The following is a 225776-nucleotide window of genomic DNA, read 5'->3' on the forward strand; positions in this document are numbered from 1 at the left end:
GACCCAGGGCAGGATGCCGGCTTCAGCCAGGCGGAAGCGCTGCATGACCAGGGCCAGCGCGAGGCCGACTGTCACGCCGACCAGCCAGCCGACCGCCGCGATGCCGAGCGTGAACAGGCAGGCCTGCAGCACGGCCAGCCACATCGGCAGGGCGGTGGATGCCCCGGTGACCGGTTCGAATATGCGGGTGAACATCGTCCAGAGGTGGGGCATGGCCAGGTCGCTGGTGCGCGGCAGAATCGTGATTCCGCCGACGACCACGCCGTTGGCCGGGCCGGCGAACTTGTAGAGCTCCCAGAGCGCGGCGAGCGCGAGAATCCCCAGGGCGCCAAGCGCGAACCGTTGTCCCGTCTTGGACCCGTGCGGGGACTCCCTGCCGCTTCGGCTCATGCCTTCGCCACGATGTGTTCGGCGAGCGCCGGGCCGAGAAGGTGGCCCTGCGTCGAACCGTCCCGGTAGTTCATATTCATGCCTTCGCCACGATGTGTTCGGCGAGCGCCGGGATGACTGTCTCCCCGTAGACGCGGAGGGTCTCCTCTTTGTTGTCGTGTTGCAGGTACCCGGCGAACTGGTCGACGCCCATTTCTTTCAGCGCTTTGAGCTTGTCGATGTGCTGATCGGCCGTGCCCAGCAGGCAGAACCGGTCGACGATCTCATCGGGCACGAAGTCGGCGTGCGTGTTGCCGGCGCGGCCATGCTCGTTGTAGTCGTAGCCTTCGCGGCCCTTGATGTAGTCGGTCAGCGCCTTCGGCACGGGCGCATCGGCTCCGTACTTGGCGACAATGTCGGCCACGTGGTTGCCGACCATTCCGCCGAACCAACGGCACTGGTCGCGCATGTGCTCCCAGTCGTCGCCGATGTACATGGGGGCGGCGACGCAGAACTTGACCGACTCCGGATCCCGCCCGACGTTCGCCGCGGCGGTGCGAACAGTTTTGATCATCCACTCGGCCACGTCGAGGTCGGCCATCTGCAGGATGAAGCCGTCACCGACCTCACCGGCGAGCTTGAGCGCGAGTGGGCCGTAGGCGGCCACCCAGATGTCGAGGTGCGAGCCGGTGCTCCACGGAAACTGCAGCGTTGCCCCGTTGTATTCGACCGAGCGCGAGTTGGCGAGTTCCCGGATGACGTGAATCGACTCGCGCAGGGTCTTGAGGGTGGTCGGCGCCCCGTTGGTGACGCGCACCGCCGAGTCGCCGCGACCGATCCCGCAGATCGTGCGGTTGCCGTACATCTCGTTGAGCGTCGCGTAGGTCGAGGCGGTGACGGTCCAGTCCCGGGTGGCCGGATTCGTCACCATCGGGCCGACGATGATTTTGCGCGTCTCGGCGAGGATCTTGCTGTAGATCACATAGGGCTCCTGCCAGAGCAGGTGGGAGTCGAACGTCCAGACGTGGCTGAACCCGTGATCCTCGGCCAGCTTGGCCAGTTGCACGGTGCGCGCCGACGGCGGGTTGGTCTGAAGTACTGCTCCGAAGTCCATCTGTTGTCTCTTCCTCTTACGGCGTCAAAATCTCGGTCGGGCGGGTGAGCTGGCGAGTCTTCCTCGTGGCCGGCCAGGCCAAGCGGATGTCTAGATCAGGTACTGGCTGAGGCCCCGCTTCACGTACTGTCCGTCACCCTTTGTGCCCAGGTACTGGTTGTCGTCGACGATGACCTTGCCGCGGGAGAGCACGGTGTCGACGTGTCCGTCGATTTCGTAGCCTTCCCAGGCGGAGTAGTCCATGTTCATGTGGTGGGTGCGCCCGGTCGGCTTGCCCTCGGCATCCGTTGGCAGACCGATCGAGGTGTGACCGTTCGGGTCATAGATGACGATGTCGCCGTCGGCACCCGGCTGGATGACGCCCTTCTTGCCGTACATGCCGAACATGCGGGCCGGGGTGGTCGAGGTGACCTCGACCCAGCGCTCGAGGGAGATCTTCTTGTCGACGACGCCCTGGTAGAGCAGGTCCATGCGGTGTTCGACCGAGCCGATGCCGTTGGGGATCTTCGAGAAGTCGGTCAGCCCCATGTCTTTCTGCCCCTTCATGCAGAACGGGCAGTGGTCGGTGGAGACCATCTGAATGTCGTTGGTGCGCAGGCTCTGCCACATGTGGTGCTGGTGGCCTTCCTCTTTGGACCGCAGCGGCGTGGAACAGACCCACTTGGCGCCTTCGAAGCTGCCCCACTCGTCGCTCTCGGCACCCAGGTTGTCTTCGAGGGAGAGGTAGAGATACTGCGGGCAGGTCTCGCCGAACACGTTCTGGCCGCGGTCGCGGGCGATGGCGATCTGTTCGACAGCCTGCTTGGCCGACACGTGCACCACGTAGAGCGGGGCCCCGGTGAGGTTGGCGAGCATGATCGCGCGGTGGGTGGCTTCCTCTTCGGCCTGCCAGGGCCGGGTGACCCCGTGGTAGTAGGGAGTGGTGTTGCCGGCGGCCAGCGACTGCTGCACGAGCAGGTCGATGACGCTCCCGTTCTCAGCGTGCATCATGATCATGCTGCCGTTGGTGGCCGCCCGCTGCATGGCCTTGACGATCTGGCCGTCGTCGGAGAGGAAGACGCCCTTGTAGGCCATGAACAGCTTGAAGCTGGAGACGCCCTCCTTCACCAGCTCGTCCATCGCGGTCAGGCTCGAGTCCTGCACGTCGGAGAGGATCTGGTGGAAGCCGTAGTCGATGGCGCAGTTGCCGCCGGCCTTCTCGTGCCAGAGCGCGTACTGGTCGAGCACGTTTTCTCCGGCGTACTGCACGATGAAGTCGACGATGCTTGTGGTGCCGCCGTGCGCGGCCGCCCGGGTGCCCGTCTCGAAGGTGTCGGAGGCCTCAGTGCCGCCGAAGGGCATCTGCATATGGGTGTGCGCGTCGATGCCGCCGGGGATCACATATTTGCCGCCCGCGTCGATGACCCGGTCGACGTTCCGTTCCACGTCGAAGCCGAGCAGCGTCGAACCCGGTGCGAGCACCGCGGCAATGGTCTCACCATCGATCAGCACATCGGCACGTGCGGTGCCGGTGGAGTTGACGACTGTTCCGTTTTTGATGAGCGTCTTCATGAGGTCTCCTGGGGGTAATCCATTGATCGTGTCTCGACAAGCTCGACAACCGGGTCAAGATCCGGTGACCGGCAATTCGGTGATCGAGCCTGTCGAGATCTCGGAAATTGGTCTCGACACGCTCGACCACCGACTATTCGGGTGCGCCGATCGAGCATGCCGAGACTGCAGTCTTGGCATGCTCGATGGCGATCATGTCGTTACGGAGCGACGATCGGGTCGTACGAGTCGGGCCGACGGTCACGGTAGAACTGCCAGGAGTTGCGCACCTCACGGATGAGGCCCATGTCGAGGTCGCGCACCACCATCTCTTCGGTGTCGGTCGAGGCGACGTCGCCGACATAGTTGCCGCGCGGGTCAGCGAAGTAGGAGCTGCCATAGAACGTCACGGCGTCTTCGCCGAACTCGGCTTCTTCGTTGCCGATGCGGTTGTTTGCCCCGACGTAGTACTGGTTGGCGGCGGCCGCGGCGGGCTGCTCGAGCTCCCAGAGACGGTTGGAGAGGCCGGGCTTGGTGGCCGAGGGGTTGAAAACGATCTCGGCTCCGTTCAGACCGAGCACGCGCCATCCTTCGGGGAAGTGACGGTCGTAGCAGATGTAGACGCCGACCTTGCCGACAGCGGTGTCGAAGACGGGGTACTCGGCGTTGCCGGGGCGGAAGTAGAACTTCTCCCAGAACTGCGGCAGGTGCGGGATGTGGTGCTTACGGTACTTCCCGAGGTAGGTGCCGTCGGCGTCGATCACCGCGGCGGTGTTGTAGAGCACACCCGGCTGATCTTCTTCATAGATCGGCAGAACGATGACCATTTTGTATTGGGCCGCGAGCTTCTGAAAACGCTCGGTCAGGGGGCCGGGAATCTTGTGGGCGTACTCGTAGTACTTCGAGTCCTGAACGATGCCGAAGTAGGGGCCGTGGAACAGCTCTTGGAAGCAGATGATCTGCACACCCTGTTCGGCCGCCTTCCGCACGAAGTCTTCGTGTTTGGCGATCATCGACTCTTCGTCGCCGGTCCAGGTGGCTTGGGTGATTGCTGCACGAACTGTTCTTGAACTCTCAACGGTCATACTTCTGTCTCCTCAATCTCCGTTGATCGAGCTCGTCAGCCTTGCGGCCCTCGACGATTGTCGAGTTTTTCGAGACACGATCACCGAACGGAACCGAACCGAACTTCTTTGCTCGGTTTTGTTATTATTCGACGTAAACATTTCTGTTGTGTTTCTGAGTGTGACGCACGCGTTAATCATCCTGTCGTCCAAACCAGTCGGGGGCAAGAGCTCATGCAAATCTTTCTTGACGAAATTGAGAGCCGCACACCTGCTGGAATCGCGGCCGCGATCGGCCGTTTGATCGCTTCGGGAGCACTGGCCCCTGGCGACCGTTTGCCGACCGTGCGCGAGTTCGCCGCCCTGCTCGGAGTGAGCCCCGCGACCATCAGTCACGCCTGGCAGGCGCTCGGCTCGGTCGGGCTGATCGTCTCGCGCGGACGCAGCGGAACCTTCGTGCTCGACACGGCCCCCAAGTGGCTGCCGGCGCGCAGCCAGTCGATGGTCGGCCGGCACCAGAGCGCCCGGATCGACCTCTCCCGGGGCACGCCGGACCCGCAGCTGCTTCCCGCCCTCGGCCCCGCGCTCTCGCGGGTGTCTCAGCGTGCCGTCACCCCGATCTATCAGGATCTGCCGGTGATTCCGGAACTGCTCACGGTGCTCAGCGAGTCGTGGCCGTACCCGGTGGAGTCGGTCACCGTCGTCGACGGCGCGCTCGACGCGATCTCGCGCAGCCTCGATGCGGTCACCCGGTTCGGCGATCGGGTCATCGTGGAGAGCCCCGGTTTTCCGCCGTTCTTCGACCTGCTCGACCAGTTGGGCCTCGAGCGGGTGCCGGTGGATGTCGACCGGCACGGAATCGTTCCCGCTTCGTTTCGGGCTGCGCTCACACTCGGCCCGACCGCTGTGATCTTGCAGCCGCGTGCGCAGAATCCGACCGGCGCCTCGATGACCGCGTTGCGGGCCGAAGTGCTGGCCGGGCTGCTGGCGGAACACCGACTCAACGCCGACACCGTCGTGATCGAAGACGATCACTCGGGCGAGATCAGCATCAGCCCGGATGTGAGTCTCGGCCGCTGGCTGCCCAATCGGGTGCTTCACGTGCGGAGCTTCTCGAAGTCGCACGGCCCCGATCTGCGCATCGCGGCGCTCGGCGGCCCGGCCAGCCTGGTCGATCCGATCGTCGCCCGACGGATGCTCGGCCCGGGTTGGACCAGCCGGATGCTGCAGACAATCCTCTACGACCTGCTCACGTCGCGCGAAAGTGTCGATGAGATCAGCGAGGCGCGACGTATCTACTTTGCTCGGCAGAAGGCACTGACCGACGCGTTGCGGGAGCACGGTCTCGACCTGGCCCAGGCAGACGGGATCAACGCCTGGCTGGCGGTGAACGACGAGCGGGATGCGATTGTGCAGCTGGCCGCATCCGGAATTCGCGTGGCCGGCGGCTCACCGTTCTTCGCGACCGAACCAGCCCCCGCATTCATCCGCGTGACGGCCGGAGCGCTGCCCGACGACATCGAGCCGATCGCCGCGGCGCTGGCCGCGACCGCTCGGGGTGCGAACGACGGCGGGAACGGGGTCGAGGCCGGTTCGGGGCGGGTACCCGGGGTGCATTCGTTGGAGGCGCGCTGGGCGTAGGCCGCGTGTCTACTCGCCGACGCCACTCGTCGCGCGGGCGCGCATCCCTCTCGCGTGCGTGCGCTCAAATCGTCGCGCGGGCGGGTTTCGAGGCGACAATTTGAGCGCACGCGTGGCTCGGCAGCCTGCCCAAGATGCGAGAGCATTGCACCAAGGCAACGAGGAGAGTTATGACGAAGATCACTGTGCTGGCCGGCGGCGTGGGCGGGGCGCGGTTCACGCGCGGGCTGCTGCAGGAACTCGCGGACCTCGATGCGGCCAGGGGGACGGATGCCGGCACTGCGGACACCTCAGTCACCAGCTCAGTGACCGTGATCGTCAACACGGGCGACGACATGTGGCTCGACGGGCTGCGCATCTGCCCCGACCTCGACACCGTCATGTACACGCTCGGCGGTGGGATCAATGAGGAGCAGGGCTGGGGGCGTCCGGACGAGTCGCGGCGCACCTCGGCAGAGATCGCCGCGTACGGGCGCGGCTGGTCGTGGTTCACGCTCGGCGATCTCGACCTGGCCACGCACATTGTGCGCACCGATTTGATGCGGAATGGCAGGACGCTGAGTGAGGCGACCGAGTTCCTCTGCCGCCGCTGGCAACCCGGCGCGACGCTGCTGCCGATGAGCGACCAACCGGTCGAGACACATGTGCGCCTTGCCGCCGCGGTCGACGAGCACGCGGCCGGCGACCTGATCCACTTCGAGGAGTGGTGGGTGCGCTACCGGGCCCACGTCGAGGTGACCGAGTTCGTGCAGATCGGACTCGAGAACGCGACGCCAGCGCCCGGCGTGCTGGAGGCCATCCGTGACGCCGATCTGGTGGTTCTGCCGCCGTCGAACCCGGTCGTCTCCGTGGGAACGATTCTGGCTGTGCCGGGCATCCGTGAGGCGCTGCGCACGACGACGGCTCGCGTTGTCGGCGTCTCGCCGATCATCGGGGGCAGTGCCGTGCGCGGGATGGCCGACCACTGCCTGCGCGTGATCGGCGTCGAGACGTCAGCGGCCGCGGTGGGGCTGCACTATGGGGCGCGCGGGTCGGGCGGCGTGCTCGATGCCTGGCTCGTCGACGAGACGGATGCCGCGGGGGTCGCCGAGCTGGAGGCCGCGGGCATCCGTTCGGCGGCGGTTCCACTCTGGATGCGCGACGTCTCCTCGACGGCCGCCATCGCCCGTGACGTGCTCGCGATCAGCGCGCTCGTATAGGGCCCGACGCCGAGGTGCAGTGCCTCGGCGAGGTTGGCGACGGTGTCGACGTCCCGGCGGATCGAGGCGGTCGGCGGGATCGCGAGCGGGATGTGCCCGGCAGCCTCGTGGGCGGCACGGGAGCCGGCTCCGAACCGGGGGGTGAGGGCGGCCGCGGCGCTGGCGAGCGTGAGGAGGGCGGTGGTTCCGGTGCCTTCCTCGTCGGGGATCATCGAGCGCTCATGAGCGGCGGCGAGCGCGAGGGCGTTCTCGACGTCGGCGACGGTGAGGGCGGGCAGATCGCCGGTCACGATCGCGATGTTGCTCGCGGGGGCGGCGGCGCGCGCGGCGGTGATCCCTTGCCGGATCGCCGCGTTGAGGGGGTCGACGTGCTGCTTGGATGGCCGGGGTTGCGGCGACTCGAGCTCCGACGACGACTCGGGCTCCGAGGATTCGGGCGACGACGACTCACGGATGATGTGGGCGCCGAGGGCCGACATCCGTTCGGCGATCTCGTCATCGGCCGTCACCACGAACACCCGGTCGACGGCCGGAGCGGCCAGGAGCGCGGTCACGGTGTCGAGCGCGAATGCCTCGGCGAGCTGCACACGTTCGGGATGAGTGCCGAATCGGGATTTGGCCCGTGCGGTTCCCTTGACCGGAACGACGACTACCCAGCTCATGAGGATCTCCCGTCAGCTCTCAGTCGGAGCGGGTGCAGGAGGCAAGGTGGTTGGCGTGGATTCCGCACGGAACTCGGCGAGCGCCGCCGCCCGTCCGGCGGCAAATCCCTCGGAGTATCCCTCGGCGTGCGCCTCGGCCGTGCCCAACCTGAACATGTCGAACTCGCTCGGGCGCTGCAGGAGACGAGCGCCTCGGGCCGGCAGCGCCTCAAGCTCCCCCACCAGGCGGCCGACACCGCGCACGACGGCCACCGGATTACCGCTCGTTTTGCCCTTGATCAGGTCGGCGGCCGCGGCGATCTCATCGGCGACCGCGGCGACCGTGACGTCGAGGCGGCGGCCACCGGCATCCGTCGTGCCGCGCAGGTCATCGAGCACGGCGACTCCGGCGGCGCCGATCGCGATATCGGTCTGCCCTTCGCGCCAGGGCCGACCGGCAGTGTCGGTGATGAGAACGCCGAGTCGCAACCCGGTGCGCTCCCGCAGGGCGGTGCAGAGGGCGTGCGCCGAGGCATCCGGGTCGATCGGCAGCAGCAGAACGATTCCGTCTGGGGTGTTGCTGGCGTCGACGCCGGCCGCGGCGAGCACAAGGCCCTGCCGGTTTTCGACGATGCGGGTCACGCCACCCGGATGCGCGCGGGTCGCGACAACCCGCACGGTCTCCTCGGTGATCGCTTGCTCACGATCGTCGGCGGCGCGTTGGCGGCCCTCGGCTTTCGAGACGATCTTGCTCGTGACGGCGAGAATGTCGCCGTCGGTCAGTTGCGAACCGGCCGCCGCAAGGATCGCCTCGGCCAGGTCGTCGCCCGCGGTGATCTCGCCGATCCCGTCGAGCACGAAGATGCGAATCTCGGCCTCGCCGGCCGCCGCCGGCGCGGAGATATCGCGCGTCACATCCGTCATCGTCATCGCCCCAGTTTCGGCAGCACGTCGCGCCCGAAGACGTCAATCCACTCGCGTTGATTGCGGCCGACGTTGTGCAGGTAGATCTTGTCGAAGCCGAGGTCGACGAACTGCTGGATGTGCGCGCGGTGCACGTCGGGATCGGAGGAGATGACCATCCGTCCGTCGAAGTCCTCCGGGCGCAGGTGCTTGGCGATCTGCTCGAACTCAAACGGCGATCGGATGTCGCTCTTCGGAAATCGCATGGCACCGTTCGGCCACTCGCGCAGTGCGTTGGCCATCGCGAGCTCGTCGGTCTCGGCCCAGCTCAGGTGAAGCCGCAGAACCTTGGGCATGCTCGACGGGTCTTTGCCGACCTCCCGCGCGCCCGCCTCGAACCGGTTGAACAGCATCGCGACCTTGTCGATCGGCGCCCCGACGGTGATCAGCCCGTCGGCCTGCCGACCGGCGCGCTTGGCGGTGATCGGACCGGCCGTGGCGATCAGAATCTCGGGCGCCACGGCGGGCATCGTCCAGAGGCGGGTCGACTCGAGCTTGTAATACTGCCCGGAATGCTTCACATCACGCCCGGCGATCGATGCGCTGAACAGTTTGGAGATGATCTCGACGGCCTCGAACATCCGGTTGAGCCGCTCGGCAGCCTCGGGCCAATAGACGCCGACGATGTGCTCGTTCAGCGCCTCACCGGCGCCGAGGCCGAGCCAGTGCCGGCCCGGATACATCGAGGCGAGCGTGGCGGATGCCTGCGCCACCATCGCCGGATGCCAGCGGAACGTCGGGGTCGTCACGCCGGGCCCGAAGTCGCCGACGGTGCGTTCGCCGACCGCGGCCAGCACGCTCCAGACGAAGGAGGACTCGCCCTGCGCCGGAACCCATGGCTGAAAATGGTCGGCCGCCATCACGCCGCTGAAGCCGTGCTGTTCGGCGTAGGCCGCAAGCGCGACGGCCTCGGCGGGCGCGAATTGTTCGAGCATCGCCGCATAACCGATCTGCACGTTGACCATTGCTCCATTCTGCCGGGTCGGGCCGGGGCTATGGGCAAGCAGCACCCGTTGAGATCTTCCGCTCGCGCACCAAATAGGCTTGAGGGCATGCGCATCGCCACCTGGAACGTCAACTCCATCCGTGCCCGCGTCGACCGCACGGTCGACTGGATGGTGCGGGAGGACATCGACGTGCTCGCTATGCAGGAAATCAAGTGCAAGCCGGAGCAGTTTCCGAGGGAACCGTTCGAGGCGGCCGGCTACGACCTTGAAGTACACGGCCTCAACCAGTGGAACGGCGTTGCTTTCGCCAGTCGCCTGGAGATGACGGATGTTGTCACCAGCTTTCCGGGGATGCCCGGCTTTCTGAAGGGCCAGGAAGGCCCCGACCAACCGCTCGAAGCCCGCGCGCTCGGCGTCACGGTCAACGACATGCGCCTGTGGAGCCTCTACGTGCCGAACGGCCGTGCCCTCGACGACCCCCACTTCATCTACAAGCTCGACTGGCTGGCCACGCTGGAGAAGCACGCCCGCGAGGAGCTCGCCCGCAACCCGCACCTCGCGCTCGCGCTGATGGGCGACTTCAATGTGGCGCCGACCGACGCCGACATGGGCGACCCGAGCTTCGTGCCCGGCCTCTCCACCCATATCTCCCCCGCCGAACGCGCGGCATTCGCGGCCTTCGAGGCGGCCGGCCTGACCGACGTCGTGCGCCCCCTCGTTCCCGGGGGCTACACCTTCTGGGACTACAAGGCGCTGCGCTTCCCGCGCAACGAAGGCATGCGCATCGACTTCATTCTCGGCTCGCCGGCGTTCGCCGACCTCGTCACCGAGGCAAGCATCCACCGCGACGAGCGCAAGGGTGACGCCCCGAGCGACCACGTTCCCGTGGTGGTGGATATCGAGATCGAGGGCGAAGACGACGATCGGCCGATGATCTTCTAGCGTTTCACGCCCGAAAAAACAGGGTGCCCGGCCTACGCTGAATCCATGCCTCACCTCGACGTGCCCGGTGCCTCGCTCTATTACGAGACCGACGGGCACATCTCGTCGCCGGCGCTGCTTCTCATCCATGCCGGGGTGGCGAACCTGCGCATGTGGGATCCGCAGATCGAGGCTCTGGCCGCCGACCATTTCGTCATCCGCTTCGACACTCGCGGGTACGGGCAGACGCAGAGCCAGGATGTCGCGTCCTCTGACCGCCCGTTTTCGGACCGAGCCGACGCGATCGCCGTTCTCGATCACCTCGGCGTCGCCCGCGCGACGCTGATCGGGGCGTCTCGCGGCGGTGCGATCTCCCTCGATCTCGCGCTAGAGCATCCGGATGGGGTCGCGGGGCTCGTCACGGTCGGATCCGGGCCGAGCGGATTCCCCCCGACTCCGCTCACTGAGCGGGAGGGCGAGCTTTTCGCCGCAATCAACGCTGCGGAAGCCGATGACGACTGGCACACGGCGGCTCGGCTCGAGGTCACCCTCTGGGACGTCGGCCCGCTTCGCGCCGAGCGCGATCTCGATCCCGAGTTCGTCAGTCTCGCGGCCGCGCTCAACCGCGTCAACGCCGCGCATGCGCATGAGAAGCTGAGCCGGATTCCGCTCGATCCGCCGGCGTACTCGCGGATTGGCGACATCTCGGTTCCGACCCTGGTGACCGTCGGCGAGTTCGATCTCAGTTCAGAGCTTGCGCACTACGAGTACCTCACGGCGACGATGCCTGAAGCGAGCGGGTACGTGTTCGGCGACTCCGCCCACCTGCCGAGCGTCGAGCATCCGGCTGAGTTCCAACGGTTGCTCGTCGATTGGCTGGCCGAGAACGGTTTGTAGGCGCGCAGCGTTCGCGTGTGCACTCCCGGTGGTCGAGCTAGTCGAGACCCGGTGAGACGTCGTTCGAACGCGGCCATCCCGGTGGTCGAGCTTGTCGAGACCCGGTGAGACGATCCTTGAACGCGGCCATCCCGGTGGTCGAGCTTGTCGAGACCCGGTGAGACGATCCGTGAACGTGAGTTGCGTCTGAAGGTCGGCTCACGAGATTTCGAGACGCGTGCTCGCAGGCTCGCGCGCTCCTCAATCAACGAGCGAGCCGCGTGCTCGCAGGCTCGCGCGCTCCTCAATCAACGAGGTGGCGAAACGACTAGCCGCCGAGGCGCTCGTCGAGCTCGCGGATGACATCCCACGCGCCCTCTTCTGAGTTGCTCAACACCACGACATCCAGACCCTGCTCGTAGTAGTGACGCAGGATTCCGCCGGCGCCCGCATTCACGCCGTCCTTGTAATAGGAGCGCACCGAACCGTCTTCGTCGAGGTCGAACTCGAGGCCGAAGCCGTAGGACGTGGCCTCGTCGTGCTCGACCTGGGGGCTGAAGAACTCCTCGGTCATCTCGGCGTTCAGCAGGATTCCGTTGCGGAGGGCGTCGAGGAACTTCACCAGATCAGCTGCCGTCGCCTGCGCGCCGCCGTCGGGCGAACCGATCGGCGGGGTCGCGAAGACGCTCGCGCCCCAGGTGCCGTTCTCGGCCTGGTCCCAGCCCTCGGCCAGGCGCGGAGTGGCTTCGCGGCGGTCGAAGAAGCCGGAATCGCTCATCCCGGCCGGAGCGAAAATCTCATTGATGACGTACTGGCGAAAGCTCAGGCCGGTCACCTTTTCGACGGCGAGGCCGGCGAGGATGTAGCCGGCATCGCTGTATTCGCTGTCGAGACCGGGTGCGGCGACCGGCTCCTTGTGAGCGAAGAGCGGCAGGTAGTCCGCAGTTTCGGTCAGCGTGTAGGTCGGAACCCGGGCCCACAGCGCTTCGTACTCTTCGCCGGCTTCCTCGTCAACAATGTCGGCGATGCCGCTCGTGTGGGTCAGCAGGTGAAGCAGGGTGACGCCGATGCCGATCGTAGTGTCGGCGAGGTCAACGTAATGGTGAATCGATGTCTCGAGATCGAGCGTGCCGCGCTCAACCTGCTGCAGCACGGCCACGGCTGTGAAGAGCTTGGTGATCGACGCGGTGTCGAAGCGGGTGTCCATCGTGTTCGGGATGCCCCAGCGCTGGGTGGCGAGGCCGGTGGCCGACTCGAAGACGGTCGCGTCGCCCTCTCGCACGAGCACAACGCCCGCGAACTCGTTGTCGGCCAGAAACTCATTCAATCCAGTGGTATCCACCTACCAAGTGTAGGCACCCGGCGGGTGCCTACCGCGCCGGATGGTTGGCTCGCAAGGTCTCGACAGGCTCGACCACCGGGGCGCCATCACCGAGTGGCGTGCCGGTCGTGTTGGTAACTCCGGTCATCCCGGAAGCGACGCCGCGGCATCCGCAAAAACACGCGGCGGAATTCGACGCCGCTCCGGAATCCCCGGAGTTACCAACCGACAGCATCCGATGCAGCGAAAGACGTCTGACGCGACGGGCGGCGCGACAATTCAGTTGCGCCCGGTGAACTTGTCCATTGAGCGGTAGACGCCAAAGAGTCCGCCGGCGACGGCGTCCCAGGCGGGTTGCGGCAGCACACCGCGGAGTGCCCGGGCCAGGCCGACGGTCCACGGCATCATCAGCTGCGGCTTGCCGGCGAGCATCGCCGCCCAGACGCGGTCGACCACGTATTCGGGAGTCATCACCGGCGTGAGCAGCGGGCCGCGCGCGCCCGCGAACATCCCGGTCGAGATGTAGCTCGGGCTGACCGTGGTGACCTTGACGTTGCGGTGGTCCTGCTGCTCGAGTTCGAGGCGCAGGCTGTCGCTCCAGCCGATGAGCGCGGCTTTCGAGGCGGCGTAGACGCTCATCCGCGGGTTCGAGAGAGTGCCGGCCGCCGACGCGATGTTCACGATGCGGGCCGCGCGGTAGAAGCTGTCCATCATGCCCGGCAGAAACTCGCGGGTGATGTACATCGGCGCCAGCGCGTTGATCTGCATGGTCGGCCGGGTGTCATCGCCGTTGTCGTGCTCCCAGAAATACTTGCCGCGGATGATGCCGGCGTTGTTGATCAGGATGTCCGGGTTGCCAACCTCGGTGCGCACCCGCTGGGCGGTCTGGGCGATCGCGCCGAGGTCAGAGATGTCGATGACGTACGAGACGACGCGCGTGCCTTCGCCGGCCAGAGCGCTCAGCTCGGCGGCGGTGGACGTGACGCCCGCCGCATCCCGGTCCCAGAGCACCACGGCCGCGGCGCCCTCGGCGACGGCCCGTTCGGCATACAACCGGCCCATGCCGCTGGCCGCCCCGGTGATTAGCACGCGGGCTCCGGCAACGGTTCGAGTCATGTCTCAATCATCGCAAGTTTTTCACCGAGGCCACGCCGCGCCTGAAAGTAATTTGCAGCTTTGATGAATCCGTTGAATACTTCTTTCATAACCATATTGCTGGGCCACAAGCCCGTTTCTACGTTTCAACGAGGAGACTTCGTATGAAGAAGCGCTATCTCTCTATTGCCATGTTCGCCGTGGCATCACTCGGTCTTGCCGCGTGTTCCAGCGGCGCAACCGGCAGCGGAGACACCGTCGACGGCAAGGGACAGACCCTCTCGGTCTGGATCATGCAGGGAACGAACCCGAACTCCGAGGAGTTCTTTGACAAGGTCGGCACCGCCTTCACCGAGGAGACCGGCGCCAAGCTGAAGGTTGACTTCGTGCAGTGGGCTGACGCTCACGACCGCTTCGTCACCTCGATCGCCGGCGGAACGACACCGGATGTCGCCGAAACCGGTACCACCTGGACCGCAGAGTTCGCCGACGCCGGCGCCCTGCTGCCCATCACGAAGCAGGTCACCGACGCGGGCCTCGACGGCAAGCTCGTCTCCGGCCTCGTCGAATCGGGCACCTACGACGGCGAGCTGTACGGCATGCCGTGGTACGCCGGCGTTCGTTCGCTCGTCTACCGCTCGGACACCTTCACCGAGTTGGGTCTCTCCGCACCGACAACCTGGCAGGAACTCGTCGATGCCGGCAATGCGATCAAGGCGGCTCACCCCGACATGATTCCGTTCGCCGTTCCCGGCAACGCCGAACAGGGCGTTTACCCGTGGGTCTGGGGCGCCGGTGGAGAGGTTTCCACCAAGAAGGGTGACACCTGGACGTCGGGCCTCGACAGTGCGAAGTCGCGGGAGGGCATCCAGTTCTACACCGATCTGGCCACCAAGCACGGCTTCTCCACCCCGGGTGCCACCACCTGGAAAGAGAGCGACGTTCTCGACAACTTCGTGCAGGGCAAGGTTGCGATGGCGTTGACCGGCTCGTGGACGCCGGCCACCATCATTCAGAAGGCACCGGAGCTCGAGGGCAAGTTCGCTGCCACTCCGATCCCCGGAAAAGACGGCGGCATCAGCCCGTCGATGCTCGGCGGCTCGCACCTCTCCACCTTCAGCACGACGAAGAACGAGGCACTCTCGTTCGAGTTCGTGAAGATGATGACCACCGGCGAATTCGCCGAGGAATGGGCAGCGCAGACCGGCTACTTCCCGGGCGAATCCACGCTGCTGGCCAAGACCATGAAGTCTGACAACCCCCTCGTGACCCCGTTCGCGAAGCAGATGGTTGACGGCGGCGCCTCGCTGCCCGTCACCCCGAAGTTCGGTGCGGTGCAGGCCAAGCAGACCACCAACACGATGATGCAGTCCATCCTCTCCGGTCAGAAGTCCGTCGAGCAGGCAACGGCTGATGCCGCTGCTGAGATGGACTCGATTATGAACGGCAAGTAGTGACAACCACGCTCAACCGCCCGTCGTCGACCGTGAGCGAAACGCTCACGGTCGGCGCCCGGCCCCGCCGCCGGTTCACCTGGGCGACATCCCGCCCGTGGATTCTGCTGACGCCGGCCCTCATCATCCTCGGGGTGCTGCTGCTCTGGCCTCTCGTTCGCGTCTTTCTCTTCTCGCTGCAGGACTACGGTCTGCGTGAGATCGTCAGCGGCAAAACAAACTTCATCGGCCTCGACAACTACGTCGAGATCTTCACGAACCCCACCCTGTGGACCGTGGTGCTTCCGAACACCGTCGGTTTCGCCGTGCTCTCGGTCATCGGCACCGTCGGCCTCGGCACCGGCGTGGCCCTGTTGATGGCCTCGCTCGGTAATTTCTGGCGCACCGTCGTTGGCAGCTCGATCATGATCGCCTGGGCCATGCCCGCCGTGACCGGCACCTACGTCTGGACCTGGATCTTCGACGCCGACAACGGAATCGTCAACCAGACCCTGATGGGCCTCGGCCTGATGGACGAGCCGTTCAACTGGTTCACCAACCAGTGGACCTTCTACGGCATCGTGCTGATCAACATCATCCACCACGGTTTCCCGTTCGTCGCCATCACCGTGCTGGCCGGTCTGCTCGGAGTCTCGAAGGAGATGCTCGAAGCGGCACAGATGGATGGCGCCGGCGCAATTCGCCGTTTCTTCCAGATCATCGTGCCAACCCTGAAATCGGTCTTCGCGGTCGTGATCATCCTCTCCACGATCTGGGACTTCAAGGTGTTCGCGCAGGTCTATCTGATGCCGGGCGGCGCCGGCACCAACCGGTCGGTTCTGAACCTGGGCGTCTGGTCCTACGTTGAATCGTTCGGCCAGAACCGCTACGGCTTCGGCTCAGCCCTGGCCGTGCTACTGACACTGGCCCTGCTCGCCATCACGATTGTCTACGTTCGCACCATGCTCAAGGAGGACAAGCTGTGAGAAAGAGCTGGCGAACCAATCTCGGCAAGGCAGTACTCGTCACGCTGCTGCTTCTGTTCACACTGTTCCCGGTCTACTGGATGCTCTCCAGCGCGTTCGACGCGAAGGCCTCCAGCGGCGGCCAGTCACTCGTGCCCGCCGAGTTCACGCTCGACAACTTCAAATATGTGCTGACGGAGGGCGGATTCGACGTGTTCCTCCGCAACTCAGCCATCGTCGCCGTCGTGACGGTTCTCGTCTCAGCGCTCGTCGCCGTGCTGGCCTCCGTGGCCGTTGCCCGGTTCAAGTTCAAGTTTCGCACCGCGATTCTGTTCATGATCCTGGCCGTGCAGATGGTGCCGCTGGAAGCCCTGGTCATTCCCCTGTTCGTGCAGGTGCGCGACCTGCACATGCTCAACACCTTGCTCGGCCTCGTCGTGGTCTACGTGGCGCTCTCGTTGCCGTTCGGCATCTGGATGCTGCGTGGCTTCGTCGCCGCGGTTCCGGTTGAGCTCGAAGAGGCGGCCTATATCGACGGCGCCAGCTGGTGGCGGATGTTCCGCTCGGTCTTGCTTCCCCTCATCATGCCCGGCCTCGTCGCAACGAGCATTTTCTCGTTCATCACCGCCTGGAACGAGTTCATCTTCGCGATGACACTGCTCGGCGGCGCGTCTGACCAGTACACCGTTGCGATCGGCCTCAAGCAGTTCTTCGGCGAGCACTCCAACGAGTGGGGCTATGTGATGGCCGCCTCGACGCTGATCACGATTCCGGTGATGATCTTCTTCGTGCTCGTTCAGCGCAAGCTCTCGAGCGGTCTTGTGGCAGGAGCGGTCAAGGGATGACCAGCAGAAACGATCCCGCTCTCCGCGCCCTCGTCGGGAGTGTGCTCTGGCCGGGATTCAACGGCTATGTTGCGCCCGATTGGCTGAAGTCGGCATTGGACGAAGGTCTCGCCGGCGTCGTCTACTTCGGTCAGAACATCGACGCCGACGACGCCGAACAGCCGGCCCGGCTCTCCAGCGAACTCCGCAGCATCCGTCCCGGTGTGCTGATCGGCGTCGACGAAGAGGGCGGGAACGTTTCACGGCTCGAGGCCGCACGCGGCTCAACCCTGCCGGGGCACGCGCAACTCGGCCGCCGGGGCGACGTGGCACTGACCAGGGAGGTGGGCGCCGAACTCGGCCGCCGCCTTGCCGCGGCCGGAGCCAACGTGGCCCTCGCACCCGTTGCCGACGTCAACACGAACGCGCAGAACCCGGTCATCGGCGTGCGCGCCTTCGGCGACTCGGCCGACCTCGTCTCCCCCCATGTCGCGGCGATGGTCGCCGGGCTGCAGTCGAACGGTGTCGCGGCCTGCGTCAAACATTTTCCCGGACACGGCGACACCCACACCGACTCGCACCACAGCCTGCCTCGGCTCGACCTGACCTGGCAGCAGATCGAACGCGATCACCTGCCCCCGTTCCACGCGGCAATCGCGGCCGGCGTTCTGGCCGTGATGACCGCCCACATCGTGGTGCCCGAGTTCGGTGAGCTGCCGGCAACCCTGAACCCGGCACTGCTCGCCCGCCTGCGTTCCGCCGGTTTCACCGGCACCATCGTGACCGATGCCCTCGACATGGCCGCCATCCGTTCCACGGTCGGCGCGGGTCCGGGCGCGGTGCAGGCGATTCTGGCCGGAGCCGACCTGCTCTGCATCGGCAACCCCGCAAACCTCGGCCCGAAGGCCGGCGCGACCAGCGACCTCGACGACTTTCTCGAGGTGCAGAACGCACTCTTCGATGCCCTCGACGACGGCTCGTTGCCGGTGGCGGCGCTCGAGCGGGCATCCGTTTCGGTGGCCACCCTGCTGCCCGCGCTCACCGTGGGCCCGGTCGACGCGGCCTCCACGGCTGTTGCTGTTGCTGTCGCGAGCGTTGCCGGCGTTGGATCCCGCGCCCCGCGCGAGTTCACCGCGCTGTCACGCGAACTCTGCGCGGTGACCGGGCCGCTTCCCGTCATCGGCGAGACGCTGACGGTGCTTGACCTGCGCAATCGCGCCACGATCGCCGTCGCCTCGACCGTGGATGTCTTCAGCACCGCACTGCGTGAGCGCTTCGACGTCACCCGGATCAGCCACGGTGGGCTGGCCGCGCGCATCGCAGACGATGCGGCTCCTCTTGCTGCACAACTCTCCGCCCTGCTCGAGCGCGTGCCGGGCACATCCGGCCTGATCGTGCTCGTCGACGCCATCGCCAGTGCGGGGCTGCAACGCGACGCCCTCGCGGTTGTCGCAGCCAGCCGTCCCGACGCACTCGTCGTGAACGCCGGGCTGGCGGCGACCGAACCACTGCCGCTGACCGCGATCGAGTGCCTGAGCGCGAGTCGTCTCTCGGCCGAGACGGTGCGCGAGCTCGTGCTGCAGGCCAGCGAACGCTGCACTCGCACCACTGCTGAAGAAGAAGCACCGCTGGCCCTGGCCGACGATCGGAGCGGCGCGTGACGCTCGCCTCGGTTCCGGTGATTCTCGCGGTCGACCTGGGCAAGACATCCTGTCGGGTGCGCGTCACCCGTGCCGGTCAGGTTCTTGCTGAAGCCGCCGGCGCCGGCGCCCCCGGCCTGGCCGACCATGACGGTGCCGCCGTGTCGGCCCGCACCATTGCCGCGACGCTCACCACTCTGCGCGCCACCGCCGACGGCGCGAATGCGCTTCAGCAGGTCACCCATCTCGGGGTGGGCGCTGCGGGCGCCGCCGCCGCACCGGCCGCAGCCGCCGCCCTCGCCGTGCTGCTGCGCGCCGAGCTCGATGCGCCGGTTGCCGTGCTCACCGACGCCCTGGCCGCTCACGCCGGAGCCTTCGGCGGCAGCGCAGGAACTGTACTGATCACCGGGACCGGGGCCGTTGTGTTCTCGGTGCAGGCTTCGGGACTGGTTCTGCAGGTCGACGGTTGGGGCCCGTGGCTCGGCGACGACGGCAGCGGCCGGTGGATCGGTCAGCGCGGTCTGCACGCCGCTCTCAGCGCCCACGACGGTCGCGGACCGCATACCGCTCTGCTGGCCGACGCCCAGGCGTTGACCGGCGATCTGGCGACCCTGCCGATCTGGGTCGCCGAAACCGACGCACCGGCACGGCGCCTCGGCTCGTTCGCCCCGACCGTGCTGCACCGCGCCGCCGAGGGTGACGCCGTCGCCGTCGGCATCGTCGATGAGGCCAGCCGGCTGCTCGCCGCCAGTTGCGCGGCGGCCGGTCAGCCCGAAGTCAGCTTCGCCGGAGGCCTGGGCTCAAACGACTACTTCGCGCGTTGTCTCACTGACGCGCTGGCGGCATCCGGTCTGCACCGCGTCACACCGCGCGGAGACCCGCTCTCTGGCGCAGCCCTTGTGGCCACAACTCTTGCTCTCCCCTACGAAAGATGGATTACCCGTGGCTGAGTCACTCACCCGGCGCCGTGAAATGCGCGACATGCTCTCAACCCTCTCGACCGAACAGGTGAGCGAAACCTGGCCAGACCTCGACCTTCTCGGCGTCGACGAACTCGTCACGGCGATGAACACCGACAGTGCGACGGTCGCCGCAGCCATCGAGGCCTGCACGCCGGCCATCACACAGGCCATCGAGGGTGTTGTCGAGCGGATGCGACGGGGCGGACGCCTGCTCTATGTGGGCGCCGGCACCGCCGGACGCATGGGCATCCTTGATGCCAGTGAGATCCCGCCGACGTTTGGCACCGCGCCGAGCCTCGTCGTCGGAATCATCGCCGGAGGGCCTCGTGCAATTCAGGCGGCGCTCGAGAACGCCGAAGACGACGCCTTCGCCGGGGCGGCCAGCCTCGCAGAGCTCGGCATCACGCGCGACGACGCGGTTGTCGGGATCTCCGCATCCGGTCGCACCCCGTTCGTATTGGGCGCGCTCGACGCGGCAAATCATGCCGGGGCGTTCACCATCGGTTTCGCCTGCAACGCACACTCGGCGATCGGCCAGGTCGCCGACGTCGCCATCGAAACAGTGGTCGGCCCCGAAATCGTGACCGGCTCAACCCGGCTGAAGGCCGGCACCGCCCAGAAGCTCGTGCTCAACATGATCAGCACCATTGCCATGGTCAAACTGGGCAAGGTGCACGGCAACCTGATGGTCGACATGAAGGCCACCAACGAAAAGCTCCGTGCCCGGTCCGAGCGCACCGTTATGCTTGCGACGGGCGCTGACGCTGAAACCGCTGCACGTGCGCTCGCAGAAGCTGGCGGTTGGGTGAAAGCGGCAATCTTGATGGTTCTGACCGAGCTGGATGCGCCCGGCGCGCGCGACGCTCTCGACCGCCACGACGGGGTCTTGCGCGACACGCTGCGCGACGTGCTGGCAGGCGTTCACGATCATGCACGGGACTAATGTTCTGCTCGCGCTGCGCCAGGCTTTGCCCGGACTCAGCGCGGCAGAGGCGAAAGTCGCCAACGCGATCATCGACAACCCCTCCCTCGTCGTCGACCTGACCATCACCGACCTGGCCCACGCCTGTTCGACATCGCAGGCCACGGTAGCCCGGTTCTGCCAGAGCCTCGGTTATTCGGGCTACCGGGAGTTTCGGCTGGAAGTCGCGAGCGCCACAAGCCGGGAGCAGGCGACGCGGGAACGCTTCGACCTGGCTGACAGCGAGATCGACCCGACCGACAGCGCTCAGGAGGTCGTCGCGAAGATCGCCTACCAGGAGACGTTGGCCATCGAACAGACCGCCAAGGGCCTCGACTTCGAGACGCTCGACCAGATCGTGGCGGCGCTTGTCACTGCCCCGCACATCGACATTTATGGCTTCGGCTCCAGCGGACTCACCGCGCAAGACCTGCAACAGAAGCTGTACCGCATCGGCTTGCCGGCCCATTGCACGGTCGACACGCACCTGGCGCTGGCGTCCGCAGCGTTGCAGCGGCCCGGCAATGTGGCGATCGGGTTCTCCCACTCCGGGTTGACCAGCGACACCATTCAGGCCCTTGAAACTGCGGGAAGCAAGGGCGCGACGACCGTCGGAATCACGAACTTTCCGGAATCGCGCTTGGCCGACAAATGCGACTTCGTGCTCACAACGCAGGCCAGGGAGAACCGGTACCGCTCCGGTGCGATGTCGAGCCGGATTGCGCAGCTCGCCCTCATCGACTTTCTCTTCGTGCGGGTCACCCAGAGCATCTACGACCAGGCGACCGAGTCGCTGCGTCTGACCTACGAGGCGGTGCAGAGCCACCGGCTGCCGCCCGAGCGGCATCGGCTGGCCTCCGAGCGTCCGCCCGAATAGTCCGCCCGAACAGCTCGCTGGCGAGTGCACGTGGTCGAGTCAGTACGGAAATAGCGGCTCTCCCTCCATTCGACGGAGATTTTCACCGTTTTGACCAATTCCAGGCAGGTTCGGCCGATTTTGCGATCAATCTCCGTCGAACGGGTGCGGCTGCGCACCACCGCTGCACGCACCGCACACGACTCCGGCCCGAAACCCTAGGCTGGGCGCATGAGATTCGGACTTTTTGTTCCCCAAGGCTGGCGACACGACCTCGTCGGCATCGATCCGGCCGAGCAGTGGGCGGCGATGAGCGGCCTGGCCGCCCACGCGGACGCCGGCGCCTGGGAGTCGATCTGGGTCTACGACCACTTCCACACCATTCCGGTGGCGACTGATGAAGCGACTCACGAAGCCTGGACATTGATGGCCGCCTTCGCCGCGACCACCGCGCGCGTGCGCCTGGGCCAGATGTGCACCTGCATGAGCTACCGCAACCCGGCCTACCTGGCGAAGGTCGCCGCGACGGCCGACCTCATCTCCGGCGGCCGCGTCGAGATGGGCATCGGCGCCGGCTGGTACGAGCAGGAGTGGAAGGCCTACGGCTACGGGTTCCCCCGCGCCGGCGAACGCCTGGCCCGCCTCGAGGAAGGCGTGCAGATCATGAAGCAGGCCTGGACGACCGGCCGCGCCACCCTGCACGGCGAGCACTTTCAGGTCGAGGATGCGATCGTGCGGCCGCTTCCGTTGCAGGAGGGCGGCATCCCGCTGTGGATCGCCGGCGGCGGCGAAAAGGTGACGCTGCGGATCGCCGCGCAGTACGCGCAATACACGAACTTCGACGGGTCACCGGCCGGATTCGCGCACAAGAGCGAGCTGCTGCGCGGGCACTGCGAGGCGCTCGGCACCGACTTCGACGCGATCACCCGGTCGTCGAACTACAACACCATCGTCGCCGCGACCGAGGCCGAAGTAGCCTCGCGCATCGACGCGATCGAGGCGCGGGTCACCCCCTACCTCGGTGAGGCAAAGGCGGCGGAGTTCGTTTCGGAGTACCGCAGCGGCGACGCGCTCGGCGTCGGAACGCCGGAGCAGATCGTCGAGCGCCTGACCGGGATGCAGGAGTTGGGGCTCGGCTATTCGATCCATTACTTCCCCGAGGCGGCCTATGACCGGTCGGGAATCGAGCTCTTCGAACGCGCGGTCATGCCGGCGCTGCTCGGCGCGCGTCAGGCAGTGTCTGAGCTGGCGTAACCCGCTCGCGCGCTGAACCTGAACCGCCGAGAGTCGCCGTTCGCACCGAGCGTCGCCGCTACAACGGCGATTCTCGGCAGCAGTGGCAACGCTCGGCGCGGCGGACGCGGGGCGTCGTGCATCCGCTCTCAACGGATGCGCGCACGTCACGTCGCCTCGCCACCTCACATCACGCGAAGCCACGTCACGTCACGCCACCTCGCCGAGCTTGAGCGTTGCGGTCGAGTTGCCCTGTTCTGCCGGGCAAAGTCGACCGGAAGTGTCAATCTCGGCGGGACGGCTGCTGCGGAACGGTGAACGCGGGAACCCCCGCGAGGCGCCCGCCGTCGACGGCGAGCACGGTGCCGGTGACGAACGACGAGGCGTCGGAACAGAGCCAGACCGCCGCCGCTGCAACCTCATCGGATCGACCGACCCGGCCGAGCGGCACCGCTCGGGCCGCTCCCGCCTGAGCGGCGGGGCCCGCCGCGGCGAGATGGTCGGTGAGAATGGGGCCGGGCGCGATCGCGTTCACCCGGATTCCGGACGCCGCATAGTCGAGTGCCGCCACGCGCGTGAGCCCGCCGACGCCGAATTTGCTCGCCACATAGCCGGTGAGGCCGGCGACGCCCTGCTCCCCGGCGGTCGAGGAAAGGTTCACGATCGCGCCGCCTCCGTTCTCGAGCATCAACTCGACCTCATATTTCAAGCACAAGAAGGTGCCGCGCAGATTCACCGCGATCGCCGAGTCGAAACTCTCGACCGGCCAGTCGGCGAGTGGCGTCGGCGGGAGTCCGCCGCCGGCCGCGTTGTTCACGGCGGCATCGAGGCGTCCGAAGCGCGCGGTGATGGCTTCGAAGAGGCTGCGCACCGAATCTTCGCTCGTCACGTCGACGGGGATCGCCACCGCGCTGCCTCCGGCGGCTTCGATCGATTCCACCTGGCGGGCGAGGGCTTCCTCACTCCGGGCGGCGAGAATGACCCGGGCACCGGCTTCCGCGAGCGCCTGCGCGATTGCGGCACCGATCCCCTGACTTGCACCGGTGACCAAAGCGACCTTGCCGGCGAGCGGGCCGGCGACATCCGTTCGTGCGTCGCCCGGCCGGGCCTCGGCGCTCATCGTTCTCCCCGATTCGCCGCAGCCCGGTTCTGAGGAAGCAGGAAGCCGACGGCAACGAGCCAGATCAGCCCACCGAATCGGGCGATCGGAAGCAGAAACTGCAGCGGCTCGATCGCCATCGACAGAAAACTGAGCTCGGCGAGCGCGGCAATCACCAGGCCGATCCAGGCGAGCCAGCGCGGAACGAACCGAAGAATCAGCGCGGGAACCGCGATCCCGGCGATGAGAAGTCCGAGCCCGACGACGAATCCGACGCCGCCCGTGATGAACGCGAAGAACGCGAGCGCGTGCGTGAGCGTGACGTCGGTCGTGATTTCGGGCCGGCTCAGCAGCCAGATCACGCAGCCGGAGAGCATCAAGAAGACGGATGCCGCCATTCCGCCGAAGAAGCCGATGCCGGGACCCGGCACCCGCACGCCCAAGCGCAGTTGGCGCGCGTACACCGTGGCGGCGAAGATGCCGAGCGGCACGGCGGATCCGAAGATGAACAGGCTCGAGATGCGCGTGGCCTCGGGGTTGGCCTGGAAATATGCGGCGACCTGGCTCGCCGGTTCAAACGGCGAGACGAAAAATTGGCCGCCGGTCATCACCGCGCCGACGATCAGTCCGGCGAGGGTGAGCGCCAGGCTCACCACGGCCAGGATGCCCGGGTTGGGGCCACCAGATCGCGCCGGCCGGTCGACGCGCTGCAGAGTGGCGTCAGTCATGTCATTCCTCCTCACAATTGAGTCATACCAAGAATGATTCACCTCTTGAACTATTCTGTCAAGGAGGTAATCTGGAGCCATGGATTCCCCCACGCCCCGGCCGCGGCGCACCGCCTTTCTGCTCTCGCAGCTGGGCGCGCTGGCCTCCGCGCGCTTCGCCGAGCGCACGCGGGAGATCGGGCTCACGCCGAGCGACGCCGGGGTGCTCCGCCTGCTCGGCCGCACCCCCGGCCTGAGCCAGCGCGAACTCGCCGATCGCCTCGGGGCCGTGCCGAGCCGGATCGTTCCGCTCATCGACTCCCTCGAAAGCCGGGGTCTCGTCGGTCGCGAACGCAGCAGCACCGATCGGCGCAACTACGAGCTCACGCTGACGGATGCGGGCCGCGCGATCCTCACGCGACTCCGGTCAATTGCGGAGCAGCACGAGGCCGAGTTGCTCGCCCCACTCTCTCCCGAACAGTCGGAGCAACTCGAGTCGCTCCTGGCACAGCTTGCCGGAGGCGCCGCACTCGACGCGGATCTGCACCGGGATCTCGGCCGCTAGGCCAGCCGCTCGACCAGTCGCATCCACCCTGTTCCTCGGATCCAACCCGCTCCTCGCATCCGTATAACTCCTCGATTCCGCAGTCCCGCCGACGGGCAGGCATGCCGGCGGATGCTGACGCCGCCGGCCCGGGACTTGCCTACGAAACCTCTCCGGGCGCGGAGCCGATCTCCTCGAATTCCATGCGGCATCCATTTCTCCGCCGTGTCGGAGATACACTAGCCTTCACACGCATGTGAAGGTAGTGAGCGCAGGCACTGCGCGAGTGTCGGCACGAAGGAGCACAGGATGAAGATCGGCGAGCTGTCCAAACGCACCGAGGTGTCAACGCGGCTTCTGCGCTACTACGAGGAGCAGAACCTGCTCACCGCCGACCGCGAAAGCAATGGTTACCGCGACTACCCGGAGTCGGCCGTCGACCGGGTCACCCAGATCCGCGGGCTGATCGACGCGGGCATCCCGACCGCGTTGATCAAAGACATGATCCCCTGTTTGAAAGGCCTCCCGTCGGTGCAGGTCGAGAAGATCACGCCCGAAATGATTGAGACTCTCGGCCAGCGCCGCGAACAACTCGCCAAACGCATCGAGTGCCTCACCCGCAACCTCGACGCCGTCAGCGCCTACCTGACCGAGGCGACCCGAACGGATGCCGCGGGCCAGCCGGCACGCTGACCCGCGCTTTCGACGCTGCCGGTGTACGCGGCCCCGCCCAGCACGCGAGCCACGCGAGGCCCGCGAGGCCCGCAAGCCACGCGAGCCACGGAGTCCAGCTCCGCTCCGCACTCAGTTCAGCCGCGCCCGCGCCGCAAACCCGGTGCGCGCCGCGAACGCGAGCCCCAAACTGACCAGCGCGATCACGCCGGCCACCACCGGAAGTCCGCCGACCCCGCCGAAATCGAGCACGACCCCGCCGAGGAATGCCCCGCCGGCAATCGCCCCATTCCAGACGGTCACGATCATCGACTGCGCAACGTCGGCTGCGGGACCCGCGACGCGGGCCGGAGCGTTTTGCAACAAAGCCGGAGCCCCGCCGTACGCCATCCCCCAGAGCGCGACCGCGACGATCGTGACGACGGGATTCGACCCGGCCACGCCGATTACCAGCGTCGCGACCGCGAGCACCGCCGTCGCCAGCAGCACGAGCGGGCGCAGGTGCCGGTCGATCAGCACGCCGACCAGCCCGAGCCCGGCGATGGCACTCGCGCCGAAAACAAGCAGCACGACGTCGAGGCGCTCATCCCATCCCGACGCCCGCATCAGCGGAGCGATGTAGGTGTAGGTCACGTTGTGGGCGAGCACGAAGGTGAGCGTGACGGCCAGGATGGCGGCGAGCCCGGGAGTGCGGAACACCTGCCAGAGGGTCGCGCGACCGGCCGCACTCTCGCCCGGGAACCGCGGCACCGCCAGCAACACCCAGACCACGAGCAGCGCTGTCGCGACGGCGATCAGGCCGAAGATCATCCGCCAGCCGAGCAGCGAGCCGAGCAGGGTGCCGAGCGGGAGGCCCAGGGCGAACGCGAGTGGCGTGCCGGCCATCGCGACGGCCAGCGCCCGCCCCGCTTGCGCGGGCGGAACCATCCGCATGGCGTAGCCGGCCATCATCGCCCAGAGCAGTCCGGCGAGCACCCCGCCGCCCACCCGGGCGATGAGGATCACGGCGTAGCTCGACGACACCGCGGTGACCACGTTGACGAGGGCGAAGCCGACCACGAGCGTCAGCAGCAGCGTGCGGCGCGGGATGCCGCGGGTCAGCGCGATCAGCGGAATCGCTGTCAGCGCCGTGGCCAAGGCATAGACGGTGACGAGCTGACCGATCTGCGACTCGGACACGCGCAGTGCAGAACTCATCTGCGGCAGCAGCCCGGCCGGCAGGGTTTCGGTGAGCACGGCGAGAAAGACGACGGCGGCGAGCGCGAGGAGTCCGCCGACGGGAAGGCGGGGCTCGGCGACGGATGCGGCCGACGAGACGTCGGAAGCACGATGGGGCCCGGTGTCGAACGAAGCAGGCTCACGGAATGGGGCCGCGGGAACAGGTGCGGTAAGGGGTGATGAGGACATAACGCAAGTGTCCAACCTTGACACTAATGTCAAGGTCAAGACGACTCGCTGACCCGCGAAACTGCAGTTGTCGGAGCCTCACGCGGTGGGAGGCTCCGACAATTGCAGTTTCGCGGTGGACACAGCACGCACAGGGTGGGCTGCGATACTCGAAAGCAGACCGCGGAGCCCGATCTGGCCGCACCCGCCCCCGTGCACGAACGAGGGCGGTGTTGCCTCAGCCGTGTCGTGTCACAGGAGTTGACGCATGTCGAGCACGCCCCCGAATTCAGCCGCCGCCGATGCAGCGACCCCGGTTTCCGCGGCTCCGGCTGCCGATGCCCCGGTTTCGGCGACCCCGGTTGTCGAAGCGCCGGGATCCGAAGCGCCGGGATCCGACGCTCAGATCGGCTGGCTCGAGAACGGGCAGCAGCGTTCGGCGGCCTGGCGCTCGGATGGCGGCTGGCCCGCCCCGGCGACGGTCGTCATCGGTGACGACGAAATGACCGCGGATGCCGCCTACCGGCTGGTGTCCGCCGGCACCGGCGTGCTCTGGCGCGGCGATTTCAACAACGCCCGCCAGCTGCTCAGCGCACTGGCTCGCCGCGTCGACAAGCGTTCACGTTCGCCGCGCAGCGATCTGACGACGGCTTTTCATACTTTTCGAGCGGATGCCGCGAAGCGCGCCCGCCGTCTCGGACTGATCTTGGTGGAGCTCGACTCCACCCTCGCGGTGCCGCTCCGCCGGGCGCCCGAGGTGCGCGACGCGTGCCTCGAAGCGTTTGGCCCGGGCCTCCGCCGGGCTCCCGGCACCTCGTCGGTTCTCGCGCTGCGCGAGCTGCTCGGCGTGATCGGCGCCCACGAATGGCGTCGCGAAGGTGTGCCCGTCGCAGCACTTGGCGCGCGCATCCACCCGCACTACGGCGTCTTCTCACCGGTGCGCGGGGAGTACCTCGACCTCGTCTCCAATGCGCCGCTCCCCGCCGCCGCGACTCGGCCGGGCGGCGTCGCGTTCGACATCGGCGCCGGAACCGGCGTGCTGTCGGCGATCCTCGCGAAGCGCAGCGTGACCCGAGTGATCGGCACCGACCTCGACCCGCGCGCCCTCGCCTGCGCGGCCGATAACATCACGCGCCTCGGGCTCAGCTCACAGGTTGAAGTGGTGCAGGCCGACCTGTTCCCGAAGGGCCGCGCTGACCTCATCGTTTGCAACCCGCCGTGGATCCCGGCGTCGGCCACGACGTCCACCGATCACGCCGTGTACGACCCGGACAGCCGCATGCTGCGCGGCTTTCTGGTCGGCCTGAACGAGCACCTGGCTCCCGGCGGCGAAGGCTGGCTGATCATCTCCGACATCGCCGAGCGGCTCGGGCTGCGCTCCCGCGCCGACCTCCTGGACCTCATCGAAGACGCCGGACTCATGATCGTGTCGCGCCTCGACATCCGCCCGAGGCATCCGAAGGCCGTCGACGCCAGCGACCCGCTGCATGCCGCGCGCGCGGCCGAGATCACGTCGCTCTGGCGACTCGCTGCGGCGTAGGGGTCGCGGTCGGGCCGACTAGTCGGCGACCCGGCGGGCGCGTTCGCAACTGCGGAGAATTTTGAGAATCCGGGGATTCTCGGGCTCGAAAAGCCGGAATTCCTCAGAATCTCCGACGTTAGAGACACGGCCTGGGTTGACGGATCGGCTGGCAGAGGTCTCGACAAGCTCGACCACCGGCCCAGATCAGCGTCACTTCTGCGCGCGATACTCCGCGCGCAGCTCCGGCGCGAGATGCTCGGTCGCATAGCTGAGCGCCGTGCGCCCCATCTCGGCCGCATGCGCATCGAGAAACTGCAGCAGCAGCGCCCGGTCAACCCGTTTGCCCACCTCGCGCAGCATCCAGCCGACCGCCTTCTGCATCAGGTCGGCGCGATCGGGGAGGAGAACGGATGCAAGCTCGAGCGTCGTCGACGCATCGCCCCGCCCGATGAGGCCCTGCGTCGCAATCATCCCCGCGCGCCGTTCCCAGAGGATGTCGCTGGCCGCGAGCTCGAAGAGCACTCCGCGGTCTCGGTCAAAGAGAAAGTCGCCGAGCAAAGTGGGAGCTGACGAGTCGACGAGATCCCAATTGTTGACCCGTCCCTGGCGAACTGCGGCCAGGTAGAAGTCGGATAGCCGCGTGCGCTCGACATCATCGAACGTTCGCGGCTTGCTCGCCCGCTGGAACTGGCCGGCCAGAATCAGGACGGCCGCCAGACGGTGCTCGTGCACCGCGCTGTCGAGAAGCAGTTGCACCTCGCCAGGCGGCAGCTGGGCGAACGGTTTGATTGCCTGGCGCAGGGCCGGCACGCGCACCCCGATGAAGACGTCGCCTTCGCCGTATTCGCCGGGCCCGGTCTTGAAGTACCGGGCGGCGCCGCGGGCGTCGTCGGGGTTCGCAACCGCGGCGAGCACCGACTGCACCGCGATCGCCGTCAGCGCCGACGCATCCGTTTCGGTAGCCATATCGACACACTATCCAGCCGCAGCCGTTGCAGCATGCGCCGCGAGGGGACGTGCGCCACCCGCTGCGCGCGTGCCGACACCCGCTCGCGCCGACGAGAAGACGCGTCCACGCGCGGCTGACGCAGCTTTCCTGCAGACGCCTGCAAGAAAACGCTGGACATCCCTCGCTAGCCTGAAGAGTGGTGCAGTTTCTGCGCCACTCTTTGCTGCAACTGCGGCCAATCAACGAGGACGGGAGGTTCCCATGTCGAATTACATTGCATCTGCACTGGTCGGTGAGCCCGAGGTTGTCGAAGACGCCCGCACCATCGACCTGGCCGCCGACGTCGAAACTCATCCCGCCTGGCTCCGCCTGAAGAACGCCGCAACGGCCCTGCAGGCCATTCAAACCCAGGATGGCTCGATCCCCGACCCGGCAGACCACACGGATGCCGCGGCCCAGGTCACCACGCTGACCCAGGCCATCGAGGAACTCGCCCCGCTGTTCCCCCACGATGCCGGCTACCTCAGCGCGCTCGTCACGGACTTCACCCGCTGGGCCACCGGATCAGAAGAGTCTCCGCGCTTCGGCATGCCCGACTTCTTCGACTCGCTGATGGCCTTCCAGCCGCAGCAACACCGTGCCGACGGCATCCGTCACCTCGTCGTGTTTCCGATGTACACCCAGAACGGCAGCACGAACCGTTTCGTCGAGGCCGTGCTGATCGAGGTAATCTGGCCCGAATTCATCGCCGAACTCGAAGAGGAGTACACGAACAAGCTGTTCGTGCCGATTCGTTTTCTCGACTTCACGGCCGGCTACGACACGAACTCGGCCGTGCTCTTTCCCGAGACCGTGGCGATGCGGGAGATTCCGACGTTCACGTGGGGCGCGATCTTCGCCGACCGTGAGGCGGCCCGGTACCGCCGGGTCGTGCGCGCGGCAGCCGAGATCACCCGTCTCGAACTGCCGGAAGACGCGGCGGCACTGCTCGATGACCAGCACCTGACCGAAGAAATGTTCGTCATGTGGGATCTCATCCACGACCGCACGCACATGCGCGGCGACCTGCCGTTCGACCCGTTCATGATCAAGCAGCGGATGCCGTTCTTCCTCTACTCGCTCGAAGAACTGCGCTGCGACCTCACCGCATTCCGCGAATCGGTGAAGATCGAGCGCGACGAGAACGCGAGCCCCGAGGCGCGCAAGCACGCCAAGCTCGTGCAGTACGGCGTGATCTTCGACCGGATCTTCCGGTTCTCGATCACCGGCAGCCGGGTGCGCAACTACGACGGCCTCGGCGGGCAGCTGCTGTTCGCGTGGATGCACCAGCACCACGTGTTGCACTGGACCGACACCAAGCTCGACTTCGACTGGGACGCCGTTCCGGATGTCGTCATCGCGCTCGGCGCCCAGATCGACGAGCTGTACTGGAAGTCGATTGACCGCCCGAAGAAGGCGCACTGGTTGGCCGCCTACGACATGATCGCCGAGAGGCTCACGCCGAACCCGGCCTCGGTCTGGGCGCGCGGGCTCCCGATTGAGGTGCTTGCCGGTCCGCCGAAGGGCTACACCGACCTGGTGATGGACGACGAGTTCCCGCTGTCGATGTTCTTCGAGGCGCTCGACAAGAAGATGAAGACGGTCATCGAGTCGACCCAGGGCATCACCGCTCGTGACTAACAACGCCGAGGGGAAAGCTGGCGGGTCGCCTGACTCGACGGCTGCAGCCTCGACCGCTGCCTCGACCGTCGCTGGTCGCACCGTGCTCATTGCAGGTGCGACCAGCGCGGCCGGGGTCGCGGTGGCGACCGCGCTTCGGGCTTCCGGAGCCAGGGTGATCGCCGTCGGCTCGAACGCCGAACGTTTGGCCACCTTCGCGGCCGAAGTTCCGGGCTCCATCACGCGCGTCTGCGACCTGTCCGACTTCGCGGCCGTCACGGCTCTGGCGTCGGAGATTCGAGACCGGGCAGCCGAGCACGGGCATGGCGGCGTCGACGGATTGATTCACCTGGTGGGCGGATGGCGCGGTGGCGGTGGTCTCGCCGGCCAGAGCGACGACGACTGGGATTTCTTGCACCGCAACGTCATCACGACGCTCCGCAACACGACGCGGGCGTTCAACGCCGACCTGCTGGCCTCGCCGGCCGGCCGGCTCGCGATCGTGTCGAGCACCTCGGTCGACAAGCCAGCTCCCGGCGGAGCGAACTACGCCGCGGCGAAAGCGGCAGCCGAAACGTGGACCCGCGCGGTCGGGCAGGGGTTCGCGAAGACCGCCCCCAATGCGGCCGCGGTCATCTTTGTGGTGCGCGGGCTCGAGGGCCTGGAGGCCGAACTCGCGACCAACGTGGTCGGCCTCTGGAACACGGATGCGGCATCCGTCAACAACACGCGGGTGCGGCTCCGCGAATAGCGCCCTCGCTGGTCGAGCCGGTCGGGTTTCGGCGGCTCGCTTGTTACTGCTGCGGCCACCGCACGTCGCGGTACTGCGCCACCTGCCGCGCGGGCTCGCCGGCATAGCCGGCCGATGCCTGGCAGAAGAAAACGATGAGAACGATGCCTCCTAAGGGGACGAAGCCCCACAACAAATAGAGCCACGAGCGACCGGTATCGCGAAGACGGCGCACGGTGACGGCGAAACGCGGCAGGAATGTGCCCAGCGCCCAGACGAGTATGACGAGTGACGCCGGGAGCATGATCGCTGGATCGGTGGAGTACATCGGCACGGAGAGAAGCATCGTCACCACAGTCGAGAACAGGTACCACCACCAGTACTCTGACCGGCTGGCGACCCCTGTGAAGTCGGCGTACTTGCGAAAAACCGTGACAATCGATTCACCGAAAGTCAGCGGCGGTGCAGCGGTGATGGGTCGCTGCGCGTACCCAGAGCGCGATTGGCTATACGTGCCCTGGCCAGGCGCACCCTGGCCGAACGAGGATTGGCCGAACGAAGACTGACCGAATGAAGTCTGGCCGAAGGTCGACTGGCCGTACGCCGACTGGCCGTACGCCGACTGGCCGTACGCCGACTGGCCGTACTCCGACTGGCCGTTCGCAGGTTGCACTTGTTCAACCGGACGTTCGACCGCAGGAACTGTTGCCTCCCGCTGCGCCGGGGCATCCACCACGACGTTCGGCGTGACGTGGTGCGTCCAGGACGAACCGTCCCACCAGCGCAGCTGATTGCGGGCTTGGGGATCCACGAACCAGCCGGCGGGAACGGTGGGCGTGCCCTCGGTCATCGTGCGCCTCTCCACCCGAAGCCCGCGTCTGCTCGCCGGCGCCATCATCGACGGATGCGGGCCCCCAAACTCTAGCGACGGCGAGTTGCCCTCCGCTGTCGCCACCCCGTTTCGTCGGGCAGCGAATTCGGATGCAGCCGAAATCTCGCGACTGTGGTGTTGTACCATAGTCTACAAAGGTTGCCTTCTTGGCAACCTTTGTTCGGCGCCCGCCCGCATCCGTCGGGCGGCACCGAGAGAGAATGCCAACCCGATCGGAGAAGTCACTCATGTCCACACCCATCGCTCGCCTCGGCAAGGGGTTCAACACCCGTGTGGTTCCGGTCCCCAGCGACTACGACACACTCTCTGCCGCATGGTCAGAAGAAGAGCACCGTGTCGACCTCGGCGATTCCGGCAGCATCGCCGGTTATTGGGAAGGTCAGCCGGGCTGGGTCAGCTTCGACTCGTGGCCCTACACAGAAATCTGCGTCATCATCGAGGGGCGCGTCGCAGTCGAACACTCAGACGGAACGCGCGATGAGTTCGCCGCCGGCGATGCGTTCGTGATCCCTGCAGGACACACGGGCATCTGGCACACGCTCGAACCGACGCGCAAGTACTTCGTCGGAGTCGTCTAGACCCACAACCACAGAGCCTCCGGACCCGTTCGGAATGACAAAGTCATCGGCCGGGCCCGGAGGCACTCGCGTTCGATCAGATCGACGTGCGCGGAGCCATCGCCGAAATCAGCTCATACACGACGTGGGATGCTGCAATAGCGGTGATCTGGGCGTGATCGTATGCCGGCGCGACCTCGACGACGTCGGCACCGACGATGTTGAGCGAGGCCAGGCTTCGAATCACGGCCAGCAGCTCGCGGCTGGTCAAGCCTCCCGCTTCGGGAGTGCCGGTTCCCGGGGCGTGCGCCGGATCGAGAACGTCGATGTCGATGCTCACGTAGAGCGGGCGGTCGCCGACACGCTTCCGCACGCGCTCGATGATCGCCGTGACCCCGTCAGTTTCGAATTCGTGGGCGCCGATCACGGCAAATCCCAGACGCTCATCATCGCGGAGATCCTCGCGCCCATACAGCGGCCCACGCGTTCCCACATGGATGCTCGCGGTCTGGTCGATCAGGCCCTCTTCCGATGCGCGTCGGAATGGAGTGCCATGAGTCACCGGCGCACCGAAGTAGGTGTCCCAGGTATCGAGGTGCGCATCGAAATGGATGACCGCGACCGGCCCGTGCTCGGCGACGACGTTGCGCAGCAGCGGCAAGGCGATCGTGTGGTCGCCGCCAATGACGACCAACCGCATCCCTTGCTCGGTGAGGGCGTGCGCGCCCGCTTCGATCTCGGCGACGGCGGCCTCGAGATTGAACGGATTGGCCGCGATGTCGCCGGCATCAACCACCTGCTGCGTCGCGTACGGCTCAATGTCTTGCACCGGATTGTAAGGACGCAGCAACCGCGAGGCCTCGCGCACGTGCGACGGGCCGAAACGAGCACCCGGGCGGTAACTCACGCCGCCATCGAAGGGGATGCCGACGACAGCGATGTCGGCCCGGTCCACATCTTCGAGGCGCGGCAGGAGCGAGAAAGTCGCGATACCGGCATAGCGCGGAGTCTTGCTTGAATCGGTGGGACCAACAAACGATGAAGAGGACATTTCACTACTCTCGACCCAGACAGATAGACAAAGGTTTCTTACAGACAACAAAGTAAGCATAACAAGCAACTCTCGGGGTGAAGATACTCTTGTTGAGATGTCTGCTCGCCCGTGAACTGACAGCCACCGACCCGCTGGGGGAACTTGTGCGACCACTGCGTCCGGCACCATCGAGCGAGCCGCTCGCCATCGGCGCGAAACTGCGCGCGACTCGATTGGCGCAAGGCCTCACGATCGCGCAGGTCGCTGAAGCCACCGACCTCACGAAAGGCTTCATCAGCCGAATCGAGCGTGACGAAACGTCTCCGAGCGTCAGCACCCTCGTGACGCTCTGCCAGGTGCTGTCGCTGCCGGTCGGCTCGCTCTTTGAGCCGCCGACGAACGAGGTCATCGCACTCGCCGATGCCCCACTGATCAACATGGGCGGGAACGGCGCGATCGAGCGCCTGCTCACTCCCCGCACCGAGGCCGGGGTGCAGGTGTTGCGTTCAACCCTGCACCCGAACTCATCGGGCGGAACCGAGCTCTATACAATCAACTGCGATATCGAGGTCGTGCACGTGCTCACCGGCGAACTTCAGCTGAGGTTCGCCCACCAGACGCTCGTGCTTCGCGAAGGCGACACCACGACGATCGCCGGGCGCGAGCCTCACTCGTGGACGAATGAGTCAGACTCGATCGCCGAAGTCATCTGGACGATTGTGCCGGCGGCCTGGAGCGGCTCGAGCTAGCTCGCCGCTGCCGGGCTCTCGCTGGAGGCCGTGACCAGAGTGCCCACGATTCCCTGACGCTTCAGCCACGCACTGCGGGCATAGCCGACGATGAAGGCCACGATGAGCGGGATGCAGATGATGAAGTTGCCCACACTGTCGAGGCCGGTCAGCAGCGTGAGCTGTGAACAGATCAAGACGAGGACGCCCGTCAAGAGAATCGCCGCCGCAATCGGGGCGATCATCCGGCTCCAGAGGCTTTCGCCCTGTGGCGCCCGCCAGAAGTAGAAGACCACCGCAATCGACGTCGCGATCTGCAAGGCGAGCACGGCAATCAGTGTGGGCGTGTTCGTCCAGATGATCACCTGCAAGTAGGGGTCGAACTGCAGGATGGCGAAAATCGCGATGGCCACCACGACGAGAATCATCTGGGTGAGAGCGGCAACCGTCGGGCTTCCGGTCTTCGGGTTCGTGTGAAAGAGCCGCGCCGGCAGGAGCTTTGCTCGGGACATCGAGAAAAGGTATCGGGAGCCGGCGTTCTGCAGGGCGAGCACTCCGGCGAAGAAGCTGGTCACGACCAGTATCTCCATCACGCCGGTCATCAGTGAGCCGAGATACTGATTGCTCACGTCGAAGACAAGATTGGTCAGGTCTCCCTGGAGAACGCTGCCCAGCTTGTTCGGGCCGATTGCCATCAAGATGATCCACGCCATGAATGTGTAGACCACCGTCAACGCAATGACGGCAATGTACGTGGCCCGAGGAATTGTCTTCTTGGGGTCTTTGGCTTCCTCGCTGTAGATCGCGGTCTGCTCGAAGCCGATGTACACGATGAAGGTCAGAACGAGGAGCGGGCCGAGCGCGGAGAGCGTCCAGTTCGCGGGGTTGAATGACTCCAGGTCGTACCCTTCCGGGGTTCCCTGGATCAGAATTGCCACCGCGAGGGCGAAGAGGATTCCCACCTCGACCAGAAGGAGGGTGGTCAGCACGCGTGCGCCGATGTTGACCTGGGCATAGGAGAGGAAGCCGACCGCGATGCCGATCACGACCGCTGATACTCCCCACGGAACGTCGAGTCCGAGAAAGCGGCTCAGAGCGTTGGAGGCGAAGAGTCCGGCGGCCGCGCAGAATCCAATCTGTCCCATGGTGTATCCGACATAGGCGACGAGCGCCGAACCCGAGCCGATCTTGTCGCCGAGCCCTGCCTTGATGTAGGCGTAGAACGCCCCAGCATCCGTCACGCGCCTCGACATGGCAACGAATCCCACCGAGAAGAGCAGATAGACCAAGCCACCCACCAGGTACCCGACCGGAGAGATCGTGCCGCCCATGACGAACACCATGGGAAGAAACCCTGCGAGCACGGTCAGAGGCGCGGCTGCGGCAACAACAAAAAAGACCAGGTGGGGAGTGGTAATGCTGTTCTTGCGCAGACTCGTCGAAGGGGATTGCTTGGATTGACTCATCATTGTCTCGCTCCAATACTGTCGGTGTGGTGGGGTTTTGGGGCGCTCAGCGTGCGTTCTCAGAAAGGCGCGCTGTGAGGGCCCTGATCTCGGTCTCAAACTCAGCCTTGACGGCGCGACGTTCCGAGTCGTCGAGCCAGATGTGATCGAGGACGTCGAGTGCGATGTGCTCGATGTCACTCTCGGTGGCACCCACGGCTTTCGCGTACAACGCGTACTCATTGCCGAGCCGGGTCTGGTCGAGGGCCGGGTCATCCGTGTTCAACGACACGCTGATTCCGGCGGCCTTCATGCGAGCGATCGGGTTTGAGGCGTCGTTCTCATAGCCGTGGTAAAGGCTGGTCGACCAGCAGGCCGCGACATGCATCCCCGACGCGGCGACGCGCTCCATGAGCTCGTCATCGGTCACCAAGAGGTAGGAGTGATCGAGGCGGTCAACACTCAGAAGCTCCAAGGTCGTGCGCACATTGCGCGGCAGCGCCCATTCGCCCGCGTGTGCCGTTCGGCGAATGCCGTGTTTGCCGGCGAGCTGAAATGCCTCGACGAATGACTCGGGCGGACCAGTCATTTCATTCGCATCCATGCCGATTCCGACGACTTCATCCCGCGGATTGTCGATCACGTCGTGCACGAGTTGGGTCGCCACAGCCGGCGCCTGTTCCCGATTGATCGAGGGAATGATGCGCCCTCGGATACCAACCTCCTTCTCCGCCTGGCGCATGCCGTCAATCAGGCCGTCAACCATCGATGCGTAGGAAACTGCCCAGAACGTGCCGTGTTGGGTGGGGTTGAAGAACATCTCGCGGTAGCGAATGTTCGAGTTGGTGAAGGCATCGATCTGCGCCTCGTAGGCGACGCGAGCGAAGTCGTCCCGGCTCCGAACGGCCGAAGTGACGGTATCAAGAAGTTCCAGTGACGCTACCGCGTGCGGCTGGTACTGGGGGTCATAGGGATCGTCGGGATGCGGGAGCGTGATCCCGTTCTGCGTCGCGAGTTCACGCAGTGTCTGCGGACGAACGACTCCGGCGAAGTGGCAGTGAATTTCTGCCTTGGGCAGCCCTTCGATGAACTCTGATCGCGGTGAGTGTGCAAGGGGGGTCGACTCGGGCATCGCTGTCCATTCTTTTTATTTCATTTGAATGAACTAAATAATGAGGCAGGCGGCGCGCCTTGTCAATGGTCACCAGCATTTAGCTTTAGGTTCGAGGTGAGAAGCGTGTTGTCGGCGCGGCGAAACCGTTCAGCCTTCCGACGATTGACCGCCCCAGAAACCGAGGTGCACATGCCAAAGATCGTTGATCATGAAGAGCGGCGTGCCCGGATCGCCGAAGTCGTGTGGAAGATTGTGGGCGAACGCGGCCTCGACGCCGTGACGATGTTGAGCGTCGCCGAAGCAGCGGGGATCTCCGCGGGAGCAGTTCAGCATTACTTCGCCGACAAGACTGAAATCATTCGACTCGCGATGTCCCAGACTTTTGAGCACACCGACACACGGCTCGAGGGGATTGCGGCGATCAGTCCCGCAATCGACGCGCTCCGCGAGATGGCCTACGCCATCCTGCCGATGGACGAAGTCCGCCGCAATGACGTGAGCGCCTGGCTCGGATTCGTCGGACGGCTCGGCACCGACACGGTTCTTCTCGAGATGTACCGGGAGTATTACGCCCGGGCTCGCGACCGGTGGGCCGACGTGCTCAAGCAGGGCGTCCTGGACGGCAGCCTCCGCCCTGGCCTCGCGATCGCCGCCGAGGCGGACATCCTGGTCGCGGTCACTGACGGCCTGGCGATGCAAGCGGTCATGGAGGATCTACCCACGTCACGCATTGCGGTCGCATTTGAAGCCCATCTGACCACGATCCAGCGTTAGGCCGGCTCGTGGAACGCGGATGCGCGTTGCGCGCAGGCTAGCCCACCGCTACCTTTCCGGGCCGGGCTAGTGCGTGTTGCCGAACTGCTGCACGGTGATTCCCCAGCAGCCGGCTTCTTCCCAGTGATAGTCGGCACCGCCACCCGTGTTGCCGTTGAGCGTCAGCTCCCAGCTCGCTTTCTCGTCTGTCGACAGGCCAGGGGGCATCGCCGGGTTCACGCCGATCTCCTGTTGGTAGGCCGGGTTCCACCACTCGAAGTAGAGGTATTCCTGACCTTCGCCGGCCATGCACTGGCGCACCGCATCCTGGAAGACGAGCCATTGCTGGCGCTCGGTCAGCACGACAGGCCCCGCACCTGCTCGGTCCGCGGGTGCTGCGCTCGAATCGGTCGAGGGCGCTGCGGGTGGCGTTGAGAGCGGATCGCCCGGTCCGGCAGCGACTGTCGGCGACGGGGTCGCCGCTGCCGACGGAGCCGCCTCCGCTGACGCATCCGTCTGATTCTCGACCGTCGCGCTCGCTGCGTGCGTCGCCACGGCATCCAGGCCCGGCCCAGACTCTGTCGCAAAGGCGCCAATTCCCAGCGAGACGCTGGCCGCAACGGCAATGCCGATTCCCCCGAACGCGAGGATGCCCGTCAGTCTTCTTCTCATTCTCTTCATTCCTTGTCGGTCGTGCTGCGACGAAGTCGGGTGCGCATTCGGCGGCCTATAACGGCGTGGGTTAGTGAGTGGTGTCGCCGGTGATGTGCAGCGCGTAGCCGGAGCAACCGCTTTCTTCCCAGTTGCCCGTCGGATTCATGTACGCGTCGCCGTACATCCCGACGATCCACGCGATGCCAGCGTCATAGCTGAGGTTCTTCGGCTGCGGGTCGCCGCCCATCCACCACTCCCAGTTCAGGTACTCGAAGCCTTTGTCAGCCATGCACTGTCGAATGACCTGTTGCAACGCCAGCCAGGTCTTCTTGTCAGACTCCGAGACGAAATCGGGTCTATTGGGGTCGGTGTACGAGTTGTACGCCGCCGACATCGGGTCGATGACCGGCGGCGCCGGCAGGGGCACCGGTATCGCAGGTGCTCCTGGAATCGCAGGTACCGCCTCCGCCCCCGGCGTCGCGGTCGGTGCGGGGGTCACCGGAGCCAGGGGCTCCGTGATCACGAGGGTCGCGGACGGGGACGGAGTCGGTGACGACGTCGACGACAACACGTCGGATGCCGCGTCACTGTTTCCGGAAGCGGCGCCCAGCCCCAGGGCTACCGCGGCCAGCACAACGGAGCCCAGGGTGAGCCCGGTCGTGAACGCTGCTCTCTTGTATCCCATGATTTCGTGTTCCCTTCAGAATCTGACGCGAGTCGTCGACGACTGCCCGGTTGGTGCCTAGTGGTTGCCGTCATTGCCTGTCATATGCACGGCATAGCCGTGGCAGCCCGCTTCTTCCCAGCGGTAGGTGTCTCCCTGGCCGGTCGAACCGAAGAGAGCGTCGTTCACTGCCGCGAGTTCGGCGGGTTCCTGCCCTGCGGTCCAGCTGACGCTGCCGGGCGGAGCCTCGCTGGAGAGCAACGGGTCGACCGCCGCATCCCTCCAGTCGAAGCCCTTGCTTCGCATGCACTCCTTTTCGAAGCCAGAGAACCTGATCCGTTCGGCGTCTGTGTCGACGACCGCCTTCGGATCTGTCACCAGCGGGGTCGACGGTTGGTTCAGCGCCTCCTCCATGGTGTCTGGCCCGCTCGGTGCGGCGGATGCGGTGTCGGGCGACGCCGGCCCCGCACTCGCGTTCCGCGAACTTTCGAGCTCGGCGCTGCCCGAGGTGAGAAGCGCTCCCGCCCCGAGCATGGCCACCGAAAATCCGGCAATCGTCATCCCCACGATTGCCACGACCGCGCTGAACCTCGGCCGGCCTGCTCCCCCCAGTACTTTCATGCGGCCTGTTCCCCATTCGCCGGTGCTGAAAGTGTCATTGGCAGTGCCGACGTTGTCGGCGGCCGCACGGACGTGCTCGGCCACCACCAGATCGCCATCGCCAGAAAGAAGATCATCAGCCCGGCGATCACACCCAGGTTCAAGGTGTTCCAGCCCGGCACGGTAAAGACGAGGTGAGAATAGGTGGCACTGGCATAGACGAGTGCCTTCCCGCCGTATCGAACCAAGCCATAGACGGCGAACATCAACCAGAGCGCGCCGATCGACCGCGTGCGCGCGCGCCGCAGGAGCAGCAGCCCGCATCCGCAGGCCACGCTCGACAGCACCACGGATGCCGCCAGATCGCTCTGCGGCCACCACTCACCCCGCATCATCGAGACTGCAACGCGGGTGACGACGAAGCCGCCCCAGACGAACAGCACGGCCGAGATGAGGTAGGCGAACACCGGCAGTTTGCCTCGGGCGAGCGCCTGAGCCAGCGCTCCGTCGGCGGTGGTGGCAGCGCGCGTCTGGTTTCGGCGCCAAGACAGGTCGGCGGGCGCACCGAACGCGGCGCGGAGCAGGATCGCTCGCGCGAGTCGGCGCGGTGGGAGGTCGATTTCGTCGGCAAAAGCGCCGTGCTCATAGAGATCGGATGCGATCTCTTCGCGACGGGCCTCGGCCACCGTCGGGGAGAGTCCCCGCGTGTACCACGCGCACCACTTCGCCACCCGGCTCACCGAGCGGTGGTACTCGAGCGTGCGTGAGGCGCTCACGCGAAGGCCGTTCGCCCCAGCATCACTGCCGCGGGGGCATCCGCACTCGCCCGGCGGAATGCGATCTCGCCCTCACCGGTGACCCGATAGAGGCGTCGGCGCGGCCGGCCGTCGGCCTCGGCAATGGCCGCATCCTCCCACTCGGTCTGCAACAGGCCAGCCTCGGTCATACGGGCGAGTGCCTTGTAGAGGGTGCCGTGGGAGGTCAGCCCGGATCCGTCAGCACGCCCGGAGAGCTGGCGGGCCAGTGCGAATCCGTAGAAGTCGCCCTCTGCGGCATGCAAAGCCAGCCCGGCCTCCAAGATGTTGAGTTCGAGGGGGAGCAGTGTTCCAGGACGTCGTCGAGCCATGAGAAAACTATAGGAAGATAGGTTCCTTTAAACAAGAGGCAGTTTCTCAACCAGGCAATTCCGCCTTTCGCAGCGTCGCTGCGGTTCAGCCGTGGGCACCCGCGTCGCCCCCGGAGAGGCGGATGCCACTACAGCTGAACCTGAGCGCGCGTGCGTCGCTGAGCGTGCCTGCGCTACTCGGCGTGCGTGCGCTCCTCAGCATCCGTGACGACCTCGTAGACGTCGATCACGATGTCGCCACCGAGTTCGCGGGCGTTGCCGACGAACGCCGACCGGGTCAGCCACTGCAGCATCGGCTCCGTGGTGCGGAATACAGGCGCGGTGACGAAGTAGTCGATGACCGCGGCGTCCGGGTCGCAGTGCCGCAGCACTCCCACGTTGAAGACATCGACGATTGCGCCCGATTCCGTGGCGAACTGATAGCGCGCCTCCACGTTCATGGTCTGGTCCGAGCGCGCGGTCGCCCAGTCCCCGCCGCCCGGAAGCACCGTTCCGACGACGTCGCCGCTGACCCTGCCGCCGGTGATCGGATAGAAGATCGTCGACTCGCGGTCGCGCTTCTGGAGCAGAATCTCCGGCGCGATCTCGGCGACGATCGTCAGGGCGAATCGCAGCGACACCGAGTCGCCGGTTGCACCGAGCACGGCCTTCTCCTGGGCTGCATGGTCAATTGCATTCATCGCTGAGCTTCCTTTCGAGCGTTTGAGTGAACCGGTGATTGAGTGAGCCGGTGAATGAGCGACTGGGTGAGCACTTATGCGTAGAAGCGGTACAGCCCGTGCGCGACGACGGCCGGCTTCGTGCCGCCCTCGATCTCGATCGCCTGGTCGACGCCGATCTGCACGCCGCCGGGAATCTCGGTCACCGTCGCGATGGTGGCGCTCATCCGGATGCGCGAGCCCACCTTCACCGGCGCCGGAAAGCGCACCTTGTCGAGGCCGTAGTTGACCTTGGTGGCCACACCGGTCACGTCGAGCAGCTCGGTCCAGAACGGGATGGCCAGCGACAGGGTCAGAAAGCCGTGGGCGATCGGCGCACCGAACGGGCCCTCAGCAGCGCGCACGGGGTCGGTGTGAATCCACTGGTGGTCATCCGTCGCATCCGCGAAGGTGTTGATCTGCTGCTGGGTGACCTCGCGGTAGTCGGTGTAGCCGAGTTCGCGGCCTTCGAGAGCGGTCAGTTCGTCGAAGCTGATGGTGGTGGTGGCCATGGTGTTCCTTTGCTGTGAGTGAGGGTGATGCGGACGTAGAACGAATGTTGAGAGTTGCGTGAGGTGGCGGATGCGCCTGGCCCGGCCGGTCAAGCCGCCAGCCGGTCGAGGCGGCACGCTCTAGCGAAACGCGCCGATTCCGGTGATGGCCCGGCCGAGAACGAGCGCGTTGATCTCGTGCGTGCCCTCATAGGTGTAGATCGCCTCGGCATCGGCGTGAAACCGGGCGACATCGGTGTCGAGGGTGATGCCATTGCCGCCGACGACCTCGCGGGCCAGGGCCACCGTCTCGCGCAGCCGCAGGCCGGTGAACATCTTGGCCAACGCCGAGTCCTCGTCCCGGAACTCGCCGGCGTCTTGCCGCTCGGTGAGGCGCACGACGAGCGCGAGGCACGCAGTGACGTTGGCCAGCATGACGGCCAATTTCTCCTGAATGAGCTGAAAGCTGGCGAGTGGCCGGCCGAATTGCTCGCGTCTGACCACATAGTTCACCGCGGCTTCGTAGGCTCCGGCCTGCACGCCGGTTGCGATCCAGGCGACGTCGGAGCGCATCCGGCCGAGCATCGCCGACACGTCGGCGAAGGAGTTCACGTTCTGCAGGCGAAACTCGTCGGCGACCTGCACCTCGTCCAGAGTGATGTCAAAGTTCTGCATAATTCGCAGCGCGGTCTTGCGTTCGATCTTCGTCAACGTGACGCCGGGGGCATCCCGCCGCACGAGAAATGCCTTGACCTTGCGGTCAGCCTCATCGCGCGCGAAGACGGCGAGATACTCGGCGGTGTCGGCGCCGCCGATCCACCGCTTCCGGCCGCTCAGCACCCAGCCGTCGCCGACCCGGCGGGCGCTGGTTTCCAGGCCGCCGGCGATATCGGAACCGTGATCGGGCTCGGTCAGTGCGAAGACACCGGTGAGCTCGAAAGAGCGCACGAGTGGGTCCCAGCGCGCTGCTTGTTCGGCGCTCCCGCCCCGGTTGATCGCCGTGCGGAACAGCCCGGACTGCGCGTTGTAAAAGGTCGCGATCGAGGCATCCGTCTTGGCCAGTTCGAAATTGCGAAATCCCGAATAGAGGCCGCGAGGCGTCGCCCCATTGAATTCGGGCGGCGCCATCAAGTTGAGCTCAACCAGCGGGGCGATGACCTGGTGCGGAAACTCGCCGCGCTCCCAGTGGTCGGCCAGCACCGGCCGCACCTGCGAGTCGAGCACGCCGCGCAGCCGGGCCAGCACGGCGCGCTCGGCGTCGGTGAGCAGGTCGGCAAACCCATACGGGTCGGCGTCCGGTCGGCGAAGGGCCGACACCGGATCCGGGGAAGCGTGCGGGGACATCAACCGGCCTGCAAACCCAACAGGCGCACCGCGTTCTCCTTCAGGATCTTCGGGCGCACCGCGTCTTTGATGCTCAGCGCGGCGAAGTCGGCCAGCCAGCGGTCGGGGGTGATCAACGGAAAGTCAGAGCCAAAGAGCACCTTGTCCTGCAGTAGCGAGTTCGCGTGCCGCACGAGGTTTTCGGGAAAGTACTTGGGCGACCAGCCCGACAGGTCGATCCAGACGTTGGCCTTGTGGGTGGCCACGGCGAGCGCCTCGTCCTGCCACGGAACCGACGGATGCGCCATCACGATCTGCAACTGGGGAAAATCGGCGGCCACGTCGTCGAGCAGCATCGGGTTCGACAAGCGCAGCTTGAGGCCGAATCCGCCGGGCAGTCCCGAGCCGATCCCGGTCTGGCCGGTGTGGAAGATCACCGGCAGGCCGAGCGTCTGCAGCGTCTCGTAGAGCGGGTAGAACTCCGGAGAGCTGGGGTCGAAGTTCTGCACCGTCGGGTGGAATTTGAACCCGCGCACGCCGAAGTCGTCGACCAGGCGGCGCACGCGATCCGCGGCATCCGCCCGGTTCGGATCAACCGAACCGAACGGAATCAGCGCATCGTTGTTGCGTGCCGCCCCGCGCGCGATCTCTTCGCTGCTGTTCGGCGCGTGTCCGAGTGCAATCTCGGCGTCGACCGTGAAGACCACTGCGGCCATCTGGCGTTCGCGGTAGATCTCGGCGATCTCGTCGAGGCCGGGCCGTTTCGTATCGGCCTTGAAGTATTTGCTCGCAGCGTCGACCAGCGTGGGCGGCAGGGCGTTGTGCCCGTGATCGTCGATCTCAATGTGAACGTGAGTGTCGATCGCGACCACGTTCGGCAGATCGAGACCCAGCTGGTAGACCATGGCTAGCGCGCTCCGGCAGCCGGCGCCGCGGGCTGCAGTTCAGCGGGCAGCGGCGGAAAGTTCTCGCCGACGGTCTGCAGTTTCTCGCCGAACTGGTCGAAGAAGGTTGCGGCCAGATCTTCTGCCGTCCAGCCGCCCGTCTTGTATTCGGTGACGACGGGTTCGGGGTGCGACCACAGCTGCACGCGGTCGCCGCCGATGCCGATGGCCTGGCCGGAGATCAGCGATGCGGCGTCGGAGGCGAGGAAGGAAACCAGTCCGGCGACGTCGTCTGAGGTGCCGAAGCCGAGGTCGTGACGGAAGAATGCGGGCATCGGCTCGCCGTTCTTGTCGGCTTCGACGGCCTTCTGAAAGAAGGGAACCGTCTCGGTCATCGCGGTGGCGGCCACCGGGATCACGGCGTTGACGGTGACGTTGGCGCGGGCCAGCTCGAGCGCCCAGGTGCGCACCATGCCCACGATGCCGGCCTTGGCCGCCGCGTAGTTGGTCTGGCCGAAGTTGCCGCGCTGCCCGGTCGGCGAGCCGATGCAAATGATGCGGCCGCCTTCGCCCTGCTCGCGAAAACGGATGGCTGCGGCGCGTACGCAGGTGAACGTGCCGCGCAGGTGCACGTTGATGACGGTGTCGAAGTCGTCGTCGCTCATCTTCCAGAGCACGGTGTCGCGCAGCACGCCCGCGTTGGTCACCAGGATGTCGAGGCGACCGAAGTTGGACACCGCCGCGTCAACGAGCTGCTGGGCGGTGTCGGAGCTGCCGACCGGAGCCACCACGGCGATGGCGCGGCCGCCGTTCGCCTCAATGCTCGCAACGGCCCGCTCGGCCACCGTGGCGTCGACGTCATTCACGACGACGGACGCGCCCTGACGGGCAAGCTCCTGGGCGTAGGCGAGGCCGAGGCCCCGACCGCTTCCGGTGACGATTGCGACTTTTTCTGCCAACAGCATGGCCAGACTCCTCGGGGTGACGGTGCACGGCGCCCCGACGTGTGCGGGTTGCTCTGCGGTGATTCGTAGTGAACACTTGATTTAGATCAATGACAACGTAAATACTTGAAATTGTCAATGATTAATAAACCCATTCATATTGTGAGGTCACGTGCACGCGCAACCCATCCCGCCGGCCCCGGCCGTGCGCTCCGGCTCGGCGCCCGTCATGCCGTCACGGCTGCTCGCCTCCGACCTCACCGATGAGATCGAATTCCTCACCGCACGCGCGCGGTCGGTGGGCACAAGTCGAGCGAATGCCCTGCTCGCCCCGCTCGAGCTGAAGGTGCGCTCCTATTCGGTGCTCGCTCTCGCCTGCAGCGGCCTGGCGCCGTCGCAACGGGAGATGGCCGAGTTTCTCAGCCTCGACCCCAGCCAGATCGTGGCACTGGTCGATCAGCTCGAGCAGCGCGATCTCGTCGCGCGAGTGGCCGACCCCCGCGATCGCCGGTCGAAGGGAATCAGCGCCACACCGGCCGGCGAGGCGCTGTATGACGAAGCCAGGCGAGCCGTGCGCACGGCAGAGGAACAATCACTTGCCGCGCTCAGCACGGCAGAGCGCGAACAGCTGCGCGACCTACTGACACGCGTCGCCTTCGAGTAGACGCGCCACATGGCGCGGCACCCCGACAGCACCCCTCCGGCCGCGGTCAGCCACTCGCGTAGCGCGCGCGTAGGTCCGCCTTTCGAACCTTGCCGCTCGCGGTGCGCGGCAGCTCCTCGATGACGACCAGGCGCTTCGGAATCTTGTAACGCGCGAGGCGGCCCTCGAGCAGCGAACGGATGTCGGCCAGCTCGAGTTGCGCCCCCGGCCGCAGCGTCACGACGGCGCAGGGCACTTCGCCCCAGGTCTCATCGGGCAGACCGATCACGGCAACGGCGCTGACGGCATCCAGGGTGCCAATCAACTGTTCGATCTCGGCCGGGTAGATGTTCTCGCCGCCGGAAATAATCATGTCCTTGAGCCGATCGGCAATAAACAGGTAGCCGTCGGCGTCAAGATAGCCGAGATCGCCCGAGCGAAACCACTCCCCGTCGGCGTGCGCGTCCTGACTCGCCTCCGGCCGGTGCCAGTACTCGGCGATGACGTTGGGGCCGCGCAGCTGGATCTCGCCGACGGTGCCCACATCGACGAGCGAGCCGTCGTCGCCGACGATCCGCAGTTCGGTGAAGAAGTGCGGCAACCCGGCCGATCCGGCCTTGTCGCGGCTCCGGGCCGGCGCGAGGCTCGTGGCGCCCGGCGAGGTCTCGGTCATTCCGTATCCGCCCGAGAAGGCCAGACCGCGTTCCTCATAGGACTCGAGCACGCGCAGCGGAACTGGGGAGCCCCCGCAGGTGAGCTTGTGCAGCGACGAGATGTCGGTCGTCTCCCAGTCGGGGTGCTCGCAGAGCATCTGAAAGGTCGTCGGCACCCCGCTGATCATCGTGGCGCGGTGCTGGGCGATCAAAGCCAGGGTGCGCGCCGGGTCGAACCGAGGCTCGAGCACAACCGTTCCGCCCTTGAGCAGCGTCGGCAGTACCCCCATGCCGAGTGACGCGACATGGAACATGGGCGAAATCATGATCGAGACATCCGTGCTGACGATGTCGTAATCGACGATCACGTTGAAGCAGTTCCAGGTGAGGTTGCCGTGCGTGAGCAGGGCTCCCTTCGGCCGGCCGGTGGTGCCGGAGGTGTAGAGAATCATCGCCGGATCGTCGAGCGAGACCTCGGCGGCTTGCCGTTCTGCGGATGCCTCCGCCACGATGTCGTCGAACGTCTCCGGCCACACGTCGTGGGTGTCGGGAACAACCTGCAGCGGCTCCTCGCCCTTTTCACCGATGACGATGCGATGGTCGACGGCGGAATCTGCCGCGCCACCGACGGCGAGCACGGAGAGGGCCTGCGCGTGGATCAACACACGCGCGCCGGAATCGGCCAGTGCGAAGTTGATCTCAGGAGCGGCAAGGCGCGAATTGAGCGGTACGAAAATGGCGCCGAGGTTCGCGACCGCGAAGAGTGTTTCGAGAAACGCAGGGTGGTTCTCGCCGAGGTAGGCCACCCGGGAACCTGCGGCTACTCCGCGCTCGGCCAGCGCATTGGCCAGACGGTCGATCCGTTCGGCGAGATCCGCATAGGTGAGTATGTTTTCACCGAAGACGAGTGCGGTCGCCTCCGCCGACTTGATGCGGCGGCGATCGATCCATGACCCCAGTCCTTGGTTCGACATCCGAAACCCTTCACGCTTGTGGCCTCATTGGCACCATCAGACAACGCCGCGTGCACGACGGCGCACAGTGGAATCTACAACGTAAAGTTAATAATTGAAAAAGTCAATGATCTAAGCAAAATCGCACATTGCCTACCCCCACTACGGGGCGCCGCGGCGCGTCGCGACCGGCCGACCGCTAGCCTTCGGCTGGAGATATCTTCGTTCACCAACCCACCGGCTCGCGGGGGCGCCCTGGCCGTGTGCGACTCGGTCCTCCACATCCTGAATTTCACCGCCAACCATAAGTACGGGGTACTCGAAAACGTGAAGAACATCAAACAGAATGCGCTGGGACGGGCCGTGGCTGCAGGCCTCGGACTCCTCCTGGTCGCCGGGGCGTCCCTGGTCGCCGTTGCACCGGCGCAGGCCGTGACCGTCACCCACACCGTGACCGGAACAGTCTCCGGCATGACCGAGACTGGTAGCGCGCCCCTGGCCGGGGCTGAGCTCGTAGTCAAGGACGGCCCGTCCGCCATCGCTGATGACACCGGCGCCTTCTCGGTGTCAGTAGTGGACGGCAACTACACCTTTACGATTTCCGCGGTTGGCTACCTCCCCTACAGCGGCGGCTTTGACGTCGATGGCGGAGACGCAGACTTCGGCCCGATCAATCTCGAGCAGGACCTGCCCGAAGCACCCGCGACGTACTCGATCAGCGGCGTGGTCACGGCCAAGGACGCCAACCCGGCCTTCGCCCCCACCGTCGTGCTCTCCGGTATTGCGGGATCATCCCCGTGGCAGACCGAGCCTGACGCAGAAGGAAACTTCACGTTTGAGCGCCTCGACCCGAGCGCCGACCTTTCGCTGACCGTTTCAGCAGAGGGCTACGGAACAAAGGTCATTGCTGCCCCGATCACTGACGCAGATGTCACCGTGTCGGTCGAGCTCCTGGCCAACCTGACCGCCGGCACCGTCACGATCACCGGCACCCACGCCGTGGGCAGCACGCTCACCGCTGTGACGGCCGGCTGGCCTGCAGGCACCACGTTCAGCTACGCGTGGGGCGCCGTCGGACCCTACGCTCAGAACTCGGGCGACATCGAGGGTGCCAACGCATCGACTCTGCCGGTGACCGCCGACATCGTGAACAAGCGAATCTGGGTGCAGGCCATCGGCCACCTCGACGGCTTCGCTGACGGATACTCCGAGCCCGCCTTCACCGACGCCCCGCAGCTGCCGATCGCAGCCCCGCCGGTCGCCAACTCCTCTGAGCTGGCCGCGTTCCTTGAGGCCAACGGCTCCACGCCGGCGTCCCAGACCTCGGTCGGCCTGCCGGCTGGCGCCCTGGACCCGACCAAGAGCTACACCGCCAAGGTGCCGTTCGCCGGAAGCGACGACTTCGTTGACGTCTTCCTGTACTCGTCGCCGATCAGTGTCGGTACCTTCCCGGTCGTGAACGGCGTCGCACAGGTCACCCTGAGCGCCAAGGTGCTCGGTCAGCTCGCTGCTGGTTCGCACACGCTCGTCGTCGTCGGGCAGTTCACCGGCACCGTGTCGAGCGTTGCGATCAGTGTCTCTGCGGTGCTCGCCGAGACCGGCTCGAACGCTGTTGCACCGATCACCGCTTCCGCGCTGCTTCTGCTGCTCGGTGGCGCGCTGGTTGCCGTGCGTCGCCGTCGCGCGCACGTCTAACCACTCGTAGTACGAAAGGGGCCCGGCCATTTGGCCGGGCCCCCTTTTTGCGTGCCGGGGTGCGTGAATTTCCCACGCGTGCGCTCGAATCCTCGGCCACCGGCATCCGGAGCGACGTTCTGAGCGCACGCGCGAGCCGCAAGCGCGCGAGCCGCAACGTGCGACGGCGGCTAGAACCGACGCGCGAACGGCAGCGGTTTGCGCATCCGCACGAGCAACAGGATCGGCACCAGCACGTAGGGCAGGTTGAATGCCAGAAACTTGACCGGGTTGGGTGTGCGCCATTGCGCCTCGCCGAAGAACTCGACACCGAACACGATGATCCCCGTGATTGAGGCGATCATCGTCGCGTAGATCACGCTGGGCAGCTGAATCCAGTTCCAGCCGCGGACGAGCGAGACGACGAGCACGATGTAGAACGGCATATAGAGGAACGCCGACAAACCGGTGACGATGCGCATCCAGACCGGCGGATGCGCGAACAGTGGGTCGGTGTCGTGGGCGTACCACCAGTTCGAGTTCACGAAGAAGTTGCTCGACGGAGCTGAGATGTCGACGCCGAGCGTGGGCAGCAGATCGCTGATCAACGAGGTGACCGTGAAGGCCGAGAAGAGCGCGATGAGAAGGATGTCGACGGGGCGATCGCGTAGCCGCAGGGACGGCGCGAAGGTCGTCGGCTGAACGGGATTCGGCGCAGGGGGCTGCATGCCAGATCACATTAGTCCGGTTCGCCACGCCGCAACCCGCCGGGGCCGCCTCACTCATGTCGGGCATCCGCCCCGCGCTGCCGCCGACTCGGCGTGCAGATGCGTCACCGGCCTGCCGAATCACCGGCAGAATTGACAGATGACGATTCCGCTTTCCGGCACCCAGTTCGAGCTCTCCTTCGGTGACTACACCGCCACCGTCGCAAGTGTCGGCGCGACCCTGCGCACACTAACGCACGCCGGGCGCGACCTCATCGTGCCGTTCGACGCCAACGAGGTGCGCCCCGGGTTTCGCGGCGCCATCCTCGCCCCCTGGCCGAACCGGATCGTCGACGGACGCTACACGCAGGACGGCGTCACCCACCAGCTGAGCCTCACCGAGCCGGATCGCGGGCATGCCCTGCACGGACTCGCCGGCTGGCTCGACTTCATCGCGCTCGAGGAGCCGTCGGCGGATTCGCCGTCGCGCGTCGTGCTCGCCTCGACTATTGAGCCTCAGGCCGGCTACCCCTACCGCCTGCAGCTGCGGGTCGAATACACGCTCGATGCCGACGGACTCCGCACCACGATGATGGCCCGCAATGTCGGCGCGGATTCCGCGCCCTACGGCACCGGCCCGCACCCGTACCTGATCGCGGGCGAGGGCACCGTCGACGACTGGACGCTCACCCTGCCCGCCGAGCGCGTGCTCACCGTCACCGACGAGCGGCTGATTCCGATCGGTCTGGCGGATGTCGCCACCGAGGGAGACGGTGCGCTCGACTTCCGCACACCCCGCGTCGTCGGCGGCACCATGATCGACCACGCCTTCACCGGTCTGAGCCGCGACGAGGACGGCATCGCCGAGGTACGGCTGACGGCGCCATCCGGTACCGGTGTCGCGATGCGCTGGAGCACCGGCTGCCGCTGGGTACAGCTGTACACGGCTGACCAGCCCGACCCCGCCTTCAACCGCGGGAGCCTCGCCGTCGAGCCGATGACCTGCCCGCCCGACGCGTTCAATTCGGCAACCGACCTGATCATGCTGAAGCCGGGTCAGCTCGCCTCGGTCGGCTGGACGATCGCCGCGATCTAGGCTTTTCGCCGGTTTGCCGGTTTGCCGGTTTGCCGGTTTGCCGGTTTGCCGGTCTGCCGGTCTGCCGGTCTGCCGGTCTGCCGGTCTGCCGGTCTGCCGGTCTGCCGGTCTGCACCGAGTTTGCGCGTTCCGGTCGAGTTGCCCTGTTCTACCTGGGCAACTCGACCGCAAGCCTCAATCTCGGCGAGGGTTGCCGGTCCGGTGCCCGTCCGGGGGATAACTCCTGCAATCCCGGATGCGGCGCGACGGAACCCTCGGAATCAAGCGGCCCAGATCTGCCTGCCGACAGAGTTGCCGGAGTTAGCCACACCTTCCGAGCCCCAACACCCTCCCAGCCGTCTGCTAGCCTCCCCGACCACCCGCATCCGCCCGGAGCTGCCGAACCGTTCGGGGGTTAACTCAGGCAATCCCGGATGCCGCGCCATAGAACCCCCGGAATCACGCGGCCCTAATCTGCTGGCCGGCAGGATTTCCTGAATTAGCCACGCGCGGGGGCAGAAGGGGCCGCAGGCGCTACTTCTCGGGCTGCGCAGGCGCTCCTGCCTGCGCTGCGGCGGGAACGACTGAGAGGTCGAGGTGCCAGCGCATCGGCGCTGCGGCCGAGACAGACATGACCCGACCGGATGCGACTGCCTGTGAGAGCGAGTCGCCCCAGCCCGTCGCGGGCTCAATCGCCAGCACCGGATCGGCGGCGAACTCGCCGTTGTCCCAGAACAGGCCGAGATACGGAAGTGCGGTCGGATCCCAGCTCAGCCGCAACGACTGCTCTCTGCCGAGATTCAGGGTGGCGGAATCCGCCGTGACGCCGGGCGGCAGGAATGCCTTGACCGAGGTTTCCGGGGAGAGCATGCCGTGCGGCGGCTGCACCGGGAACTGCAGCCGAGCCCCGCGGTTCGGATACTCCTCGACCAGCTCCGGCCTGATCTCGCGCCCGGCGAGACCCAGCGTCAGCGTCGCGTGCGGACCGGCGCTGAACTGCGGATGCGCACACCACAACAGCGGGTACTCCCCCATCGCGTCGGTTGTCGCGGTGTATTCGAACCGCAGCCCGGCATCCGTCGCCCCGATCGTGCGCCGCACCGTGACCGGCAGGCTGGTGAGTTCGACGGCCATGACGAGCGCGTCGGCCGACGCCGACTCGACGGCCCAGGGCACATTCCACAGATCGCCATGGTCGGGAACGGACGTTCCGTCGGGCAGAGCATCGGCTTGCACTGACGGAGCAACCTCGTCCCAGCCGCCCATTCCCGCGTGGACGAACGGCGCGCCGAGGCCTGGCCGGTCGCTCGGATAGCTGGGCGCAAGCCACTCTGCTCCGTCCGATCGAAGGCTGACGATGCGCCCGCCGCGGTCTGCGTCAACAGCGCAACGCAGTCCCCGACCAGTCACCTCCCAGCTCATGCCGTGACTCGCACAGCCACAGACCCGATCACGCCGGAAGCCCGATCCGACGATCGCCCGAGCGCATCTGCCGGATGACGATGGCCGTCACGGTCAGACCGGGCATCGCCGCGTTCTGCCGGAACGCGTTCCCGTCGAGCAACCGTCACAGGGCGACCGTCTTGGGCAGCAAGCTGCCGAGTTTATGAAGCTGCTCACGCAGCAGTGCAATATCGGCTTCCCGGGCGGCCTGGAGGTCGTCGGTGAAGAGCAGCATCGTGGGCAGGGAGGTGGCGAAGTAGTCGATCGTGGCCCGGGTCGTCGACAACTCGTCGACATACTCGGAGAGCCCCGCGCTGAGCGCCTCGACCTCGTCGTGCCGGCCGAGTCGCGCCAAGGCGAGCACCGAGTAGAAGCTCTGCGTGCTGAACGGTTGCACGTTCATCTGCACGAAGTCGCCGCGGAATGAGGCCGAACGAGCCCAGGCGGCGTCGGCGCCTGCTGCGTCACCGGCCGCGGCCAGCGCATCCCCGAGCTGCAGGTGCAATCGCGCTGAATTCGCGAGCGGATGCCGCGCCTCACCGAGCGAGGCCGGGCTCAGCAGGGCGACTTCGATCAGTCGCACCGCCTGCGGGGCGTCGCCGTCGGCCACTGCCGTCTCGGCCAGGGCGAGATGCGCGGTATCCCAGGCGGCAAGAGCCTGCCCTTCGCCACCTTCCCATGGCTGGAACGCGCGCGCGGCGAGCAGATCGCGCGCCGCAGCCGGGTCGCCCGTCGCGGTGAGCAGGTTGGCGTAGACAACCGTGAGGTCGTCGCGGGAGGAGACCAGGTCGATCTGCCCGGCCAGGAGCCGCAGCCGTTCGGCGGCTGAATCGCCGAGTCGAGCGGCCAGCTGGTCGGCTTCGTAGAGCAGCTTGGCGTCGGTGGGAGCCAGACTTCGAGCGGCCCGATAGTGAGCGCGGGCGGCCGGGCCGTCACCCCGCACGTTGTAGGCGGCGATGCCGAGGTTGCGCTGAGCCATCACCTGGATGCGGCTCGACGACGAGCCGGAGTTCGGCAGAGCGGTATCGGGCCGAGCGGTGTCGGGCCGTGCGGTGTCGGGCCGTGCGGTGTCGGGCCGTGCGGTATCGGGCTGTGCGGCATCCGTTGCCCCCTCGGCCTGAACGGCCTGCTCCCAATATGCGATCGCGGTCGCGTAGTTGCGCTTGTCGTAGTGCCAGTTGCCGAGCAGGGTGGCGGCGAGGGCGTCGGCCGGGTCGGCGGCGAGGGCCGCGGTCAGCACCCGGATGTCGTCGGCGCGCGACGCCTGGCAGAACTCGGCGTTGACACTCTGGGCCGACGCACGCGCGGCGGCAGCCAGCTCGGTCAGCCCCTGGGCGGAGAGCAGAGCGGCGCGGTGGTACTGAACCAGCGGACCAACCTGCACCTGGCCGAGAGCCGTGGAGACGGATGCGGCGGCTGCGGCGTCCAGCACCCGCAGCGCGTCGTCGATCAGTCCCGACCGGGCGTAGTCGAGGGCGACGTCGAGCAGGGTGGGGGCGTCGGCGCTGACCGGCAGGCCGGCCAGGTCGCGCGCCCACTGGTCGAGCGGATCGGTGGCCAGGGTCACCGCCACACGCGCGGTCGCCTCGGTCTCGCGGCCCAACCGGCGAAGCACCGCGGCGAGAAGATCGGCGGCCTGCAGGTGCGAACCGTCGAGCCGCAAGACCTCGCGCAGATCGGATTCGGCAGCGCTGAAGTTTCCGGCCCGGGTCTTGACGCGGGCGAGGGCGTAGTGGGCGGGCACCCGCCAGGCCGAGTTCCAGGTCGCCTTGGCCAAGTACTCCTCGGCTTCCGCGTCACGGCCTTGTCGCTCGAGCAGAACGCCGAGGCGGTAGTGCGCTTCGCCGTCGGCGGGGTTGGAGACCCGGGACACCAGTCGATCGATGGCCGTGCGCAGCAGCTGCTCGGCTTCGGCCTCGGCACCGGCCCAGAGCAGACGCTCGGCGAGGGCGATGTTCGAGCGCACGTCATGCGGGTCGCGGCGCAGCGCCTCGCGCCAGTACGGTTCCGGGAACCGGTTGGCGTGACGATACTGGTGCAGGTACTGCCCGGTGAAGAAGAGCTCGTCGATCGATTCGATGTCGGCGGGCAGCGGCGGCTCGGTGGCGGCGCCGGCGATTTCTACGTCGTTGGCCGCATCCGCGCGGGGACGCCAGCTGATCAGTTCGGTTCCCGAGTGGCTCACGGTGAGGGTCAGCGCCGTCGCCTCGTGGCTGCCGGCTACGGTCAGGGTCTGCAGCAGTGGCAGGCCGGGGGCGAGGTCATGCGTCGTGCTGCTCAGGATGCCGTCGGCGTCGCTGCGGAGTTCGACGACGCATCCGGCCAGGTCTTCGGCGACGGCGACGCCGATCGCAATGACGGTCGTCGCGGAGGCTGCGGACGCTGCGGATGCCGCGGCCGGCGTCACCTCGAGGCTGACCGCGACCCGGTTGGTGGCCTGGTGAGCCGGACCGATCCCGTGAATCGGGTACCAGTACTGACTGAAGGTTTTGGTCTCCCCGGGGGCGAGGTAGGAGAAGTCGGGCTGGTTGTCGGTGAACGCCCCGGCCATCAGCTCGATGTAGGGACCGTCGGTGTCGGTGAGGCTGGCATCCCAGGCGTGGCCGAAGGGGGCGTCGCCCCAGGTCCACATCTTCTTGCCCGGCGCAATGTGCCGGTCGGCCCAATAGACGAACCCGGCGCCGCGGCGGTGGTCGTAGCCGCCGAAGAAGTCGTCTTGCGTGTCGGTCACCATGTACGACGTGGGCACGGGGATGTTGCGGTACCAGTCGAGCCGGTCGCCGTCTGGCGTCGCCGCGGTCTTCTGGGCCGGGTAGTCGACGCCGTAGTAGCGGCCCTCGACCGCCGGATAGCTGGCCGTTGCCCGCTTGGCGTGATCGGCGACCTGGCGCACATCCGTGGGAAAGAACGCCTGGTAGTCGTCGTCGACGGCCGCAGCCACGTTGGCCCACCAGAGGAAGGTCTGGGTTTCGTCGGTGCGGTTGTAGAGGCGCACGCGGGCCTCGATCGCCGCACTGGTGGGCCGCAGCCGGATGCCGTGCATGCCCTTCATCCGGGTGAAGGGGTCGTGGTCGGAGCACCAGACCGTGACGGCGCCGTCGGCTTCGTGCTCGATTTCGAAATCGGTCGGCAGGAAGGTGGCCGGGCGGTGATGTTGCGGCCAGTTGAACTCGATACCGCCGGAGATCCACGGGCCGGCCAGCCCGACGAGGGCCGGCTTGATGACGTTGTTGCGATAGAAGAAGTCGTAGTCGGCGACCTTGTCGTAACCGATGTGGATGCGGCCGCCGAGCTCGGGCAGGATCACCAGGCGCACCCACTGGTTCTCCAGGTGCACGGCCTGCCAGGCGTGCGGAGTCTTGGTCTGGCTGATGCGCTCGTGGAACGGGAGCGGATAGACCCGTCCGCTGGAGCCCTGGTACACGCGCTGCTCAAGAAAGGCGGGAAGGGCGTCCGGGGCGAGTGGCAGGTAGGTGTCGATCACCAGCGGTTCGCTCCAGCAGGCGACGCCGGCATCCTGCAGCTCGGTCGGCACGGCGGGGAGCTGGATGGTGGAGATCGCTTCAGCGAGCGCAGCGTCGAGTGCGGCGTCACAGGCGGCGTCACAGGCGGCGTCAGGCGTGGCGCTGTCGCGCGCTGCCTCGTGAAGTTCATTCTGCATATCGAAACCCTAAAAGCCGGTTCGGGGCCGGGGAATGGTCGATCTGTCGGAAGAAATGGACAAAACGCTGATTTCTGGAATGCTAGGCGGATGGTCATCGCCGACGGTTTCCCCGGACAACGCTTGTTTGTGCTGCCCCGACCTCGTGTCAGGGAGGCGCTGCAGCAGCCGGGCACCCGTCATCTGCTGGTCACGGACTGCGGCTACTTTCCCGAGGCTCGTTCCCATGGATTGCAGCGTATTGAGCCCATCGACCAGGCGGTGATCATCGTCTGCACCTCGGGCACGGGCTGGTGCACGCTCGACGGCGTCACCCACGCGATCGAGAAGGGTCAGGTACTCGTGCTGCCGCCGCAGGTGCCCCACGCCTACGGGAGCGAACAGGACGATCCGTGGACGGTGTGGTGGTTACACCTGAATGGCAGTGACGTGTCGGAGTTCCTGGCCGCCTCGGAATTCACCGTCGCGTCACCAGCGCGCACGGTCAGCGACGTCTACCGCCTGGTCACGCTGGTCGAAGACGTCGTGCAGCAGATGGAACGTGACCTCGGCTCCGCGAACCTGCTCGCGGCATCCGGTGCCGCCTGGCATCTGCTGGCACTGCTCACCTCGGGAGCCGGCGCCCCGACCGCACAGACCACGGTCATCGACCGCGCCAAGAGCTACCTGCGCAGCAACCTGTCCGACCGGGTCAGCGTGACCGAGCTCGCGGGAATGGCCCGGCTCAGCCCGTCACATTTCGCGACGCTGTTTCGCACGCAGGTCGGCCTGCCGGTTCTGCAGTACCAAACCCAGTTACGGATGGCGCGGGCACGCGAGCTTCTCGACACCACAGACCTGCCCGTCGCTCGCATTGCCGAGGGCATCGGTTACGCCGACCCGTTCTATTTTTCGCGTCAGTTTCGTGCGGTGCACGGCACGACGGCCCAGCAGTACCGGGCGCAGCGCAAGGGGTGACTTGCTTCGCTCTCCTGTGGCGGCGGCGCCGCTGTCTGCTGCTGCGGCGGCGGCGGCGGCGGCTGCGGCTCGTCGCGGTGGGGCGGCGTCTGCGGCTCCGGCATCTGCGGCTGCCCGTCGGGCCGGTGGCTAACTCCTGCAATTCCGGATGTCAGGCGCAAGCACCCGCAGAATCACGCGGCACTTTTCCGCCGCTCAGCAGGATTTCCTGAGTTAGCCACACAAACGCGCCGAGCGGATGGCGGTTGGTCACCCCACCGGGAGGCACTGGCCGACCCGCACGAGCGTGACCAGGCCGAACGTGTAGCGCACGTGGAGGCTCGTGGCCGGGAGATCCACTCCCCCGGCGAGGTCGATGTTGCCGCCGAGTCCGCTGTCTTCGTTGTACCCGAGCGCCTCCCACGCCGCAACGATCCGCTCCGCCGCCGCGACGTTTCCGTCGGTGATCTCACGGTCATGCTCGTCGCTTGACGTGTCGGTGATCACCCCGGTGGTGAAACTCACGTCGGGATAGATGTACGACATCCCTGCGTTGTTGGCGCAGGTCTCGACGGTCACGATGGCCGGCGCATCCGCGGGCGTCTCGCTGAGTGCACCGCTCGTGCCGTCACCGTTCGAAATCGTCCAGACCGCTGACGGGCCGGCGGCAGCCACGGCGACATCGAGCAGTGTCTGCATGCCCGCCTCGACCTCGATGACGCTCAATTGCGTGGCCGACTCGTCGGGGACAACCTCGGCGGGTTGGGGAAGTGACTGCTGCTCCTCCTGGTACTCGACAGGATTCCCACCCCCCGGCTGCGATTGCTGGTCGGCGGCAGTAACCCGCCCAAGCAGAATCCACAGCACCACAATCAGACCAATGATGCTGAGAACCACGGCCACGCTGCGAAACTGGCGCGCTCGGTCGAGGTCTTGAGCGTGAGCGTGCTCCCCGGCTGCGGCGTCGGATGCCACTGGAACGGGATCTCGCGTTTCCAACTCCAGGGCCGCCCCCGATTCCGGCCCCGGGTCGATGGCGCGGTCGGGCCTCCGGGGAATCGGAGGCGGTCCTCGACGCACGGTCGATCCAGGGCTTCCCCCGCCGGCAGTGGATGGCGCCGACGTGTGCGCCGCCAGTCCCACCGCACGCGCCTGACGCTCAGCATCCGCCGCTGCCGCCGCCGCCGCTCGCCGCGGTTTCGAATCAAGAATGGAGATGCTGAGTGCGGCCGCGCTGGCCGCCACGAGCATGAGCAATGCCCCCGTCGGCCCGGACGCCAGTTGATTTCTCGCGGCAATGGCGAGAACGCCGAACATGCCCAGGGCGGCGCCCCCGGCGCCGACCAGACTCTTGGCCCAGCGTTCGGTCGCCCCGAGCCAGACCGCGGCAAGCACGGCGAATGCCGCGCCACACGCGCAGATCAGGCCGAGGACTGCTCCGATCACCGCACCGGCCACCAAACCGATGAGCAGGAATGCGCCGCCACCACTGCCCGACTGCACCGCGCCGATCAGCAGACCGCCGACCAGCCCGGTCCCGCCGCCGAGCAGCGCTCCGACGGCGAACAATTTGGTGAACGACTGACTGACGGCTCGTCCGGGCAGGATGGCACCGGGGCGGCTGAGCCGATCGGAGGCCAACGCGCGCGGTGTCCTCACGTCGCCGTCGGCATCCGTCGCGTCGTCGGCGCTCAGCTGCGGGCGGTCGCCGCTTGGACTGCCGTCGTGCGCACTGCCGTCGTGCCGCTCGCCGTCGCTTGAATTGCCGTCGCTCCCCATGCGTTTCCCCCCCGGTTCCGCTCCAACCTACCGGCCCTCTTCCCAGCGCCACGGTGGCTAACTCCTGCAATCCCGGATGTCGAGCGTCACCACCCCCGGAATCACGCGGCACTTTTCTGCCGCCCGGCAGGATTGCAGGAGTTAGCCACTCCGCCCGCGCAGGGTTCAGCCCCGCGACGGATGCCAGACCCCCGACCCACTCGCTAGCCTGAGGTCATCGGCAGATGAAGGGGAACTCATGCTGGAGATCAGAAACATCAACAAGCACTATGGCAATCGCCACGTGCTGCGCGACGTGAGCTTTACCGTCGGCAACGGGCGCATGACCGGATTCGTTGGGGGAAACGGGGCGGGCAAGACCACCACGATGCGTATCATTCTCGGTGTGCTGGAGACCGATGCCGGCCCGGACGCTGGCTCTGTGCTGCTCGACGGCGTTCCGCTCACCGCCGGCGACCGCCGCCGATTCGGCTACATGCCCGAGGAGCGTGGCCTCTACCCCAAGATGAAAGTCGCCGAGCAGCTCGTCTACTTGGCCCGCCTGCACGGCCTCAGCCCTGCCGAAGCCCGCAGCAACACGGCCGAACTTCTCGAACGTCTCGGCCTCGGCGAGCGCGCCGGCGACGCGGTCGAAGCGCTTTCACTCGGCAACCAGCAGCGTGCCCAGATCGCCGCGGCGCTCGTGCACGACCCCGAGTTTCTCGTGCTCGACGAACCGTTTTCCGGCCTCGACCCGATGGCCGTCGAAGCCGTGCAGGGTGTGCTCAAGGACTACGCGGCCAGCGGCGTTCCCGTGCTCTTCTCCTCACACCAGCTCGATATCGTCGAACGGCTCTGCGACGATCTGGTCATCATCGCCGACGGTCAGATCCGCGCCGCCGGCCACAGCGAAGCGCTCCGCGAGCAGTTCAGCACCCCGCTCTTCGAGATTCAGGTTGCCGACGACGCCGACTGGATCCACCACGTGTCCGGCATCGAGGTCGTTCACGTCATCGGCGGCTTCGCCGTCTTCCACGCCGAGACGGATGCCGCGAGCCAGTCGGTTCTCTCTCTGGCCCTCGGCCGGGGAGGCGTGACCTCGTTCGGCCCCCAACGCCCGTCGCTCGCCACCATTTTCAAGGAGGTCGTTCGATGAACGCCACGCCGACCACCACGACCGACAACGGCAGCGGCAGCGGCAGCGGCAATGCCAACCCCAATGGCACCAACGGCAGCCGCAACAGCAGCGCCGCCAGCACCGGCATCCGCCCCCGCACCACACGCCCCGCCCCGAGCCTCGTTCAGAGCATTTGGCTTGTCTCGACCCGCGAGATCATGGCACGCATCCGCAGCAAGGCGTTTCTGATCTCCACCGGAATCCTGCTGCTGCTCGCCGTCGGCTCCGTCGTCGCCGGCGGAATCGCCAGCGCCAACCCCACGCTGCCGAAGGTGGCCGTCGTCGGTTCGGCCGCCGACGTGATCGCGACGAACCCCGCCCTCGAAACGGTGGCGGCCGACAGCGTCGCCGATGCCGAAGCGCTGGTGCGCGACGGTTCGGTGGACGCGGCGATCGTGCCGGCCACAGACGCGGGCTCCCCGCTCGACATCGCAGTGATCGCCCTTGACTCGGTGCCGAGCGGAGTGATGGGTGCGCTCACCGTCAGCCCCGGCATCGAACTGCTCGAGCCGCCCAGCCAGAACGGCTTCATGAGCTATCTCGTCGCCATCGGCTTCGGGCTGGTGTTCTTCGTCTCCGCGATGACCTTCGGAACCACCATCGCGCAGAGCGTGGTCGAAGAAAAACAGACCCGTGTCGTCGAGATTCTGATGTCGGCCATCCCGGTGCGCGCGCTTCTGGCGGGCAAGATCGTGGGCAACAGCATCATGGCGTTCGCCCAGATCGCCCTGATCGGAATACTGATCTCCAGTGCCATGGCCTTCACCGGCCAACGTGTGCTGCTGGCCGACCTCGGCCCGTCGGTCGTCTGGTTCGCCGTGTTCTTCGCATTCGGTTTCGTGCTGCTCGCCGCCCTTTACGCCGCGACCGCCTCGATGGTGTCGAGGCAAGAGGATGTCGGCTCGGTCACCTCCCCCGTGATGATGCTCGTGATGCTGCCCTATTTTCTGGTCATCTTCTTCAACGACAATCCGACAGTGATGACGATCATGTCCTATGTTCCGTTCAGCGCCCCGGTCGGAATGCCGATGCGCATCTTCCTCGGCGCGGCCGAATGGTGGGAGCCGTTGCTCTCCCTTCTCATCCTCATTGCGACGACTCTCGTCGTGATCGTGCTCGGTTCCCGCATCTACTCGAACTCGCTGCTGCGCATGGGCGGCCGGGTCACCCTCAAGGAGGCGTTGCGCGGTTAACCCGACCCGCAGCATCCGCGCACACTGACAAGCGGATGCTGCGTCGCGGGTCGGTTCCCCGCAGATTTCATGCAACCCACGCATAGAATCGCCGTGCCGATGTGCGGGAGGATAGAGGAGTGACCCAACTCCATGACCTGACGTCCCGCGGCTTCGCATCCGACAACTACTCGGGCATCCACCCGCAGATTCTTGAGGCCATCGCCACCGCGAACGGCGCACATCAGATCGCTTATGGCGACGATGTCTACACGGCCCGGCTCAACGAGGTCTTCGTCAGCCACTTCGGTGAGGGCGTCGAAGCTTTCCCGGTGTTCAACGGAACCGGCGCCAACGTCACCGGCCTGCAGTCGATGGTTCCGCGCTGGGGTGCGGTCATCTGCGCGACGACCGCGCACATCAACTCCGATGAGGGCGGCGCCCCGGAGCGCGTCGGCGGCCTCAAACTGCTTGCCGTCGCGACGCCCGACGGCAAGCTCACTCCCGAACTCATCGCCCAGGAAGCCTGGGGCTGGGGCGACGAACACCGCGCACAGCCGCTCGTCGTGTCGATCACGCAGACCACCGAGCTCGGCACCGCCTACACACCCGACGAAGTGCGGGCAATCGCCGATTACGCTCACGCGCACGGCATGAGCCTGCACATGGATGGTGCGCGCATCTCGAACGCGGCGGCCAGCCTCGGCGTGCCGTTCCGCGCCTTCACGCGCGACGCCGGCGTCGACGTGCTGAGCTTCGGCGGCACCAAGAACGGCATGATGCTCGGCGAGTGCATCGTGGTGCTGAACCCCGCCGCATCCACCGGCCTGAAGTACCTGCGCAAGCTCAATATGCAGCTCTCCTCGAAGATGCGCTTCGTCTCGGCCCAGTTCATCGCGCTGCTTGAGGGCGACCTCTATCTGAAGAACGCCGGCCACGCCAACGAGATGGCGCAGCGCCTGCGCAGCGCTCTCGAAGCCGGCCTCGCTGACGGTTCACTGCACGGCCTCTCGTTCACGCAGGCCACCCAGTCCAACGCGGTCTTCGCCATCCTGCCCGCCGGGGTCGCCGATCGCCTGCGCGAGTCGTTCCGGTTCTACGACTGGAACCCGGCCACCCGCGAAGTGCGTTGGATGTGCGGCTTCGACACCAGCGAAGACGATATCGATGCCTTCATCGCTGCCTTGCGCCGGGAGCTCTCGGCCCCATGATCGTCGTTCTCCCCGCGCGCGCGCGCCCACATCGTCGCGTCACCATTGGTCGAAGCGACACTGTGGGCGCACCGGCGAGTGCGGGAGACCCGAGCGCAGACATCCGTCGCACAACCTGCAGCACCTGATCGAGGAGTACCGACGATGAACGTCTTCGCAAGCAAACCGTGGCTGGCGTCCTATGCGACGGGAGTTCCGGCGACGATCGACATGCCAACCGGCTCCCTCATCGACATAATGGATGCCGCGGTGAAGACCTACAAGTCGGCCATCGCCCTCGATTTCTTCGGCGCGACCACCAGCTATAGCCTGCTCGGCGAGCAGATCTCCCGGGTCGCGAACGGCCTCGCGAAACTCGGCGTGAAAGCCGGTGACCGGGTGGCCATCGTGTTGCCGAACAGCCCGCAGCACATCGTCGCGTTCTATGCGGTGCTGCGCCTCGGTGCCATCGTCGTCGAGCACAACCCGCTCTACACGCCGCGCGAGCTGCGGCACCAGTTCGAGGATCACGGCGCCCGCGTCGCCATCGTCTGGGACAAGGTCGTCGACACCGTGCTGGCGTTTCCGAGCGACGTTGCCGTGCGCGCCACGATCTCGGTCGACGTCACCCGGGCCATGCCGTTCGGCAAACGTCTCGCGCTGCGCCTGCCCATCAAGAAGGCACGCACCGCCCGCACCGCGCTCACCTCCTCCAAACTGAGCAAGGGTGCGATCAGCTGGGACACCCTCGTCACCTCCCGGCCGCTGCGCCGCTCCCACCCGCGCCCGGCGGTCACCGACATCGCGGTGCTTCAGTACACGAGCGGCACCACCGGATCGCCGAAGGGCGCCATCCTCACCCACTTCAATCTGCACGCGAACGCCTTGCAGGGCGCGGCGTGGGTGCCCGGCCTCCAGCACGGCAAAGAGGTTTTCTACGCTGTTCTGCCCATGTTCCACGCCTACGGCCTCACCCTCTGCCTCACCTTCGCGATGAGCATGGGCGCCCGGCTGGTGCTCTTTCCCAAGTTCGACCCCGGTTTGGTGCTGGATGCCGCGCGCACCACCCCGCCGACGTTCCTGCCCGCGGTTCCGCCGATCTACGACCGCCTCGTGCGGGCTGCGGCCGAGCGCAAAATCAGCCTGGACAGCATCCGCTTCGCCATCTCCGGCGCCATGAATCTGCCCGTCGCGACGGTGGACCGCTGGGAGGCCGCCACTGGTGGCCTGCTCGTCGAGGGCTACGGCATGACCGAGACGTCACCGGTTGCCGCCGGAAACCCGATCGGGCCGAGCCGACGCCCCGGCACCGTCGGGGTGCCGTTCCCGAGCACTGAGATTCGGGTCGCCGACCCCGACGATTCAAGCGTCGACCGCGGGTTCGACGAAGAGGGCGAACTGCTCATTCGCGGACCGCAGGTGTTCTCGGGCTATTGGAACCGCCAAGACGAGACGGCATCCGTACTTCTCGCCGACGGCTGGTTGCGCACCGGCGACATCGTGCGCGTCTCCGCCGACGGCTTCATCACCATCGTCGACCGGATGAAGGAACTCATCATCACCGGCGGCTTCAACGTGGCGCCGTCCGAGGTCGAGGAAGCCCTGTCGACGCATCCGTCGATCGCGGACTCCGCGGTGGTGGGCCTCCCGAGTGCGGCAGGCGGCGAGGATGTCACGGCGGCCGTCGTGCTCGTGCCGGGTGCCGTGCTCGACGTCGAGGCGTTGCGCCTGCACTGCCGCGGCCTGCTCTCGGCCTACAAGGTGCCGCGCAAGATCGTGCAGCTCGACGAATTGCCGCATTCGCTGATCGGCAAGGTGTTGCGCCGAAAGGTGCGGGAGCAGCTGACGCGTACGTCGGACTAGCCACACCGTTGGTCGAGCCTGTCGAGACCACGCGAGCCAATCTCCGAGGCCGGGTCGCGTCTGAAGGTCGACTCACCGGATCTCGACAAGCTCGATCACCGGGAGGCTCGATCACCGGGAGGCTCGATCACCGGGAGCATCGAAATCGCGCTCAGTGCACGAGAGTGCTCAACCAGATCACAGCCAGCCCGAGCGCCGACGTCACTGCCGCACTCAGCAGGCGCAGGCCCCAGCCCTGCCCGCGCCGAGTGGAGTTCACGTAGCCGAGAACCGCGAGAATCGCCACGCCCACCCAGAGCGCGATGTAATAGGCCACGTACTCATCGAGCCAGCCGATCACGGCAAGCAGCAGAAAGAACGCCGGCAGCAGCATCGCAACAACCATGCCCACCGAATGCTGAGCCGACCGGTACGCGGCGACGCTGATCGCCTTCCAGCGGGGGCCGCTCGTCTCCTCGCGCGCGACGACGCCCGAGTAGATATGGGACAGCCAGAACACCCCGATCGTGCCCACTGTGAAGACCAGCACCTCCCAGTCGGTGTTGAACTTCCAGCCCACCGCGATCAGCGCGCTGACGAGCACGGTCCCATAGATCGCATACTCGGTGCGATACACCCGTGCTACAACGGCGACGGGTTTCGCGGCGTTCGCTGCGACCGGCCCCGTCCATCGATGGCCCGGTGGCAGGGAACGCGACTCGTCGGCGCCGGCGTCATTCATCGCTGGCTTCTTCATCGGCGATTGCTTCATCGCCGGTTACGCGAGGTGAAGTCCCCGCAATGGCTCGCATGCCGTACACGGTACTTCGCTCTGCACCTGCGGTCCACGGCTGAGGCCTCGCTTCCGGGCGAATTCTTGAAGAATGTATAGCTTCGGAATATTTATCCCTCGAACAGGTTGTATCCCGTGGGTCAGAGTCGCCCCGCACCATCAGTCCACGCGAGGAAAGAACCACACCCATGACACTCATCACTGACACCGTCAACCGTTTCGCCGACACCGACGCGCCACTGCTGACCACGCTGGCCGAGCGTTGGAGCCCGCGCGGCTACGACGCCACCGCCGTCATCGACGAGGCCACACTGACCACCGTGCTCGAGGCCGCCCGCTGGGCTCCCTCCGCCGCGAACATGCAGCCGGCCCGCTTCATCGTCACCCGCCGCGGAACCGACAGCTTCGCAAAGATTCACGACCTGCTGACCGGCTTCAACAAGAGCTGGGCCGACAGCGCATCCGTGCTGATCGCCAACGTGGCCGACGCCACGATGAAGCCGGAGCAGGACAACCCCTGGGCCTCCTACGACCTCGGCCAGGCCGTCGCCCACCTCTCGGTGCAGGCGCAGCACGAGGGTGTGCACACCCACCAGATGGGCGGCTTCGACGCCGCGGCCATCGCCGAAGCCTTCGGTTTGAGCGAGAAGCAGACCGTCGTCTCGGTCATCGCGCTCGGCAAGCTGGCGGATGTCGCCACGATGTCCCCCGAGATTCTCGAGCGTGAGTCGACGCCGCGCGTCCGCAAGCCGCTCGCCGAGCTGCTGCTCGCGAACGACTAGGTCACTCCGACCCACGTCGGCTACCCCCATCTCGTTGGTCGAGGAGCGCGCGAGCCTGCGAGCACGCGTCTCAAGACCTCGCGAGCCGGCCTCGGGACGCAACCACGTTCAGAGTTCGGCTCGCCGGGTCTCGAGACGCGGCCTCCTCCGTCGGCTGCTCCTCGACCAACGAAAATTGTCACGGTCGGGCCCCGAGAGCCGTGGCCGCCGAGACGACTACGGGCGCAACAACACCTTGATCGCCCGACGCTCGTCCATCGCCGCGTACGCCTCGGCGACATCCGCCAGCGGCAGCTGCAGGTCAAAGACGCGCCCCGGCTGAATCTCCCCCGACAATACGTCGGGCAGAAGCTCCTCGATGTAACCGCGCACGGGTGCGACGCCGCCGTTCACGCCCACGTTGCGGTTGAACAGCGGGCGCACCGGCAGCTCTGGACCGCCGTTCGGCGCTCCCACATAGCCGACCATCCCACCCGGACGGGCCGAACGGATCGCCTGATCCATCGACTCCTTCGTTCCGACACATTCGAGCACGCAGTCCGCGCCGATGCCGTCGAAAATCTCGCGGATGCGATCGACCCCGGCGTCGCCGCGCTCCTCCACGATGTCGGTGGCGCCGAACTCGCGCGCGAGCGCCTGCCGGTCGGCATGCCGCGACATTGCAACGATGCGGGAGGCGCCCAGCCGCTTGGCCGCGATAATCGCGCAGAGCCCGACCGCGCCGTCACCGACGACGACGACGGAGCTTCCGAGGGTGACCCCGGCCGAGACGGCGGCATGGTGGCCGGTTCCCATCACGTCGGCCAGCGTCAGCAGACCGGGAACCTGCTCGGCATCCGGCATCTGCGAGGTGGCGACCAGCGTTCCATCGGCAAACGGTACGCGCACGAGCTCGCCCTGGGCGCCATCCGCAAAGCCGCCGAGCTTGTCGTCTGAGCCCCACCAGCCGCCGTTCAGGCAGGAGGTGCTGACGCCGTTTCGGCAGTTGATGCAGGTGTTGTCGCAGGAGTAAAAGGGTGCGATCACGAAGTCGCCGACGGCGACAGTCTGCACATCGGGTCCGATCTCCTGCACGATTCCGACGAACTCGTGGCCGATGCGGTGCGGCTCGGTCGTCGGCGTCACGCCCCGGTAAGGCCAGAGGTCGGAACCGCACACGCACGCGGCAACGACGCGCACGATGGCGTCACCGCCGGTCGAAAGTTTCGGTTCTGCTACCTCGTCGAGGCGGATGTCTCGTTCACCGTAAATCACTGTTGCACGCATGTTCCGAGCCTAACCCGCGCGCCCGAGCGGGCGCGAGGCGCTGGGCCGACGCGCCCTACATTTCGTCGGGGATCTCCTCGGACTCATCCGCCGGCCGACCGGCGGATGCCACGGTGAGCGAATCCCCGTCAGGCGCCAGATCCACCCGCACCACGTCACCGTCGTGCACGGCTCCGGAGAGAAGGGCCCGCGCCAGGTGATCGTCGATCTCCTGCTGCATCAGGCGGCGAAGCGGACGCGCCCCATAGATCGGGTCGTAGCCGCGCTCGGCCAGCCACGCGCGCGCATCCGGCGTGACGGCCAGTTCGAGCCGGCGGTCGCTGAGCCGGGTCTGCAGCCGGTCGATGTAGAGCTCGACGATCTGGCCGAGGTCGTCTTTCGACAGGGCGGAGAAGACGACGATGTCGTCGAGCCGGTTCACGAACTCCGGCTTGAAGGACTGCCGCACGAGTGCGCGCACGGCCTCCTCTTTCTCCTCGGGAGTCAAGGTTGTGTCGACCAGGTACTGCGAGCCGAGGTTCGAGGTGAGCACCAGAATCGTGTTGCGGAAGTCGACGGTGCGACCCTGGCCATCCGTCAGCCGGCCGTCGTCAAGCACCTGCAACAGCACATCGAACACCTCGGGGTGCGCCTTCTCGACCTCGTCGAACAGGATCACCGAGTAGGGGCGCCGGCGTACGGCCTCGGTCAGCTGGCCGCCCTGCTCGTAGCCGATGTAGCCGGGAGGGGCGCCGACCAGGCGCGAGACGGAGAACTTCTCGCCGTACTCGCTCATGTCGATGCGCACCATGGCTTTTTCGTCGTCGAACAAGAACTCGGCGAGCGCCTTGGCCAGCTCGGTCTTGCCGACGCCGGTCGGGCCAAGAAAGAGGAATGATCCGGTCGGCCGGTCGGGGTCCGAGATGCCGGCCCGGCTGCGGCGCACCGCGTCGGCGACCGCGCGCACGGCCCGCTTCTGCCCGATCAGCCGGTGGCCGAGCTCCCCCTCGAGGTTGAGCAGCTTCTCGGTCTCGCCCTGCAGCAGGCGTCCCACCGGGATGCCGGTCCACATGGCCACAACGGCGGCGATGTCTTCGGAGGTGACCTGTTCGTTCACCATGCGTGGCCCGGTCGACTCAGCCATCTCTGCCTCGGTCAACTCACGTTCGATTACCGGGATGTCGCCGTAGAGCAGACGGGACGCCTTCTCCAAGTTGCCCTCCCGCTGGGCACGGTCGGCCTCGCCGCGTGCGGCGTCGAGCTTCTCCCTCAGCTCACCGACCCGGTTCAGCAAGGACCGCTCTTTGTCCCAGCGCGTCTGCAGCTCCAAGAGGTTTCTCTCTCGCTCGACGAGGTCTTCGCGCAGCTTGGCCAGGCGGGCCTTCGAGGCGTCGTCCTTCTCCTTCTTCAGCGCGAGCTCTTCGAGCTTCAGCCGGTCGACGCTGCGGCGCAGTTCATCAATCTCAACCGGGGCGGAATCGATCTCCATGCGCAGCCGGCTGGCCGCCTCGTCGATCAGGTCGATGGCTTTGTCGGGCAGTTGCCGGGCGGTGATGTACCGGTTCGAGAGGGATGCTGCGGCCACGAGCGCCGCGTCGGCGATCGTCACTTTGTGGTGCGCTTCGTAGCGCTCCTTGAGTCCCCGCAGAATGGCGACCGTGTCTTCGACCGACGGCTCCCCCACGAACACCGGCTGGAAGCGGCGCTCGAGCGCGGCATCCTTCTCAATGAATTCGCGGTACTCGTTGAGCGTCGTGGCGCCGATGAGGCGCAGTTCGCCGCGGGCGAGCATGGGCTTGAGCATGTTCGCGGCAGCGACCGAGCCCTCGCCGCCACCGGCGCCCATCAGGGTGTGCAGTTCATCGACGAAGGTGATGATCTGGCCGTCGGCCTCGTCGATCTCCTTGAGCACGGCCTTCAGGCGTTCTTCGAACTCGCCGCGGTACTTCGCACCAGCCACAAGCGCGGCCAGGTCGAGGGCGACCAGTTGCTTGCCTTTGAGCGACTCGGCCACGTCGCCGGCGACGATGCGCTGGGCCAGCCCCTCGACGACGGCGGTCTTGCCGACACCAGGTTCGCCGATCAGCACCGGGTTGTTCTTGGTGCGGCGGGTCAGCACCTGGCTGACGCGGCGAATCTCGGCGTCACGACCGATCACCGGGTCGAGCTTTCCGCTGCGCGCGATCTCAGTGAGGTTCACACCGTATTGCTCGAGGGCGGTTTTCGCGTCTTCCTGGGGCGGTTGTTGTCCAGCTTGCATGTCAAGTCCTCCAAGGTCGAGCACAGCCCGTGCGGCTTCCTCCAAGCTATCGAGCGGGCCCGCGACGCGCCACCTTTCTGCAGGCGCGGCCGGCCCGGTATCGCCCGGCGTCCCCCGGCCTGACTCAGTCGCGCCCCTGCCACGTCGCGATGTCGACGACGTTGCCTTCCGGGTCGATGAGAGAGGTGAAGGCCGGCGCGTTCCGATCGCCGAGGAGGCGCCCGCCGGCGGCGAGCACGGCCTCGATGCGTGCCTGAGCCTGGTCATGCGGCAGCGAGACATCCAGATGGATGCGATTGCGTGGCGGCACGTGTCGCTTCTCCTGAAACCACAGAGTCGGGCCGATCAGGTTGGGTTCCAGAAGATTTCCGCCACCGACAGGAACGTAGCCAAGCGCCGCGCTCCAGAAATCCATCACTGGCTCCGGATCCGCCGCGTCAAAAGCGATTTGCACGTGTTGTACGGCTGACGGGTCAGAGCGCAATCCCAGCTCCGCGGCGGCCTCAGAGATTCGACGTGCGAGATCGATGTCCAGATCGCTCAGGCCAACCCCGACGGTGATCACCTGAACGGTGACCGTATCCGGCCGAAGATCGATGAGCGGATCGTGACCTATCTCGGCCGCGAGCTCGGCAATTGCCGTGACGAAGCGAGCACCGGTGGCGAAGTCGCCGGTTTCGAAGAGCGCTTTTGCTCCCCAGTAAAGAACGCGCCAATCAGTGACGCCCGCGGCAGAGGAGAACTCGGAATCGGAAATCGGCTGAACCATGCACGGACCCTAACAGGAGGCATTGAGCCGCGGAAGGGTGCCGAACTAGGCTCGCATCGACGACGCAGGTGATCACAGTGGGCTCAAGTAGGAAGAACCGAACGTGACAGGGTACGGCGCGCGTTCCGGAGCGATCGACGCCGTGCGCGTGATCGGTGTGGCCGCCGTCGTCGCCGGCCATTCCTTGGCCATTCCCGCGGTGCGCCCGCTCGTCTACAGCTGGCACGTTCCGCTGTTCTTCTTTCTCGCCGGCTACTTCTGGTCGGCGGATCGGCCGGTCGTGGTCGAACTCCGCGCCAGAACACGCACCCTCGCTCGGCCATACGCAGCGTGGTGGATTCTCATCGCCCTCGTCTTTGTGCCGCTGGATGCCACGCGCGAGTCGACGACAGCCATCCGTCTGCTCGGTCCATTCGTCAACGGTGAGCTGTCGGCGATGCCATACACAACTTTCTGGTTCGTGTCGGCGCTGTTCGCCACGGTCATGTTGCTGCGCATACTCTGGATGCTGCCCCGAGCGATCGTCTGGGCCGTCGCGATCGCCGGCTCGATCTGCGGCACTCTATTCGGGGATGTGCTGGCCCAAACGCCGCTCGCAATCGGCAGCGCTCTCCCCTGTCTCATTTTTCTGATGCTCGGCACTCTGGCTCGCCCGCTGCGCGCGCGCATTACGAGGCCCGGTGTGGTCGGTGTTGTGCTCCTCATCATCAGCACCGTTCTCGTGGCGAGCAAAATTTCCGCCCCGCTGGACATCAAGCAAGGCAACTACGGCACCCCGGTCGTGAGTGTGCTCACCGCTGTCGCGATCTCGTTCGGCCTGGTCCTGGTGGCCGAGAGTCTCTTCGCGCGGGTGGCGGCCTCGCGCCACTCCGTTCTCGACTGGTGGCTCAACGCGGGGGCGACCCGGCTGGCCTACGCCGGGCTGGCCGTCGTGCTGATGCATCCCCTCGTGCTCTGGCTGATGCTGCGGTTCGCGCCGCCGGTTCCGAACTGGCTCGTCTTCGTTGTGACGCTCATCGTTCCGTGGGTGATCGGGGTTGCGGTGCTGCGCACATCCGCCTCCCCCTGGCTAACCGGGGTGGAACGCGTCGGCCGGCTCTCGCGCCTCTCTCGCCTCGACTGACGACCCCACCAGCCCATGCGTGCGTCTGAATCGTCGCGTCGGCGACGGCGCACGCGACGATATAGGCGCACGCGCGGCCAGTGGCGCGCACCCCACCCACTGCCAGCTTCACGACGGATGCCGCGTGCGAGAATGAAAGACCGTCACGTTTGGAATCTGCGCACTCTATGACCCCACTTCTCAGCACTCACGAGATCGCCCGCCTCGTCGGCAGTCAGGTTTTCTCACGCGGTGAGCGTTACGCGCGCAACGGAAACGTGGTCGAGATGGTGTGGCCGGAATCGGGCACGCGACTGCTCGGTCGTGTGGCCGGCTCGACCGACACTCCCTATTCGGTGACCGTGTCTTTCGCGGTGAGCATGTCAGGCGCCGTGATGAATGTCTCGGCGGTCTGCAGCTGCCCGGTCGGGCGAAACTGCAAGCATGTGGCGGCGGTGCTGATAGTGGCGCGCCGCCCGGACGTCGCTGACCTCGCCGACGGCGACGGCTCGGCCGGCGGTTCCCCCGCTCGCCGAGGCGTCTCGTTCCCCGCCCTGGTGCCCGATTTCGAGGGCGGCGGCGACCCCGAGACCGGCGCGAGGGCATCCGGCTCCTCCTCGCCGACCAACGCCAAAGTCGGCGCGGCCTCGCGCGGTGCCGCCGCAGCGAGCACCCCCGCCATTCCGGCCTGGCAGCGCCAGCTCGCCCCGCTGGCCCAGCCGACCCGTAGTCCGGCCGCGACAACGAGCACCCCGCTCGCACTGCAGTTCGAGGTGCTTGAGGCGACGCGTTCGAGCCGGATGACGCCCGGTCCGTCGACCTACCGGCTCGGCATCCGCCCGATGGTGATGGGAAAGAAGGGCGCCTGGATTCGCGGAAACCTGAACTGGACCAACCTCAGCTACGCCCGCGGCACCTATAACCCCGAGCACCAGAAGATTCTCGGCGCGCTCTACGCGCTCTACTCGGCCGGGCAAAGTTACTTCGTGCACATCGACCAGTGGATGCACCTCGACGGGTTTGGCAGCCGCGCCCTCTGGGAGTTGCTCGGCGACGCCCACCGCAGTGGCCTTCCGCTGATTTCGACGACGCCCGGCCAGGATCCGATCACGCTTCTGACCGAACCGGCGACCGTCGCCCTCGATCTGACTCGTCGGGCTACCGGACTCGAACTTGCACCGGCACTGCGATTGACCGGGGCCGACAACGCTGACGCCGCGGATGCCGCGGACGCCAATTCCGGTGCCGACTCGACCTCGACCGATCCCGACCGCGAACCACTCAGTTTCGGTTTCATCGGCGAACCGGCGCACGGTGTTTTCGCCTGGCAGCTGCCGGATACCGGTCGCCCGCCGCGCGCTTCGACCCGGTCGACTCGTGGCGGGGCACGACGCTCCGGCACTCCGTCGACCGGCCCTGCGACCGGTGCCCGGATCACCCTTGCCCCGCTGGCCACACAGCTCGACACTCCCCTGCGCCGGCTTCTCTCCGCCCCCGAGAACATCGTGGTTCCAGGCGAGGACGAGGCGGCATTCTTGGCCGACTACTACCCGTTTCTGCGCCGTCAGCTCGAGTTGACCAGCAGCGACGGCTCGTTCGAGTTGCCCGCAACGGCTCGCCCGTTTCTCTCGCTCGACCTCGAGCACACGAAGGATGCCGGCATCGCGCTCAGCTGGAGCTGGCAGTACGCCACGCCCCAGGCCGAGGCCGCCGCAGAGCCGTCCGCCGACGCCGACGCGTTGTCTGCACCCGCGCTCCAAGCCGCTCCGGCCAATCCCGGCCCACGCCTCCGCCTCCGCGCCCCGGAATCCGACGCCAACTACCGCGACCCGGCGCACGAGGCTGAGATCCTGCGCGAACTCGCCACGGTGCTCGCCCCGTTCGACTCGCTCTTCGAACAGAGCGGCGGCCGGCCCCGGCTCGCCGAGCGCAGCACCCTGACCGGCGCGCGGATGATCGAGTTCTTGGCCGGAACGGCGGCCGAACTGAGCGCATCCGGACAGGTTCTCGTGCAGCTTCCGGGCGACGGCCCCCAATACCGGGAGGCCGACGAAGCCCCGGTGATCAGCCTGGCCACCACCGAACGCCCCGACGACCGCGACTGGTTCGACCTCGCGGTGACGGTGTCGATCGAGGGCGAAGAGATTCCGTTCGATGACCTGTTCCGGGCGCTGGCGACCGAGCAGGAACTGCTCATTCTCGGCAGCGGCACCTGGTTCAGCCTCGACCGTCCGGAGTTCGCGCAGCTGCGCCGGCTGATCGAAGAGGCGCGCGGCCTGCAGGACTCGCACTCCAGCTCGCTCGGAATCAGCCGGTTCCAGACCGACCTCTGGGTTGAACTGCAAGAACTCGGTCTCGTCGCCGCGCAGGCCTCGGCCTGGCGGCAGGCCGTCGAAGGGCTGACGGATGCGACCCAAGTCGCCGCCCAAAAACTGCCGGAGTCCGTGAACGCGACCCTGCGCGAATACCAGCAGAGCGGATTCGACTGGCTCAGCTTTCTCTACGACAACCAACTCGGCGGCATCCTCGCCGACGATATGGGGCTCGGCAAGACCCTGCAGGCGATCGCTCTGATCGCACACGCCCGCGACCGGCAGCGGGAGCAGAAAACCGCCCCTGCCCCGTTCCTCGTCGTCGCGCCGACCAGTGTCGTGTCGAACTGGGCGGCCGAATGCGCGAAGTTCGCGCCGGATCTGCGCGTCGTGGCCATCACCGAAACGTCGGCCAAGCGCTCGGCAGATCTCGCCGCATCCGCCGCCAGCGCAGATGTCGTGATCACCTCCTACACGCTGTTCCGCCTCGATTTCGAGGAGTACAACGCCATCGACTGGGCCGGGCTGCTGCTCGACGAAGCCCAGTTCGTGAAGAACCACCAGTCGCGCGCGCACCTCTGTGCCCGGCGGCTCAAGGCCCCCTTCAAACTGGCGATCACCGGCACCCCGCTCGAAAACAACCTGATGGAGTTCTGGTCGCTCACCTCGATCACCGCTCCTGGCCTGTTCCCGAGCCCGTCGCGCTTCGCCGAGTACTACCAAAAACCGATCGAGAGAGACGCCGACTCCGAGCGTCTCGCGCAGCTGCGCCGCCGCATCCGCCCGTTCATGCTGCGTCGCACCAAAGACCAGGTCGCCAAGGATCTGCCCGCGAAGCAGGAGCAGGTGCTCGAGCTTGAGCTGCACCCGAAGCACCGCAAGGTGTACCAGATGCACCTGCAGCGCGAACGGCAGAAGGTGCTCGGCCTGATCGAGGACATGAACGCCAACCGGTTCGAGATCTTTCGGTCACTGACCATGCTGCGTCAGCTCAGCCTCGACGCGAGCCTGTACGACGAGAAGTACTCCGATGTGCCGTCGACCAAGCTCGACGCACTGATGGAGTTGCTTGAGGATGTCGTGGCCGAGGGGCACCGCACCCTCATTTTCAGCCAGTTCACGCAGTATCTCGGCAAGGCGCGTGACCGTCTCGACGCGGCGGGAATCTCCTACTCCTACCTCGACGGAAAGACCCGCAACCGGGCGAAGACCATCGCCGACTTCAAGAATGGCGACACCTCGGTCTTCTTGATCAGTTTGAAGGCCGGCGGTTTCGGGCTCAACCTCACCGAGGCCGATTACTGCATCCTGCTCGACCCGTGGTGGAACCCGGCGACCGAAGCGCAGGCCGTCGACCGCGCGCACCGCATCGGCCAGACCAAGAACGTGATGGTCTACCGGATGGTCTCGAAGGACACCATCGAAGAAAAGGTGATGGCACTCAAGGCGACGAAAGCGCAGCTGTTCGAGAGCGTGATGACGGATGGCGCGGTGAGCGGAACCGGCCTCAGCGCAGCGGACATCCGGGAGCTGTTGGCCTGACTCTTCGGCCCCGCGCGGTCACCGAGTTTGAGCGTTCCGGTCGAGTTTGCCCAGCAGAACAGGGTAACTCGACCGCACGTGTCAAGCTCGGCGCCGAAGATGCGCGCCCGTTGACGGAATCCCCAACTGAGAGCACTCTCAGTTTTGAGACCTGAAATGTCGGTTGCGAATCGTGTTCCTCCCAACGTTGTTTTCTAGGCTTCCGAGGGACGCCGACCTCAATTGCGGGGGTCGATGGCGAGTTGTGACCAGCTGCAGAGGGCGTGGGTGTTGTCAGCTTTTCTCGAGGATGTCGATCGGCGCGTTGCGTCAACGCTCACGTCACAACGCCGGGCGTGGCTGACCCGGCCGCGCACCCTCCTCGTCGGGTTTCTGCTGCTGCACCTGATCTTTCTGCTCGCGCTGCTTCCGACCATTCTCATCGGCGGTGCGCTGGGCGACCTTCCGCTCTATCGCACCTGGGCCGAGGAAGGCCTGACCAGCCAGCTCTGGCCCGGCCTTGATCTCGCCTGGGTCTATCCGATCGGTGCCCTCGCGCCCATCACTCTCGCCGCGCTCGGTGGCCCCGGTCTGTACCTGCTGTTCTGGTTTGTGATGACCACGGTGTTGAACGCCGGTGCGATCGCCGCCCTCACCGACTTCGGCCGACGCACCAGCGGTTACGCGGCAGCCTGGTGGTGGATGCTGCTCTGTTTCGTGCTCAGCCCGGTCGCCTTGCTGCGCCTCGAAGGCATCACCGCCCCACTGGTGATCATCGCGCTGGTACTCCTGGCCCGTCAACCGGTCATCGCCGCAGCTCTGCTCACCGTCGCTACCTGGATCAAAGTCTGGCCGGTCGCCGTTCTCCTCTCGATCGTCGCCGTTTCCCGGCAACGGATGCTCGTCATTGCGACCGCCGCCGTCGTCTCGGCCGGCGTCGTGGCCGGCGTCTGGGCGCTGGGCGGCCTGGCCTACCTCACCGGATTCATCACGATGCAATCCGACCGGGCATTGCAGCTGGAGGCCCCGGTCTCCACACCCTGGGTCTGGCTGGCCGCACTCGGGTCGCGGGGAAGCTACATCTACCAGAACTTCGCAATCGCAACCCGCGAAGTCGCCGGTCCGGGCGCCGCCGCTGCCGCATCCGCGATGACCCCGGTCATGATTCTGGCGATCGGCGGGGTGCTGGCTCTCATCGTCGTCGCGAAACGACGCCGAACCGACAGCGCGCACCTGATTCTGCTCGGCGCGCTCGCCCTGTCATCGGCACTCGTGGTCTTCAACAAGGTCGGTTCACCGCAGTACATGCTCTGGATCGCACCGATCGTGGCCGTCGGCGTCGCCTCCGACTGGAACCGGTGGCGCGTCCCGGCCTACCTGATGCTCGTGATCGGCGTGCTGACCACACTGATCTTCCCGGTGTTCTACCTGCCGCTCATCGACGGTGACCCGGCGGTCCTGATCCTGCTCACTGCGCGCAACGCCTTGCTGATCGTGATGCTCGGCTGGTCGGTGCTCCGGCTTTGGATGCTGGCCCGCGCGGGCGAAACGGAGCCGGCCCTCGCCTCCTCCCGCGTCGCGCCGACCGCGGCGCGCTAGTTCTCGTCGCGAATCATGCGGCGACAATCGCGCGGATGCACGACATCGGCTATGCAGCGAGCAGAGCCGCTCGACTCTCGACGAACGCACGCACGCACTGCTCAATCTGTTCCGGTGTGTGAGCCGCGGAAAGCTGCACTCTGATCCTCGAGCGGCCGATCGGTACAACGGGATACGCGAATGCCGTCACGAAGACGTTGCGTTTTTGCATTTCCCGCCCCATGGCCAGTGCCATCTGCTCGTCACCAAACATGACCGGAACGATTGGATGGCTTCCCGGCAGCAGATCAAAGCCTTCCGCCGCCATCTGCGCCCTGAATTGCGCGGCGTTCGCCTGCAGCTGGCCGCGAAGCTGACTGCTCTCGGCGACAATCTCCAACGCTTTGATTGTCGCGGCGACGATCGAAGGTGCCAGGGAGTTCGAGAACAAGTACGGTCTGGCCTTCTGCCTGAGCATCTGCACGATCTCGGCACGGCCGCTGACATAGCCACCCGATGCTCCACCGAGCGCCTTGCCGAAGGTTCCTGTGTAGATGTCGACGCGATCCCCAACCCCGGCGAGTTCGGGAGTGCCGGCACCCGTCTCTCCCATGAATCCGACGGCGTGGGAGTCGTCAACCATGACCAACGCATCGAATTCTTCAGCGAGATCGCAGATCTCCCGCAGCGGGGCAAGGTAGCCGTCCATGCTGAACACGCCGTCAGTGACGATGACAATTCGGCGTGCACCGATCTCTCCATCCGAACGCTTCATGGCGCGTGCCTCGCGCAGCCGTTCTGCCAGCTGCCCCATGTTCGAGTTGGCGTACCGAAACCGCGCTGCTTTCGAGAGGCGGATGCCATCGATGATTGACGCGTGGTTCAGCTCGTCCGAAATGATCGCATCATCGGGGCCGAAGAGTGATTCGAAAACACCGCCGTTCGCGTCAAAGCAGGAGGAGAAGAGAATTGTCTCTTCTGTCCCCAGAAAGTGCGAGACTTTTGCCTCAAGTTCGAGATGCAGATCTTGAGTCCCACAGATGAATCTCACGCTCGCCATTCCGAAGCCGCGCTCGTCGAGCGCTTCCCGGGCCGCGGCGATGATCGCTGGATGATTGGCCAATCCCAGGTAGTTATTTGCGCAGAAGTTCAGAACCTGAGCGGCGGGCTCGTCGCCGATCGCCGCCGAGATCGTTGCTGACTGAGCTGATGAAATGGCCCGCTCAACTTTGTAGAAGCCCGCGTCTTTAATTGCATCGAGTTCCTGGACCAGCTGCTCTTTCATACGAAAAACCATGTTCGTGACGCCTCTTTCTACAGTTCAGTCCAGTCAAGCACGACCTTGCCGGTCGAACTCGACCGGGCGATTTCAAAACCGTCGCGCCATCGGTGCGCAGGGAGTACATCGGTTATCACACTGGAAATAGCGGTGCGGAGCCACTCGCTAGTCTGCAGCATGGCGCTCATGGCGTACCACGTCTCATACATCTGGCGGCCGTAGACACCCTGCAGGGTAAGCATGCGGGTGACGACGCTCGCCCAATCGATTTCAAATGCCTCGGTCGGAAGCCCCAGGAGGGCGATCCTTCCGCCATGGTTCATGTTCAGGATCATCTGTTGCATCGCGGCCGCGTTGCCCGACATTTCAAGGCCAATGTCGAAGCCTTCCTTCATTCCCAGAGTCTTCTGCGCATCCTTGATGGTTGAGGTCGTCACATTGACGGCGATGTCGGCCCTGACGCCCATCGCGAGTTTCAGACGCGATTCGCTCACATCAGTGATCGCCACGAGGCGGGCACCAGCATGGCGTGCGACGGCCGCAGCCATGATGCCGATCGGCCCAGCGCCAGTGATCAACACGTCCTCGCCAAGGATAGGAAATTGGAGTGCGGTATGCACAGCATTGCCGAGCGGGTCGAAAACAGCACCGAGCACCGGGTCGATGCCGTTGTGATGCACCCAGACATTGCTTTCCGGAATCACCACGTATTCGGCGAAGGCACCATCCCGTTGAACCCCGACGCTCTGGGTGCGAATGCACATGTGCCGGCGTCCGGCCCGACAGTTTCTGCAGGTTCCGCAGACCACATGTCCTTCACCCGAGACTCTGTCACCGACGCGCACGTCTCGTACGTCGGGGCCGACTTCGACGACCTCACCGAAGAATTCGTGGCCCGGGATGAGTGGAGCCGCAACGGCGGACTGGGCCCAGGCATCCCAGGCAGCAATGTGCAGGTCGGTGCCGCAGATTCCGGTGGTCAGAACCCGAATCTTAACCTCGCCTGTGTGCACGGCAGGTTCGGGAACCTCAACAAGTTCAAGTCCGGATTGGTTGCCGGAGACAAAGAGCGCTTTCACAAAAGTCCTTAGGTTGCGCCGCGCCGGCCCCGTCGGATCGGCTCGGAAGAGTTGGTGTTCTAGATCGAATTTCGAGACTGAAGGCGATACTGCGCCGAGGAGAACAGATCCATGGCCGATTCGCCAATCACCCCACGGAGCAGTTCTTCACGGGACTGACGGATGCTCTCGTCGGTGATTCGACGCGCTTCTTCGCCATCACCGTTGGCGATCGCAGCAACGAGCTCGCGATGGTGATGGCGCGGTGGCATGGCGCCTCCCTCGGCGGCCCGAACGACCATGAACCATTGCATCTGCTCTTGAAGCTCGCTGATGATTCGAGTCAGCCGCGGCACCCCGGCGGCGGTGGCAACGGCCACGTGAAACTCGGTGTGCTTGTTGAGGTCGGGGAACAGCTCGTCGCCGGACTCAAACTCCTCGTCGAGTCGCCGCAGCCCCTCCACCTGTGCCGGAGTCGCCCGCATCGCGGCCATCTCACTGGCCTCCGGCTCCACCAGCTGACGAATCAGGTAAACCTGCTGAAGATCTGCAATCGAAATTCTCCGCACCAGTGTTCCCCGCTGGGGCAGAATCCGGATGAATCCTTCGGTGGCCAACCGGTTGAGTGCCTGACGCACCGGAGTCTTACTGGTGCCCAATTCCTGCGCGACGACTGACTCATCGATGACAGCGTCAGGAAACAACTGGCCCGACAAGATCTGATTCTTGATCTCTCGATATGCCGCATCTGCTAGTGACATGTTGCCCCTCTCATGCTCGAATCGTACCGAACGAGTGACTGAAATTCCACTCTTATTTTTTTGAAATTTCCTATTGACTTCATTGAAGTTTTCCCGGGACACTGAGCTGACGCTGCCGAGCTGAACCTCCGGCACTCGCACAAAGGAACGAAGGAGTTACCTTGAAGCTTTCAGTAGTGGGTGAGCCGCAGGCCCACGCCGCCGCCGCGTTCGCATCGTTCAATTCTGGGCAAAACGTTGGATTGTATGCAGCGACGCCCGACGATCTTCTCTTCGACGAGGCCAGCCACCGTGATCGCACGGCACCGATTAGGGTAACCGGCTCGCTCCTTCGGGACAGCGACCTCTTCGTTGTGGTTTCCCAAAGCAGAACCCTCAAACGCGTGCTCGGCGAGGTGCGCCACGAGATCGCCGGCAAGAGCGTTCTCCTTGCGCCCGGTGGGTTCGCCGGCGCCCTCCGGGTCGCTGAGTGGTTCACCGAATGGAACCTTCCCGCACCCCGTGTCGCCGAGGTCACCGGGTTCCTCGTAGCCGCGCAGGCGAAACACAGCACATACACTTTTGCCGCGGTCAAACGCAACCTGCCATTCGCAGCAGCAAACGCCGAACAGACCCATGAGATGCTGGCCGACTACCTGCCGTACTTTCCGGACCTCGTGCCGAGCGATCTCATCACGACATCACTGTCCAACACGAACCATATGATTCACCCCTGCGTCGTGCTCTTGAACGCGGCGCGAATCGAAAACGGGCTGCCTTTTCGTTTCTACCGGGAGGGCTTATCCCCGTCGACCGCTGACTTTCTAGACGCCGTCGACAGTGAACGGATGGAACTTGTCTCAGCGCTTGGCGCAGAACCGCTGAATCTCCGGGATTGGATGCTGCGCTTTTACGCCGACCAGGGCATGCAGGGCACTGACATTGTCGAATGCCTCCAGACGTTTCCCGCATTCGCTGACACTCCGTCTCCTCCCTCGCTCGACTACCGATACCTCGCTGACGATGTCGCTTTCGGAATCGCCCAGTATCTCCTGCTCGCCCAGCGTTTGGGCACGGCATCGGAGAATCTTCAGTCCCTCGTCTCCGCAACGACGTTGTTGCGAGGCACCCCCCGTACCGCCGACGAAGAGTCCGCCCGACTCTTTCAAGGCTTCTTGCTAAATCGAACAGGAGTTTTGTCATGAATGCACAGACCCGCCTCGAAGTTGAACAGATTTCGTCACTGAAAACGCGCCTGCTCGGTGGTGAACTCAACCGCCGTGGATTCTTGACGGCGGCGATGGGGTTCTCCTCAATAGCCCTACTTACCGCCTGTTCTGGAGGTCTCACGAATCGCGGCGGTGGCGGCTCGTCGCAAGTTATCCCGTTGTACACAACGGAGAATGATCCGGCGACGCTCGCCTTCTACAACCTGGTGATCGCAAACTTCACGAAGGACCACCCCGGCGTTGACGTCAAGGTCACTGTCTATGCAGACGCCAATCAGCTGCAATACCTCACCACCGCCTTTCAGAACAAGGTCGATGTGGGGATCTTCTCCCCCGCCGTGAGCTCGTTCGCTGACTTCGCTCGAGCCGGCAACCTCGCGAATCTCGATGACGTTGTCGCCGACATTGGGGCCGACGATTTTCTGCCGGGTACGCGCATCATGATTGGTGGCCACGACGTGGCGATGCCTTGCCAGTCAAATTCCTCGCTCGTCTACTACCGCAAGGACCTTCTCGAGGATGCGGGGCTCAGCGTTCCCCAGACTTTCGACGAGTACCTCGGTGCAATTCAGTCCCTGCATGGCAAAGACGGAATCTCCGGTATCGCCATGGGCGTCGGTCCAACCCCTCAGATGCCGCTCCAGTTCTTCGCCCCGTACATCTACCAATCCGGTCACGACTACTTTGACCGCGAGGGAAATGTGACGTTCGGTCATCCTGAAGTTCTCGGCGCCGTGGAGAAGTTCGTCTCGGTAATGCAGAACGCGCCCCAGTCAATGTACAACGGAGCTTTCGGCGACATTGTCTCGGCATACTCTGCCGGGCGCGCAGCGTTCGCAACCTTCCCCGGACGCCTCGGCGCCACCCTCGCTGATCGCGACCCCGATCTGGCAGCCCGCACGGGTGTCATGCCGATCCCAGCCGGCGATTTCATGACCGGCAAGCTTCACTTCGGCTCCGGCCAGCAGTACGGCCTCTACGCCAAAACGGCAAACATGGAAATGGCCAAGGAATTTCTTAAGCGGTTGACCACCGGCGACGACGCCGTCGCATTCGCGAAGACTGTTCCCGGGCATCTGCTTCCCCCGTTGAAGAGTGTGCAGGAGAAATTCCTGGCCGAGATCGACTCCGCGACCGATGGCTACCTGAAGGATCAGAAACGCTCCCTGCAGACCTTTATCGAAGCTGTTCCCGGGGCGATGACCGCTTCGGCCAGCATGGGAGCCGTCGTCGACCACAGTTTTGAGAGAAAGATCACGAACCTGTGCCCGTTCGGGGCAGAGATTTGGCCATCTCCGGCTTTCGATGGGGTGATGTTCCAGGAGATTCTCCTGTCGAATCGCAACCCGGAGGAAGCGTGGAAAGACTGCACCAGCAAGATGAAAAAGGTTTCGGATACCTATAAGTCCGCCAACCCGGGCTGGGCCCCCGAAGTCATCTAAGGCAGAGTGATGACACTCCTTGCCTCGGCTCCGCCGGAAAACGAGCATGCCACGACAGGCACGACGCCTGTCGATCATCGGGCGCGCGAAAGAAATGCCCCAGAACGGCGACGCCGACTGTCGATCGGGCGAATGATCCAGTACATCCTCCTGGGAATCGTGCTGTCCGTCAGCGTGCTCCCGCTTCTCTGGATCGTGCTGAACGCGATTCGTCCCGACTCCGAGATCTCGGCGTACCCGCCGACCTTCATTCCTCAGGAGGTCACACTCACGCATTTCTTTGACCTTTTCGAGATTTACCAGTTTCACGTCTACTTGATGAATAGCTTCCTGGTCTCCATCTCTGCCACCGTGGTCGCCCTTGTTTTCGGCACGATGGCCGCTTACGCAATGAGTCGATTCCGGTTCAAAGCACTCCGTGCCGTCGGCCAGCTGTCATTACTTGCCTATCTCTTGCCGCCGATTCTGGTGCTCGTTCCGGTCACCCAGATTCTGTTCGGCAGCGGCCTGGGAGACAACCGCCTCGCCCTGGCCGTGCTGTATGTGGCGACTCTTCTTCCCTTCGCGTTGTGGATTCTGCGCTCGTATTTCTCCGGAGTTGCGGTCGACGTCGAAGAGGCGGCAATGATTGACGGTTGCACGCGGTTCGGAGCCTTTCTCCGGGTCGTTTTGCCACAAGCGACGCCGGGAATCATTTCAACCGCCATCTTCACCTTCAACGCAGCGTGGAGTGAGTATCTCTTCGCCTCCACTCTGATGACCTCGACAGAGAAGCTTCCCGCCAATCCCGCGGTCTTTCTCCTGATGGGACATATGGGGACTGAATCGTGGGGATTGCTCATGGCTGCAGCTGTGACGATCGTGCTACCCGTCATGCTGCTGTTTCTTGTCGCACAACGCTGGCTTGTTGCCGGTCTGACTGAAGGAGCGTTGAAGGGATGACATCCGTCACACAAACCATGTCCAACAGCCGTGACACGGCCTGGTCTGAAGGATTCAGCCGAGAACCGAAACGCAAGCGGTACCTCACCGACAAGGCTCTCGCTCACCTCTTGGTGCTGCCGGCCTTCGTCCTCATCGCAATCTTTGCGGTCTACCCCTTCCTCATCGCGGTCTGGAACAGCTTCAACTTTGTTGACGTCACGACCGGGGCCTCCACGCCGGTCGGCCTTGAGAACTATGTCGCGATTTTCTCGGACTCCGCCGTGCGAGATGCGTTCTTGCGCACCGTGTCCTGGACGGTCTCGAACATGGTGTTGCAGGTCGTGGCCGGAATCAGCGTTGCGCTGCTTCTCAATGTCGGCCTCCGTGGCCAGCGCGCCGCGCGGGTGCTTGTTCTGGTCCCGTACATGGTGCCGGCAATCGTTGCGGCATTGATCTTCCGCTTTATGTTCAACGACGTGACGGGGGTCATGAACTATCTCCTACAGGCAGGCGGGCTCATCACCCAGCCTCTGAACTGGCTGTCGGACCCGGCAATGATGATGCCCACCTTGGTTCTCGTCAATGTCTGGAAGTATGCGCCGTTCTTCATCATCATCGTCCTGGCCCGATTGCAATCTGTGCCAAGCGAACTTTATGAGGCAGTGAGCATCGATGGAGGCGGGTGGCGGCACCGTTTGACGGCTGTGACAATCCCTTCCATCGTTCCGATCGTGCTGGCCGGAATGTTGCTTCGCACGATCTGGACTGCGTACGACTTCGATATCCCATTCCTGCTCTCAAACGGGGGCGGGCCGTCGAGCTCCGCGGTCACGGTTCCACTTGCGATTCGATCGATTGCCTTTGAATCGCAGCAGCTGGGCCAAGCATCGGCCCTGGCCGTCTGCACCGCCATTCTGTTGAGCGGGGCCGCGTACTTCTATCTGCGCGGCTACAACAAGAGCGAGCGGTCAACCGACTGAAATGACCAGTTCAGACCACGGGACCATCTCAATCTGCATCGTCGGGGCCGGCCCCCGCGGAATCTCGATCGTTGAGCGCATTGCCGCCAATACCTCGCTGTCGGCCGGTCGGACCGTGCACATCTTTCTCTACGATGAGTTCGAGCCAGGTGGCGGGCGGATCTGGTCGGGGAGCCAGCCGCCCTATTTGCTGATGAATACGCTGTGCGCCGATGCGACACATTTCACCGACGAGTCAGTCAACTGCGAGGGACCGATCGCGCCGGGACCAAACCTCTACGAGTGGTGTCATCTCGTCTGCTCCGGCGACGTGAGCGGAGTCGACGACAGCGTCATCGCTGAGGCTAGCCGGATGGAGCCGTGGTCTCATCCGTCGCGAAGACTGCTCGGGCGTTACCTCGAGTGGTGCCACAGAATGGACCTGACGCGATTGCCTCCCGCCGTGCGGGTCGAATTCCGCCGGAGTCAAGTCGTCGATGTGGAATCGCACGGGGGCGGCTACCTCGTGCACACCGCGGACGGCATCGATCCACTTGTCTGCGACAGCGTTATTCTGGCGACGGGTCACAGCGGGTTGATATCCAGCGCGACAGAAGCCGCGAACGGCTCATTTGCGTCGGCGAACAGTCTGTTCTACGGGCAGCCTGCCAACCCTCTCGATACAGATCTCACGAAGGTGCCGGCCCGACAGAAGCTGATTATGCGCGGGCTTGGTATGAATTTTTTCGACTACGTCGCGATGCTTACAGTCGGTCGAGGAGGTCGCTTTCACACCGGGGCCAACGGTTTCGAGTATCTCCCTTCCGGCCACGAACCTCTCATGGTTGTCGGCTCGCGCCGAGGAGTTCCGTACCGCGCCAAAGGGATATTCGGCAGCATGACGCCGACATTTTCTGCCCGGTATCTGACTGACCGTTACCTGCTGCACCTCGAAGAACGTGAGGAACAAGTCGACTTCAAGCGCGATGTGTGGCCGCGCGTCGTCAAAGATGCGGCGCTCACCTACTATTCAGTGCTGGCCGACGTTGAACCCGAGGAGTTCTCCGGCAGCATTCTGCAGGTACGCGACGGACTCGACAACCATGAGTGGGGTGATCCGACACTCGAGCAAATTCTCGCCGAGGCCGTTCCTCGGCCCGCGAAACGGATCGACTTCGAACAGCTTGACCGCCCCCTGCTGGCACAGGAATTCGACTCGTACGACAGCCTTCTCGATTGGTGGCGAAACGACCTTGTCGCGGACTATTCCGAGGCGGAGCGAGGGGGCGACAGTGCTCTGAAATGCGCTTCTCTCGTGATCGGATCCGGTCGGGCGGCCGTGCGCAGGCTTGCGCGCTACGGCGGGATCGCCGGCCGATCCTACGCGCGCGACGTCGAGTCCTGGTATCGGGGCTACGCGGGAGCGTTGGCCAGCGGACCGCCGGCAGAACGGATCAGGGAACTCATCGCGCTCGTTGATGCCGGTTTGATCATTCCTCTCGGGCCGGAGATGCTGGTCGAGCGTTCGGCGCACCATTTCGTCGCGTCGTCGCCGGCGCTCCCGGGCATGAAACACCTCTGCGAGGGACTTCTTGAAGCCCACTTGCCAGCAGTCAACCTTGCTCGAACGGCAAACCCGGTGCTCACCGCGCTTCACCGCCGCGGAATGGCACGATCGTTCGTCATTGCTGATGCTCGGCACGGTGACTTCGTTTCCGGCGCACTGGAAGTGGGCCGGCTTCCCTATGAGGTCGTGAATTCCGCTGGTCAGCCGCAACGCGGGCTGTTCGCCACCGGGGTTCCGCTTGAGTCGATTCATTGGGGAACTCAGCTCGGTCCTCTTGCCAAAACCAACTCACAATTCCTTCGAGATAGTGACGCCCTCGCTCGGGCCGCAGTAGTACATGGATTGGAAAATAGTGAACAACGCACTCGAATTGGCTCCGCTTCGCCCCTCGGTATCGCTGCTGACGGAACAGCTGCGCCAACTCGTTCTTACTCCTGACCGGGATACGTTCCTCAGCCGTATCACCAGGCTCCAGATCGCGCTGTGTGCTGCCGAGCGAACCCAGAGCCGAGAACTGGCCAGAGAACTTGGCGCGCAGCTCGAGGCGATCGCCGGGGAGGGTAGCGCAGACATCATCAGTGACGAAGCAACCTGGGCTCTCTCACTGCCCCCGGTGACAGTTGCGCTGCTGCGGCACGCAACGACAATGACGACGCAGCCGACCGCGCACGCTGAGGCAGACATCCGCCGTTTGCAACAGGCAGGAGCATCGGCAGGACAGATCGTTGCGGCAAGCCAGGTCATTGCATTTGTCAGTTACGTGGCCAGGCTCGGCTTCGCGATCGACACAATTGTGTGCTCCGGTGACAGCACGGCAGCAGCGACGCCCTCGTGCGGCGCAACCGCTGAAATCGTGGAGCATCCGCGCTCAGCGTTTCCGATCATGGAGTGGGCGGGCTGGCTGGACGGGGTTCCGGCAGATTCCTCTGCGGCCGTCGCCGGCAAAACTGCTCAGGGAGAGTCGGACTACTACAGAGTGCTTCGCAATGACCCGCAGGTTCTTGAGCTACGCACCCTTCTCTATGACGACATCATGACCGGCGAAGCGGCGCTCAGCCGAGCCGAGCGGGAGTTCGTGGCTCTGGCGACGTCGCTCGCGACGGGGTGTGAGTTTTGTGCGTCAGTTCATGGGCGGCGGCATTTCTTTCTCTCCCGCGACACAACGTCGTCGACCCTCCTGAAAAGTGAAGGCTACGACGTCTTGCCGAACGAGCGCGATCGAGCGCTGGCCGGTTTTGCAGCGGCTTTGGCCGCGACGCCTCCAGCGCTCACGACGACCCATGTCGGTCGACTACGCACGGCCGGGTTCACCCAGGAGGAGATTTTTGATGCGGCGAGCGTCTCGTCGATGTTCAGCTGGGCGAACCGGTTGATGCTCACTCTCGGCCAGGGCCGGCTGCCGGCCCGACGAGCTGAGCTGCTGCCGAGCTGATAAGTTCCTTGACGGCTCGATCAGCCGGTCGAATCCCGCTCGCCGAAGCCTAGGCGCGCTCGCGCTCCAGCTCGGCGGCGTGCAGCGACTCCTGGCCGACCGCGTGCGGGTGAGCGAACTGCTCGGGCTGGACGACCGGCGCGTGAGCCTGCTGGGCGGCGACCGCGGGCATCCCATGGTCGGCGCCGCGGGAGATCTTGTCGATCCAGGCGAGGGCGACGGCCGAGATAATGAAGACCATGTGGATGATGACCTGCCACATCACGCCATCCCAGGTGTACCGCTCACCCGTGATCGACTCGCCGGTGTCGACCTGACCACGGGCGGCCATGTCGCCGACCTCGATGAAGGTCTTGAGCAGGTGGATCGACGAGATGCCGATGATGGCCATGGCCAGCTTGACCTTGAGCACGTTCGCGTTGACGTGCGAGAGCCACTCGGGCTGGTCGGGGTGGCCGTCGATCTTGATCTTCGAGACGAACGTCTCGTAGCCGCCGATGATGACCATGATCAGCAGGTTGGCGATCATGACAACGTCGATGAGGCCGAGCACGCTGAGCATGATCATCGCTTCGTCGATGTGACGCAGGTCGCTGAAGACCTCGCCAGCGAGGTGCACGAGCTCGGTGATGAAGACGACGACGTAGACGACCTGGGCCACGATCAGTCCGAGGTAGAGCGGAGCCTGCAGCCAGCGGCTGAGGAAGATGAGGTATCCGATGCTTTGCAGCCCGCGATTCTGCGGCGGATAGTGACGGGTGGTCGGCAATGATGTCGGCGCTTTTGTCATTTGTGAATTTTATCGCACGCTTGCTGAACGTTTGTGCTGCACTAGGGCACGACGCCTGAGAGTCAGCTGGAAAGACGGCCGGCGCCACCCCTGATCGGGGTGACGCCGGCCGTGTGCAGGGTTCGGGTTACGACCCCGCCCGCTGCAGCGAGACGATCCCGGCCGGAAGCCGGTCTCTGGCCGAGACATAGACCGTGCCATGAAGCGAGTCGACCGAGATTCCGTAGACCTTGTTGCCGTAGGCGGTGCCCGGGTAGTCCTGGATCGTGGTCAGATCGGTGGCCGAGAGGATCAGCACGCCGCTGGCCTCGAAGGCGTCGCTCTGGTGGCCGAGGTACAGACGCTGGCTGACCGGGTCGACCGCGACTGAACGCAGGTCAGGAGCCGTGACCGTGGCCACCTCGTCGATGACCGCGAGGCTGATTCCGTCGTAGACCCGCACCGCTGCCGTTGCATCGGTGACATCGGAGTTACTCAGGTACACGCGATTCGTGGTCGGGTCGAAGGCGATGCCGTGCGAGCGCCAGTTGGCGCCCACGGTGGTGACGGTGGTCGTCAGAGCCCCCGTCGTCGCATCCGCCACATCGAAGCCGGTGCCGCGGGTGGTGCCGAACACCCGCCCGCCGACCAGGTCGACGTCGATGCCCCGCACGTTGCCGGAGAACGGGAACGGCCCGCGCAGCAGCGTGTCATCGGCGAGGTTCAGCACGGCCCACGATGCCCCGTAGGCCACGTAGAGCTCGTTCTTCGCCGTGTCGATGGCCACGTCGCGCACACCTTCGGCCGCGCCACCCGGAATGAGGTGGGTTGCCACGACGGTGTCAGTCTTCGGGTCGATTTCGACGACGCGGGCCGGGCGCTGTTCGTTTCCGACGAAGACATGACCGGTGCGGGAGTCGACGACCGAGCCGACCGGCTTGGTGTCGAGGTCGGGATTCGCCTGGGCCGACGGGATCGCCGCGAGTGCGGTCGGCGTGTAGCTGGTGCCCGTCGGAACAGCAGGCGGATCCGTCGGCGGCGTGGTCGGCGGCGTCGTGGGCGGCGTGGTGGGTGGGGTTGTCGGCGGAGTCGTGGGCGGCGTGACCGGTCCACCCGACTTCGCGCGCTGGCTGACCGTCACCGCGGCAGAGGCCATCTCTGACCCTGGCGGGTTCAGGCGGAAGTCCCGGTTCGAGACGAACACGCGTTGGTGCTCCTCGTCGACCGATATGCCGTAGCCGTCTTTGCCGTACTTCGGGTCGGCCAGGTCAGCCAGACGGGCTCCGGTGCGCAGGTCGTGCACCGAGAATCCGCCGGAACCGACCGCGGTGCCGGTGTAGCCCACATAGACCAGACCATGGGTCGAGTCCACGTCGAGCTGACGCGGGTTGGCCCGGGTCGCCTGCTGCCAGAGCATCGCGAAGTCGTTGTTCGCGTCGAAGGCCGCGACGTTGATTGCATCGGGCACGTCGCTGAAGAACGAGGTGGTGACGATCCCCTTGGCCGGGTCGGCTGCCACGTAGTAGGCATCCGCTGTTCCGTTGACGACACCGAGCGAGGCGCCGGTGACCGCGTTGAGCACCTCAATGCCGCGCGACGGCACCGCTCCATAGACATAGCCCTTGACCGGGTCGACGTCGATCGAACGGTTCGATTCGATGAACGGGAACGGACCGCGCACGACCGTGCCGAAGTTGTCGTCGGCAATGGAGACGACCACCCAGTTGCGGTTCTGCTGCCCGACGTAGAGCAGCTTGTTCGCGTCGTCGATGCCGAGGTCGCGGATATTCTCCGGCAGGGTCATCTGGCGTACGACCTTGTCGGTATCGGGATCGACCTCGAAGATGGTGCGCGAGTTCTGGTCACCGAGGTAGAGCAGGTCGCGGCTCTCCGAATAGGCGGAGCCGGCCGGCAACTGCGCGTTCGGCTTGCTGACGGATGCGAGGTTGCGGATCGGCGCGTAGTCGTACGCCGCGTCGAGAACACGTGTGCTGATTGTGACGGCCACCGGGGCCATCTCAGACCCGGGCGGGTTCAGCCGGAAGTCCCGGTTCGAGACGAAGACCCGCTGGTGCGCTTCGTCGACCGAGATGCCGTAGCCGTCTTTGCCGTACTTCGGGTCGGCGAAGTCACCGCGCACCGCGCCCGTCGCCGGGTCGTGCACCGAGAATCCACCGCTTCCGACAGTTGTGCCGGTGTAACCGACATAGAGCAGTCCGTTCGTCGAGTCGAAGTCGAGCTGACGCGGGTTGGCGCGACTGGTCTTCTCCCAGAGCGAGGCGAAGTCGTTCTCGACATCGAACGCCTCGATGTTGACGGCGTCGGTGACATCGCTGAAATACGCGGCTGCGACTCGGCCATTCTCCGGGTCGGCTGCGACGTAATAGGCATCGGCGGTTCCGTTGACGACACCGATCGATGCACCGGTCTCGGCATTCAGAACCTCGATGCCCCGCGACGGAACTGCGCCGTAGACGTAGCCCTTGATCGGGTCGACGTCGATCGAGCGGTTCGATTCGATGAAGGGGAACGGGCCGCGCACAACCTGGCCGAATGTGGCATCGGCGATCGAGACGACCACCCAGTTGCGGTTCTGCTGCCCGACGTAGAGCAACTCTTTGGCATCGTCGATTCCGATGTCACGGATGTTCTCCGGCAGGGTCATCTGACGGGTGACCTCGTCGGTGTCGGGATTGACCTCGAAGATCTCGCGTGAGTTCTGGTCGCCGAGGTAGAGGCGGTCCTTGCCCTCTGAGAAAGCCGATCCGGCGGGCAGCTTGGCGTTCGTCTTGTTGACCGAGGCGACGGCGCCGGTGACCGTGTAGTCGACGGCTTCGCCGGGCTCACCCGTTCCCGGGTTGGGATCGGGGTTCGGGTTGCAGCCCAGGCACGGGTTCGGGGTTCCCGGGTCGATCACCTGCGGTTCGGTGTCGTCGGTCACGGCCTTGCCGGCGTCGTTCTTGACGATCGTGAGACCGTCGTAGTACTCGCCGTCGGCGGTGCGTGACTCGTAGCGAAGCTCATCGCCAGAGACATCGATGAGCTGGTAGAGCTCGATGCCGCCGCCGAGCTTGCGCAGGTGGGCGTCGTTCTCGGTCCAGAGGCGAGGTCCGGCGCCGTCATACATTTTGGAACCGACGACCGAGACTGCGTAGACGGGGCCGTCGTAGTTGCGGGTCGCATTCCAGTCGGCCGGGTTGCCCTTTTCGGCGTCGTTCGAGTTGCCGCGACCGTAGTTGTGGTCGTGTCCCTGCAGAACGAGGTCGACATTGTTCGCTTCGAAGAGCGGCAGCCAGGCCTCACGGATCGCCCGGTTGTTGCGGCCCTCGTCGAGGGAGAACACCGGGTGGTGGAAGAACACCACGGTCCACTTGTTCGGGTTGGTCTCCAGCGTCGTCTTCAGCCACGCGGTCTGCACGGCGAGCGCCGCGGCATCCGTGATGTTGCTGTTCAACGAGATGAACCGCACGCCCTGGTAGTCGGTCGAGTAGACCGTGCCATCCAGCAGCGCGTTGATTGCGGCTGATCCCTGCGGACCGTTGGCGGGGTATTCGAACTGGGCCTGCCACTGCTTCGAGAGCTCGGCGCCCTCGTATTCGTGGTTGCCCGCAGCGGCCAAGAAGTTCTGCGTGCCGAAGTTGTAGCCGGCGGCGTCGAAGACCTCGCCCCACTGCGCGTCGTCGTTGGCGTCGTCGATCAGGTCGCCGGCCTGAAGCACCAGACTGGCATCGGGACGGTCACGGAACGCGTTGCGGATGACGCGGGAGGCGTCGGACTTGATGCCGTTCTGCACATCGCCGAGGTAGATGAACGAGAAGTCCTCTGCCGTGGCCGCAGCGGTGGTGAAGTGCTGCCACTCGCTGAAGTTCGTGCCGTCGCCGACCCGGTACATGTACTGCGTTGCCGGGGCGAGGCCGGTGAACTTCACGCTGTGGAAGAGCTCGGTGTAGCCGAGGCTCGTCGCGACCGGCTCACTGTCAGATGCCGTGACCGTCTTGTAGTCCGTGCGATACGGCTCGGCGGTGGCCACCCGAATCTGGGCTTGAGCCGTGGTGACACCGGTCGAGGTGCGCCAGGTGACGGCCTGCGACGTGGCCAGGTCGCCCGACGGCGTGAGCACGATGCGGTCGGGGATGCGGGACGGCCCGTGCTGCACGGCCGGGGTCACCGTTGCCGCCGAGGCGGGGGCGGCAAACCCGACGATCGGGGTGAGCAGCGCCGCGGCCAGGGCGGCCACGATGAGCGTGGCCGCTGCCCGCTTGGTGGTGCGCGTGCCGCTGGGTGAGTCGCTGAGTCTGCCACTGCGGAACCATGATGACGAACTCGTCATGGGCTGTCGGCCTTTCCGGACGTTGTGTTTCGACGGATGTTGCGAAGGCGTTGGATTGCCGCCTGAAGCCGTGCGGTTCATGCGTTGTCTCCGCGAGCGGTGCGGCGGCGACGGGCGAGAATCAGCAAGGTCAGGCCGGCCAGCATCGTGATTCCGACGAGGGCCATGATCGTGCCCAGCTGGGCCACGCCGGTGCTGGCGAGGTCACGCACTCCGGTGCTCGCCGAGCCAACCGGGAGAACGGTGACGGACGCCGATGCGGTCACGCCTGATTCCAGGCCGCGGGCGATCACGGTGTGCGTGCCGGCCGGGATACCGGCCGGAATGCGGCCGGTGAAGGTGAAGTTTCCTGACGCGTCAGCGGTCGGGTACCCGAGGATGACCGGGTCGGAGTGCAGCGAGACCTCCATGTCTTCGTTCGGGGTGAACCCCGAACCCTTCATGGAGAAGGTTCCTCCGGCTGCGACGCCTGTCACCGAAAGCTCAAGCGCGCCGGGCCGGGGAGTCGGGGATGCGGTCGGTTCCGTGGTCGGCTTGGTCGTCGGCGTCGTGGTCGGTACTGACGTGGGCTCGCTCGTCGGAACTGTCGTCGGCACGGTCGTCGGCACGGCGGTGGGCTCCGTCGTCGGGGTCGGCGTCGGGGTCGGAGTCGGAGTCGGGGTCGGGGTCGGGGTCGGCGTCGGGGTCGGAGTCGGGGTCGGGGTTCCACCCGGCACCGTGACCGGCGGGCGCTCCGGCGCGTTGATCGTCGATCGGACGGAACCCGGGCCGCTGGCGCGTCCGACCGTCTCGTCGGTCACCAGCTTGGCGCCGGCATCCGTCTTGGCGATCGTGAACGCGTCGAACAGGTCGCCGGTGACCGTGCGGCTCTCGACGTGGATTTCGTCGTTCGTCACATCGACCGTCTGGTACATCTGCGTGTCGCGGTTCATGCTGCGCAGGTGGGCGCCGTTCGTGACCCAGTTGTTGGTGGCCGGGTCGTCGGGCACGTACATCTTGGGGCCGGCGACGGTGACCATGTAGACCGGTCCGGTCTGGCTGGTGGCCGGGTTCGCACCGGCCGGAAGGTTCTGCTCGTTGGCGAAGAGGTTGCCACGCCCGTAGGCGTGGTCGTGACCCTGCAGCACGAGGTCGACGTTGTGGCGCTCGAAGATCGGCAGCCAGGCGTCGCGGATGACCTTGTTGTCGCGACCGCTTGTCACCGAGAAGACCGGCTGGTGGAACGACACGACTGACCACTTGTTCGGGTTCTCGGTGAGCACGGCGTCGAGCCAGTTGGTCTGGGCCGTCATGTCGGCTCCGTTGATCTGCGAGGCGTTGAGCGAGATGAACCGAACGCCCTGGTAGTCGACGAAATAGGTGTTTTCGCTGAACTGCGCCTTGATCTCCGGGGTGTCGGCGGGGCCGTTCTCCGGAAACTCGAACTGGGCCTTCCAGTACTTGGTCAGCTGCGGTCCCGGGTAGTACTCGTGGTTTCCGGGGGTGGCCATCACGTTGAGGTAGGAGTTCTGGAAGCCGGCTGCGGCGAACCATTCACCCCATTCGGCGTCGGCGATGTCGGTGTCGATGAGATCGCCGAGGTGCACGACGGCCTTCGCGTAGGGGCGCGCCTCGAAGGCGGCACGGAACGAGCGGGAGGCGTAGGACTTGACGTCGTTCTGCGCGTCGCCCTGCACCAAGAAGCTGAAGGGAGAGGCACTGGCGGATGCCGTGGCGAACTCGAACCATTCGCTCCAGGTCTCGCCGTCGCCGACACGGTAGACGTAGGTGGTCGATTCGGCCAGCCCGGTCAGGGTCGCAGTGTGGTATTTGATCGGGTAGCCGAGGTCGGTCGCGATCTGGGTCGTGCTCACCGCTGCGACGGTGCTCGACGGGGTGATCGGCCCATCGGTCATGGCGGCCAGCTGAACCTGCGGGCTCGTCACGTCGGTGGAGGTGCGCCAGGAGACGTTCTGGCTGCTCGCCGGCGTCGCACTCGGGGTGAGAATCACCCGGTCGGGCACGGCGGAGGCCAGGTGGATGCTCGCCGGCGGAACCGGGGGCGGAGCGAGTCCTCCGGCGGCGAAGGCGATCCCTCCGCCCGCGGCGGTCAAAGCCAGCGCGGCGATGACGCCGCCGGCCACTACGGTATTGCGCTTCTTCGGCGAAGTTGCCCAGCGCGTCATCAGATTGCCGATCATCCCGGTGGATGCCCCCTTGGGTGGTGGACGCGGTCGCGTCATGAAGTGTCAGTGGAGCAGCGGGCACAGCAAAATGACCGCCAGCGCTGTCAACGTATCGGGCGATATCGGCGCAACTCAGGGGGTTCTCAAACGCTTCAGAGGATGTTCAACTCCGGCTCAACTCCGGCACTCCTCGTTTGCCGACTGGGTCGCCGAACGCACCCTAAAGGGGGTCGCGATCATTGGCCGTGAGGTGCCAACTTTGCGAGTGAACGAGCACGTCAACCGGGTGCTCCTTCGCCACGGCTGAGTCGGGAACGCCTCACCGCGCCCCCTCGAATCGGATCGGGGAGGCGCGGTAACGTCCGTGCGCTGCCTACTGCCGCGAGCCGATCTCCTCGATCGGCCTGGTCCGCAAGGCGGAGCGCGTCGACACCGCCTGGGCGGCCAGTGCGAGAGCGCACATCGAACCGATCACGAGGAGGCACGACAGCAGGGGGAAGTGCGGGATCGGCTGCCCGGTGATCCCGACGCTCATCCCCACGAGCGGCGGTATAGCGATCGCAACGCCGAACACGGCGGCGATGAGCGCGAGCATCGCGGACTCCGTCCGCATCATGCCGCGCACTTGACGTCGCGTCGCGCCGATGAGCTGCATCAAGGCGAACTCGCGGGAGCGCTCCCCGGTGGCCATCATCAGGGTGTTCACCACAGCAATCGCGATGTAGCCGAGGATCACGATCAGGGCGACCATGTTCACCCAGCCCTGCTGCGACCGCCCGTCGGCGCCGGCGGACGCCAGCCCGCTGCCGCCGCTCACGGCGAACCCTGCATCCGCGAGCGCCGCCCGTGTCGCGTCGACGTCGTCGCCCGCATCCACGAGGGCAAACCCGTTCAGGGCGGTGGTCGTGTGCGATCGCACCACGTCGCCGGACATCGTGACGGCGCCGAATCCCAGCCCGCGCTCGTAGATCGCGACGACCTCCGCCTTGAGCGGCGCACCGTCGCCGAACCGGCCGACGAGGGTCTCCCCGATGTCCAGACCGAGCGTCTGCCGCGCGTCACTGCTCAGTGCGACCTGGTGTTCGCCGGCGAGAGCGTCCAACGACCCCTCCCGCACCTTGAGGTCGATCGTTCCCGGGGCCGCCTGTGGGTCGATACCCTGCAGGACGAACTCGGAACTGCTGATCTCCTGCTCGCCGAACCCGATGTAGTCGAGCACCGTCTGGCTCACGGTCACCGGGTTCACTCCAGCGACACCGGGCAGCGCCCTGATCATTTCGACGCCCTCATCGGAGATTCCGCCCGGCACGCTCACCCGCAGTTCTGCGATGACGCCGGCCTGGGCCTGCGCACTCGCCTCGCTGGCCACGATCGCCGGAGCGCCGAGCTGCACGAGTCCGAGCGAGATTCCCAGGGCAATCGGCGTGATCGCTGAGGCCAGCCGTTGCGCATTGGCGGTGCCGTTCGCCGATGCGAGGAAAGCCGCAGCCGACCCGCGCCGGCGCACCGCGCCGATGCCGCGGATGGCGTGGCCGACGAGCGCGGGACCGAGCAGTGCGAGCGCGATGATCAGGACGATCGACGCCCCGGCGGCCGCACCGGCGGCGCCCGGACCGCGAACAGCCAACGGGAGCATCGAGAGTGCCAGGCCGGCCGCCCCGAAGGCGAGGCCCGTGATCTTCCGGCCACGGCCGATCATTGCCGGACCGGTCGCGGCCTCTCGCAGCGCCTCGATCGGGTCGATCCGCGCCGGGCGGCTCGCGGCGATCCTGGCGGCGCTCCACCCCGCGAGGAGCACGAGGATGATCGCACCGACAGCGGGAATCGGACTCAGGGCAAGGGCGAAGCCGTCCGGGATCACTCCGGCCCGCACGAAGGCGCTTTGCAGCGTGGTCGCGAACAAATAGCCGGGAATGATGCCGAGGAGCGCCGCGAGCGAGGCGACAGCGAGCACCTCCCGCGCGACCAATCGGTGCACCTGAGCGGAGCTCGCCCCGACAGCGCGGAGCAGCGCGAAGTCCCGTCGACGGGACTGAACCGAGAGCGACAGAGTGCCAGAGACGATGAACATCGCGACGAGGAGGCACGTGCCTGCGAAGGCCGAGCCGATGGCCACCAGCGAGGTACGAGCGGCGCCGGAGTCGAGGAACTCTACATCGCCTCTGGCCTCATCCGTCTGCGCGGTGAGATCGGGAAACCTCTCGGTGATATCCGCCGCCAGCGCTGTGACCGAGGTTCCCTCGGCCGCGAAGACGCCGAGCACGGGAGCCGCGCCACCCCGCGGGTCGAGCTGCTCGATCCGCTGCTCACTGAGGAACACGTGGTCGGAGCGCTCAGGTTTCACCGGAGCCTCCGCGATGCCTACGACCCGATACTCAGCGAGGTCGCCGCCGTGCCTGAGGCTGAGGGTGTCGCCGATCGCGGCGGCCCCGGAAGTCGTTACCACGACCTCATCGAGGGCCGACGGAGCAACCCCCTCACGGATCTCGAACCCGCTCAGGGCCGAGGCCGACCACGGATGCGCTTCGACCGGCCCGTCCTCGGCGACGAGTGGCACTGTGACGTCTCCGACCACGGAGGCGACCCCGGGGAGAGCGACGATCTCGTCTGCCACGCCGGCCGGAAGTGGCACTCGTTCGACCAGGGGCACGGGGATGTCCCCGTAGGCGGAGACGGACTGGCTGCCGCCGACGATCACATCGGCGGTCGTGTAGCGTTCCGGCGCGAGACCGCCGCGGATGCCGGATTCGACGAGCACGCCGAGACCCGTGATGAGCGCCGTCGCGACGAAGACCGATACCGCGACCCCCGTGAAGCTGCCACGGTTATGGCGCAGATCGGCGCGGACCAACCTGCCAAAGCCGAGGCGTCGGGTGGCCATCACCACTCCCCGAGGGAGCTCATGCGGTCGGTGATCTGCGCGGGAGTCGCACCGTCGAGGTGGCCCGCGAAGGCACCGTCGGCGAGGAAGATCACCCGGTCGGCGTGCGCGGCGACGACCGGATCGTGCGTGACGACGACGACGGTCTGGTCTAGTTCCCGTGCGGTGTGCGCGAGGAGATCAAGCACCTGCTTGCCGGAGCGGGAGTCGAGGGCACCGGTGGGTTCATCGCCGAAGACGACGTACGGGCGGGTGATCAGCGCCCTGGCGATCGCAACCCGCTGCTGCTGCCCGCCGGACAGCTCGGCTGGACGCCGACGTCGACGGTCGGCGAGACCGACTGAATCGAGGAGGAAGTCCAGCCATCTCCGCTCGACCGGGCGCCCGGCGAGCAGGAGAGGCAGGCTGATGTTCTCCTCCACCGAGAGGGCCGGGAGCAGGTTGTACGCCTGGAACACGAAGCCCACATGGTCGCGACGGAACTCGGTGAGTGCCTTCTTGCGCAACCCGGAGACCTCCGTGCCGCCGAGGCGGACCGACCCGCTCGTGGGGGTGTCGAGGCCCGCCGCGCAGTGCAGCAGCGTGCTCTTGCCCGAGCCGGACGGCCCCATGATCGCGGTGAAGGTTCCGCGCCCGAGGGAGAGGCTCACGCCGCGCAGTGCGGTCACCGCGGTGGCGCCGGAGCCGTATTGCTTGACGACGGAGTCGAGGCGTAGCGCCTCAGTGGAGAGCGGCGTCGCGGGGGCGGCGCCAGGAAGGAGAGAAGTCATGCTTCAACGCTAGGAAGGATGCGTGCGCTGCCCCATCCGGCCAGGTACCGGATCGATGGTGGTGCTGGCTATACCGTGCGGGGTCGGGCGTTACGGCAGACTGGAAGGATGAGAGGAGGACGGATACGGCGTTGGCTGCGCGATTGGAAGTTCGTGGCTGTCGAGGCCACGGCATCCGTCGTTTCCGTCGTCCTGTTCTGCCTCGGCCTCACGCTCCTGCCGCTCATGATCATCACGGGCGGGGTGCTGCTGCTGCCCGAGGCCGTGAAGGCGCTGCACTGGTGGAGCAACATCGCCCGTCGACGCATCGGCCTCCGCCAGGGCGAGCAGATCCTCGTTTCCTCCGCCGCGCTCCCGCCGGGGTCCACGATCGACGAGCGCCTGCGCTTCGCCTGCTCCCGCGCCGCGGGCCGAGACGCCGTCTGGCTCACGGTGCACGCCCTGCCCGTGTTGTTCGTTTCCCTGACCACCCTGCTGCTCCCGCTCGGGGTCGTCAACTCGCTCGCCGTCCCGTTCTACTGGCAGCTCGCCCCGGCCGACGATCCCATCACATCCCCGTACCCAGTGACGTCGTGGGAGATAGCGGCCACGGTGCCACTCGTCGCCGTCGTCTACGCGCTCATCTGCTGGGCACTGATCCCCGCGGTTGCACGGCTGCTGACGCGGGTCTCGGCACGGTTGCTCTCAGCGCCGCCGAAGACGCTCCTCGCGGGGCGGGTGGATGCCCTGACGTTGAGTCGCGCCGCAGCCCTCGACGCGCACGCCGCCGAGCTGCGTCGCATCGAACGCGATCTCCACGACGGCGCGCAGAATCGTCTGGTCAGCGTCGTGATGATGCTCGGCATCGCCGAACGGGCGATGGAGACCGGGACGACCGATGCCCTCCCGCATCTGCGGCGTGCCCAGGATGCGGCGACGGATGCCCTCGCCGGCCTCCGCAGGACCGTGCACGACATCTACCCGCCGATCCTCGACGAACTGGGGCTGGACGGCGCGCTTGCCTCCCTCGCCGGGCGGAGTGTCGTCCCGTGCACCCTCGAGATCGACGACGTGCGCCGGGTTCCGGCGGCGGTCGAGTCGGCGAGCTACTTCGTGGTGGCGGAGGCGCTGACGAACGTCAACAAGTACAGCCGGGCATCGCATGTCACGGTGCGGGTCTCGCGTGATGGTGAGCGGCTGGTGATCGACGTCGAGGACGACGGGGTCGGCGGCGCACGCGAGCGGCCGGGCGGCGGTCTGGCCGGCATCCGTCGCCGCGTCGAGGCATTCGAGGGAAACCTGTCGGTGACCAGCCCAGTCCACGGGCCGACTCGACTGAGGACGGAGCTACTGTGCGGATCGTGATCGCCGAGGACGACACCCTGCTGCGGGAAGGGCTCGCCCTCCTGTTGCGCAGCGAGGGCTTCGACGTCGTCGCGGCGGTCGACAACGGTGATGCGTTCCTCGCGCATCTGGATGAGGCGGATGTGGCGGTGCTCGACGTCCGGATGCCGCCGACGTTCACCAACGAAGGCTTGAAAGCGGCTGTCGAGGCTCGGACCCGTCGCCCCGGATTCCCCGTGCTGGTGCTCTCGGCGTACGTCGAGGACCGTTACGCCGGCGAGCTGATCGCCGGGGGCGCGAACGGTCTCGGCTACCTGCTCAAGGAGAGGGTCGGCAAGGTGGCCGCATTCATCGACACCTTGCACCGGGTTGCAGCGGGCGGCACCGTGATGGACCCCGAGGTCATCTCTCAGCTGATGAGCCGGCGCCGCGCCGACGACCCCGTGCAGACGCTCACTCCGCGTGAGCGCGAGGTGCTGGGTCTGATGGCGGAGGGGCTCGACAACGCCTCCATCGCTGGGCGCCTGTTCGTCACCGAGACGGCAGTGAGCAAGCACATCGGGAACATCTTCGCGAAGCTCGGCTTGGCCTCCAGCGACAGCGGCCACCGTCGCGTCCTTGCCGTCCTCGCGTACCTGCGAAGCTGATCCACGCGCGTCTTGGCACCTCACGGAGGCGCGGCACTGGTCGGCGCGCGCGAAAGGCGCCTCCCCCGACATCCGGGGGGAGGATGTCGAAGGAGGCGCCGCTTAGGGATCGCCTGGCGGCGATGCGAGGTGGTGGGTCTAACCCATTCCCTCCAGCTGGTCGGTTTCAGTGTTGCCGATGTTCAGGATCACCTCTGGGCGATTCTTCGCCAGGTAGACGTACCAGCCGATGGCCGCGAGCATCACCACGAGGAAGATGTACGGGATGACGTTCAGCGGGTAGGCGGGAACCGGGTAGACGTTCGCAATGAACACGTAGATCATGCTGAGCGTGGCGATCGTGGCCGAGATCCAGACGAGCACGTTCGGGATCTTCTCCCGCTTTGTGTAGATCACACAGGCGATCGCCACCAGCGAGTAGGCGACCATGTAACCGTAGGTGCCGAAGGTGTCGACGTACACGGTGATGTCCATGGGGTGCACGTTGGAGACGAGCAGGATGATGTCTAGCACGATCGCGGCGGGGCCGGCGACGAGCAGCACCCGGTGCGGGGTGAGGTGGCTCTCGTGGGTGCGGCCGAAGCGCTCGGGCACGACGCCTTCCTTTCCCATCACGTAGATGATGCGGCCGACGACATTGAGCGGTGCGACGACGACGGCGAAGAACGAGGCGCCGACGCCGAAGGTGATCAGGAAGGCGAACCAGCTCGGCAGGCCGATCTGCGTGGCGATGTCTTCAAGCGGGCTGGCACTGGTGGCCAGGGCGTCGCCGAGCACGACGAGCTGCGTGTACGCGGCAAAGACATAGAGGATGCCGACTGTGACGGCACTCCACATGATGGCGCGGGGAATCGCAGTGTACGGGTTCCGGGCTTCGCGACCCAGGGCATCCGCCGAGGAGAACCCGACGAAGCCGAGAATACCGAGCACCATGCCGGTGGCAACGCCAGACAGCGGCACGCCGGTCAGGTCGAACAGCGACGGGTCCCATGCCTTCGGGCCGGCCCAGACCAGTGCCAGCACGAGCAGCAACAGCACGATGCTCACCGAGACCAGCTCGAGCACCAGCGAGACGCGGGCCGAGATGCGGATGCCGCGGATCGTGAACAGGGTGGCCAGCCCACCGAGCACGATGGCGAGCACCACCTGGGCGCCGACCCCACCGGCGGGAATGCCGAGAAGGATCAGGAACTGGCTCATGTATGCGATCGAGCCGCCGAGCGACCCGGCGGCGATGCCCCAGCAGCCGATGATCAGCGCGACGCCGGCCAGGTAGGCGCCGAACGGGCCGAGGCCCTTCGACACGTAGGTGTAGAGCGAGCCGGCCGACGCGTGACGCTTGGCGAAGGTGGCGACGCAGTAACCGACACAGAGGATGACGATGGTCGCCAGGATGAACGAGAGCAGGGTGCCGTTGCCGGCGCCGATGAAGATCGCGGCGGCGGTGAACGCGATGACCGCGGTCGGCGCGATGTTGGCGATGGCCTGAGCGGCAAGCTCAGGCCCGCTCATCACGCCGCGACGGAGACCGGCGTCGACGGGGGGCGACTCAGCCTTTCGCGAACTGCGGGTGGTTGTAGACATGAACGAACTCTCCTATGAGTCGGGGGAACGGGAGGGGTGGTTCTGACGCGGGGGAACGTCAGGGGATGAGCAGGGTGCGCAGTGCGCCCCCGAACTCGAGGTCTTCGAATGCCTGGGCCGCCTCGGCCAGCGGACGACGCCCCGACACCAGCGGGTCCAGCTTGAGCTGGCCATCCATGTAGCGGTCGACCAGGGCGGGGATGTCGATCGAGGGGCGCACGCTGCCGTAGTTGGAGCCCAGGATGCGCTGGTCGGCTTCGGCGAGCACGAGCGGCTCGAACGAGGCCTTTGCGCCGGTCGGCGGGAGGCCGACGATGACGGCGGCGCCGCCGAGGCCGAGCATCTGAATGGCCTGCTCGGTGGTGGAGGTGCGCCCGATGGCGTCGAACGCGTAGTCGACGCCGTCGGGGATGAGCTCGTAGAGGGCGGCGACGGCATCCGTCTGTGACGCGTCGATGCTGTCGGTCGCCCCGAACTGTGCGGCCAGGGCGGTCTTGTCGGCGTTCACGTCGATGGCGACAATGCGCTCGGCACCGGCTAGTTTGGCGCCCTGAACGACGTTGAGACCGACGCCGCCGCAGCCGATCACGACGACCGTGGAGCCGGGTTCGACGGCGGCAGTGTTGAGCACCGCGCCGACGCCGGTCGCGACGGCGCAGCCGACGAGGGCGACCACGTCGAGCGGCGCATCATCGCGCACCTTCACGGCGCCGGAGGCCGGGACGACGACCTCTTCGGCGAACGAGGAGACTCCGAGGTAGTGGTGGATGGGTTCGCCGTCGATCGAGAGGCGGGAGGTCCCGTCGAAGAGCACGCCGTGCGGGGCGACGACGGTTACAACCTTCTGGCAGCGGGCTTCATGGCCGGAACGGCAGTAGCGGCATTCGCCGCACGGCGGAACCCAGGAGAGAACGACGTGGTCGCCGACCGACAGAGACGTCACGCCTTCGCCGAGTTCGACGACGACGCCGGAGCCTTCGTGACCCATCACCAGGGGAGCCGGGGCGTCCCATTCGCCGCGCTTGACGTGCAGGTCGGAGTGGCAGACGCCGGCGGCGGCGATCTTGACGCGCACTTCCCCGGCCTTGGGGGCGGCGAGTTCGACGTCGATGTATTCGAGGGGCGCACCGGGCGAGCGGAAGACAACGGCCTTCATGAAATCCTCCTGGGATTGAATATCGGGATACGCCGATGTTAGGAGCGAATCTCGACGCATTCATTGCGAAAAAGTGTGAGCAATTTCTGCTTCTTCAACATTTCGTACAATTGCTTGCATGGCTCGAGACGTTTCTTCAGTTGCCCGGGTGCTCGCCGGAACGCTTGTCGGCAGCTCGGTCAGCGGCGGCGCGCCCGTTGACTCGGCGGTGCCGGCTGCGGATTTCACCGTGCACGCGCATCCGAATTTCGCGAGCCTCGTCGTCGCGACTCCGGCCGAGCTTCGCGCGCTCCTCGACCCGGCCGACCCGCGCCGCGATGCGGTGCGCCAGGCGGTTCTGGTGACCACCGAGGATTCCCGGGAACTCCGCGAGCTGATCGAAGCGTCGCGGGCGACGGCGATTCTCTGCCCCGGAGCCGACGCTCTCGTATTGCAGCCGACCCTCGTCGCGCTCCTGGCCACCGACCAAGCGGCAGAAGACCGCCTCGTGACGAGTGGAACGAAGGTGCTCACCCAGGTTGCCCGTCGCGGCGGGGTGAGCGCGGTGATCGCAGAACTCGCCTCGCGCATCGATGGCTGGGCAGTGCTGCTCGACGGCCAGGGGCATCCGATCGCCAGCGCCGGAGCCGGAGCCCTGCATGTGCAGGATGCGACGGCCGTGGCCTTCCGCCGGCCGGTGCGTGTACGCCACCCGGGTCTGCAGGTGCACCCGGTGGGCCCGAATGAAGACCTGACGGCCTATCTGGTGATCGCTTCCCACGAGAGGTCGATGAGCCGCAACCGCGACTTGGCCTCGCAGGCGGCGGCGCTGCTCGACCTCATTCTGCGCACCCACGACCACACTATGACCGAGCAACTCGGCCGCGAGGTCATGATCTCAACCCTGGTGTCCGGCACGCCCGCCGCCGCGGAATCCCTGCTGCAGCGGTGGGGCGTTCACGAGACATCGTTGACCGCTTTCGTGCTGAGCTCGCGGTCGAAGGCCGTCGACCTGGAACGCCTCGTCACGCGCTGGTTCGACGAGTTGGGCTGGGTGCATGTGATGACGACGGTGAACGGTCGGGTGCTCGGTTTTGTGCGTGACGACCACGTCGCCCAGATCACGGACCGGGTCGAGCGCTATGCCAGCGAGGTGCAGGTTCCGCTCCGGTGTGGCATCGGTTCGAGCGCCGGCATCGATGCCCTCGGTCGGAGCGCCTCTGAGGCACGCCAAGCGCACGACGTGGCCGTCACGGACGGCCGGCCGCTCGCCCGCTATCGCGCGCTCCCGACGGTGAAATATGTGCTCGACCGCCTCGACGACGACGGGGCGGCGCAGATTGCCAACGCCCTCGACGGGCTGCGTGGGGCGAACGGTCAGCACGGTGAGCTCACCAGTACGCTGCGGGTCTATCTGGCCGAGCACGGCTCCTGGGGCGTCACCGCGAGGCAGCTCGGCATCCATCGTCAGACGTTGACGAGTCGCATCCAGCGCATCGAGGAGCTCACCGGCTTGTCGATGTCAGACCCCGACGATCGCACGGCGGCGTGGCTGGCGATTCGGGCGATGGAGCGCTGAGCCTGCTCCTTCCAGCCCGTGTGTATCGTTGGCGCTGAGTGCATCCCAAGGCGTTCGAATGCACCGCGCGAAATGGCCCAGATAGGATGGCGTCGAAGAGCGCAGCTATCAACCTCTGGGGGCAGATGATGGGCAAGAAGAACGAGCTTTCCGACTATCTCGAGACACTTTCACCGGCCCGTCTGACACTTTTCGCGCATCTCGCCGCAACGGTCTCCGCGGTGGGGGTACCTACTTCGATCAACTCATTCGTCTTTCTTCCCAACCAGATCGGGCATCCGGAATTCGCCGATGCCGACGTCGTGTTCTGGAAGGCTGTGGAACAGCTCTATCTGCCGCACGCCGCCTCCGACGGTGAATTGCCAGTGCTCTACTGGGGATTCCATTCCTACGATCTCCTGGCCAGACGGTCGTCAAACGGAATCCTCATCACCGATCGCACGCTCTATCTGATGGATGTCGGCAACAGCTCAGCCCAACTTGCGCTCAGCACTTTCGACGTCTCCTCTATTCAGGCCGACGCACACGCACTTGCGATCGGCAGCTCCCGCATCGGACTCGACCAGATTGCACGGTTGCTCATGCCGTCAAGCCCGGCAGATTCCGCTGCCTACCTGCGCGACGTGATCGGCACGCTCCAGAGAGAACTGGGCGCATCCTCTAGCGGTGTGGCTGACACGGCGGCCGAAGCCGGCGACACCGGTCACACCGACAAGGACGTCGATCAGCTTGTGAGGGCGAGCCGCCTCGGCGAGGATTTCCTGCTTCCCAGTCGCCCGAAAGACGCGAAGAAACTCGCCAAGCTGAGCGCAAAATGGCAGCTCCCTGCCGACGAGTCGGTGCGTACATCGCTGTCGAGCGCAACTTTGGCCGGCATCTACGGACTCGCGATCACCGATCGCGCCCTCTACTCCCGGGACCTCATGGAGCCGCTCGACCGAACTGCGCTCTCCGACATCGATGGCATCGAATGGGTCGCTGACAAGAAGGCGTTTCGAATCGCCGAGGGGCACTTCGTCCCCACCCTGCCCTCAATCACCGACGACAACCGCGATTACTTCATCGCCTTGCTCGGCCACCTCGTCGCTGCAGCCAGCTAGGCAGTTTGGCTGGCTAGCTAGCTGGCTAGCCACAGCTCGTGGGGAAGGGGTGGGGCTAACTCCTGCAATCCCGGCCAAAATCACCTCGGGAGGGCACTTTTCAGCGTGATTCCGAAGGATTGCCGGAGTTAGCCACTCGTGGAGACGGTGACCGTGAACTTGGTGTTGCGGCCGACCTGGTGGGTCGGGCCGACCATGCGGTTCAGGGCGGGACGGTAGCCGAGGTGCGTGTTCCAGACGGTCCAGAGTTCGCCGCCGGGCTTCAGCACACGGGCCGCGTCCTCGAACAGTTTGAGGGCGATTCCAGCGTGCACCGAGTTGCCGATGTGAAACGGGGGGTTCAACACGATCAGCTCGGCCGAGGCTTCCGGCTGGTTCTGCAGCGCGTCGTCCCGCACGACGGTGATCCGGTCGGCCACGCCGTTCGCCTCGGCGGTGGCGCGGGCGGATGCGACGGCAGCGGCCGACTGGTCGCTGGCGGTCACGTGAAGGGTCGGGCGGGCGAGGGCGAGCGAGGTGGCCAACACGCCGGTGCCGCAGCCGAGATCGATCGCCGTCTGGGCATCGGGCTTCATACGATCGATGAACTCGAGCAGGAAGCGAGTGCCGATGTCGATGGTGGTTCCGGCGAACGCGGCCCCGTGGGCACAGACGGTCAGCCCGAGGTCGGCGTGCACGGCGCGGGCCGGCCATTCCGAGTCGGCTGCTTCGGCTTCGGCGCCGGCCAGCGGCTTCGACGCGGTGAGCACCCGCGACTTCTGGGCCGCCAGCGAGGCGGTGACCTCACCGAAGTGACGGCGCAGCACCTCGTTCATCGCCGGGGTCATGTGCTTGATCCGGCCGCCTGCGTAGACGCGCACCGACGGGTCGGCGTAGCGAGCGATGTCGGCGGCAATCTCGTCGAGCGCCGAAAGGCTGCGCGGAAGCTGCATCAGCACGACGCGCGCGCCCTGCACGAGCTCTGCGCCGAGGTCGAGCGAACGATAGGCGCCGGAGAGTCCGGCTTCGGCGGCGTTTGCGGCGAGAGCAAGCTCGCCGGAGAGGGCGTCCTGATGCACCCGGATGTCGACCAGCCCGGCCTGCGCCGCGGCCCCCAGAGTCAGTGCGCCGTAGTGGTCTTCGATCACGACGACGGCGCCCGGCAGCTCGCCACCTGATGTGGCGGCGGCCACGAGGTCGTCGGCCGCCTCCGCAAGGATCAGCCGGTCGCTCGCGTCGACGGCGAACAGGTTCGTCGCCTCAACGTCGGGCCAGCGGCGCAGAAGGTCGAACGAGAATTCAGAAGTCACTTCGTCAACGCTACCTCGCGCATCCGTTCGCCAGCGCCGAGGCCGCGGAGCAGCGGGCCGACCGACCGATCTCGAACTCAGACTCACGCGCGCGCCCACATCGTCGGCCGACCGAAGTCGAGGCGACAATTTGCGCGCACGCGCGAGAAAGACGTGGGCGACACGCGTACCCGTTGCGCGTGTCGCGGCACGCAACGAAGAAGCCGGCACGCGATAGAACGCGTGCCGGCTTCGTAAACATGTGCCGCGAGGCTGAGTCAGAGAATCGCGCTAGCCGCGATCGAGCGGCCGCCAGACAACGATCTGATTTGAGCGGCGCATCCGTGTGCCGGCCTTCATCGAGATGACGTCACCCGCGGAGCCCGCCGCGAACACGCGACGCCCCGGACGGCTGAGCAACTCATCGGCCAGAGCCGATTCCAGCTCGCGCAGGCGGGATTCGAGCCCACGCACGCGATCTTCGAGTTCGAGAATGCGACGGATGCCTTCCAGGCTCACGCCTTCGGCACCGAGTTCCGCGATCTCCCGCAGCTTGGCCACGTCGCGCATCGAATAGCGGCGCGACTTGCCCGGGGTGCGCCCGGGGCTGACCAAACCCAAGCGGTCGTACTGCCGCAGAGTCTGCGGGTGCATACCCGCCAACTCTGCGGCCGTGGAGATCACGAAAACTCGGCTGAACTCATCCATTTCGATTCCTGTTATCCCCGCGCTTTGGCGAGAAGCTCTTCACGGGGATTCTCTTCGGGCAGCGCTGCGGCGAGCGCTTCGAGGGCCGCTTCCGCCTCCTTCGAGAGGTGTGACGGCACGGCAACCTGCACTTCGGCGAGAAGATCGCCGGTGCCCTTCGCCGTTTCGACACCGCGACCCTTGACGCGCAGGATGCGGCCGCTCGGGGTTCCCGGTGCCACTCGCAGCTTGACCGGCGGCCCACCGAGGGTGGGCACTTCGATCGTCGCTCCGAGCGTGGCTTCAATGAAGGTGATCGGAACAGTGACGCGCAGGTTCAGGCCATCGCGCTCGAAGACGGGGTGCTTGCGCACCGACACCGTGAGCACAATGTCGCCGGCTTCACCGCCATCCAAACTCGGCTGGCCCTTGCCGCGCAACTTGATCTTCTGACCATCGGCAACGCCGGCCGGGATCTTGACCTTGAGCTCGCGCCCGTCCTGTGTCTGCAGGGTGATCTGATCGCCGTGGGTTGCGGTGACGAAGTCGATGGTCGTCGATGCGACAACGTCGCGCCCCCGAGTCGGTCCGCCGGCACCGCGGTAGCCGCCGGATGCGGTGCCAAACCGGCCACCGCGCCCGCCGAACAGCCCGCCGAGAATGTCGTCGTAGTCGCCGCCCTGCTGGAAGGTGTAGTTCTGCTGCCCGCCGCCGCCGAACATGCCGCCGAACGAGTCGTCGAAGCCGCCCTGCTGGCCGCCACCCGTGCCGGGGGCGGTGAAGCGAGCTCCACCACCCATGGCACGGATTGCGTCGTATTCCTTGCGCTGTTCGGGGTCAGAGAGCACCGAGTTGGCCTCGCTGATCTCCTTGAACTTTGCTTCGGATGCCGGATCACCCTGGTTGGAATCGGGGTGATACTTGCGGGCCAGTTTGCGATAGGCCTTCTTCAGCTCGGCCGGCGTGACATTTTTCGAAACGCCGAGGATCTTGTAGAAGTCCTTGTCGAACCAGTCCTGGCTAGCCATCGCTCGGTACCTGAACCACAACCTTGGCCGCGCGCAGAAGCGTGGAGCCTAGGGTGTAGCCGGTCTCGACCACGTCGGCGACCGTCTCGACCGTGACATCGGCGCTCGGCTGCTGAAAAACAGCCTCGTGCACGGTGGGGTCGAACGGTTCACCGACGGTGCCGAACGGCGTCAGGCCGAGCTTCTCGACGGATGCGCGCAGCTTGGCCGCGATCGTCGCGAACGGCGTCTCGGCAACCAGGTCGCCGTGCTTCTCAGCACGGTCGAGATCGTCGAGCACCGGCAGCAGAACGGCGACAACGCCACCGGTGAGGCGCTCGCGCTCCACCTCGCGGTTCGATTCGGTGCGCCTGCGGTAGTTGGCGTATTCGGCCGTGACGCGCTTGAGATCGGCGAGGTGCTCGGCCGACGGGTCGTTGGCCTCGAGATCTGCGGCATCCAGGATGTCCTGAACCGTCAGCTCGTCTTCCTCAATTCCCTCGGCGTCGGCCGCAGCCGAGGCGGCGCCGGTGGGCGCCCCCTCAGTTGCGTCGAACGGCTCGTCCGCCGGGTTGCCCCCTGCATTCGTGTCGTTTGCCATGGTTACTTCTTCTCTTCTTCGTCTTCGACAACCTCAGCGTCGACAACGTCTTCGTCAGAAGACGAGTCGGCCGGCTGCTCTGCGGATGCGGATGCGGATGCTGCTGCCTCGTCGGCCTGGCTGGAGGCGTAGATGGCCTCGCCGAGCTTGCCCTGGCTGGCGTTCAGCTTGTCGAACGCGGTCTTCACTGCGTCGTCGTCGTCGCCGACGAGCGCGGACTTCAGAGCGTCAACGTCGCCCTGCACCTCGCTCTTGACGTCTTCGGGCAGCTTGTCCTCGTTCTCCTTGATCAGCTTGTCGATCGAGTAGGCGAGCTGCTCGGCGCCGTTGCGAACCTCAGCGGCCTCGCGGCGCTTCTTGTCCTCGGCGGCGTGCTCTTCGCCCTCGCGCACCATCCGCTCAATGTCTTCCTTGCTCAGCGAGGAGCCGCCGGTGATCTTCATCGACTGCTCCTTGCCGGTGCCCTTGTCCTTGGCGGACACGTGCACGATGCCGTTGGCGTCGATGTCGAAGGTGACCTCGACCTGCGGGATGCCGCGCGGAGCCGGTGCGATACCGGTCAGCTCGAACGTTCCGAGGTTCTTGTTGTCGCGGGTGAACTCGCGCTCGCCCTGGAAGACCTGGATCGCAACTGACGACTGGTTGTCGTCGGCCGTGGTGAAGGTTTCACTGCGCTTGGTCGGGATGGCCGTATTGCGCTCGATGAGCTTGGTCATGATGCCGCCCTTGGTCTCGATGCCGAGGCTCAAGGGGGTGACGTCGATGAGCAGAACGTCCTTGCGCTCGCCCTTCAGCACGCCGGCCTGCAGGGCGGCGCCGACAGCAACGACCTCGTCAGGGTTGACGCCCTTGTTGGGCTCCTGGCCGCCGGTCTCCTGCTTGACGAGCTCGGAGACAGCGGGCATGCGGGTCGATCCACCGACGAGAACGACGTGGTCGATGTCGCTCACCTTGACGCCGGCCTCACGGATGACGTCCTGGAACGGCTTCTTCGTGCGGTCGAGCAGGTCGCTTGTCATCTGCTCGAACTGAGCGCGGGTCAGCGTCTCGTCGAGGTTGGCCGGTCCGTTCTCGGTCAGCGAGAGGTAGGGCAGCTGGATGCTCGTCGACATGCTGCTCGAGAGCTCTTTCTTGGCCTGCTCAGCGGCTTCCTTCAGACGCTGCTTCGCGATCTTGTCGTTCGAGACGTCAACACCGGTGGTCTCCTTGAATTTCTTGATCAGGTGCTCAACGATGCGCTGGTCCCAGTCGTCGCCGCCGAGGCGGTTGTCACCGGCAGTGGCACGAACCTGGATGGTCGAGAAGTCGTCATCCTTGCCCACCTCAAGGAGGGAAACGTCGAACGTTCCGCCACCGAGGTCGAAGACCAGGATGAGCTCGTCTTCTTTACCCTTGTCCAGGCCGTATGCCAGTGCGGCTGCGGTCGGCTCGTTGATGATGCGCAGCACGTTGAGGCCGGCGATCTCACCGGCTTCCTTCGTTGCCTGACGCTCGGCGTCGTTGAAGTATGCGGGAACCGTGATGACGGCATCCGTGACAGTGTCACCCAGGTACTGCTCGGCGTCCCTCTTCAGTTTGGCGAGGATGCGGGCCGAGATCTCCTGCGGGGTGTACTTCTTGCCGTCGATGTCGACGTTCCAGTTGGTGCCCATGTGGCGCTTCACGCTGGAGATGGTGCGGTCAACGTTGGTGACGTTCTGACGCTTGGCGGTTTCACCGACGAGCACCTCGCCATCCTTGGTGAATGCAACCACCGAGGGGGTGGTGCGGAGGCCTTCGGCGTTTGCGATGACGGTGGGTTCTCCACCTTCGAGGACTGAGACGACCGAGTTCGTGGTTCCGAGGTCAATTCCAACTGCACGTGCCATGCGATTCTCCTTCAGTGTGTTTCGGTGATTCAAAATTGAGGGCCGAGAGTTGAGTCCCGGTGGCTCAAGTATGCCAGAGCGGGAAAATCGTGTCAAACCGAAACCGACAAAGTTGAGTCACCATGACTCAACTCTCAGGTTCGGGCAAATGCCCTACCCGCGTAGGCCTCCTGAGGCAAGGCCCGAATTGCACGAATAATCCACTTTTGACACAAATTTCTAACGAAAGCGCAACAATTTCTACGCATCTCTGTGGCAACAGCAATCTCCCGACCCATAATCAGGCAATCCCGTCTCCTATTCGGGATTGGAGCGCGCACAGTGGCGCGCAGCGCTCAGTATTTCCCCGCCGCGCCCCAACGATGGAGGACGAGTCATGACCGATTCCGAATTGAATCCTGCGATGGAATCCCAACCCGGGCAGAAGGGCCTCGGCGACCTGACACGCCGGTCGGTGGTCGGTTTCGCGGCTGCCGCAACGGCTGGGGCGCTGCTCACTGCGGGCGCCCGCACCTCGCCCGGAGTGCAGGGGTCGCTGAATCGCATGTGGGACACGATTGTGATCGGCGCCGGCGCATCCGGCCTCGGGGCAGCGCGCGTGATCGCCGACGCCGGCAAGAAGGTGCTCGTGCTGGAGGCGCGCGGCCGCACGGGCGGCCGCCTCTGGACCGACAGCACGTCGATGACCATCCCGTTCGAGCGGGGCGCCGAGCTTGTGCACGGCAACACCGTGTCGACCTGGGACCTCATCAATCAGCAGGGACTCCAGACCCACCGGTTCGAGAAGACCTTCGGGAAGTACAACGCTAGCGACGCGGCCTGGGTCGACGCCAGCACTTTCGAGACCTTCCATTTCCCCGAGGGCGCCCCGTCCTTCCCCGGTGGTCTCCCGGAGCCCCTCGATGGCGAGACAGCTCTCGATTGGCTGAACCGGATCGGCATTCCGCGATCTAACTACCCGATCTCGGTACTCGCTATCGAGGTCGATACCGAACAGTTCGACGTGCTGCCCGCCGAATTCATCTTCGGCGATGTCGAGTTCGCCCTCACGCTGCAGGGCGAGTCGGGCCCGATGCCTCCTGAGGCGTACGGGGACTACCGCGTCATCGGCGGCTACAAGCAGGTGCTGCAGCCGCTCGCGGCGGGCATCCCCATTGTTTTGAACAGCCCGGTCACGAGCATCGACTACCGCAACAAGAACCGCGTGGAGGTGCACGTCGGCAGCGACACATACAAGGCGCGCACGATCGTCCTCGCCGTGCCCGGCGGCGTGCTGAAGAACGGCGACATCACCTTCAACCCGCCGCTGCCGGCGGCGCGCAGCGCGGCGATCCAGGAGATCAGCTACCTGTCGGTGTTCAAGGCAATTCTTGAGTTCGCGGAACCCGTGCTCCCCGTGGGGATGCCCAGCACGCCGGACTGGGACATCCTGACCCCCTTCGACATGAACCCGCCGTCGACCTGGAACGCGTCTGAGGGAACCCCCGGCTACACCGGGCAACTCGTCGTAACCTGGATGACCGGCGGGAAAGCGCAAGCGTTGCTCGACCTGCCCGAGCAGGATCGCCTCGCCGCCGCGCTGGAGACTGTGCGCGCCACGAGCGGCAAGCCGGATCTTGAGTACGTGAACGCCTCCACCTACGACTGGTCGAAAGACCAGTACGCCCGCGGCGCCTACCCCGGACCCTTCTCGCGTCGCTCCGGCCTGAACACACCGATCAACAACACGCTGTTCTGGGCGGGCATGACCACCAGCACGGTGCATTCCTCGCGCAACTCCGGCATCGTCGCGGCGAACCAGGCGCTGGCCGCGCTGGCGTAGCCGGCCGACAGCCAGTCCGGGCGGGAACGACCTGCCCGCCCGGACCGGTGAGGGTGCGGCACCCGGAGCGTGAACAGCACGGCGAGAACGCGCCGAACGAGCGCACCTGCCGGGTTTCTGCACCCGCTACCCTGAGGCCATGACCGACAACTCGACGCCGGACCCCTCCGATGCGCCCCGCAACTTTCCGCCGGCCCACCTGACCCCGGCCGACGGGGCGGCGGCGACGATCGGAATTTCGACCGAGCAGATCGAAGCGGTCTCGGCGCAGGGCGCCCGCAAGGGTCGCATCTTCGCCTGGAGCCTCTGGGATTGGGGCGGATCGGCGTTCAACGCCGTCGTCACCACCTTCGTTTTCACCGTCTACCTCACGAGTGAATCCTTCGGCGGCGAAGCTTTCGTCTCGGCACAACTCGGCTGGACGCTCGCCATCGGCGGCCTTCTCGTCGCCGCACTCGCGCCGATCACCGGGCAACGTTCGGATGTCTCGGGTCGCCGCAAGTTCTGGCTCGCGGTCAACACGTACATCGTTGTCGCGGTCACGGCACTGATGTTCTTCGTCAAACCCGAGCCCGGCTACCTCTGGCTCGGCCTGTTGTTGCTGGTCGTCGGAACCGTGTTCTTCGAATTCGCGTCGGTCAACTACAACGCGATGCTCGCCTACGTCTCCACACCGCGCTCGATCGGCAAGGTCAGCGGATTCGGCTGGTCGATGGGCTACTTCGGTGGCATCGTGCTGCTGCTGATCGTGTACTTCGGCTTCATCAATCCCGAGGTCGGCCTGTTCGGCGTGACCGGCGACGAGGGCCTGTCGGTGCGCGTGGCGATGCTCATCTCTGCCGCATGGTTCGGCCTGTTCGCACTGCCCGTTCTGCTCGCCGTGCCGGAGTACCATGCGCCGGCGAAGGTGGCGCGAGAGAAGGTCGGGTTCTTCGCCTCGTACACCCGCCTCGGCCGCGACATCGCCGCGCTGTGGAAGAACAGCCGGCAGACCGTCTACTTCCTGATCGCCAGCGCGGTCTTCCGAGACGGGCTCACCGGCGTCTTCGCGTTTGGTGGCATCCTGGCCGCCGGGACCTTCGGATTCTCGGCCGGCGAGGTCATTATCTTCGCGATCGCCGCAAACGTGGTCGCCGGGGTCGCCACGATCACGATCGGCCTCCTCGACGACAAGGTCGGCCCCAAGCCGGTCATCGTCGCGTCACTCGTCGGCCTGATCGTCTGCGGCCTGGCCGTATTCATTTTTCACGACGGCGGCCAGATCGTGTTCTGGACCTTCGGCCTCGCACTCTGCCTCTTCGTCGGACCGGCGCAGTCGGCGAGCCGTTCGTTCCTCGCCCGCGTCATTCCGGCCGGGCGCGAGGGCGAGGTCTTCGGCCTCTACGCGACGACCGGCAAGGCTGCCACGTTCCTGGCGCCCACCGCTTTCGCTCTCTTCGTGACCCTGGGCGGCGCACAATACTGGGGCATCCTCGGCATCGTGCTGATCATCGCGATCGGTCTCGCCCTGCTGATTCCGGTGCACGCGAAGCAGAAGCAGCTCAGCTAGCCGGGGGTCGAGCCTGTCGAGACCAGGTCACCGGATCTCGACAGGCTCGATCAACGAAGTGGTCAGTCTCCGGCCACCAAGCGCAGAGGCACGCCATTCAGTGCATCGATGGGCGTGCCGGCGACGACGGTCATGGCCCGCGCCGCAGAATCCAGGGTGACCGTGGCCAGGGTCGCCCACCGATCGCCGAAGACCGCGCCGGGCGCGGGAACACAGCAGAGTTGAGCCTCATCACCGGGCTGCGACACCAGGTACGGGATGAGTTCGGCCGCGCTCGTCGGCAGCGGCGCTTCGGCAACCCGCTCAAGCAGGACCGCGTAGCGCAGCTGGGAATCCGGGTCGTACAGTCCGGGCTTCTCGCCCTGACCGAGTCGTTCGGTGAGGAAGTGATTGGTGTGCAGGAGCACACCATCGTGTGGCTCCAACACTGCGGCGCCCTCGGGGCTCAGCTCGACGATCACAGCGCCATCAGGGCTCACGACGGTGATGGCACTGGAGGTGCTCACCGGGGCGGTCTGCAAGATCGTCACAGCGTCGGCGAGGGTGGCCGCCTCGGCCAACACCCGGGCGGCGACGAGGTGAACGGGGACGCCGAATGCGCGGTCCTGCTGGTGCCCGAGAATGTTGAACATGATCCCGACGCCGGCGTCATTCATGCCGATCTTTCCGAGGATGCCGTGCTCGGTCAGGCCGACGAAGCTGCGCGGGGTGCCGCTCACCTGCTGCAGATGCCAGCAGTGCGAAAGCTCTTCGTGCCAGTCCCAGGTCTGCGCGCCGATCGCGCCGGCACGAGTGTTCACGATCGTCGAGCATTCGCCGGGCTTCGCCCCGGTCGCTGCAGCCAAGATCTCGGTGCGCGCGTTGAGCGCGCCGATCTGCCACAGTTCGAGGCCAGCGCCGACGGCCGTGCCCCGCATCTCCGCGGCCAGCGCCGGGCTCCACCGCTCGGTCGCCGCAATCGAGGTGAGCGCATCCGCCTTCACCGCCGCCCGCGAAATGCCGACGACGTCGAAGAGCTCACAATAGATCCTCAGCCCATCGGCGAGGGTCTCGCGAATCGCACGCCCACGCTCTATTCCGCGCTCGTAGGCATCCGCCGACTCGATGTGAACAACAGTGGGAACAGCACTCGTCATGAGGCGATCTCCTCTCGCAGCGCGCGAATCACGCCGCGTTGGGGCTTCCAGCCGGGTTTCGGTGCACACTCCAGCAGGAGCTGCGTGTAGGGATGTTGTGGGTTCTGCAACACGGATGCCGTGTCGCCCCGCTCCACGATGGCCCCGCGACGCATGACGACGACCGAATCGGCGATCATCTGAACCACCGAGAGGTCATGGGTGATGAAGAGGTAGGTCAGGCCCTTCGAGGTGCGCAGATCGGCCAGGAGCTCCAGGATCTGTGCCTGCACGGTGACATCGAGAGCCGCCACCGATTCGTCGAGCACGATGATCGACGGCTCGGCTGCGAGCGCTCGGGCGATGGCCACCCGTTGCCGCTGCCCTCCGGAGAGCTCCTCGGGGAGAGCGTCGAGGTGACGCGGCTCGAGGCCGACCAGGGCGAAGAGTTCTGCGCAGCGTGTGCGCCGGGCCGCGAGTCCAAGCGGGGTGTGCGCCTGCAACACCTCATCAACCGCACTTCGAACCCGCAGCCGCCGGTTCAGGGAGCTCTGCGGGTCTTGGAACACCATCTGGATAACTCGCGCCCGTCGGCCCAGCTCGTGCCGATTGGCTCGGATGGCGACCGGCTCACCGTTCAGCAGCACGGTGCCGGAATCCGCGGTCTCGAGTCCGACGATGATGCGGGCCAGGGTCGTTTTTCCTGATCCTGATTCGCCGACGACGGCCAGGCAGGTTCCGGGTTCGACGGTCAGCGACACGGCGTCGAGCGCCGTCACCGTCTGCTTGGGTCGCCCGGTCGTGAACGTCTTGCTCAGGCCTGTGACGGCGATTGCCGGGGCGGTCATGCGGCGCCTCCAATCGTGCCGGTCCAGTTGATGCCCTGCGGGCGCGAATCCATCAGAATGCGGGTGTACGGATGCTGCGGGTTGTCCCGAAGCTGATCGGGGACGCCGGTCTCGACGATCTCGCCGCTCTTCATTACGTTGATCCGGTCGCAGACCGCCGCGGCCAGGTCGAGGTCATGGGTCACGAAAAGCATGGCCATTCCGAGGTTTCGGCGGCACTCGTCGAGAATGGCCATGACTTCGGCCTGCGTCGTGACGTCGAGTGCCGTCGTCGGCTCGTCGGCGAGCATCAGTTTCGGCTTTCCGGCGATCGCCCCGGCGATCACGACTCGTTGCAGCATCCCGCCGGAGAGTTGGTGCGGGTAGGCGCTGAGCACTCGGTCGACGGCGTCGATGCCGACCTGTTCGAGCAGTTCGCCGGCACGTAGCCGGGCGACGCTGGCCGGGAGCCCTTGCGCGTCGTGCATCCCTTCGACGAGGTAACGCACAACGGGCAGAACCGGGTTCAACACGGCGTGCGGGTTCTGGGCGATCATCGACACGTCGTTCGCGCGCATCCGTCGCAGTGCCTCGCCGCGGAGGCCCAAAACATCGACGCCGTCGAGGGTGATTCTTCCCGTGAGTTCGGACCGGGCGGGCAAGGTGCGCAGAATCGAGCGCAGTGTCATCGACTTGCCGCTGCCGGATTCGCCGACCAGGCCGACCGCCTCTCCGGCGGCAACACTGATCGAGACATCCTTCAGAATTTCGATGGAACTCCGATCGGCCGCCAGGGCGAGCGACAGGTGAGTGATCTCAAGCATCAGGCCTTCCTTCCGGCCGCAGCGCGGCCACCCAAACGTTCGCCGATGTAGCCGAGGCTCGCCACCGTGAGCACAATGCAGAGGCCGGCCAGCATGCTCTCGGCCGGGTACCCCTTGAGCAGGGATTGCTGACCGTTCGAGACCATCAGACCCCAGTCGGCGGCCGGCGGTTGCACACCCAGGCCGAGGAACGAGAGCGCAGCGAGTTCGATCATTGCGAATCCAAAGTTGATCGTTGCACCGGTCACGATCAGGGGCGCGACGTTGGGCAGCAGGTGCCGGGCAGTGATCGTGACTCCAGAGATTCCCTGGAGTTGAGGAGAACGGATGTACGGCAGGTTGCGTTCCCTGAGCGCCGTGCTCCGAATGACCCGGGCCGTGTACGGAATGTACGCCACGGAGAGCGCCAGGGCCGCGGTAGTCAGGCTCGGACCGAAGACGGCGATGGCGAGCATCGCCAGGAGCAGGTTGGGGAATGCGAACAGCAGGTCGAGAACCCGGCTGAGGAAGGAGTCGACTGCTCCTCCCCACCACACGCTGATCAGCGCGATCGCGGTGCCGAAGACTGCCGTCATGGTGACGACGATCAGTGGGCCGATCAGGCTCGACCGGGCTCCCCAGAGCAGGCGGGAGAAGATGTCACGGCCGGCCTGGTCGGTGCCGAGCAGGTGCGCGGGGCTGGGGCCCTGGTACCGCTGGGTGACCGACCCGACGGTCGGGTCGTAGGGGGCGATGATCGGGGCGAGCAGAGCGCCCAGCACGACGACGAGCACAAGCACGGCGGCGGTGGTGCCGATGGGGCCCATCCGTTCAACAAAGCGTCTCATCGGGTACGCACCTCCCTCACTCGTGGGTCGATCGAGGCGTAGAGCAGGTCCACCAGCAGATTGATGATCCCGAACGCCGCGACCAGGATGATGGCGATCGCCTGAACGACCGCGAAGTCTTTCTTTTGCACCGCGTTCACCAGCAGCGTGCCGATGCCATCGAGGGTGAACGCGTACTCCACCACGAACGACCCGGCGATCAGGCCGGCGATGTGCACGCCGACGACCGTGCTGACCGGCAGCATGGAATTGCGCACCACGTGTCGTCGCAACACCAGGCCGCGGGGCACGCCTCTGGCCCTGGCCATCACCGCATGCTCGGAATCGCGTTCTTCCCGGATGGCGGTGCGGGTGATGCGTGCGACGACGGCCGTTGAGGGCAGTGCCAAGGCGATGGCGGGAAGCGTGAGGTGCCAGATCCGGTCGAAGAATCCGGTTCCCGAGCCGAAGACCGGAAACCAGCCAAGCCCGACGCTGAAGATGCTCATCAGGATGAGCGCGGCGAAGAAGGTCGGGATCGCGAAGCCGAGGTTCGAGCCGAGGATGACCAGCTTGTCGACGAACCCGTCTCTGGTTCCGGCAATCACGCCGAGACCGATCCCGAAGATGACGATGATCAGGGCGGCCATCAGCACCAGGGTCAGCGTTGTCGGGAGCCGCTCGGAAAGCAGGCTCCCGACATCCTGACGGTTGGCCAGCGACTGCCCGAAGTTTCCCTGGAGCACCTGGGTGAGCCAGTTCCAGAACCTCACGAAGAAGGGGTCATCCAATGAGTACTGTTCACGGATCGCGGCGAGCACCTCGGGCGAAACCGTGCGGCCCTGCACCAGAAAGTTCTCTGGGCTTCCCGGCGCAGCGTACATCGCGGCGAAGACGAGAAAACTCGACACCACCAGCACACCAGCGAGGGCAAGTAGCCGTCGGAGGACAAACATCATTGAGAAAACCCCTTCTTCACAGCGGTGTGAACGACTACTTAGTTGCCTGAAGCCCCGAGATCGGCGGCCCACGGGTAGTAGAGGTAGACGAACGAGGCCGGCACTCCCGTGACCCGCTTGTTCAGGAACAGTCGAACCGACGGGTCGACGATCGGAATCCAGGGCAGGTCTGCCATGGCGATTTCCTGGATCTGGTTGGTCAGTGCGGCTCGCTCGTTCTCGTCGTTCGCCGCAGCAGCCTCGGCGAGCAGACTGTCGACCTCAGGGTTGCTGTAGTCGTTGTAGTTCTGCGAGCCGCCGGTGCCGACGATCGTGCGCAGGAAGGCGAGCGGGTCGGGGACATCCATGTAGTTGTTGGTCACGAACGCATCGTGACCTTCACGGGCCTTGGGGTCGGAGAAGAAGGCACCGAACTGGGCGCTCGGGATGCCCTCCGGCTCGACCTTCAGCCCGATCGCCGTCGCCCCGTTTGAAATCTCGGAGATGATGTCGGCGTAGTAGCTGCGCTCTGACGGGTAGACGATCTTGATGGTCTGAGTCAGGTCGACGGTGGCCTTCTTCAGGGCTTCCTTCGCCCCGGCGATGTCAACGGTGCTGGGAGCGAGTTTCTCGCGAGCGCTGGCGAACTCGCTGTCGCCGTAGGCCCAGCCGTTGTTCGGGATCAGCGAGCGGGAGGCCTGCGCGGTACCTTCGAAGACCGTGTCGGCGATGGCTTCCCGGTCGGTCGCCATCATCAGAGCCTGCCGCACGGCGGGGTCGGCGAATGCGCCGTGTCCGGTGCCGATGATCGCGACGAGCTGCACAGAGCGGCCGAGGAACAGGTCACCGTCGGTGGCCTTCTCCAGGGAGCTCAACGCACCGAGCGGCACGTCGTAGGAACCGTCGATGGCGCCGGTGCTCAGCGCGTTGGAGATCGCCGCGGCATCCACGATGAAGTTGATGTCGACCTGCTTGGTCTTCGCCTTCTTCTCGGTGTTCCAGTAGTTGTCATTGCGCAGCAGCGAGATGCTCTGGCCCTGGTTCCAGGCGCCGACCGAGTACGGCCCGGTGCACATGACCTTGCCGGTGGGGTTGCCGTAGTCTTCGCCGGCGGCGACGCGGTGCGCCTTCTCAACGATGTTTCCGATGGGCGTCACCATGTAGGAGTTGAAGGTGGAGTCGGGCGCTTTGAGCTTGACGGTGACTTCCCAATCGCCGGTCTTCTCGATCGAGTCGATGTTCTCGACGATGCCGCCGGCCCAGTAGCTTCCCTCGTTGGGGTCGAGCTGGCGGCTGAGGCTGTACTGCACGTCATCGGCGGTCATCGGCTGGCCGTCCCAGAACGTCACTCCCTCGCGAATCGTGTAGACGTAGGTGGAGGCGTCGGGGCTGTCGACCTTCTCGGCGAGTCCCGGCTTGATCGAGTAGTCGGGCTGCAGCTGCATGAGGCCCTCACACAGGTTCGCCACGACGGTGTTCTCGGGGTAGTTGAACGCCTTGATCGGGTCGAGTGAGGCCGGCTCGCCGAATGGAAGGTTCCACGTTGCGAGATCGAGTTCGCCCGTGGCGGCGGGCGTCGTGACCAGAAGGTCGGTCAGGTCCGGTGCGGCGTTGGAGGTGGTGGGCCCACTCGCGCAACCGGTCAGGGCGAGTGACATCACTCCGAGGACGGCGAATGCTCTGGTTCTTTTCTTCATTGAACTTCTCCCATAGTCATGACGCGAGGCGGGTCGCGTGAGCGTTTGATTTGTGACGATAGCCGACCAAAACGTTTTGTGCGAGTTATTAGCAAAACGTTTTGTTAACTGTTTGTTTCCGATAGTGTGCAGGGGTGAACAGCGGACAGGGGCGACGCCGTGTGACGATCCACGATGTCGCGAAGCAAGCGGGGGTGTCGATCACGACCGTGTCCCATTCGCTGAATGGCAAGGGAGTCGTCGCAGCGGCGACCCGGCAACATGTCGTCGACGTCGCCGCGAGCATGGGCTACAGCGCCGACGCCATCGCCCGGGGGCTGCGCAGCAGCCGACTCGGGGTACTCGGCCTGGTCATCCGCCCGCTCGACTCGCTCGACTCCTATCAGCCGGTCGGCGTCGACTACTTCATGCGTTTCGCGGGTGCGGCGGCAGTCGAGGCTCTCGACCGAGGCTTCGGCCTGATGCTGGTTCGCGATCCCACCACGTCCAAGGTGCCCGACATCGCCCTCGCCGTCGACGGGTTCGTGATCTCCGACCCGATCGGGAACGATCCCGTGATCGCGCTGCTCAACCGCAACGACATCCCGTTGGTGACGGTCGGCCGGGATGTCGAACGACCGGATTTTCGGGATTGGGTCGGAACCGGCGCGAATGCAGACTGCGCTGCGATCATTGCCCACCTGCGCGAACGAGGCGCGAAGCGCATCGCCATCGTCACGGGAACCGACGTCAACTCCTGGAACATCGACAGCGAAACCACCTACCTGGCCTGGGCGGCCGAGCAGGGCCAGCCGGCCATTCTCTACCGCCAGGATGAGACATCCGGCGAAGCAGGCGGGCGCGCGGTCGCCGAACAGCTGTTGGCCGGTGAGACTCCCGTCCCGGACGCCGTCTACTGCTTGACCGGGCGCCATGCGGCCGGTCTGCAGACGCGCTTGCAGGAGGCCGGTTACTCGATCCCGGCTGACGTGCTGATCGTGGCCGGCTCCGACTCCGAGCAGACCAGAAACAGTTCGCCGCCCATCACCTCGGTCGATCTGATGCCGGAGCGAACGGCACGGGAGGCCGTCGCCCTGCTCGTGCGACGGCTCGAGGGCGACACCGATCTGGTGCCACCCCTGATCGAGAATGAGTTGCGGATTCGGGAGTCGACGAACCGCCGCCCGGCCTGAGCGCCGGCCTCCTCTCGGCGCTGCCGGCGGCGACCGTCGTCTGCATCGTGTACGCAAAGGAGGAGATTCGGCGAATCGCCGTGATTTCCCGCCGGTTTGAGACGGCGTGTTGCAGAATCTCCTCCTTTGCGCAGCGGAGCGATCGCCCGACCGACCGATGCGGCGGTGACGCGCCGACGCGGTGTCTGAGTGGGATCCAGAAGTCGGTAGAGTAACCGCAGACCCCCGAATCACTCTTTGATCCGGTGAGCAGGTCCCGGTCTGGGGCGGCAGGTCATCGCGACATCTTCGTTGCGCATCCCTGTGCCGTTCTGCCGATGGAGATCTCCATGACCCGCTCCCCCCTGTCTGTTCTCAGTTTCGCCCTCGCCGGCACCGCTCTTGTCGTGTTGAGCGGATGCGCCGCCACCGGCACGTCCGCCGGGACCACCCCGCATCCGTCGGAGTCCTCGGCGGCGTCAGCCACCGTCACCGTCGACAACTGCGGCACCCCGGTCAGCTTCGAGGCCGCACCCAAACGGGTGGTGACGATCAAGTCCACCTCGACCGAGATGCTGCTGGCACTCGGGCTCGGCGACCGGATCGTCGGCTCCGCGTTCCAGGACGGACCGGTTCCCGCCTCGCTCGCCGACGCGGCATCCGGTCTCACGATCCTCTCCGACCAGCTCCCCTCGCAGGAAGTCGTGCTCGAGCAGGAGCCCGACCTCGTCTACGGCGGTTGGGAATCGAACTTCTCCGCCGAGGGCGCCGGCGAGCGCGCCTCCCTCGAAGCGCTCGGCGTGCACACCTACGTCTCGCCCGCCGCCTGCAAAGAAGCGGGCTACAAGCCGACACGTCTCGACTTCGATCAGATTTTCGGCGAGATCACCGAAGTCGCGTCGATCTTCCGCACGGATGCGACGCCCCTGCTCGCCGCGCAGCAGAAGACCCTCGACGGAATCGAGAAATCCACCGCCGGCCTGACCGCGCTCTGGTACTCGTCGGGTGACGACACCCCGTACGTCGGTGCGGGAAGCGGTGCGCCTCAGCTGCTGCTCGACACCGTCGGCCTGACGAACATCGCCGCCGACGTGAAGGACACCTGGGCGTCCTACAGCTGGGAGGCGATCGTCGAGGCGAACCCCGACGTGATCGTGCTCGTCGACGCCGCCTGGAACACCGCAGACCAGAAGAAGGAGATGCTCGCCGCCAACCCGGCGACCGCGCGTCTCGACGCCGTGATCAACCAGCGCTACCTGACCATTCCGTTCGCGGCCAGCGAGGCCGGAGTGCGGAGCGCCGATGCCGCGGCTGACCTGGCCGCCCAGCTGGCCGCGCTCAAACTGGGCGACTAGTGGCGACGATGTCGGCCCCGGCGGCCGAGTCACGACCGGCCTCGACCAGCCCTCGGGCGCCGGTCGGCCGGCCGGTCCGCGGCACGCTGAACCGGGTCGCGATCGTCGCCCCGGTACTCGCGCTCGCGCTGCTCCTGTCAATCATCGTGGCCGTCACCGTCGGTCCCGCCGATATCGGCGTCGGCGAGGTCTGGGCCACCGTCGCGCACCACCTCGGCGTCGGTGAGGGCACCCCCTCTGCACTCCGCGACGGAATCATCTGGCAGCTGCGGATGCCCCGGGTCCTGACCGCGGCGCTGGTCGGCGGCGGCCTCGCCGTGAGCGGCGCCGTGATGCAGGGCCTCACCCGCAATCCGCTCGCCGACCCCTATCTGCTCGGGCTCTCCTCCGGCGCGTCGCTCGGCGCGGTCGCCGTGCTGCTGCTCGGGGTCAGCCTGCTCCTTCCGTTCGCCGCCTTCGTCGGGGCACTGCTCGCCCTGATGCTGACCGTTCTGCTGGCCGGCGCCGGCGGCCGGTTGACCCCCACCCGGATGGTGCTCGCGGGCCTCGCGGTGTCGTCACTGGCGGCATCCGTCACCAGCTTTGTCATCTTCTGGACGGCGACCGGCGACAGCTACCGCGAGATTCTGAGTTGGCTGATGGGCTCGCTGTCGGGAGCCGGCTGGTCGTCGGCCGTCATCGCGGCGGTCGGTTTCGCGGTGGCCGGGCTGCCGCTGTTGTTCACCGGGCGCCTGCTCGACACGTTCGCGTTCGGCGACACCGCCGCTGCCTCACTCGGCGTCAATGTGCAGGCCGCCCGGCTCGGATTGCTGGCCGGCACCGCGCTGCTCACCGGCGCGATGGTGTCGGTCAGTGGGGCGATCGGATTCGTCGGGCTGATCCTGCCGCACGCGGTGCGGCTGCTCGTCGGCCCCGGCTACCGCGCCCTGCTGCCGCTCGTCGCCCTCGTCGGCGCGATCTTCCTGATCTGGGCCGACACCCTCGCCCGCACCCTGCTCGATCCTCGAGAGATCCCCGTCGGCATCGTCACCGCGCTGATCGGCGCACCGGTTTTCGCGCTGCTGCTCGTGCGCAATCGGAGGATCTCATGACCGCGCCGGACCACCTCGACGCACACGACCTCACCCGCACTGTCGACGGCCGCACCCTGATCGACGGTGTCGACTGCACCGCCCCGGCCGGCGCCCTCACCGCGCTCGTCGGCCCGAACGGCGCCGGCAAGTCGACCCTGCTCCGCATCCTGGCCGGCATCGATCGCCCGCATCTCGGCAATGTTTCGGTCACCGGCTCCGACCTGTTTCGGATGCCGCGGCGCGAGCGCGCCCGCCGCATTGCGCTGGTCGAACAGGATGCCGCCACAGACCTCGCCCTGTCTGTCGCGGCGGTCGTCGCGCTCGGTCGCGCCCCGCATCATTCGCTCTGGTCGCAGAACTCCGCCCTCGACGCGGAGATCGTGGGCACCGCGCTCGCACGCGTGGGAATGACCGAGTATGCCGGGCGGGAGATCACCAGTCTCTCGGGCGGCGAGCGCCAGCGGGTGCAGCTCGCCCGGGCACTGGCCCAGGAGCCGGAACTGCTGATCCTTGACGAGCCGACCAACCACCTCGACATTCACGCGCAACTGGCCACGCTCGAACTGCTCGGCGATCTGGCGGCTCAGGGCATGGCCGTGTTGGCCGCTCTGCACGACCTCGGGCTTGCCGCTGCCGCGAGCGATCACGTGATCGTCTTGTCGGCCGGCCGGGTCGTCGCTGCCGGCGAGACCCGCGCGGTGCTCACCGCCGAACTGATCCGGGAGGTGTTCGCCGTCGACGCGTTGCTTGTCGAGAACCCGCTCACCGGGCGGCCGATGCTGGCGAGTGCGTCGCTCGGCGCGCGTCCTGGGAGCGCGGGCAGCGCGCGTCCGGTCGCCGCGGCATCCGTCTCGGTCTAGCGCGCTCTGTGCACCAGTCCTGACGCAAAGCCGTGGAGCGACTCGGTTCCGGCGCGGTTTATCCCCGCCGGCGCGCGCTCTACCCCGCGCCCACCGGGATACACCGCGCCGGACTGTCATCGATGCCCTCCTTCATCACGCGCACGCAACGTGGTCTTGTGACACGGCGCGGCGCCAGAAGGATGCGACGAGCGCCTCAACCAGCGGCGCAAAGGTAGGATCATTGCATGGCGGTCACCGACGAAGCGATTCTCAAGATCAAAGAGATGATCATCTCCGGCGCGCTCGGTCCAGGTGACCGACTTCCGCCCGAAAAAGAGTTGAGCGAACGGCTCGGGTTATCCCGAAGCTCGATGCGCGAGGCCGTGAAGGCGCTTGAGGTCATCCGGGTGCTCGACGTGCGCCGCGGTGACGGCACGTATGTCACGAGCCTCGAACCACGCCTGTTGCTTGAGGCGATGTCCTTCGTCGTCGACCTGCACGACGACTCGTCGATCCTCGAACTCTTCGCGGTGCGACGCATCCTCGAACCGGCCGCCGCCGCTCTCGCCGCGGCCCACGTCACACCCGCCATCATCGACGACCTTCGCGCACAGATCGGATCTGTCGACGACTTCACCAGTGTCGAAGGCCTCGTCGCGCACGACATCGAGTTCCACGGCGCCATCGCCTCGGCGGCGGGCAACAGCTACCTGGCGAGCCTGATCGAATCGCTGTCCAGTCACACCGTGCGGGCCCGCATTTGGCGCGGCCTTACCCAGGAGAACTCGGTGCACCGCACCCTGACCGAGCACCGCATGATCGTGGATGCGCTCGAGCGCGGCGACGCGGAACTCGCCCAGGCACTCACCGTCGTGCACATTTCGGGTGTCGAGCAGTGGCTGCGCGACGCGGCCACCTCCGACTAAGACCGGTCCGCCGCGATCGTCGCGAGGCTTCCTTCGCCGAGCTTGACCCTTCCGGTCGAGTTTGACCGGTAGACCAGGCAAGCTCGACCGGAAGTGTCAAAGTCGGCGGGATCGGCTCACCCGGTCTCGACAGGCTCGACCAGCGGTGGCGGGCAGACCCTAGTTCGGCGGGATCGGCCCACCCGGTCTCGACAAGCTCGACCAACGGTGCGGGCGGATCCTAGTTCGGCGGACCCGCCTCCCCGCGGTCCGGCAGCTCTACGACATCCGACCCCGACCGCGGGTCGTGCTCGACGATCTCCTCGACGTCGTCGGTCGACACCCCGTCAGGCTCGGCGTTCTCCGTCATGAGTGCGCGCTCCGACGCATGCCGCGGATTCTCGGCCGCGATCAGGATGTCGATGGCCGCGGTCGACGGTTCGGGACTCGGCGTCAAGCCGGTCACCTGTGCACCCGGCGGCACGCCCGCCTGCACGCCGGACGGCACACCGGGCTGCCCGCTCGATGTCTCCGCCGGACGTGCTCCCCTTCGTCGGAACCGGCGGATCCAGCCCGGAGTCGCCACCATGATTCCCCGCTCCAATGATTCCTCGACCTCCAGGCCGTAGTAGTCGCCGATGTGATCGATGAGTTGGGCGCGTCTCGCGCGTTCATAGGCGCGGCGCTCTCGACTGAAGGCGATGACCGTCGACCAACAGATCAACAACATGATCACGCTGAACGGCAGAGCGATGATGATCGCCGCGGTTTGCAGAGCGAGCAAGCCACCGGAGAGCAGCAGCGAAATGGCGAGCAGCGCGGTGATCGCGGTGAAGAATGCGCGCACCGGCTTGCTGGGGTTCAGTTGCCCGCCAGTCGCGATCATGCCCATCACCAGTGCCCCGGAATCGGCCGAGGTGATGAAGAAGACGGTGATCAGCACGATCACGCCGATTGTGAGCGCCGACGACCCGGGAATATGCGCGAGCATTTCGAACAGCGCGCCCTCGACATCCACCGCGCCGTTTTCCCCGACCAGTGTTCCGGGGTTGGTCAGCTCGAGGTAGAGGGCGGTCCCGCCGAGCACGCTGAACCAGAGGATGCCGATGAGCGTCGGCACGATGATGACGCCGGTCACGAACTCCCGCACGCTGCGCCCCTTGGAGATGCGGGCGATGAAGATGCCGACGAAGGGGGCCCAGGAGATCCACCAGCCCCAATAGAACGAGGTCCACGAGGCCTGCCAGGCTTCACCGGCACTGCCGGTGAAGGCGTTCACGTTGAAGGCGAGGCTGACGAAGTTTTGAATGTAGGCGCCGATCGACTGCACGAACTCCCGCAGCAGAAATGTCGTCGGCCCGAACGCGAGCAGGTAGAGCACGAGGGCGCCGGCCAGGATCAGGTTGATGCTGGAGAGCCACTTCATACCCTTGGTGACACCGGAGAGCACCGACAGCAGCACGAAGAACGAGATCAGGATGATGATCACGACCTGCGAGGTCTGGCTCGGCGTCACCAGGCCGGCGGCATCCAGGCCCGCACTGATCTGCAGCACGCCGAGGCCGAGCGACGTCGCCACTCCGAACAGGGTTCCGACGAGGGCGATCACGTCGATGGCATTGCCCCAGCCGCCCTGCACGCGCTTGCCGAGCAGCGGCTCCAGGGCCCAGCGGATGGAGATCGGCCGTTTGCGCCGGTGAATCGCGTAGGCGAGCGCGAGCCCGACGATCACATAGATCGACCAGGCGTGGATGCCCCAGTGCAGGTAGGTCTGGGTCAGCGCCTGCTGTGCGAGTTGCGGCGGAGTCCCGGTCACTCCCGGCCGCGGGTTCGCGAAGTGGCTGAGCGGCTCGCTCACCCCGTAGAAGACCAGACCGATGCCCATTCCTGCCGCGAAGAGCAGCGAGAACCAGGCCATCAGCGAGAATTCGGGTTTGTCGTCATCGCGGCCCAGCTTGATGTCACCGAACCGGCTGAACCCGAGAAAGAGGCAGAACACGACGAAGAACGCCGTGATCAGCACGTAATACCAGTTGAAGGTGTTGACGATGCCGCTTTGAATCCCCTTGAAGAGGCTCTCCGCCGCGCCCGGCGCCACGAGGGCAAACGTCACGAATACGATCACGACCGCGGCGGCCGGCCAGAAGACCCAGCGTTTGAGTGTCGACGGCTTCGTTGTCTCGGCCATGATTTCAGGGTACGCAGTGTGCGTGCGTCACGACAGGGCCGTCAACGAGAAAGTGCCGGGGCGGATGTCCGCCCCGGCACTCATTCACACAGATCTACTCGTAGAGAACAGCGGCGATCTTCTCGTCGTTGATGTTGGTCTTGTCGTACCAGAAGAAGCCGGTGTCGATGGTCTTCGGGAGCTTCGTGCCCTTGATCGCCTCAACGGCGGCCTTGACGGTCTCGTAGCCGATGCCAACCGGGTTCTGCGTGATCGCGCCGGCCATCAGGCCGTCGTTGATCGCGTCGATCTGAGCCTTGCCAGAGTCGAATCCGACGATGGTGAGTTTGCCGGCCATGTCGAGTTCCTTGACAGCCTGCACAACACCGATGGCCGAGCCTTCGTTGCTGCCGTAGATGCCCTTGAGGTCCGGGTTGGCGGCGATGATCGCCTTGGCGAGGTCAGCCGACTTGGCCTGGTCTCCTCCGCCGTACTGGGTGTCGACGACGGTGATCTTGGGCTCGTTCTTCTCCATGTATTCGATGAAGCCGTCGCGACGGTCGACGCCGGTGACCGACGTCTGGTCGTGCACAACCAGGGCTACCTTGCCCTCGTGCCCGATCAGCTCGGCCATGTGCTTGGCGGCCTCGGCCGCGGCAGCCTTGTTGTCGGTCGACGCGGTGGTGACCGGGATGTCGCTGTCCACGCCGGAGTCAAAGGCGACGACCGGGATGTTCGCGTCCTTGGCCTGCTGCAGCAGCGGGCCCGCGGCCTGGCTGTCGAGGGCGGCGAAACCGATGGCGGCCGGGCCCTTGTCGAGAGCCGTCTGCAGCATCTGGATCTGCTGGTCGACATCCGCCTCGGTGTCGGGGCCTTCGAAGGTGATCTTCACGTCGAATTCGTCGGCAGCCTGTTCGGCGCCGGCCTTGACGGCCTGCCAGAACTGGTGCTGGAAGCCCTTCGAGACGATCGCGATGTATGGCTTGTCGCCGGATGCGTCGCCGCCGGTCGCGCTGGTGTCAGCCGAGCAGCCGGTCAGTGCGGCAGCGAGGGCGGTGATGCCCACCATTGCCGTGATGAGTTTTTTGTTCTTCATGTCTGCAAACTCCCTTGTTCGTAATGCTGGTCGATGATGCCGAGTGGTGCGTTGGGTACAGATGGTGTGCGGATAAGTCGGTGCGAGAGACAGCGGGAACCTCACGTTCGGGCCCGAACGCGGGAGTCTCGAGGGGTGAGGCCGGCCGGGCTAGTTGCCCTTGCGGCGCAGCATGTCGAGGTAGACGGCGATCAGGATGACGCACCCGACGGCGACCGACTGCCATTCCTGCGGAATCGACATGATCCGCAGCCCATTGGTGAGCACGGCCATGATCAGCGCTCCGATCACGGTGCCGACGATCGAGCCCTTGCCGCCGGCCAGCGAAGTTCCGCCGATCACCACAGCGGCGATAGCTTCAAGTTCGAGTCCCATGCCCCCGGTCGGCTGTGCGGAGCTGAGGCGCGAGGCGGCGAGCACGCCGGCCACGCCGACGAAGAGGCCGGACACCGTGTAGATGAGAATCTTCCACTTGGTCACGTTGACACCCGAGAGTGCCGTCGCCGACTCGTTGCTGCCGATCGAGTAGGTGTACCGCCCGAAGATCGTGCGGGAGAGCAGCACCGCTGCGATGACGATCATCAGCATGAAGATGGCCACACCGAGCGGGAATCGCATGCCCGGAATGATCGACAGGTTCATGATCGACTGAAAGTCGGGGTGCTCCTTGAAGTAGATCGGCTTGGTTCCGCTGATCACGAGGGCGAGGCCGGAAGCGACGAGCATCATCGCCAGGGTGGCGATGAAGGGCGGAATCTTCAACACGGCCACGTTGATGCCGTTGACGAAACCGATCAACGCGCCGAACAGGATGGCGCCGAGCACACCGGCCCAGATCGGCCAGCCCCAATAAGTCAAGAACACCCCGGCCATCACGCCGCAGAGGATCATTCCAGTGCCGATCGACAGGTCGATGCCGCCGGTGATGATGACGAAGGTGGTGCCGAGCGCCAGAATGCCGGTCACGGTCGCGGCGACCAGGATGCTGGTGATGTTCGAGCTGGTGAAGAAGTGCGGGCTCGCGAACGCGAAGAAGGCGACAATCAGGATAAGGCTGGCGAAGGCGAGCAGCTGCTGCACCTGACCGCGCAGTTTGTCGACGATGCCGGGCGACGCAACCTTCGGTGAGTCAACTCGCGGAGATTCGATGGTTGTCATGCCGTTACCAATCCTTCGGTCCGCGCACGGGTCGCGTAATCCATGATGTTTTCTTGAGTCGCGTCTGCGTTGTCAAGAATTGTGTTGAGTCGGCCTTCGCACATCACCGCGATGCGGTGGGACATGCGCAGAACCTCGGGCAGTTCGGAGGAGATCATGATGATGGCCTTGCCTTCAGCGGCCAGAGCGTTGAGCAGGGCATAGATCTCGTCTTTCGCCCCCACATCGATGCCACGGGTCGGCTCGTCGAAGATCAGGATGTCGCAGTCTTTGACCAGCCACTTGGCGATGACGACCTTCTGCTGGTTTCCGCCCGAGAGGTTCTTCACCAGCTGGTCGATCGACGGCGTCTTGATCGACAGCGCCGAAACCTGCTTCTTGGCCGTCGTCTGAATCGCGTCGGTCTTCATGAAGCCAAGCGCCGACGCGAACGCCGGCAGCGATCCGAGCGCGATGTTCTCTTTCACATCGCGTTCGAGCAGCACGCCGAGTGCCTTGCGGTCTTCGGAGAGATAGCCGATCCCGAGTCCGGCGGCGATCGCCGGGCTGCCGATCTGCACCGGCGTTCCGTTCAGTTCAATGCGTCCGGCCGTTTTCGGATCGGCTCCGACGATGGCCCTGGCCACCTCGGTGCGTCCGGCACCCATCAGGCCGGCGAAGCCGAGAATTTCGCCGCGGCGCAGCTCGAAGCTCACGTCGTTCAGCAGGTGCTTGGTCGACAGGCCGTTGACGCTGAGCACGACCTCGCCGCGCACATCCGCGCCCTGGGGCCGTGCCTCGCCGGTGATCTCGCGGCCCACCATGAGCGAGATGACCTCGGTCATGTCGGTGGCCTGGGTGTCAACCGTGGCGATGTACTGGCCGTCGCGCAGCACGCTGATGCGGTCGGAGATGACCTTCAGCTCGTCCATCCGGTGGGAGATGTAAATGACGCCGGTCTCCGGGGTCGTGAACCGTTCAATCAGCTCGAACAGGGTGGCCACTTCGGTGTCGTTGAGGGCGGCGGTCGGCTCGTCCATGATCAGCACCTTGGCGTTGAAGGAGAGCGCCTTGGCGATCTCCACCATCTGCTGGCGGGCCACGGTGAGCTCGCCCACTCGCTGGCGGGGGTTGAGCGCCAGGCCGAGGCGGTCGAACAGGTCTTGCGCCTTCTGGTTCAGCTCACGCTCGCTGAGGAAAATGCCGGCGCGACGCGGCTCCCGGCCGATGAAGATGTTCTGCGCGACGGTGAGGTCATTGGCCAGGTTGAATTCCTGGTGGATGATGCTGATGCCCAGTTCTTGAGCGTGGCGGGGGTTGTTGATCTGCAGCTTCTCGCCGTTCAGAAAGAACTCGCCCTCATCCGGGGTATAGATGCCGGAGAGCAGCTTCATCAAGGTCGACTTGCCGGCGCCATTCTCGCCGACCAGGGCGAGCACCTCGTTGTGACGTACGTCCAGGCGCACGTTCTGCAGCGCCTTGACGCCGGGAAAGCTTTTGCTGGCGCCGACGACTTGCAGCAGAGGGGGACGTTCACCCAGCTCATCCGTTAAGATCGGATGTATCACTGCGGTCACGATGACCCTCTTCCTTGAGATGTAGTTCGTTGGCAATACTAAGTATGGGCTGTCGGGGTGTCAATGCAGACATCGGATGCTTTGGTAACGGTTAGACATCAGATCTTTGACCTTCGAGTGCGGGGTCGCTGTTGTCCGTGTGAAAGACCTCTGGCAGTTGCTTCCACCAGTCTCCGGGCGCGCGATCCGCCACGGGACGCTGCAACGGTTCGCAGATCGCCCACCAGCGCTGGGTCGCCGGGTCGGCCGCCATCGCCGCCATGTCGCCTTCGTAGTCGTCGCCGACGTACTCCAGGTAGGAGAACAGCAGGTCGCCGTGACGGAAGATCGAATAGTTCGTCACGTTGCTGGCACTGAGGCGCGCGAGCACCTCTGGCCAGACTTCGGCGTGGAGTCGCTCGTACTCCGCAACGTTTTCGACCGGCAGGCCGATCACCGAGGCGATGCGTCGAATGGTCATACGGTGCCCCCTCGTGTGCCGGATGCGACGTCGAGTCGGTAGACCTCGGTCGCAGTGCCCGACAGTATGCTCGCCTGCTCGTCACGCGAGAGCTCACTGATCAGCGCGCTCTGCACGGCCCAGGTCGCCTGGTAGTCGCCGGAGAGTACGGTCATCGGCCAGTCGCCGCCGTACATCAGACGGGAGGGCCCGAATGCGTCGAGCGCGACATCACATACTCCGCGCAGCGCGTCGGGGGTGAACGGCTGGCCGTCTGCTCCGAGGCCGGAGAACTTGGCGACCGCGTTCGGCAGCGCGCTGGCGGCGCGCAGCTGGCGCTCCCACTCGGGGTAGGCATCCGTGCCGCGCGGCGGCTTGCCCAGGTGGTCGATGACCACCGTGAGCCCCGGGATGTCCCGTGCCACGTCGGTCAGGGCGCCCAGGTGCCGCGGCCACGCATTCGGAACGTCGAAGGCGAGCCCGCGGGCGGCGAGCAGGCGCAGTGAGTCGCGCACGCCAGGGAAGCTCAGAAAGTCGTCGCGCGGGTCGTCGTGAACGAGGTGGCGGATTCCGACGAACGCCGGATGCTGCTGCCAGAGATCGAGCGACGCCTCCGCCTCGGCGGGGTTCACGAGGTTCACCCAGCCGACGACGCCCCAGACCCAGGGGTTCGCAGTCGCGACGTCGAGCATGAACTGTGTGTCGACGAGGGAATCCTCGGCCTGCACCAGCACGGCACCCGCCATCCCCGCTGCATCCAGCTCCGCTTTCGCCTGCGCGGGCGTGAAATCGGCGTAGAGCGCACCGAACTCCGGCACGAGCCAGGCGTACTCGCCGACACTGCGGTCCCAGAGGTGGAGGTGCGCGTCGATGCGCGGAACGGGGGAACTCATGCCGGGATGAGCCCTTTCTCGGTGAGGCGATCCCAGAGTGCTTCGGGGATGTCCACGTTGATACGTTCGACGTTCTGACCGATCTGCTCTGCACGGCTGCCGCCGACCACGACGGTGCGCACGCTCTTCTCGCGCAGCGTGTACTGCAGCGCGGCGGCGGGCAGGCTGACGCCGAACTCGTGGCAGATCGCGGCGATCTGTTGCACGCGGGTGAGCAGTTCGGAGGGCACCTGACCGTATTCGTAGCGGTCGGTGGCTCCCGGGTTGTCGGTGGCGAGCAGCCCCGAATTGAACACCGAGGCGTTGACGATGCCGACGCCGTGCTCGCGGCAGGCGGGAATCACCTCGGCCAGCGCCGGCTGCTCGGCCAGCGTGAAACGTCCGGCGATCATGAGTAGGTTGATCAGGCCGGTGTTCACGCTCGCGAGCAGTGCCTCGGTCGTCATCGAACCGACGCCGATCGCGTCGACGATTCCTTCGTCGCGCAGAGCGGCCAGTGCCGGGATGCCCTCATCGATCCCCTGCGCCAAGTCGTAGCGCTCCGGGTCGTGCAAAAACAACACGTCGAACCGGTCGAGGCCCATGCGCTCGAGCGACTCGTCGACACTGCGACGGATGCCGTCGGCCGAGGCATCCCAGACGCGCTTCTGGTCGGCGGGCACCATGAAGCTGTTCTCGAGGTCGAGGGTTCCGATGCCGTCCGGGTTGGGTCGCAGCAGCCGGCCCACCTTGGTCGAAACGAGATATTCGCCGCGCGGCTTGGTCGCCAGGAACGCCCCGAGCCGGCGCTCGGAGAGTCCCAGGCCGTAGTGCGGCGCGGTGTCGAAGTAGCGCACCCCGGCATCCCAGGCGGCCTGCAGGATCTCGTGCGCCGCTTCATCCGTCATTTCGGCGTACATATTGCCCAGGTTGGCGGCACCGAACCCGAGGCGGCCGAAGGTCAGGTTAGACATGGGCAGCAGAAATGGAGGCAGAAGCATTTGACCCAAAAGCGTACTGGGCGCGGCTGGCGGCGAGCATCTCGGTGCCGGCGCCCGGCGCGATCGGGGCTTGGTAGGCGCCGTGTCGCATCGAGACGGGGGTGACGAAATGCTCGTGCAGGTGATCGACGAACTCGATCACGCGGCCCTCCGTCGTGGCCGAGACGGCGACGAAGTCGAACATTGAGAGGTGCTGCACCGCTTCGCAGAGGCCCACGCCGCCGGCGTGCGGGCAGACCGGCACGCCGAACTTGGCCGCGAGCAGCAGGATGGCGATGTTCTCGTTGACGCCGCCGACGCGGGTGGCGTCGATCTGCAGGATCTGCAGGGCATCGGCCTGCAAGAACTGCTTGAACATGACGCGGTTCGCCATGTGTTCTCCGGTCGCAACGGGGATCGGCGCGACGCCGCGGGCGATGGCGGCGTGGGCGAGCACGTCGTCGGGGCTGGTGGGTTCTTCGATCCAGGCCACGTCGAACTCCGCAAGGTGCGACATCCACTCGATGGCCTCATCGACGCCCCAGCGCTGGTTGGCGTCGGTGCCGATGCGAATGTCGGGACCGACGGCCTCCCGAGCCAGGCGCAGTCGACGGATGTCATCCTGCAGGTTGCCGCCCACCTTGAGCTTGATCATTCCGAAACCGTCGGCGACGGCCTCCTTGGCCAGGCGCACGAGCTTCTCGTCGCTGTAGCCCAGCCACCCGGGCGTGGTCGTGTAGCCGGGGTAGCCCTGCTCAAGCAGGATCGCTTCGCGCTCTGCACGGCCGGGGACGGCCGCCCGCAGGATCGCCAGGGCGTCGTCGGGGGTGAGCGCGTCGGTGAGGTAGCGGAAGTCGATCAATTCGACGATTTGCTCGGGGGTCATCCGGCTGAGCAGCTGCCAGAGCGGCAAGCCGGCGCGCTTGGCCTTGAGGTCCCACAGCGCGTTGACGACGGCGCCGATGGCCATGTGCATGACGCCCTTCTCCGGGCCGAGCCAGCGCAGCTGGGAATCCCAGACGAATTCGCGCCAGGTGGCGCCCATGTCAGCGAGCAACTCTTCGACGTTGCGGCCCACGAGGTGGGCTGAAAGTGCCTGGATGGCGGCGACCTGCACGTCGTTGCCGCGGCCGATGGTGAAGACGAATCCGTGACCCTCGAGACCGTCGTCGGCATCGGTGACAATGCGCACGTAGGCGGCCGAGTAGTCGGGGTCGAGGTTCATCGCGTCCGAGCCGTCAAGCGAGGTCGACGTCGGAAAGCGGATGTCGCTGGTCTGCAGCGCGAGAACGGTAGTCACAGAAGAATCTCCTTGATTGGGCACCTTGAGCCTAAACATCCGATGTATAGAATGTCAATCGTGCCCTCAGACACGATTTCCTAGGAATCGACGGCGGGAAGCGTCATTATTGTTCTGACGTTCCGGGCGTTCCGAGCGCTGCTATGTGATCCAGAGAAGAGAGTTGACGCATGAAGTTTGCCCGCCTCGGCCCGATTGGCCAGGAGACCCCGACCGTGTTTCACGAGGGGCGTCACTACGATCTCTTGACGCTCACCGCTGACATCGATGGCGACTTCCTCGCCTCAGACGGGGTCGAGCGCGCACGCGTCGCACTGGAGGCCGGCTGGCTGCCCGAGATCCCAAACGCCGACGCCCTCCGGGTCGGAGCACCGATTTCTCGCCCGAGCGCTGTCATCTGCATCGGCATGAACTACGCGGCGCACGCCGCCGAATCCGGTTCGCTGCCGCCTGAGATTCCGATCATTTTCTTGAAGACGCCGAACACCGTCGTCGGCCCCAACGACTCGGTCGAGATTCCGCCGGGCAGCACCAAGACGGACTGGGAGGTCGAGCTCGGCATCGTGATCGGTAAACGTGCCTCCTACCTCGATTCGCCCGAGGACGCCCTCGAGCATGTGGCCGGCTTCGTCACCGCCAACGACGTCTCGGAGCGCGACTTTCAGATGACGGTCTCCGGCGGCCAGTGGTCGAAGGGCAAATGCGCCCCCGGCTTCAACCCGACCGGCCCGTGGCTCGTGACGCCCGACGAGGTCGACTTTCAGAACCTCTCGCTGAAGAGCTGGGTCAACGGCGAGATCCGTCAGGACTCCACCACCGCCGACCAGATCTTCGACGTGAAATTCATCATCTGGCACCTCAGCCAGTACCTCGCCCTGGAGCCCGGCGACCTGGTGCTCACCGGCACGCCAGAGGGCGTCGCCCTCTCCGGCCGTTTCCCCTACCTCGCAGCCGGAGATGTCTGCGAGATCGAAATCGAAGGTCTCGGCCGTCAGCGCCAGGAATTCGTCGCACACGAGAAGGCAGCACAATGAGCGAGCAGTTGGGTCAGCAGGGTCAGTCGGGTCAGTCGGGTCAGTCGGGTCAGTCGGGTCAGTCGAGTCAGTCGAGTCAGTCGGGCCGGGAGTTCGACGGTCTCGTCGCCGTTGTCACGGGTGGCGCATCGGGAATCGGAGCGGCGATCGCCACCCGGCTGGCCGACGCCGGCGCATCCGTCGCCGTGCTCGACCTGCAGCCTGAGGCCGCGGATGCGGCGCACTTCGCCGTGCAGGCCAACGTCGCCGACGACGCCTCCGTGCGCGCGGCCATCGCGGCGGTTGGCGAGAAGTTCGGCCGGATCGACGTCGTGATCAACAACGCCGGCATCGGCGCCATCGGCACGATCGCCGACAACGACGACGACGAGTGGGCCCGCGTGTTCAGCATCAACGTCACGGGCATCGCCCGGGTGACGCGTGCCGCGCTGCCCTGGTTGCTCGCGTCACCCGCCGCATCCGTCGTCAACACCTCGTCGATCGCTGCGACCGCCGGGCTGCCCGCGCGGGCGCTGTACACCGCGTCGAAGGGCGCCGTCTTGTCGCTCACCCGCGCGATGGCCGCCGATCACCTGCGTGAAGGCATCCGGGTCAACTGCGTGAACCCCGGCACCGCCGACACCCCGTGGATTGGCCGGCTTCTCTCGCAGGCTCCCGACCCCGAGGCCGAGCGGGCGGCGCTGAACGCGCGTCAGCCGCACGGCCGCCTGGTCGAGGCCGCCGAGGTGGCGGATGCCGTGGCCTACCTGGCGAGCCCGCGTTCGGGTTCGACGACGGGGGCGTCGATCGCGATCGACGGAGGAATGCAGAACCTGCGGTTGCGTCCGGAGTAGCTCGAATGGGGGTCTCGGCCGAGTCGGTGGTCGAGCTTGTCGAGACCCCGCACGCCAATCCTCAGACGCAAGCCCGCGTTCTGAGAACGGCTCACCAGGTCTCGACAAGCTCGACCAACGGTGACTAGTGAATCCGGGTGCCCTCGTTGCGCTCGATCAGGTGCCAGGTCACACCTTCGTCGTCAGACAGCCAGCCCTCCCAGGTGTAGCTGTCCTCGGTGATGTTGGTGAAGTTCCAGCGGATGGAGCGACCGTCGGTGCGCATGCCGTCCTGGCGGATTCCGTGGCGCCAGGCGGTGGCGATCAGGTTGCAGTACTCCCCCATCGTCGGCGCGAAATAGCTCACTCGCCAGACGCCGGCGTGCGGGTCGTAGACGCGCACGGCGGTGGCCACGGTTTCAAAGCCCGACGGATGCGTGTCGCTCGGCACGACCTCGACATCCTGCACCGCACGGCCGTCGAGGATGAACTCGGCGATCCAGGTGAAGTCGCGCTCGTGCCACTCACCCGTTGCTTCGTCGAGCCGTGAGCCCTTCGCCGACCAGGAGCCGACCAGCTGGCCGAACCTGCTCATCCGACCCGGGTAGTCCGGGGTCGGGCCGCTGGCGGTGAGCGCCTCGGCGAAACGGGGATCGGTTGCGGAGGTCATGACCCAATTTTACCCAGGGGATGTTGCATCCGTATTTCGTGATTTCCTCCTGTGACAGCCCCAGGTGCGCACGAAAACATCACAAATCGGCTCCGGCAACGCAAAAACACCACCGATCGGCAGAATCTGCACGATCGGTGATGTTTTCGAGCGGCGGCGCCGACGGTGAACTGGACGCTGGCCACGAGCGAGCAGGCCTAGTCTGCGTCTGGCCGTATCCAGCCATTTTGTTGCTCGAGCGCAACGTAAAGGAGGAGATTCTGCGACATTCCGAGCGAACCTGGCTGGTTGCGGCGGCGAGTCGCAGAAGCTCCTCCTTTGCAGAATCTCCTCCTTTAAGTGCGGGCGACCGCTACTCGCCGCTCGGCTCCAGCGCGAGACCGCGGTCGTCCGAGACATCCGTGCGGTGGAAGTTGAGGAATGAGCGCGACGCGGTCGGTCCGCGCTGGCCCTGGTAACGGGAGCTGTATTCCTGCGAGCCGTAGGGCTTCTCGGCCGGCGACGACAGACGGAAGAAGCACATCTGGCCGATCTTCATGCCGGGCCAGAGCTTGATCGGCAGCGTCGCGACGTTGCTGAGCTCGAGGGTGACGTGACCCGAGAAGCCGGGGTCGATGAAGCCGGCGGTCGAGTGGGTGAGCAGGCCGAGACGACCGAGCGAGCTCTTGCCCTCGAGGCGGGCCGCGATGTCGTCGGGCAGGGTGACCTGCTCGTAGGTCGAACCGAGCACGAACTCACCGGGGTGCAGGATGAAGGGTTCGTTCGGCTCCGCCTCGATCAGACGGGTGAGGTCAGGCTGGTCGGCGGCCGGATCGATGAACGGGTACTTGTGGTTGTCGAACAGCCGGAAGAAGCGATCCAGGCGCACGTCAATGCTGGATGGCTGGATCATCTCCGGCTGGTATGGCGCGAGGCCAATTCGTTCTGCCTGAAGTTCTGCCTTGATGTCACGGTCGGAGAGAAGCACGTTGCCAGCCTATCGGCGTGAGGTTGCTAAGCTGGCACCGTTCCGGTGTCTGTTCGTCAGAAGCCGGTCGCGCGGATGTAGTTCAATGGTAGAACTTCAGCTTCCCAAGCTGATAGCGCGGGTTCGATTCCCGTCATCCGCTCACTTTCGTTTCCCTCACTGTCTGTGAGTTCTCAGCCACGTTGAGCAGAGGCAGTCACGATGCAGCTCCGACCATCGCGGATGAACGTGTCGGCGTGACTCCCGTGGGCCAGAAGCGGCGAGCCGCGAACGCGCTGGCAAACGCAATGACAAAGAGAAGAACTGCGGCGGCCGTCAGGCTCACGGAACCGACCCAGCCGGCAAGCGGGTAGGTGACGAGGAAACAGGCGTGCGAGAGCGAAAACTGCGCTGTGTAGATCGAGCCGCGCGTGTCATCGGTGGAGGCGCGCAGGAGAAGGCGTGACGACGGTGTGCTGATGAGGGAGTTTCCGGCGCCGATAATGAACCACGCGGCCAGGAGCATCCACCAGGCTCCGTCCCACTCTTTCGCTGCAATGGTCATCGGAATCGAGAGGAGCAACCCACTCGCGGAAACCATTCCTCCGGAGAACATGACGGTGCGGTCACCGAACCGGCTGAGTAGTCGAGGCACGTTGAGCGCCACAAGCAGCGATCCGGCTCCGTAGCACGCGAGTGCCATCGCCAGGCTCGAGCTGGACAGGCCGAACACGTCACGGGAGTAGACGACGCTGTTGACGAGTACCAGCGCGGTCGCGGCGCCGACCGTGAGATTCATCAGCATCAAAAAGCGCAGGCTGGGAGTGCGCGCGAAAATTCGAACGCCGAGTGTCGTGCGCTGCCAGAGGTTGCCCGGCTGGGCGACGAGCATCTGCCTCGGCAGGGTCGTTGCGAGGACCAGGGTCGCCGAGGCGAGAAAGCCAATCATGGTGCCGAGGAAGAGGTTGTTGTAGCTGATCACGGTCAACAGAATCGCGGCAAGGATGGGGCTAACGAGTGCCTCGAGGTCATAGGCGAGACGGGAGAGTGAGAGCGCTTTCGTGTAGTCCCTTTCTTCGGGAAGAACCGTTGGAATGAGCGACTGGAACGCCGGGGTGAACGTGGCAGATGCCGCCTGCAATACGAAGACCAGAACATAGATCTGCCAGATTTCGCCGAGAAATGGCAGCGACAGGGCCACGAGCGCACGGATGACGTCGGCCGAGACGAGTACGACCTTCTTCGGAAGCCGCACGACGAGCGCCGCGATGACGGGGGCGACTCCCACGAACGCGACCATCTTGATGGTCAACGCCGTTCCCAGCACCGCGCCGGCGTTCGAGCCGGCAAGGTCATACGCCAGCAAGCCCAGCGCGACGGTCAGCAGCCCGGTGCCCAGAAGCGCGACAACCTGCGCGGCAAACAGATTTCGGTAGACGGGGCTTCGCAGAACGGACAGCACGCGTGACTCCAAACGATTGATGATTCAGTAATCATATATCTGCGCAACCATGCAGATATGCATGTACGCGGATTCGGCCAGCGGAGTGGCAATGCGCAATGCTGCGGGCTTCAGCCGCCCCTGCCTGCTTCCGTGAAAGGATCGGCATATGGATGCAGACAAGCCCGTGTGCGGCCGTGAGCCCGATAGCCAATACGTCGAACTCGCCGTCGAGGTTTTCGCCATGCTTGCCGATGCAACGCGTGTGCGGATTGTGCTCGCACTGCGCGACGGTGAGATGTCGGTGAATCGCCTGGCCGACATCGTGGACAAGTCACCGGCAGCGGTCTCGCAGCATCTCGCCAAGCTTCGGCTCGGTCGTTTCGTCACTACTCGGCAGGAGGGYACGCGGGTGTACTACCGACTTGAAAACGACCACGTCTCCAAGCTGGTGACCGACGCCATCTTCCAGGCTGAGCACTCGCTCGGCGGCACACCTCGGCACCACGCCGCGGCCGATCACTCGAACTAGACGGGCAGGCAAGCCCCGGGACGATCTCTTGGCGCTTGGCAGCCTGTGGTCGAAGGGATTAGCGACACAAACTAGCTCCTTGTCGGCAGCGCATGGAGATCCAGAACGGCAGTGGCGACCGCATGCGGTGCATTATGTGGCACTGCGCGGTGAGTTCGCCGCGGCCAGCATCCCTGGGGGACGCATCCGTAGATCTATCTCCGCGGGCCTTCCGGCGGCGGTTGGTTCCGATGCGACAGCTGGAACACCCCCAGAACAGCGAGAGCTCCCGCAATAACGAAGACGACGCCGGCCCACCAGGGAGCGGCGGCGGCTTCGCCGAGAACGATGATCCCGATGGTTACTCCGACCATCGGATCGATCACCGTCAAACCCGCGACGACGAGGTGCGGCGGTCCGCTCGAGTACGCGGTCTGTACGAGGTAGGAGCCGGCGAGCGCCGTGACGATGATCGCGACGAGTGCCACGATCGTGAGGCCGTCCCCCGGCACGAGCGTGAAGCCGTGCAAGACAATGGTGTGCACGCGGTCGATGACAACCTTCGCGAGGGATGCGACGAATCCGAAGAGAATTCCGCCGGCAATGATGTAGAAGACCGCTGGCGATCGCTTGCGAAAGAGCACAAAGGCCACGGTCAGAAGCGTGAGCACGCACGCCAGGATGATCAGCACGATGACCAACTGCTGAGTCTCGATGGGCACGGACGTTGTGGTGACGGCGGCCACCCCGACGAACACCCCGATCCCGCCAACACACAAGAGAATCGCGCGGATCGCAGGCCTACCGAGCCGGATGCCGGTCGACCGGGCGTTGAGCAGGGCGGTGATGACCAGGGCCAGCGCGCCCAGCGGCTGCACGACAGTCAACGGCGCAAGGAACAAACTGATGAGCTGCAGAACAACTGCAACCCCCAGCATCAGTGTGCCGACCAACCACGCTGGGCGGCGGACCAGGGCAAACAAATGCCCGATACCGAGCCCGGCCTTCGCGCTGTCGCTGCTGGCAGCGTCGACGTTGGTCACCCCGCGATGCTGGAATTGTGCACCGAACGCCAAGAATACAGAGCCAATAAGCGCGACTGGAATGCCGAGCGCCTGAAGCGGCGTCAACGTGACGAACTCGCCCATCTCACCAACGTACTCGCCAGGACCACCCTCGTTAGATCCGGCCGAGGCGCGTACCGTGGAAGCAGCGCACAGCGCAGTGTCGACGGCAACCGAGTCTTGGCTCCATCCTTCGTTCTTCTGGCCCGGCCTGGCCTGGCCGGGAGGTCGTTCTGCACTCGAAGCAACAGCCGCGCAGCGACTCCGTTCGCTCGCCAGTCCACGTAAAAGGAGGCATCATGAGCTCACCCGGGGACAGCCCTCTCCAGTCGGCCGCAGGCGCGGCCGCTGACATCGCCCACGACACAACGGAGAAGCTGAAAGGAGCGGCTGGCGACGTCGCTGCGACCGTGGTGGATGTCGCCTCCCACGTCGCGCAATCGGCTCCCGAGATCGGGTCGCATGTTCAGGATTCTGTCGACGAATCGGTGGGATTCCTACGCCGCCAGTTGCGCGAACTCCCGGTCGTCGTGCTGGCCACTGCGGCGCTGATCGCTCTGTTGTTCGGCTTCACCATGGGCCGCAAGTCGATGCTCTGACCGGACGCTGTTCGGCTGACGCCATGTCTACGCTCATCATTTTTAGCTTCACTGACCAGGACCAGGCTCAGGGAGCGTACGAACGTATCCAAGAACTGAACGACGCCGCAGTGCTCACCCTCGTCGGCGCGGCGATGATTTCCGTGGATGGCGCGGGTGAAGTGGTGATGACGAAGGCTTCCTTTGGCAAGGCGGACCGGGCACGAGTTGTGCAGAGTGCGGCATTTGGACTCATCCTCGGGTCGCTCGCACTTGCGCCGGTATTGGGGTTTGCTGCCGGCGGAGTCATCGGTGACGTCTTCGAGGCGCGGGAGAAACACGACGACCAGGTGGACTCGAAATTCCGCCGCCGGGTCACCGAATCGATGAAGCTCCGGCACTGGGCGTTGGCGCTCTACGCGGTCGAGGTCGCGGAGGGCGAACTCGGCCGCCAGCTTCAGCCATTCGGTGGGACCATGCTGGTCTCCCGTCTCAGCGCGGAGGATGATCTTGCTCTTGCCCAGGTGCTGGGTGCCGGCGAATAGACCATCACTTCTACGCCCGGAGATCCAGCACCGCGGAAGCGACAGCATGCGGCGCATCGTGAGGCATGTCGTGTCCGCTTGAGACGAGACGGTGATCAACGAGTCGCGTGAACCGCTCGGCGTGGGCTTCCCTGCTCTGCGGCTCCACCATGGGGTCTTCGGTCGGATCGAGCACAATGGTCGGCACGGTGATCTGCGGTTGGCCGGCAAGCGCGAGCTCAAGCTCGGCATACAGTTCGGCCCCGGCAACAAGGCCGAAGCGGTGACGGTACGAGTGGATGACGACGTCGACGAAGTCGGGGTTTTCGAATGCGACCGCGGCGCGTGCAAACTCAGTCGGCGAGAACGCGCGACCCGGCGCCCACTCCTGCCACAACTGCGCGGTGAGTTCGCCGCGGTACTTTTCGAGGCCCGCACGGCCTCGCTCACCATGGAAATAGAACTGGTACCAGCCGCGGCTCTCCTCCAGCGGCGGTTCAGGCTCATTGAATCGCGCGATGTCCTGAATCTCGTAACCACCGACCGCGACGAGTCCCCCGATGAGCTCTGGGCGGATCGCGGCCGCGATGCAGGCCGCACGGCCACCCCAGTCGAAGCCCACGACGATGGGGTTGTCCAGGGAGAGGGTCTCGATCAAGTCGATGGCATCGGTGCCAATCGCTGCTTGCTGGCCCGATCGAAGCGTCGACTCCGAAATGAACCGCGTCGGGCCGTACCCCCTCAGATACGGGGCAACGACCCGTGCTCCCGCGCCAACCAATTCGTCGGCGACCGCTTCGTACGAGTGCGGATCGAACGGGAATCCGTGCAGGAGCAGCACCGGCCAGCCGTCTTCGGGCCCGGCCGTCTCGATCGCCACGTCGAGCTGTCCGCTCCGAATGATCCTGCGCGTGAAGTCCATGGGGGCAACGCTAGCTTCATTTCGGTGCGTGCCCGGCAACGCAGAGGTCCCTTACGGAGCGAAACTCAGCAGCACGAACATCCCGAACAGCACCAGATGCGCGGCACCGTGCAGGCTGGTTGTGCGGCGCGCAGTGAAGGTGACGATCGTCAGCACGAGCGTCGTGACGATGAGCAGCATGTTCGCGGGCGACTCACCGAGCACAACCGCCTTGCCCGTCAGGAGACCGATGATGAGCACGGCCGGGATCGTGAGCCCGACCGTCGACACGAAGGCTCCGAGCCCGAGGTTGATCGTGCGCTGCGTCTCATTGCCGAGCGACGCACGGATGGCGGTCGCGGCCTCCGGGGTGAAGACGATCGCTGCGATGAGCACGCCGCTCAGCACGGCCGGGGCATCCAGCAGCTCGATGCCGACATCAAGCAAGATCGCGAGGTCGTGCGAAAGCAACACGATGGGCAGCACGAAGATCACCAGCAGCACGGAATGCGTGAAGAGGGTCGCGCGTCGGATCCGCGAGGCTGCGGTCGACGGAGCGGAAGGAGCGTTCGCCGACTGCTGCGCCGGAGAACCTTTTTGTGGTGTGCCCAGCCCCGGCTGCACAAACAGGTCTCGGTGTGTCGTCATCTGCAAAATGAGGAAGAACGCGTAGAGGGCGGCGGCCAGCACCGAGAGCACGATCGCCTGCAGAGGAACCAGCGAGCCGTCAGCAGTCGACGAGGTGAAGTTCGGAAGCACGAGTGAGAGCAGCGAGAGCACGACGATCATCGCCAGATACGAGGATGTGCCCTGCCGGTTGTACGCCTGCTGGCCATACTTCAGCCCGCCGGCCACGAGCGCGACACCCATGACGCCATTCAAGATGATCATCATCACGGCGAACAAGGAATCGCGGCCGATCGTCGGGGATGCAGCGGGGCCGAGCATCACCGACGAAATCAGGATCACCTCGATGAGAACGATCGACAGCGTGAGAACAAGGGTGCCGAAAGGCTCGCCGAGCGCCTGAGCGAGATGCTCGGCCTCGCGAACCACACCAAACGACGCGACGACGATGGCCGCCAAGATCACGACGAAAGATCCGCCGGCGACGGTCGGAGCGATCGGTGCGGCAAACAGATACGGACCGAGGGCGACGGATGCGGCGACAACGGCCCATACGAGCACGAGCGGCACGAAAACCGATGGGGAACGGAGCACCGCGAACACCGCAGCGCCGGGCGAGGCCGGAGTGGGCTCATCGGTCGACGGGGAGCGGGGAGGAGTAGTCATGTCATTGCCCGGGTTCCCGCCCCAATCTAGGGGGCCTAGCGTGGCAGCGTCAACGGCGGATGCCACCTTCTGCGATGGCTTCTTCGTCTAAACGCGTACCCCTGACGTTTACTTCCTGCTGCTACGCTCACCCGCGATAGCGCCTAGGGTTCCGGGACGATACACCGTCTGTCTGGTTCGAGCGGCGCCACGGCCGACCGCGATCGATCTGCCGTCATCTCAAGGGATAGAAGCCTGGAGGACCCCTGTATCGCGCCTCCGCGCGGCAGGAAAGGTCCTCTGTGTCAGCGTTCGTTCTCTTTCTTGTCCTGTCCGCCGCGGTCTGCCATGCGGCCTGGAATGTGCTTGCTCACGGCGTGAGCCGAATCGGGATTCCGTTTCTCTGGTGGGGCGCGCTGGCGAGCACAATGATCTGGGCTCCACTCATTCCACTGACCGGCGGTCTCGGAGACGGCGGTCCCGAGATCGTCGAGGGGTTCGCTCTGGGCGTCGGCGTCTCCGGAGTTCTGCACGTCGCCTACATGCTGGTGCTGCAGCAGGGCTACGCGCGCGGTCAGTTGTCGACGGTCTATGCGACCGCACGGGGAACGGGACCCGCGTTGAGCTCATTCCTCGCCGTGGTGCTGCTCGGAGAGCACATCAGCCTGGTTGCCGGTATCGGCATCGCCGTCGTCGTCTTCGGGGTGGTCATCACCGGCCTGATCGGTCGAACGAAACCGATGCCGGGTGTGCGGCGGGGGCTAGATCTCAGCATCGTCTTCGGGGTGCTGACGGGCGTCGCCATTGCCACCTACACAATTTGGGATACGCATGCACTGCGTACCTGGGGCTTGTCGCCGGTGGCGTTTATGGTCGGCTGTACGCTGGTCGAACTCGTGCTCTACGCCCCGTGGATGCTTCGTCGCCGGCACGAGATGCTCGCCGCCTGCCGCGCCCACTGGCCGCGCATCCTGGCCTTCGGGGTGCTTTCCCCGCTGTCGTACCTACTCATCCTGACGGCCGTGACGCTGGCGCCGGTGGCACTGGTCGCTCCGATTCGGGAGGTCAGTGTGGTGTTGGTGTCGCTCTTCGGGGTACTGGTGCTGCGCGAGGATTCGGCGGTCCGTCGCATCGGGGCGTCGGTCCTGGTCGTCGGCGGCGTGCTGATGCTGGCGTTCTAGGCGTCCGCTTCCACCGGATACAGCTCCACGCCGTGGGTGAGTTGGCGCAGTGCGCGGATGGCGAGCAAGGCCGGCATCCCGGGATCTGACATCGGGTCTTCGGCCGCAGCGCAGGCCTCGAGGGCGACACGCAGCGCATCCGTGGCCGCCGACGCGATGAGACGCACGGCAAAGGGATCGGCAGCGGGGCCGGCCAGGGTCGCGACCACCTCGCGCAGTTGCACCTCCGATTCGCCGTTCACGCGGTACCAGACGAACTGCAGGTCAGGGTCTTCGTCGGCGGCGCGCACCAGGCCGAGCGTCCAACGCAGTCCTTCGAGGTCGGCGTCGCTTCGCGGGGTGAGTACCTCCACGATGGTGCGTTCGAGGGCCTCGAGCGGCTCCTCCTGCGGAGCCGAGGCGGCCAGGAGCGCCCGCCAGTGGCCCGCGCCTACCGTGAGCAGCGGCGCCACGGCGTCTTCCTTGGTGCGGAAGTATCGGTAGAAGGTGCGCACGGCAACCCCCGCTTGCTGGGCGATTTCCTCGGCCGTGACCGCGGCGGCACCCCGATCCGCGAACAGTCGCGCGGCGGCACGTGCAATCTCGAGCTGGGTCGTCGCCTTGCGGCGCTCGGTGAGGCTCGGGGGTGTGGAGTCCATGTCAGGAGCGTACGCTGCTCGCGCCACCTGTGCATACCCTGCATAGGTGGCACATCGTGCCACATCGGCGTAACGTGTAGCGCAACTCCTTCCCGAATGAAAGGTCACACGACATGAACCGTTACACCGGACGCCGCGCCATCGTCACCGGCGGAGGCTCTGGCATCGGCCAGGCCACCGTGCTCCGCATGCTTTCCGAGGGCGGCAACGTCGTCGCGGCCGACGTCAGCGAGGCGGGTCTCGCCGACACCGTCGCCAAGGCCGGCGACGCTGCCGACCGCCTCACGACCGTGGTCGTGAACATTGCTGACGAGGCATCCGTGGCCGCCGCCGTTGCGACCGCCGTCGAGGCGCTCGGCGGACTCGACGTGCTCGTGAATGCCGCTGGCATCCTGCGCTCGTCGCACACGCACTCGACGACGCTCGAGGCGTTCCAGCAGGTCATCAACGTGAACCTCGTCGGCACCTTCCTCATGATCCGTGAGGCAATCCCGGCACTGCTCGAGGGCAACGGCTCGGCCGTCGTCAACTTCAGCTCCACCTCGGCCGCATTCGCGCACCCCTACATGGCGGCCTATGCAGCCAGCAAGGGCGGCGTGCAGTCGATGACGCACGCCCTCGCCGCCGAATACGCCAAGCAGGGCATCCGGTTCAACTCCGTGCAACCCGGCTCGATCTCGTCTGGCATGACCGACGGCAGCGGCGAGAGCAAGCAGAGCCAGGGCCCCGGCCTGCCCGAAGATGCTGACTTCAGCCTGTTCATGAAGCTCGCCCCGGCCATCAAGCAGGGCTTCGCCGGCCCCGAGGCCGTCGCCGGCGTCGTAGCGATGCTCGCGAGCGACGACGGCGCGTTCGTCACCGGCACCGAGGTGCGCATCGACGGCGGTACGCACTTCTAGTTCGGCGAGCGCCCGCCACTCTGGCCCGGCGCGGTTTATCCCGGTGGGCGCGCGCTCTACCCCGCGCCCACCGGAATACACCGCGCCGGGACTACTCACAATGCCCCGAGGTGGCGCGATCCGGTCGTCTGCGAGAGCGGCTGCCTCGGGTCGCGCGACCTCGTTCGCGCTCGGTCGGGCTATGGCGCGTCGGCGAACCGGCGCCCCGCCTCCAGGATGAGCTGCGTCATTCGCTGGCTGCCCTGGTGGCCCGATTCGGCAATGACGTGCAATTCGGCGTCGGGCCAGGCCTGGGCGAGAGCCCAGGGAACGTCAACCGGGCTCCCAATGTCGAGCTGCCCATGCAGCATGACGCCGGGGATTCCGGCGAGCCGGGAGGCATCGCGCAGAATTTGCCCCTCCTCCAACCAGGCCCCATGGTGAAAGTAGTGAGCGACGATCCTCGCGAACTGCAGGCGGAAGTCGGCATCCGCGTACCGAGTGCTCGGCACCCATCCGGGCTCCAGCGAGACCGCGGCGTCCTCCCAATCGCACCACTGCTGTGCCGCATCGCGCTGGGCATCATCGTCGTCGGATTCGTTGAGCAGCCGGTTGTAGGCCGCGACGAGATCGCCATTCTGTTCGACTAGGGGGACGCCGGCTCGAAAGCGGGCCCACTGCTCGGGAAGATAGCGCCCGGTCTCGTGATACAGCCAGTGCACGTCGCTTCGGCGGGTCATCGTCACGGCGACCAGCACGAGAGCGCGCACGCGCTCGGGAAAAGTTTCGGCGTAGGCGAGCGCCAACGTGCACCCCCACGAGCCGCCCCAGACGACCCACCGATCAACGCAGAGCTGTTCGCGCAACTGCTCGATGTCCGCAATCAGGTGATGCGTGGTGTTGGTGTCGAGACTGACTCGTGGGTCACTCGCCAGCGGCGTGCTTTGGCCGCAGTTGCGCTGATCCATCTGCACGATCAGGTATTGCTCCGGGTCCCAGTTGCGCCGACCTCCGGGCGTCGTGCCCGAGCCCGGCCCACCATGGAGCATCAGCACCGGGGTGCCCTCAGGATTTCCGCTCGTCTCCCAATAGATCTGGTGACTGTCGCCGACGTCCATCATTCCCGTCGCATACGGTTCGATCGGCGGATGCTTCTCCACAACACTCCTCAGATTCGCAACGGCGCCGTTGCTTTGACGATCGGGGGCCCGCTGACCTTATCCGCATTCACCGGAGGCAGCCCTGATGCGCTCGAAGCGGGTGGGGTCGAGGCAATCGCGCAGGAACCGCACGGCGGCTACGACTTGATACCCTACTCAAGCTTTCGCCGGAGGCTGCTCCGCAGCTCTCGCGCCCAGAGCTTGATCACGGCTTGGTCGGAATACTGGCGGGCGGTGCGCTGCGCATTCCGTCGCATTCGGGCAATCCCGGCCGGGCGCATCCGTTGCAGCGACAGTATCGCTTCGGTCAGGGCCGCTTCGTCGCCCGCGGGCACCAGCAGCCCGTTGCGTCCGTGGGTGATGATGTCTGCCGGCCCGTAGGGGATGTCGTAGGCAATGGGGATGCACCCTGCCGCCATGCTCTCGAGAAGCACAAGCGCGAACGCCTCGGATCGGGAGGTCAGCAGAAGGAACGACGCCGAAGCGAGTTGCGCGCGGGCGTTGTTGACGTGTCCGTGTAATCGCACAAACGCCGTCACACCACTGTGTTCAATGAACTGTTCAAGTGCAGCGCGCTGGTCGCCCTCTCCGTAGATGTCGAGCGAGACGGGAGTAGTGCTGGCACCGATCGCGGCGACGGTGGACCGCACCGCGTGGTCGACTCGCTTCAACCGACTGAGCGAAGCGATGACGGCTCCATGACCGACCTGCCGAGGCGCCCGGGTGTCGGAATCTACCTCGGGTTCAGTGCTGTTCGGAATGACGGTCAGGTTCGGAACCGACCCGAGAAGTTGCTCAATGTCTGATTTCTGTCGCTGGGTGAGTACGACGACAGAATCGAATCCGTCGAGGTTGTCGATGACAGCGGTGCGCGAGGCTCGGATGACTCCGGTGTCGCCGTCGGAGACATGTGTGCCGTGGATCACATGAATGGTGAGCGCATCGGCACGCCGGTAGCCGAGCATAAAGCGTGCCGAAGTCTTACTGTCGATGATCATGATCGAGAGGATGCCTCCGCGCAGCCGATCGAGCCAGAACCGATAGAGGCCCCAGATCGAACCCCACGATCGCACTGGCTGACCGGTGCTATCGCAGAGCACGACGGAGCGGCCGCCGAGGATTCCCGGCTGGTGAACGTCGCGTCGATCGCTGGCCAGAAGTGTTCCATCGAGCCTGAAATAGTCAACTTGAAGCACTGTGCTCCGGTCGTCGGAGAACCGGGTGCGGGTGAGTTCGCGCCCGTCCCGCGCCGCGGATGCGAAGCCAAGACTGCTCTCGAGCGGAGTAAACGGATGCTTGTTGAGCGCGAGTGAACCCGGCGCGCTCGATGGCGTTTCGTGCTCGCGCAACCAGTCCCAGAGATTGACCAGTTTCATGGCTGGCACAAGCTCACCTCGCTCACGCAAGTTCTGCTCCACCGTCGGGTAGTCGGGGTTGCCATCGAACGTGAGAATCTCGACGGCCTTGCCGGCAAGCTGAGCGAAGGCACGGGAGCGCTGAAGCAGCACACTCGTCATTCCGCCGTAGTTTTCTGGGATGCCCCACGTCACCGCGAAGTAGCGGGCATCCGGTAAGGAAATCCGAGCTCGAGGGCCCTTATTCATTGGCGTCCAGTCCGGTCGGCAGTTGACTGCGAATGAGAACTCTGCCGGGTGGTTCTGTCACACCTGACACCGTAACATCCGATTCTGACGGCACCCCGGGATCGGCGGGATGGCTCGACGCGACAAGAATAGAAGCATGAAGATCGAAATCCTGCACATCGACGACTGCCCGAACTCCGATGAGGTGCAGGTGCGCATGCGTCGTGCCGTCGAGGTCGCCGGTGTGACGGATGCCGAGATCGTCGCCACGTTGCTGCGCTCGAGCGAAGACGCCGCCGGCACGCTCTTCGCAGGTTCGCCGACCGTGCTGATCAACGGAGCCGATGCCTTCCCCGGCGCAGATCGCACGTCTGACTTGGCCTGTCGCATCTATCCGGCCGGAGACGGGTTCGACGGGCTGCCGACGTGCGAACAAATCATCGCGGTGCTCCGCGAACAGTCACGGTCTGCAGAAAACTAGAGGCACAGCAACCCGTCAATCGATGACGCTCTGCCAGATCGCCTCGTTGCCTTCGATGTAGTCGATGTCACGGAGATAGATGTCGAGATGGCCATCGTCAATATGACGGGCGAAGTTCTCGTCGCCGGCCGCGGCCGACGCACGCATCAGTGAGACGAGCCATTCGAGACGAGGCGCCACCATCCCGATGGCCTCACGGCGAGACTCACGATCGCAGCCGTAGGCGTCGAGGAACGCTCGCGCACGCCGTGCCTGCACTCGACTGTCCGAGAAGTCGTCGGTTGCGCCGAACGAGAGTGACATCGGGGCGAATCGATACAACGCGTACGCCACATCCCACGCACGTGGCCCGAGCCGGGCATGGTCGAAGTCGATCATCGCGACAGCCGAGCCATCACGAAAGACCACGTTGTAGGGCGCAAAATCGCCGTGGCAGACCACTTCGACCGGCTGGAGGGGGTCGTGCTGAAGACCGGCGAGACCCGTTTCTGCGCGGTCGACGGTGACGCCATGAAACTCGCGAAGCAGGTGTGCAGCCGTGACCAGCGCCGTTTCACTGCGCACGGATGCCGAGAGCGGGTAGTTTCCGACGTCGCCGGGAACGAATTCGAGCATCTCGCGCCCCTGGGCATCCGTGCCGAGCACGCGCGGAGAACCGCGGAACCCGTGCTCGGCCACATGTGTCAGAAGAAGGTGAACCGCCGGAGTCCAGTACCGGGTCGGCCGGCGCACGGAGTCGCCCACCTTCACGACTGTCGTCGTTCCGCCGCCAGGGAGTTCGATTTCGTCGGACTCCCCCACGCTCGCTTGTGGTCTCTCCTCGTGATTCATTCGCATCACTCGCCGTGGTGAGACGCCTCAGCGTGCTCCCCATCCTCGAGAAGCATGCCGACCGGGGTGGCGCAGGTGTCACCCTTCCAGGCTTCGATTCCCTCCCGAATGGCAAACACCGCGATGACCAAGGCCGCAATCGGGTCAGCCCAACTCCACCCCAGCGTCGAGTTGAGAACAAGCCCCATCAGAACCGCAGCCGAGAGATATGTGCAGAGCAGGGTCTGCTTGGAATCAGCGATTGCTGTCGCAGAGCCCAGTTCGCGACCAGTGCGGCGCTCGAACCAGGAAAGGAACGGCATCACGACCACGCTCACCGCGGTGATGATGATTCCGAGCGTGCTGTGCTGGGGCTCGATGGCCCCGGCCAGAGACAACACCGCGCTGACGCTCACATAGGCTGCCAGAGCAAAGAACGCGAACGCGATGACACGCAGCGTTCCCTTTTCATACTTCTCCGGGTCGGCTCGAGAGAACTGCCAGGCAACGGCCGCCGCCGAGAGCACCTCGACGAGCGAGTCAAGACCGAATCCGATCAGCGCCGCCGATGACGCCATCGAGCCGGCCACCACCGACACGACAGCCTCGATGAGGTTGTAGCCGATGGTGAACGCAACGATCCATCGGATACGCCGGTGCAGCAGTTCCTTGCGAGCTTGCGACATCTCGGGGCGGCTGGCGACCGTCATCGAGTCTCCTCGCAGCATCCGGGCACCGGGCACGCTGCATCTTGGCAGGGCGCCGATTCGTCAACGGCGAGCACGACATCCAACAATGCGGTCAAGGCAATGCTGAGGTGGGGGTCGGCGATGGAGTAGCGGGTCTGCCGACCCTCCGGTTCAGCGACGACGATTCCGCAGTCGCGCAGGCAGGTCAGGTGATTGGAGACGTTCTGGCGCGTGAGGCCCAGCGTTTCCGCCAACGCAGCCGGGTAGGTGGAGCCGTCCACGAGCACCATCAGGATGCGGGACCGCGTGGGGTCGGCCATCGCCCGGCCCAGCCGGTTCATGACGTCGAGGCGGGAAGCGACTGTGAGCATACGAGAACAATACAGCCCGCGCTGTACTGTGCCAACGCACGCGGAGCCGAGCGGAGCCGAGGTCGGATTATTCAGCCGGAAAACCCGGCGACTTCATCGCGTCGACTTGCGGCCCATTGACATGCCCAGCACAAAGGCGACGAGAGCAACGCAGGCCAAGACGGCACCAGGCCGTTCGCGGAGCTGACGGTGAACGAATCCCTTGGACTCGTCCAGGGAGTGCTGAGCTTGTGACCGCGCCTCGGAAGCCGCCTCGGTGACCCGCGACGTGGCGTCCCCCACCGCCGATGAGACATCGTCGGCGATGTTCGAGGCCTTTTTCCCGGTATCACGGAGAATCCCGGCGGCCGCGTCCGCGACCGAACCAATCTGGCTGTCGTCCGTTGAACTCATCATGTCTCCTCGTCGGTGATTCTGTGCGCGAGCCGCGACCCAGTAACCGGATCGCGGGGACTGCTTCGTTTCTCACACGGTACGCGCGCAATCCAGATCTCACGAGGGTGACGTGTCGAGACATGGAGGACCAGATGGTGCCGCGGCGCCTACTGACTCGGGATGCGATGACGGGCAGACCGAGGAAGCACCACAAGCACGAAGAGGAGCAGCGCGAAGATCACCGTGCCCACGATGATTCCGGCAAGGAGGCTGGTCACCACGTCGAAGATGAACATCACCACGCCGCCGGTGAGCAGCGCCACCAGCAGAAGCGTCACCCGCAGGAGTCGGTCGCCGATCACGACGACGCGCTCCTTCTGGTGACGTCGAAAGAGGGTGCGGTGCAGGCTCACCGGCGCCAGGCCGACGGCGGTCGCCGACGCAGCGAGTATGACGAGGGCCAGATACGTCGTGACCTGACGGTCATTCAATTGGCTGAAACGCTGCTGAAAGGCGATCGCCAGTAGAAAGCCACTGATGATCTGGGTGCCGGTTTGTGTCACCCGCAGCTCCTGGAGGATCTCCTCCCAGTTGCGGTCGAACCGCTCGTTCGCTGACTCACCACGCCCATCACTGGCTGGTGCAGGATGCGCCGGGTCAGTCATCAGGGCCACCTCCCGATCGGTCGGGTCGGATCGTGTGAGTCAGTTCGCCGCCAGCCTAGGCCTGCATCCGCGTCGGTGGAATCTCGGAGGGCGATCAGTGGGCGCGCGGCCGAACGGGTTGCCTCAGGATGGTCTTGAGCTTGGCCGGATCCGTGCGCCGCGCATCGCTGAGGTAGATCTCGTGATGGTCGCCGTTGAAGGTGAGGCCGTTCTCGGGGATGTACTCATGGTGCAGCCGGTCGAGGGTCGGCGCTTCATCGTCGTACGGGCCGATGTGCAGAATCTGCACCGACATCCCTTCGTCAAGGGTGATCAGCGAGAGCAGGTCCAGCGCCGGGAGGTTCTTCTTCGCGCTCAGGGCGGTGATCGCCGCAGCGACCATCTCCTCGGTGATCCAATCGGGCTGGCTGATCATCATGGTCCAGTCCCACGAACTCTTGTCACGCGTCACGAACACCTCCATGTCGCCTGCTCGCCACAGGCCTTCCAGCGGGGCGACAACGAAGTCCCGGCTCAGTGACTTTTTGCTCTCGAACTTCAGCGTGTACGCGGTGCCGTAGAGCGCTTCGAGCGCCGCAGCATAGGCCGGTGCGGTGTTGGGGTCGCCGTGCCCGTCGATCGCGAGATATTGAGTTCTCGGAACCTCGACGATCGTGAAGTTCTTCGACGGCGGCGAGAAGAGCTCCTTCCTGGCCGCTTTGACGTCGTACTTTTCCATAGTCATCTCCCTCTCGATCGTTGCCACTGTGCGGGTGGTCCACTCCGCGTCGGCCAGCAGCATGGTCTCGCTGTAGTCGAAGATCGCGGATGCCGCCGCAGGCAGCGGTTGCTGCCGGCTTCGAGTTGCTCGCACCTCGGCAAGTTGCGTCCGCAACGCGTCTTCTCGCTCCCTGAGCCGTGCCGCCACCTCACTGTCGGGGAGGCCAGGGGCGTTCGCCATGGCGACGAGCACTCGAGCCCGCAACGGCTCCAGCGAGGCGAGGGCATCGAGCGAGGCGGCGACGTAGAGCTCGTGGCCCGTTGCCGTCAGTCGAAATGTCGCTCGTGATTTTCCCGGCCCGACCGGCCCCGCCGCTTCGATCAGTCCCCGCTTGGCGAGCTTGTCGAACAGGTAGTAAATCGACGAGAAACCGAGCGCGGTCCAGTTGCGCACACCGCGCTCGTCAATCACCTTCTCGAGCTCATACCCGTGTCGGGGACTCTCGGAGAGGAGCCCGAGAATGGTCAGCTCGGCGTCGGTCAGGGTCGGGGACATGCGATTACTCTAGCGCTAGAATAATTCGCGCGCGATGATTCGGCGAGGTCGAGCGCCCACGCCGCCGGTACGCCGGTCAGGTATGGGAGCATTTAGCAATGACGACAGCTCTGAGAGTTCAGCCCAAGGTGTGGATCGGTTTCACTATTTGGGTCGGATACGCGCTTCTGATGTTTGCCTTCCAGCAGTTCTCGAACGTGCCATACACGGCCCTCGGCGAGAGCGGCTCGAATCTGTTCTGGGGCGTCGGCTTCTCCCTCGTCGTCGGAACCGTGCTGCTGGCGATCACGACGACGTTGCTCGGCTGGTGGCGGCCCGCCCTGTTCGACAGTGCGGTCAGTGCACATCGGTGGCCGATCATCGCGCCGATCCTGATGGCCGTGCTGCTCCTTGTAAATCTCGCTCTCACCGACTGGGGCTCGTTCGACCTGGCGTTCCTGGCCGCGTCGATCGTACTGCTGCTGGTGGGCTTCACCGAAGAACTGACCACGCGCGGGTTGCTCCTGGTGGCCCTGCGCAGTCGCCTGAGCGAAGTGTGGGTCTGGCTGATCAGTACCGCCTGCTTCGCGCTGATGCACTACATTAATGTGTTCGGCGGCCAGGGCTTCCTTCCCACCACCGGGCAGGTCTTCTTCGCCTTCCTCGGTGGCACGATCTTCTACATCCTGCGCCGCACGACGGGATCGCTGATCTGGGCGATGCTGCTGCACGCGTTCTGGGACTTCGCCACCTTCGCCATCGGCCACGGCAGCTCGGCGATGGTTGGGAGCATCACCGGAATCATCTACGGCGGCGTCGGGATCTTCGCGCTTGTCGCCGTCTGGTGGACCTTCCGCAGCACGGATGACGCCCCGCTGATGAACGCCACCGCGCCGGCGGTCACGACCACGGCCACCACCGCGTAGCCGGGGCCACGTCGCAGGCGCGGAGTCGCCCTCCGCGCCTGCAAACAACCCAGCTCGTCGGCGCCACTAACTCCGCGAGGCGCTGGACCGAGCGCGCAGATGGATGCGTTGTCCCTGCTTCCCGAACATGCTCAGAATCTCCACCGGAGCCCCACCTGCCGATCCGAACCAGTGCGGATTCCGTGTGTCGAACTCTGCGGCTTCGCCCGCGCCGAGCACGATGTCGTGTTCGCCGAGCACGAGGCGGAGCCGGCCGGAGAGAACGTAGATCCATTCGTACCCGGTATGCGTTCGTAGGTCGACTTCGCGCTCCGACGCGGGGATCGTGATCTTGTAGGCCTGCGGCTCGCCGTGGTGCTGGGAGAGCGGAGTGAGGATCCGCCCGTCGGTTCGGGTCGGCTTGAGCGGTACACGAGGGTCTTCGATTCTCGGCGAGGTGACGATCTCGTCCAGAGGCACGGCCAACGCCGCGACGATCGGAAGCAGGAGTTCCAGGCTCGGTTTTCTCTGCCCGGATTCAAGTCGCGACAGGGTGCTCTTTGAGATCCCGGTGGCCTTGGCGAGGTCGTCGAGAGTCAGATTCTTCTTCTGACGGATGCGACGCACCCGCGGCGCGATCTGGTTCAGCTCTGTCGCGATGCGTTGCGTGGCACTCATCAGACCATCGAAACACGACGTCCCGGTTTCAGCAACAGAAGTCCCAGATTTCTGGCTTGTGGTGGCACCGTCGTTGTAGAGGTGGTGGCCACCACTCTCAACTACTAAGCCCCTCACCCCGTAAGGAACCCTCATGTCCCAGCCCACCTCCCAGCCCGGCGCCATGAACGCCACTGCCACCCGTCCCCCGTCGATCCATGCGAAGGCAGTCATCACGTGGATCGCCATCTTCCCGCTCGTGTCGCTCGGCTTTTATGCCATCGCGCCGTTTGCGGGCGAGTGGAATCCGGTGCTGCGCGCGTTCGTACTCTCGATTGTGGTCGTTCCGATCGCCGTGTACCTGGTGGTACCGCAGCTGATGCGCGCCTACGGAAAGCTCCAAGCGGTTCGCCGCTAGCTCTCCCCCATCGGGACCTCGGTGAATGTGGTCGGTCAACGCGCTCCAGCGTCATGTGCAGTATTCTCGACGTGGTGACCGACCCCACTCTGCGCCTCCCGGCGAAAACGTTCCGCGCTGTGCTCGACCTCGGCCCTCTCCCGGTCGGCGGCCCGCCTCTTCCCGCGCGATTTGTGCATCCTGAATTCGATGTCGAGTTGCTCGAAGACGGCGGCAGCGAGATCGCTGCGTTCTACCTTGAGTTCGCCGACGGGCAGCTTCACCTCGAGGTCAGTAACGACAGGCTTGAGCACCACTTCCACGGCGCGGCCGGGGAACACGCGGATGCAAGCCCGTGGTCGGACGAAGACACCGACGCTCTCCTCGCCTGGGCGACGATTCACATCGCCCACGTGCTGCCGATCCTTCCCGAACTGCTCGACAACATCGACGAAGCCGCGGAATGGTGCGACATCGGCTTGCCTGTCTACGCTCGCGACTATGAGCCGGTTCCCCTCGAGATCGTCGAGGTCGAGGTGGAGGGCGACCTGCTCATGCTCCCCTGGCTGGGCGCCGGCCAGGTCGACCACGAACACCTCGATGGTCCCGATGAGCCGATCGCGCTGCTCTGGTCTCCGAACGACGAACCGGCGGATGTGCCGATCGCGAAGGCGTGGCTGGATCTCGGAACCGGACACCCGGCATCCGCGGCCGAACCGGGCATCGACTGGACGGCGGTCGGTTTGCCCGAATCTGAAGTGCTCGCGTGGTTCGAGGGTTTCTACCTCAACCACCAGGTGATCGCCGACCCGGCCGACTTGATTCGGGTGGCTGCGATGAAGCGGATCGCCGGCTTCGACAGCTAGCCGGGTGCGCGCCCCGTAGACTTCACGCATGGTCGACTATGTCGTCGCGGGGCTAAGCGCCAACTCCGTGCCGTATCTTCAGGCCCTAGAACTACAGCGTGAAACACATGCGTCTGTGGTCTCTGGGCTGGCGCCCGATACCGTTATTTTCCTTGAGCACCCCTCGGTTTATACCGCGGGGAGACGCACGGATGACTCCGAACGGCCCACGAATGGCCTCGAAGTCATCGACGTGGACCGCGGAGGAAAGATCACCTGGCATGGCCCGGGCCAACTGATCGGCTACCCGATCCTGCGGCTGCCGGACCCCATCGATGTGGTCGATTATGTGCGGCGGCTCGAGGGCCTGCTGATCGACGTTCTCGCCGAACTCGGCGTCGACGGGCAACGAGTCCGCGGACGATCCGGAGTGTGGATTTCGCGGGACGGCCGTGACGAGAAGATCGCCGCCATCGGCATCCGTGTCGCTGACGGCGTCACGATGCACGGGTTCGCCCTGAACTGTTCGAACAGCTTCGATGCCTATGAGCACATTGTCGCGTGTGGGATTCGCGATGCCGGCATCACCTCAATCAGCCAGGTCTTGGGTCGCACGGTCGACCCGGCCGACGTGGTCCCGCTGATCCAGGCGCGCTTCGCCGCCGCGATCCACAACACACACACCACTGGCACAGACCTCGAGAACGCGGCCGTCACGAATACGACCGTCGAGAACACTGCCAACAAGAACACACCCGTCGAGGTCTCCGCATGAGCGCAGCACCCGATGGGCGCAAGATGCTGCGCCTCGAGATCCGCAACACCGAAACCCCGATCGAACGCAAGCCCGAGTGGATCAAAACCAAGGCCCGGATGGGCCCCGAGTATCGCGCGCTGCACAACCTGGTGAAAAGCGAAGACCTGCACACGGTGTGCCAGGAAGCGGCCTGCCCGAATATCTACGAGTGCTGGGAAGACCGGGAAGCGACGTTTCTGATCGGTGGTGCCCAGTGCACCCGGCGCTGCGATTTCTGTCAGATCGATACGGGCAAACCGGCACAGTACGACACCGATGAACCGCGCCGGGTCGCCGAATCCGTCGTGAAAATGAATCTGCGCTACTCGACCGTCACGGGCGTCGCCCGGGACGATCTGCCCGACGAGGGTGCGTGGCTCCATGCCGAGACCGTGCGGCAGATTCACGCCCAGAGCCCGGGCACCGGGGTGGAGATCCTGGCCACCGATTTCTCGGGCAACCCCGATCTGCTCGCCGAGGTGTTCTCCTCCCGGCCCGAGGTGTTCGCGCACAACGTGGAGACCGTCCCGCGGCTGTTCAAACGCATCCGGCCCGCCTTCCGCTACGAACGGTCCCTCGACGTTCTCACGCAGGCCCGCAGTGCGGGGCTCATCACCAAGTCCAACCTGATCCTCGGCATGGGCGAGGAACGCGCCGAGATCACCCAGGCGCTACAGGACCTGCACGATGCGGGAACCGACATCATCACGATCACCCAGTATCTGCGGCCCACTCCCCGGCACCTGCCGGTGGACCGGTGGGTGCGCCCCGACGAGTTCGTTGAGCTCAAGACCGAGGCCGAAGAGATTGGCTTCCTCGGGGTGTTGGCCGGGCCGCTCGTGCGGTCGTCGTATCGGGCCGGCCGGCTCTGGGCACAATCGATGCAGGCGAAGGGCCGGGATATTCCCGAGAATCTCAAGTCACTGGCGGATGCCTCGCTCGGTTTCGCGCAGGCCGTCTAGCCTCTAGGGCACCCTGGTCGGGATAGCTGCAGCAGAAGTCGCGGCCTCGACCGGAAGCGTTCCGTCACTCGTCGGAAGCGCCGTCGAACACACACCCGTCTCGGGCAGAACGAGCTGCACAATGCGCGCTGCTTCCGTGTTGCCGGCAAGCTCGTCAGCGATCGAACGCACCTGCTCATACCCGGTCAGCAGTAGGAAGGTCGGCGCCCGACCGTAGCTCTTCATGCCGGCGATGTAGAAGTTCGGTTCGGGATGGGCAAGCTCGTCGACACCATGCGGGTAGACGGTTCCACAACTGTGCAAGTTCGGGTCGATGAGCGACGCGAGCCGCGTCGGCGCCTCGACAATCTCATCCAGACTCAGGCGCATTTCGCGCAGGATGTCGAGGTCAGGACGAAACCCCGTCGCGTTCACGACGACATCCGCTTCAATCGAAGCCAGCTCCCGGCGACGACGCCCGATGACCTCGACGCGCCCGTCAGAAGCGGGCAGCACGTCGTCGATTTCGAACCGGTCGACCAGGGCAATTGTTCCGGCGCGAACCAGATCGTGCACCGCACTGCCGAGCTGTCCACGGGCGGCGAGTTCATCGTTCGCCGAGCCGAAGACGCGCACCGGGCTCACCGAGCGCACGGCCCAGGTGATGGTGGTTCCGGGCACTGCGTCGGCGAGCTGTGCCAGCTTGAGCAGTGTGTTCGCCGCGGAGTGACCGGCCCCAACCACGAGGGTGTGCTTGCCGGCGAACCGGGCACGGTCGGCGCCGAGAACGTCGGGGAGGGCGTGCGTCACATTCCCGGAGACATCGGAGACCGCGGACGGCTGCAGACCGCTCGAGAGCAGGCCGTTCGGCGTCGAGTACGTGCCCGAGGCATCAATGACCGCGCGGGCGAGCTGCTCCGTGGTGCCGGTCGAGGACTGCACCCGCAGCAGAAATGGCACCGAGCCGCGGTTGTTCGAGCGGGTGCGGTCCATGCCCTGCCGGGAGACGGCCGTCACTCGGCTGTCGTAACGGATGCGCGCGGCGAGTTCCGGGGTCTCCGAAAGCGGAACGAGATAGTCGGAGACCAGATCGCGCCCATACGGCAGTCGTTTGGCCGCCGGGGCTTCCCAGCCGGCCTTGTCGAGCAGCCGCGCGGCAGCCTCGTCGACGAGCACGTCCCACGGGGAGAACAGGCGGGTGTGACCCCAGGACTGCACGGCGGATCCGGCCGAGGCACCGGATTCGAACACGACCACGTCGAGCCCGCGTTCGAGCAGTTGCGCTGCGGCGGCCAATCCGACGGGGCCGGCGCCGATGACGGCAACGGGCAGGCCGGCGAGGCGGTCGAACGAGGCCCGCCCAGGGGCCGGGGCAGTCGCGAGGGAAAGTTCGGCGATAGTCATGCGTGTGCTCCTGGGAGTTGAAACCTGAGGTGGTGGGTGCGGCGCTAGATCGTGATGAGTAGCCGGCTGATGGAGTCCAACGCGCCGGGCACGAGGCGGTAATAGGCCCAGAGCCCCCGCTTCTCGCGGGTGAGAAATCCGGCATCCACCAGAATTTTGAGGTGGTGCGAGACCGTCGGCTGCGAGAGGCCCAGCGGCTCGGTGAGGTCACAGACGCAGGCCTCGCCGCCGTCGCCCGCGGCGACCATTGAGACCAGACGTAGCCGGGCCGGGTCGGCCAAAGCCTTGAGCGAACCGGCCAAACTCTGCGCATTCTGCGCGCTGAGAGACTCGCGAGTGAGCGGCTCGCAGCACGCGGTCACATCAGTCACAGGGAGTAGTTCGGTCATCGTCATCTGAACATCATGACAACTATATTGACAATCGTCAATATAGTTCCTACGATTTTGATCAGCGGATGCGGGAGCCCGCGATCATCGCTTCGCTCGCTCCGCCGCCACCCCCGACCCCCTTGCGAAAGAAGCACACGACGTGTCCGAAAAGCCCACAGTTCTCTTCGTTTGTGTTCATAACGCCGGCCGTTCGCAGATGGCCGCCGGCTACCTGCAGGCGCTCTCCGGCGGTCGCGTCGACGTGCTGTCGGCCGGGTCGGAGCCGAAAGACCAGATCAATCCGGTCGCTATCGCCGCCATGGCCGAAGACGGCATCGACATCGCCGACAACATCCCCAAGGTGCTCACCACCGAGGCGGTGCGTGACTCGGATGTCGTCATCACGATGGGTTGCGGTGACGCCTGCCCCATCTTCCCCGGCAAGCGCTATGAAGACTGGCAGCTCGACGACCCGGCCGGGCAGGGCATCGAGGCCGTTCGCCCGATTCGCGACGACATCAAGCGGCGCATTGAGGTGCTGCTGAGCGAGATCCTCAGCGACTAGCCGACGGTCGACCCTACGCTCACGCCGGTGTCGCATCGAGCGACGATACCCCTGCGCGAGCTCTCCCGGTCGTGCGTTGTCAGGTCGACGAGTCGGGCCTACGCTGTGCCCAGGCCCACTGCGGGGATCGGCTCCGGGACCTCACCCCAGTGGGTGCCGGGCATCTTGGATGCTCATCTCCTGGACCTCACGGAACAGGAAAAGATCATGACCAAGTATCTGTTCGAAGCGAACTATGTGGGCGACGGCATCAGGGGCCTGCTGCGCGAAGGCGGAACCCGGCGCCGCGAGGCGGTTGTCGAAGCCCTCAAGTCGGCGGGAGGCACGCTCGAATGCTTCTACTATGCATTCGGTGAGACCGACGCGCTCGGAGTCTTCGAGATCCCGAATCAAGCCGACGCCGCCGCCCTCTCGCTCCTGATCAATTCGACGGGCACCGTGAACATGCACCTCACACCGCTGATGACCCCGGAGGATCTCGACGAGGCCGCCCAGAAGACCCCGTCGTACCGTGCCCCCGGGCAATAGACACCCTTTAGCTGTTGAGCGCGACCGTCGGTGGGGTTCTCGCCGCCCGGATGGCCGGGTAGAGACCGGCGAGACCACCGATGATCAGGGTGGCCAGCACCCCGCCGACCAGCACAAACGGAGGCACCACCGGCACCCAGCCGTTGCCGAGCGCAATGCCGGTGCTGACGGCCGCGCCGAGTCCGGCTCCGGCCACCCCGCCGAGTGCTGACAGGAGCAACGCTTCGGCGAGGAACTGCACCCTGATGTGCCCTCGAGTCGCTCCGAGCGCGCGGCGAAGTCCAATCTCCCGCCGCCGTTCAAGCACCGAGATGACCATGGTGTTGGCCACTCCGATGCCACCGACGAGCAGTGAGATCGACCCGAGGGCCAAGAGCAACCCGGTGAATGCTTCATCGGCGGCGTTCTTCGCGGCCAGTGCGTCCGAGGGGCGCGACACCGACACCGACCCGGGTGCTTCCGGCTGGATGCTCGGACCCAGTAGCGTGCGCACCCGCGGCACCGAGGCATCCGTCGAACGCTCGTAGAGGGTGGTCGGTTGCCCGGTGTGACCGAAGTCGCTGACCGCGACAGTGGTCCCGATCAGGACGGCACTGTCGACCTCCGAGGCGAGCGCCACCGGGGCGAGGATTCCGACCACGGTGACGTTGCGATCGCCGAGCCACACCTGAGTTCCCACCGAGGTGACGCCGAGCCTGCTCGCGGCGGTATCGCCGAGCACGACCGCCGGAAAACTAGCGGTTGCCTGATTCAGCCAGTCCCCGGTGACGACACGACCGCCGATCACGTCGAGCAGATTCAGCTCAGCGGCGCGAACACTCAACCCGGCGGTGAGCCCTGGATCGATGAAGCTATTGCGGTACACCCGGATCGTGTCGAGCTCGGCCGTTGCCGACGCTGCCTCGACGCCCGGGATCCGCTCGGTTCGAGCCGACGCATCCGAGGGAAACGGGATCGTCGTCCCGCCGCTCTCCCCCGCCTGTGCGGTCAACAGATTCGTACCGAGTGCCTCGAGTTGCGAGGTGAGCCGCTGCTGGCTCGACGCCGAGATGCCCACCACCGCGATCATGGCGGCGATACCGATGGCGATACCGAGCGCGGACAGCACGGCCCGCGTGGGTCGTGCGCGCAGACCGGCTGAGCCGAGGTGCACCGCGTCTCCGGTACGCAGCCGCGAACGAGGCTCACCTGCCTGGGGGCGTGACCTTCTCCTGCGGATCATTCTGTTCTCCGTTCGATGACCGGGCTGTCGCCTGGGTGCGTGTCGGACGAGCGGATGTCCGAGGCGCCGGTGTCAGACAAGCGGGTGCCGGACAACCCGGTGTCGGAGATCAGCCGGCCGTCTTTGATCGCGATCTGGCGCGGCAGACGCTCCGCCAACGCCGCATCGTGGGTGATCACCACGACGGTGGTTCCCGCCCGGTTCAAGTCGTGGAGCAATTCGACGATGCTCTCACCCGAACGTGAATCGAGATTTCCCGTCGGCTCGTCGGCGAGCAACAGTGGCGGATCCCCAACCACCGCCCGGGCGATCGCCACCCGTTGCCGTTCGCCGCCGGAGAGCTGGCTGGGCTTGTGCGTGAGCCGGTGTCCGAGGCCCACGCGTTCCAACGCCTGACGCGCCCTGATCCGGCGTTCTCCGCGCTGCACTCCCGCGTAGAGCAGGCCGTCGGCCACGTTGTCGAGTGTCGACACTCCCTCGCTGAGGTGGAATTGCTGAAACACGAACCCGATGCTGTGGCCGCGGAGCGCGGACAGCTCCCTGTCGGACAGGTCAAGCACATCCGTGCCGTTGATGAACGCCCGGCCGCTACTCGGCCGGTCGAGCGTGCCAATGAGATTGAGCATGGTCGACTTGCCCGACCCGCTCGGCCCCACGATGGCCACGAACTCGCCCCGGTCGACTGTGAGGCTGACGCCGCGCAGCGCATGAACCGGAGGGCTGCCGTACTCGCGCCCGACATCTTCGAGCCGGATCACGGGTTCCGGCCGGATGAATACGGCCGGCCGCTCGACGAGGTCCGGGTGCAGCGCCTCCTCGAGAGTGGCACCGAGCTCACTCATCGTTCCGGCACCACAACGACGACACCCTCGGCGATCCCCTCGCCCGCGATCACCACTCGGCCGGCGGCGAAGAGTCCCGTTGTGACAGGAACCCGGGCCGGTGGAGCGTCGCCGACAACCACCTCGACGCCGAACAGCTCGTCGTCCAATGCGATCAGCGCCTCCACCGGAACCGTCAACACGCTGTCGCTGGCCACGCTGGAGAACGTCACCGTCACCGACGCCCGTTGGAACTCGGCGATTGCTGCCTGGTCGTCGAGCGCAATGACCACCGGGATCACGATCTTTGCCGCACCGCCCCCGTCTTGCTGAGTCTTTTCGACCGGCGGGCCGACACTGCTCACCGAGCCCGCGATCGGTGTGCCGTTGGGCGCGACGACGGTCACTGCGGCACCCACGATCGCCAGTGCCTGATCCGAGAGTTTCACATCGACCATCACGATCTTCAGATCCGCTGACGCGGTCATGATCTCGCTGGCGGCGCCGACCTCGGCCCCCATCGCCGACGTCAGTGAAGCGACTCGGATGTCACCGGAGCTGAACACGACGGAACCCCGTTCGAGGCTTCCGGTGGCGGGCTGCCCGGAGGCCTTTTGCCACGCACTGATCCCCCGCGCCGTCGCGGCGGTGAACTCCGCGTCGACGTCACCCGTGAAGTGGCCGAGCGTCGCGAGGTTCTGTTCGAGCTGTGCCACGTCGGGGCCGGGGTCCATCCCCCGCTCGAACGAGCGCCACACCGGCAACCCGCCGTGGAACAGAACCACCGGCCGGTTGCTCACCGTGAAGAGGGTCTGGCCGAGCCCGATTGTCGCTCCCACCGCGGGCAGCCCGGTCACGACACCGGAGAGCCCGGCCAGAATGGCGTGTTGGTCCGAGAATTGCAGCGTGCCGCTCAACTGGGTTTCCTGAGCCACTGAGCCGTGAATGACCGGGGCCGTGGCGACCGCGCGTGAGTGTTCGTCCGACGTACCCGATGCGGATGGTGCGGTCTGCGACCCCCACAGCACCCAGGCTGCGCCTCCGGCCACCGCGATCGTTGCGCCGAGCGCCACGCCGAGGATCCAGCGACGCCGCATCAGAGACACTTCTCCAGCACCGACTCGGGGATCTCCACGTCAGGCAGGTGCACGCCCCCCTCGGGCGGCGGGTCAGCGATGTCGACCCCGTTCTCGCGCAGACACTTCGTCGCTTTGAGCGACTCCTGGAACATCTCCTCATCACTCGCGCGATTCTCTGGAAGAGGGGGGTCTCCGATCTTCTCCGAGCAGACTTTGAATGCCGCTGTGAAGGCATCGTCCTGAACGAACTCGCCGACTCCCTTTTCCTTGTCTGGGTCGGTGATCTCGATCCCTTCGTCTCTCAGACACTGGGTGACTTTCAATTCCCAGTCGAAACGTTTGTCTTCGAAGGAGCCCGCGGTCGACTTATCGGGGCTCGTCGAACCGCCGGCGGATTTCGACGCGGGGGCGCAGGCGGCGAGGCTCAGGAGGAGCACCGGCACGGCGAGCGCTGCGCCGAGGTGAGCGCGCCGAGTGGATCGCGCGGTTCGGGTGAATCGGTTGGATGGGGCGTGTGTGTTCATGAGTCTCTTTTCTGAATGAATGGATTGGAACGCAAAGATTGAGGCGGAGCGCCAGGCTTGTGGGGCTCTGGAGCGGCCCGATGGCCTGTTACCCGCTCGCATCCGTGCGCTTGTCCGGGCATTCGCCACCGGGTGTGGTGGCGAGCTCGTAATGCCACATCTCGTTGCTGTAGATCTGGCAGAGGCCGAACTCGTCACCGAATCGGCTCATCCAGTCGGAAGCGTCGGTGGGGCCGACATCGACGGCGTTTCCTTTGACGTGTTCCGAGGCGTCCGGCGTGCTGACCCACTTCAGGGCCTCGTCCTCACTGCCGTATTCGACGATGGCGTCGTTGAGCAGGCTCTGCTGGTAATCAGCGCTTCGCCAACCCGAGGCGATGCGGATGTCGTAGTCGTCAGCTTCTGCGGCGGTTGCGGCAGCGCGAACGGCCTCCCGCAGAGCGGGGTCGAGCTGTGAGATCAGGGGAAGCGAGTCGTCGAATGGTGAGACCAGTTCCCCTTCTTCGAGGTAGCCGTGGGCTGCGGAGTGCACGGACTCCGAGGAGATCCCGCCGTCGGCGCCCGTCGGCGACCCAACCGCCGCGCAGCCGACGACCGCGAGCATCGACAAAGCGGCGGTGATGCAGAGACTTACTGACCTGCGCGTCACGCAGCCTGGCAGTGGGGACATTCGGTGACTCCTGTGATCAACAGAGCGGGGATCCGCTTGTTCTGTGATCAGCTTCGACGGCCTCTGCGACCCAGCCGTCTTTGCAATGCGACGAGACGGCTACGGAAACCTGAAAGTTCGCAGTGAGTCATCGCGACTACAGGCGCGCGCTAAAGCCCGGCGGATTGCAGAGCTGGAGTCAGCGTTCTTGATGACCGGAAAGCGTTTCCGGCAGGCGCAACGCGAAGACGGTGGTGTCACCAGGTTCGACGGTGATATCTCCGCCGAGCAGACGGGCGTTCTCGCGGGCGATCGCCAGCCCCAAACCGCTGCTCGTGCTGCGTCCTCTGGCCGCGCTCCCCCGGTAGAAGCGCTCGAAAAGGTGAGGCACATGCTGGTCGGAAATTCCCGGACCCTCATCGACGACCCTGACAACCCGCCATCCGTCTTCCGAGGTGCTCGTGACGGTGACGGGCGGCACTCCATAGCGGGACGCGTTGGTCAGGAGGTTCGTGAGAATCATCCGCAGTCGTCGCGCATCGCTCGTGAGGGGATCGTTGTTCTCAGCCCGGATGCGCACCGCGCCGGCGCCATCGCTACGATCGGTGACGTCTTCGAGGAGAAGTGCGATGTCGAGCGGTTCGAGCTGGAGGTCGGCCTCGCCCGCGTCTACCCGGGACATCTCCAGGAGATCGCTGACGAGCTTCGAGAGGTGGCGGGTGCTTTTCGCCGTCACCTCGCCAGCGATGCGCACCTCCTCGTCGGTGGCCGCCGAGGTGTCTTCCAGAATGTCGGCCATCGCCACCATGGAGGTGAGAGGCGTGCGCAACTCGTGGGAGACATCCGCGACAAGTTGCCGTGACAACTGTTCGCGCTCTTTCAGGCGTTCGATGGTGTCGTCGAGGGTCTTCGATGTTTCCGAGAGGGCCAGAAGCACGGCGTCGACATCCGCATACCCGGTGTACTGGGGAGTGAGGGTGCGGCCACTGCCGAGATCGGTGACGCTCGACACCATCCTCTTCAACGGACGAGTGAATCGGGTGCCGATCACGAAGCCGAGCGCTGCCGCCAAGGGTACGGCGAGGGCAGTGATTGCGAGGCTCAAGCCCACGAGGTGCGTAACTTGTTCTGCCTCCTCCTGAAGCGACTCGACGACCAGAACGTTCACCTGGTCACCGTTGGTGTCGGCTCTGGCCCGACTGTTCGCCCCCATCACGAAGAGCAGCTGACCGTTGACGGTGATCCGACGGAATGTCACGGCGTCGCTACTCTCCGCCATCGACTGAAGCACCGCGTCGGGCACAAATCCGACCACTGGGTTTCCGACTTCTGCGCCCGTCGTCTGGTTGATCAGCGTTGCCCCGTCAGGGAACAATTCGATCAGCGAACCGAGTTCTTGTTCGCTGGGGTGCGGCGGGAGTGCGTCGAACGCGGCGGCGGCGCCGTCGCTGAACTCGTTCAATAAGACGTTCTGTCTGGACTCGAAAATGAGAGTGCGAGCATTGAACGTCAGCAAGACCGAGGTCGCCAGGGCGACTCCCGCCGCGACCAGGCCAAACGCGAGGATCAGGCGCCCGCGGAGCCCGATGTTGCGGCGACGAAACATCAACCGATCCGGTATCCGAAGCCTCGTACCGTATGGAGCATGACCGGTTGTGCCGGGTCGTCTTCGATCTTTGCTCTCAACCGTTGGATCGCGGCGTCAACACTTCGCCCGGCGGAATTCTCGGTCGTCTGCCACACCCGGTCCAGAAGCTGATCCCGGCTGAGCACCTGCCCGGGATTGCGCAGCAGTTCAGCAAGAAGCTTCAGCTCGGTCGGCGTGAGCGAGAGCTCGGCCCCAGCCTTCGTGACAATCAATGAGTCGAGGTTCACCGTGAGCGTGCCGTGGTGAAGCAGGCTGTCGTCGTCGGGGGTGTCGTTCTCAGCATTGCGACGCATGACGGCACGGATGCGCGCCTCGAGAACCGCCGGCGCGACCGGTTTGATGATGTAGTCATCTGCTCCCGCTTCCAGGCCGCCGACGATATCGGAATCCTGGTCACGCGCGGTGAGCATGATGATCGGCACAGAGGACGATTTTCGAATCTGACGACACACGTCGAATCCGTCGAGATCCGGCAGCATCGCATCGAGAACGACCACATCGTGAGCACCGCGAATCGCCGAAAGCACGCCCCCGGCGCCGGTGAACTCGACGGCGACCTCGTGGCCGCGCCGCGACATCGTCAACCGGTACGCCTGACTGATCTCACGGTCGTCCTCGACGAGAAGAATTCGTACCATCCTGTCCACCTCCCCCGCTGAGCTTACGGGTGACGGCCTGTGAGCGACTTCGGGTCGGCCCCGATTCGCCTCTCGGAGGCTACGCGACGGCTCCGGCCAGCAGCGCTCGCGACCGCTCGACATCCTCTTTCGTGCGCAGAATCAGCTCATCGAGCGTGTCGCAGCGCACCATGCTGCGGAGGCGTGCCGCGATCGTCACGAGAACGGAGCGGCCGTAGAGATCAGCATTGAGGTCGTGCACAAAGGCCTCGATGCGGCGGTCCGTCACATCGTCGAAGGTGGGGTTGTCGCCAATGCTCACGGTGGCGCCATGTCGGGCGGTCTCCGGCGGAAAACTCACCCAGCAGGCGTACACGCCGTCAGCCGGAATCTCGAAGCCCTCGGTCACTGAAATGTTCGCCGTCGGGAAGCCGAGCTGGCGCCCTCGCTTGTCGCCGTGGACGACGATTCCGCCGAAGACAGCGCCGCCAGAGACAGCGCCATCAGCGACAGTGCCACCGATGGCGTCGGTGACGATGCCGTCCGTGACGATGGCGCCCCCCACGATCGCGCCGACACTGCTCGACCCCCCGACCTCAGTCATTATTCGGTCAGCAGTCCGCGGAACTGGCTCTGGTGAAAGACCAGGGGGGTGATATCGGGGAACACGTCGGAGTTCAGCACCTCGAGCAGGATGATCTCGTGATCACCACCGTCGACGGTCGCCGAGACCTTGCACTCCAGCCAGAGCGCAGCGCCGTGCATCAACACAGCCCCGTCGTCCGTCGCGTGCCACTCGGCATCTTCGAACCGGTCGGTGTTGCGCGAGGCGAGCTTGCGGCAGAGCGTCTCGTGGTTTGCGCCGAGAACGCTCAGGCCGAGCTGGGCGCTGTCGGCGAGCACAGGCCAGGTGTTCGAGGTGCGGGCGACGCTGACGGCCACCAGGGGCGGGTCGAGCGACACCGAGATGAAGGAGTTGACGGCCAGGCCGACCGGGCGGTCTTCAACGAGTCCGCAGACGGCGACGACGCCGGTCGGAAAGAGAGAAAATGCGCGACGCAGCGCCACTTCCGGCGGCACGGTCTCCAGGTTTGTCGCGGTAGACATCACGTAACTCCTTCTTCATTGAAATGACTCAGTGATCACACTAGTCAAGTTTGATCATATTTCTAGTACTTATTCAGATTTGAACATATAAAACGTGATTCATTCGGGGATGCGGCGCATCTGCTGACTTACGATGGAGCAATGTCGAGCCTTACCCGCCTGATCGTGCTGGGCGCCGTACACCAATTTCAGCCTGTTCACGGCTATTTTCTGCGCCGCGAACTGATGACGTGGCACGTCGACGAATGGGCCAACATTCAGCCCGGCTCGATCTACAACGCGCTGCGCTCCCTCAAGCAAGACGGCTACATCGAGGAGAACGGCACCGAGTCGGCCGGCAAGCGCCCCGAGCGCACCATCTATCAGATGACGCCAGAGGGAGAGGTCGAATTTCTTCGCCTGCTCCGGCTCACGCTGTGGACGGTGGAGACCTTTGACACCAAGCCGGTGATGGCCCTCACGTCGTTCATGTTCGCGCTGAGCCGTGAAGAGGTCATCGCGGCCCTCGAGCACCGCGTCAACGAGATCAACGCCAAGATCGCCAGCAACGGCTTTCACATCGAGGATGTCGCCAAATCGACGACGACGCCGCTTTACGTTCGCGAGATCTTCGAGCTGTCGACGGCGCGCCTGCGCGGCGAACAACAGTGGGCCAGAGAACTCGGTGAGCGGGTGAAGGCCGGCGAGTACAGCTTCGCCGGGGAACCCGAGAGCGACCGCGCCCGGTCGGCTCGCTCGCTCGACGACTAGACGCAGCCTCGCGGCGGCAGCTGCGGCATCCGCTGTCGCATCCGCCCCGTCATCCACCCGTGCATCCGCCCTCTCGAACGCGAGAATCCGTGACCCCGGCCATCGGCCGGCGCCACGGATTCTCACTTCAGCCCTGAGGGGGGATCAGAGCGTCAACGCCGCCTGCTGCGCCCGGAAGCCCGCACCCGGGTGGTCCTCGCGCAGAACAGGAGTCTCGGTTCCGACCAGTCGCTGACGCAACGTCGGAGCGTCGTAGCCGGTGCCGGCCACGCCACGCTCACGCAGGATCGGCATGACCTGTTCGATGAAGTCGATCGTCGAACCGGGCTGGATCACCGGCGTGAACAGGAAGCCGTCGAGGTCTGCGCCCTCGGCGAGCTCGCAGATCGCGTCGGCGATCTCCTCGGGGGTGCCGATGACGGGCTTGGAGCGCACACCGTGTGCGTGCCAGTCCTTCAGCACATCGCCGACTGTGAGCCCGGCAAAACGCGCGACCTGGGTCTGCGACAGCTCGGTGTGCAGGTCGGCCATCGGGGTGCTCGGGTCGTACGACGACAGGTCGAGCCCGGTGAACCAGGCGTACGACGCGACGGCCACCTCGGGGGTCTGCGCGTCAAGCACCTCCCGGTACTTCCGCTCGGCCTCTTCATGCGTCGGGGCGACCACGCAGGAGAACGCGGCCATCAGCTTGATCGAGTCGGCTGCCCGCCCCGCGGCGACGGCTTCGGCACGGATGGCCTGCACCTGGCCGGCGAGCTTATCCACCGGTGCGCCGCCGAGGAAGATGCATTCGCCGTGGCGGCCGCCGAACTCACGGCCGCGCTCCGAGGAGCCGGCCTGGAAGAGAACCGGCGTGCCCTGCGGCGAGTAGGAGGTGTTTCCGTAGCCGTTGCTGCGGAAGTACGGGCCCTCGTGCTCGATGCGGTGCACCTTCTCGGGGTCGGCATAGCGTCCCTGCTTGTCGAGCTCGAGTGCGTCGGGCTCCCAGGCGCCTTCCCACAGCTTGTAGACGAGTTCCATGAAGTCGTCGGCCATGTTGTAGCGCTCGTCGTGGGCGACCATCGGCACGCCGAAGGCGGCGGATGCGGTCTCGGCGGTTCCCGTGGTGACCACGTTCCAGCCGATGCGGCCCTTCGACAGGTGGTCGAGGCTCGCGATCCGGCGGGCGAAGGAGTACGGCTGCTCCAGCAGGGTGGAACCGGTCAGCACGAGGCCGAGGTTCTCGGTGCTCGAGATCAGTGCCGCGGCAACGATCGCGGGGTCGAGACGCGGCAGGTCGAGGCCCTCAACCGTGCAGATGTCGGGTCGTTCGCCGTTGACGTCGGCCCAGCCCCAGGCATCCGCGAGAAAAATGAAGTCCAGGCCCGCGTTTTCGCAGATCTCGGCGATGTTCTTCCAGTAGGCGAGGGTGTCGAAGAGGTGCCTCTGGTTGTCAGGGTGACGCCAGGTTGCCGTGCCGGAGTCGTTGGTCTGAGCGTTTTCGAACAGGCCGAAGCGAAGCTGTTTCATTGTGATGCCTTTCGTGCTGATTTTTTGTGTGAAGTGACGAGGCAGCGTGCCCCGCGGCGACTAGCGGGCGACCGTGGTGTCTTCGCTCCACCACAAGACGCGCTTGCGTAGCAGTGCCAGTAGCGACACCAGGGTCACGCCCATCAGGCAGAGCAGCGCGATGCTGGCCCAGGTGACGGCCAGGTTGGCTTGCGCTGCGGCGATGGTGACGAGGGAACCGAGACCGGCCTGCTGACCGGCAGCGACGAATTCGGCCACTGCCGCACCGACGATCGCCAGCGGCATCGCGATGCGCAGCCCCGCGAAGACGAACGGCATGCAGCCGGGGAAGCGCAGGTCGCGGAAGATTTCCCAGCGGCTCGCGTGGAGTGTGCGCATCACATCGAGCGCACGCCCGTCGACGTCCCGCAGCCCGGCCAACGAGTTGACCAGCATCGGAAAGAAGACGACGAGGGCGGTGACGATGTACTTCGGCATCATGCCGAAGCCGAATGCCACCACGAGGGCCGGCGCGATGGCCACAACCGGGGTGACCATGACCACGACAATGAGCGGCATGACTGCTCGCTCCATGATCTGGAACTCCGCCATGATCACCGCGAGGAGGAACCCGAACAGGATGCCGGCACCCGCGCCGATGACGACTTCCTGCAGCGTGACCAAGAAGTTCGACCAGTACATCATCGGTTCTTTGGCCAGGCTCGACCAGACGGCGTCGATCGTGGGAATCACATACGGGTTGGCGAGGGCAACGGCCTGCCAGAGCGCACCGGCGACGATGAAGGTGATGGTGGGCGGCGCCCACGTTCCCCACTTCAGTCCGCGGCGCGGCGCGGCCGACTGGGCCGTGCCCGTGCGCGTGCCGGCCTGCACGGCATTCGATTCGGTGACGGACTGCGTTGTCGATCTCGGCACCGTGTGCAGGTTAGACATACTTCTTCTCCATGACACTCTGTAGCGACGACCGCACTGCACCCTCAAGGTCGCGGAATTCGTCGGTTGCGTAGACATCGGCATCCCGCGGACGCGGCAGGTTGACGTCGATCACCTCGGCAATGCGACCGGGATGTGCGGCCATCACGATGATGCGGTCGGACAGCATGATCGCTTCGGGCACCGAGTGGGTGACGAACAGCACCGTCTTGCGGTTGGTTTGCCAGAAGTCGAGCAATCCGATGCGCTGCTGGTCGCGGTTCATCTCGTCGAGAGCCGAGAAGGGCTCGTCCATCAGAAGCACGCTCGGGTCGAAGACGAACGCGCGAGCGATGGCCGCGCGCTGCTGCATGCCGCCCGAGAGCTGCGACGGATACTTGTTGATCGCGTGGCCGAGGCCGAACGACTCCAAGATTTCCTTCGGGTCACGGAGGGTGCGTCCGGCGTTCGCCTTGGGGTTCACCGTGATCGGCAAGGTCACATTCTCCAGCACGGTGCGCCACGGCAGCAGGGCCGGCGACTGGGGCACAAGACCGATCATCTTGCCCTTGGTCGCGGACTTCACCGTTTTTCCGTCGATGGTGACCGTGCCCTCGTCGGCGTCGCTGAGTCCGGCGATCACCTTCAACAGGGTGGACTTGCCGCATCCGCTCGGGCCGATCACCGAGACGAACTCACCGGCGTTGATCGACAGCGTCACGTCATCGAGCACCAGAGTCTTGGCCCCGGCCGGGCCGAAGCTCTTCGAGACGTTGGTGACCTGCACTCCGGTGTTGCCCGCGGGTCGGGAACCGGCGGCCGAAGCCGCGAATCGGTTCCCGACCGCGCTGGTCACATCGATAAGTTCGGAGCTCACTTGCCGGGCCAAATCAACGCATCGTCGCTGTAGAGATCGGCCACCAGCTTGGTGTCCATCATCGACTCCAGCTTCGGAAGCTCGCTGACGTTGCCGAACTGCTTGACCAGCTTGTACTCGTCTTCCCACTCGGCGGTCGTCTGCACACCGGGCATCCCGGCGGTGCTGTTACGCACCCAGTCAGATTCAACTGCCCAGGTGCGGGCCTGCTGGTCCTTCGGGAATGCGTCGCCCTGGTTATTGTCGGCGGCGAGCGTGCTGATCATGTCCATGCACTTGTCGTCATTGTCGAGGCAGTACTGCAGCGCCTTGAGGCTGGCACGCATGAAGTCGGCTGAGACCTCGCGGTTCTCCTTGAGAAACTTCGAGTTCGCTTCCATCACGTTGTAGGTGCCCTTGATGCCGAGCTCAGACGGCAGGAACTGATTGAACGGCAGACCGAGGGACTTGAGCTTCTCCGGCTGGTTCGACGCGTAGCCGACGATGGCGTCGACCTGTCCGCGGGTGACAACCGTGGGGTCGTAGTTGGTCATCTTGATCAGTTCGACCTTGGAGACATCGACACCGGCGGCATCCAACATCGCGGATGCGATCGGCGTCATGTTGATGAAGTAGCCGAGCTTCTTGCCCTCGAGGTCCTTCAGGCTCTTGATGTTCTCGTTCGTGAAGATCGAGAACGGCGAGTCGCTGCCGTAGGTGGCAACCGCGGTCAGGTTGTGGCTGTTCGCAGCGGCCAGCATGACGTCGGACGCCGAGCCGAGTGCGGTGAACTGGGCCTGACCCGACGAAACGAGCTGCTGGCCGTTCGCACCAGAGGCGTTGATTTCAACGTCGAGGCAGAGGGCGTCGAAGTAGCCCAGCTCCTTGGCGAGGAACACGTCGAGCTGGCCGGCACTGGCCGAGTATCCGTAACCCGAGATGTAGGTGATGGGGCCGGCCGCGCTGTTGCGATCGCAGGTGGCCTGGTCGACCTCTACTCCCGCATCGGAGGTGCTGGGCGTTGAAGCCGGGCTTGCTGCGCAGGCACTGAGAGTCAAGGCCGCGGCAAGCAAGCCGACAACGTAGGAGCTCCGGCGGAGAGCCTGCTTATCAAGAAAATTTGTCACTTGGATCGAGATTCCTTCCCTGGCCTTATCCGTCATTGGATGGCTGGGCAAAGCTAACATATTCAATCTTGACTGTGCAAACTTTTTTACGTCTCATTTGGACAACAAAACGAGACAAACTGTCGCTTCGCGCCAACCCCTTCGGGGGCCCGCCCTCGCGACGCCGATATTTGAGCCTCGGCGGTGCGTTGACGCGCGAGTGAAGGCGTCAGTCGGTCGGTTGAGGTGCTGGCAGGTCGAGCGTCGCCAATACCGTGCGCCCGCTGGCCGCTGCCCGCGGCGCCATGTCCACGACCGCGATCTGCGTGAGCGTCAGCACATCGCCCTCGTGCACACGGCCTTGATTCTTGACGGTGACGTGGGCGCGAAAGCCCGCGCCGGTGAAGGCCGGCTCTTCCGGAGCCGCGGCAAACTGACGCATCGCCTCCTTCAAACGGCGATGAAGCCCCGTGAGCGCCGGGCTGTCGTCGACGAGTGAGACGGGAATGTTGTGGCGGCGGCCGAACAGCGCGTCGGGCCCGACCGCCGCGGCGAGCGCCGTCTGACCGGCAGCGGCCCCCTCGATCGCGGCGGCGACATCCGCCGGCTCGGCGCTGGTGAGAAACGGCGGAAGCACGGTGATGTGCAGGGGCCAGTCCGCCACGGCGAAGCTCTCCCCCACCTCAAGCGGGGTGAGCGGCAGCACGATGACGAGGCGGGACATGGTCTGAGTTTAAGTGGATGCCGCCGGCCGGCTGGAGCGCGTAGCCGGCTACTCGCCGACGACCCCATCGATGGCCTCGCGCAGCAGGTCGGCGTGGCCGTTGTGCCGCGCCGTCTCCTCGATCAGGTGCAGCAAGATCCACCTCAGGCTGTACGGCTGACCCTCGCGGTCGAGCCCGACCGAGAGGGCATCCAGCTCGACGCCGGCCAAAGCGGCTCGATTTCGCGCGCAGGTCGCGCGATAGAGCTCGCGCAGCTCTTCGGGATCGTCGGCGACGGCGGTGTGGAACTCCCAATCCCGGTCGTCATCCCACGGCGCACTTGCCCAGGGCTCTTCCGCCGGCTGGCCGAGGAAGCGATCGTGAATCCAACTGGACTCCACCAAGGCGAGATGCTTGAGCAAGCCCGCGAGCGTTAGCTCCGAGGTGGGCAGCCGTGCCGCCATCGCCTCCTTGCCGAGGCCCTCTGTCTTTCCGAGGAGGGTGGCCCGGTGGTAGTCAAGAAACTGGTCGAGGGATGCCCGCTCGGTGGCGATGACATCGGGGTCAGTGCGCTGGTCCATGAGAAGAGTCTCTCGCACCCGGCACCTATCGGTCACGCAGATCGGTCACGCAGGTCGGTCACGCAGATCGGTCACGCGCCCTGGCCGACCGAGTTGGCTAGCCTCGACACTATGACCACTGCCGATACGACCAACCCGTCCGCCACTCCTGCACGACGGGGAGTCGACGTGCCTGACGGTCGCGGTCGCACCGGGCTCGACCGGGTCGGCGCCGATCTCACCCGCAACCCGGATGTCGCCGTCACCCGTGTCGAGGTGACCTCCGACGGCTGGCACGTGCTGCGACGCACGACTTTCGACTACCGCCGTGCCGATGGCCAGGTGTCGACTCAGCAGCGCGAAACCTACGATCGCGGCAATGGCGCCACCATCCTGCTCTACGACCTGGCCGCGCAGACGGTGCTCCTCACCCGCCAATTCCGGTTTCCCGCCTATGTGAACGACCACCCAGACGGCATGCTGATCGAGGCCGCCGCCGGACTGCTCGATGACGACGAACCGGACGTGGCCATCCGCCGGGAAGCGAGCGAGGAACTCGGCGTGACCGTGGGCATCCTGCAGCACGTTTTCGATCTCTACATGAGCCCGGGCTCGGTCACCGAGCGGGTGCATTTCTATGTGGCGCCGTACACGCCGGCCGATCTGACCGGCCCGGGCGGTGGGGTGGTCGAAGAAGGCGAAGACATCGAGGTGCTCACGATTCCCGTCGCCGAGGCCCTGTCCATGGTCACCGACGGCCGAATCGTCGACGGCAAGACGGTCATCCTGTTGCAGTGGGCCGCCCTGAACGTTTTCGGCCGGGCATAGCCGCGGTCGACGTCAACGTCGACGTACGCAAAGGAGGAGATTCTGCGCCACGCCGATCAGAACGGGCGGTTTGGGTCGGCGAGTCGCAGAAAGTCCTCCTTTATGGAGCGGCCTGCACTCGAACCGCGGCGGCAGCGAGCGAGATTGCAGCCTGCGGACGCGGGTCGAGATGGATGCCGACCAGCATGCACCGCACGGAGCCCCCGGCCAGTTCGATGGTCGGGATCTCGAGCGGCAGCAGGGCGCAGCATTTCTCCAGCGCGGCGATCTGCTGCACGGAAAGGCTGTCGTACGCCCGACGGGACAATGCGAGCACCGGGCCGTCGCTCCCCTCCAACTCGATCGCGTTGCCCGCGAAATTGCGGATCTGCTCCGGCGTGAGCTCGATCAGGGTGCGTCCGCGGGCCGTCAACCGTTCGGCCACCTCCCGCTGCCGCGCCGGGGAGACGATGCGGTCCAGGCCGATCAGGGCGAACTTCGTACCCACGCACATCAGCACGTTGGTGTGATAAATCTTCGTGCCATGCTCATCCACCGCGTCGAACGCCATCGGTTCATAGCCGAAGTTCGTGCAGAACCGCTCCAGCGCCACCGGGTCGGCCCGATTCGACCGGCAGGCATACGCGACCCGGCTCTCGTGATCGAGAACCATCGCCCCGGTTCCCTCTAAGAACACGTCGTCGTACTCGAGACCCGAGTAATCGATGACGTCTTGCACCCGGTAGTGACTCTTCAAGAAATCGACGATGTCACCCCGGCGTTCGCGCCGCCGATTCGACGCGAACATCGGAAAAATCGCCACGTGACCACCGGAATGCGTCGACAGCCAGTTGTTCGGAAACACGCTGTCGGGCCGATCGGTCGACTCATCCTCGAACAGATGCACGGTCACGCCGGCCTGCTCGAGTGCGGAAGCGACGGCGCTCACCTCGGCATACGCGGCGAGCGCCAGCCGAGCGGGCTCCTGCCCATGCTCCAAGTCTTGGTAGGCGTTGTCGGCCGCCGTCAGCGGGTTCGGTTCGAAATGATGCGGCCGAATCAGAACGACAGCCGACGGCGCCTGCACTGACACCGGGAGTTAGCTCACGGGCGACAGCGCGCCGACGAGACCGAAGAGATTCTTCGGGTCGTCGGGGTTCGCCACCAGGTCGATGTCTTCGTAGTAGTCGGTCGCGTCGACGGCATCCCGGGCGTAACGCAGCGCCGAGAAGTCTTCGATGGCGAATCCGACCGAGTCGAATACGGTGATCTGTTCGGCTCCGGCAGCTCCGGCCACACGCCCGGAGGCGCGCCCGGTGAGCACTTCCCACAGCTCGGTGACCGCGAAGTCGGCCGGCATCTGCTGAATCTCGCCCTCGATCCGGGTCTGCTCCGGAAATTCGACGAAGACATCGGCGATGTCGAGAATCGACGCCTCGAGCTCAGTCTTTCCGGGGCAGTCGCCGCCGATCGCGTTGATGTGCACGCCCGGCACGACGAGGTCGCGGGTCAGCACGGTCGCCAACGCTTTGTCTGCGGTGCAGGTGGTGATCACGTCGGCGCCGGCTACGGCATCCGCTGCGCTGTCGGCAATGTGCACGGTGAAACCGAGCGGCACGACGTTGCGCACGAACTTCTCCATTGCCGCCGGGTCGGTGTCCCAGATGCGAATGTTCGAGATGCCGAGGGCGGTGCGGAAGGCGAGGGCCTGGAACTCGGCCTGGCTGCCGGCGCCGATCATGGCCATGGTGGTCGAGTCGGCGCGGGCGAGCACCTTCGCGGCCATGGCGGATGTCGCTGCCGTGCGGAGCGCGGTCAACACCGTCATCTCGGAGAGGAAGGTGGGGTAGCCGTTGTGCACATCGGACAGCACGCCGAAGGCGGTGACAGTCTGGAAACCGCGGGCCGGGTTGTTGGGGTGCCCGTTGACGTACTTGAAGCCGTAGGTCTCGTAGTCGCTGGTCGGCATCAGTTCGATCACGCCGAAGGGGGTGTGGCTCGCGATGCGGGGGGTGCGGTCGAAGCTCTCCCAGCGACGAAAGTCGCTCTCGATGTAGTCGATCAGGCCGGCGATGATGGTCTCGGGGCCTGTGTCGGCCACCCAGCGAACCATATTTCGAACATCAACGAAACGCGTCATGTGTTACTCCTTCTTGGACCCTTCAACGCTAGATCTAGGCGATATGTATCAGCCATTGGCAGAATGCATAGAACCACAGCCACAATTGCACAGACTGCTACCACTAGATGTACATTGTGCGTATGGCTGTGTTGGATGATCTCGACCGTCGGCTTATCGCCGCCCTCCGCGAAGATGGCCGAGCGCCGGTGGCGACGCTGGCGCGCACCCTCGGTGTCGCTCGGGCCACGGTGAACAGCCGGCTCGAACGCCTGGTCAGCTCTGGCACGGTCATCGGCTTCACCGTGCGGGTGCGCGACGAACTCGATCCGCTCGCGATCCAGGCGATGACCTTGATCGAGGTGCAGGGGCGCACGACCGACCAGGTCATCCGGGCCTTGCGCGGGTTTCAGGAGATCCGGGCGTTGCACACCACCAACGGCGGCTGGGACCTCGTCGCCGAGCTGCGCTGCGAGACGCTCGCCGAATTCGACGCGGTTCTCGGGCGCATCCGCCTGGTCGACGGCGTGATCAACAGCGAGACCAGCCTGCTGCTGAGCTCGGTGCTGCGCTAGTCACTGCCTCAGGACGCCGCGTGCTCCTGCACGAAGGCGAGGGCCTCGTCGGCCACCTCGCGCCAGCCGTTGTCGATGGTCAACGAGTGTCCCCGACCGGGGATGGTCGTCTCGACCGTGATGCCCGGATTCTTCGCTTGAATCTTGTAGCTGGCGTTGGTGATCGCCGGCGGAACGGTGTTGTCTTTCTCTCCGGCGATAATCAGCAGCGGGCCGCGGTCGGGGTTCTTCGAGTCCACCTTCGTCTCGCCGCCGAACGGGTTGAAGTTCGCCGTCGCGGCCTGGAAGAGCGGCGCCCCGGCGGCCGGCACATGGTAGGTCTCGAAGAGTTCACGTGCTTCGGTCTCGTCGAGGTTGTTTGCCCAGCCGTATTTGAACTGTTCGAAGGTCAACGCCACACCCTTGCCGGCGTTGGTCGGATTTCCGAGCACCGGAGCCGCCGACTTCAACGCCGACAGGGGCAGCGGCAGCACACCCTTGAACGGCGCGTTATCGATCGACACGGTCGCGGCGGCGACCCCCTCGCCGGCGATCTTTTGAGCGATCAAGCCGCCGAAGGAATGCCCGATCACCACGGGCCGCTTCGACAGCATCGCGATGGCGGCCAGGTAGTGGTCGGTGACCTGTTGCACCATTTTGTGGGCGAATGTCTCGGGGTGTTCCCGCGCCTCTGCAACCGTCGCCGGGTCATCCGGCCAGCCCGGCGCAAGGGTCGCAAAGCCGTTGTCTTCGAAGAGATCCCGCCACTTCTGCCAGCTGCTGGAGAGCAGCCACAGGCCGTGCACGAAAACAACGGGAACGAGCCCCGACGCATTAGCCTTCTCGATCTCGGCGAGTTCCCACTCGGCCAGTGTCGCGGTGGTTTCCGTGTCGCTCATCGTGATCCTCAGTTCTCTCGGGTGACGCCAACTGGTCGGAGAGTATGCCGAACGGATGCCATTGGCTAGGCGTGCACCTCCCCCGCGACCAGTTCCGGCGAAATCGGTGCTCTCCTGTCCGCCAACTCGTAGGATCAGGCCATGACGTTCGACGAGACGTCGCCTCCGACCGTCAGGCCGGGCCGACCGGGCTCCAGCTCCAGCACGTTGAAGTTCGTGCGCGATCTCCTCGTGATCGTGATCGTGGCAATTCTCGTTTCCGCGCTCGTGAAGGCATTTCTGGTTCGGGCGTTTTTCATCCCATCGGAATCGATGGAGGGAACCCTGCGAGTCCAGGACCGCATCCTCGTCAACGAGCTCGTGCCCGCCGTGATCCCGATCGAGCACGGCGACGTTGTCGTTTTTCGGGATCCAGGCGGATGGTTGGACGCCCCGCCGCCCGCTGCCACCGGGTTGACCGGGATGCTCGACGGCGCGCTGGCCTTTGTCGGACTGAGCGCATCCGACAGCGAGAACCACCTCATCAAACGCGTCATTGGGCTTCCGGGTGACACTGTCGTCTGCTGCACGGCATCCGGGCAGTTGAGCGTCAACGGCATCTCCCTCGACGAACCGTACATCCAGGTGCCGAGCGAGAACTCCCTGTCGGCGAAGGCAGCTTTCAGCGTGACGGTCCCCGCCGGGAGTCTCTGGGTGATGGGGGACAACCGATTCAACTCGGCGGACTCGGCCTACCACTACCTGAGGACTGACGACCCGGCCACCGGCTTCGTTGCCCGCGACGATGTCGTCGGGCGCGCCTTTGTCGTCAGCTGGCCCACGCAGCACTGGGCCTGGCTCGACAACTTTCCGGCCACCTTCGCCGGAACGCCACCGTCTGACGCGCGCTGAATCAGTCGCGCGCGGAATCAGACCAGATTCCGCGCCGCGCTGGCCCTGAGCCTGCTCGATTGATAGCCTGCAAGGCTCGACAATCGGGCAGATCAGGATGTCGAACACGCCATGAGCGATTACCTCACCGTCAACAAGGCCAACTGGGACAACCGCGCCCTTCTGCATGCCGCATCTGCCGACTACGCGGTGTCAACTTTCGAGTCAGACCCGGCGCATCTCTCCGGTGTGGTGCGGTTCGACCTGCCGCTCCTCGGCGACATCCGGGGCCTGCGCGGCGTGCACCTGCAATGCCATATCGGCACCGACACGGTGTCACTCGCGCGGCTCGGTGCCCAGATGACGGGCCTCGATTTCTCACCGACGGCGTTGACCGAGGCGCGCCGGCTCGCCGATCGCACCGGCGACGACGTCGACTTCGTCGAGGCCGACGTCTATCGCGCGCTCGACGTGCTCCCCGCGAGTTCCTTCGACCTGGTCTACACCGGTGTCGGAGCATTGTGCTGGCTGCCGAGCATCGATCGGTGGGCCGCGGCGGTGGCTGGTCTCTTGAAACCGGGCGGGCGTTTGTTCATCCGCGAGGGACATCCGGTGCTCTGGTCGATTGGTGAAGAGTTCAGTGACAGCCTGCGCATCGTCTACCCGTACTTCGAGCAGGAGGAACCCCTCGTCTGGGACGATGATGACACCTACGTCGAAACGGATCAGCGCCTCACCGCGACGACGACCAACGAGTGGAATCACGGAATGGGAGAGATCGTGACGGCCCTTCTGCGCCACGGGATGGAGATCACCGGGTTGGTGGAGCACCAGAGCGTGCCGTGGGAGGCGCTGCCGGGTCAGATGACCTCCGATGGCACTGGCGAATGGCGTCTCGACCGCGAGCAGGGGCGGATGCCGCTCAGCTACACCCTGCAGGCGGTGAAGCGATGACGGCGAGCCCGATCGCCGCCGCAACTTCTGCCACGATCTCTGCCACGGGCACCACGCCGCCGCGCAAACTCACTGTCGTCACCGGTGGCAGCCGGGGAATTGGTGCCGCAATCTGCCGCCGGCTGGCCGCCGACGGGCACGACCTGGTGGTCGGATACCGGCACGACGCGGCCGCTGCCGACAGCGTGGCCGACGATATCCGGGCCGCAGGTGGCCGGGCGCTGACCGTGGCGGTTGACACGACGGATGAGGAGTCGGTCATCGCTCTGTTCGAGCGGGCCGCCGAGCTTGGTGTCGTCACCGGCCTGGTGAACAACGCCGGCGTGGTGAGCGTCGTCGGCACGCTGGCCGACAACGACCTGGCGGCGATCCGACGGGATCTCGACGTGGACTTGTTTGGCGTGCTCGCGTGCGCGAAATATGCGATCCGGGCCATGACGCCCACGGGCGGCGGGGCCATCGTCAACCTCTCCTCTGCCGCGGCGACGCTCGGATCCCCCGGATCCTACGTTCACTATGCGGCCGCCAAGGCAGGGGTCGACGCGCTCACTGTCGGCCTGGCGAAGGAGGTGGCTACCCTCGGCATCCGAGTGAATGCGGTGGCACCTGGCACCATCTGGACCGATTTTCACCTCGACCCTGAGCGGCCGGCCCAGGTCGCCAAAACGGTGCCGCTCGGCCGGGCCGGGCAGCCGGAGGAGATCGCGGGCGCGGTGGCCTGGCTGCTCTCCGACGACGCCGGCTATGCGACCGGAACCGTGATTCGAGTTGCCGGCGGCCTCTAGTCGCGTCGATCCCCCTCGTCATCAGTTCGGAGGATTTTCGGCGCACCGGCCCACGCCGACCGCGCTCAGCCCATATCGTGGGGCCATGTCCTCCACCCCGACCGCAGCGCGAGCCCTGCTCGAACCCGCGATCGCGGTCGTCTACCTCACGCTGTGGACGGTCGCCGAACTCGGTCGCATCTCGGACCCGCTTGGCCTCTCGATGATGATCGTCATTGCGATCGCCATCGCCCTCGGTCGCATTCGACCGCTCGCCTCCCTGTGCATCATCGGTCTACTGCTTCTCCTGCAACTCGCCACAGTGATGCAACCGCCGGAGTCCACGACCTGGCCGGCCTATTTCGGCATCATGATCGTGATCTTCCTCGTCGCCCGGCACGGCAGCGGCCGACTCCCCTGGGTGGCGCTGGCGCTGGGGATTCCGATTGCCGCGATCATCGCCTTCCTGATGGTGATCCCGAGCTGGGTGAGCCCGTCGGGCTGGACCTCCTGGACCGGCCAAGGACGGGACACGAGCGGGGTCGATGAAGCCTTTGTCGTCGCTGCGCTCGTCGCCTTCGGGCTGTATGCCGGGGCCTGGGCAGCCGGCGTCGCGTTGCGGGTATACATCGTGCAGCAACGCAGCAACGCACTGCTCAACCAGACCTCGGCAGAGCTCGGCCGGGCCGAAAACGAGCTGACGCTTGTAAAGGAACGCGACAGAATTGCGCGCGAAGTGCACGATGTCCTCGCGCACTCACTGTCGGTGGTGATCGCCCAGGCCGACGGCGCCCGCTTCATCAGCGCAGCGAAGCCAGACGCCACTCGGGCCGCCCTTGAGGCGATTTCAGATGCTGCTCGGTCGTCTCTGATCGACGTGCGCACGTTCATCGAGGGGTTGCGTGAAGAATCCGGCGATGAGCCTCAGCCCACGCTGTCCGACCTCGAGGCTCTGATCGCGCGGGTCGAGGCTGCCGGACTGGATGTTGAGGTTCAGAATTTCGGGCCGGCCAAGTCGATGACGCCCGCGCAGCAACTCGCGCTGTTCCGCATCGTGCAGGAGTGCCTGACCAACGCCCTCCGGCATGCGGGCCGGGCCGCACCGACCCGCATCTCATTCGATTGGCGCGGGCCCGGCCTCGCGCTGACCGTCAGTTCTCGCTGCGACTCCGAGCGGCGCCCCGTCGACAATCTCCCCGGGGTCCCGGCGCCGACAGGCACGGGCCATGGCATCCGCGGGATGAAGGATCGGGCTCGTCTGGCCGGCGGCTGGTTGACGGCCGGCGCATCCGACGGCCCAGACGCCGAATTCCTAGTCACCGTCTTCTTGCCGACCGGCGCGGACGCGATTGAACCACGCAGCCCCCTGGCGGAGTTGACCGCGTGAGCATCGCGGCACCTCGAATCCGCGTGGTGATCGTCGATGATCAGCCGTTGTTCGTCTCCGGCATGCAGATGCTGCTCGAGTCGCAGGCCGATCTCGAGGTGGTCGGCACGGCTGCCGACGGCCAGAGTGGAGTGGAGGTTGTCGAGCGCACCGTCCCCGACATCGTGCTGATGGACATCCGAATGCCGGTGCTCGACGGCATCGAGGCGACCGCGCGCATCGTCGCGGCGAATGAACGTCGGCCGGCCGGAGAGACAGCGGCCTCAGAGCCTCTTCCGCGCGTGATCATCCTGACCACCTTCCAGCGCGATGAGGCCGTCTACCGGGCCATCCGCACCGGAGCGAGCGGGTTCATCACGAAGGATGCCACCCCCGAGTTCATTCTCGCCGCGATCCGAACCGTGAACTCGGGCACCGCGGTGCTGGCCCCGAAAGCCACATTCGACCTGGTGCGCGAGTTCGGGGCCACGCCGAACAGCTCGGGCCGACCGCTCGAGCTCGCCCTCGACGTGCTCACCCCCCGCGAACGGGAGATCTTCTTGCTGACCGCGCGCGGGCTGAGCAATGCCGAGACGGCCACGGCGGCGTTCGTCAGCGAGACCACGGTGAAAACGCATGTTCGCGCCATCCTGAGCAAGCTGTCGTTGCAGAGCCGGGTACAGATCGTCATCTATGCCTATGAGAACGGGTTGCTGCGGTACTGACCGGCGCTGCGCCTGCGCGCCTCGGCACACGCGATCGCCTCGCGCATGATTGACGCCGAACACACGCGCCCCTAACCTGAAGTACCCCAGGAGGCCCTCGATGGATGTCGCAGCAGTGTTCGTTTTTCTTCTCACGACGGTCGTCTCCGCCGCCTATCTCGGTGCAATCGTCTATGCCTTGATGCAGATCGTGCGCGCGAGCGACCTGATCGATGTCGAAAAAGTCGTCTGGGTGATCGCGGTGATCGTCGCCCCCTTCATCGGGGCACTCGTCTGGTATTTCTTGGGCCCGCACCCGTTCGGGCTGCGCCTCAGCCGCGACGTGCGCTGAGTCGCAACCCCGCTCGTGCGTGCCGCCCGCTAGTTCGCGACGGTGAACCGGCGCTTCGGGTGGCGCGGGGTCTCGAGCTCGTCGAGCACGGCGACGGCGTAGTCCTGTGTCGATACGGCGTCACCGGCCGGAGAGTCAACGCCGAGCACGTACGAGCCGGTGCGCTCACCCGGTGCAATCACCGGGGCCGGCGACAGCATCGTCCAGTCCAAGTCAGTCGACGACCGGTAGTCGTCGAGGATGGCGCCCATGGTGGTGGCCTCTGCCTTGTACGCGGTGGGGAATCCCGGCAGATCCTTCAGCTGAACTCCGTCAATTTCGGTGGCGCCGGCGCCGCCGACGATGAAGACACGGGCAGGAACGCCCGAGGCAGCGATGGCGCGGTGCGCCTCGAGGAACGGTTCGTGCGACTGACCCGTGCGGTCGGGGGCTACGGCGAGCACGATGACGTCGTGACCGGCGAGATCTGTGAACGAGGCCAAGTCGGAGAGCTCTGCGGCCCGAGCTGTCGCTCCGGCCACGTCTGCTCCGCTGCGCGTGACGGCGGTGACGTCATGGCCACGGCGCAGTGCCTCAGCGGTGATTTCAGTTCCGACCATGCCGGATGCTCCATAGACTGCGATCTTCATTGCGGGCCCTTTCTCCCTGAACCAGCCGACATATGCGGCAATTCCAGAAGAGTATCTGCTTGATACTTAGTACCTCAAAGTAATACTGTTACCTTATGGATACTATTGAGCGCCCCTTCGACGTGCTCACCGCCGACTGCCCGTCTCGCGTCGTGCTGCAACGCATCGGCGATAAGTGGACGAATCTCGTCTTTCAGGCGCTCAAGAACGGTCCTCAGCGTTTCTCCGCCATCCGCACCACCGTTCAGGGAATCACCCCCAAGGTGCTGACACAGACGCTGCGCACCCTGGAACGAGACGGACTCCTCACGCGGCGCATCTACGCCGAAGTGCCACCGCGGGTCGAATATGCCCTCACCCCGCTCGCGCGAACTCTGCTTGAACCGCTCGAAGCCATCAAAACCTGGGCGGAGAGCAACGCCGCCACGATTCTCGATGCCAGGGACAGGTACGACGAACTCAACGGGCTCTAGTCCGGGGTTCGCCGACCACCATCAGGCCGCCAGAGCCTCCTCGAGGCTCGCATGCGCCCGATGGGTCGCCCGCACGCCCTGCCACCAGGCAGTCTTCCGGGCGCGCTCGAGCGAGTCGGCCGGCAGCGCGACGAAATGAAGCTCCACCCCGAGCCCGGCCATCTCGTGGTCGAGGTCGGTGAACGAGTCGATGACCATGACGGTCAGGATGCGCAGCACCGACACATCGAGGATCACCTTCGCCGGTCGGCCCGCCGCTTCGATATCGTCTTGAATCAGTCGAATGGTCGAGAGCACATTCGCCGTGTACAGCGGCGAGACGAGTTGCAGCACGAGCACCGACGGCTCCGAGACGATGACATCCACTCGGGGTCGATTGAGCTCGTGCAGCACCATCACCAGGGTGAACACCACGCCGGCGGCGACCGCGGGGAGCAAGCCAACGGTCAGGCCGATGGCCGCAGTGACGGTGGCGATCCAGAATTCGACCGGACTGAGTCGACGCAGTCGAATCAGCCCCTTCACATCGATCAGTCCGACCACCGCGACGAAAACGATCGAGGCCAGTGTCGCCTGCGGCAAGAGCCTGAGCACCGGTCCGAGAAAGAGCGCAACGGCGAGGGCAAGCACGACGGTGACCAGCGTCGCCAGCTGCGACCGGGCTCCGGCCTTCTGATTCACCGCGCTCTGCGAGAATCCGCCCGCCGCCGGCATGCTCTGCATCAACGCGCCCACGAGGTTGGCGGCGCCGGTCGCCAGAAGCTCCCGGTTGCTGTCGACCTGCGGGTCACCCGCTTGGCGGATGCCCCGCGCGACAGACGCGGACTCCAGGAAGGCCATCACCGCGATGGCCAGCGCCCCCGGAAGCATGGCGCCGGCATCCTGGAATGTCGGAAACACCGGTGTCGGCAACCCGCTCGGCACCGGCGGAATCAGTCCGACGCCGAAGCTGACGATGCCGGTGAACGCGGCGAGCAGGATTCCGGCGACGACGACGATCAAGGGGCCCGGCAGTCGAGGCGCAAAGCGTGAGATGAGCAGCAGGGCGAGGATGGACGAGGCACTCAGCAGAATCGTGGCGAGGTTCGCTTCGGGAATCGCCTCGATCGTCGCGACGACCGACCTGATGAAGCCATGCCCGCTGAAGTTCGTCTCGACGCCGAGGAGTTTCGGGAGCTGGCCGACCGCGACGGTCGCGCCGACCCCGATCTTGACTCCGGTCAGTGTCGCCTCGGAGATGTTTTCGACGAGGGAGCCGAGCTTCAACACGCGCGCGGCGAGCAGGATGACACCGACGATGACGGTCAGGGTGACCAGGTCGTTCAAGGCATCCTGCGACCCGGCCGCCACCCCGACCGTCACCAAGGTCGTCGCAGTGAGTGTGGCAATGGTCGACGTCGTCGATACGCTCATTGCCGCCGATCCGCCGATCAGTGCGTAGACCAGCATCGGCACCATGCAGGTGTAGAGACCGACCTGCACCGGAAGGCTCGCGATCGTGGAGTACGCCATTGCCTGCGGAATCACGACGGCGCCCGCGCTCAGCCCGGCGAGCGCATCGTTCCCGATCCAGGCGGGTTTGTAGCCGGCCAGGGTGGGCAGAAGCCACCGTCGCCGCCCCCTGACGCTGGGCGGTTTCGCGGTTTCCGCGGTCGGCTGCGTCATGAAGAGCCGTCCGACGAGGTCGTCCCGGCCGTTGCGTGCGCCTCGACGAAGACCGTCGACCAGTCGTTCTTGACGCTCACCACGACGAAGCCGTCAGCGGATGCCGCGGCGAGCGCGGTCTCCGCCCCGGCGTCGTAGGGTGCGTCGCCTCTCCCGGTGTCGTCGTCGTGGTGCACCAGCAGGCTCAACGAGTGGGCGCTGCCCTGGGTGTATCGCAACATCGGAATGTCACCGTTCGAATTTCCGACCGCGAGAATCGGTCGGCGCCCGATGCGGCTCCAGATGCGGACCGGCTTCTCCGGGCCGTCGTCCATGAACGCAAAAGTGGCCTGATAGCGAATCTCTGCGGTGTTCTCGTCGTAGTTGAGCCCGAGCGCCGAACCGACCACGCGCTCCGGAGGAATCCCGTAGTAGTCGGCGCTGATCGGCCTCATGAAATCGCGGTCACCCCCCGACACGATGTAGCAGCTGAAACCATTCATCTCCAGGTACTCCAGCAACTCGCGCATCGGCTGATAGACCGCGTGCCGGTAGGAGCCGCCCCGAGTGAGATGCTCCGCTGTGCGGTAGAACTCGGCAACGGATCCCGCATAGTCGTCGACGCTCAGATTCGCCGACGAGCGCAAGATGGCCCCGATCATCAGCTTCACGTCGGTGTCATCGCCGGCGTAATGCTTGTTCAGGGCGGCCCCGAGCCAGGCGAAGTCACCCGTCACCGCAGACAGGTACGGCTGTTGAGTCGCAAGGGTTGGGTCGGCTGCGGCGGCGGCGACCCACTGCTTGACGATGTAGTGCAGCTGGGTGGGCATCGGCTTTTCGGTCCACAGCGTTCCGTCGTTGTCGAACACCGCCACCCGTTCCGGCAGGGCGACCGCGTCGGGGCCGTCGCCGGTGACTCGCTCGACGAAATCGATGATCTGCTGCCGGGTGCGGCCGTCCCGCCACGAGTCGAGCTGATTCATCCCACTGTCCTTTCGTCTGCCGGGCGCGCAGCGCAGCGTGCGACAGCGACTCCCACCACAGCCACTTTCTCTGCTCGGATCGGCCGTTGCCTCACCCGCCCCGGGTGAGAGGCAGGCCCCCTGACGTCCTTTCACCCGGCCTGGGTGAGGCCGCGGGCATCTGCGCACGCGAACCTGGTCGCCGGGAGGGAATGAGTCACACCATGAGCGAAACACGTCAGGCAGCGAGCGGGCCGGCCGGAGAAACGGCACATGCTGCACCGCCGCTGAAGACGACGCTTCTGCTGGCCATCCCCGCCGTCGTCATCGACGATCCGAAGGACGCCTGATGCGCTGGAGACCTCTGGCTGGGCTGACGCCACACAACCTCGGAACCGAGGCGCTGGCCGGGGTGACGTTGCTTGCCATCGCCGTTCCCCTGAACATCGGTTACGCACAGATCGCCGGTCTCCCGGCCACCGCCGGTCTCTACGCACTCATTGTCCCGGCCATCATCTACGCCCTCGTCGTGTCGTCCCGTCAGCTCGTCGCGTCACCGGATGCCGCGGCCGCGGCCCTCGTCGCGTCGTCGCTCGGCGGACTGGCGGTCGCGGGAACTGCGTCCTACATCACCCTGGCGCTGGCGCAGGCGATCATCAGCGGCGTGATGTTCGTGCTCGCCGCGGTGTTCAAGCTCGGGTTTCTGGCCAACTTTCTGTCCAAGCCGATTCTGATCGGCTTCGTCGGCGGCCTGGCCCTCGACATCCTGGTCAGCCAGGTCGCCAAAATGCTCGGCGTGAAGATCGACAGCGGCGGCGAATTCGTCGACAAGGTCAGCGGGCTTGTGGCCGGGCTCGGAACCGTCAACGCGGCATCCGTGGCCATTTCGGTTGGTTCCGTCCTCGTGCTCGTCGTCGGCCGAAGGCTCGCACGGGCCGTGCCCTGGGCGCTGGTCGTGCTCGTCGCCGCAACGCTACTCGTGGTGCTCGCGAACCTCGAGGACTACGGCGTTGCGGTGCTCGGCCATGTCGACGCCGGGCCGCCCACCCTGACCTGGCCGGTGATCAGCTGGACGGCGTGGCTGCAATTGATCCCGTCCGCGATTGCTCTCACCCTGGTGACGATGGGTGAGGGCCTGCTCGTTTCGCGCAGCTACGGTGAGAAGCGGGGCTACCCCACGAGTCCGAATCGCGACCTGTTGGCCTTCGGGCTCTCCAACGTCGCGGCTGGCGCATCGGGCGGTTTTGCGATCGGATCGTCGACCTCCCGCACCGCCGCCATGGACCAGGCCGGGTCACGCACCCAGCTCCCGTCGGTCATCGTCGGTGTCGGCACGCTGCTGCTGATGCTCTTCGGCACGTCGCTGCTCGAGGACATCCCCTCGCCGGCGATCGGCGCGATCGTTGCCGTCGCCGTCTTCCCGCTGCTCGGAATCCCCGAATTCCGCTCGCTCTGGAAACTCGACCGATTCGAGTTCATCGTCGGTGCCTCCTGTTTTCTCGGTGCCCTCCTGCTCGGGCCGATCGCCGGAATCGTGATCGCGTTCGTGCTCTCGCTGATCAACCTCGCTCGCCGTGCCGCGAACCCGGCCGTCGACATCTTGAGCGCCAACGACTCACCCGACAGCTCGTTGCTCGCCCTCGAACCGACGGTGACGATGACCGCCCCCGGGGTGATTGTGCTGCGATTTGCCGCACCGATCTTCTTCGCGAATGTCGGCGTGCTTGAGGATGCCGCGAAGAAGGCCGTGCGGAAAGCCGGCGCCGAGAACGTCAAGCATCTGGTTTTCGACCTCGAAGCCGTCACCGACATCGACGTCACCGGCGCCGAGGGATTCGGCGAGTTGTGCGACTGGTTGAAAGAGAAATCCATCCAAATTCATTTCAGCCGGATGCGCCCCGAACTCCGCGACCGGCTCGCGCACTTCGACCTCATCGAGGGCACCACGAGTTTTGGCACAAACCGCGCCGCAATCGCAGCTTTTGCTGAACCACAACGCCACCTTGAGGAGAAATGATGCTCGCCGTCATCGGATCGATACTCCCACTCGCCCTCGGAATCGCGATCAGCCCGATCCCGATCATCGCGGCGATTCTGATGCTGCTCTCGCCGAAGGCGCGCGGCACCAGCGTCGGGTTCTTGATCGGCTGGCTTCTCGGCATCGTTGTCACGGTGACGCTGTTCACCTTGCTGTCGTCGGTGATCCCCGAGAGCAACGCGGATGCCACCCAGCCGATCAAGGGCACCATTCAGCTCATCGTGGCGGCGCTTCTGTTGCTTCTGGCGGTCAAGCAGTGGCGCAGTCGCCCGCATGGCGACGAGGAGCCGGCTCTGCCCAAGTGGATGCAGGCGATCGACGGCATGACGGCCGGCAAGGGCTTCGGTCTCGCCTTTCTGCTCTCAGCGGTCAACCCGAAGAACCTGCTGATGGGCATCGCGGCAGGAGTTGCGATCGGTGCCGGTGACCTCACTGTCGGCGAGACCTCCCTCGTCATCCTCATCTTCACGGTGCTCGCCGGCTGCACGGTCGCCATCCCGGTGATCGCCTACCTGGTGGCGGCCGACAAGATGGCCGCCCCTCTCGAGAAGCTGCGCACCTGGCTCGTGCACAACAATGCGACGGTGATGAGCATTCTGCTGCTCGTCATCGGCGTGATGATGATCGGCAAGGGCCTCGACAGTTTCTAGTGCTCGCCGTCCAGTTCTCGGGTGCGCACAAGGAGGCGACCGCCACGCCCAGAGTGGCGCCGGCTACCGCGGCGTGATGTCGCCGAGCTTCCAGCTGCGATCGAAGTAGGGCTCGAGCGGCCCGTAGAAGCGGAAGTACGAGAACCAGTGCTTGCCCGCAATCGTCTGCACCCAGTTCGCCTCGCCCGATTCGGGCCGTACCGGCCCGAAGAACACGGTGACCGAGCCGTCGGCGTTTCGCACGAGGTCCGCATCCCGCGACCCCCGGTCACCCCGCTGCTGCTCGTTGTCGATGAGGCAGCGAGTGGCGATGTCGTACACGGTGACCGACCAGAAGAGTTTCGCGGGGACATCCGCTGGAACCGTCAGAGTGTAGTTTCGCCCGCCGTCGAGCCAGTCATCCTCAGAATCCGTGTAGGCGCCCAGGTAGGCCTGGCCGGCGCCGGGCGTGCGGCTGTTCATTGCTTCCGAGAAGCTGACCGCCTCGTAGAACCACGCCGTGCGCTCCAAGAGTTCTTCGTACCCCTTCCCGCGCTGCGACGGATTGGTCAGGTTGAGCACGTGGTCCCAGTGGCGATCGGGCCAGTAGATCGATCCCGGAAACCGCTTGGCGAAGGCATTGGCCTGGGCCATCAGCTCCCCCGTGGCGCTTGCGCGCTCAAGGAGTGCGCGCATCCGTTCGTCGGGTTCAAAGGGTTTGCCCTTTTCAATGCCCAGCTGGCGCAGCATGGCGAGATAGAACCTGTCGCGTTCGTCGACGATTTCGCTCTGATAAATGCCATGCAGGCGCTCCCAGTACTCGATCCCGCCCGGCTGATCGCCGGTCCAGGTCTTGCCGTCCGGCGAGATGAGCCGGGTCGCCGGTGGATTGTGGCGCTGCGAGTACGGGTAGATCTTGACTGCGTCGACGAGCGACTGGGCGCGAACCGGATCCGGGTCAAGAGTGCGGAACCCGAAGAAGATATTGACACCTGTCGACTTCAAGACGTAGTAGCCGTCGGCGGCGGGGGCTGCTTCCCCGGGGGGAACGATGAGGTATTTTCCGCCCTGGCCCTGGTCGGGGCCCATCTCCCCCAGCGCACCGATTTCTCGCTGCCAGAAGTCTGAGACTCCCCCAGCGGTGGGTCCGGCAGGCAAGTCGATGACGAGTGCGCCCGATTCGCTCAGGTCGAAGAAGTTGAGAATATACGGAGTCGTCGCGTTGGCCGTGATGAGGCCCAACCGGTCGCGGTAGGACAGATAGTGCACGAGGTCAGACCCCGTTGCCCCGAAGACGTCGTAGTGCTGCGTCTTCCACTGTGCATACGACACGAGTGGCAGTGCCCACAGATAGGCCTGGCATGCCTGTTGAAAGTCGAGTTCGTCGAAAACGACAGAGAGATCCTCACGCCTCGGCAATTCGCCGTCGTACTGAACTCTGTCCACCAGGGTGTCGATCAACTCAACTGACATTCGCAGCACCTCCGATTACGTGCTCGTTCACCGAAGAACGAGTCGATTTCACGGTACGCAGGGCCACCTTCCCGGTTCTCACCCGATGCGGATGAATACGCGCCGAGCGTGATCAGCTCACCCGTTTCGGGTGTGCAACCGGCCGCCGATGCACCTTAAACATGGTTCACAGCCTGTCAATTCTCACGGGCCATCTGACTTCCGACGAGAACGGAATCCATACAATGACCACTCGCACCTCAACCTCCAGCAGCCAGATGGAACGCCGATCGGGCTGGTGGGGTGCATTCGCCGGCCTGATCGTCGCGGTCCTGATCGCTTTCCCGCTCTCCACGGCCTTCGCCTTCGCCACGCATCCCGCCACACAGCGCCTGTTCGGCGGCCCGCTCGAGACCGCTTCGCGCGGGGGCTATGCCGCGTTCTGGTGGCTGCTCACCCTGCTGCTGGCGGCCCTGCCCTTTCTCGTCGGATTCGGAATAGCCAAACTGTCGGCCAAGGGACTCGCCATCGCGGCCGCGGTCGTCGCCATCTTCGTGATCGCCATCGTGGTTCTCGGGCAGCTTTTCGTCTACTGATCCTCGATCCCCCGCACAAGCGGGTGAACAGCAGAACGGGCGTCGCGCGGATCTCCGCGTGACGCCCATTCTCGTGGTCCAGCCCCGAGCGGCACGACTCAGCTGAGCAGCTTGGCCTTGGCCGCCGTGAACTCCGCGTCGGAGAGCACGCCCTGGGCATGCAGGGCGGCGAGCTGCTGCAATTGGGCAATCATCGGGTCGACCGGCGGCGCTGCAGGCGGCGCGGCAGCCGGTGCTGCGGCCGCATACTGGGCCTGCTGCTGCTGCTGCGCCTGATACTGCGCTGCGTCGTACTGCTGAGCGGCCTGCTGTTGCTGGTGCCGTTCCATTCCACCGCGCACCGCCGTGGCGGTGCCGGCGATGACCGCCGTGCCGGCGGCCAGGCCGAGCAACCCCGGACGTCCAAAACGTCTGATCAGTGGCATTGTGACTCCTTCTCGCGGTTATTCGGTCAGTTCGGCGTCGGCAGATTCGGCGTCAAGCTCGGCGAGTGCCGCGTTGACCACCGGCGCCGGAATCCGATCGGTGTGAATCACGGAGCCCCCCGAGTCGGCGAGTGCCTCCGCCAACTCCCGGGCCCAGGTGTGCTCGATCACGGCCATCGCTGCAGACGTGCCCGGAGCGAGGTGTGCGGCCATCTCGAGGATGTCTTCATCGGCGGCCATACCCGACGCCTCGAGCACGAAGCCGCCCAATCCGTAGCCGTCAGCATCGTCTTCAAGCTCGGCCGAGCTGATCCCGCCCGTCTCATCGACGCTGACCACGAGCAAATCGAGCAGGCGGATGGTGCCTTCCACGACGACGGCTGCGAGCGCATCGCGCAGCTCGGGTCCTGGTCGCTCGCCGTCGAAACCGATGAGCAAGATCTCGACGGGGCCGTATGTGTATTCGGTCATGGCTAGTGAACCTCGATTCAGGATGCGGGGACGAAGGGCGAGTTGTGGGACAGGTGGATGTCAGTCAATGCGGGTGATCGGCGGAAGAGTGTAGCTCTGATCGAGCACTGCTTCGCGGGGTTCATACATGCGCAGGATCGGCCGGAATTCACCGGATGGCGACGGAAGCCAGTTGGCGGCGGCGGTCGCATCGGTGGGCCGGTCGTGGCTGATCGTCAGGGTGAGCCCCCCGTCGGCGTCGTAGACCAGCCCCGGAGTCCGATCCCCGACGGAGTACCGGTTGATCGGATTCTCGACCAGGTAGAAGTTCGGAAGCGAGTACATCGTGAGCGACCAGAAGGCGTCGACCGGCGGCAGCGTCGGCAGACGCAACTGGTAGCTGCGGCTGCCGGTCAATTGCTCGTCGTTGATGTCGACGTAGGTCATGATGTAGGCCGCCTCATACGCGTGGTTGCCCCACAAACCGGCTTTGGCCGCGGCAGCGCGTTCGATGATGCGCAACTGTGGGTCGCTGATCTTGAACTGCGGGTCATCCAGCACACCTACCTCGAAATAGTCGAGGTTGTAGTCGAAGAGGTGCAGGGTCAACATCCACCCGTTCACCTGTGGACTGGTGCCCGACCGGAGCACCGCGGTGAGCTTGTCCTCGCCGGCCTGCACGCCGGCCGCGAGTGCTTCGGCCCGATCTGCGGCCAGCTCGAGGTACGGCGAGGGACCAGCCGTGGTTATTCCGAGGTCGGCGTAGGAGTTCTGCAGGGCGACGTCGCGTGCCGGCGGCGGAAACTCCTGCGACCACAGGCGCAGCTTTTCGAGAAAGAGCAACTCGGCGGGAACACCCGCGCTGGGAGCCGGAATCCCCTCCGGAACTGCCGACCCGTCGAGCTGAGTGAGAAGGGACGCATCCTGCAGCGCATGCACGGCCGGCAGATCTTCCGCTCCGTCACAGGCCCATCGCCCGATGATCGATCCGACCCGGGTGGGGAATCGAATCAGCGTCGTGTTCGCGGGTACCTCGCCCGACCATCCGGGCGCCACCAACAGAAAATCGCCGGCGGCGGTGCCGGTGGCCCGGTGGCCGACGTAGGCGAAGTTGTCGGTCCAGGCATCGACGAATTGCATGACGTAGTAGCGTCCGGCGGTGTCGGGAACGTGAAACGCAACCGGCCCCACGCCGAGGTCGATCTGCGCGATCGAGTAGACGGTGTCGTTGTTGACCGAGACGAAATCGTCGCTGGGACCGGCCAACGCACGCGAATGGCTGAAGTGATTGAACGGAGCTGACGGCGCCGCCCCGATGCCCTCTTCGACGAATCGGGTCACCTGATCGAGATTGAAGACCAGCGGAAAGCCGTAGAGATAGGCCGCCCCGGTAGTGGCAACGACGTCAGTCTCGGCGACAAGTTCGGTCTCAGACATTTGTCCCCCTCACACCGCCCACGGTTGGTCACGAGCGGTCACTCAAGCGTCGCCCTCCACCGAGACCAGGTCATCGCCCGATGCGGGTGAAGCGCCAAGCAGCGGCTGCACGTTCGCGCCCAGCAAGGCGAGGGCGACCCCGCTGGCGAAGATGATGATCGCGTATTTCGTGAGGCGCGCGGCAAGTGCGATGAGCTTGGGCTTCAGGCCGGGCATCCGGCGGGCGAGCGCATTCACGCCCTTTTTCGCGAAGTGGGCGAGGATGAACGCGGCAACCAAGACAAGAAGCGCGAGGACGGCGTTCCAGTGATCGACCCCGAGTTGAACAGACTGTCGAGATTCACGGTTGCGTGCGAACTTCGGTGATGTCGATGCCGAGGTCTGCGATGCGGGCGAGAATTCCGTGAAGTTCAGATTGGTCCCGGATGTCGCCGGTCAGCAGCGTGCTCGTCGGGGACAGTTCGACGGCACGCAACTCGGAGAATGCCGCGCGGATGGTCTCAGAGAGTGCGCATGCGATTCGAATCTCGTATCGGGTGGACATCTGTCTCCAGTGACTGAGGTTGATCCTTCAGTGCAACTGTGCGCCGCCGAGCATCTCACGACCTCGCCTGATCCGGGCGAGTTTCGCGCCGAACCGAACTCCGCTGGCGCGCCAGCACGCGCCCAACACGCGTTCGGGGCTAGAGCAGGCCGTGTGCCTCCGCTTGTTCGACGGCCTCCGCTCGGCCGCTCACCCCGAGCTTCTGATAGATCGAGCGCATATGGGTTTTGATCGTATTCGGGCTGAGCTGCTGCTTCGCCGCAATCTCGCCCACGCTTTGGTGACGTGGGAGTTCACGCAGAATCTCCCGTTCCTTGGGCGTGAAGTAGGCCGCATCCGGTGACCGCGGCTGACTGGGCGGGGCGAGGAACCCCGCCGCCTCGATGATCGACCGGGCGAATTCGTCATGCGAGCCGAGCCTGCCGATGCGGGATTCGACGAGGCGAACTCCGCGCTGCTCTTCAGCGACAAACGGCCGGCGGGCCTGCATCAGCTCGGCGCATTCCAGGGCCTTCACCACGAGGGAGTCGGCGCGAGTCGAGCGCCCGGACAGCTCGGCCCAATCGGCCAAGAGAATCCACCCGTGCACCGGCGTCGTGCCGTTCCAAATCTGGCGCGAGGAATCGAGGGCGTCTTCGAGGGTCACCTCGACCCTCGATTGCCGACCGGCCGACGAGTTGTACTGCGCCACGGCGAGCGCGGATTCGAGCGACGCGTCGCCCAATTCGGCCGTGACGAGGTCGACCGCCAGCCTCGCCTGGTGCCGGTCATGAAGGTGGAGCATGGCCGCGACGTAACGAAACGAGCACAGGGCGAGTGTGCTGGGGTGAGAGTGGGAATAGGCCTTGAGCAAGCGGTCGAGGTCGTCGACAGTGGTGCGCGGATGCTCTCTGGTGTCGAGCTGATGGAGAAAACGAAGCGCCCGGGCAGGAATCATCACACCGGGCGCGAGGTCGAGCGGAAGCGCAGCGATGAGATCATCGAGCTGAGCCTCAACCTGACCGGAATCGAGACGCTCGAATTCGCGTGCAGACACCGCGAACTGAACGTGGGCCCCCACGAGATTCGTCGGTTGGCCGTCCGCACCGGCCAACGTGGCCATCTCCTCATGCAACGAGTCGCTCTCCGGCCATCGCCCCTGCCGAGAGGCAACCGTGGCGGCGGCCTCGAGCAGAATCAAGTGAAGCCAGGGATGCGACGAGAACCGGGAGCTTTCGACGGCGTCGTGCAGAACGCCCAGCGCCCCGTCAAGGTCGCCCTCCGCCTCGAAGAATGCGGCGTGGGCGAGGCGAGAAAACAGCACAGCGTCAGACGCGAGGCCTCCCCGTGCTTCCGAGGAATCGTCGTCGCGCGAAACCTCGACTTCGATCTGCTTCACACGACTTTTCAGCCCGGCCAACTCCGAGGCCTGGGCGCGCAGCACGGTGAGCGTCGCCGCGATGAGCCGGATGTCGACGGGGACTGCCTCGATACCGGGGGCCGCGGCAGCGAGATGGTGATCGACCCGCACCTCGTCGGGAAAGTACGGCGCAGAGACCAGCGCGTTCAGAACATGGGTCGTCGGCGAGTGGAGACGCGCACGGTCAAGCGCTCCGAGAACGCGCACGACCAGCTCGGCCTGGCCGTCGAACACCAGCTGCACGCCGGCGTCGTCGAGAGCAGCGAGCAAATCGACGGGGTGATCGGAGCGGAGACCGAGTTCGAGCGCCAGATCGGCGCGGCCGTGACGGCAATACCACTCGGATGCGGCAGAAACACTGCGTGTGAAAACGCCGAAGTCCCGGCGGCGCAGCTCGGCTCGCAGATAGCTGAGCAGCGTGGGGTGATAGGTGTAGATGCTCTCGCCATCGTCTCGACGACTGATCAGCGACGTGTGGATCTCAAGTTGGTCCAGGATGTCACCGGCGTCGTCATGCCCGGTCAGAAACACCGCGAAGGGCAGAGTGATCGAGTCAACGACCGAAGTCATCAGCAGAAATTCGCGATCGCCCGGGGTGAGCTGGTCAAGCACCTCGCTCACGAGATAGTCGGCGATGGCGCGGTGGTCGCCGCTGAAATTGCGGGGAAGCCGCTGCGACGGCTCAGCCCCGCGCATCCAGCCGGCCAACAGGGCCAGGGCCGCGGCCCACCCGCCGGTGCGTGCGCAGGCGGCGTCGAGGTCGACCTCCTCGAGCGCTCCGCTGTGCACGGTGAGGAACTCCCGCGCTTCCTCCCTGGTGAACGCGAGGTCGTGCGAACGGTACTCGACGGAGTCAGGCATCAGACCGCGCCGGGCCAGTGTCGATGGCGGGTAGCGACCGGCGAGCACGATGCGGACCGACGGTAGCTTCTGCTGAATGACGCTGAGCAGCCACGCGCTGTCGGTATGGCTCTTCAGCTGGTGAAGGTCGTCGAAGATCACGGTGAGCGGGCCGTCGCCGCGGAGGGCGAGGTCGACCGGCCGGTCATCCGCTTGCTCGATCATCTCCGTCGGGGTGTCACTTCGCGCCATGTCCGGTGGGTCGACGAGTGCCCTGCCCAGTTCACCACGCCGCACTGCCTCGCCGACCAGGGCAGCCAAGGCCGGACGGGGCCCGTCGCCAGCGGTGAGACCCACCCACGCGACGGTTTCTCCGGCGGCCTGAAGGTGATCAGCCCAGAGTGAGAGCAACGTGGTTTTTCCGGCTCCGGCCGACGCCCAGATCTCTGTGACAACCGAGCGGTCAGGCGACAGAGTGAGTCGCGGACGGACCTGCGCGAGGTGCGGCGGCCGGGGCACGGCAAGCACGATCGCCTCGTTTCCCCAGTAAGGCCGAGTGGTGGTCACTGCTCCTCCAAAGAGAACGTCCGCGTCAGTATCGCCCGTCAGTACCACCATGAAATAGCCCCCCTATTTACCCTGATAGTAGCCAGCAGAGGTGTCGCGTCAACCCCTCTCTCACCAATAACAGGTGAGATGTCCTCCGAAAATCGGACCTGCTCCGGCGATTGCCCCGCCAGAAGTCACCCGTGATGGATGAGGCGTCGCATTTGCGCGCACGACAACCTGAAGCCATCCACTCGGGATTTATCACAATTGAAAGGACTCATCATGAGTTTCTGGGACAGCTTCTGGAACATTATGTGGATCTTCTTCTGGAGCTTCGCTTTCATTGCCTACCTGATGGCTCTTTTCGCCGTCATCTCCGACCTGTTCCGCGATCACAAGCTGAACGGGTGGCTGAAGGCGCTCTGGATCATTTTTCTGATCTTCGTTCCGTTCCTCACGGTGCTCGTCTACGTGATAGCCCGCGCACCTGGGATGAACGAACGCGCCGAACAGCGGGCACGAGCGTCCCAGGCTGCCACCGACACGTACATCCGCGACGTCGCCAGCTCCAGTTCCGCCGATGAGATCGCCAAGGCCAAGGCCCTGCTCGACAACGGCTCCATCACCCCCGAGGAGTACGCCGCCCTCAAAACGCGTGCGATGAGCTAACTGGTGGGTTGACACTGCCCGGGTGCTCGCGGCTCGCCAACGCTTCGGCGCTGGCGAGCCGCGCCGCTGCTACCGTACTTCTGCTTAGAGCGGCCGCGGCGCCCGGTTCGCCAGGTAGTCAGAGAACGAGATCCGACCGGTCGGCGGACCGTCGACGAGGGCGTTGCCCGCCGCAAATCCGGCATAGGTTCGACCCGGCAGCACGAGTGGAACGATCGGCCGGTTCACCCCGGAGGCACGAACCCAGACACGGGCAAAGTCGGTGCCGCGGCGTTGCTCGGGGCCGGCAATGTCGGCAACCCGGCCGGCTGGTTCGCCGAGCGTCAGTTCGACCAGTCGCGCCGCCACCTCCGAAGTGTCGATCGGCTGAAGCCGAAACCTCGGGGCGACGACGACCGGCGCGCGATGCTGCGCCGAGAAGATCCGGTCGAGCAGCGGGTGAAACTGGGTCGATCTCAGAACCGTGTGCGGCACGCCGGAATCCAGCAGGAGCCGTTCGATCGTCACTTTGTCGCGATAGTAGGGCAGCGGAATTCGGTCGACACCCACGATTGAGATCAGCACCAGATGTGCGATCCCGGCCTGCCGGGCCGCGACGAAGAGATTTCGCGCGGCGTCGACATCCGTTTTGTTGAGTGCCGTGGCGAGATGAACGACGGTGTGGGCACCCTCCAGCGCCTCGCGCAGGCCGACATCGGCGACCAGATCACCGGTCGTGAGCCCTGGTGCGGCGCGGCGGCTGAGCACGCGCACCCATTGGCCGGCAGCGCGAAGTGCGGCAACCGTGGGGACGCCGAGGGTGCCGGTGCCGCCGGTGACCAGGATCGCCGTCATGGAGTTTCCCTTCCGCCGCCACTTTCTCACAGACTGCGAGAACCTGCCACGGTGATCCCGCTACTCCCCGCGGAGGGACTCGAGGAAGGTGCGCTGGGCGTCGAGATAACCGGGTGCGAAGATCGCTCGCGGATTGAAGGTCGCCACGACGAGCGCGGCGAAGTCATTGTCTTCGATGTCGCTCGTGGCCAGGGTGTGATTCGCGTCCGGGAAAGTGACCGTCGTGAGGTGATCGACCAGAAGGGCGCGGTACGTCGACTCTGTCTCCGCGATGTCGACGTTCCTGTCGTTCTCGCCCAGAAGCAGGAGCACCGGGATTCCCTCCTCACCGAGCCGCGTGAGATCGAGGGTGGCATCGGCCCTGAAGTTGCGCGAAACGAAGCCCCACCGCCGTCGATCCATCCTGTCCGGTTCTCCCTCGGTGAGCGCGGCATACTCGGCGTAGTCGGCACCGCGTTCGAGCAATGCCAGGGTGCTGTCGCTTCGCCCGATTGCCTCGACGCGTGCTCCTCGGCTCGCACCCGTGTGATCGAGTTCGGCGAGCAGATTGAATCGCCCTTGGCGGAGCCAATTGATCGCGGGAGAAACCGCGATGGCAAAGGAGATGTCTGGGGTGATCGCCGTGACCGCCGGCGCGACCCACCCGCCTTGGCTCGCTGACCAGAGACCGACCAGCGACGGGTCGATCTCCGGCTGCTCCCTGGCCCAGGCGATTGCGTCCTTCGCCTCCGTGGCGCGGTCGGCAAGAGACTGGCTCAGCCAGTCGCCGCTGGACCCGCCGATGCCCGGCTTGCTCCACGAGAGTGACGCGTAGCCAGCGGCGGCGTTCGATTCCCAGATCGGTCGATAGAAGCCGTCGCTTGTCGCGTCAACCGGGCCGTCGCCGTGCAGGAACACGACAAGCCCAACGGGGCCAGCCGCTCCGCGCGGGAGCGCGAGGATTCCCTGACGCTCGCCATCACTGGTCGGAATCGTGACCGCGCGCTCATCGATGTCGAATGAGTTTCCTGCGATCACGGTTGTCACCCCGATTACCGCGAGCACGGCCAGGGTGAGGAGTCCGGCGAGCAGTCGCCTCCTCCCCGATCGTCGCCGCGCCGGTCGGTGCCATTTCGATCGTGGCCGCGAACCCGTCGCCGTGCTGGCATTCTTCTGCATTTACTATCTTTTCCCGTACGGTCGTTGGAGTAACGATAGACTATCGATATGAGCGCTGAACGCAACCGGCATCACTATTCCGAGGGGCCTGTGAGTATCCGGCGATCCGTGCCGCCCGGCTCCGAGGAGCAGGTCGCCGCCCTGTACTGGGAGGCCTTCGCGGCCAAGCTCGGTCCCGGGCTGGCGCCGGCGGAGCAAGCCCGCGCCTTTCTCGCCCGCACTCTCGTCGCCGACCGATTCCTCTGCGCAGTGGCCGGCGGCACCGTCGTCGGGGCGCTGGGATTTCATCTCGCCGGTCGTGCCGCCCTCGACGCCAAGCTCGGCGACCTTGCTCGTTTCTACTCGAAGTGGAGTGCCCCGTGGCGGGCGCTCGCGCTTCTTCCACTGCACCGCTCGCCGGGGGCCGGCGAACTGCTGCTCGACGGGCTGGCCGTCCGCTCCGACGCGCGGGGGCATGGGATTGGAACCCGTCTGCTCGCTGAGGCAGAATCCCTTGCGGCGGATCACCGTTTGGCGACCATCCGGCTCAGCGTCGTCGACACGAATCCACGTGCGCAGCGCCTCTACGAGCGTGCGGGGTACGTTGCGACGGAGAACCATCGGCTTCCCATCCTTGGAGCGTTTTATGGTTTCTCGAGCGCGACCGAGATGGTGCGACAGGTCGCCGCCGCCACGGACAGCGTCGAGAAAGCGGCCACCCCGTGACGCACACCGGCATCGCCCCTCGCGCGCTGATCGAGGCCTTGATCCGAGCGGATGGCAGTGCGCCGCTCGGGCAGATTTACGACGTCGGGCGTCTCCTCGGCCTCGACGACCAGCGTGTGCGCCTCGCCGTGCGCCGGATGATTGCCGAAGGAAACTACCTGCAGCACGGCCGCGGTCGCCAGGGAACCCTGCAGCAAACGACGGGGCGTGCGCGAAACGAACGCCAGGACGAGTCATTTGTGAGATTCGCCTATGCCCAGGATTCCGGGCGGGCCGACTGGGACGGCAACTGGCATCTCCTCTCCTTCTCGATTCCGGAGAAGCAGCGCGCGGCACGGGACGCCCTGCGGGTGGCAGCGCTGCGATTCGGCGGAGCCGCCGTACATGGCGGACTGTACGTCAGCGCCCACCCGTGGGAACGCCTGCTGGAGCCAGACATCGACAGACTTGAGGTGGGAGACAGCGTGCTGTTTGCCACCTCCCGCGACCTCCGGACCGCCTCGATCTCGGATCCCGTGGTTCTCGCCGCGCAGTTCTGGCCGTTGCCTGCTCTCGCGCGGCGCTATCAGGAGCTCTCGGACCGCTGCGACGAACTTGCCAATCGACTGCATCTGCTCACGGAATCACCAGAGAGTCACGAATCAACGGTCGAGCTGTTGAGTATCGCCCTGCGACTTGCCGCAGCATTCGACGCGGCCTTGCGTGACGATCCGCTGCTGCCCCCCGAGCTGTTGCCTCCCACCTGGCCGGCACCGGTGGCCAGGGCACGGTTCCGCGAACTGTGGGGGCGCATCGATTCCGCGCTCGAACGCCACGAGATCAGTCTCTTCGCCGGCTACGTCTTTTCGTGACGCCTCGTGCCTCCGGGCGGCGGCTACCGCAGTAGCCCGCCGCCGCAGCCCCGCCTAGGCGGTTGCGGGCACCAACTGCCGCGCCGTCACCATGCGCCTGCGTGCAATCGCGAAGGTGGTCACGCCGAGCGCCCCGAGCGTCCAGAGCACGAGTCCGACGACGGCCCCGCCGGCGGATTGTGAGGTGACACTGGCCTGCAGGGCGGCGATTGCCGGCTGCACGGGCAAGAACGTCATCACGCTGTCGAGCGCGGCCGGCGCCGTCGCGATAATGCTGGTGCCGATCAAGACGAGGGCCACGATCATCGAGACGAATCGGCCTGCGCCGCCGAACAGGGCGTTCAACGCCTGGTTCGTCGCCGCGAATGCCGCCCCGATCAGCACCGCAATACCCGTGAAGGCAAACCAGCCGCTGAGATCGAGGTCGACCATCTTCACGAGGAGGGCCGTCACCAGGAGTCCCTGCACCACGCCGACAAGCGCGGCGGGTAGCCAGGCCTTCACGGCGAGGGCGAGCGACGACTTGGTCGACCCGAGCACATCGGCAGGAACAGCGCGCAAGACGATCAAGCTGGCCAGAGCGCCGAGCCAGAGGGCCAGCACGGCGTAGAACGGCACACCCGTCGTTCCGAAGCTGAGCCCACCGGTGTTATCGGTGACCACGGGCTGGGCGACGACTTCGGCCAGGTTTGACTGGTCGCTCTCCGAATAGTGCGGAAGCTGATCGACCGCGGTGGTGAGCCCGGTGGCAAGCGAGCCGGCCCCGGTCGTGATGCTGGCCGTGCCGTCAGACACTCCCCGCACCCCGGTGGCGAACGAGCTCACGCCGTCGGACAGGGAGCTGGCGCCGCCACTGACGGCTTCTCCCGCTGTGGCGAGGGCGCCGGCACCGGATGCCGACTGGCCGATTCCGTTGGCGAGCGCCGGCATCCCAGCGGCGAACTGCGCCATACCGCCGGCGACCTGATCCGCCGCGCCCGACAACTCGGTGGACGACGACACGGCGTCCAAGGTTCCTGCTGCGGTTCCGACGACCGTCGCGATGGCGCCGATCTGCGTCTGCACCGATTGGCAGAGTGCGGGGTCGGCGACCGGAGGGGTGCAGACTTCGGCGGCAATCCCGCCCAGGGCAGTGAGCTGCCCCTGAAGTGCCCTCGCCTGCCCGGCAAGGGTGTCATTGACCTGTCCGATACCGCCGGCGATTCCCTGCGCCCCCGCCGCGAGCTGCGCGCTCTGGGCCGGGAGGTTTGCGGTCCCCTGCTGCAGGGCGGTGAGTCCGCCCGACAGCTGAGTGAGTCCGCCCGAGAGTTGGGACATCCCGTCCGCCAGGCCAGAGGCCCCGCTTGAGAGTTCGTCACTGCCGTCTGCGAGCTTCGCCGTTCCGTCGGCGAGGGTCCCGAGCCCTGTGGCCAGCGAGCCGGCACCGGTGGCCGCCTTCCCGAGCTGGTCGCCGAGCGTGTTGAAGCCGACGTAGATGTTCGTGAGGTAGCTCGTCGTCAGCTGGTTGCCGACCAGGCCGGCGGCGGCGGTCGTAATCACCTGGCTGATGGCGTCGTCGACCAGACGGCTCTTGTCGCTGGTCGCGACGTCGATGACCGCCTGCGTCGCAGCTGCCGGGGCTCCCGAGAACGAGGTGGCCGAGGCCGAGAAGTTCTCGGGGATGGTGACAACCGCGGTGAACCGACCGCTGGCCAGCCCGCTCGCCGCGTCGTCGGCATCCGTGATCACCCAGTTGTAGTTGAACGAGCTGTCGCTCTCGCTGTTGTTGCCACTCGTCGACGAGGAAGCTGCGTTCGCGTTCGAGTCGACGCCGCCGACGAGGCCGGCGGAGAGCTGCCGGCCGAGCGGCACGATCTGTCCGTCGATGGTGACCGGCGCGTCGTTGTTCACGATCGCGGCGTTGACCTGGTGGAGGCGGTCGGCGGGGTTCCAGAGCGACCAGATCAGAATTCCGGCGACAACGAGGGGCACCAGGATGATGCCCAGGATCGACAGAGCGCTTACCCGACCGGTAGACCGGGACAGGCGGAGTCGGGCGAGCGGAGTGCTCATGCGGTGACCTCGAGTTCGTGCGTCAGTGACAGGCGGGAGAGTTCGACGAGTTCGGCCGTGTCTGCGCCGGGAACGGCGTCGGCGACCGACTCGGGAGAGGACGTGCCGACGATGAGGGCCAGCGTGCGATCGGCCTGGCTGGCCGCCACCCCGGCGCCGGTCAAGCGCTCGGCAATCGTGCGGCGGGTGAGCGGGTCGATGACCCGGTCAAGGCCGTCAAGCACCACGATCAGCGGCTTCTCGGCCAGGGCCTTGCTCACCGCCCGCGCGGGGTCTGACGCGTCGCCGAGCGACACGAACGCGACGCGCGACCGAACGGATGCGGCGCGCACCGGCAAGACGAACCCCGCGACTTTGAGACGGCCGGCATCGGCCTCCATCCGGCCCGACACCGTGAGGAGCAGTGCGGTCACCGCGGCCTCGCGCTCACCGGCGACGATCAGCGCGCCATTTTCCGGCAGGTCGAAAGCCACCTCGTGAAAGAGCAGGTCGTCGCCGGCGGCGAGCCGGAGGCCCTCGGCGTTGGCGATGTCGCGGGATCCGGCAGCCGGCCAGTCGCGCAGGGCGATCTCCTTCTGCAGGCCGTCACCCTCGACGTCGAAGGAGGGCAGTGCACGATCGAGCCACTTCGGCATCCACCAGGCCTTGTCGCCGAGCAACTGGAGCACGGCGGGAACCAGCGTCATCCGCACGATGAAGGCGTCGATGAACACGCCGACGGCGAGGCCGAGCGCAATGGGCTTCAAGTTGGCGTCACCCTCAGGCACGAAGGCGGCGAAGACCGCGAACATGATGATCGCCGCCGCGGTGACGACCTTCGCCGAACCGATGAACCCGGTCTCGATCGACTGGCGCGCCTTGCCGGTATGCACGTAGTCCTCGCGCATCCGGGCCACGAGGAAGACCTCGTAGTCCATCGCGAGGCCGAACAGCACGCCCATCAGGATGATCGGCATGAAGCTGATCACCGGCCCGGTTTGCGTCACGTTGAGGGCGCCGGCGAACCAGCCGTCGTTGAAGACGAGGGCTACCACCCCGAATGACGCCGTGACGCTCAGGAGGTAGCCGAGCGTCGCCTTGATCGGCACCGCGACGGAGCGGAACACCATCGTGAGCAGCACCAGGGACAGACCGACGACGATCAGGCCGAATGGCAGCAGCGCCCCCCCGAGCTTGTCTGAGACGTCAATGCCGACGGCGGTGAAGCCGGTGACGGCGATGCTGATGCCGTACTTCTCTTCAAAATGGTCGTGCAGCGACCTGATTTCGGTGACGAGTGCCTTCGTCGACTCGGAGTCGGGGCTGCCGGTCGGGATCACCTGCACGATTCCCGTGTCGGCCGTCTCGTTCGGGGTCGCCAGCGGCACCGCAGCCACCCCGGGAAGGTCGGCGAGTTCGGCGCCCAGGTCGTTCATCAATCCGACCGGGTCGGTGCTCGACACGATGCTGCCGGTCACGATGAGCGGTCCGTTGAATCCGGCGCCGAAATGCTCGGAGACCAGGTCGTAGGTGACCCGTGCTTGGTTGTCTTCCGGCAGGGCCCCGGCATCCGGCAGTGCCAGTCGGAGACTGAGGGCCGGAAGCGAGAGGATGCCGAGGACCGCGACGACGGCGATCACGGTGGCGATCGGGAACCGGGTGACGGCCCTCACCCAGCCCCGGAAGAAACGCTGCGCCCCGGTGAGTGCGGCCTTCTGGTGGCCGGACTTCTGATGGTCGGTGATCGACACGGGCGCATCGGAGCGGTCCGCGCCGGGCGCATGGCCGGCGCTGTCGGCGGATGCCGCGGCCGAGGCCGCTGCCGCGCGTGCCTTCTTGTTCGTGCGGGGCTTCGGGCGCAACCGGTCTCCAGCGAAGCCGAGCAGCGCCGGGATCAGGGTGAGCGAGATCAGCACGGCGACCAAGACGCCGACGGCGGCGGCGATGCCCATCGTGGACAGGAACGGGATGCCGGCCACGCTCAGGCCGACGAGCGCGATCATCACGGTCAAGCCGGCGAAGATCACCGCGGAGCCGGCCGTCGCGACGGCGCGGGCCGCCGATTCTTCGGGCGAGAGCCCGTCTCTCAGCTGGTCTTGATGCCTCGAGATGATGAAGAGGGCATAGTCGATCCCGACCGCGAGACCGAGCATGAGCGAAAGCATCGGGGTGGTCGAGGTGATCGGCCCGAATGCCGTCGCAGCAAAGATGAGCGCGACCGAGATGCCCACACCGAGCAGGGCCGTGGCCAGCGGCATTCCCGCGGCCAGGAACGAGCCGAAGGTGAGAATGAGCACGATGAGCGCGACACCGACGCCGACAAGTTCGACCAGGCTCAGGGCCGGCATCGCCTGAGAGAACAGCTGGCCGCCGAGCGAGGTCTGTGACCCGGGAGGCAGGGCGCCCTCCAGGGTTTTCGTCTCGGTTTCCAACGCCTCGAGTGTCGCCGGTGTGATCTCTGAAGCCGCGCCGTCGAGTTGCACACTGATCAAGGCGGCCGAGCCGTCAGAGCTGATGGCGTCGGCAACGTGCTCGGAGAAGGGCGAGATGGTCTGGGCCACCTGGTCGAGGTCGTCGAGGGCCGAGACGGCGTCGTTGATCGCGTTGGTCACCGCCGGATCATTGACGGTGCTACCGGATGGCGCGACAACGATGATCTGGGCGCCGGCGCCGCTGACCTGCGGAAAAGTGGTGGCCAGGGTGTCCAGGGCCTCTTGCGACTCGGTGCCGGGGATCGAGATCGCGTTGTCGAGTCCCTTGTTGAAGAGAGCGGCCCCGCCGCCAACAAGGGCGAGAATCAGAAGCCAGGCGCCGAGCACCTTCCACCGGGACCGAAACGCCATGCGGCCCAGCGAATACAGCAGTGACGACACGCGGTCTCCCAAAGTGTGGTGAAGAAGGATGCGTGCATCAACGGTGCGCACGCTCAGCAAATACAGCGACGTATCCGATACACAAATGTATCCAATACACTGGTGTATCGCAATCGACTCTCAGTAAGGTGTCAGGATGCAGCAGGATCACCTCCCCGACGGCACTCCCGGCGAGAGCTCCCGCCGAAAAAAGACGCGCGAGAAGCTTCTTCAGGCCGCCTACGAGGTGTTCGCCGAGACCGGCGTGCACGCGGCATCCGTCGAAATGATCACCGAACGCGCCGGCTTCACCCGGGGCGCGTTCTACTCGAACTTCGACAGCAAAGAGGAGCTCTTCTTCGCGCTGGCCGAGCGGGAGATGCTCGAACGCTTCGCCAAGCTGCAGCAGGGCATCGAGTCGATCCTGCCCGGCATCGACGCCTCGCAGAGCATCGAGATCCTCACGATTGAAAAGGTCGTCGCCGACTTTCTCGCCCTGCAGATGGACGACCGGCGCTGGACGCTCATGCAGTCAGAGTTTCGGCTGAACGCCATGCGCGACGCCGAGCAGGCCCCCCGTTACCTGGAGTTCGAACGCGACTTCCGCGAGCGGCTCGCCTCCCGGCTCGATGACGCCCTCGCGAGCGTCGGGCTGAAATTCTCAATGAATTCCTCCGACGCGACCCGCATGATCATCGAACTCTGCGAGTCGGCCATGCAGGAAGCGATTCTGTCGAACGACCCGTCGCCCAGTGTGGCCACCTCTCCCTACGCGATGCGCACACTCCCCCTTGTTCTTCGTGCGCTGACCACGCCGCTGAACGGCACGGTGGCGTAGCCCCGTCCGACACGCTCCGACTCCCGTACTTTCATGCGTGCGCATGGTTCGCACAGGAGAAAATGAGGGTTCGTCCAGAAAGCCTTCGCATACTAGAAACTTCGCCTGCGCGGCCAGATGGGACCGCGTCACATCGAATATTGGCACGGCCGGACTTGCGATTCCCGGCCACAACGCCAGCTGGAAGTTATGCAGATCACTCCCCCCGATTCCACCCGCCCCACCCTGCTCTCCCGCCTCACCGGCATCCGCCCCGGCCCCACCCTGCGACGTTCGCGCCGGGCCAAGCTCTTGATTGCGACCTCGATCGTCGCGACCGGCTTGATGGCCGGCACCGGCGTCGCCTATGCGACAACCGTGTCAAACCAGGAGAATGCCGCCGCGGCAAGCGCCCTGAAGGAGCAGCAGAAGCAGTACGACACCAAGCTTGTGCGCGCACAGACCGTCTTCCAGGCGGATTCGACGCTCAGCCACGCCAACCAGGTGCTCGCGTCGGCCCAGAACAAGGTCGACGCCACCCCGCTCGCGACCTCGGTCGCCTCACTGGCGAACTACGAGTCCCTCGACACCCCGACGGTGCTCGCCCTCGCCAAGCAGACCTCGTCGGCAGCGACGCAGACCCAGGCCGCCACGGCCGAAGCCGACCGCGTTGCCGCCGAACAGGCCGCCGCAGCCGCCGCTGAGGCGGCAGCCCAGGCCGCCGCGAAGGCCGCCGCCCTGGCCGCCGCCGGTACTCCGGATGGCGCTCGCGCCGTCGCGCGCGACATGGCCGCGTCGCAGTACGGCTGGGACGAGGGTCAGTTCAGCTGCCTCAACCAGCTCTGGCAGAAGGAGTCGGGCTGGTCGTACACCGCGTACAACGCCAACGGGGGCGCCACCGGAATTCCCCAGGCCCTGCCCGGCAGCAAGATGGCCGCGGCCGGCAGCGACTGGGAGACCAATGCGGCCACCCAGATCGCCTGGGGCCTCACCTACATCAAGAGCTCCTACGGAACCCCCTGCTCCGCGTGGGGCCACTCCCAGTCGATGAACTGGTACTAAAAACCAAACGGGCGTTCACCGAGAGTCGCCCTCACGACTGAGAGTCGCCGTTCCGACGGCGACTCTCGGCGTTAACGGCGAGTCTCGGCGACCGCCCGGGCCGGATGCGACCGGTCAACGCCCGCCGACGTCGTGCAGGTGATGCACGGGGTCGTGAACGAAGTAGCGACCGAGCGACGAGACAGTGAAGACGGCGCCGTCGCTGCGGCGACCACTGCGCGTGAGCGCATCTTCAGGCGCTGCTCCAAAGGCCTCGGCGGCGACGTGCGCCGCCGCGGCGAGCTCTGTCGCCACCGTCTGCGGGTCTTGCTCGTCATACCGCTCGGCGAGCGCCGTCGCATCCTGATCCCAGTTCGGGAAGTCAGGGTTGTCCTCCGTCAACAGGAGGTCGAGCCGCGCGGTGAAAACGTGCAAGACGTCACGCACATGGGCGGCGTATTCGAGCGCCGACCACGTCGCCGGGTTCGGCCGCGTCCGCACGTCCGGCCGCTCGAGCACAGGCTGCCAACGGGCAGCGTTCTCAGTGATGAGACGGGGAATGTCTGCGAACTGCACCTGGCCGCCGTCATAGCCGCACTCGGGACAGGGGCGCTCGAGCACCCAGGTCCAGTCTTTCGTATCGGGGATCAGCGTCATGCGCTCAGCCTAGGTGCGCGTGGTTGCGGCTGACCGGCAGAAAACGCCACACAACGGCCACCTTCCGCCAGTTTCGCGCCGCGATCAGCGCTCTCGACGGGTCCGCTCGACGGGCTCGATCGCCAGCTCGATCGCCAGCTCGATCGCCAGCCGGCTCAGCCGGCCGGGGCGGCTTCGACCGGCGGACAGACCGGGGTCGACTGCAGTGCCTGCGCGGTGTCGGCTTCTGACCAGGGCAGCTCGAGCGTCGGCGCCGTGGCCGACTCGACGGCGGGAGCCGCCGCGACGATTGAGGCGAACTGCAATGCAAGGTTTGAAGCAAACGATGCTCCGGCCGTCGAGTTGTTGAGCATGACAACGATCGTCAGACCGCTGGTCGGATCGGAGTAGGCGGCCGTCATGAATCCGGGAATGCTCCCGCTGCTCCCCCGCAATGGCCCGAGCTGAGCCGCGCCCAGCCCGTAGGTGCTCCAGCCGGGAGTGGTTGTGCCGACCGGAATCGTCGCCCACTGGGCCTCCTTCGACTTCTTCGACAGCAGGTCTCCTTCGGCCAACGCCTGCGCCCAGAGCTTCAGATCGGACAGGGACGAGACCACGCCGCCGGCGACTCCCGCCATCGAGTTCGACAGCTGCGTCTCATCGAGCACCGCCTCGCAGACCAACTGCCCGCCCTGTCCCAGGCTGGCGGCGTAGCCGTGCGGGTGGCTGCCCGGGATGGCGAACTCGTCGGCACTCGGGAAACTGGTGGAGTTCAGGCCCAGCGGGTCAAAAACATAGGTGTGATAGAGCGTGTCCCAGCTCTGGTGCGTCGCGGCTTCAAGGGCCATCCCCAGCAGCACGATCCCGGTGTTCGACGTGGCGAACGCGGTGCCCGGCTTCCCGGTGCGCGCTGCGGCCATCCCGGCCGAGGCCACCTCGAGGGCCGGCCAGTCACGGGTGGGATTGTTCACGAATTGGGGGCCGAGTTGCCCCGTGTAGTCGGCAAGCCCTGAGGTGTTCTGGCACAGCTGGCCGAGAGTGATGTCATCGATCCCGGGAAGCCGGGGCAAGTACTTGGAGACCGGATCGGAGAGCTTGACTCGCTTCTCATCGACAAGCTTCATCAGCACGGTGCAGGTCATCGCCGTCGTGTTGGTGCCGATGCGAAACCGCATGTCGGTCGTGAGCTTGTCGTTCCCGGTCGTCGTCGTGGTTCCGGTCGCGGTCGTCCAGGTGCCCGCCCAGGGCGCCCACACGCCGACGATGGCACCGGATGCGCCGGCCTGCGTCATCGCGCCGGCGAGCGCCGCGTCGAGCTTGCCGGTGATCTCGTCCGAGAATGGCGTGGTCGTCTCGGTGCGCCCGGAGGTCTTCGCATCGGCGGCCAGAGTGCAGCCGGAGAGCAACAGAGTGGCGCTGATGATCAGGGCGAGAAGGCCAACGGCCCGTCGATCGCTCATCTCGTTTTTCATGGCACCCCCGCGCACATTTCGAACATGTCTTATTCGAAATTCTATCGACGAGGGTACTCCAGCACGTCATCCGATCGAATGATCATGTCCCCTCAAAGTGCCACATTTGGGGGGGCAGTTCCGCCGGGCCGGTTACTCCCGTTCGGGGATCTGCATGAACCGGCGCACATTCGGGTCGACGATGATGTCCGACGGCCGAAGCGGGCGACTCAGATAGAGGCCGTCGAGGCTGGTCAGCCGGCTGAGTGCAACGTAAGTCTGCCCCGGGCTGAACACCCGAGCGCCCAGATCAACGATCGCGCGCTCGTACGTGGCGCCCTGCGATTTGTGAATGGTGACCGCCCAGGCCAGCCGCAGCGGAAACTGGGTGAACTCGGCGACGACATCCTTGCTGAGTTTCTTCGTCGTCGGGTCGTAGCTGTACTTGAACTTCTCCCAGATCGCCGGCTCCACCTCGTGGATTTCGCCGTCGATATCGACGAACACCGTCGAGTCGATCTTCGTCACGGTGCCGATGCTGCCGTTCACCCAGCGCGGTCCGCCCTCGTGGCCGGCGTCGTTGCGCAGAAACATCACCTGCGCGCCCACCTTCAACTCGAGCGTCTCATCGGCCGGGAAGGTGCGCCCACCGAAGTCTCCGGTCACCTCCGCCTTGGCGGTCAGGGCACGCCCCGATAGCCGCTTCAACGCGGCGGCGTTGATGCGGTTGACCGCATCGTTGCGGGTGGCGAGGGTGATCACGCCCTCCGTCGGCGGGGTGCGGGCGCCGGCGGCGTTCAATGCCCCGGCGATTTCTGCGGTGACCTGGCCGTGCCGCACGGCGTTCAGCATGTGTTTGAAGTCGGCGTCGTGCTGACGGTGAATCTCGGTGAGTTCGAAGATGCGCAGGTCGGCATCCCGCCATACCTTGGCGTCGAAGAACCAGAGCGACCGGTACGTGTCGGCGAAATAGGCGCGTTCATCGGAGTCCCCCGGCACCGGGGCCAACTGGTACGGGTCGCCGAACAGCACGATCTGCACCCCGCCAAAGGTGTCGTTCGGGCGCTGCCGGGCCTGACGCAGGCTGCGGTCGATCGCATCCATCAGGTCGGCGTTGACCATCGAGACCTCGTCGATGACGAGGGTGTCGATGGTGTTGAGGATCTTGCGCACCGAGTCGGGCTGGTCGATGACATGGTCGGCGATGACACCGATCGGCAGGCGGAACAGCGAGTGAATGGTCTGACCGCYGACGTTCAACGCGGCGACACCCGTGGGCGCGGCGATCACGATCTGTTTGCTGGTGTTCCACGACAGGTGGTTCAGCAGCGTCGACTTACCGGTTCCGGCTCGCCCGGTGATGAAGAGGTTCTGCTTGGTGCCCTCAATCGCGGCGAAAACCTCGGCCTGTTCGGCGGAGAGTGAAATCGGGGTCACGGCGAACTTTCGATGGGCGCGGGAAGGACATTCCACTGTAACTGGCCGAGCTGCCGGGCCGCCTCGGTTATCCCCACCGGCGTGGGCAGATGCTGCAGGCCGTCAACAGCGGACGGTCAGCATCTGTGCAGCCGCCGCAGAATAAGATGAGCTGATGAGCACAGGGGGCGGTGACCAGCGGGGTGGGCGGACGCGCGCGATTATCGCCGTCGTTGCTGTGTCCGCGCTTCTTCTTGTCGCGCTCGGTGCGGCGATCGGAGCCCTCAACCGCGACGTCTACAGCGCCGGCGGTTTTGTTCGCCAGTATTTGAACGCCCTCGCCCGGCATGACACGACTGCCGCCCTCGCCCTCCCGGGCGTCGCGCCGAACAACGACCAGTTCGCGGCGGCGGGCCTGCCGACCGACCTGCCCGAGACGCTCCTCCGCGACTCCGTTCTGGGTGACCTCGACAACATCCAGCTCGTCGGCGACGCCGAAACGGCACCCGGCGTCCACACCGTCTCGTACAGCTTCACCCTCGGTGATGTTCCGTCGAACATGTCGTTCACGGTGAAGAGCACCGGCACCTTCGCCGGCCCCTTCACCAGCTGGCGTTTCGAGGCCAGCCCGATCGGTGTTTTGCAGGTGGACGTGCAGCATCAGTCGATCTTCACGGTGAACGGGCTCTCGCTCGACACCCGCGCTCAGGCCGACGCCGCGGCACCGCGCACGTTCTCGAATCAGGCCTCCTATCTGGCTTTTGCCCCGAATCTCTACACGATCGCGCACGAATCGGTACTGCTCACCTCGCCGGAGCAACAGATTCCCGTGACCTCGTCCGGGGTGACGAAGGTCATGGTCGTCACCGAACCGACGCCGAACTTCGTCGCGCAGGTGCAGAAAGAGGTCGACACATTCCTCGACGCCTGTGCCACCCAGGAGGTTCTGCAACCGTCTGACTGCCCCTTCGGCGTTGTGATCGACGACCGGATCAAGGGCCTGCCGGCCTGGTCGATCGCCAGCTACCCCGAGGTCACCTTGACGGCCGGCGAAAGCGCCTTCGAGATGGCCGACACGGCCGGGCAGGCCCACATCGTCGTCGACGTGCAATCGCTTTTCGACGGCGAGCTCACGACGCGCGACGAAGACGTGCCGTTTGCGATCGGACTGACCGTGACTATCCGCGGCGACGGTTCGATCGCCATTCAGCTGCACTAGCGACAGATCGCCGCGATGTTCGTCAGACACCCCACAGCACGCGAGCCAGCTGATAACTTTCGACTGTGGGGGCGAACTGGTTACGACGATCGGTCGGCATTGTCATCGCGACGGCGGCAATTGCTGCTGCGGTCGCGCTCTGGGCTGTGGTCGGCTCGAGCGCCCCGCAAAACGGTGAGGCTCCCACCATTGCAACCCTGTTCGGGGTGTGGCAGGTGTTCTATGACCCGATTGCTCCCGCACCGCGACTGATTCTCGCCGCCGTCGCACTGGCTGCTTTCTTCGCAATCGGCATTGCCCTACTGGAGCGGCGTGCGACCAACAAGTCGCGCCGCTCGATCAACATGCATGCCACCCCGCTCGCGCCCAAGATCATCATGGCGTCAACCCGTGGCACGTTCGCAGGCGAGGTGACCGTCACGGTGCTGATTCCCGCGCACAACGAGGAAGTGTCACTGCCGTTGACGCTCTCGTCACTCGACGCGCAGTCTCATCGGCCGGAGCGCGTCATCGTCGTCGCCGACAATTGCACCGACGCGACCGTCGTCCTTGCCCGCCAGCACGGGGTCGAGGTCATCGAGTCGGTGGGGAACACCGACAAGAAGGCGGGCGCGCTCAATCAGGCTCTCGCCCAGATTCTTCCCGGCCAGGGCGACAATGACGTTGTCATGGTGATGGATGCCGACACCACGCTCGATGACGGATTTCTGGAAGCCGCCGTGGCTCGGTTCACGTACGACCGTGCCCTGATGGCGGTCGGCGGACTCTTCTACGGCGAAGAGGGATTCGGCCTTCTCGGCCAGCTCCAACGCAACGAGTATCTGCGCTACTCGCGCGAAATCGCGCGGCGCCGTGGGCGTGTTTTCGTGCTCACCGGCACCGCGTCGATGTTTCGTCCGACCGCGCTCCGCACGATCGCAGAGCGACGCGGGGTGACAATTCCGGGCCGGCCCGGAGACGTTTACGACACCGCCGCGCTCACCGAAGACAATGAACTCACCATCGCGTTGAAGTCGCTGGGCGCCTTGATGACCTCACCGGCCGATTGCACGGTCGTGACCGAGCTCATGCCCACCCCCGGAGCCCTCTGGAAGCAACGACTGCGCTGGCAGCGTGGGGCGCTCGAAAACATCGGGGCGTACGGGATGACTCTGGCGACCCTGCGGTATTGGGCGCAGCAGCTCGGCATCGGGTACAGCGTGATCGCGCTGACCGCGTTTCTGCTGCTGATGGCGATCACCGCGCTGGCCGTCGACGACTGGGTGTGGTTCCCGTTCTGGCTGGGCCTCGGCGCCGTGTTCCTGGTGGAGCGCGTTGTGACGGTCTGGAAGGGCGGTTGGCGGGCGCGACTGCTCGCGGTGCTGATCCTGCCTGAATTGCTCTTCGACATGTTCCTCAACCTCGTCTATGTCAAGGGAATCGTCGATATCACGCTCGGTCGGCAGGCATCCTGGGATCACGTCGCGCACCAGCTCTCCCCGCAGGAGAACCCCGGTGCCTGACTCCATTCGACTGACAACGCCCGAGAGTGAGGCCCGCCGATGAATCTCCTGGTCCCGGCAGGCATCTTGCTGCCGACGTCATTCCTCAGCACACCGCTGTTCGCCCATTTTGCGGCATTCGTCGCGATCAACACGGTGATCTATTGCGCCCTGTCGCTCGCGAAAATCCTCCCCAAGATCTACGTTGCCGACTGGTTTTCAGGTTCCAGCCGTCGCGCCGCCACCCGCAGCATCTACCCGGATGCCCCGTTGACGGTCAAACCGGCTTCTCGGTGGTTCTCCTTCCGGCGATCCGCGCCTGTGCCGCCCGACGAACTACCGATCAAGCACGCTGACCGGGGCTGACCCCGCAAGCGGGCAGCGCATCGCAAAGTTGGTCAGCTGCACACCGCGCACGACCGGTCGACGCGTCGCGGTCACGGTGAAGCCGTGCGCTTCGAAAAAGGCGCGCGCGGTCACGCTCGCGTGCGTCGTCAGGGCAAGAACGCCGCGAGAGATCGCTCTGGCCCTGAGGTGCTCCAGAAGGGCGGATGCGACCCCGCGACGGGCGACGTCGGGGTCGACGAACATCATGTCGATGTAGCCGTCGTCATCACAATCGGTGAAACCGACGACCCGATCGTTCACCGTCGCAACCACGGTGCCGGCACTCCCCCGCTTCACGGCCCAGGCGTCCAGGTCGACGTCGGACGGTGCCCACGCGGCGAGTTGTGCCGGCGTATAGTCCGTGCTCGCCGTCACGCGCACAGCCCGCAGGAACACGTCTCGCGTTGCGCGGGCATCCGTCGACTCATACGGGCGAATCGACGCCGCGTCGGCGGTGAGCATGGCGGTCAGCGGCTCTCTAGCGGTCGTGAGCGGCCAGGCGGGCGAGCTGCGCGTTGTATTCGTTCAACTCGGCATCACCGGTGCGGTCGGCGTTGCGGTCGAGTCGCTTGGTTTCTTTCTCGTCGCTCCGGCTCCACTGGATCGCCACGGCGATCGCCAGCGCGATGGTCGGGATCTCGCCCACGCTCCAGGCGATGCCGCCGCCCATTTGCTGGTCGGCGAGGGCGTCGTTCCCCCAGCCCATTGCGCCATACCAATCGGCCAGCATCAGGCCGGTTCCGGTCATGATGGCCAGGCCGAAGAAGGCGTGGAAGGCCATCGTGCCGAGCAGAAGCAGCAACCGGAACGCGTACGGCAACCGGTAGGGAACCGGGTCGATGCCGATCAGCGACTGCACGAACAGGTAGCCGGTGATCAGAAAGTGCACCACCATCCACTCGTGCCCGAGGTGATCCGTGGTCGCCCAGCTGAAAATCGGCGTGTAGTAGAACACCCAGAGCGACCCGACGAAGAGCAGCGCTGCGACGAAGGGGTTGGCCAGGATGCCGGCCACCTTCGAGTGCACGGTGAGCAGAATCCACTCGCGGGGACCGCGACTTCCGTCTTTACGCTTGGCGATGGCACGGGCCGCCAGCGTGACGGGGGCGCCGGGAACGAGCAGCACCGGCACCATCATCGTCAACGCCATGTGCGAGAGCATATGGGTCGAGAAAAGGTACTGCTGGTAGACGTTGACGCCGCCGTTGGTGATGTAGAACAGCGTGATCATGCCGAGCACCCAGGAGATGGTGCGGAGAACCGACCACTTGTCGCCGCGCTTCCGCAATCGCCGAACGCCGGCGAGATAGAAGAAGATGCCGAATGCGCAGAACAACACCCAGAGCAGGTCGATGTTCCATTCGGTGAAGTAACGCTCGAAGGTGAGCGGTGGCGGCAGCAGGCTGCCGGTCAGTAGCTGAGCAGGCGTCGAGGTGGGGATCTCGGTCGTGGCGACCTGCACGACCGGCGTCGCCGTCCGGGCCAGTGCCGCAGCCACGCCCGAGGCGATGCCCATGAAGCCGAGCTCAGCCACAACCAGCCACCAGAACCAGGGAGCGACCGCCTGCTGGGCGCGCTGCATCCGGTCGATGAAGAACCGACGCTGCACCACGCCGAAGCAGCCGAGAATGAGCAGAACCGCAACCTTGGTCAGCACGAGAATGCCGTAAGGGGTGAGCAGCTTGTCGAAGGTTCCGAGGCGCAGTTCGGCGCTGATGTAGCCCGATGCCGCCACAACGATGAAGCAGACCAGGGCGACGCTCGAATAGCGGCCCAGCACGACGATGAGGCGTTTGTCGCCCAACTGCTTGCGCAGCATGACGATCGTGAGCAGTCCGCCCAACCAGATCGCGGCGAAGAGAAGGTGCAGGGAGAGCGCGGTGACCGCGGCGTTGTGACCGGACGCCTCAGCGGAGTGACCCTGCTGTGCCATCGGGAGCAGCGCGACAGCCGAGAAGATGGTGACGAACACCAGCGCCGTCTGGTTGCGCACAGCGAAGCAGAGAACGGTGATTGCCGCCCCGATCAGGGTGGTGATCAGCCAGGCTTGTCCGAGCGCGATCTGGGTGAAGAACTGCCCGGCCGTCGCACTGAACCGGTCATCGAAACTGAGCGGAACGTTCGTGACCTGGAGCATGGTGAAGAAACCGGTGACGGCGGCCGCGACGGTGAAGAACGCCGCGGAGGCCGCAGCGAAGTCAAGCGCCGTGTTGAACTCGCGCTCCTTCGGGCTCAGCGCGAAACAGGTCAGCACGAGTGCACCGATCATGCCGGCCGCCCCGATGTTTACCAGGAGCCGGGCGATCGGGAGACCCCAGCGCACGACGGGACCCGGGTCGGCCAGCAGCTGGGCGGCGGCACCACCCCCGAACGACAATCCCGCAAGGGTTGACAGCACAGCAGCCAACACGAGAACGGCTGGACCGATGATGCGAACGAGACGGAGCACCTCTCAAGCCTAACCGTCCCGCACTGGGCGAAAGCCCGGTCGAACACAGGGCAGAGAAGGCGGATGCTCCGGCGAACACGAGGCGAAACATCCGGTTAAACGGCAGAAGGCGCCGACCGAAGTCGACGCCCTCTGACTGAGTAGTTGAAGACTACTTTGCTGCAGCCTTGAGCTTGCTGCCGGCGGTGAGCTTGACGCGGTGGCCAGCGGCGATCGCGATCTCTTCACCGGTCTGCGGGTTGCGGCCGGTGCGAGCGGCGGTAGCCGTGCGCTCAACTCCGAGCCAGCCCGGGATGGTGACCTTGCCGTCGTTTGCAACGGTTTCGGCGAGGGCTGCGAAGAATGCGTTCAGAACGCTGTCAACTGCAGTCTGGCTCTGTCCGGAGTCAGCGGCAACCTTGGCAACGAGCTCGGTCTTGTTCAGCGACTTGTCAGCCATTGAGTGTCCTCCTCGGACCTTCGTCTGTATAAACAGCTATTTCGTGAGGCGGTCGACGCTCCGAAGGAGCGACTCCGTTGGTCGGTTCGACCGCGTTGAATCTAGCAGATTTCGACCAAGTTCCGCGTATTTCCGGCGTTTTTTGGTCATTTGGCCCGGCGTTTCGCGACAATTACGCTCCGGGCTGACAAAGCACCGTCAGAGCGCCGTCAATCCGATGCATGAGAACCCTTAAAACGAAAAGGGATGCCGACAGTGTCGGCATCCCTTTTCGGAATGCATCTGGTTACCCAATGCCACAGTTCGCGAGGCGAACGTCAGCGCAAGTTACCAGCTGGACTTCGTGATGCCCGGCAGTTCACCCTTGTGCGCCATGTCGCGGAAACGAACGCGCGAGATGCCGAACTTGCTGAGGTGACCACGGGGACGACCGTCAACCGCGTCGCGGTTGCGCAGGCGTACCGGCGAAGCGTCGCGGGGGAGCTTCTGCAGGCCGAGGCGTGCAGCTTCGCGGGACTCGTCGGTTCCGTTCGGGTCGACGAGAGCCTTCTTCAGCTCAAGACGCTTGGTGGCCCAACGTGCGACGATCACCTTGCGCTGTTCGTTCTTGGCAATTTTGCTCTTCTTCGCCATGTTTAGCGCTCCTCACGGAAGTCAACGTGCTTGCGCACTACGGGGTCGTACTTCTTGAGCACGAGGCGGTCGGGGTTGTTGCGACGGTTCTTCTTGGTCACGTAGGTGTAACCGGTGCCGGCCGTCGAACGCAGCTTGATGATCGGACGTACGTCCTGAGCTTTAGCCATTAGATTTTCTCCCCACGTGCGAGCAGGTCCTTGACGACCGACTCAATGCCACGAGCATCAATAACCTTGATTCCCTTAGCCGAAAGCTGCAGCGTGACGCTGCGGCGAAGCGACGGAACAAAGTACGTCTTCTTCTGGATGTTCGGGTCGAAACGACGCTTGGTGCGTCGGTGCGAGTGCGAAATGTTGTGTCCAAAGCCGGGAACGGCTCCGGTCACCTGGCAAGTTGCTGCCATGGTTCTCCTCCAATACCGAAGGGCGAATGCCCTTCCCAAGATCTCTTGTCGGCGAACAGGCGCCCACTCACTTCTGTCAAGCAGAACCTGAAAAGGAGGGGATGCGTTGTCCGCAATGCACGCACAGATATGCGCAGCAGGGGTCAACATTACGCGCTCCGGGCGTGTCGCGCAAACCGGCGACGGGGGCGGCCGGTCCGGCGGGGGAGCGGTCATCCCGATCACTCCCGGCGTCAGGCGCTCGCTCACGGGGTCATACTTGTAGAGGCGATCGCGATGGTCGCCTTCCTGTTGCCCCGCATGCCGCGGGCACAACGGATGCCGTGGGCAAGCGAGAAGAGGTGACCAGCTGATGGACAGTCATAGATTCTGTGCACCTGTACGCGCGGTCACGGAGCCAGCCTCGGCCTGAGGTTTTCGGTTGCCGGTGCCCGGCGGTCAGTGTGCACAGCTCACTACTCGTTGGCGCGGGGCAGAACTCCGCGCCCTGGCACGCTCCTCACCCCCTTGCGGGCGGAGCTGACAACAGGAACCGCCATGACTCTGATCGACAACGGCGTGTACGTCAACGGACGACGCACCGAAAATCTCGACACCCTCGAAGCCACCTACAACGCCACCCGGACCCGGAGTGGAATGGCCTGGATCGGGCTCTATCGCCCGAGTCCCCAGGAGCTTTACTCGGTTGCCGAGGAGTTCGGGCTGCATCCGCTCGCCGTCGAAGACGCACTCAAGGGTCACCAGCGTGCGAAGCTCGAGCGGTACGGCGAGACCTTGTTCGTCGTGCTGCGGCCCGCCCGCTACGTGGATGCGCGGGAAGAAGTCGAGTTCGGCGAGCTTCATGTCTTCGTCGGCCCGGGGTTCGTCGTGACGATCCGGCATGCCGAGTCGCCCGACCTCGTTGCCGTGCGCCGCAGGATGGAGGCGCATCCCGAGCTGCTGGGACTCGGTCCCGAAGCCGTGCTCTACGCGATCATGGACGAAGTCGTCGACCAGTACGCACCGGTCATCGCCGGCATCGAGAATGACATCGACGAGATCGAAGACCAGCTTTTCGGGGGCGATACCGAGGTCTCGCGGCGCATTTACGGGCTGCTCGGCGAGGTGACCGCGTTCCAGCGCGCCACCCGCCCGCTCGTTGGCATGCTTGAGGCGCTCCGGCGCGGCTCTGACAAGTACAACGTCAACGAGGAACTCCAGCGCTCGCTCCGGGATGTTCTCGATCACGTGCTGCGCATCTCAGAGCAGGCCGACAACTTTCGGATCCTCCTGCAGAATGCGCTGACGGTTCACTCCACGCTGACAACGCAGCGCCAGAACGACGAGATGCGTCGTCTTTCGGAGGCCAGCCTCGAACAGAACGAGGAGACGAGGAGGCTCTCGGAAACGAGCCTGGTGCAAGGCGAAGAAGTGAAGCGGATCTCATCGTGGGCGGCAATTCTCTTCGCACCGACCCTCATCGGCACCGTCTATGGAATGAACTTCGACGACATGCCCGAGCTGCACTGGCAGTTCGGTTACCCACTCGCCGTTGCGGCGATGGCCGTCATGGGCGGCGGCCTGTGGCTCATTTTCAAGCGCAATCGCTGGCTCTAGCTGCGACCGGGGGAGCGGCTAGTGGTGGAACCCGGCTGTCGGCCCTTCGACCGGCATCGGCGACTCGAGCGCCTCGAGGTAGGCGGTCTCTTCGACGATGTCGGCCAGCAGATCCTGGGCGATATCCATGCTCAGCCCGTTCCGAACCACAATCCGCTGCACGGTCAGCTCCTCGAGGTCGGCCGGCATTGGATAGGCGGGAACCTGCCAGCCCTTCATCCTCAGCCGGTCAGACAGATGGTAGAGATTCCACTTGTCGGTGTGCCCCTCTTTCTGCTTCCAGGCGAAGACCGGGAGGTCTGAGCCGTCGCTGACCAGCTCGAACGCGTCGATTTCGCCGATTCCCCCCGATAAATAGAGCGCGACATCCTGTGACGCCTGCTGAATCGCCCGGTACCCCTCGCGTCCGAGGTGCAAGAAGAGGTAGTACTGCAGCAGTACTTGGGCGCCGGGCCGGGAGAAGTTGAGGGCCAGGGTCGGCATGCTGCCGCCGAGATAGCTGACGTTGAAGATGAGGTCGGCGGGAAGGCAGTCGGCGGTGCGCCAGACCACCCAACCGAGACCCGGGTAGACCAGACCGTATTTGTGGCCGGAGGTGCTGATCGAATGCACCCGTTCAATCCGGAAGTCCCAGACCAGGTCGGGCTGCAAGAACGGCGCGATCATGGCACCGGATGCCCCGTCGACGTGGATCGGCACGTCGTAGCCGGTCTTCGCCTGGATCGCGTCGAGGGCGGCGGCGATCTGCTGCACCGGCTCGTAGGCTCCGGTGTAGGTCTGGCCCATGATGGCGACGACGCCGATCGTGTTCTCGTCGACGTACCGGTCGAGGTCGTGGCCGTCGAGCACCGGATGCTCCGCGCTGATCGGCACGTAGCGCGCCTCGACATCCCAGTAGTTGCAGAATTTCTCCCAGACCACCTGCACGGCGCTGCTCATGATCAGGTTCGGCAGACCGGTCGGTTTGCCGACTGCATGCCGGGCGAGCTGCCATCGCCGCTTGAGGGCGAGCCCGCCAAGCATGCAGGCTTCTGACGAGCCGATCGTCGAGGTTCCGATCGTGTTCGCGACGTCGGGACAATTCCAGAGACCGGCGATCATTCTCCAGCAGTTGTCTTCGATGGCCGCCGTCTGCGGGTACTCGTCTTTGTCGATCATGTTCTTGTCATACGACTCGGCGTAGATTTTGTCGGCGTAGTCGTCCATCCAGGTGCTCACGAAGGTCGCCAGGTTGAGGCGCGCATTGCCGTCGAGCATCGTCTCGTCGTGCACGAGGTGGTACGCCGCCTCCGCCTCCATCCCGGTGTCCGAGATGCTGTGCCGATGGGATGCGGTAGCACTGGGCGGGCGGCGGAACGCCGGGGCCGAGCCCGTGGGAGCTGCCGTTCCTGTCGGAGCGGTCGATCCCGTCGAGTCTGGAGGTGTCATGCGCGGATCCCTTCGAGGCAGGGGTCGTGCCGAGTCGCGCCTACTCGCTCAGGTGCGTCGTGCACAGGCCGTTTAATTCGACCCTGCCACCGACCGCCCGCGAAAGCGAGGGCTACCGCTCGCGCTCGCCCGATCTGGGCGATACCGCGCCCTGAACGGCGCGGGTTAGGCCGGCTGAGGCTCCGTGGTGCGATGCAAAGCCTCGACGAGGGGAGCCAGCTCGGGAATCTGCTGAGCTGCGTCGAGTGATTGTGCGAGGGCGGCGTCGTGGATCGGTCGCACCTTCTCGACCAGCTCATGACCGAGTGCCGTCAGCTCGGTATAGATCCCTCGGCGGTCGTCGAGGCAGAGGATGCGCGTGAGCAGTCCCCGGTCTTCGAGCCGGTTGACCAGGCGCGTCGTCGCGCTGCTCGACAGGGCGCTCGCCCGCGCGAGTTGCTGCATCCGCATGTGCCAGCCGTCTTGGCGGCCGAGGGCATCGAGCACCGTGTACTCGACCACCGAGAGGTCGGCCTCGCGCTGCAGTGCGCGCTCCAGATCGGCCTCGATGGCCGCATGCAATGCGGCCAGCGTGCGCCAGCCCTGGGCCCGCACTTCGACGGCGGTGTCTTCGATGCCCATGTTCACCCTCCAGAGATCGCAAAATATCGTTGCTTGCGCATTTAGAACGCGCGTGCAACTATTAACCACGCGCCTGCAACTAACAGCGTACGCGTTCTTTGCGTTTCTGAACAGAACT

Annotated in this window: 212 protein-coding genes, 1 tRNA gene and 1 pseudogene (1 of these 214 only partly in view); 88 read left to right on the top strand and 126 right to left on the bottom strand. The window is 65.5% G+C overall.

Annotated elements, in window-relative coordinates:
• The 4 genes from AC1DCF_RS03730 to AC1DCF_RS03745 all read right to left on the bottom strand — a co-directional run.
• On the bottom strand, positions 1 to 390 hold the beginning of the coding sequence (locus tag AC1DCF_RS03730) for an ABC transporter permease (protein WP_477209863.1). 513 nt of this gene lie to the left of the window's left edge; only the first 390 of its 903 coding nucleotides appear in the window; the start codon lies at positions 388 to 390; the stop codon falls past the left edge of the window.
• A 76-nt stretch (positions 391 to 466) separates the two neighbouring features.
• Positions 467 to 1483, bottom strand: coding sequence for a TIGR03842 family LLM class F420-dependent oxidoreductase (locus AC1DCF_RS03735; protein WP_477209864.1), 1017 nt, complete (start codon positions 1481 to 1483; stop codon positions 467 to 469).
• A 90-nt stretch (positions 1484 to 1573) separates the two neighbouring features.
• Entirely contained in the window at positions 1574 to 3034 is a 1461-nt protein-coding gene (hydA, locus tag AC1DCF_RS03740) for a dihydropyrimidinase (RefSeq protein WP_441792182.1), read from the bottom strand.
• Positions 3035 to 3234: 200 nt separating this feature from the next.
• Positions 3235 to 4098, bottom strand: a complete 864-nt coding sequence (locus AC1DCF_RS03745) for a nitrilase-related carbon-nitrogen hydrolase (RefSeq protein ID WP_441792181.1) — start codon at positions 4096 to 4098, stop codon at positions 3235 to 3237.
• 213 nt (positions 4099 to 4311) lie between these two features.
• On the opposite strand from AC1DCF_RS03745, the gene AC1DCF_RS03750 reads away from it, so the two are divergent.
• Together AC1DCF_RS03750 and cofD are read left to right on the top strand one after the other, a co-directional pair.
• On the top strand, positions 4312 to 5718 hold the full coding sequence (locus AC1DCF_RS03750) for an aminotransferase-like domain-containing protein (RefSeq protein ID WP_477209865.1): 1407 nt from the start codon (positions 4312 to 4314) through the stop codon (positions 5716 to 5718).
• Between the two features lie 170 nt (positions 5719 to 5888).
• The gene (cofD, locus tag AC1DCF_RS03755) at positions 5889 to 6917 is read left to right on the top strand and encodes a 2-phospho-L-lactate transferase (RefSeq protein ID WP_477209866.1); all 1029 of its coding nucleotides are present in this window, start codon (positions 5889 to 5891) and stop codon (positions 6915 to 6917) included.
• A gap of 56 nt (positions 6918 to 6973) precedes the next feature.
• On the opposite strand, the pseudogene AC1DCF_RS03760 reads toward cofD, so the two are convergent.
• The 3 genes and pseudogenes from AC1DCF_RS03760 to AC1DCF_RS03770 all read right to left on the bottom strand — a co-directional run.
• A pseudogene (locus AC1DCF_RS03760) lies at positions 6974 to 7579 on the bottom strand (hypothetical protein); the annotation flags it as partial.
• Positions 7580 to 7591: 12 nt separating this feature from the next.
• Positions 7592 to 8488, bottom strand: coding sequence for a coenzyme F420-0:L-glutamate ligase (gene cofE, locus AC1DCF_RS03765; RefSeq protein ID WP_477209867.1), 897 nt, complete (start codon positions 8486 to 8488; stop codon positions 7592 to 7594).
• Positions 8485 to 9486: a TIGR03557 family F420-dependent LLM class oxidoreductase gene (locus AC1DCF_RS03770; protein ID WP_477209868.1), complete on the bottom strand. Its 1002-nt coding sequence runs from the start codon at positions 9484 to 9486 to the stop codon at positions 8485 to 8487. The genes cofE and AC1DCF_RS03770 overlap by 4 nt, the downstream gene beginning before the upstream one ends.
• Before the next feature lie 87 nt (positions 9487 to 9573).
• Here AC1DCF_RS03770 and AC1DCF_RS03775 point away from each other — a divergent pair, with 87 nt between their 5' ends.
• Together AC1DCF_RS03775 and AC1DCF_RS03780 are read left to right on the top strand one after the other, a co-directional pair.
• Positions 9574 to 10410, top strand: coding sequence for an exodeoxyribonuclease III (locus AC1DCF_RS03775; RefSeq protein ID WP_477209869.1), 837 nt, complete (start codon positions 9574 to 9576; stop codon positions 10408 to 10410).
• A 45-nt stretch (positions 10411 to 10455) separates the two neighbouring features.
• Positions 10456 to 11286: an alpha/beta fold hydrolase gene (locus AC1DCF_RS03780; protein ID WP_477209870.1), complete on the top strand. Its 831-nt coding sequence runs from the start codon at positions 10456 to 10458 to the stop codon at positions 11284 to 11286.
• A 307-nt stretch (positions 11287 to 11593) separates the two neighbouring features.
• Here AC1DCF_RS03780 and AC1DCF_RS03785 read toward each other — a convergent pair whose 3' ends face one another.
• Together AC1DCF_RS03785 and AC1DCF_RS03790 are read right to left on the bottom strand one after the other, a co-directional pair.
• On the bottom strand, positions 11594 to 12607 hold the full coding sequence (locus AC1DCF_RS03785) for a serine hydrolase domain-containing protein (protein ID WP_477209871.1): 1014 nt from the start codon (positions 12605 to 12607) through the stop codon (positions 11594 to 11596).
• 258 nt (positions 12608 to 12865) lie between these two features.
• A complete protein-coding gene (locus AC1DCF_RS03790) occupies positions 12866 to 13702 on the bottom strand; it encodes an SDR family NAD(P)-dependent oxidoreductase (protein WP_477209872.1) in 837 nt (278 codons plus the stop codon).
• A 143-nt stretch (positions 13703 to 13845) separates the two neighbouring features.
• Between AC1DCF_RS03790 and AC1DCF_RS03795 the strand changes: the two genes are divergently transcribed.
• The 8 genes from AC1DCF_RS03795 to AC1DCF_RS03830 all read left to right on the top strand — a co-directional run bounded on the left by AC1DCF_RS03795 (position 13846) and on the right by AC1DCF_RS03830 (position 22576).
• A complete protein-coding gene (locus AC1DCF_RS03795; RefSeq protein ID WP_477209873.1) occupies positions 13846 to 15135 on the top strand; it encodes a sugar ABC transporter substrate-binding protein in 1290 nt (429 codons plus the stop codon).
• A complete protein-coding gene (locus AC1DCF_RS03800) occupies positions 15135 to 16100 on the top strand; it encodes a carbohydrate ABC transporter permease (protein WP_477209874.1) in 966 nt (321 codons plus the stop codon). Before AC1DCF_RS03795 ends, AC1DCF_RS03800 begins: the two co-directional genes overlap by 1 nt.
• Positions 16097 to 16924, top strand: coding sequence for a carbohydrate ABC transporter permease (locus AC1DCF_RS03805; protein ID WP_477209875.1), 828 nt, complete (start codon positions 16097 to 16099; stop codon positions 16922 to 16924). The genes AC1DCF_RS03800 and AC1DCF_RS03805 overlap by 4 nt, the downstream gene beginning before the upstream one ends.
• Positions 16921 to 18564, top strand: coding sequence for a glycoside hydrolase family 3 N-terminal domain-containing protein (locus AC1DCF_RS03810; RefSeq protein WP_477209876.1), 1644 nt, complete (start codon positions 16921 to 16923; stop codon positions 18562 to 18564). Before AC1DCF_RS03805 ends, AC1DCF_RS03810 begins: the two co-directional genes overlap by 4 nt.
• Positions 18561 to 19493, top strand: a complete 933-nt coding sequence (locus AC1DCF_RS03815) for an N-acetylglucosamine kinase (RefSeq protein ID WP_477209877.1) — start codon at positions 18561 to 18563, stop codon at positions 19491 to 19493. Before AC1DCF_RS03810 ends, AC1DCF_RS03815 begins: the two co-directional genes overlap by 4 nt.
• A complete protein-coding gene (gene murQ / locus AC1DCF_RS03820; protein WP_477209878.1) occupies positions 19486 to 20448 on the top strand; it encodes an N-acetylmuramic acid 6-phosphate etherase in 963 nt (320 codons plus the stop codon). Before AC1DCF_RS03815 ends, murQ begins: the two co-directional genes overlap by 8 nt.
• Positions 20435 to 21343 carry a MurR/RpiR family transcriptional regulator gene (locus AC1DCF_RS03825; protein ID WP_477209879.1) on the top strand — a complete coding sequence of 303 codons (909 nt, stop codon included), beginning with the start codon at positions 20435 to 20437 and terminating at the stop codon, positions 21341 to 21343. The genes murQ and AC1DCF_RS03825 overlap by 14 nt, the downstream gene beginning before the upstream one ends.
• 210 nt (positions 21344 to 21553) lie before the next feature.
• Positions 21554 to 22576: an LLM class F420-dependent oxidoreductase gene (locus AC1DCF_RS03830; protein ID WP_477209880.1), complete on the top strand. Its 1023-nt coding sequence runs from the start codon at positions 21554 to 21556 to the stop codon at positions 22574 to 22576.
• 262 nt (positions 22577 to 22838) lie between these two features.
• Here the strand turns inward: AC1DCF_RS03830 and AC1DCF_RS03835 are convergent, their stop codons facing one another.
• Both AC1DCF_RS03835 and AC1DCF_RS03840 read right to left on the bottom strand, forming a co-directional pair.
• A complete protein-coding gene (locus AC1DCF_RS03835) occupies positions 22839 to 23675 on the bottom strand; it encodes an SDR family NAD(P)-dependent oxidoreductase (protein WP_477209881.1) in 837 nt (278 codons plus the stop codon).
• Positions 23672 to 24382 (bottom strand): hypothetical protein, encoded by a 711-nt coding sequence (locus tag AC1DCF_RS03840; RefSeq protein WP_477209882.1) that lies wholly within the window; start codon positions 24380 to 24382, stop codon positions 23672 to 23674. Before AC1DCF_RS03840 ends, AC1DCF_RS03835 begins: the two co-directional genes overlap by 4 nt.
• 79 nt (positions 24383 to 24461) lie before the next feature.
• Here AC1DCF_RS03840 and AC1DCF_RS03845 point away from each other — a divergent pair, with 79 nt between their 5' ends.
• Both AC1DCF_RS03845 and AC1DCF_RS03850 read left to right on the top strand, forming a co-directional pair.
• A complete protein-coding gene (locus AC1DCF_RS03845) occupies positions 24462 to 24926 on the top strand; it encodes a MarR family winged helix-turn-helix transcriptional regulator (protein WP_441792154.1) in 465 nt (154 codons plus the stop codon).
• A 288-nt stretch (positions 24927 to 25214) separates the two neighbouring features.
• Positions 25215 to 25598, top strand: coding sequence for a MerR family transcriptional regulator (locus AC1DCF_RS03850; RefSeq protein WP_477209883.1), 384 nt, complete (start codon positions 25215 to 25217; stop codon positions 25596 to 25598).
• Between the two features lie 111 nt (positions 25599 to 25709).
• Here the strand turns inward: AC1DCF_RS03850 and AC1DCF_RS03855 are convergent, their stop codons facing one another.
• Positions 25710 to 26984 carry an MFS transporter gene (locus AC1DCF_RS03855; protein WP_477209884.1) on the bottom strand — a complete coding sequence of 425 codons (1275 nt, stop codon included), beginning with the start codon at positions 26982 to 26984 and terminating at the stop codon, positions 25710 to 25712.
• Positions 26985 to 27231: 247 nt separating this feature from the next.
• On the opposite strand from AC1DCF_RS03855, the gene AC1DCF_RS03860 reads away from it, so the two are divergent.
• A complete protein-coding gene (locus AC1DCF_RS03860; protein WP_477209885.1) occupies positions 27232 to 28503 on the top strand; it encodes a methyltransferase in 1272 nt (423 codons plus the stop codon).
• Positions 28504 to 28695: 192 nt separating this feature from the next.
• Here AC1DCF_RS03860 and AC1DCF_RS03865 read toward each other — a convergent pair whose 3' ends face one another.
• Entirely contained in the window at positions 28696 to 29451 is a 756-nt protein-coding gene (locus AC1DCF_RS03865; protein ID WP_477209886.1) for a DNA alkylation repair protein, read from the bottom strand.
• A 244-nt stretch (positions 29452 to 29695) separates the two neighbouring features.
• Between AC1DCF_RS03865 and AC1DCF_RS03870 the strand changes: the two genes are divergently transcribed.
• The gene (locus AC1DCF_RS03870; protein WP_477209887.1) at positions 29696 to 31114 is read left to right on the top strand and encodes a DUF6421 family protein; all 1419 of its coding nucleotides are present in this window, start codon (positions 29696 to 29698) and stop codon (positions 31112 to 31114) included.
• An 82-nt stretch (positions 31115 to 31196) separates the two neighbouring features.
• Positions 31197 to 31844 (top strand): SDR family NAD(P)-dependent oxidoreductase, encoded by a 648-nt coding sequence (locus tag AC1DCF_RS03875; RefSeq protein WP_477210536.1) that lies wholly within the window; start codon positions 31197 to 31199, stop codon positions 31842 to 31844.
• A gap of 43 nt (positions 31845 to 31887) precedes the next feature.
• Here the strand turns inward: AC1DCF_RS03875 and AC1DCF_RS03880 are convergent, their stop codons facing one another.
• Complete coding sequence (locus tag AC1DCF_RS03880) at positions 31888 to 32673, bottom strand: DUF805 domain-containing protein (RefSeq protein ID WP_477209888.1); 786 nt, start codon at positions 32671 to 32673, stop codon at positions 31888 to 31890.
• 269 nt (positions 32674 to 32942) lie between these two features.
• Here AC1DCF_RS03880 and AC1DCF_RS03885 point away from each other — a divergent pair, with 269 nt between their 5' ends.
• Positions 32943 to 33293 carry a cupin domain-containing protein gene (locus tag AC1DCF_RS03885; protein ID WP_477209889.1) on the top strand — a complete coding sequence of 117 codons (351 nt, stop codon included), beginning with the start codon at positions 32943 to 32945 and terminating at the stop codon, positions 33291 to 33293.
• A 76-nt stretch (positions 33294 to 33369) separates the two neighbouring features.
• Here the strand turns inward: AC1DCF_RS03885 and speB are convergent, their stop codons facing one another.
• Positions 33370 to 34323, bottom strand: a complete 954-nt coding sequence (speB, locus tag AC1DCF_RS03890) for an agmatinase (RefSeq protein ID WP_477209890.1) — start codon at positions 34321 to 34323, stop codon at positions 33370 to 33372.
• 77 nt (positions 34324 to 34400) lie between these two features.
• Here speB and AC1DCF_RS03895 point away from each other — a divergent pair, with 77 nt between their 5' ends.
• A complete protein-coding gene (locus AC1DCF_RS03895) occupies positions 34401 to 35054 on the top strand; it encodes a helix-turn-helix domain-containing protein (RefSeq protein ID WP_477209891.1) in 654 nt (217 codons plus the stop codon).
• Here the strand turns inward: AC1DCF_RS03895 and AC1DCF_RS03900 are convergent.
• Both AC1DCF_RS03900 and add read right to left on the bottom strand, forming a co-directional pair.
• Entirely contained in the window at positions 35051 to 36502 is a 1452-nt protein-coding gene (locus AC1DCF_RS03900; RefSeq protein ID WP_477209892.1) for an APC family permease, read from the bottom strand. The genes AC1DCF_RS03895 and AC1DCF_RS03900 overlap by 4 nt on opposite strands.
• A 43-nt stretch (positions 36503 to 36545) precedes the next feature.
• Entirely contained in the window at positions 36546 to 37610 is a 1065-nt protein-coding gene (add, locus tag AC1DCF_RS03905) for an adenosine deaminase (protein WP_477209893.1), read from the bottom strand.
• Positions 37611 to 37781: 171 nt separating this feature from the next.
• Here add and AC1DCF_RS03910 point away from each other — a divergent pair, with 171 nt between their 5' ends.
• Positions 37782 to 38366: a TetR/AcrR family transcriptional regulator gene (locus AC1DCF_RS03910; RefSeq protein WP_477209894.1), complete on the top strand. Its 585-nt coding sequence runs from the start codon at positions 37782 to 37784 to the stop codon at positions 38364 to 38366.
• A gap of 66 nt (positions 38367 to 38432) precedes the next feature.
• Here AC1DCF_RS03910 and AC1DCF_RS03915 read toward each other — a convergent pair whose 3' ends face one another.
• The 10 genes from AC1DCF_RS03915 to AC1DCF_RS03960 form a co-directional block, all read right to left on the bottom strand.
• Entirely contained in the window at positions 38433 to 39017 is a 585-nt protein-coding gene (locus AC1DCF_RS03915) for a hypothetical protein (protein WP_477209895.1), read from the bottom strand.
• Between the two features lie 70 nt (positions 39018 to 39087).
• On the bottom strand, positions 39088 to 39684 hold the full coding sequence (locus AC1DCF_RS03920; protein ID WP_477209896.1) for a hypothetical protein: 597 nt from the start codon (positions 39682 to 39684) through the stop codon (positions 39088 to 39090).
• 57 nt (positions 39685 to 39741) lie between these two features.
• Complete coding sequence (locus tag AC1DCF_RS03925; RefSeq protein WP_477209897.1) at positions 39742 to 40284, bottom strand: hypothetical protein; 543 nt, start codon at positions 40282 to 40284, stop codon at positions 39742 to 39744.
• The gene (locus tag AC1DCF_RS03930) at positions 40281 to 41039 is read right to left on the bottom strand and encodes a hypothetical protein (RefSeq protein WP_477209898.1); all 759 of its coding nucleotides are present in this window, start codon (positions 41037 to 41039) and stop codon (positions 40281 to 40283) included. The genes AC1DCF_RS03925 and AC1DCF_RS03930 overlap by 4 nt, the downstream gene beginning before the upstream one ends.
• Positions 41036 to 41389, bottom strand: coding sequence for a PadR family transcriptional regulator (locus tag AC1DCF_RS03935; RefSeq protein ID WP_477209899.1), 354 nt, complete (start codon positions 41387 to 41389; stop codon positions 41036 to 41038). The genes AC1DCF_RS03930 and AC1DCF_RS03935 overlap by 4 nt, the downstream gene beginning before the upstream one ends.
• A 173-nt stretch (positions 41390 to 41562) precedes the next feature.
• Complete coding sequence (locus AC1DCF_RS03940; RefSeq protein WP_477209900.1) at positions 41563 to 42069, bottom strand: DUF3237 domain-containing protein; 507 nt, start codon at positions 42067 to 42069, stop codon at positions 41563 to 41565.
• A gap of 74 nt (positions 42070 to 42143) precedes the next feature.
• Complete coding sequence (locus tag AC1DCF_RS03945) at positions 42144 to 42599, bottom strand: MaoC family dehydratase (RefSeq protein ID WP_477209901.1); 456 nt, start codon at positions 42597 to 42599, stop codon at positions 42144 to 42146.
• A gap of 120 nt (positions 42600 to 42719) precedes the next feature.
• Positions 42720 to 43922, bottom strand: a complete 1203-nt coding sequence (locus AC1DCF_RS03950) for an acyl-CoA dehydrogenase family protein (protein WP_477209902.1) — start codon at positions 43920 to 43922, stop codon at positions 42720 to 42722.
• On the bottom strand, positions 43922 to 44806 hold the full coding sequence (locus tag AC1DCF_RS03955; protein ID WP_477209903.1) for an amidohydrolase family protein: 885 nt from the start codon (positions 44804 to 44806) through the stop codon (positions 43922 to 43924). The genes AC1DCF_RS03950 and AC1DCF_RS03955 overlap by 1 nt, the downstream gene beginning before the upstream one ends.
• Before the next feature lie 2 nt (positions 44807 to 44808).
• On the bottom strand, positions 44809 to 45750 hold the full coding sequence (locus tag AC1DCF_RS03960) for an SDR family oxidoreductase (RefSeq protein WP_477209904.1): 942 nt from the start codon (positions 45748 to 45750) through the stop codon (positions 44809 to 44811).
• Between the two features lie 151 nt (positions 45751 to 45901).
• Here AC1DCF_RS03960 and AC1DCF_RS03965 point away from each other — a divergent pair, with 151 nt between their 5' ends.
• Positions 45902 to 46393 carry a MarR family winged helix-turn-helix transcriptional regulator gene (locus AC1DCF_RS03965; RefSeq protein ID WP_477209905.1) on the top strand — a complete coding sequence of 164 codons (492 nt, stop codon included), beginning with the start codon at positions 45902 to 45904 and terminating at the stop codon, positions 46391 to 46393.
• A 46-nt stretch (positions 46394 to 46439) separates the two neighbouring features.
• Here the strand turns inward: AC1DCF_RS03965 and AC1DCF_RS03970 are convergent, their stop codons facing one another.
• Positions 46440 to 47999 (bottom strand): acyl-CoA synthetase, encoded by a 1560-nt coding sequence (locus AC1DCF_RS03970; RefSeq protein ID WP_477209906.1) that lies wholly within the window; start codon positions 47997 to 47999, stop codon positions 46440 to 46442.
• A 306-nt stretch (positions 48000 to 48305) separates the two neighbouring features.
• On the opposite strand from AC1DCF_RS03970, the gene AC1DCF_RS03975 reads away from it, so the two are divergent.
• Positions 48306 to 49673, top strand: a complete 1368-nt coding sequence (locus AC1DCF_RS03975) for a carboxypeptidase regulatory-like domain-containing protein (RefSeq protein ID WP_477209907.1) — start codon at positions 48306 to 48308, stop codon at positions 49671 to 49673.
• A gap of 170 nt (positions 49674 to 49843) precedes the next feature.
• On the opposite strand, the gene AC1DCF_RS03980 is transcribed toward AC1DCF_RS03975, so the two are convergent.
• The gene (locus tag AC1DCF_RS03980; RefSeq protein ID WP_477209908.1) at positions 49844 to 50380 is read right to left on the bottom strand and encodes an EXPERA domain-containing protein; all 537 of its coding nucleotides are present in this window, start codon (positions 50378 to 50380) and stop codon (positions 49844 to 49846) included.
• 139 nt (positions 50381 to 50519) lie between these two features.
• Between AC1DCF_RS03980 and AC1DCF_RS03985 the strand changes: the two genes are divergently transcribed.
• On the top strand, positions 50520 to 51455 hold the full coding sequence (locus tag AC1DCF_RS03985) for an aldose 1-epimerase family protein (RefSeq protein WP_477209909.1): 936 nt from the start codon (positions 50520 to 50522) through the stop codon (positions 51453 to 51455).
• A gap of 513 nt (positions 51456 to 51968) precedes the next feature.
• On the opposite strand, the gene AC1DCF_RS03990 is transcribed toward AC1DCF_RS03985, so the two are convergent.
• Together AC1DCF_RS03990 and AC1DCF_RS03995 are read right to left on the bottom strand one after the other, a co-directional pair.
• Entirely contained in the window at positions 51969 to 52856 is an 888-nt protein-coding gene (locus AC1DCF_RS03990; protein ID WP_477209910.1) for an aldose epimerase family protein, read from the bottom strand.
• Between the two features lie 145 nt (positions 52857 to 53001).
• The gene (locus AC1DCF_RS03995; protein WP_477209911.1) at positions 53002 to 56538 is read right to left on the bottom strand and encodes a DUF5107 domain-containing protein; all 3537 of its coding nucleotides are present in this window, start codon (positions 56536 to 56538) and stop codon (positions 53002 to 53004) included.
• 90 nt (positions 56539 to 56628) lie between these two features.
• On the opposite strand from AC1DCF_RS03995, the gene AC1DCF_RS04000 reads away from it, so the two are divergent.
• The gene (locus AC1DCF_RS04000) at positions 56629 to 57495 is read left to right on the top strand and encodes an AraC family transcriptional regulator (protein ID WP_477209912.1); all 867 of its coding nucleotides are present in this window, start codon (positions 56629 to 56631) and stop codon (positions 57493 to 57495) included.
• A 249-nt stretch (positions 57496 to 57744) separates the two neighbouring features.
• Here the strand turns inward: AC1DCF_RS04000 and AC1DCF_RS04005 are convergent, their stop codons facing one another.
• A complete protein-coding gene (locus AC1DCF_RS04005; protein ID WP_477209913.1) occupies positions 57745 to 59253 on the bottom strand; it encodes a hypothetical protein in 1509 nt (502 codons plus the stop codon).
• Positions 59254 to 59491: 238 nt separating this feature from the next.
• Between AC1DCF_RS04005 and AC1DCF_RS04010 the strand changes: the two genes are divergently transcribed.
• The 4 genes from AC1DCF_RS04010 (at position 59492) to AC1DCF_RS04025 (ending at position 64634) form a co-directional block, all read left to right on the top strand.
• Entirely contained in the window at positions 59492 to 60388 is an 897-nt protein-coding gene (locus AC1DCF_RS04010; RefSeq protein WP_477209914.1) for an ABC transporter ATP-binding protein, read from the top strand.
• A complete protein-coding gene (locus AC1DCF_RS04015; protein ID WP_477209915.1) occupies positions 60385 to 61602 on the top strand; it encodes an ABC transporter permease in 1218 nt (405 codons plus the stop codon). The genes AC1DCF_RS04010 and AC1DCF_RS04015 overlap by 4 nt, the downstream gene beginning before the upstream one ends.
• Positions 61603 to 61721: 119 nt before the next feature.
• Complete coding sequence (locus AC1DCF_RS04020) at positions 61722 to 62792, top strand: threonine aldolase family protein (protein ID WP_441790515.1); 1071 nt, start codon at positions 61722 to 61724, stop codon at positions 62790 to 62792.
• A 144-nt stretch (positions 62793 to 62936) separates the two neighbouring features.
• Entirely contained in the window at positions 62937 to 64634 is a 1698-nt protein-coding gene (locus tag AC1DCF_RS04025; protein ID WP_477209916.1) for a long-chain-fatty-acid--CoA ligase, read from the top strand.
• Positions 64635 to 64785: 151 nt separating this feature from the next.
• On the opposite strand, the gene AC1DCF_RS04030 is transcribed toward AC1DCF_RS04025, so the two are convergent.
• Positions 64786 to 65370 carry a hypothetical protein gene (locus AC1DCF_RS04030; protein WP_477209917.1) on the bottom strand — a complete coding sequence of 195 codons (585 nt, stop codon included), beginning with the start codon at positions 65368 to 65370 and terminating at the stop codon, positions 64786 to 64788.
• A gap of 224 nt (positions 65371 to 65594) precedes the next feature.
• Here AC1DCF_RS04030 and AC1DCF_RS04035 point away from each other — a divergent pair, with 224 nt between their 5' ends.
• On the top strand, positions 65595 to 66188 hold the full coding sequence (locus AC1DCF_RS04035; protein WP_441790518.1) for a nitroreductase family protein: 594 nt from the start codon (positions 65595 to 65597) through the stop codon (positions 66186 to 66188).
• Positions 66189 to 66404: 216 nt separating this feature from the next.
• Here AC1DCF_RS04035 and AC1DCF_RS04040 read toward each other — a convergent pair whose 3' ends face one another.
• From AC1DCF_RS04040 to AC1DCF_RS04050, 3 genes are all read right to left on the bottom strand, one after another.
• Positions 66405 to 67454 carry a zinc-dependent alcohol dehydrogenase family protein gene (locus AC1DCF_RS04040; RefSeq protein ID WP_477209918.1) on the bottom strand — a complete coding sequence of 350 codons (1050 nt, stop codon included), beginning with the start codon at positions 67452 to 67454 and terminating at the stop codon, positions 66405 to 66407.
• 55 nt (positions 67455 to 67509) lie between these two features.
• The gene (locus AC1DCF_RS04045; RefSeq protein ID WP_477209919.1) at positions 67510 to 69693 is read right to left on the bottom strand and encodes an ATP-dependent Clp protease ATP-binding subunit; all 2184 of its coding nucleotides are present in this window, start codon (positions 69691 to 69693) and stop codon (positions 67510 to 67512) included.
• Between the two features lie 124 nt (positions 69694 to 69817).
• Positions 69818 to 70462, bottom strand: a complete 645-nt coding sequence (locus AC1DCF_RS04050) for a VOC family protein (RefSeq protein WP_477209920.1) — start codon at positions 70460 to 70462, stop codon at positions 69818 to 69820.
• A 103-nt stretch (positions 70463 to 70565) separates the two neighbouring features.
• On the opposite strand from AC1DCF_RS04050, the gene AC1DCF_RS04055 reads away from it, so the two are divergent.
• The 3 genes from AC1DCF_RS04055 to AC1DCF_RS04065 all read left to right on the top strand — a co-directional run bounded on the left by AC1DCF_RS04055 (position 70566) and on the right by AC1DCF_RS04065 (position 76996).
• Entirely contained in the window at positions 70566 to 71585 is a 1020-nt protein-coding gene (locus AC1DCF_RS04055) for an acyltransferase family protein (protein ID WP_477209921.1), read from the top strand.
• 167 nt (positions 71586 to 71752) lie between these two features.
• Entirely contained in the window at positions 71753 to 75418 is a 3666-nt protein-coding gene (locus AC1DCF_RS04060) for a DEAD/DEAH box helicase (RefSeq protein ID WP_477209922.1), read from the top strand.
• A 270-nt stretch (positions 75419 to 75688) separates the two neighbouring features.
• Positions 75689 to 76996 carry a glycosyltransferase 87 family protein gene (locus AC1DCF_RS04065; RefSeq protein ID WP_477209923.1) on the top strand — a complete coding sequence of 436 codons (1308 nt, stop codon included), beginning with the start codon at positions 75689 to 75691 and terminating at the stop codon, positions 76994 to 76996.
• Between the two features lie 49 nt (positions 76997 to 77045).
• Here AC1DCF_RS04065 and AC1DCF_RS04070 read toward each other — a convergent pair whose 3' ends face one another.
• The 3 genes from AC1DCF_RS04070 to AC1DCF_RS04080 are packed head-to-tail and all read right to left on the bottom strand — an operon-like array spanning position 77046 to position 80073.
• The gene (locus AC1DCF_RS04070; RefSeq protein ID WP_477209924.1) at positions 77046 to 78272 is read right to left on the bottom strand and encodes a glycine C-acetyltransferase; all 1227 of its coding nucleotides are present in this window, start codon (positions 78270 to 78272) and stop codon (positions 77046 to 77048) included.
• A gap of 17 nt (positions 78273 to 78289) precedes the next feature.
• Positions 78290 to 79333: an L-threonine 3-dehydrogenase gene (gene tdh, locus AC1DCF_RS04075; protein ID WP_477209925.1), complete on the bottom strand. Its 1044-nt coding sequence runs from the start codon at positions 79331 to 79333 to the stop codon at positions 78290 to 78292.
• A 59-nt stretch (positions 79334 to 79392) separates the two neighbouring features.
• A complete protein-coding gene (locus AC1DCF_RS04080) occupies positions 79393 to 80073 on the bottom strand; it encodes a GntR family transcriptional regulator (protein ID WP_477209926.1) in 681 nt (226 codons plus the stop codon).
• A 161-nt stretch (positions 80074 to 80234) separates the two neighbouring features.
• Here AC1DCF_RS04080 and AC1DCF_RS04085 point away from each other — a divergent pair, with 161 nt between their 5' ends.
• From AC1DCF_RS04085 to AC1DCF_RS04110, 6 genes are all read left to right on the top strand, one after another.
• Positions 80235 to 81257 carry an NAD/NADP octopine/nopaline dehydrogenase family protein gene (locus AC1DCF_RS04085; protein ID WP_477209927.1) on the top strand — a complete coding sequence of 341 codons (1023 nt, stop codon included), beginning with the start codon at positions 80235 to 80237 and terminating at the stop codon, positions 81255 to 81257.
• Entirely contained in the window at positions 81254 to 82723 is a 1470-nt protein-coding gene (locus AC1DCF_RS04090) for an ABC transporter substrate-binding protein (protein ID WP_477209928.1), read from the top strand. Before AC1DCF_RS04085 ends, AC1DCF_RS04090 begins: the two co-directional genes overlap by 4 nt.
• A 132-nt stretch (positions 82724 to 82855) precedes the next feature.
• A complete protein-coding gene (locus AC1DCF_RS04095) occupies positions 82856 to 83665 on the top strand; it encodes a carbohydrate ABC transporter permease (RefSeq protein WP_477209929.1) in 810 nt (269 codons plus the stop codon).
• Positions 83662 to 84627, top strand: coding sequence for a carbohydrate ABC transporter permease (locus AC1DCF_RS04100; protein WP_477209930.1), 966 nt, complete (start codon positions 83662 to 83664; stop codon positions 84625 to 84627). The genes AC1DCF_RS04095 and AC1DCF_RS04100 overlap by 4 nt, the downstream gene beginning before the upstream one ends.
• Position 84628: 1 nt before the next feature.
• A complete protein-coding gene (locus AC1DCF_RS04105; RefSeq protein WP_477209931.1) occupies positions 84629 to 86611 on the top strand; it encodes an FAD/NAD(P)-binding protein in 1983 nt (660 codons plus the stop codon).
• Positions 86526 to 87605, top strand: coding sequence for a peroxidase-related enzyme (locus AC1DCF_RS04110; RefSeq protein ID WP_477209932.1), 1080 nt, complete (start codon positions 86526 to 86528; stop codon positions 87603 to 87605). The genes AC1DCF_RS04105 and AC1DCF_RS04110 overlap by 86 nt, the downstream gene beginning before the upstream one ends.
• Positions 87606 to 87654: 49 nt before the next feature.
• Here the strand turns inward: AC1DCF_RS04110 and AC1DCF_RS04115 are convergent, their stop codons facing one another.
• The 5 genes from AC1DCF_RS04115 to AC1DCF_RS04135 all read right to left on the bottom strand — a co-directional run bounded on the left by AC1DCF_RS04115 (position 87655) and on the right by AC1DCF_RS04135 (position 98520).
• Complete coding sequence (locus AC1DCF_RS04115; protein WP_477209933.1) at positions 87655 to 88395, bottom strand: TIGR00645 family protein; 741 nt, start codon at positions 88393 to 88395, stop codon at positions 87655 to 87657.
• A 127-nt stretch (positions 88396 to 88522) separates the two neighbouring features.
• Complete coding sequence (locus AC1DCF_RS04120) at positions 88523 to 92704, bottom strand: metallophosphoesterase (RefSeq protein ID WP_477209934.1); 4182 nt, start codon at positions 92702 to 92704, stop codon at positions 88523 to 88525.
• Between the two features lie 77 nt (positions 92705 to 92781).
• Complete coding sequence (locus AC1DCF_RS04125; RefSeq protein WP_477209935.1) at positions 92782 to 94926, bottom strand: purple acid phosphatase family protein; 2145 nt, start codon at positions 94924 to 94926, stop codon at positions 92782 to 92784.
• A 316-nt stretch (positions 94927 to 95242) separates the two neighbouring features.
• Positions 95243 to 97750: an FtsX-like permease family protein gene (locus tag AC1DCF_RS04130; RefSeq protein ID WP_477209936.1), complete on the bottom strand. Its 2508-nt coding sequence runs from the start codon at positions 97748 to 97750 to the stop codon at positions 95243 to 95245.
• A complete protein-coding gene (locus AC1DCF_RS04135; RefSeq protein WP_477209937.1) occupies positions 97750 to 98520 on the bottom strand; it encodes an ABC transporter ATP-binding protein in 771 nt (256 codons plus the stop codon). The genes AC1DCF_RS04130 and AC1DCF_RS04135 overlap by 1 nt, the downstream gene beginning before the upstream one ends.
• A 108-nt stretch (positions 98521 to 98628) precedes the next feature.
• On the opposite strand from AC1DCF_RS04135, the gene AC1DCF_RS04140 reads away from it, so the two are divergent.
• Together AC1DCF_RS04140 and AC1DCF_RS04145 are read left to right on the top strand one after the other, a co-directional pair.
• Positions 98629 to 99864 (top strand): sensor histidine kinase, encoded by a 1236-nt coding sequence (locus tag AC1DCF_RS04140; RefSeq protein ID WP_477209938.1) that lies wholly within the window; start codon positions 98629 to 98631, stop codon positions 99862 to 99864.
• Complete coding sequence (locus tag AC1DCF_RS04145; protein WP_477209939.1) at positions 99852 to 100490, top strand: response regulator; 639 nt, start codon at positions 99852 to 99854, stop codon at positions 100488 to 100490. Before AC1DCF_RS04140 ends, AC1DCF_RS04145 begins: the two co-directional genes overlap by 13 nt.
• Before the next feature lie 138 nt (positions 100491 to 100628).
• On the opposite strand, the gene AC1DCF_RS04150 is transcribed toward AC1DCF_RS04145, so the two are convergent.
• Together AC1DCF_RS04150 and AC1DCF_RS04155 are read right to left on the bottom strand one after the other, a co-directional pair.
• On the bottom strand, positions 100629 to 102074 hold the full coding sequence (locus tag AC1DCF_RS04150; protein WP_477209940.1) for an APC family permease: 1446 nt from the start codon (positions 102072 to 102074) through the stop codon (positions 100629 to 100631).
• 58 nt (positions 102075 to 102132) lie between these two features.
• Positions 102133 to 103230, bottom strand: a complete 1098-nt coding sequence (locus tag AC1DCF_RS04155) for an alcohol dehydrogenase catalytic domain-containing protein (protein WP_477209941.1) — start codon at positions 103228 to 103230, stop codon at positions 102133 to 102135.
• Positions 103231 to 103348: 118 nt separating this feature from the next.
• Here AC1DCF_RS04155 and AC1DCF_RS04160 point away from each other — a divergent pair, with 118 nt between their 5' ends.
• Both AC1DCF_RS04160 and AC1DCF_RS04165 read left to right on the top strand, forming a co-directional pair.
• On the top strand, positions 103349 to 104788 hold the full coding sequence (locus AC1DCF_RS04160; RefSeq protein ID WP_477209942.1) for a PucR family transcriptional regulator: 1440 nt from the start codon (positions 103349 to 103351) through the stop codon (positions 104786 to 104788).
• 86 nt (positions 104789 to 104874) lie between these two features.
• On the top strand, positions 104875 to 105888 hold the full coding sequence (locus tag AC1DCF_RS04165) for a hypothetical protein (protein WP_477209943.1): 1014 nt from the start codon (positions 104875 to 104877) through the stop codon (positions 105886 to 105888).
• A gap of 128 nt (positions 105889 to 106016) precedes the next feature.
• On the opposite strand, the gene AC1DCF_RS04170 is transcribed toward AC1DCF_RS04165, so the two are convergent.
• From AC1DCF_RS04170 to dnaK, 5 genes are all read right to left on the bottom strand, one after another.
• Entirely contained in the window at positions 106017 to 107177 is a 1161-nt protein-coding gene (locus tag AC1DCF_RS04170) for a class I SAM-dependent methyltransferase (RefSeq protein WP_477209944.1), read from the bottom strand.
• Between the two features lie 270 nt (positions 107178 to 107447).
• A complete protein-coding gene (locus tag AC1DCF_RS04175; protein ID WP_441790544.1) occupies positions 107448 to 107864 on the bottom strand; it encodes a heat shock protein transcriptional repressor HspR in 417 nt (138 codons plus the stop codon).
• Positions 107865 to 107875: 11 nt separating this feature from the next.
• A complete protein-coding gene (locus AC1DCF_RS04180) occupies positions 107876 to 108871 on the bottom strand; it encodes a DnaJ C-terminal domain-containing protein (protein WP_441790545.1) in 996 nt (331 codons plus the stop codon).
• Positions 108864 to 109451, bottom strand: a complete 588-nt coding sequence (locus tag AC1DCF_RS04185) for a nucleotide exchange factor GrpE (protein WP_441790546.1) — start codon at positions 109449 to 109451, stop codon at positions 108864 to 108866. The genes AC1DCF_RS04180 and AC1DCF_RS04185 overlap by 8 nt, the downstream gene beginning before the upstream one ends.
• Positions 109452 to 109453: 2 nt before the next feature.
• The gene (dnaK, locus tag AC1DCF_RS04190) at positions 109454 to 111319 is read right to left on the bottom strand and encodes a molecular chaperone DnaK (protein ID WP_477209945.1); all 1866 of its coding nucleotides are present in this window, start codon (positions 111317 to 111319) and stop codon (positions 109454 to 109456) included.
• Positions 111320 to 111695: 376 nt separating this feature from the next.
• On the opposite strand from dnaK, the gene AC1DCF_RS04195 reads away from it, so the two are divergent.
• Positions 111696 to 113141 (top strand): flavin monoamine oxidase family protein, encoded by a 1446-nt coding sequence (locus AC1DCF_RS04195; protein ID WP_477209946.1) that lies wholly within the window; start codon positions 111696 to 111698, stop codon positions 113139 to 113141.
• Positions 113142 to 113280: 139 nt separating this feature from the next.
• Positions 113281 to 114690, top strand: coding sequence for an MFS transporter (locus AC1DCF_RS04200; RefSeq protein ID WP_477209947.1), 1410 nt, complete (start codon positions 113281 to 113283; stop codon positions 114688 to 114690).
• Positions 114691 to 114752: 62 nt separating this feature from the next.
• Here AC1DCF_RS04200 and AC1DCF_RS04205 read toward each other — a convergent pair whose 3' ends face one another.
• The 6 genes from AC1DCF_RS04205 to AC1DCF_RS04230 are packed head-to-tail and all read right to left on the bottom strand — an operon-like array spanning position 114753 to position 120897.
• Entirely contained in the window at positions 114753 to 115826 is a 1074-nt protein-coding gene (locus tag AC1DCF_RS04205; protein WP_477209948.1) for a C45 family autoproteolytic acyltransferase/hydolase, read from the bottom strand.
• A complete protein-coding gene (locus AC1DCF_RS04210; RefSeq protein WP_441790551.1) occupies positions 115823 to 116653 on the bottom strand; it encodes an ABC transporter ATP-binding protein in 831 nt (276 codons plus the stop codon). The genes AC1DCF_RS04205 and AC1DCF_RS04210 overlap by 4 nt, the downstream gene beginning before the upstream one ends.
• A complete protein-coding gene (locus AC1DCF_RS04215) occupies positions 116650 to 117456 on the bottom strand; it encodes an ABC transporter ATP-binding protein (protein ID WP_477209949.1) in 807 nt (268 codons plus the stop codon). Before AC1DCF_RS04215 ends, AC1DCF_RS04210 begins: the two co-directional genes overlap by 4 nt.
• Complete coding sequence (locus tag AC1DCF_RS04220) at positions 117456 to 118283, bottom strand: ABC transporter permease (RefSeq protein WP_477209950.1); 828 nt, start codon at positions 118281 to 118283, stop codon at positions 117456 to 117458. Before AC1DCF_RS04220 ends, AC1DCF_RS04215 begins: the two co-directional genes overlap by 1 nt.
• On the bottom strand, positions 118280 to 119221 hold the full coding sequence (locus AC1DCF_RS04225; protein ID WP_477209951.1) for an ABC transporter permease: 942 nt from the start codon (positions 119219 to 119221) through the stop codon (positions 118280 to 118282). Before AC1DCF_RS04225 ends, AC1DCF_RS04220 begins: the two co-directional genes overlap by 4 nt.
• A 38-nt stretch (positions 119222 to 119259) precedes the next feature.
• Positions 119260 to 120897: an ABC transporter substrate-binding protein gene (locus tag AC1DCF_RS04230; RefSeq protein ID WP_477209952.1), complete on the bottom strand. Its 1638-nt coding sequence runs from the start codon at positions 120895 to 120897 to the stop codon at positions 119260 to 119262.
• Between the two features lie 134 nt (positions 120898 to 121031).
• On the opposite strand from AC1DCF_RS04230, the gene AC1DCF_RS04235 reads away from it, so the two are divergent.
• From AC1DCF_RS04235 to AC1DCF_RS04255, 5 genes are all read left to right on the top strand, one after another.
• Entirely contained in the window at positions 121032 to 122069 is a 1038-nt protein-coding gene (locus tag AC1DCF_RS04235; protein WP_477209953.1) for a LacI family DNA-binding transcriptional regulator, read from the top strand.
• A 329-nt stretch (positions 122070 to 122398) separates the two neighbouring features.
• Positions 122399 to 123403 carry a putative F420-0 ABC transporter substrate-binding protein gene (locus tag AC1DCF_RS04240; protein WP_477209954.1) on the top strand — a complete coding sequence of 335 codons (1005 nt, stop codon included), beginning with the start codon at positions 122399 to 122401 and terminating at the stop codon, positions 123401 to 123403.
• Positions 123404 to 123411: 8 nt separating this feature from the next.
• Positions 123412 to 124494 (top strand): putative F420-0 ABC transporter permease subunit, encoded by a 1083-nt coding sequence (locus AC1DCF_RS04245; RefSeq protein WP_477210537.1) that lies wholly within the window; start codon positions 123412 to 123414, stop codon positions 124492 to 124494.
• A complete protein-coding gene (locus tag AC1DCF_RS04250; protein ID WP_477209955.1) occupies positions 124491 to 125336 on the top strand; it encodes an ABC transporter ATP-binding protein in 846 nt (281 codons plus the stop codon). Before AC1DCF_RS04245 ends, AC1DCF_RS04250 begins: the two co-directional genes overlap by 4 nt.
• Before the next feature lie 227 nt (positions 125337 to 125563).
• Complete coding sequence (locus tag AC1DCF_RS04255) at positions 125564 to 126244, top strand: FadR/GntR family transcriptional regulator (RefSeq protein ID WP_441790559.1); 681 nt, start codon at positions 125564 to 125566, stop codon at positions 126242 to 126244.
• Positions 126245 to 126464: 220 nt separating this feature from the next.
• Here the strand turns inward: AC1DCF_RS04255 and AC1DCF_RS04260 are convergent, their stop codons facing one another.
• From AC1DCF_RS04260 to AC1DCF_RS04295, 8 genes are all read right to left on the bottom strand, one after another.
• Positions 126465 to 128411 carry a BCCT family transporter gene (locus tag AC1DCF_RS04260; protein ID WP_477209956.1) on the bottom strand — a complete coding sequence of 649 codons (1947 nt, stop codon included), beginning with the start codon at positions 128409 to 128411 and terminating at the stop codon, positions 126465 to 126467.
• A gap of 94 nt (positions 128412 to 128505) precedes the next feature.
• Entirely contained in the window at positions 128506 to 129486 is a 981-nt protein-coding gene (locus AC1DCF_RS04265; protein ID WP_477209957.1) for a substrate-binding domain-containing protein, read from the bottom strand.
• Between the two features lie 150 nt (positions 129487 to 129636).
• A complete protein-coding gene (locus AC1DCF_RS04270) occupies positions 129637 to 130644 on the bottom strand; it encodes an ABC transporter permease (protein WP_441790562.1) in 1008 nt (335 codons plus the stop codon).
• The gene (locus AC1DCF_RS04275; RefSeq protein WP_477209958.1) at positions 130641 to 132200 is read right to left on the bottom strand and encodes a sugar ABC transporter ATP-binding protein; all 1560 of its coding nucleotides are present in this window, start codon (positions 132198 to 132200) and stop codon (positions 130641 to 130643) included. The genes AC1DCF_RS04270 and AC1DCF_RS04275 overlap by 4 nt, the downstream gene beginning before the upstream one ends.
• Positions 132201 to 132291: 91 nt before the next feature.
• Entirely contained in the window at positions 132292 to 132660 is a 369-nt protein-coding gene (locus AC1DCF_RS04280; RefSeq protein ID WP_477209959.1) for an L-rhamnose mutarotase, read from the bottom strand.
• The gene (locus AC1DCF_RS04285) at positions 132657 to 133532 is read right to left on the bottom strand and encodes an amidohydrolase family protein (protein WP_477209960.1); all 876 of its coding nucleotides are present in this window, start codon (positions 133530 to 133532) and stop codon (positions 132657 to 132659) included. The genes AC1DCF_RS04280 and AC1DCF_RS04285 overlap by 4 nt, the downstream gene beginning before the upstream one ends.
• On the bottom strand, positions 133529 to 134485 hold the full coding sequence (locus tag AC1DCF_RS04290; protein WP_477209961.1) for an aldo/keto reductase: 957 nt from the start codon (positions 134483 to 134485) through the stop codon (positions 133529 to 133531). Before AC1DCF_RS04290 ends, AC1DCF_RS04285 begins: the two co-directional genes overlap by 4 nt.
• Positions 134478 to 135791, bottom strand: coding sequence for an L-fuconate dehydratase (locus tag AC1DCF_RS04295; protein ID WP_477209962.1), 1314 nt, complete (start codon positions 135789 to 135791; stop codon positions 134478 to 134480). Before AC1DCF_RS04295 ends, AC1DCF_RS04290 begins: the two co-directional genes overlap by 8 nt.
• 170 nt (positions 135792 to 135961) lie before the next feature.
• Here AC1DCF_RS04295 and AC1DCF_RS04300 point away from each other — a divergent pair, with 170 nt between their 5' ends.
• Together AC1DCF_RS04300 and AC1DCF_RS04305 are read left to right on the top strand one after the other, a co-directional pair.
• Entirely contained in the window at positions 135962 to 136825 is an 864-nt protein-coding gene (locus AC1DCF_RS04300; protein ID WP_477209963.1) for a fumarylacetoacetate hydrolase family protein, read from the top strand.
• The gene (locus AC1DCF_RS04305; RefSeq protein WP_477209964.1) at positions 136822 to 137658 is read left to right on the top strand and encodes an SDR family NAD(P)-dependent oxidoreductase; all 837 of its coding nucleotides are present in this window, start codon (positions 136822 to 136824) and stop codon (positions 137656 to 137658) included. The genes AC1DCF_RS04300 and AC1DCF_RS04305 overlap by 4 nt, the downstream gene beginning before the upstream one ends.
• Before the next feature lie 124 nt (positions 137659 to 137782).
• On the opposite strand, the gene AC1DCF_RS04310 is transcribed toward AC1DCF_RS04305, so the two are convergent.
• Positions 137783 to 138307 carry a hypothetical protein gene (locus AC1DCF_RS04310; protein ID WP_441790570.1) on the bottom strand — a complete coding sequence of 175 codons (525 nt, stop codon included), beginning with the start codon at positions 138305 to 138307 and terminating at the stop codon, positions 137783 to 137785.
• A gap of 352 nt (positions 138308 to 138659) precedes the next feature.
• Entirely contained in the window at positions 138660 to 139274 is a 615-nt protein-coding gene (dcd, locus tag AC1DCF_RS04315; RefSeq protein ID WP_477209965.1) for a dCTP deaminase, read from the bottom strand.
• A 71-nt stretch (positions 139275 to 139345) separates the two neighbouring features.
• Between dcd and AC1DCF_RS04320 the strand changes: the two genes are divergently transcribed.
• Positions 139346 to 139416, top strand: a tRNA-Gly gene (locus AC1DCF_RS04320).
• A 54-nt stretch (positions 139417 to 139470) separates the two neighbouring features.
• Here the strand turns inward: AC1DCF_RS04320 and AC1DCF_RS04325 are convergent.
• Positions 139471 to 140715 (bottom strand): MFS transporter, encoded by a 1245-nt coding sequence (locus AC1DCF_RS04325; protein ID WP_477209966.1) that lies wholly within the window; start codon positions 140713 to 140715, stop codon positions 139471 to 139473.
• Positions 140716 to 140863: 148 nt separating this feature from the next.
• Between AC1DCF_RS04325 and AC1DCF_RS04330 the strand changes: the two genes are divergently transcribed.
• Positions 140864 to 141226 carry an ArsR/SmtB family transcription factor gene (locus AC1DCF_RS04330; RefSeq protein WP_477209967.1) on the top strand — a complete coding sequence of 121 codons (363 nt, stop codon included), beginning with the start codon at positions 140864 to 140866 and terminating at the stop codon, positions 141224 to 141226.
• A gap of 194 nt (positions 141227 to 141420) precedes the next feature.
• Here AC1DCF_RS04330 and AC1DCF_RS04335 read toward each other — a convergent pair whose 3' ends face one another.
• Positions 141421 to 142353 (bottom strand): DMT family transporter, encoded by a 933-nt coding sequence (locus AC1DCF_RS04335; protein WP_477209968.1) that lies wholly within the window; start codon positions 142351 to 142353, stop codon positions 141421 to 141423.
• 215 nt (positions 142354 to 142568) lie between these two features.
• Between AC1DCF_RS04335 and AC1DCF_RS04340 the strand changes: the two genes are divergently transcribed.
• Positions 142569 to 142868: a hypothetical protein gene (locus AC1DCF_RS04340; protein WP_477209969.1), complete on the top strand. Its 300-nt coding sequence runs from the start codon at positions 142569 to 142571 to the stop codon at positions 142866 to 142868.
• A 23-nt stretch (positions 142869 to 142891) separates the two neighbouring features.
• A complete protein-coding gene (locus AC1DCF_RS04345; RefSeq protein ID WP_477209970.1) occupies positions 142892 to 143392 on the top strand; it encodes a DUF1269 domain-containing protein in 501 nt (166 codons plus the stop codon).
• A gap of 10 nt (positions 143393 to 143402) precedes the next feature.
• Here AC1DCF_RS04345 and AC1DCF_RS04350 read toward each other — a convergent pair whose 3' ends face one another.
• Positions 143403 to 144293 carry an alpha/beta fold hydrolase gene (locus tag AC1DCF_RS04350; protein ID WP_477209971.1) on the bottom strand — a complete coding sequence of 297 codons (891 nt, stop codon included), beginning with the start codon at positions 144291 to 144293 and terminating at the stop codon, positions 143403 to 143405.
• A gap of 51 nt (positions 144294 to 144344) precedes the next feature.
• Positions 144345 to 145565 (bottom strand): calcium:cation antiporter, encoded by a 1221-nt coding sequence (locus AC1DCF_RS04355; protein WP_477209972.1) that lies wholly within the window; start codon positions 145563 to 145565, stop codon positions 144345 to 144347.
• A gap of 281 nt (positions 145566 to 145846) precedes the next feature.
• Between AC1DCF_RS04355 and AC1DCF_RS04360 the strand changes: the two genes are divergently transcribed.
• On the top strand, positions 145847 to 146725 hold the full coding sequence (locus AC1DCF_RS04360) for an EamA family transporter (RefSeq protein WP_477209973.1): 879 nt from the start codon (positions 145847 to 145849) through the stop codon (positions 146723 to 146725).
• On the opposite strand, the gene AC1DCF_RS04365 is transcribed toward AC1DCF_RS04360, so the two are convergent.
• Positions 146722 to 147363 carry a TetR family transcriptional regulator gene (locus tag AC1DCF_RS04365; protein ID WP_477209974.1) on the bottom strand — a complete coding sequence of 214 codons (642 nt, stop codon included), beginning with the start codon at positions 147361 to 147363 and terminating at the stop codon, positions 146722 to 146724. The two genes, AC1DCF_RS04360 and AC1DCF_RS04365, sit on opposite strands and share 4 nt — an antisense overlap.
• A gap of 113 nt (positions 147364 to 147476) precedes the next feature.
• Between AC1DCF_RS04365 and AC1DCF_RS04370 the strand changes: the two genes are divergently transcribed.
• Positions 147477 to 148262, top strand: coding sequence for an SDR family NAD(P)-dependent oxidoreductase (locus AC1DCF_RS04370; RefSeq protein WP_477209975.1), 786 nt, complete (start codon positions 147477 to 147479; stop codon positions 148260 to 148262).
• A 179-nt stretch (positions 148263 to 148441) separates the two neighbouring features.
• Here AC1DCF_RS04370 and pip read toward each other — a convergent pair whose 3' ends face one another.
• Positions 148442 to 149401 (bottom strand): prolyl aminopeptidase, encoded by a 960-nt coding sequence (pip, locus tag AC1DCF_RS04375; protein WP_477209976.1) that lies wholly within the window; start codon positions 149399 to 149401, stop codon positions 148442 to 148444.
• 152 nt (positions 149402 to 149553) lie between these two features.
• Positions 149554 to 151005 (bottom strand): glycosyltransferase, encoded by a 1452-nt coding sequence (locus AC1DCF_RS04380; protein WP_477209977.1) that lies wholly within the window; start codon positions 151003 to 151005, stop codon positions 149554 to 149556.
• A 136-nt stretch (positions 151006 to 151141) separates the two neighbouring features.
• On the opposite strand from AC1DCF_RS04380, the gene AC1DCF_RS04385 reads away from it, so the two are divergent.
• Positions 151142 to 151465 carry a thioredoxin family protein gene (locus tag AC1DCF_RS04385; RefSeq protein ID WP_477209978.1) on the top strand — a complete coding sequence of 108 codons (324 nt, stop codon included), beginning with the start codon at positions 151142 to 151144 and terminating at the stop codon, positions 151463 to 151465.
• Positions 151466 to 151480: 15 nt separating this feature from the next.
• On the opposite strand, the gene AC1DCF_RS04390 is transcribed toward AC1DCF_RS04385, so the two are convergent.
• The 6 genes from AC1DCF_RS04390 to AC1DCF_RS04415 all read right to left on the bottom strand — a co-directional run bounded on the left by AC1DCF_RS04390 (position 151481) and on the right by AC1DCF_RS04415 (position 155630).
• Positions 151481 to 152266 carry an aminoglycoside phosphotransferase family protein gene (locus tag AC1DCF_RS04390; protein WP_477209979.1) on the bottom strand — a complete coding sequence of 262 codons (786 nt, stop codon included), beginning with the start codon at positions 152264 to 152266 and terminating at the stop codon, positions 151481 to 151483.
• Between the two features lie 35 nt (positions 152267 to 152301).
• Positions 152302 to 152985, bottom strand: coding sequence for a cation diffusion facilitator family transporter (locus AC1DCF_RS04395; protein WP_477209980.1), 684 nt, complete (start codon positions 152983 to 152985; stop codon positions 152302 to 152304).
• Positions 152982 to 153335, bottom strand: coding sequence for a Cd(II)/Pb(II)-sensing metalloregulatory transcriptional regulator CmtR (gene cmtR, locus AC1DCF_RS04400; RefSeq protein WP_477209981.1), 354 nt, complete (start codon positions 153333 to 153335; stop codon positions 152982 to 152984). Before cmtR ends, AC1DCF_RS04395 begins: the two co-directional genes overlap by 4 nt.
• 93 nt (positions 153336 to 153428) lie before the next feature.
• Complete coding sequence (locus AC1DCF_RS04405) at positions 153429 to 153731, bottom strand: hypothetical protein (RefSeq protein WP_477209982.1); 303 nt, start codon at positions 153729 to 153731, stop codon at positions 153429 to 153431.
• 146 nt (positions 153732 to 153877) lie between these two features.
• The gene (locus AC1DCF_RS04410) at positions 153878 to 154375 is read right to left on the bottom strand and encodes a DUF6328 family protein (protein WP_477209983.1); all 498 of its coding nucleotides are present in this window, start codon (positions 154373 to 154375) and stop codon (positions 153878 to 153880) included.
• Between the two features lie 94 nt (positions 154376 to 154469).
• Complete coding sequence (locus tag AC1DCF_RS04415; protein WP_477209984.1) at positions 154470 to 155630, bottom strand: GyrI-like domain-containing protein; 1161 nt, start codon at positions 155628 to 155630, stop codon at positions 154470 to 154472.
• 98 nt (positions 155631 to 155728) lie between these two features.
• Between AC1DCF_RS04415 and AC1DCF_RS04420 the strand changes: the two genes are divergently transcribed.
• On the top strand, positions 155729 to 156535 hold the full coding sequence (locus tag AC1DCF_RS04420) for a lysostaphin resistance A-like protein (protein WP_477209985.1): 807 nt from the start codon (positions 155729 to 155731) through the stop codon (positions 156533 to 156535).
• Positions 156536 to 156601: 66 nt separating this feature from the next.
• On the opposite strand, the gene AC1DCF_RS04425 is transcribed toward AC1DCF_RS04420, so the two are convergent.
• Positions 156602 to 157192 carry a helix-turn-helix domain-containing protein gene (locus AC1DCF_RS04425; RefSeq protein WP_477209986.1) on the bottom strand — a complete coding sequence of 197 codons (591 nt, stop codon included), beginning with the start codon at positions 157190 to 157192 and terminating at the stop codon, positions 156602 to 156604.
• A gap of 133 nt (positions 157193 to 157325) precedes the next feature.
• Here AC1DCF_RS04425 and AC1DCF_RS04430 point away from each other — a divergent pair, with 133 nt between their 5' ends.
• The 4 genes from AC1DCF_RS04430 to lipA all read left to right on the top strand — a co-directional run bounded on the left by AC1DCF_RS04430 (position 157326) and on the right by lipA (position 160171).
• Positions 157326 to 157589 (top strand): putative antibiotic biosynthesis monooxygenase, encoded by a 264-nt coding sequence (locus AC1DCF_RS04430; RefSeq protein WP_477209987.1) that lies wholly within the window; start codon positions 157326 to 157328, stop codon positions 157587 to 157589.
• Between the two features lie 74 nt (positions 157590 to 157663).
• The gene (locus AC1DCF_RS04435; RefSeq protein ID WP_477209988.1) at positions 157664 to 158434 is read left to right on the top strand and encodes a hypothetical protein; all 771 of its coding nucleotides are present in this window, start codon (positions 157664 to 157666) and stop codon (positions 158432 to 158434) included.
• A 28-nt stretch (positions 158435 to 158462) separates the two neighbouring features.
• A complete protein-coding gene (gene lipB / locus AC1DCF_RS04440) occupies positions 158463 to 159188 on the top strand; it encodes a lipoyl(octanoyl) transferase LipB (protein WP_477209989.1) in 726 nt (241 codons plus the stop codon).
• Positions 159185 to 160171 (top strand): lipoyl synthase, encoded by a 987-nt coding sequence (gene lipA / locus AC1DCF_RS04445; RefSeq protein WP_477209990.1) that lies wholly within the window; start codon positions 159185 to 159187, stop codon positions 160169 to 160171. Before lipB ends, lipA begins: the two co-directional genes overlap by 4 nt.
• 3 nt (positions 160172 to 160174) lie before the next feature.
• Here lipA and AC1DCF_RS04450 read toward each other — a convergent pair whose 3' ends face one another.
• Both AC1DCF_RS04450 and AC1DCF_RS04455 read right to left on the bottom strand, forming a co-directional pair.
• Positions 160175 to 161554 (bottom strand): FAD-dependent oxidoreductase, encoded by a 1380-nt coding sequence (locus AC1DCF_RS04450; RefSeq protein ID WP_477209991.1) that lies wholly within the window; start codon positions 161552 to 161554, stop codon positions 160175 to 160177.
• Positions 161555 to 161598: 44 nt separating this feature from the next.
• On the bottom strand, positions 161599 to 161949 hold the full coding sequence (locus AC1DCF_RS04455) for a metalloregulator ArsR/SmtB family transcription factor (RefSeq protein ID WP_477209992.1): 351 nt from the start codon (positions 161947 to 161949) through the stop codon (positions 161599 to 161601).
• Positions 161950 to 162085: 136 nt separating this feature from the next.
• On the opposite strand from AC1DCF_RS04455, the gene AC1DCF_RS04460 reads away from it, so the two are divergent.
• Together AC1DCF_RS04460 and AC1DCF_RS04465 are read left to right on the top strand one after the other, a co-directional pair.
• Complete coding sequence (locus tag AC1DCF_RS04460; RefSeq protein ID WP_477209993.1) at positions 162086 to 162490, top strand: arsenate reductase ArsC; 405 nt, start codon at positions 162086 to 162088, stop codon at positions 162488 to 162490.
• A gap of 207 nt (positions 162491 to 162697) precedes the next feature.
• Entirely contained in the window at positions 162698 to 163018 is a 321-nt protein-coding gene (locus AC1DCF_RS04465) for a GYD domain-containing protein (protein WP_477209994.1), read from the top strand.
• Between the two features lie 7 nt (positions 163019 to 163025).
• Here the strand turns inward: AC1DCF_RS04465 and AC1DCF_RS04470 are convergent, their stop codons facing one another.
• From AC1DCF_RS04470 to AC1DCF_RS04510, 9 genes are all read right to left on the bottom strand, one after another.
• Positions 163026 to 164171: an ABC transporter permease gene (locus tag AC1DCF_RS04470; protein ID WP_477209995.1), complete on the bottom strand. Its 1146-nt coding sequence runs from the start codon at positions 164169 to 164171 to the stop codon at positions 163026 to 163028.
• A gap of 65 nt (positions 164172 to 164236) precedes the next feature.
• Positions 164237 to 165082: an ABC transporter ATP-binding protein gene (locus AC1DCF_RS04475; RefSeq protein ID WP_477209996.1), complete on the bottom strand. Its 846-nt coding sequence runs from the start codon at positions 165080 to 165082 to the stop codon at positions 164237 to 164239.
• Positions 165079 to 166158: a peptidoglycan-binding protein gene (locus AC1DCF_RS04480; protein ID WP_477209997.1), complete on the bottom strand. Its 1080-nt coding sequence runs from the start codon at positions 166156 to 166158 to the stop codon at positions 165079 to 165081. Before AC1DCF_RS04480 ends, AC1DCF_RS04475 begins: the two co-directional genes overlap by 4 nt.
• Positions 166158 to 166664, bottom strand: a complete 507-nt coding sequence (locus AC1DCF_RS04485; RefSeq protein WP_477209998.1) for a hypothetical protein — start codon at positions 166662 to 166664, stop codon at positions 166158 to 166160. The genes AC1DCF_RS04480 and AC1DCF_RS04485 overlap by 1 nt, the downstream gene beginning before the upstream one ends.
• 88 nt (positions 166665 to 166752) lie before the next feature.
• Positions 166753 to 167334 carry a M15 family metallopeptidase gene (locus AC1DCF_RS04490; RefSeq protein WP_477209999.1) on the bottom strand — a complete coding sequence of 194 codons (582 nt, stop codon included), beginning with the start codon at positions 167332 to 167334 and terminating at the stop codon, positions 166753 to 166755.
• A gap of 178 nt (positions 167335 to 167512) precedes the next feature.
• Positions 167513 to 168919, bottom strand: coding sequence for a sensor histidine kinase (locus AC1DCF_RS04495; RefSeq protein WP_477210000.1), 1407 nt, complete (start codon positions 168917 to 168919; stop codon positions 167513 to 167515).
• On the bottom strand, positions 168919 to 169599 hold the full coding sequence (locus AC1DCF_RS04500) for a winged helix-turn-helix domain-containing protein (protein ID WP_477210001.1): 681 nt from the start codon (positions 169597 to 169599) through the stop codon (positions 168919 to 168921). Before AC1DCF_RS04500 ends, AC1DCF_RS04495 begins: the two co-directional genes overlap by 1 nt.
• A 79-nt stretch (positions 169600 to 169678) precedes the next feature.
• A complete protein-coding gene (locus AC1DCF_RS04505) occupies positions 169679 to 170182 on the bottom strand; it encodes a riboflavin kinase (protein ID WP_477210002.1) in 504 nt (167 codons plus the stop codon).
• Complete coding sequence (locus tag AC1DCF_RS04510; protein ID WP_477210003.1) at positions 170182 to 170685, bottom strand: flavin reductase family protein; 504 nt, start codon at positions 170683 to 170685, stop codon at positions 170182 to 170184. The genes AC1DCF_RS04505 and AC1DCF_RS04510 overlap by 1 nt, the downstream gene beginning before the upstream one ends.
• A gap of 141 nt (positions 170686 to 170826) precedes the next feature.
• Between AC1DCF_RS04510 and AC1DCF_RS04515 the strand changes: the two genes are divergently transcribed.
• Complete coding sequence (locus AC1DCF_RS04515; RefSeq protein WP_477210004.1) at positions 170827 to 171435, top strand: PadR family transcriptional regulator; 609 nt, start codon at positions 170827 to 170829, stop codon at positions 171433 to 171435.
• 144 nt (positions 171436 to 171579) lie between these two features.
• Here the strand turns inward: AC1DCF_RS04515 and AC1DCF_RS04520 are convergent, their stop codons facing one another.
• The 6 genes from AC1DCF_RS04520 to AC1DCF_RS04545 form a co-directional block, all read right to left on the bottom strand.
• Entirely contained in the window at positions 171580 to 172944 is a 1365-nt protein-coding gene (locus tag AC1DCF_RS04520; RefSeq protein ID WP_477210005.1) for an NtaA/DmoA family FMN-dependent monooxygenase, read from the bottom strand.
• Positions 172945 to 173004: 60 nt separating this feature from the next.
• Positions 173005 to 173877 carry an ABC transporter permease gene (locus tag AC1DCF_RS04525; RefSeq protein ID WP_477210006.1) on the bottom strand — a complete coding sequence of 291 codons (873 nt, stop codon included), beginning with the start codon at positions 173875 to 173877 and terminating at the stop codon, positions 173005 to 173007.
• Positions 173870 to 174733, bottom strand: a complete 864-nt coding sequence (locus AC1DCF_RS04530) for an ABC transporter ATP-binding protein (RefSeq protein ID WP_441790609.1) — start codon at positions 174731 to 174733, stop codon at positions 173870 to 173872. Before AC1DCF_RS04530 ends, AC1DCF_RS04525 begins: the two co-directional genes overlap by 8 nt.
• On the bottom strand, positions 174730 to 175839 hold the full coding sequence (locus AC1DCF_RS04535; RefSeq protein ID WP_477210007.1) for an ABC transporter substrate-binding protein: 1110 nt from the start codon (positions 175837 to 175839) through the stop codon (positions 174730 to 174732). The genes AC1DCF_RS04530 and AC1DCF_RS04535 overlap by 4 nt, the downstream gene beginning before the upstream one ends.
• 208 nt (positions 175840 to 176047) lie before the next feature.
• On the bottom strand, positions 176048 to 176542 hold the full coding sequence (locus tag AC1DCF_RS04540) for a 2'-5' RNA ligase family protein (protein ID WP_477210008.1): 495 nt from the start codon (positions 176540 to 176542) through the stop codon (positions 176048 to 176050).
• A gap of 48 nt (positions 176543 to 176590) precedes the next feature.
• Positions 176591 to 177103: a DinB family protein gene (locus AC1DCF_RS04545; protein WP_477210009.1), complete on the bottom strand. Its 513-nt coding sequence runs from the start codon at positions 177101 to 177103 to the stop codon at positions 176591 to 176593.
• Positions 177104 to 177214: 111 nt separating this feature from the next.
• Between AC1DCF_RS04545 and AC1DCF_RS04550 the strand changes: the two genes are divergently transcribed.
• Positions 177215 to 177910, top strand: coding sequence for an NUDIX domain-containing protein (locus AC1DCF_RS04550; RefSeq protein ID WP_477210010.1), 696 nt, complete (start codon positions 177215 to 177217; stop codon positions 177908 to 177910).
• A 100-nt stretch (positions 177911 to 178010) separates the two neighbouring features.
• Here the strand turns inward: AC1DCF_RS04550 and ctlX are convergent, their stop codons facing one another.
• Both ctlX and AC1DCF_RS04560 read right to left on the bottom strand, forming a co-directional pair.
• Positions 178011 to 178982: a citrulline utilization hydrolase CtlX gene (gene ctlX / locus AC1DCF_RS04555; protein WP_477210011.1), complete on the bottom strand. Its 972-nt coding sequence runs from the start codon at positions 178980 to 178982 to the stop codon at positions 178011 to 178013.
• 6 nt (positions 178983 to 178988) lie between these two features.
• Positions 178989 to 180029, bottom strand: a complete 1041-nt coding sequence (locus tag AC1DCF_RS04560; RefSeq protein ID WP_477210012.1) for an ornithine cyclodeaminase — start codon at positions 180027 to 180029, stop codon at positions 178989 to 178991.
• A gap of 122 nt (positions 180030 to 180151) precedes the next feature.
• Between AC1DCF_RS04560 and AC1DCF_RS04565 the strand changes: the two genes are divergently transcribed.
• Positions 180152 to 180583, top strand: coding sequence for an Lrp/AsnC family transcriptional regulator (locus tag AC1DCF_RS04565; protein WP_441790617.1), 432 nt, complete (start codon positions 180152 to 180154; stop codon positions 180581 to 180583).
• Between the two features lie 8 nt (positions 180584 to 180591).
• Here the strand turns inward: AC1DCF_RS04565 and AC1DCF_RS04570 are convergent, their stop codons facing one another.
• Positions 180592 to 181461: an alpha/beta hydrolase gene (locus tag AC1DCF_RS04570; RefSeq protein WP_477210013.1), complete on the bottom strand. Its 870-nt coding sequence runs from the start codon at positions 181459 to 181461 to the stop codon at positions 180592 to 180594.
• A gap of 141 nt (positions 181462 to 181602) precedes the next feature.
• Between AC1DCF_RS04570 and lepB the strand changes: the two genes are divergently transcribed.
• The 6 genes from lepB to AC1DCF_RS04600 all read left to right on the top strand — a co-directional run bounded on the left by lepB (position 181603) and on the right by AC1DCF_RS04600 (position 186471).
• On the top strand, positions 181603 to 182352 hold the full coding sequence (gene lepB, locus AC1DCF_RS04575) for a signal peptidase I (RefSeq protein WP_477210014.1): 750 nt from the start codon (positions 181603 to 181605) through the stop codon (positions 182350 to 182352).
• A gap of 111 nt (positions 182353 to 182463) precedes the next feature.
• Entirely contained in the window at positions 182464 to 183285 is an 822-nt protein-coding gene (locus tag AC1DCF_RS04580) for a class I SAM-dependent methyltransferase (RefSeq protein WP_477210015.1), read from the top strand.
• Entirely contained in the window at positions 183282 to 184070 is a 789-nt protein-coding gene (locus tag AC1DCF_RS04585; RefSeq protein WP_477210016.1) for an SDR family NAD(P)-dependent oxidoreductase, read from the top strand. The genes AC1DCF_RS04580 and AC1DCF_RS04585 overlap by 4 nt, the downstream gene beginning before the upstream one ends.
• An 85-nt stretch (positions 184071 to 184155) precedes the next feature.
• Positions 184156 to 185436, top strand: coding sequence for a sensor histidine kinase (locus AC1DCF_RS04590; RefSeq protein WP_477210017.1), 1281 nt, complete (start codon positions 184156 to 184158; stop codon positions 185434 to 185436).
• Positions 185437 to 185438: 2 nt separating this feature from the next.
• Entirely contained in the window at positions 185439 to 186140 is a 702-nt protein-coding gene (locus AC1DCF_RS04595; RefSeq protein WP_477210538.1) for a response regulator, read from the top strand.
• A gap of 100 nt (positions 186141 to 186240) precedes the next feature.
• The gene (locus AC1DCF_RS04600) at positions 186241 to 186471 is read left to right on the top strand and encodes a PLDc N-terminal domain-containing protein (RefSeq protein ID WP_477210018.1); all 231 of its coding nucleotides are present in this window, start codon (positions 186241 to 186243) and stop codon (positions 186469 to 186471) included.
• Positions 186472 to 186500: 29 nt separating this feature from the next.
• On the opposite strand, the gene AC1DCF_RS04605 is transcribed toward AC1DCF_RS04600, so the two are convergent.
• Positions 186501 to 187100 carry an NAD(P)-dependent oxidoreductase gene (locus tag AC1DCF_RS04605; protein ID WP_477210019.1) on the bottom strand — a complete coding sequence of 200 codons (600 nt, stop codon included), beginning with the start codon at positions 187098 to 187100 and terminating at the stop codon, positions 186501 to 186503.
• 95 nt (positions 187101 to 187195) lie between these two features.
• On the opposite strand from AC1DCF_RS04605, the gene AC1DCF_RS04610 reads away from it, so the two are divergent.
• A complete protein-coding gene (locus tag AC1DCF_RS04610) occupies positions 187196 to 187573 on the top strand; it encodes a winged helix-turn-helix transcriptional regulator (protein WP_477210020.1) in 378 nt (125 codons plus the stop codon).
• A 21-nt stretch (positions 187574 to 187594) separates the two neighbouring features.
• Here AC1DCF_RS04610 and AC1DCF_RS04615 read toward each other — a convergent pair whose 3' ends face one another.
• Together AC1DCF_RS04615 and AC1DCF_RS04620 are read right to left on the bottom strand one after the other, a co-directional pair.
• Positions 187595 to 189238, bottom strand: a complete 1644-nt coding sequence (locus tag AC1DCF_RS04615) for a SulP family inorganic anion transporter (protein ID WP_477210021.1) — start codon at positions 189236 to 189238, stop codon at positions 187595 to 187597.
• Positions 189235 to 190200 carry an HAD family hydrolase gene (locus AC1DCF_RS04620; RefSeq protein ID WP_477210022.1) on the bottom strand — a complete coding sequence of 322 codons (966 nt, stop codon included), beginning with the start codon at positions 190198 to 190200 and terminating at the stop codon, positions 189235 to 189237. The genes AC1DCF_RS04615 and AC1DCF_RS04620 overlap by 4 nt, the downstream gene beginning before the upstream one ends.
• A 203-nt stretch (positions 190201 to 190403) precedes the next feature.
• Here AC1DCF_RS04620 and AC1DCF_RS04625 point away from each other — a divergent pair, with 203 nt between their 5' ends.
• Genes AC1DCF_RS04625 through AC1DCF_RS04635 form a run of 3 tightly spaced genes read left to right on the top strand, consistent with a single transcriptional unit; the run spans position 190404 to position 192867 of the window.
• Positions 190404 to 190529, top strand: coding sequence for a hypothetical protein (locus tag AC1DCF_RS04625; RefSeq protein WP_477210023.1), 126 nt, complete (start codon positions 190404 to 190406; stop codon positions 190527 to 190529).
• The gene (locus AC1DCF_RS04630; protein WP_477210024.1) at positions 190529 to 192196 is read left to right on the top strand and encodes a SulP family inorganic anion transporter; all 1668 of its coding nucleotides are present in this window, start codon (positions 190529 to 190531) and stop codon (positions 192194 to 192196) included. The genes AC1DCF_RS04625 and AC1DCF_RS04630 overlap by 1 nt, the downstream gene beginning before the upstream one ends.
• On the top strand, positions 192193 to 192867 hold the full coding sequence (locus AC1DCF_RS04635) for a GAP family protein (protein ID WP_477210025.1): 675 nt from the start codon (positions 192193 to 192195) through the stop codon (positions 192865 to 192867). The genes AC1DCF_RS04630 and AC1DCF_RS04635 overlap by 4 nt, the downstream gene beginning before the upstream one ends.
• Positions 192868 to 192930: 63 nt before the next feature.
• On the opposite strand, the gene AC1DCF_RS04640 is transcribed toward AC1DCF_RS04635, so the two are convergent.
• Complete coding sequence (locus tag AC1DCF_RS04640; protein ID WP_477210026.1) at positions 192931 to 194319, bottom strand: DUF1254 domain-containing protein; 1389 nt, start codon at positions 194317 to 194319, stop codon at positions 192931 to 192933.
• Positions 194320 to 194543: 224 nt separating this feature from the next.
• Between AC1DCF_RS04640 and AC1DCF_RS04645 the strand changes: the two genes are divergently transcribed.
• The gene (locus AC1DCF_RS04645) at positions 194544 to 194894 is read left to right on the top strand and encodes a hypothetical protein (RefSeq protein WP_477210027.1); all 351 of its coding nucleotides are present in this window, start codon (positions 194544 to 194546) and stop codon (positions 194892 to 194894) included.
• A 98-nt stretch (positions 194895 to 194992) separates the two neighbouring features.
• Here AC1DCF_RS04645 and AC1DCF_RS04650 read toward each other — a convergent pair whose 3' ends face one another.
• From AC1DCF_RS04650 to AC1DCF_RS04675, 6 genes are all read right to left on the bottom strand, one after another.
• Positions 194993 to 195319, bottom strand: coding sequence for an SHOCT domain-containing protein (locus AC1DCF_RS04650; RefSeq protein WP_477210028.1), 327 nt, complete (start codon positions 195317 to 195319; stop codon positions 194993 to 194995).
• 18 nt (positions 195320 to 195337) lie between these two features.
• Positions 195338 to 195790, bottom strand: a complete 453-nt coding sequence (locus AC1DCF_RS04655) for a DUF6325 family protein (protein WP_477210029.1) — start codon at positions 195788 to 195790, stop codon at positions 195338 to 195340.
• Positions 195791 to 195850: 60 nt separating this feature from the next.
• On the bottom strand, positions 195851 to 197206 hold the full coding sequence (locus AC1DCF_RS04660; RefSeq protein ID WP_477210030.1) for a DUF1254 domain-containing protein: 1356 nt from the start codon (positions 197204 to 197206) through the stop codon (positions 195851 to 195853).
• Between the two features lie 42 nt (positions 197207 to 197248).
• On the bottom strand, positions 197249 to 197485 hold the full coding sequence (locus AC1DCF_RS04665) for a hypothetical protein (RefSeq protein ID WP_477210031.1): 237 nt from the start codon (positions 197483 to 197485) through the stop codon (positions 197249 to 197251).
• A 61-nt stretch (positions 197486 to 197546) separates the two neighbouring features.
• Positions 197547 to 197750: a hypothetical protein gene (locus tag AC1DCF_RS04670; RefSeq protein WP_441790638.1), complete on the bottom strand. Its 204-nt coding sequence runs from the start codon at positions 197748 to 197750 to the stop codon at positions 197547 to 197549.
• A 139-nt stretch (positions 197751 to 197889) separates the two neighbouring features.
• Positions 197890 to 200556, bottom strand: a complete 2667-nt coding sequence (locus AC1DCF_RS04675; protein ID WP_477210032.1) for a winged helix-turn-helix domain-containing protein — start codon at positions 200554 to 200556, stop codon at positions 197890 to 197892.
• 264 nt (positions 200557 to 200820) lie between these two features.
• On the opposite strand from AC1DCF_RS04675, the gene AC1DCF_RS04680 reads away from it, so the two are divergent.
• Positions 200821 to 201207: an SHOCT domain-containing protein gene (locus AC1DCF_RS04680; protein ID WP_477210033.1), complete on the top strand. Its 387-nt coding sequence runs from the start codon at positions 200821 to 200823 to the stop codon at positions 201205 to 201207.
• An 84-nt stretch (positions 201208 to 201291) separates the two neighbouring features.
• Here AC1DCF_RS04680 and AC1DCF_RS04685 read toward each other — a convergent pair whose 3' ends face one another.
• Positions 201292 to 202041, bottom strand: a complete 750-nt coding sequence (locus AC1DCF_RS04685; protein WP_477210034.1) for an SDR family oxidoreductase — start codon at positions 202039 to 202041, stop codon at positions 201292 to 201294.
• A gap of 60 nt (positions 202042 to 202101) precedes the next feature.
• Complete coding sequence (locus AC1DCF_RS04690) at positions 202102 to 203199, bottom strand: alpha/beta hydrolase family protein (protein ID WP_477210035.1); 1098 nt, start codon at positions 203197 to 203199, stop codon at positions 202102 to 202104.
• A gap of 48 nt (positions 203200 to 203247) precedes the next feature.
• On the opposite strand from AC1DCF_RS04690, the gene AC1DCF_RS04695 reads away from it, so the two are divergent.
• Positions 203248 to 203904 (top strand): GNAT family N-acetyltransferase, encoded by a 657-nt coding sequence (locus tag AC1DCF_RS04695; RefSeq protein ID WP_477210036.1) that lies wholly within the window; start codon positions 203248 to 203250, stop codon positions 203902 to 203904.
• Complete coding sequence (locus AC1DCF_RS04700) at positions 203901 to 204755, top strand: PaaX family transcriptional regulator C-terminal domain-containing protein (RefSeq protein WP_477210037.1); 855 nt, start codon at positions 203901 to 203903, stop codon at positions 204753 to 204755. The genes AC1DCF_RS04695 and AC1DCF_RS04700 overlap by 4 nt, the downstream gene beginning before the upstream one ends.
• A gap of 54 nt (positions 204756 to 204809) precedes the next feature.
• On the opposite strand, the gene AC1DCF_RS04705 is transcribed toward AC1DCF_RS04700, so the two are convergent.
• Entirely contained in the window at positions 204810 to 206807 is a 1998-nt protein-coding gene (locus tag AC1DCF_RS04705; RefSeq protein ID WP_477210038.1) for a YhgE/Pip family protein, read from the bottom strand.
• Positions 206804 to 209659, bottom strand: a complete 2856-nt coding sequence (locus AC1DCF_RS04710; RefSeq protein WP_477210039.1) for an MMPL family transporter — start codon at positions 209657 to 209659, stop codon at positions 206804 to 206806. The genes AC1DCF_RS04705 and AC1DCF_RS04710 overlap by 4 nt, the downstream gene beginning before the upstream one ends.
• 136 nt (positions 209660 to 209795) lie before the next feature.
• On the opposite strand from AC1DCF_RS04710, the gene AC1DCF_RS04715 reads away from it, so the two are divergent.
• Together AC1DCF_RS04715 and AC1DCF_RS04720 are read left to right on the top strand one after the other, a co-directional pair.
• Positions 209796 to 210476, top strand: coding sequence for a TetR/AcrR family transcriptional regulator (locus tag AC1DCF_RS04715; protein WP_477210040.1), 681 nt, complete (start codon positions 209796 to 209798; stop codon positions 210474 to 210476).
• Positions 210477 to 210665: 189 nt separating this feature from the next.
• Positions 210666 to 211517: an aggregation-promoting factor C-terminal-like domain-containing protein gene (locus AC1DCF_RS04720; protein ID WP_477210041.1), complete on the top strand. Its 852-nt coding sequence runs from the start codon at positions 210666 to 210668 to the stop codon at positions 211515 to 211517.
• Positions 211518 to 211631: 114 nt separating this feature from the next.
• Here the strand turns inward: AC1DCF_RS04720 and AC1DCF_RS04725 are convergent, their stop codons facing one another.
• The 3 genes from AC1DCF_RS04725 to AC1DCF_RS04735 all read right to left on the bottom strand — a co-directional run bounded on the left by AC1DCF_RS04725 (position 211632) and on the right by AC1DCF_RS04735 (position 215020).
• A complete protein-coding gene (locus AC1DCF_RS04725; protein ID WP_477210042.1) occupies positions 211632 to 212153 on the bottom strand; it encodes a DinB family protein in 522 nt (173 codons plus the stop codon).
• Between the two features lie 155 nt (positions 212154 to 212308).
• Positions 212309 to 213592 (bottom strand): serine hydrolase domain-containing protein, encoded by a 1284-nt coding sequence (locus AC1DCF_RS04730; RefSeq protein WP_477210043.1) that lies wholly within the window; start codon positions 213590 to 213592, stop codon positions 212309 to 212311.
• A gap of 144 nt (positions 213593 to 213736) precedes the next feature.
• On the bottom strand, positions 213737 to 215020 hold the full coding sequence (locus AC1DCF_RS04735; RefSeq protein ID WP_477210044.1) for an ATP-dependent DNA helicase: 1284 nt from the start codon (positions 215018 to 215020) through the stop codon (positions 213737 to 213739).
• Between the two features lie 154 nt (positions 215021 to 215174).
• Here AC1DCF_RS04735 and AC1DCF_RS04740 point away from each other — a divergent pair, with 154 nt between their 5' ends.
• From AC1DCF_RS04740 to AC1DCF_RS04750, 3 genes are all read left to right on the top strand, one after another.
• Complete coding sequence (locus tag AC1DCF_RS04740) at positions 215175 to 216218, top strand: hypothetical protein (protein ID WP_477210045.1); 1044 nt, start codon at positions 215175 to 215177, stop codon at positions 216216 to 216218.
• Positions 216219 to 216283: 65 nt separating this feature from the next.
• Positions 216284 to 217720, top strand: coding sequence for a glycosyltransferase family 2 protein (locus AC1DCF_RS04745; RefSeq protein WP_477210046.1), 1437 nt, complete (start codon positions 216284 to 216286; stop codon positions 217718 to 217720).
• A 39-nt stretch (positions 217721 to 217759) separates the two neighbouring features.
• On the top strand, positions 217760 to 218065 hold the full coding sequence (locus AC1DCF_RS04750) for a hypothetical protein (protein WP_477210047.1): 306 nt from the start codon (positions 217760 to 217762) through the stop codon (positions 218063 to 218065).
• On the opposite strand, the gene AC1DCF_RS04755 is transcribed toward AC1DCF_RS04750, so the two are convergent.
• The 6 genes from AC1DCF_RS04755 to rpmB form a co-directional block, all read right to left on the bottom strand.
• Complete coding sequence (locus tag AC1DCF_RS04755) at positions 218036 to 218548, bottom strand: GNAT family N-acetyltransferase (RefSeq protein WP_477210048.1); 513 nt, start codon at positions 218546 to 218548, stop codon at positions 218036 to 218038. The genes AC1DCF_RS04750 and AC1DCF_RS04755 overlap by 30 nt on opposite strands.
• Positions 218549 to 218564: 16 nt before the next feature.
• Positions 218565 to 220535 (bottom strand): bifunctional copper resistance protein CopD/cytochrome c oxidase assembly protein, encoded by a 1971-nt coding sequence (locus tag AC1DCF_RS04760; RefSeq protein ID WP_477210049.1) that lies wholly within the window; start codon positions 220533 to 220535, stop codon positions 218565 to 218567.
• Between the two features lie 151 nt (positions 220536 to 220686).
• The gene (locus AC1DCF_RS04765) at positions 220687 to 220974 is read right to left on the bottom strand and encodes an HU family DNA-binding protein (protein WP_441790656.1); all 288 of its coding nucleotides are present in this window, start codon (positions 220972 to 220974) and stop codon (positions 220687 to 220689) included.
• A gap of 327 nt (positions 220975 to 221301) precedes the next feature.
• Complete coding sequence (gene rpsN / locus AC1DCF_RS04770; protein WP_441790657.1) at positions 221302 to 221607, bottom strand: 30S ribosomal protein S14; 306 nt, start codon at positions 221605 to 221607, stop codon at positions 221302 to 221304.
• A 2-nt stretch (positions 221608 to 221609) separates the two neighbouring features.
• Positions 221610 to 221777 (bottom strand): 50S ribosomal protein L33, encoded by a 168-nt coding sequence (gene rpmG / locus AC1DCF_RS04775; RefSeq protein ID WP_066598602.1) that lies wholly within the window; start codon positions 221775 to 221777, stop codon positions 221610 to 221612.
• Entirely contained in the window at positions 221777 to 222013 is a 237-nt protein-coding gene (gene rpmB / locus AC1DCF_RS04780; RefSeq protein WP_179579733.1) for a 50S ribosomal protein L28, read from the bottom strand. Before rpmB ends, rpmG begins: the two co-directional genes overlap by 1 nt.
• 537 nt (positions 222014 to 222550) lie before the next feature.
• Between rpmB and AC1DCF_RS04785 the strand changes: the two genes are divergently transcribed.
• Positions 222551 to 223609 (top strand): magnesium and cobalt transport protein CorA, encoded by a 1059-nt coding sequence (locus AC1DCF_RS04785; protein ID WP_477210050.1) that lies wholly within the window; start codon positions 222551 to 222553, stop codon positions 223607 to 223609.
• Positions 223610 to 223627: 18 nt separating this feature from the next.
• Here AC1DCF_RS04785 and gad read toward each other — a convergent pair whose 3' ends face one another.
• Together gad and AC1DCF_RS04795 are read right to left on the bottom strand one after the other, a co-directional pair.
• Positions 223628 to 225037: a glutamate decarboxylase gene (gene gad / locus AC1DCF_RS04790; protein ID WP_477210051.1), complete on the bottom strand. Its 1410-nt coding sequence runs from the start codon at positions 225035 to 225037 to the stop codon at positions 223628 to 223630.
• Positions 225038 to 225202: 165 nt separating this feature from the next.
• Positions 225203 to 225658 carry a MarR family winged helix-turn-helix transcriptional regulator gene (locus AC1DCF_RS04795; RefSeq protein WP_441790660.1) on the bottom strand — a complete coding sequence of 152 codons (456 nt, stop codon included), beginning with the start codon at positions 225656 to 225658 and terminating at the stop codon, positions 225203 to 225205.
• Positions 225659 to 225776: the final 118 nt, after the last annotated feature.

Source organism: Leifsonia sp. 10L418 (assembly GCF_056395445.1).

Excerpts from the sequence above, each read along its gene's own strand:
- AC1DCF_RS03870 (WP_477209887.1), top strand. The coding sequence starts at position 29,696 with ATGTCGAATTACATTGCATCTGCACTGGTCGGTGAGCCCGAGGTTGTC.
- AC1DCF_RS03940 (WP_477209900.1), bottom strand. The coding sequence starts at position 42,069 with ATGAATGCAATTGACCATGCAGCCCAGGAGAAGGCCGTGCTCGGTGCA.
- AC1DCF_RS04755 (WP_477210048.1), bottom strand. The coding sequence starts at position 218,548 with ATGCTCACCGCCGACGCGGCGTCGATTCGCCCGTATGAGTCGACGGAT.
- AC1DCF_RS04265 (WP_477209957.1), bottom strand. The coding sequence starts at position 129,486 with ATGAAGAACAAAAAACTCATCACGGCAATGGTGGGCATCACCGCCCTC.
- AC1DCF_RS04370 (WP_477209975.1), top strand. The coding sequence starts at position 147,477 with ATGAACCGTTACACCGGACGCCGCGCCATCGTCACCGGCGGAGGCTCT.
- AC1DCF_RS04205 (WP_477209948.1), bottom strand. The coding sequence starts at position 115,826 with ATGACGAGTGCTGTTCCCACTGTTGTTCACATCGAGTCGGCGGATGCC.
- AC1DCF_RS04380 (WP_477209977.1), bottom strand. The coding sequence starts at position 151,005 with ATGAATAAGGGCCCTCGAGCTCGGATTTCCTTACCGGATGCCCGCTAC.
- AC1DCF_RS03995 (WP_477209911.1), bottom strand. The coding sequence starts at position 56,538 with ATGCAGAATGAACTTCACGAGGCAGCGCGCGACAGCGCCACGCCTGAC.
- AC1DCF_RS04335 (WP_477209968.1), bottom strand. The coding sequence starts at position 142,353 with ATGGGCGAGTTCGTCACGTTGACGCCGCTTCAGGCGCTCGGCATTCCA.
- AC1DCF_RS04550 (WP_477210010.1), top strand. The coding sequence starts at position 177,215 with ATGACCACTGCCGATACGACCAACCCGTCCGCCACTCCTGCACGACGG.
- AC1DCF_RS04250 (WP_477209955.1), top strand. The coding sequence starts at position 124,491 with ATGACCGCGCCGGACCACCTCGACGCACACGACCTCACCCGCACTGTC.
- AC1DCF_RS03935 (WP_477209899.1), bottom strand. The coding sequence starts at position 41,389 with ATGGCTCGACGACGTCCTGGAACACTGCTCCCCCTCGAACTCAACATC.
- AC1DCF_RS03860 (WP_477209885.1), top strand. The coding sequence starts at position 27,232 with ATGTCGAGCACGCCCCCGAATTCAGCCGCCGCCGATGCAGCGACCCCG.
- AC1DCF_RS04210 (WP_441790551.1), bottom strand. The coding sequence starts at position 116,653 with ATGACCGCCCCGGCAATCGCCGTCACAGGCCTGAGCAAGACGTTCACG.
- AC1DCF_RS04200 (WP_477209947.1), top strand. The coding sequence starts at position 113,281 with ATGACCGACAACTCGACGCCGGACCCCTCCGATGCGCCCCGCAACTTT.
- AC1DCF_RS04455 (WP_477209992.1), bottom strand. The coding sequence starts at position 161,949 with ATGACGATGACCGAACTACTCCCTGTGACTGATGTGACCGCGTGCTGC.
- AC1DCF_RS04425 (WP_477209986.1), bottom strand. The coding sequence starts at position 157,192 with ATGAGTGCCACGCAACGCATCGCGACAGAGCTGAACCAGATCGCGCCG.
- AC1DCF_RS04750 (WP_477210047.1), top strand. The coding sequence starts at position 217,760 with ATGAATCTCCTGGTCCCGGCAGGCATCTTGCTGCCGACGTCATTCCTC.
- AC1DCF_RS04680 (WP_477210033.1), top strand. The coding sequence starts at position 200,821 with ATGAGTTTCTGGGACAGCTTCTGGAACATTATGTGGATCTTCTTCTGG.
- AC1DCF_RS03735 (WP_477209864.1), bottom strand. The coding sequence starts at position 1,483 with ATGGACTTCGGAGCAGTACTTCAGACCAACCCGCCGTCGGCGCGCACC.
- AC1DCF_RS03825 (WP_477209879.1), top strand. The coding sequence starts at position 20,435 with ATGCACGGGACTAATGTTCTGCTCGCGCTGCGCCAGGCTTTGCCCGGA.
- AC1DCF_RS04720 (WP_477210041.1), top strand. The coding sequence starts at position 210,666 with ATGCAGATCACTCCCCCCGATTCCACCCGCCCCACCCTGCTCTCCCGC.
- AC1DCF_RS04640 (WP_477210026.1), bottom strand. The coding sequence starts at position 194,319 with ATGTCAGTTGAGTTGATCGACACCCTGGTGGACAGAGTTCAGTACGAC.
- AC1DCF_RS03780 (WP_477209870.1), top strand. The coding sequence starts at position 10,456 with ATGCCTCACCTCGACGTGCCCGGTGCCTCGCTCTATTACGAGACCGAC.
- AC1DCF_RS04660 (WP_477210030.1), bottom strand. The coding sequence starts at position 197,206 with ATGTCTGAGACCGAACTTGTCGCCGAGACTGACGTCGTTGCCACTACC.
- AC1DCF_RS04565 (WP_441790617.1), top strand. The coding sequence starts at position 180,152 with ATGGCTGTGTTGGATGATCTCGACCGTCGGCTTATCGCCGCCCTCCGC.
- AC1DCF_RS04730 (WP_477210043.1), bottom strand. The coding sequence starts at position 213,592 with ATGAGCGATCGACGGGCCGTTGGCCTTCTCGCCCTGATCATCAGCGCC.
- AC1DCF_RS04610 (WP_477210020.1), top strand. The coding sequence starts at position 187,196 with ATGGATACTATTGAGCGCCCCTTCGACGTGCTCACCGCCGACTGCCCG.
- AC1DCF_RS04590 (WP_477210017.1), top strand. The coding sequence starts at position 184,156 with ATGTCCTCCACCCCGACCGCAGCGCGAGCCCTGCTCGAACCCGCGATC.
- AC1DCF_RS04340 (WP_477209969.1), top strand. The coding sequence starts at position 142,569 with ATGAGCTCACCCGGGGACAGCCCTCTCCAGTCGGCCGCAGGCGCGGCC.
- AC1DCF_RS03885 (WP_477209889.1), top strand. The coding sequence starts at position 32,943 with ATGTCCACACCCATCGCTCGCCTCGGCAAGGGGTTCAACACCCGTGTG.
- AC1DCF_RS04625 (WP_477210023.1), top strand. The coding sequence starts at position 190,404 with ATGAGCGAAACACGTCAGGCAGCGAGCGGGCCGGCCGGAGAAACGGCA.
- AC1DCF_RS03745 (WP_441792181.1), bottom strand. The coding sequence starts at position 4,098 with ATGACCGTTGAGAGTTCAAGAACAGTTCGTGCAGCAATCACCCAAGCC.
- AC1DCF_RS04715 (WP_477210040.1), top strand. The coding sequence starts at position 209,796 with ATGCAGCAGGATCACCTCCCCGACGGCACTCCCGGCGAGAGCTCCCGC.
- AC1DCF_RS04180 (WP_441790545.1), bottom strand. The coding sequence starts at position 108,871 with ATGGCTAGCCAGGACTGGTTCGACAAGGACTTCTACAAGATCCTCGGC.
- AC1DCF_RS04100 (WP_477209930.1), top strand. The coding sequence starts at position 83,662 with ATGACATCCGTCACACAAACCATGTCCAACAGCCGTGACACGGCCTGG.
- AC1DCF_RS03850 (WP_477209883.1), top strand. The coding sequence starts at position 25,215 with ATGAAGATCGGCGAGCTGTCCAAACGCACCGAGGTGTCAACGCGGCTT.
- AC1DCF_RS03770 (WP_477209868.1), bottom strand. The coding sequence starts at position 9,486 with ATGGTCAACGTGCAGATCGGTTATGCGGCGATGCTCGAACAATTCGCG.
- AC1DCF_RS04240 (WP_477209954.1), top strand. The coding sequence starts at position 122,399 with ATGACCCGCTCCCCCCTGTCTGTTCTCAGTTTCGCCCTCGCCGGCACC.
- AC1DCF_RS04025 (WP_477209916.1), top strand. The coding sequence starts at position 62,937 with ATGAACGTCTTCGCAAGCAAACCGTGGCTGGCGTCCTATGCGACGGGA.
- AC1DCF_RS04570 (WP_477210013.1), bottom strand. The coding sequence starts at position 181,461 with ATGAGCGACACGGAAACCACCGCGACACTGGCCGAGTGGGAACTCGCC.
- AC1DCF_RS04605 (WP_477210019.1), bottom strand. The coding sequence starts at position 187,100 with ATGAAGATCGCAGTCTATGGAGCATCCGGCATGGTCGGAACTGAAATC.
- AC1DCF_RS04670 (WP_441790638.1), bottom strand. The coding sequence starts at position 197,750 with ATGTCCACCCGATACGAGATTCGAATCGCATGCGCACTCTCTGAGACC.
- AC1DCF_RS04650 (WP_477210028.1), bottom strand. The coding sequence starts at position 195,319 with ATGCCACTGATCAGACGTTTTGGACGTCCGGGGTTGCTCGGCCTGGCC.
- AC1DCF_RS04500 (WP_477210001.1), bottom strand. The coding sequence starts at position 169,599 with ATGGTACGAATTCTTCTCGTCGAGGACGACCGTGAGATCAGTCAGGCG.
- AC1DCF_RS03970 (WP_477209906.1), bottom strand. The coding sequence starts at position 47,999 with ATGTCGAACCAAGGACTGGGGTCATGGATCGATCGCCGCCGCATCAAG.
- AC1DCF_RS03845 (WP_441792154.1), top strand. The coding sequence starts at position 24,462 with ATGGATTCCCCCACGCCCCGGCCGCGGCGCACCGCCTTTCTGCTCTCG.
- AC1DCF_RS04305 (WP_477209964.1), top strand. The coding sequence starts at position 136,822 with ATGAGCGAGCAGTTGGGTCAGCAGGGTCAGTCGGGTCAGTCGGGTCAG.
- AC1DCF_RS04195 (WP_477209946.1), top strand. The coding sequence starts at position 111,696 with ATGACCGATTCCGAATTGAATCCTGCGATGGAATCCCAACCCGGGCAG.
- AC1DCF_RS04150 (WP_477209940.1), bottom strand. The coding sequence starts at position 102,074 with ATGTCTACAACCACCCGCAGTTCGCGAAAGGCTGAGTCGCCCCCCGTC.
- AC1DCF_RS03925 (WP_477209897.1), bottom strand. The coding sequence starts at position 40,284 with ATGAAAGTACTGGGGGGAGCAGGCCGGCCGAGGTTCAGCGCGGTCGTG.
- AC1DCF_RS04175 (WP_441790544.1), bottom strand. The coding sequence starts at position 107,864 with ATGGATGAGTTCAGCCGAGTTTTCGTGATCTCCACGGCCGCAGAGTTG.
- AC1DCF_RS04155 (WP_477209941.1), bottom strand. The coding sequence starts at position 103,230 with ATGAAGGCCGTTGTCTTCCGCTCGCCCGGTGCGCCCCTCGAATACATC.
- AC1DCF_RS04115 (WP_477209933.1), bottom strand. The coding sequence starts at position 88,395 with ATGACAAAAGCGCCGACATCATTGCCGACCACCCGTCACTATCCGCCG.
- AC1DCF_RS04635 (WP_477210025.1), top strand. The coding sequence starts at position 192,193 with ATGATGCTCGCCGTCATCGGATCGATACTCCCACTCGCCCTCGGAATC.
- AC1DCF_RS04620 (WP_477210022.1), bottom strand. The coding sequence starts at position 190,200 with ATGAATCAGCTCGACTCGTGGCGGGACGGCCGCACCCGGCAGCAGATC.
- AC1DCF_RS03750 (WP_477209865.1), top strand. The coding sequence starts at position 4,312 with ATGCAAATCTTTCTTGACGAAATTGAGAGCCGCACACCTGCTGGAATC.
- AC1DCF_RS04510 (WP_477210003.1), bottom strand. The coding sequence starts at position 170,685 with ATGTCTACCGCGACAAACCTGGAGACCGTGCCGCCGGAAGTGGCGCTG.
- cofD (WP_477209866.1), top strand. The coding sequence starts at position 5,889 with ATGACGAAGATCACTGTGCTGGCCGGCGGCGTGGGCGGGGCGCGGTTC.
- AC1DCF_RS04430 (WP_477209987.1), top strand. The coding sequence starts at position 157,326 with ATGTCCCAGCCCACCTCCCAGCCCGGCGCCATGAACGCCACTGCCACC.
- AC1DCF_RS04695 (WP_477210036.1), top strand. The coding sequence starts at position 203,248 with ATGAGCGCTGAACGCAACCGGCATCACTATTCCGAGGGGCCTGTGAGT.
- AC1DCF_RS03955 (WP_477209903.1), bottom strand. The coding sequence starts at position 44,806 with ATGGTCTACCAGCTGGGTCTCGATCTGCCGAACGTGGTCGCGATCGAC.
- AC1DCF_RS04630 (WP_477210024.1), top strand. The coding sequence starts at position 190,529 with ATGCGCTGGAGACCTCTGGCTGGGCTGACGCCACACAACCTCGGAACC.
- AC1DCF_RS03855 (WP_477209884.1), bottom strand. The coding sequence starts at position 26,984 with ATGTCCTCATCACCCCTTACCGCACCTGTTCCCGCGGCCCCATTCCGT.
- AC1DCF_RS04580 (WP_477210015.1), top strand. The coding sequence starts at position 182,464 with ATGAGCGATTACCTCACCGTCAACAAGGCCAACTGGGACAACCGCGCC.
- lepB (WP_477210014.1), top strand. The coding sequence starts at position 181,603 with ATGACGTTCGACGAGACGTCGCCTCCGACCGTCAGGCCGGGCCGACCG.
- AC1DCF_RS03945 (WP_477209901.1), bottom strand. The coding sequence starts at position 42,599 with ATGGCCACCACCACCATCAGCTTCGACGAACTGACCGCTCTCGAAGGC.
- AC1DCF_RS04135 (WP_477209937.1), bottom strand. The coding sequence starts at position 98,520 with ATGACTTCTCTCCTTCCTGGCGCCGCCCCCGCGACGCCGCTCTCCACT.
- AC1DCF_RS04160 (WP_477209942.1), top strand. The coding sequence starts at position 103,349 with ATGGCTCGAGACGTTTCTTCAGTTGCCCGGGTGCTCGCCGGAACGCTT.
- AC1DCF_RS04560 (WP_477210012.1), bottom strand. The coding sequence starts at position 180,029 with ATGACGCGTTTCGTTGATGTTCGAAATATGGTTCGCTGGGTGGCCGAC.
- AC1DCF_RS04040 (WP_477209918.1), bottom strand. The coding sequence starts at position 67,454 with ATGCGTGCAACAGTGATTTACGGTGAACGAGACATCCGCCTCGACGAG.
- AC1DCF_RS04480 (WP_477209997.1), bottom strand. The coding sequence starts at position 166,158 with ATGCGGCGTCGCTGGATCCTCGGCGTGGCGCTCGGCGCAACGATCGCG.
- AC1DCF_RS04405 (WP_477209982.1), bottom strand. The coding sequence starts at position 153,731 with ATGATGAGTTCAACGGACGACAGCCAGATTGGTTCGGTCGCGGACGCG.
- AC1DCF_RS04615 (WP_477210021.1), bottom strand. The coding sequence starts at position 189,238 with ATGACGCAGCCGACCGCGGAAACCGCGAAACCGCCCAGCGTCAGGGGG.
- AC1DCF_RS04280 (WP_477209959.1), bottom strand. The coding sequence starts at position 132,660 with ATGACCATTCGACGCATCGCCTCGGTGATCGGCCTGCCGGTCGAAAAC.
- AC1DCF_RS03835 (WP_477209881.1), bottom strand. The coding sequence starts at position 23,675 with ATGAGCGCCGAGGCCCGGCCGGGCGACGCACGAACGGATGTCGCCGGC.
- AC1DCF_RS03810 (WP_477209876.1), top strand. The coding sequence starts at position 16,921 with ATGACCAGCAGAAACGATCCCGCTCTCCGCGCCCTCGTCGGGAGTGTG.
- AC1DCF_RS04120 (WP_477209934.1), bottom strand. The coding sequence starts at position 92,704 with ATGACGAGTTCGTCATCATGGTTCCGCAGTGGCAGACTCAGCGACTCA.
- AC1DCF_RS04645 (WP_477210027.1), top strand. The coding sequence starts at position 194,544 with ATGACCACTCGCACCTCAACCTCCAGCAGCCAGATGGAACGCCGATCG.
- AC1DCF_RS04420 (WP_477209985.1), top strand. The coding sequence starts at position 155,729 with ATGACGACAGCTCTGAGAGTTCAGCCCAAGGTGTGGATCGGTTTCACT.
- AC1DCF_RS04230 (WP_477209952.1), bottom strand. The coding sequence starts at position 120,897 with ATGAAGAAAAGAACCAGAGCATTCGCCGTCCTCGGAGTGATGTCACTC.
- AC1DCF_RS04495 (WP_477210000.1), bottom strand. The coding sequence starts at position 168,919 with ATGTTTCGTCGCCGCAACATCGGGCTCCGCGGGCGCCTGATCCTCGCG.
- AC1DCF_RS04130 (WP_477209936.1), bottom strand. The coding sequence starts at position 97,750 with ATGGCCACCCGACGCCTCGGCTTTGGCAGGTTGGTCCGCGCCGATCTG.
- lipB (WP_477209989.1), top strand. The coding sequence starts at position 158,463 with ATGGTCGACTATGTCGTCGCGGGGCTAAGCGCCAACTCCGTGCCGTAT.
- AC1DCF_RS03990 (WP_477209910.1), bottom strand. The coding sequence starts at position 52,856 with ATGAGCTGGGAGGTGACTGGTCGGGGACTGCGTTGCGCTGTTGACGCA.
- AC1DCF_RS04000 (WP_477209912.1), top strand. The coding sequence starts at position 56,629 with ATGGTCATCGCCGACGGTTTCCCCGGACAACGCTTGTTTGTGCTGCCC.
- AC1DCF_RS04410 (WP_477209983.1), bottom strand. The coding sequence starts at position 154,375 with ATGACTGACCCGGCGCATCCTGCACCAGCCAGTGATGGGCGTGGTGAG.
- hydA (WP_441792182.1), bottom strand. The coding sequence starts at position 3,034 with ATGAAGACGCTCATCAAAAACGGAACAGTCGTCAACTCCACCGGCACC.
- AC1DCF_RS04795 (WP_441790660.1), bottom strand. The coding sequence starts at position 225,658 with ATGGGCATCGAAGACACCGCCGTCGAAGTGCGGGCCCAGGGCTGGCGC.
- AC1DCF_RS04525 (WP_477210006.1), bottom strand. The coding sequence starts at position 173,877 with ATGTCTAACCTGCACACGGTGCCGAGATCGACAACGCAGTCCGTCACC.
- AC1DCF_RS04450 (WP_477209991.1), bottom strand. The coding sequence starts at position 161,554 with ATGACTATCGCCGAACTTTCCCTCGCGACTGCCCCGGCCCCTGGGCGG.
- dnaK (WP_477209945.1), bottom strand. The coding sequence starts at position 111,319 with ATGGCACGTGCAGTTGGAATTGACCTCGGAACCACGAACTCGGTCGTC.
- AC1DCF_RS04095 (WP_477209929.1), top strand. The coding sequence starts at position 82,856 with ATGATCCAGTACATCCTCCTGGGAATCGTGCTGTCCGTCAGCGTGCTC.
- AC1DCF_RS04785 (WP_477210050.1), top strand. The coding sequence starts at position 222,551 with ATGACTCTGATCGACAACGGCGTGTACGTCAACGGACGACGCACCGAA.
- AC1DCF_RS04365 (WP_477209974.1), bottom strand. The coding sequence starts at position 147,363 with ATGGACTCCACACCCCCGAGCCTCACCGAGCGCCGCAAGGCGACGACC.
- AC1DCF_RS04045 (WP_477209919.1), bottom strand. The coding sequence starts at position 69,693 with ATGCAAGCTGGACAACAACCGCCCCAGGAAGACGCGAAAACCGCCCTC.
- add (WP_477209893.1), bottom strand. The coding sequence starts at position 37,610 with ATGCCCGAGTCGACCCCCCTTGCACACTCACCGCGATCAGAGTTCATC.
- AC1DCF_RS04090 (WP_477209928.1), top strand. The coding sequence starts at position 81,254 with ATGAATGCACAGACCCGCCTCGAAGTTGAACAGATTTCGTCACTGAAA.
- AC1DCF_RS04035 (WP_441790518.1), top strand. The coding sequence starts at position 65,595 with ATGACACTCATCACTGACACCGTCAACCGTTTCGCCGACACCGACGCG.
- AC1DCF_RS03910 (WP_477209894.1), top strand. The coding sequence starts at position 37,782 with ATGCCAAAGATCGTTGATCATGAAGAGCGGCGTGCCCGGATCGCCGAA.
- AC1DCF_RS03915 (WP_477209895.1), bottom strand. The coding sequence starts at position 39,017 with ATGAGAAGAAGACTGACGGGCATCCTCGCGTTCGGGGGAATCGGCATT.
- AC1DCF_RS03880 (WP_477209888.1), bottom strand. The coding sequence starts at position 32,673 with ATGACCGAGGGCACGCCCACCGTTCCCGCCGGCTGGTTCGTGGATCCC.
- AC1DCF_RS04485 (WP_477209998.1), bottom strand. The coding sequence starts at position 166,664 with ATGAACACACACGCCCCATCCAACCGATTCACCCGAACCGCGCGATCC.
- AC1DCF_RS03950 (WP_477209902.1), bottom strand. The coding sequence starts at position 43,922 with ATGTCCCCGCACGCTTCCCCGGATCCGGTGTCGGCCCTTCGCCGACCG.
- AC1DCF_RS04080 (WP_477209926.1), bottom strand. The coding sequence starts at position 80,073 with ATGTCACTAGCAGATGCGGCATATCGAGAGATCAAGAATCAGATCTTG.
- AC1DCF_RS03865 (WP_477209886.1), bottom strand. The coding sequence starts at position 29,451 with ATGGCTACCGAAACGGATGCGTCGGCGCTGACGGCGATCGCGGTGCAG.
- AC1DCF_RS03775 (WP_477209869.1), top strand. The coding sequence starts at position 9,574 with ATGCGCATCGCCACCTGGAACGTCAACTCCATCCGTGCCCGCGTCGAC.
- AC1DCF_RS04015 (WP_477209915.1), top strand. The coding sequence starts at position 60,385 with ATGAACGCCACGCCGACCACCACGACCGACAACGGCAGCGGCAGCGGC.
- AC1DCF_RS04050 (WP_477209920.1), bottom strand. The coding sequence starts at position 70,462 with ATGGTTCAGCCGATTTCCGATTCCGAGTTCTCCTCTGCCGCGGGCGTC.
- AC1DCF_RS04030 (WP_477209917.1), bottom strand. The coding sequence starts at position 65,370 with ATGAAGAAGCCAGCGATGAATGACGCCGGCGCCGACGAGTCGCGTTCC.
- AC1DCF_RS04725 (WP_477210042.1), bottom strand. The coding sequence starts at position 212,153 with ATGACGCTGATCCCCGATACGAAAGACTGGACCTGGGTGCTCGAGCGC.
- AC1DCF_RS04060 (WP_477209922.1), top strand. The coding sequence starts at position 71,753 with ATGACCCCACTTCTCAGCACTCACGAGATCGCCCGCCTCGTCGGCAGT.
- speB (WP_477209890.1), bottom strand. The coding sequence starts at position 34,323 with ATGTCCTCTTCATCGTTTGTTGGTCCCACCGATTCAAGCAAGACTCCG.
- AC1DCF_RS04185 (WP_441790546.1), bottom strand. The coding sequence starts at position 109,451 with ATGGCAAACGACACGAATGCAGGGGGCAACCCGGCGGACGAGCCGTTC.
- AC1DCF_RS03840 (WP_477209882.1), bottom strand. The coding sequence starts at position 24,382 with ATGACTGACGCCACTCTGCAGCGCGTCGACCGGCCGGCGCGATCTGGT.
- AC1DCF_RS04290 (WP_477209961.1), bottom strand. The coding sequence starts at position 134,485 with ATGTCTAACCTGACCTTCGGCCGCCTCGGGTTCGGTGCCGCCAACCTG.
- AC1DCF_RS04395 (WP_477209980.1), bottom strand. The coding sequence starts at position 152,985 with ATGACGGTCGCCAGCCGCCCCGAGATGTCGCAAGCTCGCAAGGAACTG.
- AC1DCF_RS03830 (WP_477209880.1), top strand. The coding sequence starts at position 21,554 with ATGAGATTCGGACTTTTTGTTCCCCAAGGCTGGCGACACGACCTCGTC.
- AC1DCF_RS04010 (WP_477209914.1), top strand. The coding sequence starts at position 59,492 with ATGCTGGAGATCAGAAACATCAACAAGCACTATGGCAATCGCCACGTG.
- AC1DCF_RS04140 (WP_477209938.1), top strand. The coding sequence starts at position 98,629 with ATGAGAGGAGGACGGATACGGCGTTGGCTGCGCGATTGGAAGTTCGTG.
- AC1DCF_RS04545 (WP_477210009.1), bottom strand. The coding sequence starts at position 177,103 with ATGGACCAGCGCACTGACCCCGATGTCATCGCCACCGAGCGGGCATCC.
- AC1DCF_RS04355 (WP_477209972.1), bottom strand. The coding sequence starts at position 145,565 with ATGACTACTCCTCCCCGCTCCCCGTCGACCGATGAGCCCACTCCGGCC.
- AC1DCF_RS03985 (WP_477209909.1), top strand. The coding sequence starts at position 50,520 with ATGACGATTCCGCTTTCCGGCACCCAGTTCGAGCTCTCCTTCGGTGAC.
- AC1DCF_RS04505 (WP_477210002.1), bottom strand. The coding sequence starts at position 170,182 with ATGACTGAGGTCGGGGGGTCGAGCAGTGTCGGCGCGATCGTGGGGGGC.
- AC1DCF_RS04685 (WP_477210034.1), bottom strand. The coding sequence starts at position 202,041 with ATGACGGCGATCCTGGTCACCGGCGGCACCGGCACCCTCGGCGTCCCC.
- AC1DCF_RS04255 (WP_441790559.1), top strand. The coding sequence starts at position 125,564 with ATGGCGGTCACCGACGAAGCGATTCTCAAGATCAAAGAGATGATCATC.
- AC1DCF_RS04600 (WP_477210018.1), top strand. The coding sequence starts at position 186,241 with ATGGATGTCGCAGCAGTGTTCGTTTTTCTTCTCACGACGGTCGTCTCC.
- AC1DCF_RS04475 (WP_477209996.1), bottom strand. The coding sequence starts at position 165,082 with ATGAGTGAGCTCGGTGCCACTCTCGAGGAGGCGCTGCACCCGGACCTC.
- AC1DCF_RS04540 (WP_477210008.1), bottom strand. The coding sequence starts at position 176,542 with ATGTCCCGCCTCGTCATCGTGCTGCCGCTCACCCCGCTTGAGGTGGGG.
- lipA (WP_477209990.1), top strand. The coding sequence starts at position 159,185 with ATGAGCGCAGCACCCGATGGGCGCAAGATGCTGCGCCTCGAGATCCGC.
- AC1DCF_RS04245 (WP_477210537.1), top strand. The coding sequence starts at position 123,412 with ATGTCGGCCCCGGCGGCCGAGTCACGACCGGCCTCGACCAGCCCTCGG.
- AC1DCF_RS03960 (WP_477209904.1), bottom strand. The coding sequence starts at position 45,750 with ATGCTGTTGGCAGAAAAAGTCGCAATCGTCACCGGAAGCGGTCGGGGC.
- rpmG (WP_066598602.1), bottom strand. The coding sequence starts at position 221,777 with ATGGCTAAAGCTCAGGACGTACGTCCGATCATCAAGCTGCGTTCGACG.
- AC1DCF_RS03900 (WP_477209892.1), bottom strand. The coding sequence starts at position 36,502 with ATGATGAGTCAATCCAAGCAATCCCCTTCGACGAGTCTGCGCAAGAAC.
- AC1DCF_RS04415 (WP_477209984.1), bottom strand. The coding sequence starts at position 155,630 with ATGTCCCCGACCCTGACCGACGCCGAGCTGACCATTCTCGGGCTCCTC.
- AC1DCF_RS04215 (WP_477209949.1), bottom strand. The coding sequence starts at position 117,456 with ATGCTTGAGATCACTCACCTGTCGCTCGCCCTGGCGGCCGATCGGAGT.
- AC1DCF_RS03920 (WP_477209896.1), bottom strand. The coding sequence starts at position 39,684 with ATGGGATACAAGAGAGCAGCGTTCACGACCGGGCTCACCCTGGGCTCC.
- AC1DCF_RS04260 (WP_477209956.1), bottom strand. The coding sequence starts at position 128,411 with ATGGCCGAGACAACGAAGCCGTCGACACTCAAACGCTGGGTCTTCTGG.
- AC1DCF_RS04005 (WP_477209913.1), bottom strand. The coding sequence starts at position 59,253 with ATGGGGAGCGACGGCAATTCAAGCGACGGCGAGCGGCACGACGGCAGT.
- AC1DCF_RS03795 (WP_477209873.1), top strand. The coding sequence starts at position 13,846 with ATGAAGAAGCGCTATCTCTCTATTGCCATGTTCGCCGTGGCATCACTC.
- AC1DCF_RS04585 (WP_477210016.1), top strand. The coding sequence starts at position 183,282 with ATGACGGCGAGCCCGATCGCCGCCGCAACTTCTGCCACGATCTCTGCC.
- AC1DCF_RS04105 (WP_477209931.1), top strand. The coding sequence starts at position 84,629 with ATGACCAGTTCAGACCACGGGACCATCTCAATCTGCATCGTCGGGGCC.
- rpmB (WP_179579733.1), bottom strand. The coding sequence starts at position 222,013 with ATGGCAGCAACTTGCCAGGTGACCGGAGCCGTTCCCGGCTTTGGACAC.
- AC1DCF_RS04345 (WP_477209970.1), top strand. The coding sequence starts at position 142,892 with ATGTCTACGCTCATCATTTTTAGCTTCACTGACCAGGACCAGGCTCAG.
- rpsN (WP_441790657.1), bottom strand. The coding sequence starts at position 221,607 with ATGGCGAAGAAGAGCAAAATTGCCAAGAACGAACAGCGCAAGGTGATC.
- AC1DCF_RS04690 (WP_477210035.1), bottom strand. The coding sequence starts at position 203,199 with ATGCAGAAGAATGCCAGCACGGCGACGGGTTCGCGGCCACGATCGAAA.
- AC1DCF_RS04070 (WP_477209924.1), bottom strand. The coding sequence starts at position 78,272 with ATGGTTTTTCGTATGAAAGAGCAGCTGGTCCAGGAACTCGATGCAATT.
- AC1DCF_RS04515 (WP_477210004.1), top strand. The coding sequence starts at position 170,827 with ATGTCGAGCCTTACCCGCCTGATCGTGCTGGGCGCCGTACACCAATTT.
- AC1DCF_RS04765 (WP_441790656.1), bottom strand. The coding sequence starts at position 220,974 with ATGGCTGACAAGTCGCTGAACAAGACCGAGCTCGTTGCCAAGGTTGCC.
- AC1DCF_RS04310 (WP_441790570.1), bottom strand. The coding sequence starts at position 138,307 with ATGACCTCCGCAACCGATCCCCGTTTCGCCGAGGCGCTCACCGCCAGC.
- cmtR (WP_477209981.1), bottom strand. The coding sequence starts at position 153,335 with ATGCTCACAGTCGCTTCCCGCCTCGACGTCATGAACCGGCTGGGCCGG.
- AC1DCF_RS04125 (WP_477209935.1), bottom strand. The coding sequence starts at position 94,926 with ATGACGCGACCGCGTCCACCACCCAAGGGGGCATCCACCGGGATGATC.
- gad (WP_477210051.1), bottom strand. The coding sequence starts at position 225,037 with ATGACACCTCCAGACTCGACGGGATCGACCGCTCCGACAGGAACGGCA.
- AC1DCF_RS04285 (WP_477209960.1), bottom strand. The coding sequence starts at position 133,532 with ATGAGTTCCCCCGTTCCGCGCATCGACGCGCACCTCCACCTCTGGGAC.
- AC1DCF_RS04740 (WP_477210045.1), top strand. The coding sequence starts at position 215,175 with ATGAGCACAGGGGGCGGTGACCAGCGGGGTGGGCGGACGCGCGCGATT.
- AC1DCF_RS04465 (WP_477209994.1), top strand. The coding sequence starts at position 162,698 with ATGACCAAGTATCTGTTCGAAGCGAACTATGTGGGCGACGGCATCAGG.
- AC1DCF_RS04705 (WP_477210038.1), bottom strand. The coding sequence starts at position 206,807 with ATGAGCACTCCGCTCGCCCGACTCCGCCTGTCCCGGTCTACCGGTCGG.
- AC1DCF_RS04225 (WP_477209951.1), bottom strand. The coding sequence starts at position 119,221 with ATGATGTTTGTCCTCCGACGGCTACTTGCCCTCGCTGGTGTGCTGGTG.
- AC1DCF_RS04520 (WP_477210005.1), bottom strand. The coding sequence starts at position 172,944 with ATGAAACAGCTTCGCTTCGGCCTGTTCGAAAACGCTCAGACCAACGAC.
- AC1DCF_RS04385 (WP_477209978.1), top strand. The coding sequence starts at position 151,142 with ATGAAGATCGAAATCCTGCACATCGACGACTGCCCGAACTCCGATGAG.
- AC1DCF_RS03790 (WP_477209872.1), bottom strand. The coding sequence starts at position 13,702 with ATGACTCGAACCGTTGCCGGAGCCCGCGTGCTAATCACCGGGGCGGCC.
- AC1DCF_RS04490 (WP_477209999.1), bottom strand. The coding sequence starts at position 167,334 with ATGTCCCCACTGCCAGGCTGCGTGACGCGCAGGTCAGTAAGTCTCTGC.
- AC1DCF_RS04165 (WP_477209943.1), top strand. The coding sequence starts at position 104,875 with ATGGCGTCGAAGAGCGCAGCTATCAACCTCTGGGGGCAGATGATGGGC.
- AC1DCF_RS04270 (WP_441790562.1), bottom strand. The coding sequence starts at position 130,644 with ATGACAACCATCGAATCTCCGCGAGTTGACTCACCGAAGGTTGCGTCG.
- AC1DCF_RS04220 (WP_477209950.1), bottom strand. The coding sequence starts at position 118,283 with ATGAGACGCTTTGTTGAACGGATGGGCCCCATCGGCACCACCGCCGCC.
- AC1DCF_RS04350 (WP_477209971.1), bottom strand. The coding sequence starts at position 144,293 with ATGGACTTCACGCGCAGGATCATTCGGAGCGGACAGCTCGACGTGGCG.
- AC1DCF_RS04655 (WP_477210029.1), bottom strand. The coding sequence starts at position 195,790 with ATGACCGAATACACATACGGCCCCGTCGAGATCTTGCTCATCGGTTTC.
- AC1DCF_RS04300 (WP_477209963.1), top strand. The coding sequence starts at position 135,962 with ATGAAGTTTGCCCGCCTCGGCCCGATTGGCCAGGAGACCCCGACCGTG.
- AC1DCF_RS03980 (WP_477209908.1), bottom strand. The coding sequence starts at position 50,380 with ATGCAGCCCCCTGCGCCGAATCCCGTTCAGCCGACGACCTTCGCGCCG.
- cofE (WP_477209867.1), bottom strand. The coding sequence starts at position 8,488 with ATGACGATGACGGATGTGACGCGCGATATCTCCGCGCCGGCGGCGGCC.